Below are 230,686 nucleotides of genomic sequence, written 5' to 3'. Positions count from 1 at the left end.
CCACGGCAATTATCGACAGCAGTGCCACGCTTGGTGCTAATGTGTCTGTTGGTGCCGGGGCAGTGGTTTCCGCCGGCGTTAGAGTGGCCGACAATGTGCAGATAGGGGCAGGTTGCTTTATCGGAGAACAGGCAGAAATTGGCAGCGCCACCAAACTATGGGCTAATGTCACGGTTTATCATCGCGTACGTATTGGTCAGCGCTGTATTGTGCACAGTGGTGCGGTATTGGGAGCTGATGGCTTTGGCTTTGCCAATGAACGTGGCAACTGGTTGAAAATTCCACAAACCGGTACTGTGCGCATCGGCGATGACTGTGAAATAGGTGCTAATACCACCATAGACCGTGGTGCTATTGAAGATACGCAGATTGGAAATAATGTCATTATTGATAACCAGTGCCAGATAGCTCACAACGTGCATATTGGCGATCACACCGCTATGGCGGGTTGTACTGTGGTAGCTGGCAGTACCAAAATTGGCCGCTATTGTATTATAGGTGGTGCCGTGGTGATTAACGGCCACATTGATATTTGTGACGGTGCCCAGATCTCCGGCATGGCCATGGTAATGAAGCCTATTACCGAAAAAGGCGTATACTCATCAGGTATACCGGCGACCAGCAATTTAGAATGGCGCAAGAACACGGCGAAGTTACGCCAGATAGAACAACTGTATCAGCGGGTAAAGCAGCTGGAAAATCAGCTTTCAATGCTAACCAAATCAACTGACGCTGAACACTAGACAGAGGAATAGCCTTGGCTAACCAACTTAACAGCCTGCAAATACAGGAAATTATGGCGTTGCTGCCACACCGTTACCCGTTTCTGCTTATTGACAAAGTACTGGATTACACGCCAGGCGAGAGTCTTACCGCGATAAAAAATGTCACTATTAACGAGCCCATTTTTACCGGCCATTTTCCCGGCATGCCGATTTTCCCTGGCGTGCTAATTTTAGAGGCTTTGGCGCAAGCTACCGGCATTTTGGGTTTCAAAACGGTGACAGAACGTTCAGACAATGAGTTATACCTGTTTGCTGCTATTGACGAAGCCCGTTTTAAAAAGCCGGTAGTGCCAGGCGATACCATGGTGCTGGAAGTAAAATTTTTGAAAGAACGCCGCAACATGTGGAAGTTTTACGGCGAAGCGAAAGTAGAAGGCCAGATTGTCTGCTCGGCTGAGCTGATGTGTGCCAGAAGAGAGCTATAACGTGATCCATCCAACAGCGGTAATCGAAGCCGGCGCTAAGCTGGGTAACAATGTGAAAGTCGGGCCATTTTGTTACATTGGCCATAACGTCGTGCTGGGTGATGACTGTGTGCTTGAGTCGCATGTCGCCATTAAAGGCCCAAGCAGCATTGGTAAAGGTAATCATTTTTTTCAGTTTGCCAGCATAGGCGAAGCCTGTCAGGACAAGAAGTATAAAGGTGAGCCTACAGAGCTTATCATTGGTGATTACAACGTGTTCCGTGAAGGCTGTTCAGTGCATCGTGGCACGGTGCAGGATCAGGGTAAAACCATTATTGGCAACCATAACCTGTTTATGAACACCACCCATATTGCTCATGATGTTGTTGTTGGCAACCATACTATCTTTGCCAGCGGTGCTCAGGCAGCCGGCCACGTGCATGTTGGTGACTGGGCCATTTTAGGCGGTATGACCGGCGTGCACCAGTTTGTGCATATCGGCGCGCACAGCTTTTGTGGCGGTGGCTCTATCGTGCTAAAAGATGTACCCCCTTATGTTATGGTGCATGGCGCACCTTGCGTGCCAGCGGGGATCAACAGTGAAGGTTTAAAACGACGCGGTTTCAGCAGCGACGCGCTGTTAGAAATCCGCCGTGCGTATAAAGAAGTGTACCGTAAAGGCCAGACGGTAGCAGAAGCCCTGGCAGTGCTGGAAGAAAAAGCCAGCAGCATGCCTGAGCTTAAACTGTTTACTGACTTTATCGCCAACGCCAGCCGGGGCATAGTGCGCTGATGCTGGCGAAGCAAGCGTTTAAAATAGCCATTATCGCCGGGGAACACTCCGGCGATATTTTAGGTGCTGATCTGATGACGGCGCTTAAAGCCATGCACCCCGATGCCGTATTTTACGGTATTGGCGGCCCACGCATGCAGGCATTAGGGTTTAATGCGCTGTTTGATATGGAAGAGCTGGCCGTAATGGGCATAGTAGAAGTACTGGGCCGTTTGCCACGTTTGCTGAAAGTAAAACGTGAAATTGTGGCGGCACTGTTAGCTGATAAGCCCGATGTGTTTGTCGGTATCGACGCGCCCGATTTTAACCTGCCGGTGGAGCTTGAGCTAAAGCAAGCCGGTATCAAAACCGTGCATTATGTCAGCCCATCGGTCTGGGCGTGGCGGCATAAGCGTATTTTTAAAATTGCCGCAGCCACCAATATGGTGTTGTCGCTGCTGCCGTTTGAAAAAGCCTTTTATGACAAATATCAGGTGCCTTGCACCTTTGTTGGTCATACTATGGCTGATACGATGCCGCTGGATGTCGATAAAGCCGCGGCTAAAGCAGAACTGGGCTTAGACCCGAACCGGCAGGTCGTGGCACTTATGCCCGGCAGCCGCACTAACGAGATTAAGCTGCTCGCCGGCGATTTTTTGCAGGCAGCATTGCTACTGCAACAACAATTTCCTGACTTACAGTTTGTAACCAATATGGTTACGTCGGCGAAAGCGGCGCAATTTAATGCCATTAAGCAGCAAGTGGCGCCCGAGCTCACTATTGCTCAGTTTACCGGCCAGGCGCGGCAGGTGCTGCTGGCGGCAGATGCGACTTTTATCACCTCGGGTACAGCGACATTGGAAGCGATGCTGGCCAAGTGCTTAATGGTAGTGGCCTATCGCGCTAACTGGTTGACGTACCAGATAGGCAAACGGCTGGTAAAGTTGGCGCATTTTAGCTTACCCAATCTGTTAGCCGGCCGGGGCATGGTGCCCGAGCTGCTGCAACATCAAGTTAGCCCCCAGGCGTTAGTTGCAGCGATGTTGCCACTACTTACCGCCAACCGGTCGCAGCTGCTGCTTGAATACCGCGCTATCCATCAACAAATAAAATGTGATGCCAGCGCCAAAGCCGCGCAGGCGATATTGCAGGTAATACAAGATGATGCAGTACCAACGGCCTGATGTCGCGTTGTTATGCGGCGTAGATGAAGTGGGCCGCGGGCCTTTAGTTGGCGCTGTCGTCACGGCGGCGGTGATCCTGAACCCGCAACAGCCGATTGCCGGTTTAACCGATTCAAAAAAACTATCGGAAAAGCGCCGTACGGAGCTGTCTGAGCTGATTAAACAGCAGGCACTGTGCTGGGCGCTGGGGCGCGCCGAGCCGCATGAGATAGACGAATTAAATATTTTGCATGCCACTATGCTGGCGATGCGTCGGGCAGTGGCGGCGCTGTCTATCAGGCCAGAATGGGTACTGGTCGATGGTAATCGTACACCTGATTTCGGTATTCCTGCCAGTGCTGTTGTCAAAGGTGACTTGTTGGTGCCGGAAATTAGCGCAGCCTCTATTTTGGCCAAGGTGGCGCGCGATGAGGAAATGCAGGCATTGCATCTGGCGCATCCGCACTTTGGCTTTGCTGCACACAAGGGTTACCCTACCGCGGCGCATCTGGCGGCGATCCAACAGCATGGGGTACTGCCACAGCACAGGCGCAGCTTTAAGCCGGTGCGACAGGTGCTGGAGCAACAAGGGCTATGAGTAACCCGGCTTTTATTCATCTGCGGGTACACAGCGACTTTTCTATGGTCGATGGTGTGGCCAAGGTCAAACCTATCGTTAAAGCGGCACAAAAGCTGAGCATGCCGGCGTTGGCGCTAACCGATCAGATGAATTTCTGTGGCCTGGTGCGGTTTTACAGTACTGCTCACGATGCCGGTATTAAACCCATTGTCGGTGTCGATTGCTATGTACTGCATCCGCTGTTTGGCAACGAAACCAGCCGTATGCTGTTGCTGGCTGCCGATAACACCGGTTATCAGAATTTAAGTCAGCTGATCTCCAAAGCCTATTTGCGTGGTCATGTCGATGGCAAGCCGCAAATTGACCATGACTGGCTGGCAGACTATGCCGAAGGCGTGATTATCTTATCCGGCGCTAAGGAGGGGGTGCTTGGTAAGGCGCTGCTCAAAGAAAACCAGCAAACTATTCATGAATTATTAGCGTTTTATCAGCAGCATTTTGCCGACCGTTTTTATCTGGAACTGTTGCGCACCGGGCGACCGGATGAAGAGCTGTATATCCAAAAAGCCGTTACGCTGGCAGAGCAGCAGGGTTTGCCACTGGTGGCCACTAACGAAGTGGTATTTTTACAGCCGGAGGATTTTCCGGCACATGAAATTCGCGTTGCCATTCATGATGGCTTTACCCTGGATGACAAACGCCGGCCGAAAAACTATACCGAGCAGCAATACCTGAAGTCTGAGCAGGAAATGCAACAACTGTTTGCCGACTTGCCAGAGGCGCTGGAAAACTCGGTTGAAATTGCTAAACGCTGCAATGTCACCATCCGGCTGGGCGAATATTTCTTGCCCGCTTTTCCTACCGGCGGTATGACAGATGCTGATTTTCTGGTACTGAAATCGCGCGAAGGCCTGGAGCAGCGTCTGGAGCAGCTATTTCCGGATGAAAATATCCGGCGTGAAAAGCGCGCCGAGTACGACGAGCGTTTGCAAATAGAGCTCGACGTTATTAACCAGATGGGCTTTCCCGGTTACTTCCTGGTGGTGATGGAGTTTATTCAGTGGTCCAAAGACAACGATATTCCGGTTGGTCCGGGGCGGGGGTCGGGGGCCGGCTCGCTAGTGGCGTATGCTCTTAAAATCACCGATTTGGATCCACTGGAATTTGACCTGCTGTTCGAACGGTTTTTGAACCCTGAGCGGGTATCAATGCCAGACTTTGACGTCGACTTTTGTATGGACAGACGTGACGAAGTGATCGAACACGTTGCCGATATGTATGGCCGCGAAGCGGTATCGCAAATTATTACCTTTGGTACTATGGCTGCCAAGGCGGTTATCCGAGATGTTGGCCGGGTGCTGGGTCATCCTTATGGTTTTGTTGATCGTATCTCTAAGTTGATCCCTCCCACGCCTGGCATGACACTGGAGCAGGCGTTTAAAGAAGAGCCCCGCCTGCCGGAGCTTTACGCCCAGGATCAGGAAGTTAAAGATCTGATTGATATGGCGCGCCAGCTTGAAGGGGTAACCCGTAACGCCGGTAAGCACGCCGGTGGTGTGGTAATAGCGCCGACTAAAATTACCGATTTCTCGCCGCTGTACTGCGACGATGAAGGCAACAATCCGGTTACGCAGTTTGACAAAAACGATGTTGAATATGCCGGTTTGGTGAAATTTGACTTCTTAGGCTTGCGCACCCTGACCATTTTGCAGTGGGCGGTCAATATGGCCAATACGCGCTTAGCCAAAGAAGGCCGCGAGCCCATCGACATTAATAGCATACCGCTGGTCGATAAAAAGAGCTTCGATTTACTGCAAAAAGCTGATACTACCGCGGTGTTCCAGCTGGAATCACGCGGTATGAAGGATCTGATCCGCCGCCTGCAGCCTGACTGCTTTGAAGATATGATAGCTTTGGTGGCGCTGTTCCGTCCCGGCCCGTTGCAGTCGGGCATGGTAGATAACTTTATCGATCGTAAACGCGGCCGCGAGGCCATTTCTTACCCGGATGCCACCTGGCAGCACGAGTCATTAAAGCCGATTTTAGAGCCGACTTATGGCATTATCCTGTATCAGGAACAGGTAATGCAGATAGCTCAGGTATTGTCGGGCTATTCGCTTGGCGGCGCCGACTTATTGCGCCGTGCTATGGGTAAGAAAAAACCGGAAGAAATGGCCAAGCAGCGCGACACCTTTCAGGAAGGCGCGGCAAAAAACGGCATTGACCCTGAACTGGCCATCAAGATTTTTGACCTTGTAGAAAAATTTGCCGGTTACGGCTTTAATAAATCGCACTCTGCGGCTTATGCGCTGGTATCGTATCAAACGCTGTGGATGAAGGCGCACTATCCGGCCGAATTTATGGCAGCGGTGATGTCGGCTGATATGGACAACACCGATAAAATCGTCACGCTGGTCGATGAATGTGAGCGGATGAAGCTAAAGCTGATCCCTCCGGATGTAAATGCCGGCGTCTATAAGTTTACCGTGAATGAGCACGGTCATATTGTTTATGGTATTGGTGCGATAAAAGGGGTTGGGGAAGGCCCGATTGAAGCGATACTTGAAGCGCGCAATAAGCATGGCAGTTTTAGCGACTTATTTGATTTTTGTGCCAAGGTCGACTTAAAAAAACTGAACCGGCGGGTAATAGAAAAATTAATTTTATCCGGTGCCATGGACCGTTTAGGCCCACACCGGGCAGCGTTGTCGGCCACGCTGGAAGAGGCGATGAAAGCCGCCGAACAACATGCTAAAGCACAAGCCGTTGGACAGGATGACTTGTTTGGTTTGTTAAGCCCTGAGCCAGAGCACGCGGCGGCGGCTTTTAAAACAGTAGAGCCCTGGGCGGATGAAGTCTGGCTGGAAGGTGAGCGCGAAACCTTAGGCCTGTATTTAACCGGTCACCCGATTAACCGTTACCTGGATGAAATTCCGCGTTATGTTAATTGCCGGCTGGTTGAACTGCAGCCAACGCGCAAAGATCAAAGCGTTACCGTTGCCGGGCTAGTGGTGTCGGTGCGGGTGATGATTAACAAAAAAGGCCGGCGCTGGGCCATAGTTACCCTGGATGATAAATCAGCGCGGCTCGATGTGCGGTTTTTTCCGGATCTGCTGGAAAGTTTCGAGCAACAGCTGCAAAAAGACCGTATTCTGGTAATAACGGGACAGGTCAGCTTTGATGATTTTAACGGTGGCCTTACAATGACCGGCCGCGATGTCAGCGAGATCACTGCTGTACGGGAAAAATCTCTGAGATCGTTGAATATCACTGTACAATCGCCGCAAATAGACCACAATTACCTGCAAAGATTGCAGCAGGTGCTGGGCGAATTTAAAGCAGGTACTGTGCCGGTAAAATTGCGCTATCAACGCCAGGAAGGCGAGGTGATGTTACAGCTGGGAACGCAGTGGTGGGTAACACCGGCCGACGCTTTGTTGCACCAGTTAAAGCAATTGGCAACAATAGAACTGGAATTTAATTAATTAGGTAGTGACAGTCGATGATGCTGAATTATTTAGAGTTTGAGCAACCTATTGCTGAACTTGAAGCAAAAATAGACGAATTACGTAACGTCAGCCGTAACGGCGATTACGATTTGGGCCTGGAAGAAGAGATCAACAAACTAAAAGAAAAGAGCCTGGGCCTGACCAAGAAAATTTTCGCTGAGCTGGGAGCCTGGCAGGTAGCCCAACTGGCGCGTCACCCATTGCGCCCTTATACGCTGGATTATATCCAGCATATGTTTACTGATTTTGATGACTTAGCCGGCGATCGTACTTTTGCCAATGATCAGGCTATTGTCGGCGGCACGGCGCGGCTGGGTGAGACAGCGGTAATGGTAATTGGCCATCAGAAAGGCCGAGATACGCGGGAGAAAATTAAACGCAACTTTGGTATGCCGCGCCCGGAAGGTTATCGCAAAGCGCTGCGACTGATGGAAATGGCCGAGCGTTTTAATATGCCTATCGTTACCTTTATTGATACGCCGGGGGCTTATCCTGGCATCGGTGCGGAAGAGCGTGGTCAGTCGGAAGCCATTGCCCGCAATTTGAAAGTGATGGCCGGCCTTAAAGTGCCGGTAATTTGCACCGTGATAGGTGAAGGTGGCTCAGGTGGTGCTTTGGCTATCGGCGTTGGTGATAAAGTCAATATGCTGCAGTACAGCACTTATTCGGTTATTTCGCCCGAAGGCTGCGCGTCTATTTTATGGAAAAGTGCTGAAAAAGCACCTCTGGCCGCTGATGCGATGGGGATCACGGCCGAGCGCATTAAAGAGCTGAAACTGATTGATGAAGTGATCCCAGAACCCTTAGGTGGGGCGCACCGCTCGCATGAGCAGATGGCTAAAACGCTAAAGCAAGCCTTGCTGCGCGATTTAGAAAAACTGCAAAAAATGAGTAGCAAAGAATTATTAGACGTGCGATATAAACGGCTGATGTCTTATGGTTATTGTTAAGCCGTAACCCTTGCTAAAAAGCCAGTGCCTGTGCACTGGCTTTTTCTTTTGTGTTACCCTGTCAAGCCGCGAGCCCTCTGAACTGTATTAACTTATGCCTGAACTAAGCCCACAGTATTTACTGGAAACCCTGGCGCCTGCGCCAGATAGCCAACTGGTGCTGGCGCTCAGTGGCGGCCTTGATTCGATGGTGCTGCTGCAGCTGCTGGCACAAGCGCAAAAGCTACAGCCGTTTCGCCTGCAAGCGGTGTATATTCATCATGGTATTAGCCAGCATGCGGATAGCTGGGGGGCGTTTTGCGCCCACGCTTGCCAGGCACTTGCTGTACCCTTTGAGCAAAAAAAAGTACAGATTGACGGCAGCGATAATCTCGAGCATAAAGCACGCGTAGCGCGTTATCAGGCGCTGGCGCACTTTATTAGCACGGATAAACATATATTGCTCACGGCACACCATGGAGACGACCAGCTGGAAACCTTGTTGCTGGCGCTAAAACGGGGAGCCGGCGCGGCGGGGCTACGCGGTATTGCACAGCGACGGCCTTTTGGCGCAGGCCTCTTGTGCCGGCCTTTACTGGCGTTTAGCCGCAGCGAACTGGCGCAGTATGCCGCAGCGCAGCAACTGCAGTGGGTAGACGACGACAGCAACAGCGATAGCCGCTTTGAGCGCAATTTTATCCGCCAGCAACTGACGCCAGTGCTGACGCAGCGCTGGCCACATTTTAGACAAAGCGCGGCGCGCAGTATGGCGCATCTTGCTGCACTGCAGCAGTTGGCAGATCATTACACCACACAAGCACTTAGCGACTGCCTGAACGGGCAGGGACTGGATCTTAACCGGTTGGCAGCTTATTTACCGGTGCAACAGGATTTGGTGCTGCGCCAGTGGCTGGCCAAGGCGGCGTTGAATCCGCAAACGCAGTGGCTAGAAACGCTTAAACAGCAGGTTATTGCTGCCCGCGAGGATGCTACGCCGGTGTTGGTGCTAGAAGGTTACCAGTTGCGCCGTTTTGCCGGTACCTTATACCTGCTTAAGCCAGAGCATGTTGCGCTGCCGCAGGCTGGCGCCGAGTTTACCGGCAGCGGCAGTTTAACCCTGCCGGCGGCGTGTGGAACTTTGTTATTTAGTGAGACCGAAATGCCTGCCGGGTTGGCGCTGCCAGCGCGGTCCGGTCAACTGGTATTTGGCCGTTTAAGCCTGCGCTTTAAACCGGCCGGTGCGGCTAACAGCAAACCATTAAAGCAGTGGTTTAAATTATGGCAGGTGCCACCCTGGCAGCGCCAGCGTATACCCTTAGTGTTGGTAGCCGGGGAGTTGGTGGCGGTGGCAGGTTATGCCAGCAACACTGCGCCTGAGCAGGCGAAGCTCTGGCTGAGCTGGCAGCGCTAAAAAGCCTTCGCCGCCAGCGCGTACTAATCATTCAGGCGACCCTTACCGTGCTCTTACCGGCATCTTTAGCTGCATAAAGTGCCGTGTCGGCCGCGGCAAATAGCTGCCTGGCGTCCTGCTCTGCGCGCAGCAATGCTAGACCCGCACTGGCGCTGACCTGATGTTGCTGACACAAATAATGCTGGTTAATTGCTTTTACCATACGCCTGGCGACCAATTCAGCACTGTCGGTATCCTGGCCTGACAGGATCACTGCAAATTCATCCCCGCCAAATCGAAACAGGCTGTCGGTAGCGCGCAGGCAATCGCGCAGACAATCGGCAACCGCCAGTAAGATGTCATCACCGGCACTGTGGCCGGATAAATCATTCACTTGCTTGAAGTTATCCAAGTCCAGCAAAATCAGGGCGCAACGCTCGTCGTGGCGTTTGGCCAGCTGTACTGCCTTATTAAAGTTATCGTCAAAAAAACGGCGGTTACCCAGGCCGGTCAGGGTATCTTTTAATGCCATCTGTTGCAGTCGGCTCACTACCAGGGCATTGCGCAGGGCAAATAACCATTCGCTTTCCAGCAACAACAGCTCGCGTTGGATCATTGGTGTAAAAGTATGATCGCTGTGATAAATAAGTTCTGCCAGGCACTGTTGGTTTAACACCAGCACACTACGGTGCTCAAACTGAGCCGGGTGTGAACCACTGGCGGTAAATTCGCCCACGGCGGTTTTTAGTGTTAATGCTGTCAGCGGCAAAACTTTGCCGGCTGCCATCGAAACAATATTCAGCTGTTGCTGGATATCGAGCGTGGTTTGTAACTGACTCACCAGGCTTTGTTCCGGGCATTCTGGCAGCTCAGGCCAATGTTGTACCTTGGTCATAGCCGCATAGCTTGGTGCATTGCTTAGCGCCACTTCATGAACTAATAAGTATTCCATTTTGCCACCTATTGATGCTTTATCTCGATAAAGCAAATAGTAGGCCAAAGTTTTAAGCGCACTGTTTTTATTAGCTTTTTTAAGTTTTGGCGGACATAAAGTCAAGTATTTGGCGACAGCGGCGACTTAAGGCTTAATCATCGGCAAGAAATTGCAATATCGCCGGCATTTGCGCCATCGCATCGTCATAACCCAACTCTATCAGCCGACGGGTATAGCGCTGTTCAAACAGCAAATAACTTGCCAGGCTGGAATCTGAATGCTGCCGGATACCGGTAATACGCAACATAGTGCGTACAGCCAGCGGCAGTGACAAAAAGTGTTCGCTGGCCAAAAGGCCAAAGTTCTGGCTGGGGTTTATCAGTAAACTTTGTATCGGTTTCAGGTCTGTTTTTATGCCGTGCTGTTGCATCGTGCTGATGGTGTTATTGACCCGTTGCATCCGCTCTAAGTCAGAGTTAAGGCTATCGGTAAACACCGTATCCAGTAGATGGCCGGCGATGGTAGCCAAGTCGGGATGATGCAGCATACGCTGGTTAAGTTCATTTTTACGCGGATCGGCCACGCCGATGATCAAAATTTTATCGGCCCCTAAATGAATGGGGGCACTCAGCGGTGCCAGCTGATTAACCGAGCCATCACCAAAGTATTGCTGATGAATACGAACCGACGGGAACACCAGTGGGATAGCGGCGGAGGCCATTAAATGGTGTACACCCAGTAAAGTCCGCTGGCCACAGCGCTTGGCCCGGCGCCATTCCTGTGCTTTGTCTGATTGAAAGAAGCTAATAGAGTCACCGTTGTTATAGCAAGAAGCGGTAACCGACACGCTGGATAAGTAGCCGCCCATAATATTACGGTCAATACGTTGTAAATCCAGCACTTTGCTCAGCATTTGCTTCAAAGGCTTGTTGTCAAACAGGCTGACAGCATGTTTATTGGCATAGTCGGCCTGAAAGGCACTGAACACACCGCGTAATAGCTGGCGAAATACGCGCGGATAGTCTGAATAGTACACCTGGCTGGTATGAAAGTTACGCCAAATCCATTCCAGCTTTTTCACCCCCAGGTGAAAACAGGACGCATAGCAAGCCATAGCGGCGCCGTTAATCGCGCCGGCAGAGGTACCGCTGATAATATGAAATGGCAACTTGCTGGTGCGCGGAAATTGCTGCGCAATGGCTTTGAGTACGCCAACCTGGTAAGCCGCGCGGGCACCGCCTCCGGTTAACAGCAGTGCCGTTTTTTTTGTTGGTTGTAAATCTGGTTCAGACATAACAGAAGTTGAACTTTTTCCAGACAGCAGGCTCATTGCTTAGTATATTGCTGGAAAGATTACAGAATGCAACGCTTAATCACGTTGTTATGGCAGAACAAGGCTGAGGTGGCTATGACAGAGCAAAAAGTAAACAATAATCAACAGCTATATTATGCAGGTATCATCGCTGTGGTAGTAGTGATCTTACTTGCACTGTGGCTGTTGTTCAGTAAAGACAAGGCCCCCGAACCGTTACCTGTGTTAACACCCGAAGTAAATGAACCGGCAGTGCCAGCCCAGGTAGTGCAGCCAGAGCCAGAAACCGTCGAGCCTGAACAACAAGCTGAAACCCCGGCGCCTCGCCCTGAGCCAATGCGTCAGGCTGAACCTGAAGCGCCTTTACCAACGCTGGAGCAGTCTGACGTTGAGGTTAAACAGCGTTTGTTGACACTAAACTGGCGCACTGGCTTAGCCGGGCTTTTTGTGACTGAACAGATGCTGCGCAATTTTGTGGTGCAAACCGATAATATCGCGCAGGGCCAGCAAGCACTGGGCCATCCGCTATTTCAGCCGTTGCAGCAAAGCTTTAGCGAGGCGGACGACGACAAGATGCAGCTTAATGAGCAACATTTTAAGCGCTATGAACCTTATATCCAGTTACTGGAGAGTGTGCCGCCAGAGCAGCTTGTGCCGTTGTTTAACCGTTACGAGCCATTGCTGCAGCAGGCCTACGCCGAGCTGGGTTACCCTGATGAGTTGTATAAAAACAAATTGCTGGCGGCAATAGATATGTTGCTGGCAACCCCCGAGGTGGCGTATCCACTGGCATTGGAGCGTCCAGCGGTGGTATATACCTTTGCTGATCCGGTAATTGAACAATTGCCAGCCGCACAAAAACAAATGATCCGGCTGGGACCGGATAATCAACAGCGGGTAAAGGCCTTATTACGTCAGTACAAACAAGTATTACAACAATAGTTTGCTGCTTGATTGCTCTAAGCAGGCTTGCAACCAGGCCTGCTTTTGCGCATAATGCGCGCCTGCTGAGTATTTAGCAGTGCAATGGTAACCCCATTGGTCCTCTCGCAATACTAGTAAGCGAACCTGGTCAGGTCCGGAAGGAAGCAGCCACAGTTTATGACGTATGTGCCGGGATGTGGCTGGTGGGGTTGCCACCCAAATCCCGCTTTGTTTCGAAGTCTTTCTGCACTATTGCCAGCGCTTTTAATACCATTTCGCTATCCAGCTGATGCTGTTCCAGCAACATTATTAAGTCTACCGCCAGTTGTACATGCTGTGGCGCCTGTGCAAGCGGCGTGGTCAATTGTTACTATCCAGAAACTGCTGCGCCCTGGCAACGGCTTCTTTAACTTTCATCTGCATTTCAAAACGCTCGCTTTGTGGCAGATAAAACGCCATATCGACCTCGTAGCGAATATAGCGTGGTGGTAACAGGTTTAGTGAGATACAACATAAGTCGGCCAGGTATTCAGCGTCTTTATCGCGGTCTAACCCCAGCTCAACTATATGATCCAAAGTCAGTTTTTCATAATAGTTATGGATATCGTCGTCCAGTTTCATATTTACCTCGGCGTGCTATGTCGTCAGCACAAAGCATAATCAGCTTTGTGTGAAAACACCACCGAAAGATTGAGTTAGCAACGGCGGCTGCTACAATGCCGACCTTAGCAGTGGAAAAAGAAGCACGATAATGCAAAAAAATACTACCCCCTGTTACTACGGTGACTACCTGCAGCTGGATAAGATTTTAACGGCACAGGCCCCTGAGAGTGCCAAATATGCCGCTGAGGCGCATGATGAAACCTTGTTTATTATTGTGCATCAGGTGTATGAGTTGTGGTTTAAGCAAATACTGCATGAGTTAAAAGCCGTGATGGCAGTTTTTGCCGGCGACGCGGTGAAAGATGAGCAGCTAACCGGCATAGTACATAAACTGAAGCGGGTGATTAGCATCCAGCAGCTGTTAAATCAGCAGATCGGTGTGATGGAAACCATGACACCACAAGACTTTATGGCATTTCGCGATTATCTGGTGCCCGCATCAGGATTTCAGAGTATTCAGTTTAAAATGCTGGAAATCGGCCTGGGCCTGAAAAGCGATTTTCGCATCGACTTTGATAAAAACTCGTTTTACAGCCGGCTGAATGAACAGGACCGCCTATTCCTGCAACAATTAGAGCACCAACCCAGCTTGTTTGAGCGGGTTGAGAAATGGCTGGAGCGGATGCCGTTTCTTGAGTTGGAAAACTTCAGTTTCTGGCAAATGTATCAGCAGGCCACTGACGCTATGCTGGCGGAAGATAAAAGCACCGTTGAGACGATTGAGCAAATTGCTGAGCATGAACGCGCACTGCAACTGGCCGAAATTGAGCGCACAGCAGAGAAATTTGCCGCCCTGTTGGATAAAGACAAATATCAGCAGTTGCAGCAAAGCGGTGCTTTCCGGCTGAGTCAGCGTGCTATGCTGTCGGCCTTATTTATCAGCCTGTATCAGGAAGAGCCGGTGTTTAACCTGCCGTTCCAGTTGCTAACCTGCTTAACCGAAATTGATGAGCTGTTGACTATCTGGCGCTATAAACATGCGATGATGGTGCAGCGTATGCTGGGCAGCAAAATCGGCACCGGCGGCTCGTCCGGCCATGAGTATTTAAAACGCACGACGGAGAAAAACCGCATTTTTACTGATTTGTTTACTATGGCGACCTTTTTACTGCCGAAACATGACTTACCGGCGTTGCCGCCACAGGTGAAAAAGCGCTTAGGTTTCTATTTTGCTGGCGAACTCTGAGCCATAAAGGTGGAATGCGGCTTTAAATAGCTGCAAATGTAGCTTTACCAGCGCAGCGACGTTGCGCTGGTAACCGCCGCCTATTACCGCAGCAACCGGAATATTACGCTCGGTGCAGCTTTGCAGTACGGTTAAGTCACGTTGATATAAAGCCGGTGTAGAAATATTTAACAACCCCAGTTCATCCTGCTGATGAATATCAACCCCGGCATCATAAATAACCAGATCCGGCTGATGCCAGTTGAGCAAGCTTAGCAGGCTTTGCTCAACCGTGTTTAAGTAGGCTTCATCACTACACTCTTTGGCAACGGCAATATCCCAGTCAGAGTGCTGTTTGCGATAGGGGAAGTTTTTTTCACAGTGCACTGAGCAGGTTATAATACGTGGTTCATCGGCTAGCAGCAGCGCACTGCCGTCGCCCTGATGTACATCTAAATCAACGATTAAAATTTTATCCAACCCTTGTTCAAGCAACAACCTGGCCGCGACGACCAAATCATTAAACAGGCAAAAACCTGAGCCTTCAGCATAAAAAGCATGGTGATAACCACCACTTAAATGCAGCGCTATACCACCGCGACTCAATGCGGCCTGCGCTGTTTGCAGCGTACCGCCGACTGAGCACAGCGAACGCTGATAGAGTTGTGTTGACCAGGGAAAACCGATACGGCGCATGGCTTTGGCCTCTATGCTGCCATCACGCAGACTTTGAATATAAGCCGGGCAATGCACCTGCTCCAGTTGAGCCTCGCTAACCGGTTGCGATACTGCAAAGGCATTTGCGGGGAGGCCTAACGCCAGCAGTTGCTGATACAGCATCTGGTATTTGGCTATCGGGTAGCGGTGCTGAGGTGGCAGTTCCAGCGCACTGTAGCAGGGGTGATACAGCAGGGCAGGCAAAGCATAATCCATTAGTTGCGCTGCTCCAGTTGCTGGATTTGCAATTCAATATCTGACAACGCCTTGCGACAACGGCCTAGCCTGGCATGCAGTGCCAAAGTGCGTTGTATCGCGTCGGCTGAGTTATCCCGGCTGGCCAGCGCTATCATGTCCAGCAAACGGCGTTCAAACTGTTGTACTTCACTTAGCTGCTGATACAGCTGCTGGCTGCTGGCGCTAACATGTTGCACTAAGGCTTTGACTTTCGCTTTACCGGCGGGCTTTTTCCGGGTGTCCACATTACGAAAGGCCCGGGTTAACGCCGCGGTTTGCTCGCTTAAGCGCTGTACCAAACGCTGCTTCGCCGCCAGGCTTAATGAACTGTTCTGTAAATGTGTCAGGTTGCGCTGCGCTTCAGCGACATAATCACTCAGTGCGCTTGAGCGGCAGCTAAATAAGGCACTGTCAAACCAGTTTTGCGGTTTGCCAGTGGCAGGTTGTAAATCGATACTCTCAGCTTGGGCTCTGAGCTGTTGCAGTTGATATTTTAGCGTGCCCAGTAAGTCCATTAGCTGCTCCAGGCTTGCCAGGCTAAGCGCAGGGCGATGGCTATAACGACACAAATAAACACCGGCCGGATAAAGCGGCTGCCAAATTTAATGGCTGAATGTGCGCCCAGCCAGGCGCCCAGCATTAAACATAACCCCATGGCAATACCCAGCGCAAAGTTAACATGCCCCAGCGCAATAAAGGCCACCAACGAAAAACCATTGCTGATAAAGTTCATTGTGCGCGCTACACCGCTGGTCAGAAGTAAATTAATACGGTATAGCGCCATAGTCGACACCATCCAGAAGGCGCCAGCGCCGGGTCCGGCAATGCCATCATAAAAGCCCAGGCTGATACCCTGGATACGCTGCTGCCAAAACAGCTTGCGGTTTTCTGCCGGCAAGTGCAGCGCATTGTCCGGTTGCATCCGGTTAAACAAGGTATAGATGGCGGCCAGTAAAATCAGCAGTGGTAACACTTTCTCCAGCGCTTCTTTACTTAACACATCGACCACTAAGGTGCCCAGTACTGCGCCTATCGCGGTATAGCCTAAGCTGCGGCGCCAATAGATAGGGTTAAACAGCTTTTTACGGTAATACGTCAGCGAGGCGGTAAAAGAGCCAAAGGTAGCTGCCAGTTTATTGGTGCCCAGCACAACATGGGGGGGCAAGCCTGCCGTTAACAGCGCCGGTACTGTTAATAAACCACCACCGCCGGCGACAGCATCAATAAAACCGGCAGTAAAAGCCACCAGACAGAGGATTAGTAATACAGATGGCTCAACAGCCAATTCAGCAAGCACAGCATTTTCCTGTTAGTAGTCAATCTGGCGACGAAAGGGAGGCAGGGCATTTAGCATTGCACTGCCGTAAGTTTTGCTGACCAGGCGCCGGTCCAGAATCACTATTCTACCTTCATCCTGCTCCTGGCGCAGTAGTCTACCACAGGCTTGTACCAGTTTCTTCGCGGTAGCCGGAATCGTCAGCTGGACAAAAGCATTACCGCCTTTTTTACTGATAGCTTCGGCCAGCGCCTCTTCCAGTGGAGAGGTAGGCACAGCAAACGGCAGTTTTGTGATCACCAGGTTTGTCAGCAGCTTACCGGGCAAATCCAGGCCTTCTGAGAAGCTTTGGGTACCAAATAAGATACTGGTGCGGTTGTGCTGGCAATTATCACTGTGTAATTGCAGTAAAGCCTGACGTGATGCTTCACCTTGTACCAATAATGAAAAACCTTTGCTGCGTAGTTGCTCTGCCACCTGCTGCATTTGCCAGTACGACGCAAATAGCACCAGGCTGGCCTGATTATCCGGTAAGTATTGCGGTAATATCGTCGCTAATTCGTCCGTAAAGGCCTTATCGGTAGGCTCAGTTTGCATTTTCGGTAGCAGGATCTGGCCTTTTTCGGCATAGGCAAAGGGCGAGGCGACCTGCAGGGTCTGCACACCGTCAAACTGGCTTAAACCCAGATCATATTTAATGTATTGAAACGAATTAAGCGCTGTCAGCGTGGCTGAGCACAGCACCACGGCAAAGGCATCATTAAACAGCAGTTGTTCTAATTTAGCGCCAACCCCGAGCGGGCAGGCATGGCCAATAACATATTGCCCCGGGTTATGCAGCGCTACCCAACGTGCTTGCTGCACGCTTTTGTCCTGCGGCAGACTGTACAACTGCCACAACGCTTGTTGCTGCTCCAGCTTCTGATACAGGTAACTGAGTTCCTGCAGCAGCGGCATGCTTTGTTTGGGCGGCAGTTTTAAGTCATTACTATGTTCCTGCAGCTGTTGTTGTATTTTCTCCAGCTGGTTTAAGGCTTTTTGACTGGCTTGCGCCAGTTGTTCAGCTTGTTGCTGAATCAGCTTAGGTAGGGCTGCATCGCTAAAACGACATTCGGTTTTATCGCTAAACCAGCGTGGTTTAAACTCTTCAACACAGCGCTCAACCGGCTTAAGCAGGCTATTTAGCTCATTACAACTGTCATCAAAGCGCAGTAGCTCTTTCATTGCGGTGGCAGGCAGTATCGTGATTAATTGTTGTACTGTTTTTGTCGCTTTTTCCAGCCAGGGGCTGTTATCGGTCAGTTGGGCCTGGGCGGCAAAAAACTCCCGGGCGCTGTCCGGCAGATGATGCGCTTCGTCAATAATGTACAGCGTGTCTTGTGGCGCAGGCAGTATGCTGTTACCGCTGGATAAATCGGCCAGCAGCAAAGCATGGTTTACGACAAGCACATCAGCATGCTCTATCTCAGCGCGCGCCAGATGAAACGGACAGTGAGCATGGCGTCGATCTGCTTTAGCGCAGTGTAGCGGATCGGCGACAATGCGCTGCCATAATGTTTCGGTCAGCGGCTGCGCAAGGGTATCTCTGTCTCCCAGCCACTGGCGTTGCTGCCAGTTGTCGAGCAGCTTTTGCCAGTTAAAAGTCGCATCGGCAGCCGTAGCAAACAGTTCAGGATGTTTTTGTTGCTGTCGGACGCGTTCGATGCAGGCATAGCGCTGGCGGCCTTTTACCAGGCTGAATTCAAATAACAGTTTGCTATGTTGCTGGAAAAACGGCAGATCTTTATTAACCAACTGCTCTTGCAGCGCCACCGTAGCTGTTGCAATAACCACCTTTTTTTTCTGTGCCAACGCAAAGGGAATAACGCCCAACATATAAGCCAGTGATTTGCCCGTGCCGGTACCGGCTTCAATTAAGCCGATACGCTCGTGACGGTGATAGCTGCCAGAGACAATTTTGGCAATCTCAGCCACCAACTGGTTTTGGCCAGCGCGCGGCTGATAGTTTGGTAACGAGTCTTTGATGCGGCTGTGTATTGCGCGGATCTGGCTTTTAAGTTGGTCGCTTAGCATTATCGGCATGTGTTTTTATACAGTTGTGTGAGTGTATACAACATGCCAGCAACAGGCAAAAGTTTAAGTGGATTAATTAAAAAGTTTCATTTCCAGTTTAAATAAAGGAATGCATAACAATACGTTTTGTATATAAAAGTGTACGGTTTTGTCGCTTTGCCTCTGCTGTAGATATCGCAAGGCGCAAAGGCAGCTCATTTCTTTATGGATTAACGTGTATTTTCAGCCGATTACCTCTTTCTCACTTCAAAATTGCTGACGCTCGTATGGCAGTGTTTAGCTTCAGTTTGCATTTGAATGATTTTAACAAAAGTTAGCAAATGAATTCTTCATTCGTGTTGACCATAAGGAAACACTGCGCCTATTATCATTAGGTGTTAAAGAGGTTCCTTTCTGTGGTGAAAGGGGTTTTTAGCGCTGCGAGTGGTTGTCCATCTAAAATAGAATCGCTGATGACAGCGATCCAGGGAGATAACATGTATACGAATAATAAAATAGCTAAAGCCGTGCGCTTAGCCATTGCTTTTGGTGCTGCGTCGTCATTAAGCCTGCATTCTGTAAGTGCAAGTGCACAGGAAGAAGCTGCAGCAGAACAGCAAGTAGAAAAAATTCAAATTACTGGTAGCCGGATCAGAAGTGCTAACGCGGTTTCAACCAGCCCGATTGCAACGGTTGGCGAGTTAGAAATCGAACAGCAACAACAACCTGAGATTGAGCGTATTTTCCGTAATATGCCAGCATCATTACCGGGCGATAATGGTAACGTAAACAACGGTACTGGTGGCGCAGCGACGGTAAACTTGCGTGGTTTAGGTTCTAACCGCAACCTGGTATTGATGAACGGCAAACGGATGGTGCCCTACAACACCGCTGGTAGTGTTGATACTTCAACCATTCCTACCGCATTAATCGACCGTATTGATATCGTAACTGGTGGTGCTTCAGCGGTTTATGGTTCAGATGCGATCTCTGGTGCTATTAACGTTATTTTAAAGAAAAACTTTGAAGGCGTTGAGCTGGACATGTCGCACTCTCGCACAGCTGAAGCTGATGCGATGACAAAAAACATGGCTTTAACCTTAGGCGGCAACTTTGATAACGATCGTGGTAACGCTGTAGTGTCGTTTAGCTGGTTAAACCGCGACCCGCTATTGTTAGGTCAGCGTAGCCTGGGTAACTATGGTATTGCTACCGCAAGCGGAGCTAACTATCAGCAATTTTTAGATGGTATAGCACCGATTCCGCCAGCTGATCCACTCTGTGGTGGCAGCACACCTAACGTAGTTGCACCGGGCGGCGGTAGCGGCACAACAATCCCAACCCGTGTTGGTGTTGTTGGTGTACCAGCGGTTGCCGGTCAGTTTCGCGATGATGGTACTTTGGGCATAGGCCCAGCTTGTAGTGCCTTTAACTTTAACCCGTTTAACTACTATCAGACTCCTGCCAAGCGTTACAGTGCCACGGCAATGGCGCACTATGATATTAATGATGAACATTCGGTATATGGTACTTTTAACTTTACCAATACCTCAGTGCGGCAGCAGGTTGCACCTTCAGGTGTGTTCGGTTCTACATTCTGGATACCAATGGCTAACCCGTTTTTATCCACGCAGGCTCGTGATGCTATCTTAACGGGGGCTAACACCAACATTGGCCAGTTAAATGCTCCGGGTTTAGAAACCTGGCGTGATGTTAATGACAATGGTGTGGTAGACAGTGCTGACTCCTTACTAATGAGTGTAAACCGCCGCACACCAGAATTAGGTGCGCGCTCAACGTCATTCAATACTGATCAGTTCCAGATTGTCGCTGGTGTAGAGGGCTTTATTAATGATAGCTGGGCCTATGATGTGTCATTTCAACACGGCGAGACTAACCGGGTAAATACCAATGCCGGTTATACTAACGTAGCGAACATTGCCAACGCGTTAAATGCCGTGTCTGAGACCAGCTGTTTAACCGGTGGCGCAGGTTGTGTACCGTTAAACGTATTCGGTGGCTTTGGCACTATTACCCCGGCAATGGCGGCTTATGCGTCTGCAACCGCGTTCTCTACTACTGAGTACCAGCAGCGTGTGTTCTCAGCCATTATCGATGGCCCCTTTGATGCAGTGGTTTCTCCGTTTGCTGAGTCGTCACTGGCGATGAGCTTTGGTTATGAATACCGTGAAGAACTTGCTAATTTTAACCCTGATGAATGTTTGAAATTAGCGCCAGCCAGCTGTTTAGGTGGTGCAGGCGGTAACTCACTACCGGTTGGCGGTTCTTTTAAAGTCAACGAGCTGTTTGCTGAAGGTAAGTTGCCGTTGCTTGAAAACATGGCAATGGCCGATATTGTTGAGCTGGAGTTTGGTTATCGTCATGCAAACTATGACACTGTTGGCGAAAACGGCAGCTGGAAGTTAGGTGTAGCCTGGCGTCCGGTTGACGAATTGCTGGTACGGGTAATGAAACAAAAAGCGACCCGTGCACCTAACGTTGGTGAGCTGTATGCGCCTCTGACCTCAGGCCTGGATAACGCCGATCAAGACCCCTGTTCAGTCGCTAACGCCGGCAATATTGATGACACTTTGCGTGCCCGTTGTATTGCAACCGGCATGACCGATGCGCAGGTGGGTGCGGTTGATGACATTGTTAGTGGTCAAATTAACGTGTTATCAGGCTCTAACCCTAATGCCTTACCAGATGCTGAAACTGCTGATACTTTAACGGCTGGTTTTGTCTGGACACCTGAATTTGAATCTGTAAAACGTGTGCAGTTCTCTGTCGATTACTATGACATTGATGTTAAAGGTTATATTGGAGAAAACACACCGCAGGAAATTCTGGATGGCTGTTATGTACTGGGTAACGCTGCACAATGTGCTCAGATTAACCGTATCGGTGGTGGTTTAACCATATCGGGCTCTGGCGTACAAGCTTATACCACTAACCTGTCTTACCTGCGTACCAGCGGTTTAGAATTAGCCTTTAACTTTGGCTTTGACCTGGACAGCTACGGCTCACTGGATTTCGGCGGTAATGTTAACCGTTACCTGAAAGTTGAAAGCCTGAGCTCACCGGTATCTGAAGTAATTGACTGTAAAGGTTTCTATGGTACCAATTGCAGCCCGCAGCATGATTTACGCGCAACACAGCGTACTACCTGGAACTATGAAGATTTATCAGTTTCATTGTTGTGGCGCTACTTAGGTTCTATTGAGCGTGAAACGGCGCAACAAGCGGCAACCTTTGAACAATTCCGTGAAATTGGTTCATACAGCTACTTTGACCTGTTCGCTAACTACTATATTACCGATGGTATCAGTGTTAGCTTCGGTGTCGATAACCTGCTGGATAAAAATGCGCCAGTCGTGGGTGGTGAGGCAGCATCAACCGCCTTTAACAGCGGTAATACTTTCCCGGCTTACTACGACATGTTAGGCCGTACTTACAAAGCAAGTGTTAGTCTGAAGTTCTAAGTTAATTAACTACCTGATAAAAGCGGCTGGTAATCCAGCCGCTTTTTTTTATGCTTCAGTTTTAGCTGTCAATTTTAATTCATTTATAAGTTTCCAGAAAAGTTCAGTAAATATATTGACCCGGGCAAAAAATAACGTTTATTATCGAGGCGCGTTAAATCGGAGGATATCCGAGATAAGCGGAGTGCCAGCAGCCATTAATGGTTGGCATCTGTCGATAAATAGAATCACTAGTTAGATAGTGGTCCAGGGAGAAATACATGTATACAAATAATAAAATAAGCAAAGCCGTGCGCTTAGCTATTGCTTTTGGTGCAGCATCAGCAACAGCATTCACTGCTTCAGTTAATGCGGCTGAAGAAGATGCATCAGCCAAGGTTGAACGAATTGAAATTACCGGTTCTCGTATCCGTCAGGCTGATATCGAAGGCGCTAACCCGGTTACCGTCTTTACTCAGGAAGATTTATTAAAAACTGGTATCGTTGACGTTGGTGATTTTATCCAGCGTATGCCAGCGATGTCAGGTTCACCTATTGGTACTACTACTAACAACGGTGGTAGCGGTGCTGTTACTGTTAACTTACGTGGTTTAGGTTCAGCGCGTACTCTGGTTCTGGTTAACGGCCGTCGTACAGTAGATGGTGGTGACTTCCAGACTATTCCTTCTTCAATGATTAAACGCATTGAAATCTTAAAAGACGGTGCTTCAGCAGTATATGGTGCTGACGCTGTTGCCGGTGTTGTTAACGTTATTACCCGTGACGATTTCGAAGGCGTTGAGCTGTCTTATCAAAACAAGCAGCATGCTAATTTCTCAGCGGGTACTGAAGAGAGCTTCAGCATCGTAACCGGTAAGTCGTTTAACTCTGGTAACATTGTATTCGGTGTTGACTACGTTAAACAAGATGAAGTGTATCAGGGCGACGTAAAAGACGTAGCGTTCCTGCAAAACCCTTGGTACATCTTTGATGTTGAAAGCTTTAATGAAAATGGCCTGATCCCTGAAGGTGCAGAAGGTGAAAACGTATTCTCTGCCGGTTCTGGTTCAACCCCTTGTGGTTGGTATTACCTGGCAGGTGGCCGTACAGTAACTCTGGCTCCATGTCAGGATGGCGGCTTCGCAAACTGGGATGGCGCAGGCTATGAACCGACTGAAGATGAGTTCCGTCCTATTGTTAGTGGTGGCCCGGGTAACGACACCTACAACTATGCACCGGTTAACTTTTTACAAACACCGTACGAAAAAATCAACATTTTCGCGCACTCACGTTTTGATATCAACGACTCGCACCGCACCTACGCTGAACTACGTTTAAACCGTCGTAAGTCAGAGCAAGAGTTAGCGGCAGTACCTTACGATACTCAGTTTGACCCAGGTTTTGCTCCGGGTGTTGGTGTATCAGCGGATAACTATTACAACCCGTTTGGTGAAGATGTACTGCGTTCACGTCGCCGCGTACTGGAAGGTTCTCGTACCTTTACCCAGAACGTATTACAGGGCCAGGCAGTACTTGGCTTTGAAGGTGAGCTGACAGATACCTGGACATACGATGCTAACTATAACTACGGTTATACCCAGATCTCATCAGTGGATTACGGTCAGCTGTTTGGTCCTAACTTAAGCAAAGCTATGGGTCCGTCATTTAAAGATGACGCTGGTAACGTAGTGTGCGGTACTCCAGATGCGCCTATCACAGACTGTGTATCGTTAAACGTATTCGGTGGCCCTGGCTCTATTACCCAGGCAATGCTGGACTATGTTGCAGCGCCATTAGTTGACACTACTATCGCACAACTGGACCAGTTCCAGGCCGTTGCTTCAGGTGACATCTTTGAACTGGACGCTGGTATTGTTGGCATGGCGATCGGTGCTGAATACCGCCGTGAAGAGCTGAAAAATGAAGTTGACTCAGGTAAATTCCTGGGCGTAGTTACTGGTAACAAAGGCGCAGGTACCAATGGTTCACTGACTACTCGTTCACTGTTCTCAGAAGTTAACGTACCGCTGTTATCAAACGTACCTGGTGCCCAAATCCTGGAAGCCAAGTTAGGTCTGCGTTACGACGACTTCAGCGCGTTTGACAGCGCAACGACTTATCAGTTCGGTATCCGTTGGCAGCCGATGGATGGTCTGTTAGTACGTGCAACAACTGGTTCAGTATACCGTGCTCCAGCCATCGGTAACCTGTATGCTCCTCCGGGTGATTCTTTCCCACCAGCATCAGATATCTGCCGTGCTAGCAACTGGGGTGAATTAAACGCTGAGCAACAAGGTCGCTGTGTGGCTAATGGTGTGCCAACTGGCGGTGCAAGCTCTGAAGATTCTCAGGTTCGTGCTAAAGTAGGCGGTAACCCGGATCTGCAGCCAGAAGAAGGTGATTCACTGACCATCGGTGCAGTTTGGTCGCCAAGCTTTGTTGACGGTCTGACGCTTACTGTTGACTACTGGGCAATTGAAATTGATGATGTTATCCAGACCGTTGGTGCGGCTAACATTATGTCTGGCTGTGTAATCGGTGGTATTCAGGCACTGTGTGACAATATCGTTCGTGTACCAGATGGTAACATCGACTTTATCAAGCAATTGCCAACTAACCTGACCTCACGTACTGCACGTGGTGTTGATACCGAAATTCGCTATAACATTGATACTGATTTCGGTCAGTTCAAAACCTTCGTTGGTTGGACACACCTGTTAGAGCGTGAAGATACCGAGTTCAGCGGTGTAACGTCTAGCCTGGCAACGGTAGACCTGTTAGGTACGCACAACGCAGACCGCGGCGATACTTATGCTGAAGACAAAGTTAACCTGGCAGTAGATTATTTCTATAACAACCTGTCAGTTAGCTATGCAGTTGAATACATTTCTGGTATTAGTTACGCACCGACTTATTATGAAGGTGAAGTAACTGCTCCATCAGCAACTTACCACGATATTTCAGCAGCCTACGACTTTGATTTTGGTACCCGCGTTAGCGTTGGTGTAACTAACATCTTCGACAAGGCTCCGCCGTATATCGATGCTGGCTTCAACGGCAGCACAGATCCAAGTACTTACCGCATGTTTGGTACTGGCTACTACCTGCGTTTAACTCACAAGTTCTAATTTGTTGAGTGACTAATACAAACCCCGCCTTGAGCGGGGTTTTTTTTATGTTAAAGAAATAAATTGTTACGCATTCTTACAACAATATTTTCTGATTGTTATAAGGTATTAGGCAGTTTAGAAACTGGAGCTGAAAATGAAAAAAGTTATCTCATCGGTAGCAGCTATACTGCTTAGTTATACCGTCACTGCTGCTCCTGCTGAAAAACTGATCCCCGTTGGGGCTTACGGCATTGAGTATGAAAACGCCGTCAGATCAGTACAGCAGGGCGATTACAAAAAAGCATTTCCTGCTTTACTGAAGTATGCCCAGTATGGCGAAAAAATGGCACAGTATTTGGTGGGCACTTTGTTATTGACAGATGAAGTCGGTCAGCGTGATGTTTCTACAGGTTTGGCCTGGCTGCATGTCGCACTGGAGCAGGATACGCCATTGTGGCAACAAAAATATGAGGCTATCCTTGAGCAGGTTCCAGCTGAAGCATTAGCTTCGTTAAAGCCGACTTTTGACGATTATGTACAGAAATATGGTGCTGAGACTCAGGCAATGAGATGTAAATATGAAAGGGCGACTGGTTCTAACCGGCGCCAGCATATTTGCCGAAAAATTGAAGTGGCAGAAGGCAAATATAAAGTAGTAGAGTATTAGTCTGGCTGACGCGGCGATCTGATAGTTGTTGCAGCAGCCCTGAGGTTAAAAAATACTGTACCGCTGAAATGTTAGTATCCGTTGGCCGGTCTTGTACTCTGCAATTAACACAACAGGTGGATTTATGAAAACAGCAAAACATTCAAACGTCGCCATGGCAGTAGGTGCTCTGGTATTGGGTTCACTGGCAACAGTAGCGACGACAGCCAATGCTAACCCTTTTACTGCAGTAGAGCTGGCGTCTGGCTATGAAATGGCGGCCGGTGAAGGTAAATGTGGTGAAGGCAAGTGTGGTGAAGATAAAGCCAAGAAAGCCAAAGACAAGATGAAAGACGGCAAATGCGGTGAAGGTAAGTGCGGCGAAGAGAAGATGAAAGACAAAGCCGTACAAATGAAAGAAAAAGCCAAAGAAGGCAAATGTGGCGAAGGCAAGTGCGGTGAAGGCAAATGCGGTAGCGACATGGCAAAAGAAAAAATGAGCGATAAGGCCAAAGAAGCCAAAAGTAAGATGAAAGAAAAAGCCAAAGAAGGCAAATGCGGCGAAGGCAAGTGCGGTGAAGGTAAATGTGGCGGTAGCATGTAATCGCGCTTATTAGGGCCTGCAACAGCAGGCCTTTTACCTGATGCAGTGAGGTAAATGATGACAGCTGATACCCGAACAGTGACAGGTTCAGGCCTTGGATTACGCCGTGAAATGCTGGACGATATGTTGTTTGCCAAACCTGCCGCCATCGACTTTTTTGAAGTCGCGCCAGAAAACTGGCTACCCTTTGGCGGTAAGCTACAAAAGCAGTTTCGTAGTCTGACAGAGCAATACACCTTTATTTGCCATGGTTTGTCGTTATCGATTGGTAGCCCGGATCCGCTGGATGTTATTTTTGTTCGCCAGATAAAACAGTTTTTACAACAGCACAATATCCCTTTGTACAGTGAGCATTTAAGTTATTGCTCCGGTGGTGGTCATTTGTATGACCTGATGCCCATCCCTTTTACTGAAGAAGCCGTTGCTTACGTTGCTAAGCGTATCCGGCAGGTGCAGGATATTCTCGAACAGCCGTTGGTGCTGGAAAATGTGTCCTATTATGCTGCGCCCGGCCAGCAGATGTCTGAACAGGATTTTACCCTGGCGGTGCTGCAAGAAGCCGATTGCCAGCTGTTGCTGGACGTGAATAATATTTACGTGAACTCGGTAAACCACGGCTATGACGCCGGGGCGTTTTTACGCGCGATGCCATCACAACGTATTGCCTACTATCATATTGCCGGCCATTATAAAGAAGCTGACGATCTGCTGGTGGATACGCACGGTGCGCCAGTTATTAGCCCGGTATGGCAGTTGCTGGCGCAAGCTTATCAGTGGCATGGAGTTAAGCCGACCTTACTCGAACGCGATTTCAATATTCCTGAACTGGCAGTACTAGGCCAGGAGTTAAACCAGATTAAAGCCTTACAAACAGCCGCCAGCGATGCGCTTGCTTTGAGGGCCTGACACCATGGCATTTCAGCAAATACAGCATGCCTTTATTGCCCATATTAAAGATCCTGCCCAGCAACCGATACCGTCAGGCATTGAAGAGCGGCGGATGGCTATTTATCGTGAACTGTTTTTTAATAACGTGCAGGGCTTTGTCAGTTCGGCTTTTCCGGTTTTAAAATCGTTGTACACTGAGGCCGCGTGGCAAAGCGTAATACGGCAGTTTTTTATACAGTATCAATGTAGCAGCCCCTATTTTTTGCATATTGCCGAACACTTTTTGCATTATTTACAACAGGATTATCAATTGCAGCATGATGATCTGCCTTTTATGCTTGAACTGGCGCATTATGAATGGGCAGAGCTGTATCTGGCGACCAAACCATTGGCACACGGCGAAACGCCACTGAATGCTGAGCAGCTGGTTAGTAGCCAGTTGCAATTATCAGAGCTCTGTATGTTGCTGGCCTATCCGTATCAGGTACATCAGATAAGCACTGAGTATCAGCCGCGGCAAAGTGGTGAGGTGCAATGCTATTTACTGTATCGTAATGCTGCTGATGAGGTTAAGTTTGTTTTAATTAACCAACTGACAGCCGCTTTGTTGCAGGTGTTACAGCAGGCTCCCGGCAGCACCTTAACACAGCTGGTGGAACAACTGGCGCCACTGTTGCCGCAGTTCAATGCCAGCCAGCTGTTGCAAGGGGCGCAAGCCGTGTTGCAGGACTTTGCCGCAAAAGGCGTACTGGTGTCTTTTCAAGCAGAGCAAAATTCATTACCATAAGCGCCCTTAAATTCGCTGATGACAAAAGAGTAGTGCAATGGCAGACGAGAAGTTTAAAGAGTCATTTAACCTGTGGCAGTTTTTGGCCCTGGTTGCGGTGTTTGTGTCATTGCTGTGTCTGGCACCGATAGTGCGTTGGTTTCAGATCCTGGCATAATACTCAGACTTATGTGAAGGCCGCCTGCGGGCGGCTTTTTTGTCCCGTATGGGATCTTAACTTTTAAAGGTTTATAACATGGATAAGCAGGCTTTAGCGGCTGAATTAAAGCAGGTTATTAAGACAGTTGTCGATTACCCCAAGCCAGGCATAGTGTTTCGCGACGTGACCAGCCTGATGCAGGATGGCGCCAGTTTTAAAAAAGTCATAGACGCCTTTGGTCATTTTTACGCCGGTAAAGGTATTACCAAAATTGTCGGCACTGAGTCGCGGGGCTTTATCTTTGGTGCGCCACTGGCCTATGCGCTGGGCGTGTCTTTTGTGCCGGTACGCAAACCCGGCAAACTGCCGCGAGAGCGCATTAGCCAAAGCTACCAGCTGGAATACGGTGAAGATGCGTTAGAGCTGCATGCCGATGCGATAGCTGCTGGCGATAAGGTACTGCTGGTAGATGATTTACTGGCCACCGGCGGTACTATCGATGCAACCGCTAAGCTGGTGCGCAAACTCGGTGGTATTGTTGATGATGCTGCCTTTGTTATTGCCTTGCCTGAACTTGGTGGGGTAGCGCGACTGGAGCAGGCGGGGTTAAATATCTTAAGTCTGGTTGAGTATAGCGGCGAATAAGTTTAGTCTGTCAGCCTAATCATAGTAAGACAGCAGCCGTTATGAGTTATCAGGTATTAGCCCGCAAGTGGCGTCCACAGCATTTTGCCCGTTTGGTCGGCCAGGAGCATGTTAAAAATGCGCTGGGCAATGCGCTGAGCAATAACCGGCTGCACCATGCCTATTTATTTACCGGCACCCGTGGTGTCGGTAAAACCACCATAGCGCGTATCTTTGCCAAAAGTCTGAATTGCGAGCAGGGTATTACTGCTACCCCTTGTGGCCAGTGCTCTGCCTGTACCGAGATTGATGCCGGTAACTTTGTCGATTTGCTGGAGATTGATGCGGCGTCGCGCACTAAGGTAGAAGACACCCGCGATTTGCTCGACAACGTGCAGTATGCGCCCAGCCGTGGCCGCTTTAAGGTTTATCTGATCGACGAAGTGCATATGCTGTCAAAACACAGCTTTAATGCCTTGCTGAAAACCCTGGAAGAGCCACCGCCGCACGTCAAATTTTTACTGGCGACGACCGATCCGCAAAAGCTGCCGGTGACAGTGTTATCACGTTGCTTGCAATTTAACTTGCTGGCGCTAAGCCCGCTGCAGATAGAGCAGCATCTGGCGTTTGTATTAGAACAAGAGCAGATCCCGTTTGAAACTGAAGCACTAAAACTGCTGGCGCGTGCTGCCAAAGGCAGTTTGCGCGACTCGCTGAGTTTAACCGATCAGGCTATAGCGCAAAGTAATGCCAATATTACGCTGGAGACCGTGCGCAGCATGTTGGGCTTTTTAGACCAAAGCTGGTCGCAGCAATTGCTGCAGGCGGTGATAGCGCAAGATGCCAGCCAGTTACAAGTTCAGCTGGCGGCGCTGGTGCAACAACAAAGCAATTTTGTACAGGTGCTGGATGATATGTTGTCGTTGTTGCATCTGGCAGCATTAACCCAGTTTAGTCACACTGCGGCAACCTTTGCTACAGAGCAAGGCTATGTCCAGCAGCTGGCAGATAACCTGGCGCCGGCGCAGGTGCAGTTATATTATCAGTTACTGATCAGCGGTAAAAAAGAGCTGGCCTATGCGCCAGACCCGTTAACCGGGCTGGAAATGACGTTGTTGCGGGCTATGGCTTTTGTCCCAGAAGGAAGGCAACAGGCTGGCGCGCCGACGAGCACTAAACCCGCTGCTGCGCTGCTGCCTACGCCGACAGCACCGCAAAAGGCCAAACCGGCAATAGAGCAACCGGAGCAGATTTCTGATGTTGCCGCTGCTACGACGCCACAGGCGGAGCCGGAGCCGCCTGTGCCACCAAAAAATCAGCCACAAGAGCAGCCCAAGGTTGGCCCTGATAGCGCTGTGGGCATCGACCCGGTAACGGCGCGGATTATGGCCCGGCGTGGCGTGCAGGTAACGGCAGCACCTGAGGCAAAAAAGTCTGAGCGCCTAAAGGCGCCTGATACGGTGAAAGCTGCGCAAGCTGAAGTTATGCCCCAGCCTATGCCTCAGCTGCACAGGCCAGAACCGCAGGCATTAGAGCCAGCAGTTAACCAGCTGCAAACTCCAGCCAAGCCGCAAAGTGCTAATCGGCCGCCGGTCGAGCCTGTCGCTGCGCTGGCAAAACCCGAGACGCCAGTTTACCCCGATAGTGTCGCGACGGCGGACAATCCATACAGCAGCGATGACAGCGAGATGCCGCAGTATGATGCTGCAGCGGCTGATGCCTTATGGCAACAGTATCAGCAGGACGTACCAAATGCGGACACTGCAATACCTGCGGTGCTGGATAGTTTTGATGGCAGTATTAATGAGCAGAATTTCTCGGTGCGTTTTGCTGCTCAGGTAGATGCCTGGGCGGCCCGGGTAGAAACCCTGGATACCGGCGGTTTAAGCCGGCTGTTTTTACTGAACGCCGCTATGCAGCTGGACGGCAATCAGCTTAATTTAACCGTGGCGCAAAGCCAGCAGCATCTGGACAGCCCGGCATTTAGGACTAAGTTACAGCAAGTATTAGAGCGCAGTTTTAATCAACCGCTAACTATTACTATTAACTACCAGGCCAGCGTGGAGCAAAGCCCGCTGGCTATCCAACAAAAAATTGTGCAGGAGCGCTATGCTTACGTTAGCCGCTTATTGCAGCAGGATGAAAAAGTACAGCAATTACAACAGTTATTCGACGCCGAACTGTTGCCCGATAGCATTGTCGTTAACTAACAACGACAATGGCTTCAGGCGACATGGCTTGTAATTTGGCGGCGAAGTTATTATCTTGTCGCCGTCAATCAGATTGCGCCGGGCGGCGTTATTTCAACTTATATATACAGCAGGTAACAGCTTATGTTTAAAGGTGGTATGGGCAATATCATGAAGCAGGCGCAAGCCATGCAGGAAAAAATGCAGAAAATGCAGGCCGAAATTGCCTCGATGGAAGTCACCGGTGAAGCCGGTGCCGGTTTAGTGAAAGTGACAATGCTGGGCAATCACAATGTGCGCCGCGTCAGCATTGATGACAGCCTGATGCAGGACGACAAAGACATGCTGGAAGACTTAATTGCCGCGGCCATTAATGACGCTGTGCGACGGGTAGATGAAACCAGCAAAGAGAAAATGGCGGCGGTAACCGGCGGCCTGCAGTTACCTCCTGGTATGAAAATGCCCTTCTGATGAGCAAGCTGACACCGCTGTTACAGCAGTTAATTGATGCACTGCGCATTTTACCCGGTGTTGGGCCTAAATCGGCCCAGCGCATGGCGTTTGCGCTGCTGGAACGTAATCGTGACGGTGGCTTGCAGTTGGGCGCGGCCCTAAATGCTGCGATGAGCAGGGTTGGTCATTGTCAGCAGTGTCGTACCTTTTGTGAGACGGACCTGTGTGCTATTTGTAGCGATCCGGCGCGCGCCCTTGACGGCATTTTGTGCGTAGTAGGCTCAGCCGCAGATCAGCTGGCAATAGAACAAACCGGCCAGTTTAGTGGTCGCTATTTTGTGCTGCAAGGCTATTTATCGCCACTCGATGGTATAGGACCACAGGATCTGGGGTTAGATACCCTGGCCCAGCTGCTAGCCGATGGTAGTATCAATGAGCTTATTCTGGCTACCAACCCCACGGTTGAGGGCGATGCCACGGCATTCTATATTGCTGAGCTGTGTCATAAGTATCAGGTAAAAGTGTCACGTATAGCACAGGGCATACCGGTGGGCGGCGAGCTGGAATTTATTGATGGCACCACCTTGTCACATGCTTTTAGTGGCCGCAAAGCGTTTTAACTGTTATACCCCTGCTTGAAATCCGGTTAATCCTCCCCATATTAGTTGTCATCTAAGGCTGCATAGGCAGCCTGATTTGTAACTATCAACCTTTGATGTGTGAGGATAACCACAATGAGTGATACCACAGCCACTTCCAGCGGCCAGAAGCAAACCCATGGCTTTCAGGCAGAAGTAAAACAGCTGCTGCAGCTGATGATCCATTCACTGTACTCCAATAAAGAAATTTTCCTGCGCGAGCTGGTATCTAACGCCTCTGATGCGGCCGATAAACTGCGTTTTCTGGCGTTATCTGATGGCAGCTTATATGGCGATGATGGCGAGCTGCGGGTACGCATTAGTCTGGATGATAAAGCCCGTACCCTGACCGTTAGCGACAACGGTATCGGTATGACGCAAGATGAAGTGATAAGCCATCTTGGCACCATTGCAAAATCGGGCACCAAAGAATTTTTCTCGCAGCTATCCGGTGATCAAACGAAAGACTCCAAATTAATCGGCCAGTTTGGCGTGGGTTTTTACTCTGCTTTTATTGTCGCCGACAAAGTGACAGTGCGTACCCGTAAAGCCGGCGCTGCTGCCAATGAGGCCATTGAGTGGGAATCGGCGGGTGAGGGCGATTACAGTATTACGCCAATCAGCAAAGACAGCCGTGGTACCGACATTATTCTGCACCTGCGCGAGGGCGAAGATGAGTTTTTAAGCCGTTGGAAAGTAGAAAGTATTGTTACTAAATACTCAGATCACATCAGTATTCCGGTAGAGCTATGGCAGGAAGAGCAAGCTGAGCGTGACGGCGCTGATGGCGAAAAAATCGCTGCAGTGCCGGGTCACTGGCAGGCGGTAAATAAAGCCACTGCGCTGTGGACCCGCGATAAGTCAGACATTACTGATGAAGAATATCAGGAGTTCTATAAGCATATCTCCCACGACTGGAGCGAGCCGCTAAGCTGGAGCCATAACAAGGTTGAAGGCAACAACAACTACACCAGTTTATTGTACGTGCCGAAAAAGGCACCGTTTGACTTATGGAACCGCGATGCGCAGCATGGCCTGAAACTGTATGTTCAGCGCGTATTTATTATGGATGACGCCGAGCAGTTTATGCCCAGTTACCTGCGCTTTATCAAAGGCGTGCTGGACTCAAGCGATTTACCACTAAACGTGTCACGCGAAATTCTGCAAGACACCAAAGTAACCCAGGCACTGCGCAAAGGCTGTAGCAGCCGCGCGCTGAAGATGCTGGAGAAACTGAGTAAAGATGCCGAGCAGTATCAGGCATTCTGGACGGAGTTTGGTCAGGTACTGAAAGAAGGCCCGGCAGAAGATTTCGCCAACAAAGAGCAAATTGCTGGCCTGCTGCGTTTTGCTTCAACCCATAATGACGACAGTACGCAAAATGTGGCGCTGGCCGATTATGTCAGCCGAATGAAAGAAGGGCAGGACGAAATTTATTACATTGTGGCCGACAGCTATGCCGCGGCTAAACACAGCCCGCATTTAGAGGTGCTGCGCAAGAAAGGTCTGGAAGTCTTGTTATTGTCTGACCGCATCGATGAGTGGCTGGTACAGCATTTAACCGAGTTTGACGGTAAAAAGCTGCGCTCTGTCGCCAAAGGCGGCTTGGATCTGTCTAAGCTGGATGACGACGAAACGAAAAAAGCCCAGCAGGAAACCGAGAAAGCCTTTGCTGATGTGATAGCGCGCTTTAAAACTGTGTTAGGTGAGCAGGTAAAAGACGTAAAAGTGAGCCACCGTTTAACTGACAGCCCGGCCTGTGTGGTGACTGATGAGTTTGATATGAGTACACAGATGATCAAACTGATGGAGTCGGTGGGGCAGAAGGTGCCGGATGTGAAGCCGATATTTGAGCTTAACCCTGAACACCAGCTAGTCAAGCGTGTTGCTGACGAGCAGGACGAAGAACGCTTTAAGCAGTGGGCAGAAGTACTGCTGGATCAAGCTTTACTGGCTGAACGTGGTAATTTAAAAGACCCGGCCAGCTTTGTCAGCCGGTTAAACAGTCTGTTGTTGTCACTGGCGAAGTAATACCCTCCCTGCCATTCAGGCCATGGCTGATTAAATGTCTTAAGCCATGGCCTGTTTGCTACAACTTTAGTCGATATCCACGGCTGTTACCGGTTAGAAAAACTGTTGTTTTCTCAAGTTTGGTGCACAAAAACAGCAGCAGGCCCGGCTTTACACAACGGTACGACTAAAGGCCAGTGAAATAGCCGGACCAGTTGGCATAGCCAGACAAATTTCTTGTTTCAGGCAGCACATTATGTAAAGATCCAGCCTTTATTATTAATGGATCAATCCCAAAACATGAGGGTGTTGCTATGCGCATAATTTTGTTGGGTGCCCCGGGTGCCGGTAAAGGAACCCAGGCTCAGTTTCTGATGAGTAAATATGGCATTCCACAAATTTCTACTGGTGACATGCTGCGCGCTGCGATTAAAGCCGGTACCGAGCTTGGCTTAGCAGCAAAGCAGGTAATGGATGCCGGGCAGTTGGTGTCAGACGATATTATTATTGGTCTGGTAAAAGAGCGTATCGCTGAACCTGATTGCGCCAAAGGCTTTTTGCTCGACGGCTTTCCGCGTACTATCCCGCAAGCTGATGCAATGAAAGACAAAGGCATTAGCATTGATCATGTGATTGAATTTGACGTGCCAGACGATGTTATCGTTGAACGTATGGCAGGCCGTCGTGTGCACCCAGCCTCAGGCCGTGTTTACCACATCAGCTACAACCCGCCAAAAGTTGACGGTAAAGATGATGTTAGCGGCGAAGACTTAGTGATCCGGCCAGATGACGTAGAAGAAACCGTGCGTAAACGCCTGGCCATTTATCATGAACAAACCAAGCCACTGGTAGGCTATTACCGAGCCGAGGCCGACGCCGGTCGCACACAGTATCACCATATTGATGGTACTAAGGCAGTAGAGGCCGTTACCAGCGAATTGGTTAAGCTATTAGGCTAATTAAGTGATTAAGAGCAAAAAGCCCTGATTAATCAGGGCTTTTTTGTATCTGATGTTGAGGGTGTCAAGCCACTTTTTCGCTGTTTAACAGCTGAGTTGACGCCGGTGACTGACTATTACCAATACTGATTTTGCGTGGTTTTAACGCTTCTGGCACTTCACGCACCAGCTCAATATGTAACAGGCCATTGGCCATATGAGCGCCGGTTACTTTGATGTAATCAGACAGCTGGAATTTGCGTTCAAAGTTACGCTCGGCAATGCCCTGATGCACAAAGCGGCGGCCTTCATCTTTGCCGGCTTTCTGGCCTTTTACCAACAGCGTATTATGTTCGGTTTCAATGCTCAGTTCCTGCTCGTCAAAGCCGGCTACTGCCATCGTAATGCGGTACTGATCTTCACCGGTTACTTCAATATTATATGGCGGATAAGCCGGCTGCTTTTCGTTGCGGGCTGCGGCATCCATTAAATTCGCCAGATGATCAAAGCCAATAAATGAGCGGTAAAATGGTGTTAAGTCGATATTTGTCATAACCAATTCCTCTTTAGCAAACAGGTGTTGTGTTGCCCTTCATTTGAACGGGCGTTAACGCTGACAGCGCAGCAGCTGTCGTTTTCAGGTGCCGTATCCGGCCACCTACACTGTTTATAAGGTCGGTTAATAAAGTTTCAAGTTGCGGCAGATAAAAATATTCTCTGCCGCGTCGCTCTCAGCCGTTTAGCGCTGCGGCAGTATTTGCTGTAACGCTGTCAGCGCGGCATCGTAGTCAGGTTCTTTGGCCAGCTCATCCACCAGCTGTATGTAAGCCAGAGTGCCACTGCTGTCAATAATCAGCACGGCTCGCGCAAGCAGGCCCATGTCTTTAATTAACAGGCCATAGTTACTGCCAAAATCACGCCATACTGCATCAGACAGCACCGGCATGCTATCAATTTGCTCCTGCTGACAGTACCGCTTCTGGGCGAAGGGTAGGTCGGTACTAATGGTTAATAACACCACATTCTCCGCCAGATTAGCCACTTCGCTGTTAAAGCGCTTGGTTTGTAATGAACAAATGCCAGTATCTATGCTGGGTACCACACTGATCATTACCGTTTTACCGCTGTAGTCTGCCAGGCTAACAGTTTTAAAATTAGCATCGACCACTTTAAAAGTCGGTGCCACTTCACCGGTACTGACTGGTGTGCCCAGCAGAACTATAGGTTGATTGCCTGCTTTGACTTTACTTAAACGCTCTGGCAATATAGCCTGTAAATCGACTGCGAATGCATTCAGACTAAACGCGGCCAGGGCTGCAGTAAGCAGCGAATGACGGCAAAAACGAAAAATGGCTGACATGATACAGCTCCTGTTAAGATAAAATATATTAAAACTAATTAGCTGGAACAGCACATATTTTTAGTAGTTTATGCGCGAACCAATGATTTCAGTCTAGACTGAAATGAAGCCAGTGCTGAGTGAGACGCCGATGACCATAGCGGTACTAATTTGTGATGATTCTAACCTGGCGCGTAAACAGCTAGCCAGGATTCTACCACAGGAGTGGCAGGCCAACCTGTTTTTTGCCGGGCATGGCGCTGAGGCTCTTGATACCCTGCTTAAGCAAGATATTGACTGGCTGTTTTTAGATTTAAATATGCCGGTGATGGATGGCTATCAGGTACTGGCGGAGCTGAAACAACGCCAGTTGCAGCTCAATGTTGTGGTGGTGTCCGGCGATGTACAGCCAGAAGCGATTGAACGGGTAAAAGGCCTGGGCGCGCTCGACTTTATCCGTAAGCCGGTCGATGCAGCCAAACTGCAACAGCTGATGCAGTTACATGCCGTTAATACCAAGGCTGCCATCAGCGTTATGCCAACCAAAGTGCCGGTTGTGTCTGCCGAGCTCAGCGCAGAGATGCGCGATGTGCTGCAGGAACTGACCAATGTCGCTATGGGCCAGGCAGGTGATTTGCTGGCGCGTTTGCTGAACGTATTCGTTAAACTGCCAATTCCAAATGTAAACTTAATTGAAGTCAGTGAGCTACACATGGCGCTGGCGTCAGTAGAACATGAGGCTACCACCTCAGCGGTTTGCCAGGGTTTTATTGGTGGCGGTGTGTCGGGCGAGGCGTTGTTAATCCTGACCGACTCCAGCTTTAAAGATATTGCCCGTTTAATGAATTATCAGGGTGAGCTGACGGTGAAAGTAGAGCTGGAGCTGCTGATGGACATTGCCAATATTCTGATTGGCGCTGTGCTCAAAGGATTGGCTGAGCAAATTGATATGAGTTTCAGTCAGGGCCATCCGGTAGTACTGGGGCAACATGCACCGGTTAGTGAGCTGATTAAAGCCAATGCCAAACGCTGGAAAAAAACACTGGCAATAGAGCTAAGTTACGGCATTGAAAATTACAATATCAGCTGCGATTTACTGTTGTTATTTACCGAAGACAGCCTGAAAACCCTGAACTATAAAGTCGCATTTTTGCTGGAGGGCTGACAATGTCACACGCACAGGTCGAAGTCTCTGAAGTACATTGGCTGATGGATATGTTTCAGACAGTCGATGTCGGCCTGGTGGTATTAAATTGTGATTACCGGATCCAGGTCTGGAATGGGTTTATGGAGAATCACAGTGGCTTAACACCTCGGCAGGTCAGAGATCGCTATTTATTTGATTTGTTCTCTGAAATAGACGAAGACTGGTTAAGGCGAAAATGTGATCCGGTGATACTGCTGAAAAACCGCGCTTTTACTATCTGGGAGCAGCGACCGTATATTTTTAAGTTTCGTAACTACCGGCCTATTACCGGCAGTGCTGAGTACATGTACCAAAACAGCACTATTTTTCCGCTGACGGACACCCGCGGCCAGGTGACACACCTGTGCTTTATTATTTATGACGTCACTGATGTTGCGGTAAGTCGTATTGAACTTGAGTCAATGAATGGCCGGCTGAAACAGCTGACTAAAACCGACTTTCTAACCCAGCTGTTTAACCGTGGGTACTGGGAAGAGAATCTGATACAAGAGTTTAAGCGCTTACAGCGATATCAGCACAAAAGCACTTTGCTGATGTGTGATATTGACCATTTTAAACGTGTTAACGATACCTATGGCCATGCTGCCGGTGATGTGGTGATCCAGGCAATTGCCGATGCCGTGCGGAACAACCTGCGCAGTACCGACATTGCCGGGCGCTATGGCGGCGAGGAGTATGCTGTGCTGTTGGTTGATACCACGCTTCAGCAAGCTACAGTACTGGCCGAGCGGTTACGGCAATCGGTAGAAGCGCTGTGTATTGCCTATAATGGTCAGCAACTTAAAGTCACACTCAGTTTAGGCCTGGCAGAGTATCACACTGAGATGACCGAACACCGGCAATGGATAGAAGCGGCAGACAAAGGCTTGTACCAGTCAAAAGCCAATGGCCGTAATCAGGTTACCTGCTTTTCGCCAGAATAACCCGCTTATAACTCGCCTTGCTCCGGGCAGCTGGCGAGTAATTCTGTACTGCCATCGTCGTTTTGTTGTTCCAGGTATACCGTAAAGCCCCACAGCCGGTGTAAGTGCTTCAGAACCTGCAGTTTAGACTCGGCCAAGGGGATACGGTTTTGCGGAATATAGCGCAGTGTCAGCGAACGATCGCCGTTAAAATCAACGTTGTACACTTGAATATTCGGTTCTATCTGGCTGAGGTTATACTGCTGTGACAACATAGTGCGGATTTTCTGATAGCCTTCGGCATTGTGAATGGCCGCGACCTCCAGGCTGCTGTCCTCATCGTCGTCAATAATGGCAAACAAGTGAAAATCGCGGATCACCTTAGGTGACAGATACTGGCTAATAAAACTCTCATCTTTAAAATTCTGCATAGCAAAGTGCAGTGTCTCCAGCCAGTCGCTGCCGGCCATCTGGCCAAACCACTCTTTATCTTCTGCTGTTGGATGCTCGCAGATGCGGCGGATATCACTAAACATGGCAAAACCCAACGCATAAGGGTTAATGCCAGAATAGTATTTGCTGTTGTATTCAGGCTGCGCGACCACATTAGTATGGCTGTGTAATACCTCCAGCATAAAGCGGTCACTGACCATGCCCTCGTCATACAGGTGCTGTAAAATGGTGTAGTGCCAAAAGGTGGCCCAACCTTCATTCATCACCTGGGTTTGTTTTTGCGGGTAAAAATATTGCGATATTTTACGTACTATGCGCACGATCTCGCGCTGCCAGGGTTTTAGTAGCGGGGCATTTTTTTCAATAAAATACAGAATATTTTCCTGCGGCTCGCTTGGGTAACGAGCGATCTGTTCTTCCGCGCTGACCGCTTTGCTGGGGATGGTACGCCACAAATCATTGACCTGTGATTGCAGATAGTTTTCCCGCTCTTGCTGGCGTCGCTGTTCTTCATCTAACGATATCTTCTGTGGCCTTTTATAGCGGTCTACGCCGTAGTTCATTAACGCATGGCAGGAGTCGAGCATGTCTTCTACTTCGCCGATGCCGTATTTTTCTTCACATTGGCTGATATAGTTTTTCGCAAATACCAGATAATCAATAATAGAACCGGCGTCGGTCCAGGTTTTAAACAAGTAATTGTTTTTAAAAAAAGAGTTATGGCCATAACAGGCATGTGCCATCACCAGCGCCTGCATGGTAATGGTATTTTCTTCCATTAAATAGGCAATACAAGGGTTGGAATTGATCACGATCTCGTAAGCCAGCCCCATATAGCCACGTTTATAGTTTTGCTCGGTTTGAATAAACTTTTTGCCATAGGACCAGTGGTGATAACCCAGCGGCATACCGACACTGGAATAGGCATCCATCATTTGTTCAGCGGTAATGACTTCAATCTGGTTTGGGTAGGTATCCAGCTTGTAATGCGCTGCCACCCGGGCGATTTCCTGGTGGTAGGCATCGAGCAAAGCGAAAGTCCAGTCCGGCCCATCCGGCAAACAGTGGCTCGTTTTCGTTTTTGCTTTGGCCATAAAAAACCTCACTGCAAAGTTGTGAACGCGTCGTCAGGAGTCAGCTCAGGCGGCCTGTTTTTTAAACAGCTCGCGAAATACCGGATAAATATCACTGACATGCTGAATATGTTGTATGGCGAAATTATCAAACACAGGCAGTAATTTTTCGTACTCCTGCCACAGGCTCTGATGGGCTCTGGGCGTAATTTCAATATAGGCATAGTAACGCAGCAGTGGCAGTAGCTTGTTGGCCAACAGTTCTGCACAGGGCGCGCTGTCATCCGTCCAGTTATCGCCATCAGACGCCTGTGCCGCGTAAATATTCCACTGCGCCGGATCGTAGCGCTGTTGCACTATGTCATACATCAGCTTAATGGCGCTGGAAACAATAGTGCCGCCCGTTTCCTGTGAATAGAAAAATTCCTGCTCATCTACCTCTTTGGCCTGGGTATGATGACGGATATACACCACTTCGACATTTTTGTAGCTGCGGCTTAAAAATAAATACAGCAGGATATAAAAGCGCTTGGCCATATCTTTGGTGGCCTGATCCATAGAGCCGGAGACATCCATCAGGCAAAACATCACCGCCTTGCTGGTAGGCTCGGGCCGCTTCTGAAAATTGCGAAAGCGTAAATCAAAGCTATCAATAAAGGGCACAGCTGCAATGCGTTGTTTTAGCTCGGCAATCTCATCCTGCAACTTCAGCAGCTGTTGCTGATCCGGTACCGGCTCATGTTCCAGTGCGGCCAGCTGCTGTTCCAGTTCGCGCAAGCGGGCTTTTTTATCGGCGGTCATCGCCACACGCCTTGCCAGGGAACCGCGTAACGAGCGCACTATATCAATATTGCTTGGCACACCTTCCGAGCGGTAACCGGCGCGAACATTTTTATACTGTACCAGTTTATCCAGCTGGTTTTTGCGCAGGTTTGGCAGTTCCAGATCTTCAAATAATAAATCCAGATACTCATCTTTTGAGATGGAAAACACAAAGTCATCTGTGCCTTCACCGTCATTGCTGGCATCGCCCTGGCCGCTGCCACCGCCAGCACCGCCCTGTGGCCTTTTAATGCGGTCGCCGGGGCTAAACTGATCATTACCCGGGTGCACTATCTGCCGTCGGCCCCCTTTGCCCTGATGAAAAAACGGCTCGGTAATGTCTTTACTGGGAATAGTCACGCTTTCGCCACTGCTGATATCAGTGACGCTACGTTTGCTGATGGCATCGGACACGGCTTTCTTAATTTGTTGCTTGTAACGGCGAATAAAGCGCTGGCGGTTCACCGCGCTTTTATTCTTACCGTTTAATCGTCTGTCGATAAAATGCGCCATACTACCTCCGGCCAGCTAGGGTTACTGCGATTTACGCACACGTAAATACCATTCAGACAGCAACCTGACTTGCTTACGGGTATAGCCTTTTTCCATCATCCGATTTACAAAATCATCGTGTTTTTTCTGATCGTCGGTCGAGGTTTTTGCATTAAACGAAATCACCGGCAGCAACTCCTCGGTACTGGAGAACATCTTTTTCTCAATCACAGTGCGCAGCTTTTCATAGCTGGTCCAGGTCGGGTTTTTGCCATTGTTTTTCGCTTTCGCCCTTAGTACAAAGTTGACGATCTCATTGCGGAAGTCTTTCGGGTTGCTGATGCCGGCGGGCTTTTCTATTTTCTCCAGCTCGGCGTTTAACGCTGACCGGTCAAACAGCTGGCCGGTTTCCGGATCGCGGTATTCCTGATCCTGGATCCAGAAGTCCGCATAAATCACGTAGCGATCAAAAATATTCTGGCCGTATTCAGAGTAGGACTCTAAATAAGCGGTTTGAATTTCTTTACCAATAAACTCAATATATTTCGGGATCAAATAGCCTTTTAAGTGCTCCAGATAACGTTCGGCGACATCGGCAGGGAATTGTTCGCGCTCAATTTGTTGTTCCAGCACGTAAAACAGATGCACCGGATTGGCGGCGACTTCAGTACTGTCAAAGTTAAACACCCGTGATAAAATTTTAAAGGCAAAGCGGGTCGATAGCCCTGTCATGCCCTCATCGACACCGGCATAGTCGCGGTATTCCTGATACGACTTAGCTTTGGGATCGGTATCTTTTAAGCTTTCGCCATCATAAACCCGCATTTTGGAATACAAGCTGGAATTGTCCGGGTTTTTCAGCCGGGATAACACAGCAAACTGGGCCAGTGAAATTAAGGTGCCCGGTGCACAAGGGGCCGAATTCAGTTCACTGTGCTCCAGCAGTTTCTGGTAAATACGCATCTCCTCACTAACACGCAGGCAATAAGGCACTTTTACAATGTATACCCGGTCAAGAAAGGCCTCGTTATTCTTGTTGTTGCGAAAGGTTTGCCATTCAGATTCATTGCTGTGCGCCAGAATAATGCCATCAAAAGGCAGGGCGGCTAAGCCCTCAGTGCCGTTGTAATTGCCTTCTTGTGTCGCGGTTAACAGCGGATGCAGCACCTTAATCGGCGCTTTAAACATCTCAACAAATTCCATTAAACCCTGGTTAGCACGACATAGTGCGCCGGAGTAGCTGTAGGCATCCGGATCGTTCTGGGCAAAATGTTCCAGCTTACGAATGTCGACTTTGCCCACTAACGAGGCGATATCCTGGTTGTTTTCATCACCCGGTTCAGTCTTGGCAATCGCCAGCTGATCCAAAATAGACGGGTATTTTTTCACCACCTTAAACTGGCTGATATCGCCGTTGTACTCGTGCAAACGTTTACTGGCCCAGGGCGACATAATATTGCGCAGGTAACGTTTGGGGATGCCATATTCGTCCTGCAAAATATTGCCGTCTTCGCTGACGTCGAACAGGCACAGCGGATGGTCATATACCGGTGAGCCTTTTAAGTAATAAATCGGAATTTGCTGCATTAAATGCTTCAGTTTCTCTGCCAGTGACGACTTACCGCCGCCGACCGGGCCGAGTAAATACAAGATTTGTTTGCGCTCTTCCAGCCCCTGCGCAGAGTGTTTCAGGTAAGACACTATTTGCTCTATCGCTTCTTCCATGCCGTAAAATTCGGAAAAGGCCGGATAACGGGCGATCACGCGGTTGGAAAACAACCGGCTTAGTTTGGGATCCTGGGCGGTATCAATCAGTTCCGGCTGGCCGATAGCCAACAACAGCCGCTCTGCCGCGCTGGCATAGCAGCTTTTGTCCTGCTTACACAGGGCAAGGAATTCCTGAATGCTATATTCTTCTTCTTTTGCCGCCTCATAACGCGATTTGTAGTGCTCGAAAATACCCATATGCACCTCCAGCTTTTAAACATCGGAAAAGGGTTGCAGCCAAGCTGTTACGTTAAGGTTAGACAGTAAAGCGCATTCGCGCCTGACTAATTGACAGAAAAATCTACAATTTTCTTTAAGCTATACGCAGGATAAGCAAAACGGTTTTGTTGCTGATTAGCGATGAAATGTAAACTAAGGCGGACAAAAAACCCGGCTAAAGCCGGGTTGGTATCTCACTGCAGCGATTAGCCGGCGAAGTTTTTGCTGGCAAATTCCCAGTTCACTAATGCCCAGAAGGCATCGAGGTAAGTTGGGCGGGCATTGCGGTAGTCAATATAGTACGCATGTTCCCACAGATCCACTGTCATCACTGGCGTCAGGCTGGTATCAGTTAACGGCGTGCCGGCATTGCTGGTGTTAACGATGTCCAGGCTGCCATCGGCTTTTTTCACTAACCAGGTCCAGCTTGAACCAAAGTTATTTACTGCCTTGTCATTAAAGGCGGTTTTGAAAGCGGCGAAAGAGCCCCATTTTGCATTGATAGCGTCAGCTAAGGCACCTGTTGGCTCGCCACCACCATTGGGTGATAAGCAGTGCCAGTAGAAGGTATGGTTCCATACCTGGGCGGCGTTATTGAAGATGCCGCCTTCTGAGGTACGTACGATGTCTTCCAGCGATTTACCGGCGAAAGGCGTGCCTTCAATCAGGCCGTTTAACTTAACAACATAGGTGTTGTGGTGCTTACCGTAATGATATTCCAGCGTTTCGGCGGAAATGTGTGGCGCTAACGCGTCTTTTGCATAAGGTAATGCGGGTAATTCAAAGGCCATAGTCGTTCTCCGTTGGCGTTGTTTATGATGTCTGCATGGCGTAGACTACAAAACCTGACTAAAATACTCAAGTTTTACAGTGTTGTTGTTAAGCTGATGCAGTTTAGCTGGTTTTGCTGCTCAGCCTGTTAGTTATCTGGCTCTGAGTTGGGGGCTTTTTTCTCAAATCTCAAGTGCTAGTCGCCACAGAACAGCGTAAAATAGTGGCCAGTATGAACATGCTTATGTCGTGAGGTATTAATGGAAACGTTAGATAAAATTAAACAGCAGATTGCTGAAAACCCGATTTTGTTATTTATGAAAGGGTCGCCAAAGTTCCCCAGCTGTGGCTTTTCAGCGCAGGCATCCCAGGCGCTGATTGCTTGTGGCGAGCAATTTGCTTATGTCGATATTCTGCAAAACCCGGATATTCGTGCCGAGTTACCTAAATACGCTAATTGGCCAACCTTTCCGCAGTTGTGGGTAGAGGGCGAGCTGATTGGGGGGTGTGATATCGTGCTGGAGATGTTTCAGCGTGGCGAGCTTCAGCCGCTGATTAAAGACACAGCGGCAAAGCATAAAACCGACACCACAGCAGAATAACCACTGCTGCCAAACTCCGGGCCGTTGTAACATAGCGGCGCCGGGGTTAGGCTGAAGCGGTTTGTGCCGCTTCGTCTTCAACCGGTTGCGCCAGCGGCCAGCCGCCCAGTTGTTTCCAGCTATTGACGATATAACAAAATAACTCTGCGGTGCGCTCAGTATCGTACAGGGCGCTGTGCGCTTCTTTATTGTCAAAGGCAATACCGGCTGCCTGACAGGCTTTTGCCAGTACTGTTTGCCCCAACGCCAGTGCCGACAAACTGGTGGTATCAAATGAAACAAAAGCATGGAATGGCGAGCGTTTATAATTTAGTCGCTCTACCGCAGCATTAAAAAAGCTCTGATCAAAGGCGGCATTGTGCGCCACGATAACACTACGCTGACAGCCTGCCTCTTTTTGTGCTTTACGCACTGCTTTACAAATTTCGCTGATGGCTTCGCGCTCAGGCACGGCGCCGCGCAACGGGTTAAACGGGTCTATACCGTTAAATGCCAGAGAGCTGGCATCCAGGTTAGCTCCGGCAAAGGGCTCAACATGAAAGTGCAGGGTTTGGGTTGGCACTAAATTGCCTGCCTCGTCCATTCCTAACAAGGTGGCTGCGATTTCCAGCAGAGCATCTGTTTTTGCATTAAAGCCGGCTGTTTCTACGTCGATAACTACGGGGTAGTAGCCGCGAAAACGTTGTGCAAGGAGAGATTTTGCTGCTGTCATAGTGTCGCCATCTGTTAAATGAGTGGCTATTATGCCAAAGAATTGCGCCAGCGTCTTGTTGCGGCACAGTGTTTGCTTAACTTTAATGGTAATAATTGCCAAGAGTATAAACGTGCTGAGAAGGCCTCCAATGCGAATTTTATTAGCTTTTACTGCTGTATGGCTGGCGGCTGTAGCCAATGCCCAACCACAGCTGCGTCAATATTCCGCCACTATTGAGCAATCCAGTTGGCAGCTAAGCAGCAATACGCCGTTAGAATGTCAGCTACAGCACCAGATCCCACAGTTTGGTGCCGCCATTTTCCGCAGTATCGCCAGTAAAGGGCTGAATCTGGATTTTGAATTGCAGTTGCTGCGGCTACCCGATCATTATGCGCTGGCTGAGGTGTTGTCTGTGCCGCCGGCATGGCGCTCAGGCGAGCCGGCCAAAGCCGTGGCCAGTATGCAACTGCTCAAGCAGTTTAATGGTGAATTGCCAAAGAAAACTGCCTGGACCTTATTGACCGAGTTGGAACATGGCTTTAGCCCAACCTTTTATTTCAGCGACTGGTACAGCCCCTATGATAAGGTTGTAGCTGCCATGAATCCGGTGCAGTTTCCAGAGCCTTATCAGCAGTTTACGCAATGCATCTCACGGTTGCTCCCCTACGGCTTTGATGATATTGCTTTTACGGTGCTCAGCTATGAAAGCGGCGGAGACCAGCTGACACGGGAATCGCAGCGGCGCTTAGCGCAAATTGCCGAGTATCTGAAATACGATAAGGATATTGATTACATCGAAATTCAGGGCTATACCGACAGTTATGGCGGGCGCTGGATGAATGAGCAGTTGTCAGTTAAGCGGGCCGAAAAGGTAAAAAACTTTTTTGTTGCCGCCGGTTTAAGTGAAGATAAAGTGCAGGTTGAAGGCTTTGGTGAGCGGCGCCATGTGGCGCCGAATGAACCGGCTTTGCAGCGTAAGCTAAACCGTCGGGTAGTGCTACAGTTAACTAAGCCCTGATGCCGGGCTTAGTTTTGCACCATTATATCAACCTGGCGCCAGTCATTTTGGCTGGAGATCAAAATGCGCACCTGATTATTATTAACGCGAAAATAGAGATGTAACCGGCCGTACAGGGTTTGCTCATTATCAGGCTGGCCCAGCTGGCTAATATAGTAATCACGCAGCGCGGCTTCCGGTTGCTGGCTGAAATAACTCAGCACGGCCGGCATTTTACTGTCTAACCGGGCAAACTCTTTGGCATCATCCGGCAGTGGTACCTGATAAAAATCGTTGGCAAAGCTTAAGCCGCTAACGGTTAAAGCTAAACTAAATAACAGCGCTAAACGCATGATCTTTCCTTAATTTAATCCGTTTTAACGCAGCTACCTTAGCAAATTTTTTTGTTTTTTGCTCACAATTATCACGTTGTCGCCTGGCTGAATTTACGCCAGCCTAAGCGCTAAAGCGTGCGGCAGCAATTTTATCGCAGAGTGTCTGGGCTAAAGGTAGCGGCTCATGCAGTATCTGACAAGCCAGCAGCTCAGCCAGCAAAGGCGACAGCATAATGCCTCTTGCACCTAAGCCGCCAAGCAGATACAACTGTGGCGACCGGGCGGCAGGGCCGGTGACGGGCAAATGATCGGGCAGGGTTGCCCGAAACGCAGCGGCGGCACTGTCAACCTGGCTGTCGGCAAACCAGGCTGGCTGCCCAAGCTGACGGTTGACCAGCTGCAGGTTTTCAGCGTCATCGTCACTGCTGAGCACCGCATTGTGCGCAGTGCGATCAAAGGTGGCTCCTACGCAGTGCAAGCCTTGCCACTGCGGCGTGATATAGCCTTTGTGGCACAACACCGTTTTTAGGGGAGCCATATCAGGGTTCGCAACATGGCTTACCTGACCACGAATTTTATTCAGCGGAAGCGTTGCGGTCGCGCTAAATTCGGCCAGTTTACTGCCGCAGGCTAACAGCAGCACCTCTGTGTTAATGCTACCGCTGGCACTGTGCAGCTGCCAGCCCTGGTTTAATGGCGCTATGGCCGTGATCTGGCAGTTAAGCTGCAGGCTAAAGCCGGGTTGTGTCTGCAGGTATTGCAGGGCCTGGCGGCAAAATTGCTGCGGATTCAGCCAGCCGGCCAACGGAAAATAAATGCCGCTGTGGCGTACTGGCACGCCGGCAATAGCTGATGCGTTATCGGCGTCCACCGCCTGCACCAGTTCTTGCGGCCACAGAGCATGGCTTATCAGTTTTTGCTGGCGCAGCTGCAGTTGTTCCGTGGTGGCCAGATGCAGTAAGCCACACCAGTCCATCGCAAAGCTCAGCCCTTGTTGCTGCCAATACCGGTAAAAGCGCCGGGCGAATAAAAATGCCTGTACATGCAACTGGCTATCGTCTGTCAGGTTGGCATGCAAATTGGGGTAAACCGCGCCCTGACGGTTTTGCGAGGCCTGGCAGGCAACATCCGCATCTTCGCATAACAATTGCACCGCTACGCCACGCTGCGTTAGTGCCAGTGCGCTGCACAGTGATGCAATACCGCCACCGATAATCGTCACCTGACGTACCTTCGGCGTGTCCGCTGTTAGTTCTTTGGCCATCACTGCGGTAAGCATTTCACGCTTGCGGCCAAAGCCTTTTACTTTCTGCACCTGAAAGCCGGCCTGTTGCAGGCCGCGTTTAACCAACCCTGCCGCCGTAAAGGTAGCGACAGTGCAGCCTGCATGGCTAAGCCGGGCCAGGTTGCTAAACAAGCTGTCCTGCCACATGTCCGGGTTTTTACTCGGCGCGAAGCCATCCAGATAAATAGCATCTGCCGCCGCGCTAAGCTGAGGCAGCAGGGCATTAACATCGCCAAACCATAAATCCAGCACGACAGCGCCGTTGTCAAAACTCAGGCGGTGACAGCCCGGCACGCACAGCGGGTAGGCGTCTAACAGCAACTGACACAGTTCGCTTAGCTCGCTGTGCACTGCCAGCGCCCGGCTAAGATCAGCGTGGCTTAACGGGAATTTTTCCACACTGCTAAAGTACAGGCGCTGGCACTTTGCCGCCGGAAAAGCCTGACGGAACTGGCGAAAGCGCAGCCAGGTTAGTAAAAAATTAGCGCCGGTGCCAAAGCCGGTCTCAATAATATGAAAGGCACTGGCGCCATGGTGTTGCCAGCGCTGAGGTAAACCATTTTGCTGTAAAAACACGTAATCAGTTTCGGCCATGCCGCCATCGTTGGAGAAATATACATCATCAAAATCTGATGCGACCGGGGTGCCCTGGTCATTAAAGTGTATTTTGGCGTGCGTAAGCTTGGGCATAGTTAGGGTGGGTCCGGCACTAAATTCGGCTTGTAGTTTACCCCAAGCTACCGCAAAATTGAAAACAGAGTACAAGTGTGCGCTGAAAGCTGACCACTTTGGCAACTAAAGTCCGTACAATAGCGCACAGTATTAGTTTAACCTTGCCGGTAGCTATCCGGCGTTTGGGAGTAAGCATGAAAAGAGCGGTAATCACAGGTATTGGTATTGTATCCAGTATTGGCAATAACAAAAGCGAAGTGCTGGCTTCATTGCAAGCCGGTCGTTCCGGTATCACCCGGTCAGAACAGTTTGCTGAGCTGGGCCTGCGCTCGCAGGTATGGGGCAATATTAAACTGGATCCGTCTGAACTGATTGACCGCAAGGCCATGCGTTTTATGGCTGATGCTGCCGCTTATGCTTATCTGGCAATGCAAGAAGCAATGCAAGACGCCGGCTTTACCGAAGAGCAAATTTCCAGCCCGCGCATTGGCCTGGTCGCTGGCTCCGGTGGTGCTTCGTCCAAAGTGCAGGTAGAAGCCGCCGATATTCTGCGTGAAAAAGGTGTAAAACGGGTCGGCCCTTATGCGGTGCCTAAAACCATGTCCAGCACCTGTTCTGCCTGTCTGGCAACGCCGTTTAAAATTAAGGGTGTAAACTATTCCATCAGCTCGGCCTGTGCCACCAGTGCGCATTGTATTGGCCATGCGGTTGAGCTTATTCAGTTGGGCAAGCAGGATGTCGTATTTGCCGGTGGCGGCGAAGAAGTGCACTGGACGCTGGCAATGGAATTTGATGCGATGGGGGCTTTGTCGACTAAATATAACGATACGCCGGAACTGGCTTCCCGTACTTATGATGCTAACCGTGATGGTTTTGTGATCAGTGGCGGTGGCGGCATGGTGGTGGTCGAAGAGCTGGAACATGCACTGGCCCGTGGCGCTACCATTTATGCTGAAATTGTTGGCTATGGTGCCACCTCAGACGGTTTTGATATGGTAGCGCCAAGCGGTGAAGGTGCCGTGCGTTGTATGCAAATGGCGATGCAAAATGTCAGCGGCGAGGTCGATTACGTTAACACCCATGGCACCAGTACGCCGGTGGGCGATGTCAAAGAACTGGGTGCTATTCAGCAGGTATTCGCCGGTAAAACCCCGGCAATCAGCGCGACTAAAGCCATGACAGGCCATGCGCTGGGCGCAGCGGGTGTACATGAGGCCATTTATTCACTGCTAATGATGCAGCACAGCTTTATAGCGCCATCTATCAATATCGGCGAGCTGGATGAAGCCGCAGCCGGGCTGAATATTGTCACTAAAGCGACGCCAGCAGAACTGAATACGGTGATGTCAAACAGCTTTGGTTTTGGTGGCACGAATGCCACCTTGGTGATGCAAAAGTACCGCGGCTAAGTAACCGCGAAAAAAAACGGGCGCAGATAGCGCCCGTTTTTTTACATCTCGTCGTCGGTTAAATCCCAATCATCAAGCAACTGGCGCAATCGCTTTTGCTCTAGTAGTTCATCTATGCGTCGCCGCGCTTCCAGCTTTTGCTTTGCTTTGCTGTCTTTGGGCGATAAATCTTTGATGATCTCAACCTCGTCTGTTAAGTCATCCAGTTCAAACTCATTGCTTTCTACCTGTGACATAAGCCCACCTCAGATTTTTTTTGCCTATTTACCGAGATTTAGCGGTTTTAAACAGTGAATTATTTTTTCAAACACGATAAAAATTTTTCAAATAAGCGCTTCGGCATCGGTCAGCAGTGGGCGAAACACCTGTTTCCGTGGTGACGTTTGTGTTTTAGTACTTACCATATGCTCAATAAAATCAATTACTTTTTCTTGCAATCGCACGCCGTTTAAGCGGTTTATTCGCGCTATACCACCCGGGCTCATCACGTTAACTTCAATCAGTTTGCCGTTAATCACATCAATGCCGGCAAAAAATAATCCATCGCGGGCAAGCTTAGGGCCAATGTGTGCGCACAAACGTTTTTCCTGCTCAGTCAGTTGATGCTTTATCACAGTGCCACCGGCATGCACGTTAGAGCGCACATCATCAGCTGGCGGAATACGCCGCATAGCGCCAATAGGTTTACCGTTGAGCATTAATATACGAATGTCACCCAGTTCAGCGCCTTCAACATATTGCTGCAAAATAACGTAGTTACCGCGGTCGGCATCGCCAATATAAAAATCCAGCAACGACCGTGCGCTTTGTGCTGCCGACTTTTCTAATACAATCACGCCTTTGCCGCCATAACCATTCAGCGGTTTTAAAATCATTTTATCGCTTGGTGACTCTGCCAGCACCCGCGCCAGATAGTCTTTGTTTTTCGACACATGGGTAACCGGAATAAACTCATTGTCCGGGTCATGCAAGGATGCGGTGTACATTTTGTTGTTGGCAATACGCACGCCGTCTAAGTCATTCATAATAAAGGTATCTTCGCGCACGGAGTCGAGAAAGTTCAGCACTATCGGATCCAGTGGTGGGTTAAGCCGGATAAAAATGGCATCGAAGGCCGCCAGCGGCAGCTTTTGCTGATTAAACTGGGCATGGCGGTAAAAGCTGGCAATATTACTGGAGATTTTCTGCCCTTTAACAAAGACTTTGCAAAACGCCTGGGCTACGCTGTCGCGTACCGTTAAGTTATTGGCATGGGTAATAGCCACACTGTGACCGCGGCTTACAGCTTCGTGGATCATGCGAATAGTGCTGTCGCCGTCTGGCTGTACTTTTTCCCATGGGTACATCAAAAAACAAATGCGCATAACGGTCTCTGTGAACGGGGGCTCTGTTTAGCATACGAGAGCCGCCAAAAAATGGAAGCGGATGATAGCGGATAAGCAAAAAAACACACGTGAAATTTGTATTAAGCATTCTGGCTGCTGCATCCAATCCAGCCACTGTGTCGTAACTGCAAATAAGGGTTAACTTAACAGGGGCGCAAATGGAACAATCACAACAACAATTATTGCAATGGCTGTATGCTACAGCGCAGGGCAATAAACAGGCGTTTGAGCAGTTATACCAGGCGACATCGGGCAAGTTATTCTCTGTCAGCCTGCACTTATTACGCCGCCACGACTGGGCTGAAGATGTGCTGCAGGATGCGTTTGTACGCATTTGGCACAATGCCGCCGATTACCATGCTGAAAAAGGCAGTGTGATGAGCTGGATGATCAGTATTACCCGTTATCGCGCGCTGGATTTATTAAAATCACGTCGGGTTAAAGCCGAGCATCTGGATATCTCAGAGCCTGAACATGATCAAACCAGCAATGAGGTACAGCCGGGGGAGGTGATAGGCTTAGTGCGGGACAAAGTGAAACTGGATGACTGCATGCAAGGTCTTAGCGACGAGCATCGTCAGTCAATTCAACTGGCGTACTTTAACGGACTGAGCCATCAGGAAATTACCGCACATACGGGGTCTGCATTGGGGACGGTGAAAAGCTGGATCCGCCGTGGTTTAACTCAACTGAAAAGGTGCCTTGAAGCATGAAGTATCAGGATCAGGAACTACTCGATGCCCTGGCGGTTGATTTTATTCTCGGTGCAATGAAAGGCGCAGCACGCAAACGCTTTCAGCGCCTGATGATGGCCAGCCCGAACGTGCGCCAGACAGTCTGGCGTTGGGAGCAACATCTAAACCCGCTGGCAGAAGGCTTACCCGCGACAGTGCCGGATAAAGCGGTGTGGCAACGTATTCAGCAGCGTCTGGGCTGGCTTGCACCTACTGCAACACCGGCAACTGCCAACAGCACTAAGTACTGGCTGGCATTGGCCACAGCAGCGTCAATTTTGCTGGCGGTAGTTATGCTGCGGCCGATACTATACACCGCAGCACCGCAGGAGATTGCCGTTATTCAAAGCAGTGATGCCAAAGCCTGGTGGCTGGTAAGTAAGGCGCAAAACCGGTTACACGTTAAGGCGACTGCAACAGTAACCGATGATGCACAGCATGATTATGAGTTGTGGATGCTGCCAGCTAATGGTCAGGCCCCAGTATCACTGGGCTTATTACCGCAGCAGGGCGAACGTCTGCTGGAGTGGCCCACTGCGGCTGATGGCATTGCCATTGCTGCACTGGCGGTGAGCCTTGAGCCGGTAGGCGGCTCACTAACAGGTGCACCGAGTGGCCCGGTATTATTTACCGCTGAAATTGTCACGCTGTAATCAGGTGTACGGCAACAAAAAACCGCTGCGGCGGTTTTTTTTATGTTTTTTTTAAATGTCAGCATCTGGCTGCATCCAATAGTACAAGTCAGTCGTTACTTGGTGGCAACTTAACCTGAAGGACGACAATAATGAAACGTACAACAACTTTTCTGGCAGTTACTGCCGCTTTAAGTCTGATTGGCAGCGCACAGGCATCAAGCCACCGCGAAGCGCCAAATATCACCCGGATGCCGACGCTTGATGCAACCGACTTTTATTTATTTAACAGTTATGAAGCCGGACGGGACGATTACGTTACGCTGATCGCCAATTATATTCCGCTGCAGGATGCCTACGGTGGACCCAATTATTTCGCCATGGATCCACAGGCGGTATACAGCATCCATATCGACAACGATGGTGATGCGATGCCGGACATGAGCTTTAATTTCCGTTTTAGCAACAGTCTGGCTAATGAAGGTGCGGGCGTACAATTACCAATTGGCCCGGACGGCAATCAGAAAATGGTGGCGGTGCCATTGAAAAACGTCGGTGGCATCAGTGCCGAAAGTTCGGCGGCGCTGAATTTTATCGAAAATTACACGCTGGAACTAGACAGTGGTACCAGCAGCACTATGTTGATGCCCTCTGGTGCCAGCAGCTTTACCAAACCCTATGATTATGTAGGCAATAAAACCTTTGGTGATGCGACAGCGTATCAGGCTTATGCGGATCAGTACCTGTACAACGTGGCGCTCCCGGGTTGCGATGCAATGGCACGGGTATTTGTCGGCCAGCGTAAAGATCCCTTTGTGGTAAACCTGGGCGAAACTTTTGATCTGGTGAACTATGTGCCGGTGGAGGGCGATAGCGCACCCGGTGCCGGTGATGGCGGCGGTTTTCCCGGTGGTATTACACAAAGCACTGGCAACGATGATTTGGCTGATAAAAACGTCACTGCATTGGCCATTGAAGTGCCCAAGGCTTGCATTACCGGCAGTGGTAATGGCGTGATTGGTGCCTGGACCACCGCCAGTCTGCCGCAAGCGCGTATTTTAAACCCCAATGCTAATTTTGCCCGGCCTGAGATGAATGGCGGTGCTTTAGTGCAGGTATCGCGGTTAAGTAATCCGCTGGTGAATGAGCTGGTGATTGGCCTGGCCGATAAAGATAAGTTCAACAGCAGTAAACCCGCCGATGACGGCCAGTTCGCCGACTATGTCACGCACCCCAGCTTACCGGCGCTGCTGAATATTCTGTTTAAAGATGCGGTAAATGCCACTTTGGGCACCAGCATTGATGATCTGGCGCCAGCGAATTTTCCGCGTACCGATTTAGTCGCGGCTTTTTTAACCGGGGTGGCCGGTGTTAACCAACTTGCGACAGTAACCCCATCTGAGATGCTGCGGTTAAATACGGCTATTCCTGCAACACCTGCGGCGATGCAGTCGGCTTTTGGTGTGGCAGGCAACGACTTAGCGGGTTTTCCGAATGGCCGCCGTCCTGGCGACGATGTAGTAGATATAGCGTTACGCGTAGTAATGGGGGCACTGTGCCATGACATCCCTGTGGCCGGTGAACAAACGAACTTAGGCTTCTGTGCGCCAGAAGATGCGCCTGTGGGTAATGTACCTTTTACAGACGGCGCCCCTGTTAATGCCAGCATGTTAAACGCCAGCTTTCCGTATTTGCTAACGCCGCTGGCCGGCTCACCCAATTAAGGAGCGTTGAATGAACAAGTTAACCTTAGTACTGGCCGTAATGGCCGCTGCGCTGCTCAGCGCATGCAACGACTCTGATAAGCCGAATGTCGCGCCACAACTGGGTGCTAACAGTTTTGTTACCGAAACGGATGTCGCGGTAATGGATAGGCTGAGCGCCAGTGATAAAAACGGCGACAGCTTGCAGTTCTCGGTTACCGCGCCGCCGCAAAACGGCAGCCTGGCATTGGACTCAGACGGCCGTTTTACCTACACCCCGGCGCCAGAGTTTACCGGCAGCGACAGCTTTATGGTCTCAGTCTCCGACGGTGAGCTCACCGCCAGTGGCCAGGTCAATATTGATGTCGCGGTGGCGGTGGTGTCGTTTTTAACTTACAGCCGTACTGCGTTTAGTCAGGATGAACAAGACACCGCATTACCACTGAATGGCCGTAAGTTCAGCCAGGATGCGATGAGTGAGGCCGACTACGCCGATTTACTCAGCGGTCAGTAATAGCAACCATAGCGGAGCCAGCTTAAGGCTCCGCTTACTTTTTTCAGGTGCCCGATGCGTATATTTATCTATATTGCCGCTGCGCTGTGGTGTTCATTGGCCAGCGCAACCGAATTTAAACCGGACGCCGCACAGCAGCTGACGTTAGCCACGGTGCTGCCTGTCAGCGCTGAAATGCAGCAACTGCAGCAAGCCTTGCAGCAGGCACCGGATGACACTGTTAAACTGCAGCTGGCGCAACGGTATTTACAGGGCGCGCGCCGCCCCGGCTTTGCTGATTGGTTTCATCAGGCAGAGCAGCTGTTAGGCGCTATCAGTGATGACGGCCGTCAACGCCAGCATTATTTACTGCTGCGGGCAGATATGTTGCAACAGCAGCATCAGTTTGTGGCGGCGCTACACACCTTAGATCAGGTACTGCAACGTGAGCCACAGCATATACAGGCCAGTTTAATGGCGGCTCGGGTGCATCTGGCAATGCATCAGCTGGACGCTGCACAGCAGGCTTGTAGCCGTTTGTGGCAGCAGGATTTATTTCTATTTTCGGTCTGCAGTTACGAAGTGGCAGGCCGGCGTGGTGACTGGCAGCAAAGTTATGCAGCACTGACGCAGTTATGGCAGCGCCAACAAGACCTGCCGGTTGAGCTTGACAGCTGGCTGCGTGGCATTCTGGCCGAACAGGCCGAGCAGTTGGGGCTCATGGCCACCGCACAGCAATGGTTAACACCCATATTGGCGCAGGTACCAACCAGTTTATGGCTGAAATGGGCGGATTTAAGCCTGGCGCTGGGGCAAGCCCAGTTAGTGTATCAGCAGATTAGTGCCCTGGAGCACATTCAGGCATTGTCCGATAGCTTGCTACTACGTTTGACACGGGCCGAGCAGCAATTAGCGCTAAGCCCAATGTTCAGTGCAGACTTAACGCAGCGGATGCAGGTAAGGCTGGCTCGTGGCGATACCGACCATGCCGCTGATCTGGTGCATTACTTTTTATATATCAGCCCGGATGCGCAATCTGCCTTGTATTGGGCAGACATTAATTACCAAACGGCGAAAGAGCCGGATGATCAACGCTTATTAGCATTAAGCCGCCAGGCGATAGCACAAGCAGCAGGAGCAGAGTAATGAAGTATGTTTTTCCGCTATTGGCCATTATCTGGATGCTTTGCGCCTCGCCCGTTGTGGCACACAAATTTAGCACGGCCTATATGGACGTAACTAAACAACAGGGGCAACCGGTTCTGCTATGGAAAGTGGCACTGCATGACTTAGCCCAGGCGGGTCTTATTCAGGCAAAAAATAACCATCAGGTGAGCTGGCAGCAGGTGCTGGATAGTGAACCTCAGTTGCAACAATACATCAGTGAGCGCCTGCGCTTTAACAGTGCCGCCGGGGTATGCAGTATGCAAACCGCTGCGGCTGACTGGTTGGTGCAGCGTATGCAACAGGATACGTTTTTGCTGTTGCCGCTGCAGGTGCGCTGTGACAGCAACGAGGGCTGGCAGCTGAGCTACAAGGCACTGTTTGATAGCGAGCATAGCCATAAGTTATTGCTGTCATGGCAGTTGCCGCCGGATAAAGCCAACGCCGTGCTGTCGGCTAAATCGCCGTTTTTTCCCGCAATTATCGCCGATTAAGGACATCTGATGGCTGCTTATCGTTATCTGGCTGTTGCTACAGCCGTTTTATTTAACCCAGTACCAACCTCAGCCGATCCGCTGTCAGCGCATATTCTGGAGCAAATCAGCGTAAAAGGCCGGCAAACCGATTTGCTGGGGCTGGCCAGTTCAGCTTCGGAAGGGTTGATAGGTAATGCTGAAATTGCTGATCGGCCACTGCTGCGCACCGGTGAGGTTCTGGAATTTATTCCCGGTATGGTCGTTACACAGCACAGCGGCAGCGGTAAGGCTAATCAATATTTTTTGCGTGGCTTTAACCTTGACCACGGCACTGACTTTGCCAGCTACGTTGATGGTATGCCGGTCAATATGCGCAGCCACGGCCATGGCCAGGGGTATAGTGATTTAAGTTTTTTAATTCCTGAATTGGTGTCACAAATTGATTATCAAAAAGGTGCCTATCATGCCAACAGCGGCGATTTCTCCGCCGCCGGTGTCGCCCGTTTTGGCATACAAAATCGCACCCGCAACGCGGCAGAACTCACCTTCGGCATGGATAACTACCAACGCTTGCTGTTAAAAGGCAATGTAAAACAGGGTAAGGCTGATGTGCTGCTGGCCGCTGAGCTGCAGCAATACGACGGCCCCTGGAGTGATATTAATGAAGATGTAGATAAACGAAACCTGCTGGCGCGTTACAGCAAGCCAGTTGGCAGCGGCCAGTTTGCGCTGACGTTGATGGCCTATGAAAACAGCTGGAACGCCGCTGATCAGATCCCGCAGCGTGCGGTACAACAGGGGCTGATTGATGCGCTCGGTTCGCTTGACACCAGTGTCGGTGGCCAAAGCAGCCGCAACAGTGTGTCTGCCAGTTGGTACAGTGACGCCTGGCAATGGAACGCCTATGCCATAAAATCAGAACTGGATCTGTGGTCAAACTTTACTTACTTCTTAAACGATCCGATTAACGGTGATCAATTTGAACAAGTCGACGAGCGTTGGATTTATGGTAGTGAGTTTAGCCGGCACTGGCATCAACAATGGGGCGAGTTCGCTGTTGAGCATGTGGTGGGCGTGCAATTACGCTACGACGACATTGGCGAAGTCGGTCTGTTTAACACCCAGCAGCGTCAGCGTTTAAGCACGGTGCGCCAGGATGCGGTACAACAAGGTTCCGCTGCGCTGTTTAGCCAAAGTACCCTGCAACTAAACAGTGACTGGAATGCGCATCTGGGGCTGCGCTATGACTATTTCAGCGTCGATGTTAGCAGTGATTTGGCCGCTAACAGTGGTGAGGCAACCGAGGGTATTACCTCACTAAAAGCCGGCCTGAGTTATCAGTTTGCCGCTAACTGGCAGGCTTATTTCAATGCCGGCCAGGGTTTTCATTCTAATGATGCGCGTGGCGCAACCACACGGATTGATCCGCAAAGCGGTGATAACGTTGCACCGGTTGACCTGTTGGTACGCACAAATGGTGCTGAGCTTGGCTTGAGGTTTTTCGATTACACGGCGTTAAATGTCTCGGCTGCAGTTTGGTACCTGGATATGGACTCTGAATTGTTGTATGTAGGTGATGCCGGCACCAACGAGCCAAGCCGCGCCTCCAGACGCTACGGTCTCGAGGTTGCGGCGTATTATTGGTTAAATAGTAATTGGAGTCTGGATACTGAGCTGGCATTAACCCGCTCACGCTTTAGCCAGCCGTTAGAGGGCGAGGGCAATTACATTGATGGTGCTTTGCCTGCAGTGCTGAGTATGGGGCTGATATACAAAGCTGATAATCCCTGGCAGCTTAGCCTGCGTTTACGCCATTTTGGCAAGCGCACGCTGGATAGCGTTAACCAGCAGCGCTCAGACGCCACCACCACCGTTAACGCCGGTTACCGTTATGACTGGCAGCGCTGGCAGCTGGCGGTAGAATTACTTAATATTTTCGATAGTAATAACAGCGACATCGATTATTTTTATGCGTCGCGCCTGCCGGGCGAACCCGCCGAAGGCATAGCCGATAAGCATTCGCACCCGTTGGAGCCACGCACTGCCAGGTTAAAACTGGCGTATCGGTTTTAACCGTGGTAGCTAGCGTAAAGATCGGCTTAGGCATATGCTACGTATTAGCCTACTGCACCATTTGCAGCCCTACAGGAGAGAATAATGAAAACGTTAATTAATGCAGCGGCACTGGCCGCCGCTATGCTGGCGATGCCAGCGCTGGCAAACCAGTGTGGTGACATTCTTGGCCATTCTATGCAGCAGTTAAATACCCGTGAGAGCGTGGATTTATGCGATAGCTTCAAGGGCAAGACACTGTTGGTGGTGAATACGGCCAGCAAGTGCGGTTTTACCAAGCAGTTTGAGGGGTTAGAAGCGCTGTATCAGCAGTATCAGGATAAAGGCCTGGTGATCCTGGGCTTTCCATCAGACAGCTTTATGCAGGAATATGATGACGCCGAAAAAACGGCGGAAGTATGCTACTTAACCTACGGCGTGAAATTCCCGATGTTTGCCAGTTCTAAAGTGAAAGGTGACGAGGCCAATCCGGTGTTTAAGGCGTTAATTGCCAAAACCGGTGAATCACCCAGCTGGAACTTCAATAAGTATCTGGTGAGCGCCGACGAGCAAACCGTGAAGCATTTTGGCAGCCGTACAGCACCGGATGATAAAGCCTTTATTGCTGAGCTGGAGAAAATGTTAGCGGCCAATGCAGGTGCTATGGCTGAAAGCAAAGCTGGCGAGTAAGGTGTAGGTCAACTGCTTTTGCTGCAACACTCCTTTGGCTTATCACAGCAACTCGACCTCGCTATGGCTCGGTCTCAGACACTCTGTGATAACCAAATTGAGGTTCCAGCCGCAGTTGACGGGTTAGCTGCAACTCAAGTTTGTTGCTATGCCTTTTGGCTCAGTTCAAACGCGGTATCAACAGTGGTCGGTTTTGCCTCAGCTGCGCTGCGGGCTAATACATCACACCGTTCGTTCTCCGGGTGGCCGGCATGGCCTTTCACCCAGTGCCAATTTACCTTGTGGCTTGCCGCTGCTGCATCCAGCCGTTGCCATAAGTCCTGGTTTTTTACCGGCTGCTTCTGGCTGGTTTTCCAGTTATTACGTTTCCAACCGGCCAGCCATTGGGTAATGCCCAGGCGTACATACTGGCTGTCGGTGGTTAGCTCAACATCACAGCTGTCTTTTAAGCTTTCCAGCGCAATAATAGCGGCCAGCAGTTCCATGCGGTTATTGGTTGTCAGTTTATAGCCGCCGCTTAATTCCTTGCGATGCTGTTTATAAATCAGTACAGCACCGTAGCCGCCCGGCCCCGGGTTACCCAGGCAGGAGCCATCGGTATAGATCGCAACAGTTTTGCGCATAAAGCCTTTCCTCAAACCAAAACGGCGTATAATCTAACCCAAATGCTGTAAAAAACGAAACCGCCATGGCTAAAAGACAAATTATTCTCGACACTGAAACCACAGGTATTAACCCCAAAGACGGTCACCGCATCATTGAAATTGGCTGTGTAGAGCTGATTAACCGCCGTTTTACCGGTAATAATTTTCATGTCTATATTAACCCGCAGCGGATTATTGACGCCGAAGCCGTGGCGGTGCACGGTATTACCAACGAACGCTTAAAAGATGAGCCGGTATTTCGGCAGATAGCGAAAAACTTTTATGACTATATTCAGGGCGCTGAGCTGGTCATTCACAACGCGGCGTTCGACGTTGGCTTTATTAACCATGAATTTTCCTTATTGCAACCGCCGCTGCCACCGGTAGAGCAATACTGCACTATCCTTGACACCTTGCTGATGGCGCGGGAAATGCATCCTGGACAGAAGAACAACCTGGATGCGTTGTGCCGGCGTTACGATATCAACAACAGCCACCGTACCTTGCACGGCGCTTTGCTTGATGCTGAGATCCTGGCCGATGTGTATTTATTGATGACCGGTGGTCAGGTCAGTTTAAATCTGGCCAACGAGCAAGACGGCACTGACGGGCAAAGCGGCCCCGTGGCAATACAACGCAGCGGCCGGTTGAAGGTTATACGGGCCAGCGAAGCCGAGCTGGCAGCACATGAGAGCCGGCTGGATCTGGTACAGAAAAAAGGAGGCAGCTGCCTGTGGCGAAACTGAACTGCTTAGTTTTACTGTTTGGCTGGTTATTCAGCATTGCTGTACTGGCGCAACAACAAGCAACAGACAGTGGCCAGCCAGAGGTTGTTGCCGACACAGAGCAAATGCTGGCGCAGCATGGTTTTGCGGTGCTGGATGATTTACCCACCAAAAACCAGATCCCGCTGTTTGAGAACCGTTTTCGTGTTGATGATAAAGTTGAAGAAATCACATTATTACTGTTTCGCCGGCGTGGCTCGGCGTCTGTGGTGCTGGTTAAACCTGATGGCAGTAAAATCTACTTTAATACCGCTGAGGCACAACAGGTGCGTTGGCATGATGCCAGCAGCTATGATCTGATCGAAATTAAAAATCCGATGCCAGGACCCTGGCAGGTAATAGGCCGCTTACTGCCAGAAAGCCGCATTATGCTGCTGACTGAGATTAAATTGCAGGTTGACCCGCTGCCAGCGAACTTGATGGTCGGCGAAACCATTAAAATTAATGCCCGTTTAACCAATGGCGATAAGCCCATTACCGCGAAAGATTTTAGCGAAGTGCTGGCGTTGGAGGTGATCTTTGTTAGCACTAATAATGCCCAGTTTGATAACTTTGGCCGCGGCGTGGTGCAGGTAGCACAATTTCGTGACGATGGTAAAGGTTATGATGAACGTGCCCGTGATGGCGTTTTCACCGGTGAGTTTCAACTGCGTTTTGTCGCGGGTGAATGGACGCCGAAATATGTTGTCAGAACACCGCTGTACACCCGCGAGGTAGAGCAGGCACCCGTTGTGCTGATGCCGGCACCTATTGTGGCTGATATTACCGCATCGCCCGCAGTGGATGACACCCAACCCGAACAACAAGCGCTGCCGCATCAGGTGTTATTTCGGGTGACCGATGACAGTGTCAATGCTGAGACGCTGTTATTACAGGGCCGGATACGTTACCCAGATGGCGAGATAGAAGGTTTTGCGTTAAATGAGCCTGGTAGCACACCCCGCGAGCTGAAATTACATAACCGTGGCCATGGCAGCTATATTTTGGAAGTGTCAGCCTATGGCACTATGCGCGATGGCCGTGAGTTTATGCTGAATTTGCCGGAAGTGAGCTTTGTGGTAAACCGGCCTGTGGTTGAAGCTAAGGTGCTTGAAGAGCTGCCACAACATATCAAAGATCAAATCGCGGCAGAAAACGCCCCGCCAGAGCCCGAGTTTCCGTGGGTTTTGGTTATTCTGGTGAATGTGCTGATTGTCGCCGGGGGCGTGTTAGCTATTTGGATGACGATGACTGACCGTAAACTGGCCGATCTGATGTTCTGGCGTAAAAAAGCGCCAGCACAAACCAAGGCCGCGGCAAGTTCAGCTTCGTCAGCCGGTGCAGACAAAAACGGCAGCAATGCACAAAAAAACAACGATATGGATGACATTCTTGATCTGACCTTACCGGATGATTAAGGATTAGGCAAAAGCGGCAAAAAAGGTGTTGACGGCCTATCGGCTAATCCGTATCATTCCCGCCGCACTGCAGGATACCCAAATGAAATCTTGCAGCGCAATTGGTGCGGAGCGGTAGTTCAGTCGGTTAGAATACCGGCCTGTCACGCCGGGGGTCGCGGGTTCGAGTCCCGTCCGCTCCGCCAATTCAGTAAGTTGCCGTAAGGCAAAAGCCAAAGAGCGCAAGCTCACTCCAGCGCGGAGCGGTAGTTCAGTCGGTTAGAATACCGGCCTGTCACGCCGGGGGTCGCGGGTTCGAGTCCCGTCCGCTCCGCCACTGTATCGAATTAAGCTTCCTGATCCGGAGCGGTAGTTCAGTCGGTTAGAATACCGGCCTGTCACGCCGGGGGTCGCGGGTTCGAGTCCCGTCCGCTCCGCCAATTTTTCGATACACACCGGAGCGGTAGTTCAGTCGGTTAGAATACCGGCCTGTCACGCCGGGGGTCGCGGGTTCGAGTCCCGTCCGCTCCGCCACTTTAAACCAGCTTAATGCTGGTTTTTTGCTTTTAGCCAGCGCTAGTTCAGTCGGTTGCTCTCTGTTACGAGATTAGCCGGCCTGTCACGTCAAAAGCCAGAATGCTCGCGGGTTCGAGTCCTGACAGCGAAGCCACTTTAAACCAGCTTAATGCTGGTTTTTTGCTTTTAGCCGGCGCTAGTTCAGTCGGTTGCTCTCTGTTACGAGCTTAGCCGGCCTGTCACGTCAAAAGCCAGAATGCTCGCGGGTTCGAGTCCTGACAGCGAAGCCACTTTAAACCAGCTTAATGCTGGTTTTTTGCTTTTAGGCGGCGCTAGTTCAGTCGGTTACTCTCTGTTAACGGCTTGGCTGGCTGTTGATGATTGTTATTTAATAAAGTCCGCTTTTTATATTATTTTTGTCTGATTTTTGTAGTCTTCAGCCTGGAAAAACAGGTACATCACTTCTAAAGTTGTAATTCTTGTCAACAAATAGCAATGTAATTTAGATAGTTATTATATTGCCTGCTAACAATAGGTCTGGCCAGGTATGGATACTTTTGAGCTGAGTCAATTGCAGGATGCAATAGTGCATTCTGCAGTTGATGCCATTATTGTCATTGATCAGCAGGGCTTAATTTGCTTTTTTTCGCCCTCGGCAGAGAAGTTGTTTGGTTATACATCGGCTGAATGTATTGGCCAGAATGTGCATATACTGATGCCAGAACCGTTTCACAGTGAACATGACGATTACCTGGCAAATTATATTGATGCTGGTAAAGCGGCAAAGATCATTGGCATTGGTCGCGATGTGCAGGGCAAGCGTAAAGACGGCAGCGTCTTTCCAATGCATTTATCGGTGGGTGAAGCTAAAGCAGGTGCCAGGCGTTATTTTGTCGGCATTTGTCATGACTTAACCGCTTATCAGGCCAGCGTTAAGGCACATCTTAATTTGCGTTCAATGCAGGATGCGCTGCTGGAGGCGGCTGTCGATGGCATTATTTCTATTGATGAATGGGGCATAGTGCAAAGTTTTAACCGCGGGGCAGAGCAGCTGTTTGGTTACCATAAACACGAGGTCATCGGCAACAATGTCAGTATGCTGATGACCTCGGCACATGCTGAAAAGCACGATGGTTACCTGCAAAATTATAAAACCGGCGGCAAAGCACAAATTATTGGTATTGGTCGCGATGTGCAGGCGCAACGCAAAGACGGCTCGGTATTTCCTATGCACCTGTCAGTAGGGGAATCCCGCACTGAACAGGGGCGGCTGTTTGTTGGTGTTTGTCATGACTTATCTGAATTTAAGGCGGTATTGCAGCGGCTTATCTCGGCAGAGCAACGCTATCGCGATATCGTGCAAAACCAGAAAGAATTTATCTGCCGTTTAAGTAGAAATTCGAGGCTTACCTTCGTTAATAACGCTTTTTGCCGCCAGCTAAACCAGCAGTTGTTTCAAATGCTCGGTATTTCAATTTTCGAGTTTATCCATGCTGACGAGCGGCATAATGTCGAAACGTTGCTGGAACAACTCAGACTAGCCGAAAAGTCTGCCACGGTTTCATTATCGGTAAGAATGCTTGGGCCAAACAATAATGTGCACTGGGTCGATTGGACCTTTAGTAATCTGGCCGGCAGCGCTGAGTCGGCGGATGAAATTCAGGGCGTTGGCATCGATATCACCGAGCAGGTTAAAGCGAAAAATCATGCTAAATTCCTGACTAATTTTGATACGTTAACCGGTTTGCTAAACCGTGAGGGGTTGGCAGAACAGTTTAACCGTCGGCAAGATCCACTTCAGGCGTACGCCATCTTGTTTATTGATTGCCATCGGTTTCGGCTGATCAACGAGAAGTATGGTCACGAGTTTGGTGATCTTATGCTGATAGAGGCTGCTCACAGGTTGCAAAGTGTGTTGCCTGAAGGGGCGCTGGCCTGCAGGCCGGGCGCAGATGATTATATTGTATTGCTGCCAGTGACTGAACGTAATGGTTTGCTGCCTTTTGTGCACTATTTAATTGAAAAATGTACCGAGCCATACTGGCTGGCAAATGAAAAAATCTCACCGTCAGTATGTATCGGTGTCAGTATTTATCCGGATGATGCCACAGAGCTACACGTGCTGGTGCGCCAGGCCGAGGCGGCAATGTTTGAAGCCAAACAGCAGCGGCTGTTATTACGGCTGTATCATGAAGATATTCATAATGCCCTGACCAGACAACTAGAAATAGAACAGGGGCTACGCCGTGCCCTGGAGCAAGACTTGCTGAACCTGGTATTGCAGCCGAAATATCATTTACAAACGCAGCGATTGATTGGCTACGAGGCCCTGCTGCGTTGGCATGATGCTGAGCTTGGTACGGTCGCGCCGGATGTGTTTGTGGCTATTGCCGAAACCGTGAATCTTGGTAAGCAGCTGGACTGCTGGGTGTTGAAAAATGTGCTGCGACAAATCCGGTTATGGCAGCTGGCAGGGTTGCAGCCATTACCTGTAGCGGTAAATATCACTGCTAAGCATTTTTCCGATCCAACGTTATACGAATATATTGCAAGCAAACTCAGCTTATTGGAATTATCCCCAGCATGCCTGCAACTGGAGATCACCGAAGGCGTGGCGATGGAACACTCTCCTACCATTCAGGAGAACCTCAACGCGTTTCGAAGCGCCGGTATTAAAATTGCGATCGATGACTTTGGTACCGGCTATTCGTCATTATCCTATCTGACTGCGTTGCCAATTGACTATATCAAGATTGATCGGGTCTTTGTGCAGGAACTGGATAAAGGTAATAATCTGAGTTTGGTCAAAGCGATGCTGGCGATGGCGCGGGCTATAGGTGTTGCGGTTATTGCAGAAGGTATTGAAACGGCAGAGCAGCAAACTCAGCTCGCACAGTTAGGCTGTGAATTTGGCCAGGGTTATTTTTACGCGAAACCCGCCAGCTTATCCGATATTGAACAACGGTTACGCCAGGCCATGACCTAACGGGAAAAATAACTTAACTGCTCATCCAGGGCGTGCTGAGTAAGCATTTTATCGATATAAGCTTTATGCACCGACTGCTCTGACACCACATAAAACGCATCTATATGCTCTAATACCTGGCACTGATAGTGTTTTTCAAACGGCAGGTTATGTTGTTGCAGGTAATAATTAAACGGCGCTTCGTACGTCAGTAAAGCGCTGCTGCGGCCTTTAATAAACATTTCAACAGCGCTGATGCTGTCCGGTAAATCAATAAAGTTGTAGCCTTTATCCGTCAGCACCTGACGCTGACCATGGTAATCGAAACCGCGTATTGCCGCTATGGTGGGGTGTTTTTCCCGCGCCACCGCCGCGCCATGAGTTAACAGTACCAGCGATAATTGTACATAAGGTGGGGCGATAAAGCTGACATTGTCCGGTAGTGCTTGGGTGTGTTTGATATTGATGGTCAGGTCGACCTCGCCGCTTTGCAGCATTTTATACAAACGGGCTGGGGTGGCACAGACAGTGGTCAGCTTAATCGTGTCCGTTTGCAGTAAGCTGCGGGTGAGCGCAACAGCATCACCACCGCAGTTTTCGTGATCAGTCATAACAAAATATGGCGGAAAATTATGTACGCCCAAGCGTATTTCTGCCGCAGCGCTGGCGTTTGCGCTAACGAGTAGCATAAAACAGAGTAAAATTCGCATGGCTTGCCTTCAGTCGCGTTACTTGCTCATACTAACGTAACGCAGCGACTGAGCAAGTGGCACCGATGTAATTTTCACTGGTCGGAGTTTAGCGAGGCGCTGCAGGTAGTGTGATATTAACATCAAGGCCATGCTGAGCATTGGCAGTAAAGCTGATGCTGCCATGATGCAGCTCCACGATATGTTTCACAATAGATAAGCCCAGGCCAGCGCCATCAGTATTCTGGTGCTGCTGATGCCGGTAAAAACGATCGCCCAAACGGTTTACCTCGGTATCAACCATACCGCTATTGCTTATGCAGATACGGGTACTGTGCTTATCGCAAGTTGTGGTCACGCTGACAATACCATCTTGCGGGGAATACTTGGCGGCGTTATCCAGCACATTTCTAAATACACTTTGTAGCAGTGTACTGTCGCCAAACAGTTGGCAGTTATCGCTCAGGTTAAGTTGCCACTGCACTTTATCCAGTAGTTTTAACGGCAGCTGCGATAAACTCTGATGCAGCAATGGCGTAAGCAGCTCGCTGCTGCAGTTAATCTGTTGCAAATGGTCAAGTTTGGCAATAGCCAGCAGCTGATCAACCAGATGCGACATGCGCTTGCTGCCTTGGGTTATCGCATCAGTGGCCTCGTCAATGTCGGCTTGATCGGTAGCTGTACTCAGGTTTTGTGCATGCAATTGCAAAATGCTTAGCGGGGTGCGCAGCTCATGCGAGGCATCGGCGACAAAGCGCTTTTCCTGCTGTAAATAGCTGCGGATGCGCTGTAATAAGGTATTGATGGCACTTTGCACCGGTTGCAGCTCTGCGGGCAACTGCAGCCGTATTTCGTGCAGTTGTTCCGGTGTTTTATCTGCTACCTGTTGCTGTAACAAATTCAGCGGCCGCAATACCAGCTTAATCACCAGATAAATCAGCAGGCTAAGTGGCAGCATCATAAACAGTATCGGCCTTACCTGCGCCTGGGCAATATGGGCGCCCAGCTCTTCGCGGATATCCTCGCGCTGGGCGGTAAAAATCCACAAATCGTGCTCAGGCACATAATAACTAAAGGTCACCCACAGGGTACCGTGCTCGGTAATTTCGTGGTAACCGCTCTGGCGCTTTGCTGTCGGAAATTGCAGCGCATTTTCCGACAGCATAATCAGTCGGTCACCTTGTTGGGCCTGAAAGGCTATTTTGCCTTCGTATTTATGGCCATCCAGCAGCCGCTCCTGTTGCGCGCTGAGTGATTCGCCCATATCCGTAATATGCGGCACAGCGACCACAACCGGTTGGTCTTTCGCCCCACGCGGCTCGCCACTGCTTAGCAGCAGGCTAATTAATTTGGCACTGCGTGCCAGCTCGGCATCATAGATTTCGTCCAGCTCGTGCAGCGCATCATGATAAGCAATATAGGCATTCAGGCTTAGGGTACCTAACATCAGCAGATTAATGCCCAGCAGCAGGTAAAACTTAATACTGTTAATGCGCATGTTGGCTGACCAACATATAACCGACACCGCGTACGGTTTTTATCACCTCGGGGCTGAGTTTTTTGCGTAAATTATGAATATGCACCTCTATGGCATTGCTTTCGGTATCGCCATCCCAGCCATAGCTCAGCTCTTCTAACTGCTGGCGCGATAAAATGCGGTCGGGCTTTAACATAAACTCTTTAAGCAGCATAAATTCGCGCCGGGTTAAGCTAACATCCTGCTGCTGAAACCGGCACTGATGATTGTGCAAATTCAGGCTGATGCCGGCCAGCTGCAGGCTGTCATCACGCCGCTGTTGCTGGCGCCGGCTTAGCACGCGAATACGGGCTTCCAGTTCCAGTACATCTATCGGTTTTACCAGATAATCATCGGCGCCGCTGTTCAATGCAGTGAGTTTGGTGTCTAACTGGCTTTGTGCGGTTAACACCAAAATGGGCATGCTAACACCGCTTTGGCGCAATTGCCGGATCAGATCCAGCGCAAAGCCATCCGGCAGGCCTAAATCCAGGATCATCAGTTCAAAGCTACTCGCTTGTGCTGCCATCAAGGCTTGCTTGCCGGTCGTGCAGTGCTCGGGTTGATAGCCCATATGTTTTAGCCGGGTAATCATGCCTTTGGCCAGTAACTCATCATCTTCTACCAGTAAAATCCGCATTATCTTGCTCTTATGTTAGCGAGTACGACAACCTGTTGTTAAATTCAGCTCAGGTCTTAGTGTTGTTGTTTTTACCGCAAATAGCGATAGCATAGTAGTAAAAACATTGTCGTGTCTGTGGCCTGCTATTCAACTTGCCAATAGTGTTCCTGCTTAGCTTTTGCTCGGGTTGGCAGCGGTCGCGAAGATAGCGGCAAAGCATAATTTAGCGCAGCACAAACAAATAAACAGTGTTGTTAAGTCATGAGACATAAAGTGGGCGCCACGCAATTGCTGGGTAAAGCCGAGCATAGCGCCGCCAATAAGACCGGCAGCCAGGCCTGCATAGCGGTAGTGTGGCCGGCAGTGACGAAAAAAATAATACAGTGCAACCCAGGCATAACCTACGCTGGCGTGGCCGGCCGGAAAGCACTGGCTATAAGGTAAATAAGATGGACGGGGTTGTAATATATGAATATAAGGCTCATTACCGCCAAACATCGCCAGGCTCCAGGGGCAGGCAATATTGGTGATGGCTTTAAGATAGGCAACCAGAGCAAAAGAGCATAGCAGCGACAGAGTTAATGCCAGATATGCTTTAGCCAATGTAGGTTTTGTTTTATCCAGCCAGTTGTAATACACAGCGGTTACAACTGTAGCCAGTGCCAGCAGGTAGTTCAGTTTGCGCGCGCCACGGTGCAAAACGTCTTCCGTTAACCAGTAATCTCTAAGCGCCCATTGTTGGCCTTCCAGCGCATACAATTTAGCGGCCAACCAGATATCACCACCGCCGATATCGAATAACAGCAAAAGCAACAGATAAGCTATGAGCAATAAAACAAAGCTTTTACTGCACAGAAACTGGCGTATCAACATAGGTAATGACTGGCAGGCTGCACAACAGGTTCTGGCTTAGCAATATTCGAACGCTGCGTTTTTGTTATTGTCTGTGCAAACTGCCAGCCATGTTGCGGCGTTATCCCAAGCATCTCTGCTACTCCACTCTGTGAGTTATCCACAAAGCTTAATGCTGCCAGCTTAAGTGTTGCTTAAGCTTGTCTTCATAGCATGCAGCAAAAGTGTAGTGGAAGATGTTGTATGCGAGCTATAACAAAAGTTAGCGCAGTAGTGGGCCCTTACTTGCAGTATCTGGTGATGTTGCTAGTGATGTTGCTGCTGTCCGCCAGCCGGTTAGGGCTATTTATCTGGCAGTTCGACCGGGTAAGCGCCGCTGGCGACCTGGCCACGATGCTGCTGCAAGGGGTCAGAGCTGACCTGATATTTGCCGGCTTATGGTTAATCATCCCTTTGCTGTTGGCACCGCTACTTGCGCTGAAGCGCAGTTTTACACTGTGGCGCCGTTTTAGCCATGTTTGGGTGCTGCTAGGGTTGTGCCTGGTTATTTTTATCGAAGTGTCGACACCGCAGTTTATTTTGCAATACGACATAAGACCAAACCGCTTGTATGTCGAGTATCTGAAATACCCCAAAGAGGTGTTTAGCACCTTATGGCAAGGCTACCGTGCTATGCTGCTAAGCAGCGTGCTGTTAACAGTGGCGCTGTTATGGAGCTTACATAAGTTGCTGAATATGGTTAGCGCTGCCACACAACCTTACTCAGCAAAAACCTTGTGGTTAAGCTGGCCGCTGGTTGTGCTGCTGGTATTTGCAGCTGTGCGCTCTACCACTGATCATCGCCCGGCTAATCCGGCTTTTTTTGCCATTACCAATGATGCCTTAGTGAACTCGTTGATTATCAGCTCACCCTACTCAGTATTTTATGCGCTGTATAATATGAAGCACGAAGCGCGTTCCGGCGAGATTTACGGCAAGCTGCCGGATGAGGATATGCTTAAGCTAGCGTTAGACTGGCCTTGGTTAAAACACCTTAGGTTTAATGATGCCAACTTACCTACCTTGCATTACCACCAGGCCAACATTGTGCGCGACAAACCGCTTAACCTGGTGATTATTTTGCAGGAAAGCCTGGGGGCCACCTTTGTTGAATCATTAGGTGGTGTGCCGGTAACGCCAGAGCTGGAAAAACTAAAACACCATGGCTGGTGGTTTGAGCAAATGTATGCCACTGGCACCCGTTCGGTGCGCGGCATTGAAGCTGTGGTGTCTGGTTTTATGCCTACGCCGGCGCAAAGTACGGTGAAATTGAGTTTATCACAGCAGAACTTTTACACGCTTGGCACAACCTTAGGCCAGCAGGGCTACAACACCAGTTTTATTTATGGCGGTGAGGCGCACTTTGACAATATGCGCAGTTTTTTTACCGGTAATGGTATCGAGCAGATCATCGATTTAGCACAAATACAAAATCCGGCTTTTGTTGGCAGCTGGGGGGCCAGTGATGAAGACGTGTTTAACGCCACCGCAAGCCATCTGGCGCAGTTGCACCAGCAACAAAAACCGTTCTTTAGTTTAGTTTTTACCTCGTCTAATCATACGCCGTTCGAGTTTCCCGATGGCCGCATCAGTTTGTTTGAGCAGCCCAAGGCAACGATGAATAATGCGGTTAAATATGCCGATTTTGCGCTGGGGCAGTTTATGGCCCATGCCAGACAGCAGCCGTATTGGCAGAATACGCTGTTTGTCATCGTCGCCGATCACGACAACAGAGTGTATGGCAATAATCTGGTGCCTGTTGAGAAGTTTCATATTCCGGCACTGATCCTGGGCGCTGATATTACGCCGAAGCGCATTAAGCCTGTTGCCAGCCAGATTGACTTAGCGCCTACGCTGTTATCGTTAATGGGTATCAATGCCAACATACCCCTGATAGGTCGTGATTTCAGCCGCGATGATAGCAGCCCGGGGCGGGCACTGATGCAGTTTGATCAGTATTTTGCCCTGATGCAGCAGCAACAGGTCACTATTTTGCGGCCTGGGCAGAGCGCAGTCGCCGGATATTACCATCCTGAACAAAAGCAATTGCAGCTTGCTTTGCATGCACCTGATAGCCAGCAGGTGCAACGGGCCTTGGCGCAGGTATTGTTGCCATCTTATCTGTACCGTCAGCAGAAATATCACGCCAAGCACTAAGCGCAGCCGCACTTAAGGTTTGCTTAAGTATTGCCCGTTAGCCTGAGCTGAATGTAAGTGGAGGTGCTATGCGGTATCGGTTAATAACAGCAGTGCTGGCAGTATGGGGGCTAAGTGGCGCTGCCGGCGCGATTGAACTTAGTGAACTTGACGGGAGTCCGGTCAGTAGTATGCAGCAGCTGAAAGGTAAAGTGCTGCTGGTCGATTTCTGGGCTTCCTGGTGTACGCCCTGCCGTAAATCCTTTCCCTGGTTAAATGCTATGCAGCAACGCCATGGCGGCGATGGCTTGCTGGTACTGGCGGTAAATGAAGACAGTGAGCGTAACGACGCGACGCAGTTTTTACAGCAAGTACCGGCGGAGTTTGCCGTGCTGTACGACAAGGCGGGTGCGCTGGCGCAGCAATATCAGCTGATGGGTATGCCCAGCAGTTTTCTGATCGATAGAAAAGGCCAAATTCGTTATCGCCATATTGGTTTTAAACAAGCCGATATCGCTGGTTATGAAACACAGATCCGCCAGTTGTTGGCAGAGGAGTAAGTACAATGAAAGGCACTAAGATAATCAGCGGCATTACTGCCATTGCACTGCTTGGCGCATTAAGCGGCTGCAGCAGCCTGGGCGTGAAGCCCTGGGAGCGCGATATCCTGGCTAAAGACGAAATGGCGCTGAACAGTGCGCCGCTGGATAACCGGCTGGACGATCATATTTATTTTAGTAAAGAAGGCAGCAGTGGCGGCCGTAGTTTTGCCGGCGGAGGTTGCGGATGCAATTAAAACAACTGGCAAACATTAGTGCCGCGCTGGCAGCGGCCAGCTGTGCGGTGTTGGGGCAGCAAGCACAAGCCGGCACCTTACTGGACGACTGGCAGTTTAACAGTGCTATTTTGCTGTACAACGAAACAGACCGCGTTAGCGCTGGCGAAGGCGTTTTTACTGCCCGCGGCGATTTTGGTGATGATAAATACCTTAACCTGGGGTTAGTCGTCGATGCGCTAACCGGTGCCTCGGCGACCGGTGCTGTAGCGCAGCCTTACGTACAGAGTTTCACCCGGCCATCGGGGCGCGGTAGTTATGATGTGGCGCCCGGTGATACACCGCTGGATGATACCTTTCACGACACCCGGGTGCAGCTGGATGCCAGCTGGGAGCAACCGCTGGCGCCAAACTGGCGTGTTAGCGGTGGCGGCCATGTATCGAAAGAATACGATTATTTGTCGCTGGGGCTAAACGGTTCGCTGGCACGTGATTTTAACCAGAAAAACACCACAGTTTCACTGGGCCTGGCATTTAGCCATGATACGATTTCACCGGAAGGCGGCATTGCCAGCGCTTTTGCACCTATGTTGCTGCGCAGCGATTTTGCCGACGATGCAAGCTACCAGGCCGCCTTTGCCGCTACACGTGACAGAGCTGATGACACTAAAGACACCTTAGATTTGCTGCTTGGCCTGACACAGGTGATAAACCGTGACTGGTTAATGCAATTTAATTACTCGCTCAGTGTGGCGGATGGCTATATGACAGATCCGTTTAAGCTGGTCAGTGTGGTGAACAGCAACGGCGAAGTGCAGCAAAATCTGTATGAAAGCCGGCCGGATAAACGCACCAAGCACAGCTTATACTGGCAGAACAAGTTGCATTTAAGCGGGACTTTCCTCGATGCGTCTTATCGCTATATGTGGGATGACTGGGAGCTAAATTCGCATACTGCTGATGTGAAATGGCGTTTGCCGCTGGGCGAGCGCTGGTATGTTGAACCGCAGCTGCGTTACTACCAGCAAAGTGCAGCCGAGTTTTATCTGCCTTTTATCCTGCAAACTGAACCGCTGCCGCAATTTGCTAGCGCCGATTACCGTATTGGTAAAATGACGGCCTACACTTTGGGCGCCAAGTTTGGTACCAGGCTGGCGGCAGGTAATGAGTTGTCATTCCGTATTGCACTGTATCAGCAAAAACCAGAAAACGATGGCGTAGCAGCGCCGGGCATACTGGCCGATATGCAGCTGTATGAAAAAGTCACTGCGGTGATGGCGCAGGTCAGTTATTCTTTCTGAAACACATTCAGAGGAACACTGATGAGCGCTATCAGCCTGCAGCGGGGTAGCAACTGTGTGGTTGGCCAGTTTCGAGCTATGGCCAGTCCGTGCGAGATCTTGCTGGAACAGCAGGACCAGGCCCTGTGCAGCAAACTGACACAGCTTGCCGCACAGGAGGCGCAGCGGATAGAGCAAAAATACAGCCGTTATCGCAGCGACAGTGTGTTAAGCCAGCTTAATTGTCATACCGGCCAATGGCAGCACCTTGATCCTGAAACGGCAGCTCTGCTGCAGTTTGCCAACACCTGCTATATCCTTAGCGCTGGTTTGTTTGATATCAGCAGCGGCATTTTACGTCGTGCCTGGCAGTTTGACGGTTCAGACAATATTGCCAGTCAGCAGCAACTGGATGCTTTGCTGCCCTTTATTGGCTGGCATAGGGTCAGGCTTGATGCCAACCAGCTGTTTTTACCCGCGGGCATGGAGCTGGATTTAGGCGGTATTGCCAAAGAGTATGCGGTGGATAAGGTGCTACAGCTACTTAGCAGTCAGTTTGCGCCCGATGCTGCGCCCAGTATAGTGGTGAACTTTGGCGGCGATATGGCGTGCAACCGGCCGCGCGCTGATGGTAGCTTATGGCGTATTGGTATTGAACACCCAAGTCTGGCCGATCAGGCGATAACTGCCGTTGGCTTAAGCCAGGGCGCGCTGGCCACCAGTGGCGACAGCCGGCGCTTTTTACTGAAAGACGGCATACGTTACAGCCATATTTTAAACCCGAAAACCGGCTGGCCAGTCAGTAAGGCGCCGCGTTCGGTTACCGTAGCCGCCCCCAATTGTTTGCTGGCTGGCTTGCTGGCTACCACGGCCTTATTGCAGGGCGAGGACGCTGAGGCATTTTTACAGGCACAGCAACTGCAATACTGGTTAGTGGATTAGGCCCGCTTTTTTAGCAACAGGGCAATATCATCACTGCTGTTTGGCACGGCACTATCCGGCTGCACCTTACGCGGCCGCAGTTTTTCGCCCAGTACCAGCATGCAGGGGGTTAAAAACAGTGTCAGTACCGTGGCGAAGGTTAAACCACCGGCAATGGCACTGGACAGCTGAGTCCACCACTGGGTGGACGGCGCACCAAAGCCCAGGCTGGGCTGAAGTAAATTAACGTTCACCGCCAGTACCATCGGCATCAGGCCCAGCACAGTGGTAACCGAGGTTAGCAGCACCGGGCGCAGGCGCAGGCAACCGGTTTCCAGCGCCGCATCCAGCGCCCTCAGGCCACTGTCACGTAGCTGATTGTAAGTGTCGATAAGGACAATGTTGTTATTCACTACAATACCGGCCAGGCCAATTATGCCCATGCCGACCATAACGATGCCAAAGCTCTGGCCATTGACCAGCAGGCCCAGTAATACCCCGGCGGTAGAGAAGATAATCGCCGACAAAATTAACAGGCTTTGGTACCAGCTGTTAAATTGCACCAGCAAAATCATCAGCATTAAAAAGATTGCCGTGGCAAAGGCCCCAAGTAAAAACGTCATCGCTTCTTGCTGATCGGCGCTTTCACCGGCCGTTTTTACCAGCACCGTATCCGGCAACTTAATATCGCTGCCAAGCAGTGCCTGTAAGCGCTCGCTAACCTGAAATCCCTCGGCTAAATCGGTTTTTATTGTTACGGCTCTGTTTCCATCAATCCGCTTGACCACACTGGTTTTTGCTGCTGGCACCAGTTTGATAAAGTTACTTAGCGGCACCTGACCACGGGCGGTTTGAATGGTTAACCGGCCCAGTTGATCCAACGAGCGCCAGTTTTGTGGAAAGCGTACCCGGATATCCACTTCATCACTGGCGTATTCCGGGCGGAACTTTGCCAGCAGTAAACCATTACTGATCATCTGTACCGCATTGCCCACGGTTAGCACATCGGCACCAAAGCGGGCGGCGGCTGCGCGGTCTACTTCAATGCGCCATTCAATGCCGGGCAGGCTGCGGTCATCCTCAATGTCGATAAAGCCACCCAATTCGCGCATTTTAGCAATGATCTGTGTTACAGCCTGTTCGGTATCTGCCGATTGCATACTGCTGATTTGTAATTCAATCGGTTTACCGGCGGCCGGCCCCTCCTGCTGTTGGCGAAACTCCAGAATAATGCCGGGAATATCGGCGGTAAGCGCACGCATATCATCTAAAATGGCCGCGGCGCGGCGTCTGTCATGCCAGTCGATAAACTGAAACTGCAAGGTGCCGACCACATCGGGCGCCAGTTCGCCGCCAGCGCTTGCCATAGAGCGGGCGTACAGCGCTTTTACCTCAGACAAGCCAAGCAGGCGCTGTTCGACCTGTTGCAGTAGCGCATCTTTTTCATAAATCGACATATCGCCGCGTGCCCGTACCCAAACCTGGGCCGATTCCGGCTCGACCGACGGAAAAAACTCCAGGCCATGGTTGTATTTGCCGTAGGCGACAAAGATCAGCGCCATAGCGCCGAGCATGCCGGCGAACGTCAGGCCGGGGCGGTGCAGCAAACGTTGCAGCAGATGACGATACGCCTTGCCGGCAGCGCTTTGCTGCACTTCATGCACCGGCGGTCGGGCTTTGGATAAGCCGCCCATTACCGGCAGGAAAATCAGCGCCATAAACAGCGAGGCGATTAAACATAAAATCACCGTGGCGGGCAGGTACTTCATAAACTGGCCGACCACACCGGGCCATACCAATAGCGGCATAAATACCACCACAGTGGTGGCGGTAGAGGCAATAATAGGCCAGGCCATACGGCCGGCCGCATTGGCCCAGGCTTGTTTCGGCACCTGGCCCTCAGCCAGGTTGCGGTCAGCCAGTTCACTAACCACTATAGCGCCATCAACCAGCATGCCGGCCACCAGAATAAGTGCAAATAACACGATTATATTCATCGTGTAGCCCAGCGCGGCAATCATTAAAATACCGGCAAAAAAAGCGCCGGGTATGGTAATGCCTACCAGCAAGGCGGAGCGCACGCCCATGGTGGCGACAATCAGAATAAGCACCAGCACCACAGCGGTTAACACGTTGTTCAGTAAGTCTGACAGCATGTTTTTCACTTCTTTGGACTGATCCATAATGTAGTTAATTTGCATGCCATCCGGAAACTGGCTGCTGGCTTTGTCGATCAGTGCCTTAGTTTGCTCAATGGTGGAGATAATGTTAGCACCGGCGCGTTTTTTTACTTCCAGCACCACAGCCGGCTGGCCGTTAATACGGGCAAAACCCAGTGGGTCTTTAAAGCTGCGGCTGATGGTGGCCACATCACCAAAGGTAATCACCGTATCGCCATCGGCTTTAATCGGCATCGACAGCACATCGTTTAGATCTTCAATTACGCCCGGCACTTTCATCGCCATCCGGCCGGCGCCGGTGTCTAAACTACCGGCGGCCACCAGCCGGTTGTTGTTGGATACCAGGCTAAACAGCTGCTGATAATCCAGGCCATAGCCTTCCAGCACTTGCGGGTCGACCACGATTTCCAGCAAGTCTTCGCGGTCACCGCCAATGTCGACTTCCAGCACCTCGGGAATGGCTTCAATGTTTTCCTGCAGCTGGCGCGCTATAAACACTAACTGGTTTTCCGATACCGGGCCGGATAAACCGACGGACAACACCGGAAACAAGCCGACGTTAATTTCGTTTACCGTTGGTTCATCGGCTTCGCTTGGCAGCTTGGAGCGGGCGGCATCTACTTTTACCCGCACATCAGCCAGCGCTTTGTCAGCATCAAAACCAGCGTCAAATTCCAGCATCACCGAGGCATGGCCCTCGCTGGCGGTCGAGGTCATTTTTTTAATGCCCTCCAGTGAGCGCAGTTCATGCTCCATTGGCCTTACTAACAAACGCTCGCCGTCTTCCGGGCTGATACCATCGAGTGACATTGACACATACATCATCGGAATGGCGACATCAGGGTTGGCTTCTTTCGGGATCGACTGATAGGCGCTGATACCGGCGATAAATAAAAACAGTAGCAGCATCATGCTGGCGCGGCTGCGCGCAATAGCCGCCTGAATTAGCTGGTTCATGTGTTATCTCCGCCCTGACGCACTGTGTCGCCGCTGCTAACAAAGCCTGCGCCCTGAGTAATAATGCGCGCCCGCTGTGGCAGGCCGCTAACCCAGGCGCCGTTATTATCGGCAGTTAAAATAGTCACCGGATAAAACTGCACCTGCTGGCGGTCATCGACTACGGCAATATTCAGCTGGCCGCTGTTATCCAGGCTAAGCAGTGCCGGTGATACCTGATGCGCCTGCACGCTATCCAGCAGTATTTCCACTGTGGCACTGGCGCCGGCAATGCGCCACAGCTGCGGGTTGGCTACCGTCACTTCAATATAAAAGCTGCGGGTGGCATTATCGGCGGCATAGCTGATAAAACTCAGCTTGCCTTGCAGTTCACGGCCATCCAGCAGGCGAATATTGGCTTGTTGGCCGGTTTGCAGCGCACTAATATGCTGCTGCGGAATTTGTGCTGTTACTTTAAGTTGGTCTATTTGTACCAGTTGCAGCAGTGCAGTGCCGCTTTGTACTACATCGCCCACTTCAATGTGGCGGCGGTCTACCATAGCGTTAAACGGCGCTTCGGGGCGGGTCTGGCTAAGCGCCAGGCTGGCGGTTTGCCATTCGGCTTCGGCTTTGGCCAGTTCACTTTGTAAGCGGGTAAGCTCGGTGGCCGATAAAAACTGCGACTTGCCAAGTGCACGGGCGCTGTCCAGTTCACTTTTACGCAGCGTCAAATTGGCTTTGGCCTGTGCCAGCATAGCGCTGCGGCCTTCATCTGAGATCTGCAATAACTGCTCGCCCTGCTGCACGCTATCACCTTGCTGCTTGAACAAGGCCTCGATGCGCCCGGCCTGCTGCGATTTAATGCTAACGCTACGCCACGGCAACACTTGTCCCTGGGCTATCTGAGTTGCCTGATACGGCTGCGCCTCAGACCAGCGGGTTTCTACCTGTGGCAGCTGCTTTTCCGGTAGCTGTTGTGCTGCCGGCGCGCCTTGCTGTGCGCTGAAATTGTCGCCGCTTAACAGCCATAGCACTAAGGCGACACCAAGAATAACGGCCAGAATTACAGGAGAGCGGGGCAGTGTTTTAAGCATAAAGCATCCTTGACGGCAAAGAGGTTAAGGGCAGTTTGGCCACGGTGGTAAAATATACCTACAGGCATGAATGTCAGCAAGCAGCTAACTGTAAGCAAATATGGCGTACTAATTAATACAGAACGTATCACCGGATAAGAATCGGATTGCCCTAAGCTAACCGTTGAAGCCCTGGACGGGCTGAGACGAGCCCCCAGGGATGGGTTTACGGCGTGTTGGCGTGGGCAATCCGATTCGCCAAGGTTGCACAGTATTTCTTTTAACTGCGGGCAAAACGGCCTAATTGCTGCTGGGTACGGGCGGTGCCGCTAAGCAGATCTTTGGCCGCCTGATCTATCGACGCCATCTGGCTGTAAGCATCGCTGGTAACCTGTTCAATCGCACTTAAATGCTGATGGGTTTGCTGATAGCGCTGCTCCAGTTGTAGCACGGTCTGGTTAATACTCTGGATGCCTGCTTTGGCTTGCTGCAGCTCTTGCTGCAACTGGCTGAACTCGTCACTGGTATCGGCAATTTGTTGCTGAGCCTGCTGCGCCTGCTGGTTCAGGCTTTGTGATTCATTGCGGGTTTCGCCGACCAGCTGCTCCATCTCATTTAAAAAACCGGAAATTTGTTTGGTAGCGTCATTAACCTTAGCCGCCAGGGTGCGCACTTCATCGGCCACGACAGCAAAGCCACGGCCGGCATCACCGGCGCGGGCCGCTTCAATCGCCGCGTTCAGTGCCAGCAGGTTCGTTTGATCAGAAAAGGTCTCTACCATCACCAGAATTTGCCGCACGTTTTCTGAGTTTTTATGCAGGCCGTTGATCGTGGCTGCAAAGCTGTCCAACAGCTTAACAATACCGGATAACTGGCCGCTTAACTGTTGCATCTGGCCGCTGGCGACTTTGGCTTTATCTACCGCTACGCCAGATACCTGATTCACCTCATCGCCATGTTGCACGATATCGGCCAGGTTTTGCAGTACCTGATCGCTTTCGCGGCGGATCTCGCCACTGCGCTGTTCAGTGTCTTGCAAATGGCTGCGGGTACTTTTAACGGCAGAGGAGACCTGCTCATTTACCTGATGGGTTTCGCGGGCTTGCTGGTGAATGTCGCCCAGCAATACGCCAAGCTGGCTGACAAACTGGTTGTATTCTTCTGACAGAGTACGAAATTCGTCATAGGTAAACGCCGGTAAGCGGTGGTTTAAATCGGTGCCTTTGCGGTTGGTGTCGTGCAAGGCCGACACCAGCGCTTTTACCGGCCGCACGATTAAATAGTGCATATAGCCAATGGTAAAGATAAAGGCGGTGAGACCTAACACCAGCAAAGCCCACCACTGCGTATCTGCGCCACCTTCCGGGTAAGCCAGATACAGCGCCAGCAAAAAGAAAATAGCTAAAAAGCCAATGTTGCCAATAATTTTACGGCTTAAGGTGCCAAAAAAGCTACGTTCTATAAACAGGTAAAGGGAAGTGAAACCATTCATAAGGTCGCAAGTCCTGCCAGGCTAAACTAAGGTAAAATCAGCATAACATAGCCTTTGGCAGGCTGCGACCCACAAGCGTTATAACAGCTTGATCTGAAACAAGACCAACTTAGATTGGTAATTTGCGGCTGATAAACCAGCCTGCAATCATTGCCACAATAAATACCAGGGTGGCCAGGCTGCCGCTGCTTAGCGCGGCTAATGCCGGGCCCGGGCAATAACCAACCAGGCCCCAGCCGGCACCAAAAATAGCCGAACCGAGCAACAAAGGTTTATCCAGCTCTTTTTTTGTCGGTAAATGAAAGTGCTCGGCAAAAAATGGCTTGTCTTTAGCGGCAACTAACCAGTAACCGCTGGCGTACACGGCCAACGCGCCGACCATTACCAGCACCAGGCTTGGGTCCCACTGGCTGTTTAACGTAAGAAAGCCCAGCACTTTGGCCGGATCAATCATCTGAGAATAGGCAATACCGGCTGACATTAGCAGGCCGGCAACGAAAGCGATAACGATAGGCATGGCTAGTATCCCCTTAAGTGATCAGTGCAGCAGGGTGGCAACCAGCATGCCACTGAGCATAAATATAATGGTTGCCGTGATAGAGCGGCCGGATAAGCGGCTAATACCGCAGATGCCGTGGCCCGACGTACAACCACTACCCCAGCCGGTGCCAACCCCAACCAGTAGCCCACCAACGATAAGCTGCCAGTTTAATACCGGTGTGCTGTAGCTAAAATCGCTTAGCAGCATACCTACCAGCACAGGGCCCAGCACAATACCGGCGACAAAGGCCAAGCGCCAGCTACGGCCGTCATTTGAAAACAGGGCTGAGCTGGCAATGCCTGAAATACCGGCGATCCTACCAGAGAAGATAAACAACATCAGTGCACCAAGGCCAACAAGGCCGCCACCCATTAATGCTTCTACCGGGGTAAAGTTTTCCACTTGTATCTCCTGTTATTGTTTAACGGCAAAACCGGCATCCAGCCAAGCCTGCATACCACCGGCTACTGAATATACCTGGCTAAAACCCATTCGTTGCAATGACTCAGTGGCCAACGCCGAACGGGCACCAGAGCGACAAATTAAATACAACGGTTTCTGTGCCAGTTGTGCCAGTGCCATCTCGGGCTCACAGCCGTTGGCAGCCACCACCGGGTGGTTATGAATATTCATCTCCAGCACGCCGCGTGGATAGTTGACCGCGCCAACAATATGATGCTGAGCAAATTCAGCCGGCTCGCGTACATCGATCAGCACCGTTTCGGCATCGGCGCTCAGTGCGTTATGCAAATCATTAATGCTTACTTCTTTGATCGCCGCTTTGGCTTCTGCAATAAGCTGTTGTGAGGTTTTCATATAAGACTCCTGTTAACTTACATTAAAGGACGGATTGATAAATAACCACTGCAGCCATTAGCACCAGGAAGATAGCAAAGGCGCGCTGCAACTGCTGTTTTGGCAAACGTTTGCCGACGGCACCACCAACATAGCTGCCGGCAATACCTGCCACTATCATTAAGCCAATAGTGCCCCAGTCAAATACCACCCCTTGGGCCGCCATAACCCAGTAATACTTGGCAAAACCCACGAAAGATTTCATGGCAATAATCACTAAGCTGGTGGCAACCCCCACCGGCATGCTCAGGCCACCGAGCAATACCAGCGCCGGTACAATTAAAAAGCCACCACCGACACCGACAAAACCGGTAACCACACCGACGATTAAGCCATCAATGATAATTTTAACCGGTTTAAAGGCTTTGCCATTACCCAGCTCACCCACCTTGCTGTGCCACATCATTACTGCAGCCACCAGCATTAACAATGAGAACACCAGCAGCTGCCAACGGGCATCCACTAGCGTACCCAGCCAGGCACCGCCATAGGTACCTAACATACCCGGGATACCAAACCACAACACGTGGCGCCAGCTGATTAAGCGCTGTAAGCCATTGCGCACCGAGCCAAATAAACTGATACCGGCTACAATTAGCAGCGACGACGCAATAGCCAACTGTGCCGGCATATGCAGCAAGTACAGCAGCACAGGTACAGTAAGGATAGACCCGCCGGAGCCGAATAACCCCAAGCTTAACCCTATTACGATGGCACCGAGTAAGGCTAACATAATGACTTTACCTTATATAACGTAATGGAATATGCTTATAACAATAATTGCATTCTAGAGTGATTTTGGCTAAGCTGCAATCAAAATTTAGCAAATACTAATTTAATGGGGGTTTATGGCCATGGCTAACGTGCATATCGAAATGTTTTTTGACAAGGACAGCGCCACTTTCAGTTATGTCGTGTCTGACAATAACACTGGTGCTGCTGCCATTATTGACCCGGTGTTGAACTACGATGCCGCAGCCGGCACGGTCAGTACAGAAGATGCCGACAAGATACTGGCGTATCTGGCTGCCAATAACCTTAAGCCAGTCTGGATCCTGGAAACGCATGCTCATGCTGATCATCTGTCAGCGGCGCATTACCTGCACAATAAAACGGCAGCACCAGTGGCGATAGGCGAGGGGATTAAAAAGGTACAGCAAACCTTTAAGCTGGTATTTAATATTGGCGATGACGAATTACTGGCAAAAGGCGACTACTTCGACAAGCTATTTGCCGACAATGAAACCTTTACCATTGGCACTGTGCAAGCGCAGGTACTTAACACCCCTGGCCATACTAATGACAGCGTCAGCTACCTGATTGACGGCAACTTGTTTGTTGGCGATTCTTTGTTTATGCCAGACTCCGGCACCGCCCGCTGTGATTTCCCCGGTGGCGATGCCCATATCCTGTTTCGTTCAATCCAGCGCATTTATCAGCTGCCGGATGATACGAACATTTTTATGTGCCACGACTACCAGCCCGGTGGCCGCGAGCTGAAATACCAAACCAGCGTACTGGAGCAAAAAACACAGAATATTCATGTTAAAGCCGACACGCCAGAGCAGGAGTTTGTGCAAAAGCGCGAGGCGCGTGATAAAACGCTGGCGGTGCCGCGGCTGATTTACCCGTCGGTACAGGTGAATATTCGCGCCGGTCAGCTACCCAAAGCAGAGCAAAATGGCGTTAGCTATATCAAGATCCCGTTAAAACAGCAGGGATAAAAAAAGGCCGGTCAGGGGTTGGGGCGCTGACCGGCCGAATACAACAAGAGGTACTAAGCAATTTCGATGTTAAAGCAGCAGAGCCCGGTCGACTTTGATATAACGCAATTTTACGCCGCTTAGCCCACTGTTGTCAGAAACAAAATGTAAGCTTTTATATCGGCTTTAACACTTTAGCGTGTTTCCTGCCTGGGTCGTTCAGCCGTAAGCTGGTAAACTGTCGCCAGATGTGTAGCTTTGGAGACGGCAGTGCGTTACCAGTGGATTTTATTCGATGCCGACGAAACCTTATTTCATTTCGATGCTTTTGCCGGCTTACAGTTAATGTTCTCCCGCCATGATTACCCGTTTGACAGCACTGAGTACGATTACTATCAGTCTATTAACCTGCCGCTGTGGCAGCAGTATCAGCAGGGCGAAATCAGCGCCAAACAGTTGCAGGTAAACCGTTTTACGCCCTGGGCGGCCAAACTGAATACCAGTGCAGCGGCGCTGAACAGTGCCTTTATGCAGGCCATGGCGGATATCTGCACCCCATTGCCGGGCGCCACTGAGCTGATCACGGCGTTAAAAGGCCGGGTTAAGCTGGGCATTATTACCAATGGTTTTACTGAACTGCAGCAAATTCGCTTAGAGCGCACTGGCTTTGCTGAGGTATTTTCACCGCTGGTGATTTCCGAACAAGTCGGCGTAGCCAAACCGCATATTGATATTTTTAATCATGCCTTTGCGCTGATGGGCAACCCGCCGAAGCAAGATATTTTAATGGTGGGTGATAACCCGCATGCCGATGTGCAGGGTGGCATTAACGCCGGCATCGATACCTGCTGGCTAAATCGTCACGGTGCCGCGCGGCCAGAAGGCATCACACCACATAAAGAGGTGAACGCTTTAGCGCAGTTGCAGCAGTGGTTACTTAGTGCAGAGTGTTAGTTAAGCGCTGGTAAAGCCGGGCAATTTTCGCTATAACCAGCGTTAGTTTTTTATTGCAAGGCCGCGCAGATGACAGAGCAGCATGTTCCCCTGACCGATTTTATTGAATACCCGCCCGAGCAAATGCTGGCGCGGGCCAAACAGCATCTGGCCGAGATCCGCCGGCGTCATTCAATTCGCAAGTTCGCTGACCGCCCGGTTGAGCGAGAGGTCATTGAGCAATGCATACTGGCGGCAGGTTCAGCGCCAAGCGGCGCCAATCATCAACCCTGGCACTTTGTGGCCATTCAAAGCCCGCAGGTTAAGCAGCAAATCCGCCGCGAAGCCGAAGCGCTGGAGCAAGGTTTTTACGCCGGCCGCGCCGGCGAAGAGTGGCTGGATGCGCTAAAACCTTTGGGCACCAATGCCAACAAGGCTTACCTGGAAACCGCCCCCTGGCTGATAGCCGTATTTAGTAAGAAGCGCGGCGGCATCGACGAGCAGGACGATAAAACCAACTACTACGTGCACGAATCCGTCGGCCTGGCCACCGGTTTTTTGCTGCAGGCCCTGCACCATGCCGGCCTGGGTACCTTAACCCACACACCAAAACCAATGAGCTTTTTAAGCAAAATTTGCGGCCGCGACAATGACAACGAGCGCCCCTTTATGCTAATTGTCACCGGCTACCCGGCCGAAGACGCTACAGTGCCGGAGCATGCGCTGAAAAAGAAAAGCCTTGCGCAAATTTGCAGCTTTTTGTAACGCGGCTTTGCTATAGAGATTTAGAATTTGGAGGTGAGATAATCAGCCTGTGAAAACGCTGTTGGTATACACCGGCTTAACGTTGCTGAGTTTTGCTGCATGCTTGTTTATTTTTAATTATTCCTTTAACCAACAGGCAACACCGTTTTTAGTGGAAGAGCAGCGGGTTGAAAGCGGCCTATTGATGTTACAGACCACATTGCCTGCCTATCTGGTGTGGTCAGTGATAATGAGCTTAGTGTTCTATTGGATTGCAAGGAAGCTAAAGAGCAATCGTTAACAAGTGATAAGTTTCTAAAACCAAAAGCCCGCTTTCGCGGGTTTTTCTTTTCTGGTTTGTTGGTTCTGCTTGATACGATAACCAGGCAACTCCGCAGTTTCTCTGGCGTTGCACGATTTTGCGGTCAAAAGTGCTGTTAACACTGCATATAAGCCGGTTGCCGGTTTTATTTACATGCTATAGATTAGGTACTAAACGCGAGGGGGGCAGAAATATAATGCACACTCGTTTTTCCAGGCAGCGAAAATAGAAGTTGAAGATTTATAGTTATTTTCTAATGAATTATCAATTCATGTTTCCTCTATCGGAATTGAGAAAACGAGCATGCGCAAGAACAAAATGTTAGGCACTTTAAATATGCTAACCATATGAAAACGTTAGTAATACTCATATTTTTGGCTGGTTTTTCGTTGGAAGTCTTTGGATATGAGAGCGAGCGTGTTGTTCTAGAAGTCCCGGTTGTAAAACAGGGAAAGCAGCTGTGTGGGCCTGCGACACTTCAAATGATTTTTCAGTATTGGGGAGAAAGTGACTATGACCAATACGATATAGCGAAATCGATGTTAAACCAGTTTTCAGGTTCGCAACGTTACATAAAATCAGGAATATTGCGCGGCACTCCAATTGATTGGTCAAAATACCCTGGAACCGGAACAATTAATATGCGTGAATTTTTAAAAAGGTTCGGTCGAGTTAAAAATGTAATGCTAGAAAATGAACCGGCTTCGCCTAGTGAGCCTGAACGCCTATTTAATAAAGTAAGAGAAAGCGTGTACAACGGAGCGCCAGTGATAGTTCATCAGTATTGGTCAGGCGTGGGGTCTAATGGACATTACAGAATAGTTACAGGCTATGATGACAAAAAACGGATTATCTATCTTAATGATGCACATGGTGGTGTTCGAGTGACACAAACATATGATGAGTTCATGATGAAATGGAATTTTAATCAACGTTGGCTTCACTACAACGCAATTTTCTTTGAGCCAACAAGTACTCCGTTGAACGCGACATTGTAATTGCCTAACAATTTGCTGTACTCGGACCTAACTACGCGCCGCAAACTTTACCACAAGCTTGCTCTGCTCCGCCGGGCCGGTAAGCAAAGCGTTAGAACTCATGAAACGTAGGTGCTGTCGTGTCACTGACGTATAGATGGCGAATGTTTGTCGCCAATATTTCCGACATTTTGTTAGAGAATAGGTTCTTCATTTAACCGAAGGAATCAGTTGTTAATGAAAATTAATGCAGCATTAGTTCTCGAAATACGGTTGCGTCGAGCTTGGACTCAAGAGCAGCTTTCTCAATTCTCCGGGCTGAGCCACAGGACAATTCAGAGAGTCGAAAAAGAAGCAACAGGGTCGCTCGAAACAAAAAAGGCGCTTGCTGCAACATTCGAAATTGATATTACTGACCTTGATTACGAGGAAGTACCTGTTATGAAAAAATATGAATATAAAACGGTAGAAGTACCCTTTAAGATGAGCCTTTTTAAGTCTGGTACGCCTGACATCCAGAATTTATTAAATGCTGAAGGCGATTCAGGCTGGAGATTGAAGGAGATCGTGTTACCGGCTACGGGGTTCGGCGAGTCTATCTCCATGGTAGTTATTCTAGAACGAGAAAGAATCGAATGAGTTCTAACACCTATGAGCCTTTTCGGAGTCAATAGGTAATACCGCTCTTCTGGCCGCGTCGTATATGCTGGCAAACCGCTGACAAACCCGTTCTCGTGAACTAAAGCGCCTGCTCACAAATTCGTGCACAGGCGCGGGATGTTTGCCTTGAACCATTCGTACTAACAGGATTTATAATGACTGGACCTGCAAAAAATGGAGTTTTAGTTTACTCCAATAATATTAATAACTTAGCTAAATTTTATACTGCGCTTTTTTCGATGCAGATCACACGCGAAACACCAGAGCTGGTAAGCCTGGTTAAAGACGGCTTTAATATCATTATTCATACGCCGCCAATTGCACTGCCACAAGCGGACTTCAATACCGTTAAATTGTTTATGACCGTGGATAACCTTGAAGCGGCAAAATTAAAGGCGCAAGAGTTAGGGGGCCAGGCTTTTGCAGGCGAGTGGTCTAATCCATTATTCAGGGTATGCAACATAGCTGACTCAGACGGCAACCCAATTCAACTGCGTGAGTTTACGCGATAAACAAGATGGCGCTATTAAAAAGCCCGCTTGTGCGGGCTTGGTTTTTTTATTGTTGCCAGGTTACCAGCCGCACTGCAGCCCTTTATTTTGCTCATCTAAATAAGCTTGCAGCGGGGCGAAGTAATCCAGAATCGCGGTAGCGTCCATCTCTGGTTTGCCGGTGACTACCTCAAGCGCTTGTTGCCAGGGCTGGCTTGAGCCCATCTCCAGCATCTGGTTTAGTTTGCTGCCGGCGTCTTTGCTGTTGTATATCGAGCAGCGGTGCACCGCACCTTCGTTACCGGCGATATCACACAGTGCCTTGTGGAACTGGAACTGCAGGATATGCGCTAAGAAATAGCGGGTGTAGGGCACATTGCCCGGCACATGGTACTTGGCACCCGGGTCAAAATCAGCTTCTGAGCGGGCTATTGGCGCGGCGACGCCCTGGTATTTCTCACGCAGCTGCCACCAGGCGTCGTTGTATTGCGCTGGCGTGATCTGGCCGTTAAATACCTGCCAGCGCCACTGGTCGACTAACAAACCAAAAGGTACAAAGGCAATTTTGTCCATCGCCATTTTTAACAGCAGGCCGATGTCTTTGCTTTCATCCGGCACCTTATCCAACAAACCAATTTGCTGTAAATAATCGGGTGTTACCGACAACGCTATGGTATCGCCAATGGCTTCGTGGAAGCCGTCATTCGCGCTTTCCTGGAAGTACACCGGTTGATCTTTATAAGCGCGCTGGTAGAAGTTATGCCCCAGCTCATGGTGAATAACCGAAAACTCTTCGCCGGTGCGCTGAATACACATTTTAATGCGTAAGTCGTCTTTGGCGTCTAAGTCCCAGGCCGAGGCATGGCATTCTACGTCGCGATCACGTGGTTTGGTAAACAGTGAACGCTGATAAAAAGTGTCTGGCAACGGCGCAAAACCTAACGAGGTAAAGAAGCCTTCGGCGCCTTTGACCATTTTTATTTCGTCATAGTTATGTTTGGCCAGAAGCTCAGTGACGTCATAACCCGGATCGGCATCTTCAGGGGCGACCAGATCGTAAATATTGCCCCAGCTTTGTGCCCACATATTGCCCAACAGATGCGCCGGGATCGGTTTATCCAGCGCCACTTTATCGGCGCCGTAGTGCGCAGATAACTTGCTGCGCACATGGCAATGCAAAGACTCATACAGCGGTTTTACCTGGCCCCAGACGCGGTCAAGCTCTTTAGCAAAATCATCAGCCGGCATATCGTACTTAGAGCGCCACATAGCACCGGTGTCGGCATAACCAAGCTCTTTGGCACCTTCATTGGTCAGCTCTATCAAACGGCTGTACAGTGGCCGCATCGGTTTGCTGATTTCGCGCCAGCCCTGCCACATCTCCAGTTGTTCGTCATAATCGCGGCTGCTGGCCATAATGGCTGACATTTCACCGAGCGATAAACAGCTGCCATCGGCTTTGCAATATTTACCTTTGCCATACATGCCGCCCAGTTCTGCGACAATTTTTGCCATTTCGGCGGTTTTCGCTGCATCCTGTGGTGCCGGTAAGGTCAGCGCCAGTTTGAGTTTGTCCAGCTTGCGCCTGCTGTCGGCTGATAAGGCTACCTGGTCAAATTTTGCCGCAGCACTGGCCAGATTGACCATTTCTACGGTGAGTTTTTCGTTAACATCGGCCGCTAACGAGGCGGTATCTTCGGTAATAAAGTTGGCATAAATCCATTCGGCGCGGTTGGACTCTTTATACAGCTGTACCAGCTTAGTCTCGGTTTCTGCTAAAAACGCCAGCGCATCAGCTTCAGTTAAGGCGCGCTGCTCCGCTTTGCTGGCCGTGGTGGCTTGCTGCTTTTCGCCACAGCCGGCCAGTAACAGCGCTGACCCCACTAAGGCGGCTGTCAGCGAAAGTTTAAAAGGTGTCATCGTGATCCCCTGTTATATGTTGTTATTGTAATAAGCGTTGCCAGTATAGTAAGTCTGTCGCGGGCAAGCCAGAAAGGCGGGCTTTAGTGCTGCTGTTTTTGCTGCAGCTGCCACATACGGGCATATTCGCCAGCGGCCGCTAACAGCTGCTGATGACTACCTTGCTCAGCTAACTGGCCGTTTTTCAGCACCATAATAGTGTCAGCATCGGTAATGGTTGATAAGCGGTGGGCAATGACCACACTGGTATGGTTGCGCGCGACGTCGCGCATGGCCTGCAAAATAGCTTGTTCTGAAGCCGAGTCCAGCGCTGAGGTCGCTTCATCAAACACTAAAATGGGTGAGCCTTTTAAAATCGCGCGGGCGATAGCAATACGCTGCTTTTCACCGCCGGAGACTTTTAAGCCACGTTCACCGACCACCGTAGCATCACCCTTGGGTAAGCTGGCAATAAAGCCCGCTAAATGCGCCAGCTTAATGGCCTGATCAATCTCGGCCTCGCTGGAATCGGGGCGGCCATAGCGGATATTGTCGCGGATGCTGCTGTTAAACAGCACGGTATCCTGCGGCACTATCGCAATAGCGCGGCGCAGGCTGTCCAGCGTTAGCGTGCTGATATCCTGACCATCAATACAGATCCGGCCGCCGGTTAGCGGGTAAAAACGGTACAGTAAGCGGGCGATAGTGCTTTTACCGGCGCCGCTGGCACCAACGATGGCGATCTTACTGCCCGCAGCCACATCAAAGCTCAGTTGCTGCAAAATGGGCCGTGGCGGCTGATAGCTAAAATCCACCTGGTCAAAGCGGATAGCGCCAGCGCTTAGCACTAAAGGCTTTGCATCCGGGGCATCGACAATTTGCGGCTGACGCTTAAGTAAGCCAAGCATATTTTCCAGATCGGTTAGTGCCCGGCGAATTTCGCGGTAGACAAAGCCTAAAAAATTCAGCGGTAAAAACAGCTGGATCATATAGGCATTTACCATCACCAGATCGCCCAGTGTCAGCTTTTGCTGTACCACTTCATCGGCTGCCAGCCACATTAGTGCGGTGATCGCAGCAGCAATAATTAGCGCCTGGCCCGAGTTCAGCGCCAACAGACTTAAGCGGTTTTTTAACCGCGCCGTTTCCCATTTGGCCAAAAAGCTGTCGTAGGTTTGCGCTTCATACTGCTCGTTATTAAAGTATTTAACCGTTTCATAGTTCAGCAGGCTGTCGATGGCGCGGCTGTTGGTGGTGTTGTCGGCCTGGTTGGCTTCGCGGGTATATTTATTACGCCACTCGGTAATCACTACGGTAAAAAAGATATAGATGCCAACGGCGACTACCGTTACCAGTGAATACAGCGGCGAGAACAGGGTGGCAAAAATCACGGCGACAGCCAGAATTTCAAACAGCGTCGGCGCGATATTAAACATTAAAAAGCGCATCAGAAAGCTTAAGCCATTGGTGCCGCGCTCGATATCGCGGCTGATGCCGCCGGTTTGCCGGTCCAGATGAAACGCCAGTTCCAAACTGTGCAGATGCTGAAATACCCTAAGCCCGAGTTTACGCATGGCATGTTCAGTTACGCGGCCAAACAGCGCATCACGTACCTCACCGAAAAACACCCCGGCAAAGCGCAGGCCGCCATACAACAGCAACAAGGCGACGGGCAATGCTAACAGCGGCTGCTGGCCGGTATCGAGCGCGTCGACAATGTATTTTAACGCCACCGGCATCAGTAATACCGCCGCTTTTGCGGCGATCAGCGCCAGCAAGGCCAGCAGTACCCGGTATTTAAACTGCCATAAATACGGCCATAACATGGCCAGCGTTTGCGTTAAATTGGTGGCTTCCGCGCGCTTAGTGGGTTCGGGCTGTTTGGCTGCAGAGCGCATACCGCGCATGGTTAATCCTTGCTACTGCTTCAGGCATAGGTGCAAAGGTAAGCGGTATCCACAGCAACCTGCAACTGAAATTTGCTGTTGGCCGGCACTTCAAACTGCTGGCCGCGGCTATAGGTTTGCCAGCCGTTGGCGCAGGGCAGCAACACCGTTAAGGCACCGCTTATTACTGTCATCACTTCGTGCTGGCTGGTGCCAAATTCGTATTCACCCGGTGCCATGACACCGACAGTGGCTGGCAGCTGCTCGCCGTTAAACGCGATAGAGGCGACTTTGCCATCAAAATACTGATTTACCTTAAACATATTTGAATTCCTGTTGCTGTCATCAACAGACAGTAAACCTGATCTGACTAAGGTTGCATAGGGCTTTTTTACTGTTTAGCCATCTTTATGGCTTATCCGCTGACGAGATAAGCACTATGTAAATAAAATTGACGTTACCATGTTAAAAAATAACCTTGGGTATCCGCTTTTGCTTAATGAAATAGACATAAAAGCGTCTTATAGTGGGGTGTTCTATAACAACAACCAAGGAACACTAATGAAACTCAGGACACTATCAGCAACTATTGCCATGTTACTGGCACCGGCAGTTACTGCCGAAGTATTTATTTCTGAATATGTTGAGGGCTCTGGCAATAATAAAGCGCTGGAGTTGTATAACCCGGGCGCTGACGCCATTTCGCTTAGCGATTATGCGGTTAAAGTGTATTTTAACGGCAGCAATAGCGCCGGCACCACAATTAACCTGCAAGGCACAATACAACCTGGCAGCACCTTTGTTTATGCTTCCAGCAGTGCCGTTGCCGACTTAGTGGCGTTGGCCGACCAAACATCCAGCCAGAGTTTATGGAACGGTGACGATGCCATTACGCTGGAAAAAAATGGTGTGGTGGTTGACTCTATTGGTCAGCTTGGCGTTGACCCGGGCTCGGCCTGGGGCAGTGGCAGCATTACCACGGCAAACGACACCTTACGCCGCGCTGCGGTAAGTTATGATACTGATCCGGGCGATAGCTTTGCCCCTGCCGAACAATGGCTGGGGTTTGCGCAAGATGACTTTAGCGATATTGGCTTGTTTAATGGCGAAGGTGGTGGCCCGGTTGATCCGGACCCAGAGCCGGATCCTGATCCGGTATTAGCCTGTGGTGAGCCAGCCACAGCGATCTCAGCCATTCAGGGGCCTGGTGCCAGCAGTCCGCTGTTAGGGCAACAAGTGCAGGTAGAGGCCGTTGTTACCCAGGCTCTGCCAGGACTACGTGGTTATAATATTCAGGCTGTCGGCGCCGAGCAGGATAACGATCCAGCCAGCTCTGAGGGCGTCTTTGTTTATGTAAATAGCACAGATTTGGCCGTATCTGCCGGCCAGCGCATACGCTTGCTGGGCACGGTAGCAGAGTTTAATGGCCATACCCAACTGAGTAATATCAGCGCCAGCCTGGATTGCGGTACCAGCGCTTTACCTGAGCCACAAACGGTTAGTTTACCGGTGAGCAGCCTGGCACAGTGGGAAGCGCTGGAAGGTATGCTGGTGCGCTTTGACCAGACGCTAACGGTAAATGATACCTTTACGCTGGGCCGTTTTGGTGAGCTGACCCTTGCCAATGGCCGGCGCTACACGCCAACCCAGGTGGTGAGCCCTGGGCCTGATGCCATAGCGCTGGCGGCACAGCATGAACTGAACAAAATTGTGCTGGATGACGCCAGCACGGTACAAAACCCGGCAACAGTACCTTACCCGGTCGGCGGCTTGTCTGCTGCCAATACCGTGCGTAGCGGCGATACGGTGATGAACCTGACCGGTACTGTGCATTATGGCTTTAATCAGTACCGCATTATGCCAACCCAACTGCCTGATTTTATTCAGTCTAACCCGCGCACCGCTGCGCCGGAACTGGCGGCTGACGGCAATGTTAAAATCGCCAGCTTTAACGTGCTGAACTATTTCAACGGTGATGGCCTGGGGGGCGGTTTCCCCACCTCACGCGGTGCGGATAACAGTGCTGAGTTTGAGCGGCAGCGCGCGAAAATTCTCGCCGCCATGGTCGCGCTGGATGCCAGCGTGATTGGCCTGATGGAAATTGAAAACGACGGTTACGCCGATACGTCGGCGATAGCCGATTTGGTCAATGGCCTAAGAGCCGCATCGGGTAATGCCAGCTGGCAGTATGTCAGTGCCGCAGGCCCGGTAGGCAGTGACGAAATTGCGGTGGGATTAATATACCGCGGCGATTGGGTGACGCCAGCTGGCGCATTACAAGTGCTGGATTCCAGCAATTCAGCTGTCGATGAGCAAGGCGTAGCCTTATTTGATGATAGCCGTAACCGGCCGATGCTGGCGCAGCGTTTTAAGCTGTTGGATAACGATGCTGAATTTGCGGTGATGGTAAACCATTTAAAATCTAAGGGCTCTGGTTGTGGCGCCGATGACAGTGATACCGGTGATGGCCAGGGTAACTGTAATATCAGCCGTACCCGCGCCGCCCAGGCCATCGCTGTTTTTGCCCAGGCGCAGTTTGCTGATGTACCGGCGCTGGTGATTGGTGATTTAAATGCCTATGCCAAAGAAGATCCCATAACCACGCTGTCACAGCAGGGCTATATCAATGTGTTTGAAGCACTGGGTAAGGTGCCAGGCCATGGCTATGTGTTCTCTGGCTTGTCGGGCTCGCTGGATCATGCACTGTTAAATGATATGGCGCTGCAGCATCTGGCTGATGCGGCGAAATGGAACATCAATGCCGACGAGCCAATAGCGCTGGATTACAACCTGGAATTTAAAACACCGCAACAACAGCTGGATTACTATGCTGCAGATGCGTATCGCTCATCAGATCATGATCCGGTGATCGTAGCGCTGGACTTGCCAGCAGCCATACCGCCACTGGATGTTACGCTACAGTTGTTGCGTACTGTGCGCTCGCGCTCAGGACAAAGCCTGGTGCAGCTGCGCTTTAGTGGTCATGCCAACGGTTTAACCTTGTATCGCGATAATGTGGCGGTCAGAGACTTAAACCCCTCAGGCCGGGTGAATGATAGCTTCCGTTCAGACGCTGCTGCGGTAACCTATCAGATTTGTCAGCACAGCACGGGCAGCTGTTCAGCAGAGTTAGTGGTAAGCTTTAACTAAGGCAGCTTAGCACCAATAAAAACGCCGGCTCAGATGCCGGCGTTTTTTATCAATAAAGTGCTGTTAGGCGGCTTTCACTTTCTTGTCTGTGGCAACTGCGCCAGGCCCTTGTTGGGTCAGGCTTTTGTCTGCTGCCAGATATTCAGGCGCAAAGTCATCGACATTGATGGCAAACAGACGACCTTTTTCTGCCACCCGTAACTGCTGCGCTTCGGCCTCCGTCAACACTTTAAGCTCTAAACCAAGGGTTGCAACTTCATCCAGACGATAGAATGGCAGGCGTTTACCGGCCGCATGGGCCACTTTATCAAACAGTGGCTCGGCGCTCAGGATATCTGCTAACGCCTGCTCCATTAAGCCTAGCTGGTTTAATGGCTCGTTTTTCAGATACAGGTGATGGCCCAAACGTGAGCGCGCGTCTCCCGGCGTTTGCATAATGCGGGCAACTTTGTGCTCAACCACGTCAGATGCTTTGCGCAGTGTACGACCCCACGGGAACACCACACGTTTTAATACAGCACCCACCACGCGGTTCGGGAAGTTGTCAAACAGCTCATCCAGCGCCAGCTGCGCCTTGGCCAGGTTATCTTCACAACACCATTGCACCAGCGCTAAATCGTCAGCTTTACGGCCTTCGTCGTTATAGCGCTTTAATACCGCAGACGTCAGGTACAACATACTTAAAATATCACCCAGACGGGCTGAGATGCGCTCACGGCGTTTTAAATCACCGCCCAGCGTGCCCATCGCCACATCTGACATCAGCGCTAAGGCTGCACTGAAGCGGTTCATTTGTTTGTAGTACTTCGCAGTGGCATCGCTATAAGGGGCACTGCTAAACACACCACCGGTTAACGATAACCAGAAGGTACGGAAGAAGTTACTGATAGCAAAGCCGATATGACCAAACAGGGCTTTATCAAAGGCGGTAACGGCTGCGCCCTGATCGTCAAGTTGCGCCGCTTGTAACTCTGCCAATACATAAGGATGGCAGCGGATAGCGCCCTGACCGTAAATAATCATGTTACGGGTTAAAATATTGGCACCTTCTACGGTAATAGCCACCGGCGCGCCCTGATAACCACGGGCCAGATAGTTATTCGGCCCCATACAAATACCTTTACCACCGTGTACGTCCATCGCATCGATAATGGCCTGACGCATGCGTTCGGTCATATGGTATTTAGTAATGGCTGAAATCACCGATGGCTTTTCGCCCAGGTCAATTGAACCGACTGACATCGTCGTGGAGGCATCGGCCATATAGGCATAGCCACCAATGCGCGCCATCGCTTCTTCGACGCCTTCCATTTTACCAATGGGCAGTTTGAACTGACGGCGGATGCGGGCATAGGCACCGGTCGCCATCGCCACGGCTTTAATACCGCCGGTACTGTTAGATGGCAGGGTAATGGCCCGGCCTACTGATAAACACTCAACCAGCATGCGCCAGCCCTGGCCGGCCATTTTGGCGCCACCGATAATATAATCCAACGGCACGAAGATGTTTTCACCCTGGGTTGGGCCGTTTTGAAATGGTACGTTAAGCGGGAAGTGGCGACGGCCAATTTTCACGCCTGGCGTACTGACCGGAATAAGGGCACAGGTAATACCCAGCTCTTCTTTATCGCCCAGCAGTTTTTCCGGATCGTACAGTTTAAAGGCTAAGCCCAGGACAGTGGCAATAGGCGCCAGCGTAATATAGCGCTTGTTCCAGGTCAGGCGCATACCAATGACTTCTTTGCCTTCCCATTCGCCTTTGCAAATGATACCAGTATCCGGAATAGCGCCAGCGTCAGAACCGGCCTCTGGGCTGGTCAGGGCAAAGCAGGGCACTTCCAGGCCCTTGGCCAGACGGGGTAAATAATGTCGTTTTTGCTCGTCAGTACCATAGTGCTGCAATAACTCGCCCGGGCCTAATGAATTAGGCACACCAACGATGCTGGATAACACCATGCTTTTGCTGGTTAATTTTTGCAGTACGCAAGACTGGGCATAAGCGGAGAATTCCAGACCACCAAATTCTTTTTTGATGATCATGGCGAAGAAGCCTTTGTCTTTCAGGTACTGATACACTTCTGGTGATAAATCGGCGCGCTCGTGGGTGGTGTGCCAGTCGTCGACCATCGCAAGGAGCTCTTCTACCGGGCCATCTAAAAACGCCTGTTCTTCTGCGCTTAGGCGTGGTACCGGAAAATTATGCATTTTATGCCAATCCGGGTTACCGCGGAATAAGTCTGCTTCCCACCAGGTGGTACCGGCGTCAATCGCTTCTTTTTCCGTGCTGGACATTTCCGGCATGATTTTACGGTACACTTTCAACAGCGGCTTGGTCAGATACTGCTGGCGTACTGTTGCAATATTCAGTGGCAACGCCACCACTAAAAAGATCAGCCAGCTTAAGCTGCCGACCAGATCCAAAGTGCTGCCAACCGCCAGTATAGCGGCAATGGCGGCTGTAAACATTGTCAGGCTGGCACGGTTATACGCTAGCACACCAATGGCAGCTATCAGCACTGCCCATAGAATTAACATTTCCATCTTTTGCTCCTGATAAGAGGTCTGACCACTATTTTGAGCTAGAGTAGAACGCTTTAACTAAAGTTGCAAGCCTTTGCGTGTTATGTTGGCAAAGGCTATTGTCAACTTAAGTTGCAACTCTTAGGCTTATACGCTTAAGCATAGCTTGCCGGTTTAGTTTCGCCCGTTGTAGTGGCGTAGTATTAAGGTTTTTTATGTGTGAATTGCTTGGCATGTCAGCCAATGTTCCGACAGATATTTGTTTTAGCTTCAAAGGCCTGAAAGAGCGGGGTGGCCGCACCGGGCCGCACAAAGATGGTTGGGGCGTGGCGTTTTATGAAAACAAAGGGGTGTGTACTTTTAAAGATGCACTGCCAAGCTATCAGTCTGAAATTGCCCGTCTGGTATCGGATTACCCGATAAAAAGCTGTGCCGTTATTGCCCACGTGCGTCAGGCGAACCGTGGCAGAGTCGCGTTGGAAAACACCCATCCGTTTAGCCGCGAACTCTGGGGGCGGTACTGGACTTATGCGCACAATGGCCAGTTAAGTGGCTACCGCGAACTGCCGGTGCAGCGCTTTACACCGGTGGGTACCACCGATAGCGAAAGGGCGTTTTGTTATCTGCTCAGTGAACTGGATAAACGCTATCCGGATAAGGCGCCAAGCCGTAAAGCGGCTTTTAAGTTTATTCAGCGTAAATGTGGCGAGCTGCAAAAGTTGGGGGTATTTAATATGTTGCTGACCGATGGTGAGTACTTATTAACCTATTGCACCACTAAGCTGCATTGGATCACCCGCCGCGCGCCCTTTGGCGTAGCACGGTTGTCAGATGTTGACGTAGATATTGATTTTACAACCGAAACCACACCAAAGGATGTGGTTACCATTATTGCAACCGAGCCTCTGACCAACAATGAGCAGTGGCATAAAATGCAGCCGGGTGAAAGCCAGTTATTCCGTTTCGGTGAGCCACTCTAGCTTGTGCAGCTGCACATCAAACTGTTCGACATTATCTTCGCCACGCCACAGTCGTACCAGCATATAACCCAGCTCAGGTGCCAGCCAGGCATAGATCTGTTTGTCGCTGTTTTGTTCGATACGGGCAATACGCAGGGTATTAACATTGCCATAAGGCAGCGGCAGCATTTCTTCGGCTACCACTTTGTAATGGTATAACTTACTGTTGCCGTTACGGTTTAATACGTTGTAATGGAACTCAGTCTTGCCGGCTTGTAAATCCAGTGCCAGTTGCAGCTGATAGCTGATTTGATCCTGCCAGTCATCCTGCCAGTTTACCGCCTTGGGTTGGCGTTTTTTACCTTCACTCAGCACTTTAGCCGCAGGATCGAGGTTTAGCTCATAGTAGCGATTTGGCCCGGTACCCGAGCGCCGCATAATGTATCGCAGCGGCTGAATGCGGCCGTCAGTCAGGATAAAGTCAGAGGTTTCTTCACGTTTATCGGAGAAAATCATCCAGCTGATATCACTGCTATAGCCCAGCTGATAGCCTTGATCAGTACTTATTAAATAGCGTTTGGCCGTGCCGTGCTGTTTACCGGCGCGATATACTGCATACTCAGCATTGAAGTTGCTAAGTGGCATGGTGTCAGCAGACAGAGCCTGGCTTAGCAGGCTGGTTACTACAACAACAGGCGCCCATAAGCGCCAGTTAATCTTCTTCATCATTGGCATAACCGTTGGCAGCTAATACATTGCCGTCCAACCATGCCTGATCTCTATGCTGTTGTAAACGGTTTTGACAAAACCAGCGTACCACTAAAGGATAAATGCGGTGTTCCTGTTCGTGTACGCGCTCTGCCAGGCTTTGCGCGTCGTCTTCTGCGAACACCGGCACCTTTGCCTGTAAAATGACCGGCCCGCCATCAAGCTGCTCAGTAACAAAATGCACACTGCAGCCATGCTCGCTGTCAGCGGCATCTATGGCCCGCTGATGTGTATCCAGGCCTTGATATTTGGGCAGTAACGACGGGTGAATATTCAACAGCCGGCCATGGTAATGTTGCACAAAGGCCGGCGTTAAAATGCGCATAAAACCGGCCAGCACCACCAAATCCGGACGGTGCTGGTCAATGGCATCTATCAGGGCGGCATCATACTTTTCGCGGCTGTTATAGCTTTTGTGACTAAGTAGCTGGGTGCTGATACCGGCTTCGTTGGCCCGTACCAAGCCATAAGCGTCAGCTTTATTAGCAATGACGGCGCTGATTTTACCTGGGATAAAACCGCTGCTGCAGGCATCAATAATAGCCTGCAGGTTAGAGCCGCTGCCGGAGATCAGTACTACTATTGATTTCATCGCCAGCCTTATTCGTTAATAACAACCAACTCTTCGCCGGCAGTGGCTGCGTGTATTTCACCCAGATGCCAGGCTGTTTCGCCAGCAGCTTTGATGAAACTCAGGGCGTTCTGCAATTGTGCTTTAGGGACAACCACGATCATGCCAACGCCACAGTTAAAGGTACGGTACATCTCATGACGGCTGATATTGCCCTGCTGCTGTAACCAGTTAAAGATGACCGGCCATTGCCAGCTGTTACCGTCGATAACCGCCTTGGTGTTTTCCGGCAGTACACGCGGGATATTTTCCCAGAAACCGCCACCGGTAATGTGGCAAAGCGCGTGCACCGGGGTATGTTTGAATAAATTCAGTAAGTTCTTTACGTAAATCCGGGTAGGCTCTAACAGGTGATCTGCAATAGATTTGCCATCCAGCATAGTGTCAGGGCTTTGGCCGCTAACTTCCAATACTTTGCGGATTAATGAAAAGCCATTCGAATGCGGGCCGGAGGAGGCCAGAGCAATCAGCTGGTCGCCGGGTTGTACTTTACTGCCATCAATAATATCGGCTTTTTCAACCACACCAACACAAAAACCGGCGATGTCGTAGTCTTCACCATGGTACATGCCTGGCATTTCAGCGGTTTCGCCGCCTACCAGCGCACAACCTGACTGATAACAGCCTTCAGCAATACCGTTTACTACGGCAGAAGCGGTATCAACATCCAGCTTGCCGGTGGCGTAATAGTCCAGGAAGAACAGCGGCTCAGCGCCTTGTACCACTAAATCGTTAACGCACATTGCGACAAGGTCGATACCCACGCCATCATGACGTTTTAAATCCATTGCCAGGCGTAACTTGGTACCCACACCGTCGGTACCCGATACCAGTACCGGCTCTTTGTAACCGGCCGGGATTTGGCACAAAGCGCCAAAACCACCTAAACCGCCCATCACCTCCGGGCGCCGCGTGCGTTTAACGGCGCCTTTAATACGTTCTACCAACGCATTACCTGCGTCAATATCTACTCCGGCGTCTTTGTAGCTTAATGATGTTTTCTGCTCGCTCACGGCTATCCTCGAATGGCTGAAAGTGGAAAGGCTTAAAAGTGGCGGCATTTTACCTGCTTAACGCCGCCGACAAAAGCCTTACTGCATAGCATTTGCCATGGCTTGCTTGACATAGTTTTTCAAGCTGACACTGTTGTCTTGCATGATCTTATGGTAACAGACTGATGCAAAAGGAAATTCTTTATCATGGTATTGCACATAAATAAAAGGCGCCTTGCTGTCAGCCTGATTTTGTTGCCACTGGCCACCTAAACTGGCAATAAAGACTTCGCCAATGTAGGCCCCCAGCATGTTGCAAAGCGTAAACAGCATTTCTGCTGAATGTTGCTGCTCCAGTTCACGTTGGTGTAATTCGGCCAAAATAGTGTCGACCAGTGCCAGACTTTGCTGGCTGTTATCTAAGGTTATCTGATGTTCTTCTGCGGCGTACTGACGCGCATCTTGCGCGGCTGCCTGCATAAGTTCGCTGAGTTGTTGTGATTGCATAAGTGCCTCAGGTTTTATTGTGAACGGCCAGTAAAAGCTGCCGCAGTTGTTTGCTGCCTGGCCCCAGGGTTTCTTCTTGTGGTGCAATAAGCGAAATGCTGGCCAGCCGCTCGCTACTGTTATTCACTTTCAGTTGCACCAGGCTGCCGCGGCTTATCGCATCGGCTGCCATAAAGTCCGGCAGCCAGCAGAACCCCAGGCCCAATTGCATAATGTCTATCGCTTCGTCAAAGTTATTAACCGTCCAGCGCTGCTCTGCCCTTAACCAACCGGCGTTTTCCTGCGGTTTTTGTGCCGTGTCACGAATAACTAACTGCAAATGCTGACTCAGTTCGTTCTGGTCCAGCACGCTGATGGCTGCCAGCGGGTTATCCTTGCCGGTAACAGGAATAAAGCGGGTAGTGTAGAGCGGTTCGCCCAGATAACCTTTGGGCACAACAGCTGAGGCGGCAATAACCAGGTCAGCGCGTTTTTGCTGAATAATTTCCGCGGTACCGGTAATAACACTGTCAATCAGTTGAATGCGACTGCCGCGGCTAAGCGGATAAAACGCGGCCAGCGCCTGATTTAAATAGCGCCTGGGGTACGCCAGCTCTACCGCGATACGTATTTCCGGCTCCCAGCCCTGGTTAATATTAGACGCCAGCAGTTCTAAATCTTCGACCTGCTGTGTTAGCAGGCGTGAGCGGCGCAGCATTACTTCGCCCGCTTCCGTCAGGTAGGCTTTGCGGCCGCGCACTTCCAGTAATTCAACGCCAAGTTGGGTTTGCAGCTTTGCTACTGCATGGTTTAACGACGATTGGCTTTTGCTGAGCACCTCAGCCGCCTGCGCATAACCGCCGGCATCGACCACAGCCTGCAGAATGCGCCATTGCTCTAAGGTTGAACGGGGACGGTAAGGCATTAGCGCGTTATCACTCCGCTGATCTAGTTAGTGGCAATAATCACAGCGCGCAGTGGCGCCGGGTAGCCTTCAATGGTTTTACTATGATCAGTTGCATCGAGAAAATCAATTAAACTTTCATTGTCCATCCAATCGGTCTTGCGTTGCTCGTCCAGGCTGGTTTGGTTTAAATCGGCCAAACGTACATTATTAAACCCTAGGCGCGAAAGCCAGTGCGTTAACGCGGCCACACTGGGAATAAACCAGACATTACGCATTTTGGCGTAGCGCTCACCGGGCACCAGTACTGTGTTTTCATCGCCTGCTACCACCAGGGTTTCCAGTATCAGCTCGCCACCTGGGCGTAGCTGGTTTTTCAGTTGCTGTAAAAAGTCCAGCGGCGAGCGGCGGTGGTACAATACGCCCATCGAAAATACCGTATCAAACTGTTTTAGCGCTGGCATCTCATCAATGCCAATGGGGATAAGGTTAACCGCCGGATCCGGGTTAAAGTGCTTAATCGCCTGAAACTGGGCATAAAACAGCTGTGATGGGTCGATACCGACAACAAATTCAGCGCCTTCACCGCGCATACGCCACAAATGGTAGCCACTGCCACAGCCGACATCTAACACGGTGCGGTTTTGCAATGGCGCTATATGTGGCAACACCCTGTGCCATTTAAAGTCAGAGCGCCATTCGGTATCAATGTGGATACCGTGCAGATTAAATGGGCCTTTACGCCAGGGTTTTAAGTGCTGCAGCAAATGACGGATCTGCTGTGCCTGGCCGGGGCTGATGTCTTCGGCGCTGCCAAACTGTACCGCGCTTTTCAGCTCAATACTGCCAGCTGTGGTGGTTGGCAGATTGGTGATGACTTTTTGCCACTGCTTAAAATCGCCATGTAGCGCATCTTGGCTCCAGGCAGCCAGCTGCGCGGGCAAGGTCTCAAGCCAGCGGTGCAGTTTATTACTGGCTAGTTGGGCATAAAAGGGCGTGAAATCGAGCATAGCGAACCTTATTTTATTGCAACCATAGAGCAGAAATTAAAACACTGAAACCATAACGTCTGGCTGTTAAAGCCAGCGTCGGTTAAACGCTGTTGGTGTTCGGCCAGCGTATCGGGTTTCATCACATTTTCCAGCGCACTGCGTTTTTGGCTGATCTCCAGCTCGCTGTAGCCATTGGCGCGTTTAAAGTCGTGGTGCAGCTCAATCAAGAGATCATTGGCTGTGCTGTCATGGCTGATAAATTTTTCTGACAAAATCAGGATGCCACCGGGTTTCAGGCCGTGATAAATGCGTTTTATCAGGGCTTGGCGGTCGGTTTTGGGTAAAAATTGCAGCGTAAAATTAATCACGACCACGGCGGCATTCTCAATGGTTTGCTGGCGAATATCGGCCAGCTGCACCTGCACCGGAACCTCAGAGCGAAAGGCCTGCAAATGCCGCTCGCAGCGCTCTGCCATGGCGCTGCTGTTATCAACAGCGATGATCTGGCAGTTCGCTGCGCTGATATTGCGGCGCATCGCCAGTGTAGCAGCACCTAAAGAGCAGCCTAAGTCATAGTAATGGCTGTCGGCCTGCTGAAAGCGGCTGGTGAGTTTACCTATGGTCTGAATAATGGTCTGGTAACCAGGTACGGAGCGCTGGATCATATCGGGAAACACTTCGGCGACCTGATCGTCAAAGCGGAAATCCTGGATCTGCGCCAGCGGCTCGGCGAAAATTTGATCTTTTTGCATGTTAGCTGTGAGTACGGGGAAAATTGCTGTTAGTTTACCGTAAAAGCAGCGAACACTACAGCAGACTGTACTGCTGCTCACCGGGCCAGGGCGCCAGACAAGAGTGGGGATAGCCTAAATCGGCGGCAAACTGGCGGCATAATTGCGGTGCCAGGGTGTTGTCCGGCGTATGAAAAAAACAAAACGGGCTTTTACCGGCATCCAGCCATTGCTGCACTTTGTTAAGCCACGGCTGATAAAATTGCCGGTTTAAACGCATATCATCGCTGCCGATAAAACGCAGCATCGGCGTTTGGCTAAAGCTGATGGCATGCACTGGCAGGCGGGGCTTTTTGGCCTGCGCTTCAGTCAGCGCCTGGCTGGTTGCCGGCACAGCGAACAGAGCCCGGCTGTCAATCACTACCCGTTCAGCCTGATATTGCTGCAGCATCTTGTGCAGAGTAATTTCATGTTGTGCTTTGTCAAAAAACGCCGGGTGCCTGACTTCCAGTACACAGCGGTAGTGCTGGCTAATTTGCTGCACCCTATTACTGATCTGGCTTAATTTTTCCGGGCCAGCCTGGGCCGGTAGTTGCAAATGCACCAGAGCCAGCTTTTGGCCCAGCACCGCCATTTGGCCGAGCCATTGCTGCAGTTGTTGCTCCGTATCTTCCTGGCCATGATGGCTGATGCGCTGCGGCACTTTAAGTACAAACCGATACTCTGCTGGTGTTTCATCGCGCCAGCGTTGCAGTGTATCCGGCGTGGGATCGGCATAAAAGCTGCTGTTGCCCTCGGCACTGTTAAAATACTGCGCATAGTGGCGCAGATAATCTGAGGTCTTAACATCTTTAGCGTAGAGGGCGCTTTTCCACCGGGAATTGGCCCACACCGGGCAACCAAGATATAACATCGCTAGCTTGACCTTATTTAAGTGGCAGCGTAAAACTAAGGCACTGCAGCAAAAAAGAATAACATAATGATTATCAGATTTTTAATCTGTCTGCTGTTGACAGGTTTTTGGTCCACGCCGCTTTTTGCGACAGCGCAGTTGCAAGCGGAAGCAACGTTGCCCGAGCCGCTACGTATTGCCATCAGCAATGACAGTTTTCCCTATATGTTTGCTGACGATGCCGGTCAGCCTGCCGGCTTAGTGGTGGATTATTGGCAGCAGCTTGCCGCAGTGCAGGGAATATCTGTGGAGTTTGTTATGGTTGACTGGCCAGAAACCTTGCGCCTGTTGCAAGATGGGGCGGTGCACTTGCATGGTGGTATTGCCCGCACCGCAGAGCGCGCGCAACAGTATCAGCTGGGAAACACCGGCATTGACATTCACAGCAATGTTTTTCTGCACCGCGATTTGCCTGAAGTGAGCAAACTGGCGGCGTTAAAACCTTACGCTATCGGTGTTATCGAACAATCCAGTCATATTAATACATTAAACCAATTATTACCCGGCGCTATCTTAAAAACCTACCCAAATGTCAGCGCCATGTATGATGCGGCGCTGGCGGGTGAAATAAAGGTGATGACAGGCTTAGATCGCTTGCCGCCGCGTTACGCAAAGTATCAGCAACTGGCCGCGCAATTTCCGCTGTACCGTAAAGTACCGCTGCGCAACATAGCGTTAAGCTATGCTCTGAACAAGAATGATCCCTTAGATGCGGTGTTAGCGCAGGCAAGTGCCGCTATTACAGCGTCATTTCTCGACCAGCTCGAGCGGCGTTGGTTGGGCGTTGTGGCATCTGAAGATACCTTGTTGCTTGGGGTGCCTATTGATAACCAACCCTACATGCATGTTTCTTTACAAGGTGAAGCCCAGGGGCTGTTTGTTGACCTGTGGCGGCATTGGTCAGAGCTTACCGGTGTCAAAATTGCTTTTGTACCAGACAGTTCATTAAATAACCTGCAACAGCTGGCCAAAGGCCGTATTGATGCACTGGTTGCGTTTCCCGGTAACAACAATTTGCCGCAGGGTGTAGCGCCGGCATATCAGTTATATGCATTTGAATCACAATTTTACCATTTAGCGAAACCAGCAGCGCAGCCGCTGCAAGCCGACAGCGAAGTGAAAGTGGGATTATTTGAAAATGCGCCCTACCTGGATGAGCTTAAGCAGCGCTATCCGTTAGTGCAATGGGTTCGTTATGCGGCGTTATCAGAGATGGTCTCAGCGGTAATGTCTGGTGAATTGGCTGGCTTTTACGGGGCCTCGGCGATAGTGCCGCTGCGTTTACAGCAAATGAATTTGCAGGATCTGCTAACCGCGCAAACCGACAGCCGGATAGTGTCGCCATTGTACAGCCTTACCCGGGCAGACCGCCCACAGCTGGCAGAGCAAATTAAGCAGGGGTTTGCCAGCATGTCACTCGATACGCTAATACAGATCGAGAATAAATGGATTAGCGCTGCCAGCCAGCGCTATTTCCCGCAATTTTTGCAACAAACACCGCTAACGGCACAAGAGCGGCAGTGGTTAGAGCGCACGCCGTCGGTTAAGGTTGGTATGCTGGCCAACTGGCCACCGATGGAGTTTGTGGATGACGAAGGCAAGCCGTCGGGTGTGACAGTTGACATGTTTGATATTCTCAGTGAACGCATGCAAATGCAGTTTGAGATTGTCAGCTTTACCGAGTTTGACACTATGCTGGCAGCGCTGAAACAAAAAGAAATTGATTTGATTGCCAATATCTCAGATCGGCCGGAGCGGCATGAATATGCCCGGTTTACCGATGAGTTCTGGTCAACACAGTGGGCCGTGATCAGTGCCAGTGACAGCAGCAATATTATTAGTACCAGCCAGCTGAGTGAGCAACGCGTAGCAATATATAAAGACTATCAGCTGGCGCAACATCTGAACGAAGTATTTCCGGCAGTCAAAATAGTGCCGGTGACGGATTTACGCCAGGGGCTGGAATTACTGCAGCAAAAGCAAGTCGATTATGTGCTGGACTCGGTAGAGGCGGCCAGTGAAATGCTACGCCAGGCTGGTTATCTGTATTTGCGGGTGCAAATTCTGGATGATCTGCCGTCTTATCCGTCACTGATTGCCGTGCGCGATGACTATGCCCCCTTGGTGGTGATGTTAAACAAAGGGCTGCGTAGTATTGGTAAAGAAGAGCGGCAGCAGCTGTATAAAAAGTGGTTTAGCTTTCAGATCACTCAGGGCATTAACAAAGCGCAGTTGCGCAGGCTAATGTGGCAGGTTGGGGGCGTAGCAGCGGTATTATTAGTGTTCGTGGTGTTTTGGAACTTTTCCTTGCGCCGCGAAGTGTCACTGCGGCGCAACGCTGAGCAAAAAATGCGCTTTATGGCCACCCATGATGATTTAACCCGGCTGCCAAATCGTAGCCTGGTAAAAGAGCGCATTGAACAGGCGTTACTGCAACATGCGCGGCATAATGAAATTTTAGCGTTATTGTTTATTGATCTGGACGGTTTTAAAGAGGTCAATGACAGCCACGGCCATGATGTTGGCGATGAATTACTGCTTAAACTGGCGGGCATACTGCAGCACAGTGTACGCAAAAGTGACACTGTAGCCCGTTTTGGCGGTGATGAGTTTGTTATTTTACTGACCGGGCTGTTAAGCCGTGATGATGCGGCCATTGTCGCTGAGAAAATTCTGCATCAGCTGGCGCAACCGGTCAGTTTGTCGGTGGGTAATGTGCAGGTAGGTGCCAGTATTGGTATCGCGGTTTATCCGGATGACGGTACCGACAGTGCTAAACTGCTGAAAGTTGCCGACAGCCTGATGTATCGCATTAAGCAGCAGGGTAAGAATCAGTACTGCTTTTCCAAGGCGGTGTTTTCGTAAGCGGGCAGTGACATTAAGCGTCAATTCTATATAATTAGCCGTCATTTTAGTACCGCTGATTAGCAAGGTAGAAGGAAGGTTTAATGCGTAGCCATTATTGTGGTTTATTAACCGCACAACATGTTGGGCAACAGGTATCTTTATGCGGCTGGGTTAACCGTCGCCGCGATCTGGGTGGATTAATATTTTTAGACCTGCGCGACCGTGAAGGGTTGGTGCAGGTGGTATGCGACCCGGATTTAAAAGACCTGTTTGATATTGCCTACACGCTGCGCAATGAATTCTGCATTCAAATAAAAGGCCAGGTAAGAGCGCGGCCAGACTCGCAAGTTAATAAAGATATGGCCACCGGCGAAGTCGAGGTATATGCCGCTGAACTGGTTATTTTAAATAAAGCTGCCCCCCTGCCGCTGGATTCAAACCAGAACAACAGTGAAGAGCAGCGCCTGAAATACCGCTATCTGGACCTGCGCCGGCCAATGATGACCGAACGGCTGAAGTTTCGCGCTAAAGTCACCAGTTTTGTGCGTAACTTTATGGACAGCCACGGCTTTATGGACGTGGAAACACCGATCCTGACCAAAGCCACACCGGAAGGCGCGCGCGACTACTTAGTGCCCAGCCGTACACACAAAGGCCAGTTCTTTGCACTGCCGCAATCACCGCAGCTGTTTAAACAGCTGCTGATGATGTCGGGTTTAGACCGCTACTACCAAATTGTTAAATGCTTCCGCGATGAAGATTTACGCGCCGACCGCCAGCCGGAATTTACCCAAATTGATATCGAAACCTCCTTTATGACTGCTGAGCAGGTGATAGAGGTGACCGAAACCATGGTGCAGCAGATGTTTAACCAGCTGCTGGGCGTCGACTTAGGCCAGTTCCCGCGTATGCCATACAGTGAAGCAATGCGGTTGTATGGCTCTGACAAACCTGACTTACGTAACCCGATGCAGTTTGTCGATGTGGCTGACTTATTAAAAGACGTCGAATTTAAAGTGTTCTCCGGCCCGGCCAATGATGCCAAAGGCCGCGTCGTCGCGCTGAAAGTGCCGGGCGCCGCCGAGAAAGTCTCGCGTAAAGATATCGACAATTACACCAGCTTTGTTGGCATCTATGGCGCCAAAGGCCTGGCCTGGATGAAAGTTAACGAGGTGGCAGCAGGCGCTGAGGGCGTACAATCGCCGGTAGCGAAGTTTTTAACGCCAGAGATTATCGCTGCTATTATCAGCCGTACTGACGCGCAAAACGGCGACCTGATTTTCTTTGGTGCCGACAGTTACAAAGTGGTGTGCGAGGCGATGGGCGCGCTGCGCTTAAAGCTGGGTGAAGACTTAGCCATTACCCAGCCAGGCTGGAAACCGCTGTGGGTAGTGGACTTCCCGATGTTTGAAGAAAACGACGATGGCAGCTTCTCTGCCGTGCATCATCCGTTTACCTCACCTTTAGATACGGCGGCATTCTTAAATACACCAAATGAGCAGTTACAGCTGGGTAATTTACTGTCTAATGCTTACGATATGGTGTTAAATGGCACTGAATTAGGGGGTGGCTCGGTACGTATTCACACTGCCGATGTGCAGGCAAAGGTGTTTACCTTACTGGGCATTAGCGATGAAGAAGCCGCGGAGAAATTTGGTTTCTTATTAGAAGCATTAAAGTATGGCGCACCGCCACACGCCGGTTTAGCCTTTGGTTTGGATCGTTTAGTGATGCTGATGACAGGCGCGACCTCTATCCGTGATGTGATGGCGTTTCCAAAAACCGCCACCGCGGCTTGCCCGTTAACGGACGCGCCAGGTGCGGCGAACCCGGCACAATTGACCGAGCTGGGGATTAGTGTGGTAACTAAAGCACAATAACGCCCGTTAACTGTTTTACCTGCAATACCGTGGCAGCCCGTTGGCTGCCACAACTAAGGAGTAACTGATGGCCGGCCATAGTAAATGGGCGAACATGAAGCATCGCAAAGCCCGCCAGGATGCGAAAAAAAATAAAATCTTTACCAAAATCATTCGCGAGCTCACCGTCGCTGCCCGCTTAAACCCAGACATCACTGCCAACCCACGCTTACGGCTGGCGGTAGACAAAGCCCTGTCGGAAAACATGACCCGCGATACCATAGACAGAGCCATTAAGCGTGGTGCCGGCGCCAGTGAAGGTGAAAACTACGAAGAGCTGGTGTATGAAGGTTATGGCCCTAATGGCGTTGCTGTCATCGTGGAAACCATGACCGACAACCATAAACGCACGGTGGCGGATGTGCGACATGCGTTTAGCAAAGCCGGTGGCAGCCTGGGCACCAGTGGCTCGGTTGCTTATTTATTTCAGCGCCGTGGCGTGCTGATTTTTGCTCCGGGCCAGGATGAAGATGCGCTGATGGAAGCGGCGCTGGACGCCGGTGCCGAAGACATTGTCAGCCATGATGATGGCAGCTTTGAAGTGCTGACATCAGCTGAGGCATTTAATGATGTAAAAGATGCACTGCTCGCTGCAGGTTTTACCCCGGATAACAGCGAAGTCACGCTGATCCCGTCCACCCGGGCAGAGGTAGATGCTGAGCACGTTGCCGCCTTTTTTAAAATGCTCGACCAACTGGAAGACTCAGACGATGTACAAAACGTCTACCACAATGCCGACATCAGTGATGAACTGATGGCCGAGTACGCCTAAGCGTGAATATTATTCTGGGTATCGATCCGGGCAGCCGGTTAACCGGCTACGGTGTCGTGCGCCAAAGCGGCATGAAGTTCGACTATGTCGCCAGCGGCTGTATCCGGTTAAACACCAGTGATTTGCTGGCTGAGCGCTTGCTGGACATCTTTAACGGTGTCAGTGAAATTATCCGCCAGACCCGGCCAACGATCTTTGCCATTGAGCAGGTGTTTATGGCGCGCAATGCCGATTCCGCCTTAAAGCTGGGCCAGGCGCGTGGCGCAGCTATTGTCGCCGCCAAACATGCCGGGCTGGAGGTATTTGAATATTCCGCCCGTCAGGTAAAGCAGGCGGTGGTCGGTACCGGTGCGGCCGACAAAGCGCAGGTGCAGCATATGGTGCGTAGCTTATTAAAGCTGCCGGCTAACCCACAAGCCGATGCCGCCGACGCGCTTGCAGTCGCCTTGTGTCATGGGCATACTCAGCAAAGTTTAGTCAGCCTGGCCGGGCAAGCCCACAAAACGGTGCGCGGCCGCTTACGCTAAGCCTGATTTTTCGCCTACTAATAAGCAGACATTATGATCGGACGTTTACGCGGTATCTTGCTGGAAAAGCAGGCTCCGGATTTATTAATTGAAGTTGCCGGCGTTGGCTATGAAGTACAACTGCCACTGACCAGCTTTTATCAGCTGCCGGCGCCGGGCGCTGAAGCGGTTATTTATACGCATTTTGTTGTGCGTGAAGATGCCCAGTTGCTGTACGGTTTTGTCAACCAAACCGAGCGTGCGCTGTTTCGCCAGTTAATTAAAGCAAACGGCGTTGGCCCTAAGCTGGCGCTCACCATTTTGTCAGGCATGACAGCGCAGCAGTTTGTCCGTTGTGTACAGCTGGACGATGTCAGCAGCCTGATCAAACTGCCGGGGGTGGGTAAAAAAACGGCTGAACGCTTAGTGGTAGAAATGCGTGATCGGTTAAAAGACTGGGGCATAGCACCCAATACGCCCCTAAGCGATGCCCTGCAGTTACAGGATGACGAGGCCGTGTTTAGCTTGCCACAAAGTGCCGAACAGGATGCTGTCAGCGCGCTGCTATCACTCGGCTACAGCCAGCTGCAAGCCGATAAAGCCGTCAGGGCAGTAAAGCAACCCGATATGAGTAGCGAACAGCTGATTAAAGCCGCGCTCAGGAGCATGATGTAAACCATGATAGAAGCGGACCGTTTAATTCAAACCACTGCCACACGCGAAGATGAAGTGATCGACCGTGCTATCCGGCCAAAAAGCCTGGCCGATTACACCGGACAACAGCACGTTTGCCAGCAAATGGCCATTTTTATCGAAGCGGCCCGTGGCCGGGGCGATCCGCTGGACCATCTGCTGATCTTCGGCCCGCCGGGGTTGGGTAAAACCACGCTGGCGATGATTGTGGCTAATGAGATGGGCGTCAATATTAAAACCACCTCGGGGCCGGTGCTGGAAAAAGCCGGCGACTTAGCGGCGCTGCTAACCAACCTTGAACCCAATGATGTGCTGTTTATTGATGAAATTCATCGGCTAAGCCCGGTAGTTGAAGAGATTTTGTATCCGGCGATGGAAGATTATCAGCTGGACATTATGATAGGCGAGGGCCCGGCGGCGCGCTCTATTAAGCTGGATTTACCACCGTTTACCCTGGTGGGCGCCACCACGCGTGCTGGTGCCTTAACCTCGCCACTGCGTGATCGCTTTGGCATAGTGCAGCGGCTGGAATTTTATAAAGTGACAGAGCTGACCCAAATTATTCTGCGCTCGGCGCACTTTCTGAACTTAGTGCTCGATGAAGCCGGTGCCGCCGAAATTGCCCGGCGCTCGCGTGGTACGCCGCGTATAGCCAACCGGCTGCTGCGCCGGGTGCGCGATTATGCGCAGGTTAAACATAATGGCGAGGTTACGCCTCAGGTCGCGGCTGCGGCGCTGCAAATGGTGGATGTCGACGCAGAAGGCTTTGATTATATGGACAGAAAGCTAATTTTGGCCATTATTGAAAAGTTTAGCGGTGGGCCGGTCGGGCTGGATAATCTTGCCGCCGCTATTGGCGAAGAAAAAGACACTATAGAAGATGTGATAGAGCCGTTTTTAATACAACAGGGTTTTATCCAGCGCACGCCACGTGGCCGTATCGCCTCGCCACGCGCTTACACGCACTTTGGCTTTGACATACCCAACTCAGACTAAGCTAAATAAAAGTATCCACTAACTGGACGGTGCTGCAGCCAGGCGACAAATGAGCGACCTGGTACGCCAGCCCGGCCCCATCAGCATAGTTTCCTATGTGATTCGGAGGCGCGAATGCAGGTAACAACGCAGCAGGTTAAAATGGAACGGGTATGAAAAAAAAAAGCCCGCTCAAGAGAGCGGGCAATGCAACAAGTTGAAGGAGTGCTTCAAAAAAATCCAGGGAACATGTTGAAACAGCAACAAAACTTGGTCAAAACACAAATCTCGTTACCAAGTGATCCTTACTAAGATAAGGCAGAAAACTGCGGTATCTTTGCGCTAGCTCAGAACACCTGCGTATGATAGATATTTGGAGCAATTACTTCAAACGAGAAAAACTGCAGCGCAAGCATTAAAAAAACTAATGTTAGGTTGTGGCGAGATCGGTTAAACGATAAGCAGTTTTTCTGCAGCTTGCTGCTACAGACACTTGTTCATCTAAGGTTAATATAAAATCCGCATGATAGCCGCATTACTTTTTGTCACAAACCCCGGCTGTTGAGCGGTCGCTGAAAAGTGGTAACTTATCGCAGGAAGTGGCGAAATGCTTGAACTAATTGCGGAAATAATGTTCAACCAAAGCAAATAAAAAATGCAAGTAGCAAATGAAGAAAAATATAGTTGTGTTTAGCTTGCAACGACGATTGAGTTACTACTCAGCCTTACATATCATATGCAGCAATTAAAGCGATCAGCCATGTCAGACACTGTCTTTACATTCCCTGTGCGTGTGTACTACGAAGATACCGACGCCGGAGGAATAGTTTATTATGCCAATTATTTGAAATTTTTTGAGCGAGCGCGCACCGAGTGGTTGCGCGCCCTGGGTATTGAGCAGGATTTATTATTGTCAAAAAATGTCGCCTTTGTTGTTACTCAGGTTTTAATGGATAACAAAAAACCGGCTAAATTTAATGAATTATTGACGGTTTCCAGTCAAATCAGTACCTTAAAACAAGCTAGCATAGTTTTTATACAAAAAATTCATAATGTTGCCGGCGAGCTGCTATGTTCGGCACAAATTAAAGTAGCCTGTATTGCATTACAGGAAATGAAGGCCAGGGCCATTCCGGCCGAAGTTGCAGAGGTATTATCAGGTGGCAGGTGAGATTTCTATTTTAGGGTTGTTAATTGAAGCCAGTTTTGTTGTGCAGCTGGTGATGCTGATTTTACTGGCGATGTCGGTCATGTCCTGGACCATGATCTTCCGCCGGCGCAAAGCACTGAGTGCCGCTGTGGTTGATGCAAAGAAGTTTGAAGATAAATTCTGGTCCGGTGTGGATTTAGCCAAACTGTACAATGAAGTCAGTGCCCGCGCCGCTAACAGTGGGTTAGAGGCGTTGTTTAAAGCCGGTTTTAAAGAGTTTGCCCGTTTACATAAAACCAATAGCCGCCAACCGGCCGCGGTGATGGAAGGCACACAGCGTGCCATGCGGGTAGGGTTGTCACGCGAGGTAGAACGGTTAGAGATGCACCTGCCCTTTCTGGCAACTGTGGGCTCGATCAGCCCTTACATCGGCTTATTTGGCACCGTTTGGGGCATTATGAACTCGTTTATCGCGCTGGGTGCGGTAGAGCAGGCCACGCTGGCTATGGTGGCGCCGGGTATTGCAGAAGCGCTTATTGCTACCGCCATCGGCTTATTTGCCGCTATCCCGGCGGTAATTGCCTACAACAAATTTTCGCATCAGGTAGAAATGCTGGAAAGTAGCTACGCGAACTTTGTCGAAGAGTTTGCCAACATCCTGCACCGTCAGGCGGTATCAAACACCGGAGAAGCTGGCTGATGTATGTAAGAAAAAAACGTCGGTTAAAGGCTGAAATTAATGTGGTGCCCTACATCGATGTTATGCTGGTACTGCTGGTGATTTTTATGGTCACCACGCCCCTGATTACGCAAGGCGTAAAAGTGGAGCTGCCTAAATCGGCGGCAGAGCCGATTAAGCAGATGCAGGACGGTAAAACACCTTTAGTGGCGACGGTCGATCAGGACGGCTTGTACTACTTTGAAAAAGATGGCAAGCAGCAGGGCCCCTTTACGGCCGCAGAACTGACGGTAGAAGTGGCCAGCTGGCTGACAATAGAGCCGGGTACTCAGGTGATTGTCAAAGGCGATCGTAAAGTAAGCTACGATGCGGTGATCCGGTTAATAAATGTATTAAAAGCTGCCGGTGCACCTGCTGTGGGGTTAATGACCGATAACGTGGACGCGAACTGAGATGGCGATGCAGATAGAGCCGGCACTGGCAAAATCGCTCGGTTTGCATCTGGCTATCGTGGTGCTGCTGGTGTTTAGTGCAGATTTTTCCCATAAGCCTGAAATGCTGTCGGTTAGCCTGGAAACAGAAGGTCAGGCACCGGTTGAAGCCGTGGCGATTGATCAGCAGCAGCTTAATGCCCGGGTCGAGCAAATACAAAAAGAGCGTGATGCCGCCAAGGCGGCGGAAGAAAAACGTATTCGTGAGTTAGAGCGCCGGGCGCAGCAAGCCGAGAAAAACCGCGCCAATGAAGAAGCGCGGTTAAAACGGGTTGCCGAGGAAAAACGCAAAGCCGATGCCGAAGCCGCTAAAGCTAAGGCCGCCGCGGCTGACGCGAAAAAGCGCCAACAGCAGGAAGCGGCCAAGGCAAAAGCAGCGGAACAACAGCGCATAGCGAAAGAGCAAGAGCGGCAAAAAGCAGAAGAAGCGGCCAAAGCGGCCGAGCAAAAACGAATTGCTGAACAGCAGGCGGCTGAAAAAGCGGCCGCTGAACGGGCGCGTCAGGCAGAAGAAGCCCGGCAAAAAGCAGAGCAGGAGCGCGCCATGCAGGAGCAGCTGGCAAAAGAAGCGCAGGCCCGTGCTGCAGCGCGGGCCAGACAAGCGGCGACTGAAGTGCAGCGATACACCGCGCTGATCCGCGATGCGATACAGCGTAACTTGCTGGTTGATGAAGGTATGCGCGGTAAATCGTGCCGGATCAATATACGCCTGGCCAGCAATGGTTTTGTCACCAAAGTAGGTGTTTTAAGTGGTGATAAAGCGGTGTGTGATGCCACAGTCAGGGCCGTGAATCGGGCCGGAACCTTGCCGGTGTCGGCAGATCCGGATGTATATAACCAGTTAAAAGACATTAACTTAACGGTGAGCCCAGAACTTTAATTATGCTTAAATTTATTCGCAACACGGTATTGTTTATCACCCTGGCGCTAAGTAGTCAGGCGAAAGCGTCACTGGAAATCGTCATTACCGAAGGTATTGATTCAGCGCGGCCGGTAGCCATTTTACCTTTTACCTTTAAAGGCGCTACCTTACCCAGCCAGCGGCTGGATGAAGTGATTGCTGCCGATTTGATGCGTAGCGGCAAGTTCAGCCCTTTGGCCAGTATTAAAATGCCGCAACGGCCGCAGTCGGCTGCACAAATTGATTATGCAGCCTGGGCCCGTGAAGGTGTCGAGGCCATTGTGATAGGCCAAATTACCGAAGTGGGCATTGACCGCTACACCGTCAGTTTTGAGCTGATCGATGTGCTAAAAGGCAGTAACAGTGCTGATCGGCAGTCGTTGAATGCCGGTCGCTTAACGGCCAGCACGGCGCATATCCTTGATAGCCGTGAAACCACCATTAACGGCGGCCAGTTTCGCCAGTACGGTCACCGTATCAGCGATATCGTGTATGAAAAATTGACCGGTGAGCGTGGTGCCTTTTTAACTAAAATTGCCTACGTGCTGGTAAACCGGCAGGCTGAATTTCCTTATCAGCTGGTGGTAGCGGATTACGACGGTTACAACGAACAGATTTTACTGCGTTCTAAAGAGCCGTTGATGTCACCAAGCTGGTCACCCGATGGCACTAAGCTGGCGTATGTGACGTTTGAAAAACGTCAGTCACAAATTTATGTGCAGGATATTTACACCGGCCGGCGCACTATGCTTAGCAGTACGCCGGGTATTAACGGTGCCCCGGCCTGGTCACCGGACGGCAGAAAACTGGCAATGGTGCTGTCTAAAGATGGCAACACAGAAATTTATACCATGGACGTGGCCACTAAGGCGTTAAGCCGTATCACTAATCATCGCGCGATTGACACCGAGCCATCCTGGTCGCCGGATGGCAAAGAGCTGTTGTTTAGCTCTGAACGCGGTGGCAATCCGCAACTTTATAGCGTAAATTTGTTAACGGGTCAGACCCGCCGTTTAACCTTTGAAGGTGAAATGAATTTGGCCGGTTCCTACACGCCGGATGGTAACTCGGTGGTGATGGTAAACCGCACCCGGGGTCAGTACCACATTGCAAAAATGGATCGCCAGACCCGGTTTTTGCAGGTACTGACGAAAACGAACCTGGACGAGTCACCCAGCGTGGCACCGAACGGGTCTATGATTATTTACAGCACCTTGCATGGTTCAGCACAGGTGTTAGCACTGGTTTCTATGGATGGTCGTTTTAAAGCACGGCTGCCGGCGGTAGAAGGACAGGTAAAATCGCCAGCCTGGTCGCCTTTTTTATAAAAAAAGTTAGTTATTACATTTAAATACTAAGGACAACATCATGAAATTAAATAAAGTGTTAAAAGGTTTATTGGTTGCTTTACCCGTGCTGACGCTGGCTGCTTGTAGCTCTACTTCTTCTACTGATCAGTCTGATGCTGACACCTCTGGTGTAAGCCAGCAGCAACAACAGGAAACTGTGCAGGTAGAAACGGTTGAGCCAGTAGTAAGCCCGGCTGAACAAATGCGCCAGAAGCTGGATGCACTGCGTCAGGAAAACACCATCTATTTTGATTTTGACAAAGCCACGGTACGCCCGGAATTTGTTGAAACGTTGCAGGCCCACGGTGCTTTCTTAAGCGCTAACCCTTCAGTACGCGTGACTATCGAAGGCCATTCAGATGAGCGTGGCACGCCAGAATATAACATCGCCCTGGGCGAGCGTCGTGCTATGGCAGTGGTACAGTATTTACAAAACCTGGGCGTTTCTGCCGGCCAAATCTCTACCGTAAGTTACGGTGAAGAGAAGCCGGTTGATATGTCACGCACTGAAGCAGGCTTTGCTAAAAACCGTCGTGCAGTGTTAGTCTATTAATCCAGACTAATTACCTATATTGATGCGAATGAACGTTAAATACACTTTGTTATCCGCAATAGCACTGGCACACACCAGTGTTATTGCTAACCCTGCACCTGTTACCGACATTACCCTTAACCGGGGGGCTGTCAGTACCGGCCAGGTTCAGCCAGCAGGCTCGCTGGAGCAGCGTCTTGCGACACTGGAACGCATAGTTGAAGCCCGCTCTGAAGCGCAGCTGAGAATGACCACCCAGTTGCAGCAATTGCTGGATGAAGTTAGCGAGTTGCGCGGTGTAACAGAAACTCATTCGTACCAGTTAGAGGAAATTCTGCAGCGCCAGCGTGATTTGTACCAGGAGATTGACCGGCGGGTCAGCGCTATTCAGGCACCAACGGCTGCAGGCAGTGCTGCAGTGCAGCCTGTTGATACTGTGGCGGCAACATCGACATACTCCAGCGATATGTCTGAGAATGACGCCTACGACAAAGCCGTCAATATGGTGCTGAAAGACCGGCGTTATGATGCCGCAATTCCCGAGTTTGAGAATTTTATTCGCAGTTACCCAAACTCAGGGTATACACCCAATGCACATTATTGGTTGGGGCAGTTATTATTTAATAATAATGAACTGGCCAAAGCCAAAACGCATTTTGAGCGGGTAGTGAATAACTTTCCTCAATCAAATAAAGTTGCCGATGCCTTGCTAAAACTAGGCCAGGTAGCCGAGCGCGAGAACAACAAAGACTCGGCATTGCGTTATTATCGTCAGGTAGTGCAGCAACACGGTACCGCCACTTCTGCCAAATTGGCGCAAGACAGAATCAATGCATTGAAATAATCTAACCCGGCTTTTGCCGGGTTTTTTATTGTTGTTGTCAGCACTAACGCTGGCATTTTGAGCAATCAGACCCTAACAAAGACGTTTTTAACACTTTTTGGTTGCACAAAAGCCGTAAATCAGTAAGATATGCGTCCGCAGTGGGGGTCATTAGCTCAGCTGGTAGAGCAGCGGACTTTTAATCCGTTGGTCGATGGTTCGAATCCATCATGACCCACCAAAGCGCACAAACTAAAGTTATCGAAGTGGGTCATTAGCTCAGCTGGTAGAGCAGCGGACTTTTAATCCGTTGGTCGATGGTTCGAATCCATCATGACCCACCACTTCGACGCCACCTGTTTGGGTCATTAGCTCAGCTGGTAGAGCAGCGGACTTTTAATCCGTTGGTCGATGGTTCGAATCCATCATGACCCACCACTATTTCTTCGTTTTTCCTGCATGGGTCATTAGCTCAGCTGGTAGAGCAGCGGACTTTTAATCCGTTGGTCGATGGTTCGAATCCATCATGACCCACCATGCAACCACACTGTATTTTCTTAGCGTGCAGCGCTATAATAGCCGCCCTTTACAGTCGGCGGGTAAGCCCTATGGAACAGACGTTGTATTTCACAGAGCAAGACTTTGCTTTTCCGAAAAAGCCGGTACCACTGAGTAGCGCAGATAAAGCTGCCTATAAAGACCGTATCAAAGCGTTATTACAGCAAAAAGACGCTGTGCTGGTTGCGCATTATTATACCGATCCGGAAATTCAGGCGCTGGCAGAAGAAACCGGCGGCTGTGTGTCTGACTCGCTGGAAATGGCACGCTTTGGTAATGAGCATCCGGCAAAAACCTTAATAGTTGCCGGCGTTAAGTTTATGGGCGAAACGGCGAAAATACTGACGCCAAATAAAACTGTGCTGATGCCAACCCTGGACGCCACCTGTTCACTGGATTTAGGCTGCCCGGCCGAGCCATTCTCCGCCTTTTGTGACGCGCACCCTGACCGTGTCGTGGTGGTATATGCCAATACCTCAGCAGCGGTAAAAGCCCGTGCCGACTGGGTGGTAACCTCGTCTATTGCACTGGACGTAGTAGATTACCTGGACAGCCAGGGCAAAAAAATTCTCTGGGGCCCGGATAAACACCTGGGCGCTTATGTACAAAAGCAAACCGGCGCCGACATGCTGCTATGGAACGCCGCCTGTATCGTGCACGATGAATTTAAAGCCAAGGCCCTGGTAGAGCTGAAAAAACAACATCCGGACGCTGCTGTACTGGTACATCCGGAGTCGCCCGACAGCGTGGTGCAGTTAGCCGATGCGGTAGGCTCAACCAGCCAGCTGATTAAAGCCAGCCAAACGCTGCCTAACGACACCTTTATTGTCGCAACCGATAAAGGCATCTTTTATAAGATGCAGCAGCAGATGCCGGATAAGGTATTTATCGAAGCTCCAACCGGCGGTAACGGCGCAACGTGCCGCAGCTGCGCTCATTGCCCCTGGATGGCAATGAACGGCTTAAAAGCGATTGAGGCGGCGCTGACAGACACCAGTGGCCATGAGATCTTCGTTGATGCCGCGCTGCGCGAAAAAGCCTTGCTGCCACTTAACCGCATGCTTAACTTTGCCAAAGAGCAAAGAATGCAGGTAAAAGGCAACGCCTGAGCACTGCTGTTGCCTAAATGCTTAAAAATCAGCCATAAGCAGGCATCAGAGAGAGATAACAGTTGCAGCGGGGTAGGAATTTCCCTAGTATAGCCGCGCTTGCAACGCAAGTTCCGGAGAGATGGCTGAGTGGCTGAAGGCGCACGCCTGGAAAGTGTGTTTAGGTTAACCCCTAACGAGGGTTCGAATCCCTCTCTCTCCGCCAGATTAAAAAAAAAAACCCGAGCCAAAAGCTCGGGGTTTTTGTTTTAATGCTGTAGCCGCGCAGGTAGTTTGAGAATTTGCGCAGGGTAGTTTGAGAATATAGACCGGTGGTAAATCGCAGGGTAGTTTGAGAATTTGCAGAGCAGGGTTACCTGCTCTTTGCGTTTAAGGCGGTTGTGTATTGTGTGGCAGGGGCTGTGGAGTAGTGCAGGGCAACGTGGGCAGCTGCATCGAGTAATAAGTGAATACCATCCATATGATCTGTTCCGGTTTCATCCTGCCGGTATAGCAGCTCTTGTGCTGATGATAGCAGTGATTTTGCCTGTGCCTGCTCACACGCCGGCATAGCATCGATCATGTCCTGTATCACTATTAATCTGTTATATGCGGTGTTCACTCCGCCTACAAACCGGAAGAAATTAAATCCGTTTAATAGGCTTTTAAACACCTTTCTTATGTTTGTTTGCATCTTTAGCCCACTTTCCAAACCCACCGGCAAAAACAACACCGCCAGCATTAAGCAGTTATTGATATTGCTCTGAGCAGAGTACCAATACCACAGCCACCATCTATCCTGAATCCAGACAATATTAGGTGCCCCAAAGTCGTTTAACCCCATAATGTTCTGGTCAATGTGCATCAGTGCGTTGCCCATAATGTCTACAGCAAGCAACGCAAAAACTGCCCAGGTAACCCAATATAAACGCATCTGGGTGACCACTTTGAAAACCAGCATCACCAGCATGATTAACATGCAGGCCATACTCCACAACACATACTGAAAGGTAACATGCTGCCTGAATGTTTTACCGTCAAACAGCAGCGCTGTAGCAATATGGTTAAGCGCGTATACAGCGGCTAAAACACCCGCCAACCAGATAATTGGTTTTAAGTCTCTGCGCCTGGCTATGTTATAAAACATCGCCAGGGCAAATGATACGATCCAAATTGTATCCAGCAAAAATGCTGTAATATTATCCATCAAACTACCCAGCAGTTTTCTTTACTTCTTCAGTGCCACCACCTGAACCACCGGTACCACCTGAACCTGGCCCCATGGGCTGAACAACATCGCCACCACCAATCCAGCACGAAAACTGCGCTACTGGGTCTGTCAGTGCCTCACATGTCTCGTTTGCCACAGCCAAACCAGGGCAAAATAATGATGCGATAACTATTGATGTTGTGATTGTTCTTTTGAACATTTTGCTACTCCATTTATTGAGGTTATTAATTATCAGAAATCCGCTCGCTAAACTATCTGAGGATAACGATTTTTGTATGATGAAAATTTGATATCTAATGATTCCGTACAATATTTGCGCATTGCGGCCATTGTTTTATCATATTTCAATCTCCGTGTAGGGCAAATCCGCTGCTTGCCCGATGATGCGGCCGCCCTCTATATATGCCTTGCTGTTAACCGCTACATCTTGCCCCAATACGGTGATGTAAGCGCCGCCCATTAACTGCACTGTACTGGTGCCGTCTAAGTTGTGGTTGGTTACTGTGGCCACGGTGCGGGGCTGGGTTTGCGTTAGTGTTCGCAGGCGGCGGTAGCTGTTACTCATAGCTGCGTAATGCTCCTACATTTTGGCGTACTGTCAGCTGGCCGTTTTGGCTGCGCTGGGCTGATATGGCAATGCTGTCGACCAGCGCTTTGTAGGTTTCTGTTTGCCATGTAACACCTAATATTTGCCCTGGTAAGCAAGGTGGTAGTAAGTCCATTATTGGCATTGTAAGTGAGATCACATCTTTGTTGCCGCTGCCAGCTAGCTCTGCAGTGCCTCGTTGGCGAGCTGCAATAACGTCTGTTATCAGCGCGTCGACGATATCCGGTGCCACTTTATCGCCTGCTGTGCCTGTGCGACGCACACCGCCGAAAACGCCTTGTTGCTCGCCGCGAACGAATATTTTGTTGTATAGCGGGCTAATTGATGGCTCGGAGTTATAGGACAGGATCACATCGTCATGCACTGCAACAGCCGGTGTTGCTCCTGCCATGGCCCAAGGCGTTACCGGCCATAGTGGACGGATACGCAGGGTTTTAGTTGCGCCATCGGGGTAAATCATAGCGCCAATTGCCTGCGCTATTTGTGCAATGGCCTCTACGCGGCTTTTGTTTACATACGAAAATGCACCGGCGGGCACATTAAATTGTGTGGGGCCGTAATCCAGTGTCCAGCCGGTGCCTGTCAGCTCGTCCGATACCAACGCGGCAATACCTTTTGCGATGGCGTTACTGTAAGAACGTGGCGCGTCATGCGGGCTGGCCAGCTCCGCAATGCTGCTGCGCCCTGCAACTGTCCATACATTACTGCCAAAAGATGCGGCTAAAGATGCGCGTTCTGCTAAACCGTAGAACTCGTAGCCATTAATAACCAGCTTAAACTCCTGCGGGCCACCGGCGAACAGCAGATCCTTATCGCCTTTACTGCCGCACACAAGGCTGATGGTTGCGCCCCACTGGCTGCGGCTTATGCTCCAGTTGGCGCTGATGATGTTTATCTCTTGGTTGTCGCTTACGCGGTAGCAGCGTAACTGTGGCTGCATAATGTAGCTCCTGCGCCGGGGCGGCGTTATCGGTGTTGTTATGTCTATGGTTGGCAGCTCTGGCAGTGGCGGTATTAACCCGCCGCCTATGTCCAGTACACACACTACGGGGTTGTGCTCGTTGCTAAAGCGCAGTGTTAATACGCCGCTGGTTGGTGCGCCGACTGTGTGAAACCGCAGAGTGAGCACGCCGCTTGTTGGCCGTGCGTCCTGGCTGCAAATATAGCTTGGTGGCCTTGGGCCCCATCGCAGTTTTGTGGCCTGTGCTATATCGCTGCCGTGGTTATAAAACAGCTGGGTAAAATGCTCGGCAATATCTGTGTGCTGCCAGCGCTGGGCTGTTAGCAACTGCTGTAATTTAACTGCTGGCAGCCATACTGTTTGCAGCTGGCGGCTAACTACTGGCCAGCGCGCCCATTTGGTTTGCGTTGCTGCATATACCTGCTGATAGCCGCCCCAGTTAATCTGGGTTTGCTTTTCCACTACCGGCCAGTTGCTTGTCCAGGTTGTGCCGGTTTGCTGCGTTACCAAAGGCGCTGTTGTCCATATCGAGTAAACCACTTTTATGGTTATCGGGTCAGACGACCAGCGCACGCGTATTGCATTAGTAATATCGCCACTGGCCCAGTTGGTTTTAAGCTGCCGGCTTAAATGGCCAGCGCGCACGCTGTAACGGCTGCTTACGGCCATTATGATATTTGGCTCTTGTATCGGTAGCGGCGGTGGCGGTTCGTCACCCTCATAACGCAGGGTGATTGGACTGACAACACCGGGGCCGGTACGGGTAAACCGCAGCTGAATAGCTGTCATGGGTTTAGTTGCACCGTTCTGGCGTCAACCAGCGATGCCTGTATTTTGTCATTGCCGTTTACGTAGTAGCTTGGGCTGCCGGCATCGTCCAGTATCAATGCCATTAGGTTGTTTTCGATTGTATAGCTAAGCGGCAACCGTATTTTTGCGTTACCCACTGCAGGCGGCACGCCGTGCCACAGCACTGTTAAATTAATGCGATCCATTACAACGTAGCGCTCAGCAGCAGGGTCGATATCTAGCTCAATTAGGCCGCAGTTAATTGGTGTCGTGAACGGCGGTTCATAGCGCAGCAAAAGGGTCATGCCAGATCTCCAGATTAATTGCAGCGTTTATCGGGCCGCCATTAGGGTTTCTGAGCGGTAAATAATTTTGCGCGTCAATCTCGACAACACTGGGCCAAGCCAGATCTCTGTAACCGATATATGTTAGATTAAACAAACCGGGTAATATTCCTCTATATACCGGTGACACCTGACTCCTAGGTAGTATTACACCAAACCTATCCGATACGTTAGTTGTAGCCTGATCGCGACTTGTAGCTTTAATATGTACAGGTATCAACCCTTGCGGGAAAGGTGGCGCAGCATTAAAAACGGTATTGGTTGTTACACTGCTGTTGTTCGTAAAACTACAAAGCGAATACTGAATGAACGATTCAAAACCGTCGGCATCATAAAGTTTCAAGCAGGCCGAATTACTATATTGGGCGGAGACACACAACCAGTCTAGCGTTTCCAAATAGCCGGCAAATGATGTGTCGGTTTGCGCTGGGGCGGCTAAAGTGATAAATCGGGATACATCACTCGGAATTGTCGAATAGTAATCGCCGACAAAAATGCAAGAATTAGGGAATGATGTACTTCCGGCGTGAACGGACACATTGCGACCCATGATAAAATAAAAAGCGGTGTTAGTACCTATCAGCAACCATTTATCCGTTTTGTTATTACCACTACCGGCTGTGGCGCGCAAAGCCTGCGTATAACCTTGACGGAACAGTGTATTAATATCTGTCATGCTGGCTGCATGGGTAATGCGCATCAGCGCGTTATTATTGTCGCTACCATCATTACTAAAAAATTTGGCATAACCGCCGCTACCGCCATCCGCTACAGAGTTGCGAAACGCTGCCGCCTGATTTACAGCATCGTAAAAAGGTCGAGTCCAGCCCAGCGGAGTTTTGTCACCGTACCCGTCTACCAGGCACTTAGTTAATATGTCTATAATTTCACTGGGCTTGCCGTTGGGTAGCTGCGGCGCGCCTGCATCATCCCAACGATATACTGTTACTGCCTGTGCCATTTAAAACTCCTATTTACTGGGCGTTGCCACGGAAGTGCAAGCGGATTGAATCTTGATCTATAGCGCTATGGCCAGCTGATACTGAGCGCAGTAGCACTGCTGGTTTTGATGCTGCGACGGTGTTAAAACGCAGCACGTTGCCCGGCAACCAGCTGCCGCCCCAGCCTGCTGAGCGGATAACGAAATACGGCTGGCCAGTGGCCGGGTTTATTGGCGCAAAATCATTTAACGTATCGCCGGTACCTACCTGGCCAACTAACTGGCCGACACAGCGGAATGCTGTGTCACTGGTAAAAATGATGGCCCAGCGCTCGTTAATCGCATCGGCGTTAATTAGCTCAATGGGGTAATTAATACTGTTGTAGTTGGCTGTGGCCGGGTCGCCCTGAATAGTGTCCTGCCATGTGGTATTCCATGTTACCTGGTCAAACAGGTTTGTAACCCGCGCTTGTAAATCGCCCAGCTGATAAACGCTGCTAACAATACTGCCAGCAGGGAAGCTGCCTTGTAGTGGCGCGGTAATTTTTAAGGTATTGTCGGTAACTCCGGTTACAAGCGCCAGTTCACTGAGGGTATCAACCAGTTCAAACGGTGCTGTAAACGCGCTGGCGTCGACTATGGTTACCTCGCCGGTGGCTTTGTCGTACTCAAAATAGCTGTTTAACGGGTGCCATAAACTGGAGCCCGTGCTGTCGACAATATCTATAAAGCTGTTTGGCCGGCGGGCAATGGTTTGGGCTGCAGTTAAGCTGGCGAACTGCTGATACTCATTGTTGGCAACGCACACAACACCGAATGGCCGGAAAATATTCACTTTGCCGCCGTTAGGCAACCGTAACTGGTTAATGCCGTAAAGTGACTGCGGCGGCACTAGCTGCACCACTTCGTTTATGGCATAGCGCAAGGTGCTTAGTTTTACCGCCTGAGTAAAGCTAAGGTTTACCACGCTGCCATTTATGGTACCGCTGACGCCGGTACCGGTAATGTCTCCGTTGGCATCACCACTGGCAGAAACTAGCCCGCCTGCAGTTAGCTCTGCTGCCATATAAAACGTGGCTGGTAGCGTTTCATCAAATGGTATGGCGAACTGGGCAGCCGTTGCCGCCTCGCCAGAGGCTGAATCTGATAAAAGCACGGCATTGTATTGTAGGTTGTCAAAGCCGTTGTACATCGTTGCAGTGCCATCTACTGGGTTAACCACGGCGACCTGCAAAGTCATGTTTTGGTTTTCAGTGTTAATCCACACTAACAATCGGGTGTAATCATTATCATCAACGCGCACGCTAAATGTTTTACCGTCTGATATGCGCTGCACTGAACCCTGTATGGTTTGTAACAGAAGACTGAAACCGGCTGGCAATGGCCCTGCATTGTTGTAGCTGCTGTACTTATCGCTGCTGTAGTAGCTGACGATTACATCTGTGCCCGCATCGGGCATATTGGGTAGCACAAAACTCAGAGAGTTATTTACCAGGTCTTCGGGCCGCTTGCTGATTTTACGCAGCCTGCCTTGGTAAAGGTAACTAATGTTAAAGTAGTTGACCACTGATACAAGCTGCGCGTGGTCGCTGATTGCTACGGTGTAAGACACCCCCACCGCAGGAATGGCTATCTCTTTGGCTGTTAAACCTAACTCTTGCAAAAACGGGGCGTTATTAGCCCGCTCGACGGCCTCGGTAATGTTTGGGGTAACCCGGCCACTGGTGCGCGCTACATTTAACGTGGTACCGGCGCTGTTGGCAGTTAACTGGGTTACGCCGTGGTACATCACGCCAGCGCCCGCTGTAGTATCGCGCAGCACGGTGCATCGTGATTGGGTGTTTACCAGACGGCCGCGCCCTGGGGCCGGGTGCGGTAGCGGGGGTTCAAAGCGGACAAAATCCGGCTCTATGGCTGTTACTTTAATAAAGTGGGTAAAGCGCGGCCAGGCAGCGTCTTCCAGGCCGGTGTACTCCACACTAATTACATAAATACCGCCCAAGCGCAAAGTAACGGTTGGCTGCTCGCCGCTAAAGGCTGCAGCCTGGGTTAAATCGAGCGCAGCTATTTGATCTTGCCCGGCTACCATTTCACTCAGGCCAGTGCGCAGTGCAAGGCTGGGCACCAAGCTGCTTTCAATGGCCTCAATGATATCAGCGCGGGTGCTGCCGTCGTTTACTGCTGCGGCCTCGATGATCATCACGTCGACAAGCGGATCTAATGGCGGCTCGTTAATCAGGATATGGCCGTCTTGCAATAGGGCCGTGTCTGCAGTGCTGACAGCAGGGTAAATTTTGGCAATGTCTACGGCGGATTGCGCATGGTCGATATCACTGATATTGCCAAACACTTCGTTCAACTGGCCGTTTTGCACTTCGTTGCTGGTGCGCTGGCCGCCGGCGTCGGCCTGCTGTGTCATGCGCTCGGATTTAAAAATTTTCAGGTCTGTGCGTAGCATTTAAACTGCCTTTTAAACGGTGATAAAACGTAAGGTAACGGCCATTAACAGGCTGTCATTGTCCGGGTCTACTTCGTCCAGTAGCGGTGTGGCAGTTACCGGCGCGTTGCTGTAATCCCACATCACGGTAAAGCTGCGTCCATCGCCCAGGGTGATATCAAAGCTGCCGGGTGTTGCTTCGCTATGCGCAAGTAACTGGTTTACCTCGGCGCGGGTTAGCATGTCGTCCTGCAACACTATTGGCCGGCCCGCCTGCTTTTGCGCTACTTCAACTAACAGCGCACCGCTGCCGGCATACTGGGTATTGGCTACCCGGCTGCTGTAGCTGTATTCGTTTATCCAGGGCATATCCGGCACGGTGATGGTGTCGATAATCATATTGATGTACTCGCTGCGCGTTCAATTTCGGCCAGCAGGCTGGCGGCATCTGTTCTGGCCATGCTTGCGTTAAAGCTGCGACCAGGTAACACCAGCTCCAGGCGCACGGTGTTGCTGCCACTTGTAACACTTGTGCCGGTTGTAGCTGGCTGGGTAGTCTGGATTGGCTGGCGTGTTTGCTGCCTTGGTGTTGGTGCATTGGTAACGGGGTCGTTGTTGCTCACCGGCTGCCGAGTGGCTTGCTCTTCTTTAAGCTGGGCCTGCTTAATGGCGTAGATTTCTTTGGCCAGTGCAAGCGACTGGCGGGCTGCGTTTACCGCTTCCTTATCACCAGCGGTTTGTGCTTCCTTTAGCTTGCTGTTCAGCTCGGCCAGCTGGGCGTCGTAGTTGCGTTTTTCAATAGCAGCCTGGTTATCCTGTAACCGGTCTAACTCGTCTTGTAAGCTGCGGAACGTACCCTGTAAACCGTCACGTAGTGACATAATGCGGCGCTCGGCATCGCTAATGGCGTTACGTAACGGGGCCAGTTCGCTTTCGCCCAGTTCACGAAATTGCAATTTCATGGCCTGAGAAATACGCGCAACATCGCGTAGTGATACTGAGCTGCTGTTTAGCTGCTCTGTGTATTTGCGGATCAGCATAGTTTCAGTGATGATTTGCCGTTCACGGGTGAAGGCGGCATTACTGGCCCTGGCTAAGTCCGTCCACCAGATATTGGTTACCCGGTTATTTTGAGCAATAAAGCCGTTTAACTCTTTAACGCGGGCTGATAGCTCGTTTGTTGATTTGTCGGTTAAATTGAACTCTGTGCTCAGGGCCTGCTGGGCCTGTGCAAGCAGACTAATGTACTGCACTGCCTTACCGGTCGTACCCGATAACCCCTCAAGTATGCTTTGCTGTTCAGCCAGGCTTTTATTGCTAAAGTCAGTCTGCTGCTGCAACTCCTGCTCGCCATCTTTTAAGCCGGCCAGCATGGGTTTGATGATATTCAACACTTGCACATAACGGTCTTTCTGGCGCAAATACTCAGCAGCTGAAATGCCATTAGTGCGGTAAAGCTCGTCCAGCTGTTCCATTTGCCGGGTGTACTCTTCGTACTTTTGCTGCAGCTGGGCGAAGGTAGCTAACTCCAGCTGTTTAACCTCATTTAGGGCGGTGGTATGTGCTGTTAGTTTTGTCTCAGCTTTTGCTAATGCCTCGGCTGCGGCCTGCTTTTCTTCGCTGCTGGCGGTCGAGCTGTCCAGTACGTCTTTATATTCCTGTATCGACTGCTGTGTTTTGCTAAGGTCGTTACGCATGTTGCCGTAAGCGTCGGCCTGCAACTTGGTTACATCTGCCGCTTTAGCTTTTTGGCCGGTTAGCTTGTCCAGCTCGGTTTTAAGACCAAGGGCGGCAGCTTGCTCGGCAACATAATTAGGTACACTTTCACCAGAGGCAGCAGCAGCTTTAGCAGCAGCTTCGGCGTATTTTAAGAATGCAGCGCGTTGTTGCTCGATGGGCTCATTGCCGGCAGCAATAGTTTCGTAGGCAATACGGGATTGTTCTGCGCTATCTTGCAGGCTTTTAGTGGATACAATACCAAGGGTTTTGTAGGCTTCTTCAAGTTCAGATATTTTGCCGGTGTTGCTTTCCAGCTGGTAGCCGTGCCCTATCAAGGCTTCGGTTTTCTGCTTAACCGCATTTGTGGCCAGCTGGTAAGCCTGTGCCTCGGCGTTATATGACAAGATGCCATCGTCAACAGCTTGCAGTACTTCCTTGCGGGTTTGGTAGTTGGTACCCAGCGCGATATTTATGCGCTCAATCTCAGCTGTCCACCGCGCTTCCTGGTCGGCCAGCCCGTCTTTACTAACTTTTAGTTCATCAACTGCATCTTTGTAATCCCACAGCGCTTTGGCCAGGCTGCCAATCTGAAACACGCCATAGGCAACACCAGCAAATATTCCACCTTTTGCCAGCAGGCCGCCAAGGCCGGTTAGGCTTTTAACCCAGTTGCCGGTAGCCGTAATGCCACCACGAATTTTGCCGGTAAGGTCAGCAATGCTCAGGGCGTTGCTGGCATTGGCTGCGTCTACGGTTTTTTGTATACCCACCAGCGACAGCAAAGCTACGCCGGCTTTACGTGAGCCATCAATCAGATTAAGAAAAAAGCTGCCAACCTTAAGTGTCGCCCAGGCTGCTGCAACAACACCGATAACCTCTTTAAAGTCATACAGGGTTTTGGCGGTGGTTTTAATGCCCTCACCAATAGACACAATGGTGTCGCTGATGTCTTTGGCCCACTGCTGCAACGTGCCGTCAGCGGCCATCTGCTCAAAGTTGCGGTTTAGATCTTCTAACTGGCCTTTTAGCCAATCCATAGAGCCAGACGTGGCGATCAGATTATAAAACTGTGCCAGGTTATCTTTGGCATTTGAGATAAGGCCAGATAGCAGTGACATGTTGGCCGCTGCTGCGCCCTGTGCGCCACTGCCCATTTCGTCAATCAGCTGCTTTATTACGTCGCGGCCTATTTTGCCCTGCTCAGACATCTTTTGCAGTTCGGCAGTGTTTTTGCCGGTAACTTTAGCCAGCAGATCCCATACTGGTACGCCACGTTCTACCAGCTGCAGGATTTCCTCTCCCTGCAATTTCTGCTTTGCCCAGGCTTGGCCAAGGGCCAATGAAATGCCCTCGACTTCCTGAAAGCCACCGCCTAACTTAAATGCCTGGTCGGTAATGGCCTGTAAGGTGCCATCCATCGGATCAATGCCAAACGCCTTTAAGCGCACAAAAGCTTTGCTAACTTCTTCCAGCTGTAAAGGGGTGTCCTTGGCGAACTCCTTTACCCAGGCTGTGGCCTGTTGGCCGCCCTCCAGGCTGCCCATTAGCGCGTTAAACTGCACGCCTAACTTTTCAAACTGGCTGCCTGTGTTGAAGATGCTTTTAATGGTCGTTACAAGCTGGTTTAAGCCAAGATAAGTACCGGCCAGTGCCACCAGCCGGCCCGTTACACTGGCAACGCCAGCACCAAAAGCACCCTGCCGGCCATTAGCGGCCAAATACTCTTTACCTAGCTTTTGTGCTTCGGCTGCGGTTTTCTTTAAATCTGTTTGCAGGCGCTTTTTCTCGGCACCCAGTTGGCGGGTGTCGATACCGGTTTCTTTTAACTCAGCCTGCAGGCGGTTTTGGTTACTAGCCGTAGCGTCCAGCTCTTTGCGCATTTCGCTTAGCTGTTGTTCGGCCTTATCAACATTTTTGGCAAGCTCAACAAAGGGTTTGCCTGTGTCGTTAGTTTCCTTTTTAAGTGCCTCTAACTTAGAGGCAACCGCAGCGGTGGCAATTTCCTGTGCTGCAAACTCACGTTTTGTTGCCTGTAATTCCTGAATCAGCTTTTGCTGGTTGCTCAGTTTGTCCAGCGAACTGGCAAGTTCATCAGCCTTGGGGTCAGCCTCAGCAGCGCCTTTACCTACATCTCGCACGGCGTCAGCCATCCGCGCCAGGTCTTTATCACCTGTTACGGTTGCGGCTATTTTTAGTGCTAGTTCGAGGTTTTTGCTCATGCTGGTAACGGCTCCGGGGCTTGGAAAAAGTGAGGCCGGGCAGCCTCACTTGTTTGGTCACGCTTTACTTACAGTTCGTGGTATTCAAACGGGGCGTCTTTACCGTCCAGCAGCTTAATTTTGCCGGCCAGTGTGGTGCTAACAAACTCAGACGCCATAAAGTCGACGGCGTTAGTTGGCGCCAGTGACGCTTCCGGGATATCGAGCTTGGCATTTTTGCCTGTTGCCAGGTTCTTCATATCGCCCAGGATGCGGGCACGAATTTGCGGGCGCAGACCGCCTTTAACTGAAATGCCGCTGATGGCGTTGTACTGGTAGGTTAAGGTAATAGCGCCGCCAGCTTCCATCGCGCCGCCTTTTTTGGCGCGCACTAAACCAGCTGCGTAGTTAATTTCTAAATCTACGGCTACATCAAGCGGGCCAGCTGGCGACACAATGGCACCGGTAATGCCTATTTCAGCCAGGTTGCTATGGGCCAGTTTTGCCCAGCGCCCGTTCGCTGGCAGGGTTACAGCTTCATCGGGCGCGGTACCGCTGCCCTGGTTAATTTCGGCTGTGTCACCTAATAACGCCATGGCTAACAGTTCAGCTGGTTGGTCGTCAAATGCAATAGTGACTTCGGTAGGTTGTGCCGTTTTAACTACGTCCAGCGCCTGGCCATAGCTGGCTTTTTTACGGCTGGTACGCACGGCTTCATTGCTGGGCGTGTTGATAGCTAATTGAGTGACGTTGATCGGCCCGATTAAACCCGTGCTTTCACCGGTGTCGGTTAAACGATCAATAAAGATGTTGCCTGATAACATTAAACCGCTCATGGGCGATCTCCTTTTTATTTAACTCGGAATTTGACTTCAAAAGCCAAGGGGTAATAACCAAAGCCGCCTTTTAACAACGGCCTGGCGGTTGCGTTAACCCGGTTTAACGGGCCTATACCTTGCACGTAACTGCTGTTTTGCACGGCGCGTAAGGTACGCGCCAGTAACTGGCCAGCTTCCTTGCTGCTGTCGCGGCTTAGCCTTACGGCCAGCACGACCATCCATGTTTGCGTTACGTGGGTTAGGCTGCCGGCAGCGACGCTTTCCGGTACCTTGTCGCCCAGGTAAATGACATGGGCACAAGGGGTAACCTGGGTTTTGTCGGTCACCTCGGCCATGTCGGCACTGCAGTACACCTTTTTTAAACCGGTCACACTGGCCAGCACGTTGTCCAGGTGCTGCTCTGTTGCCAGGTAGTCTTCTGCTATATCCAGCATTAAATAAACCCTTTGCTGTTTTTGCGGTTAAACACCTGGCCGTCAGCCTGGATCATGGCAATGGTTTCGCTGGGTTCGGTTGGGTTGCCTTGCGACAGCCCCAAGCTCAAGTCGCCTTTGCCGACTTTCACCAGGTAGCTGATCACACTGTCGTAACGCTTTTGCACTGTTTCCGGTGTACGGTCACCACTCATCAGGTAGCGGGCGATGTCGCAGCAGTGGCGCACTAACACGTCCGGTACCAGGCTAAGGGGCAGCTCGTAACGCCCGCCGATATAACCGTTTATTTCAGCGGTGGCGTCGGCAATGGCCTGCTCGATAACCGGCTGGTTTATCTCGCCGTCGGCTGCGCCCTCACGCCAGCTCAGCAAGATCATGTCCTGCTGGCCGTAGCGGCTTATCATGTCGGCAACAGTGCAGTAAGGCATTACTGGGCGCCTTGCTGTTGGTTAGCGTTTTGTTTTGCAGCAAACGCCTGCCAGGCTTCGTCACGCTCTGGCGCTTTTACCGGGCGGCCCAGCAAACGGCTTAAGGCATCCAGTTGCGGCACACCACCAGCGGTAAAGTGGTCTTTGTTGCTGGGGTCTAACCAGGTAAATGCCTGTTCCAGCGTTTCAGCTGCCGGCGCGTGGTCTTCACCTTTTTTCGCCTGGCCTTTTTCATCCGCTTTACCTGCTGCTGCAGCTGCCAGCAGTCGGGTGTCAACTGTTTCAGGCAGATCGGCTTCGTCGATTTCACGCACAGACAGGCGCTTCTCTGCATGGATGGCGTCAAGCTGCTGTTTAGTGAAATGGTCTTGCGGGAAAGCGGTACCCTCAGTGGTAAAGGCGGTACCGGCCCGGCGAAACGTGCCGGCCAGAGCCGCCACCGCATAGATAACTAATACTTTTGACATGGGGTTCTCCAGCTCGCCCTGGCTAACAGCTCCAGAGCGGCAATGTTGGGGTTAAGTCGGCTTACAGGAAGTCAGCTACAAGCACGTCGAACTTATTGCGCAGCTCGTTGCTCACTGTGGTACCGCTGCCGTCGTCAATGTGCTCGCGTTCTTTTAGTTGCAGTGCCAGCTGCTCCATGTTTGATGGCACAACTAACAGCAACTTGCCTTTGCCCAGTCCCAGTGGCCTGCCACCGTCAGCCTTAAAGCTTTTCATCAGGCTGATGGCATCCCATACCGTTTGGTAACCCAGCGTTTTCTTAACGCCTACCGCCATTTGCCAGAAGCCATAACCCACGTTGCAGCGCATGTCTGTGCCGTAACGGAACTGGTTACTCATAAACACGGCTTCATCGTCCGGGTTATCCATCACATTGAACTGGGCCTTGCGGCGCTCCTGGAAGATGATCGGCTTTAATGAGCGGCTGACATCAAGCAAAAACCAAGGCTCGCCAACATAGGCACCATCAATGATCACGTTGGACACTGAGGTATCAGCACCGCTGCCATCAACGTTGGCATTTACCGGGTGATCGGTATCGAAGAAGTTCTGGCCGTCATAACACAGGGTAGTAAAACCGGCCTTTAACAAGGGGAACGCCAGCTCGTCCGGGAATACCGCAGCGGCATAGCCCATTTCGTCCATCATGGGCGCGTATACACTAACGTTGTCGTCTTCAATGTCGTCACGTAGTACCGCTACCGTGCTTTCAAAGGTTTTGTTGGTCACGGCGTAAGCATGTTCTTTCATTGAATTAAGAACACGATCACCAATCCATTCCCGAAACTTAGGGAACTGACCCAGCCAGCCATAGGTGTTGCTCTTAGACGAGCTTTGCACCACAGTGGCAATAGCGGTCAGCTGCGGCTGGGCGCGGGCGACACCTTCCTGGAACTTTTTGCTGAACGATACCCGCAGGGCGTTTAGCGTTGCGCTGTTTACAATGGCCATTAGCGTTTAACTCCTAAGTCTTTCGCCATGTCTTCGTAGCTGATACCTAGCTGGTCGGCGATGTTTTTCTGGTCGGCAGTTAAGGCTGCCACGGTGGTGTTGTCGGCGTCTTCGGGGGCCTTTCCTTTTGTCTGTTTCCCCGTTAACGCGGCAACTACCGGGCGCGCATCTACTGCTGCTTTAAGTGCGGCCAGGCTTTGCTTGCCTAAGCTTTTCAGGTAGTCCATTTCGGCAGGAATAATCAGCTTACCTTCGGCCTGGGCCTGCTCAATTACCTGGTCAACTGTCAACACATCGTGATTGGCTTTTAATGCCGCCAGCTCAACATGCAGTGCCTGGTAGGTAGCAGCCGGCACAAACTTGGTTAAGTCGATGTTGCCGGTATCGGCTTTAAGGCTGGCGATTTCAGCAGTTAAGGCCGCGACTTTATCCTTGCCGTCGTCCATCGCTTTTAACGCCGCTATGGCATCGTTAATGTTCTGCTCAGTGGGTTCGGCACCGTCTGCAATGACAATACCCAGCCGACTAAGCAGCTGTTTAAGCAGCTCATTCATGGCTTTCTCTCTTGGGTTGGGGTTGGTGGAGTTGTTACCAGGGGCGGCAAACTGCGCGGCTAAACTTGCCAGCGCTTGCATGCCGTCCAGGCCGGGATAATTGGTTAGCGCCGCCATTCGGATTTCCAATGGCTCGCCGGTGGTTTTGTCGTAAGGAAATACCGCAGACAAGTAGCGGTACTCGCGGTTAATAATGCGTTGTTTAGCGTCGGCTACCCAGGACGGTTTAACGAATAACCCTTTGCCTGGGCGGTACTGCATTTCTTTAAACCAGCCAGCTGCCGGGGCAGGCTTGCCGTTTTCAGCAGCTTTTAGGGTTTGGTGCTCGTAATCAATGGGCCGTTCATTGGCGCGCAGCTGCACCTGGCTGATTAAACGCTCGGCTATTTCTGCGTTCATTTTCCACTTGCCACCAGGTACATCATGCGGACGGCCATCAATGCTGCTGAACTCGCCATCTGGCAGCAACTGCACCCAGTCGTCCGTGTTGTTGATCTGCTCGCTTAATACGGCAATGCCCAAAGCCTGGTTGGCCTGAGCTATGGCAGTAAGTACAGCAAGTGAGGTGGTGGAAGTTTTAAACATGTCAGCCCAGGTAAGTAATTAGCCTGGGCTGATTGTGGGGGATTAGGTTAGGGGTTGTAGATTAAAGCGTTTTGCTAACTTTCAGGCTTCACAAAATGAGAGGCTAGCGCTTGCTGGTATTGCAATCCGGCCTCTTCTTTTTGCAGGTGATAGTCGATGTCATCTTTGAAGCTGTCTTTTTCTAAGTTTCTGTATAAAGCTTCCAAGCTAAAACAAAACATTTTTAGATAATAAGCATCTAAAATAGCCCTGGATTCCAAAGTCATTGATTGTGTGTAGCTTCTAAACCTTTCTGAAATAATATTAATTTCACGAACATAGTTATAAAAATGCCTAATATTTTGCCGCTTTATTTCTGGGTAGTGAATATGCACTATTTTAAAAAACTCCGAGTAAATTGGCGTTTCTAGTGGCGGAACATACAGCAGCGATGGCTTTTGGCTTTTAATGGTTTCATCTAAGGCATTCGAAGCCGCATCGCTAAATACCTTGACCATAGTAATGAGGTCAGCCATTTCCGTATTTAGTGAGTCTATTTGATGATTTAGAGTTTGAGATGATTTTCTCTTCTCGCTAGTTGTTGTTAAGAAAGAGCCAAACCAAGACACGAACAAAGTAAAAGTAGCTGATGCGGCTGCAACAACAAGATCTCTAATTTCAAATTCCATACGAGACTTTCCATTTAATTGAGCCCATTTAAATCAATCCAAAAACGTTTAATGGGCCTTGGTGCGAATACTGGTAGCTTAAAAGCCTATTAAACGCCTTACAAGCGATTTGAGCGCGTTTTAGCGATTTGGCAGACCCTGACTAAAATGGTCGTACAAAATATCCATAATCGCCACTTCGTCATTCCAGGGGCCGGTGGTAAGGCCCAGCCATTCGCGGGCTACTATGCCATCGTCTTCACGGCCAAACTGATGGGTTGCCGCGTATTCCATATTAGAGCCAACCAGCAGCTGATCGTCATTAACATCGTAAAGGATGGTATCAACCAGCGTACTGCTTTGGCGCAGAATGCGGGTATCGCCGTTCTTGCGCCGTGTCGTCTCCGGTGCCAGCGGATCCCACAGCGAGCCGTCTGGCGCAACTTCCAACTGAAAGCGATCCTGTGTCGCCTCTACCAGGTATTCGCCTATCTGCGACAGCGCCGGTTTAAGGTTCCGCCCTTGCTGCACCAACTGGGTAATAACATCGGCGATGGCGTTTGCACCGCCGGCGTCAATACTGATATTGCTTCCTGCCATTACAGCAAGCCCTCGTCGTACGCCTGGCGTAATACCTCTTCACTGGCGGCAGCATAGATACCTTCAAATAGTTCAGCGATATAATCCTGCTCTTGGCCGCTGGCCTCGTTATTCAGTTTGTCCAGCTGGCGGATAGTATCCAGTGTTATTTCACCGGCAAGTAACGACTGGGCTTTTTGAAGTAACATCATCGGGTTTTACTCCTGGCCTTAGTGGCCTTGTCTATTTGCTGTTCCAGATAGCTATAAAGCTCAGGCTGCCATTGCTTTAGGGCGTCTGGTGCCAGCATCCAGGCTGTGAATGCCTCGGCAAAGCTTTCGTACTTGTTGGTCGCGGCGTAGTAAGTTACCCAGCTGGCATTAGCGGGATAGTCTGGTGCGCCTGCATAGTAATGTACCTGATGGCCAAGCTCATGCAGCCAGGTAGAAATTAATCTAGCACTTTCGCCAAGCCTTTTCTCTACCAGTTCGCTAACTGTCCAGTGCCGTTTAAACTGTTTGTCGGTTGTTCCAAAGATATGCGGCCCTTTGTTTTCTGCTGCATCTTTAACTACCTCACTGGCCACTTGCTGAACCTTGGCCATGTCGACGGTACTTAGCTTATCGTTGGCTTTGGCTTTAACCACAATATGCTCCCAACTCATGGCGGTAAAGCCGCCAACGCGGGCAGGGGAGCGGCTGGTGAATTTCAACTGTGCATAGTATTCGTCGACGCCAAGGTATTCAGCAATCGGCTTAGCCAGCGCAGCAGACTTTTTACCACGGCTCATTTCGGTTTGTTTAACCACTATGGTTTTGGTGGCTTTGGCCTGCATAAAGCCGTTTAGCGCGTCCAGCTGTGGCGCTTCAAGCTTGGTTAAAAGCGCATCTATACCGTCTGCCGTAACGCCCTTAACCGTGCTAAATGCGCTGGGTACGATACGCCCTGGCAGGCGCTCTGCCAGTTTAGGTTTGGCGGCTACCTGGGCTTTTACCCGCTCAACCGGCGAGCTGGTACCCGGTGCATAGTCAAAGCCCGGATCAATACCTACTGGCACCTGCTGCAATTCCCCGGTTTTCTTGTCTATCCAGTCGCGGTATTTAATTTCTGGCTCAGCGCTTACGGTTAAGCCTTTACGCTTAACACTGGCGGCAGTTTCACCAAATACTTTGCACTTACAGCCCCAGCCATTTTGCGGGAACCACACTTGCCAGAACGGGCTGCTTTTGGGCAGTACCAGGCCGTCATGCTTTAAGTGGTCTAGCCGTGGGTAAAGGCTGTCGCCATGCTTGTAGCGCCAAAACTCAAACTGTTGCAGCTGCTGGTGCCGGCCAGCATTGTATGCCTGGCGCATGTTGGTGCCGTAAATCACATTCGCACGCCAGGCAGCATCGCCTGTGTGCTCCCAGCCATAGCGTTTTACTATGTTTTTAAACTCACTTTTAAACCAGGTTAAGCTTTTGCCATTGGCTATGGCTGCATCCACAGCAGCGCGCATATCTGCCAGTAAATCTGTTTTCAGTGCACCGGCGACGGTGAAGGCGACATCATTCTGCTGGCGCCAAATGTCTGTCCAGCGCTCGCTGGGCAGGTTTATCTTTTTGCGAAAGTACGCGATAGCCGCATCAAACGGCAAAGAACCATACTCAGCAGTTGCCATTAGTCGCCTTGCTCCACGTCAAAGCGGCCAGCCAGTTCGGCGGCGGCAAAGGCTTGCTGCATAACGGCGGCTAGTTCGGTTTCGTCCAGGGTGCCTTCCAGTGTTAGCAGATCGTCCAGCAGCTCTTCCAGGCTGCTGGCGTTGTCTACCATGTCCTGAATGGGTTTTAGCAGTTTATCCACTGCCGGCTTGGCCTTGCTTTGCAGCTGTTTGAGCAGCTTGTCTGCGGTGTCTGGCTGTTCTTGTGTTACCGCTTTTAGTGCAGCAAAGCCGGTAAGCTGTGCCGGTGGCTGTGGGGCGTTTTCCAGTATTTGCAGTACAGGCTCACCCTCTTTGGGCTGGGGGATCTTGGTTTTTTCATGCAGCCAACTGGTACCAATTTTCATACCCATACCGACAAAGGCCCGCAGCGGGTAAGCCAGATCGCGCAGGTCTTCCGGCTCGGTGGTATCAAACACCAGGCGAGGCTTGCGCTTAACGTCTCCGGTATAGCTTTTGCCGTTAAGCAGGTACATTGGCAGGATAAGATCACGGTTTAAAGTGCCGGCTAACTGGCGTAAGTCGTGGTCGCGTATTTCCTGGCGTATGCCATCATGCACGTTACCCAGTGCCTGGCTGCCACTGTTGCCCACTTCAGCGCTCAGCGTTTGGCCTAAGATAACCTTGCTTTGAATGCGCTCGCACCAGGCAATCATGGTCATAAACGGCTCGCCACCACCTTTGGCCGCTTCGTGAAAGTCCAACTCCATGCCCTTTGGCATAATACCGGCACCGTTATGGCCAACACTGAGCACGGCATTCATCAGGCTGTTTTTCTCTGGATCTGTCGCGCCGCTTGGGTACTTGCCCACGCGGATAGGTATGCCGTAAATTTCCAGAAACTCGGCCAGATCCCGTACGGAGTAGTTCTTAAAAATAAACGGCCAGGCTAATTGCCGCACCAGGCCCATACGGGCGACATAGCCCGACTTAGCCGGGTGGCGGTGTTGCAACCAGTTAAGCGGGCGCAGCTCTTCGCCCAGGGCACCGTCGCGCAATAGCAGTTTGTTCTGGTCGTGTTGATCCAGCGTAAACCAGGACGCTGGCCTATGCTCAAACCCTATAGGTACCTGAAAACCACCGTGGCGCTGCCACTCAAATTCAATATTGCTAAAGCCTTTATGCACGCCATCAGCCAGGCTAAAGATCACGTCTTCCCAGTCTTCAATATCGCGCAGCATATCGGTAATGTTTGCCGCGTCGGCTTTCTCAGCGGCGCTGGCGTTGCGTGGTGGCTCAATGCTGTAAGGCACTGTGCTCATGGCCATTTTGCGCTTAAATAACTCGGCGGCGATATGGCCGTCTTTTTCTTCAATGTCTTCGGCTAGCCAGCACTGGTGCAGCAGGTTGCCTTGCTCTGCCTCGCGCAGGATATTAGCCAGCTTTGCCGGGGTTAAGCCACTGCTGGGGTGGTCGGCAAATTCGCGCCGCAGCTGTGCTGCGTAGGCGTTTTCGTCTTTGGTTTGTTTGGTGCTTAGCTGCTTTTCGCGGATACGAAAGCGAACGCCATTTTGCTCGTAGATCATCAGAAACAGCCTCTGTCAAAGGTGGGGTTGTCGTTGTCCTGGTAGCGTTCGTCGAACTGGCTAACCGGGATAACAGGGGTAAAGGCAATTTCGCTGCCGTCCATCCAGCTGGCGCGTATTGCCATTGCCAGTGCTACGGCAAAGTCGCCGTGGCGCTGCTGGCCATCGCTACCTTTGCCGCTGCCTTTCTCAATTTGCGGTATGCCGTTGCGGATCTGGATTTTGGTTAAGTCGTCCAGAATGTCCATGTGCCGGGGTATTTCTATGTTGCCATCGTCAAACTCGGCCTTTAGCTTAGGCATCCATTCGCGGTACCAGGCAGCGCTAAGCATCACGGTATCGACCATCTGGCTGCCGTAACGCAGCTGCGCAGCCTCGGCCAGGTAACCACCGTTACCCGTGGCATCAAAGGCAGCAGCAGTAAACCGTGGCAGACCAGACAGCAGGTAAAACAATATTTGTCGCTGGGCGTCATAGGTGGCATTTACCAGCTCCAGCACAAAGGGTGTGCGTTTGCTCAGGTCGGGCTTAATTTCCAGCGGCACAAACACCGACAAGTCGCCTTTGCGGGCAAAGTCTTCGCCAAATACATGGCGGTGCTGTGGGTTTAAGCTGTTTAAAAGCGGTTTTAAAACGTCGTTACACCATTCTTCAACCTGGCGTTTGCGGGCATATTCTGGCAGTAATTCAAAATCTTTCGGGCTGGTGTAGCGCACAACCGGGATGCTTTTATCGGCAACCATGGCGCGCTCTATCAGCACGCGCTTTAAGTAAACACCGCTGCCAGCCTTGGGCACACAGAAGTATTCCTCCAGTGCGTCTTCTTCGGTGGCGGTGTCTTTAAGCAGACCGTTTTTCCACTCGTCTTCGGCTTGCTGGCTCCAGTCCTTTTTACGGATTTGACAAATGCGCTGGTACAAGCCTTCGCGGCAGGCATCGTCCAGCGTTATGGTGTGTACGCTGTAGCGTTTTTTGCCGGCGCGGCTGTCCTGGATAAGCTGGTTAAACAGGTTATCTATGCCGTTGTGGGTACTGATTAAACGTACTTTACTGCCCCACATGGTAAGTGCCAGGGCGGCCTTTAATACCTCAGCCAGGCGCTCATGGAATGCCGCTTCGTCTATGGTTACGTTACCCTGCATACCGCGCAGGTTAGCCGGGTTAGAGCTTAATGCCTGAATTTTAAAGCCGCTGGCAAAGTGAATAACAAAGGTCAGGATCTCTTTGCCGTCTTTGCCGTCGTCGACAAAGATTTCTTCCTGAATTTCTGAGCCGGCTTTGTTAAATACCCGCGCCCACATTGCCGCAGCTTCGATAAACTCGCGGGCCATTTCCTTGTTGCTGCCAACGTAGAAGTGGTTACAGCCGCCATTGTCACGGCGCAAGCTGGCACACAAAACCGCGTCGGCAGCTTCTGCCCAGGTTAAGCCGGTACGGCGTGACTTTTCGGCAATTTTTAGCGGGCTGTCATCTGCTACCCAACGCTTTTGGTAGCCCAGCAGCACCTCTGCGGGGTTAAACTGGGCCACCTGAGATACATAGGCATCAACGTTATGGCCAACAGCCTGGGCGATAGCGGTTTGGTTCATCAGGCAATACCCAGTATTTCGCGTTTTAATGCGGCTACGCCCTCAGCGGTAAGCCCTTGCTGGCTGGCCACTTTCTCGGCAGCTTCTGCGGCTTCGGCAGCAAACAGCTGGCGGATCTCTTTTTCCCGCTTATGGCTGTGCATGGCGGCGGCTTCCAGGCGCTGGGCGGCAAGCATGGCGTCTTTAATCATGCCTATGTCCATTTCCTCACTGCTGCTCTGGCTCATCATGGCTTTAAACAGCTGAGTGCGGCCTATCTCTAAAATCATCCGGCTTACGTCACCGGTTGGCTTGTCGCCCAGCTGCGCTACCAGGGCGTTAGACACCTCGCGCAGTTCGCGCAGGTCTTTGCCGATGGTTTCCATTTGGGTGCTGTAACGGTTAAGGCCAGAGCGGCTGATTTTAAGCTGCTCTTTTTCATCGGGCGGCAGCTGGCTTTGCTCTATCAGGTCGTTGATATAGTCGAGCACTTCTTGCTGGGTTAAGCGGCCATCGCGCAGTTTGGCGTCCAGCTCGCGCCGGATCTCTTCGGGTAGCAGGTCTATTTTACTGCGGCGGCCACGGGTAATTTTGTCATTCATGGCGGGCCTCAGTTGGTGGGTGAAGGGCGTTTAATACCTGGTACGCGGGCGCGGCCTGTGGCAACGTCTAAACCGCGGCTGGTAAGGTGTGCCAGCTGAATGTTACCAACGCTTGAAAGCGTAATTAGCCCTTGCTCAACCAGCCAAGCCAGCTGAGTGCGCAGGCCGTCGCGGGTAATGTCTAACCCCATTGCGTTAATGCCGTCGTGCAATATGGATTCGTTAAGGTCGTAGCCGGAATCCTCTGACAGCAGCCGCAAGATCACCAGGCGTTGGTGTTCTCTCATCAGTTCAGCGAGCATGGTTTCCCCTTAGTTCATTCTCGATCAGTAAATCCAATTTGTTTTCGATGGCTTTCATGCGCCCGGCTGAGCTGTCCAGCTTTGATGCCAAGCCGCTTAATTCTTTTCCCATCTGGTGTAGCTCTTCTTTGGTAGGTAGGTACTCCAGGCGAACCTGCAGCTTTTCCTGTTCGGCTTCACTTTTTTTCAAACGTGCTTCGAGCTCGGCTATGGCCTGTTTGTTTTCACGCGGGGCGCGGCTTATCCATACCCAAAAGCCAAGACCAATAGTTACCAGCCACTGCAGCACGTCAAACCAAAACTTAAGCTCGGCATAGTTCCAGCTATCCATACAGTTGCTTCTCCCGTTGTTCAGCTATGGTTTGGCAATCGGTGCAACGCATGGCGTAAGGCACCATAACCAGGCGTTGTGTGGCTATTTGCTCTGCGCAGTCGCAGCAGTAACGCGGTTCGCCGCTGTTAACTTCTACTGCTTTAGGTCGATTAAGCGCGGCTTTAAGCGCCTGATCGCGTTGGCGCTGCTCTAACTCGGCAGCTCTGTCTAATAGGTCTGGCATGTACTACTTCCGTTTAATAATTGCGGATAACGCCCCGGCGGTTTTGTCGCCGGACGATTTGGAATAGGGTGCAAAACCGTCGATGGTGCGCAGGCCCATATAGGTTAGTGCCGGGGTAAAAAGCCATAACAGCACATCAAAGCTGGCACCGTCGCCGGTACCGGCGGCGGCAAGCGCCTCAAAGCCGAAGGCATAGAAAATGCTGGCGTACATTGAAAGCCTGGCCAGCAATGGCCTGGTTTGGCGAATGTATTGATCCTGGGCGTTATCGCCGTTTTGAATAGTGGCCTGCGTAGCCTGATGGCGCTTTGTGGCTTCTTGCTCCAGCGTGGCCCGCATGCTTAGCAGCTCGTCTAACTCAGCTGGGTTTAAGTGCTTAAGGTGTTGCTCCAGCGCGGATTGCTGTGCCTCCGGGTTAACGTAATTATTGCCCACCACTGTTACCACATCGGCTGCCAGCTCAGCCACTTTGCTTTTGCCCAGCTTGGCACCGATAAATTTAATGGCCTCTGGCCCCAGGCTGAGTAACGCGCTGGCAAGTAGCGATAAGCTCATGTGTTGATCCTTAGTAAGTCGCGCAGGCGCTTGTTGTCGCGCAGTGCCTGGCCAATGTTGGGTGGTGGGTTAATGGCGCGCTGAATATCAACAGCGCTTACGCTGTTCCAGCCTTCAATAAAGCGGTGTTGCATGGTGGCGTCATGGCTATGCAGTGGCGGCGGGCTGCATTGGGTACCGGCTTTGTCGGCCAGTACCTCGGCTTCTAGCCGTCGCTGTTTGCCCTGGTTAAATGACCAATCCCAGTTGCGGCCCATTAGGAGGCCCCCGCGCCGGCGTAACCAATTTGCCAGCAGGCATTGGTAAGGTCGCGCAGACGATTAAACCAGCCTTCAATAAACACGGCTTGCCCAGGATGCTTAGCCTGAATGCGCGCATACAGCCTGGCGCGGCGCAAAACATAACGGGCAATAAGCCACTCGGTATCGGCCTGTCTGGCGGCAATAAGGGTTTTAGGGCCGATAACGCCGTCGGTGGTAAGGCTGAGTATTTCCTGTAGTAACTTGGCTGCGGTGGCGGGGCCATGCTGCACGGCGGCATCAAAGACGGCCAGCGTAACGCCGGTTGGCAGTTCGTGGCAGCGCGTGGTGCGCCAGTAATCGCGGTGATACAAAAAAGCAGCGCGCTGCTCAGTAAGGTTAAGAATATCTTCACGCGGGTAAGCCCTCTTCGATATACCGAAATTGGTTTCACCGCCTGGATCATCGACGTGGCAAACGTAGCCGCCTTCCTTTGCCAGGACAAAGGCAACAGCATGCTGAAAATCTATGGTGTAGGTGTTAAGTGCGGGTGTTTGCATGGACGCGATACAGACAGCTAAGGTGTGCTGTCAGTATCGCGTGGGGTTTGGGCTGGGCTGGATTAAAGCGTTTTGCTAAATACTAACCTTGCCAATGTTTAACTAAAAATGCCCTAAATACTGGAGATACAAAAGACAGAGCCAAACATATCCAGCCTACCACATGTAAATTATGAAGAGGGTCTCTTGGAAATGCACTTATTAAACCACCTCCAACTCCTGCAAGAATTGCCGTAAAAAAATAGCTTACTTTTATTTCTATGTTGTCACGTCTGACGGAGTCAAGCTCTCTAACTGCATTGTCTTTTTCGACTACTATTGCGTTTAGGGCTGTGTTCAATCTATTTATTTCAGTAGACTGAAACGTACTTCTCTCAACTTCTTGCTGCAATCGGAATGCTACTTGTTGCGCAGGCTTGAGCTCTGCAAAGTATTTGTTCTGTTCATAGAAAGATAACTCATCTCTACTTTCCTCACTTGGGACAGAAGATGGCGTTTCACCGATAACGTTAGCAGGGATCTGGTTCAATGTTCCGCTCCCCGCTTTTTGTATTTTTCAGTGAAGCAACTAGCAATTAATTCATTTGGAATTTCAACATGATACGGAATGCCACTGGGATACTTTTGTTTAATCAAATACCAAGGTTCATCCAAATTATGAGTCATATTTGACAGTTGAACTGCATTATATCGCCCGTAAAGAGTAATAATCTGATCCAATATGTTGTGAGCTTGGGTGTCTTCATTAGGGACTGTTGGCTCATCGTTAACAACTTTATTGTCTACAAATTTCAGAACTTGGCCTTTAGAGGTAATTGGGGCATTCCCAAACTGTCTAAAGGCAGCGTAAACATCATACACAACAGGACCAAACTCCCACGCTTGAATTTTATCCTCAACTAAAGGATTGCGGTAAAACGTCAGATACCAAGCGTGAGCGTAGTAAACTAATTTTTGCACCTTCATTGGGGATACATCTTCGATCCCTGCTTGCTTGGCTTTTTCTATTAGAGAGTTGGCAACAGCGATACCGCTATAAGGAGCCGTCATAATTCCCTCACACAATAACATTAATGGGAACCAAGGGCTTTCTTTCCCTTGGTTCCCAGCTTAGCGTGTATCAGTTACTTCTTCTTTGAGTCATCCTTCAACTCAATTCTGAAAGCCTTTTTACCAAACTGGCGAGCATATATTCTCTTTCCATTTTTGGTTATATATGGGCGATAAATAACGTTAACACTATCACTATTTGCACGCATGAACGTACCCTCTTCAAAGTCTGCCTTTGACAATTTGGAGAGAGTAGCTATAATCTGAATCCGCCAAGATATAGATTGTAAGCTACTCCTCCAAATATGCACGGAGGCAGGTACCGTACATCTCTAACGGGAGTTTGAATTCAATTCATTCTCCCGTTTTTAATTTTGTGAATCTTCATTTGAGCAGCTTGTAAACTAACTCCGAAGAGAATTGATACTTCGTACGGGTCAGAGTCTTCGTTTACATACCTAGAGTCAATAAGAAACTCACTCGCAAAAACATCGGCTTGCCATTCTGAATCTTCGTAAACTTTGTGCTGAGGAGCTTGGCCTCTGGCATAAGCTGCAGGAGTTTGGTTGCTGTGCAGAAAAAAGTGTCCTAATTCGTGCGCCATTGTAAACCTGCAGTGTCCATCCCCATCACAAGCTTTGTCGTAGATTGAACGCTTAACTCTTATCATATTTTCGCTTGGTATTGTCTCTGCTTCGATATCACCAAGGACTGCATCCTCTACGACTTCAAACTCAAATAGTCCGAAGCTCTGAAGAATCTCATAAAGTGCAACAATATTAATTCTGCATTTTGTAAGGCCAAACTTATCTCTGATATTCCTAGCTATCGCCTCAATATCAGCCTTTTTTCTGGGTGAAACTTTATGGCCAAGCTTTCTGTTCAAATTTTAGCCCTCAAGCAATTGTTTTAATTTTGCTTGCTGCTCTTCAGTTAATTCTCGGTATCGCCTAGCGAACGCTACTACAAGCTCTTTCTCAGTATCACTACTATCCTTGAGATCGAGTTTTACTGTTGGCTGTGATTCTGATGCTAACTGTGACAGCTCTAATGTTTCTTTATTGTCTAACTTAAAATAGTCGGCTACTTTATCCACAAATCCTTTTGAAATACTTTTTTTACCTAGCTCTAAAGCTGATATGTAAGACGAGCTAACTTTTAAAGCATCCGCTAGGTCTTTTAAGATCACACCGTGATCAATTCTAAGTTTTCTAATGTAACGACCAAATGGTGTTGCTTTCATAATCCCCTCCCGGGAGCATTTGCCCCAAATTCATACTAGTTCGTATAGGTTACTTTGTAAACCTTTTTTTGGTTCATTTTTAAACTTTTTATGGTTTTTCATTTTTGGTCGTTTTTGTAGAAGCTGTTGAAAGTTGATTTGATAAGAAATTAAAACAAGTTGAACTGGCGGCGGGCGCGCTCGGCCAGTGTTTGTTCTTTGATGATAGCGTAAATTTGCACGTCGGTTAGCCGGTGCTCGGCACGTAGCTTTTCGATTGACGCGCCCCGGTTATGGGCGTTGTAAATGGCTATATTGCGCAGCATGGTTTTCAGTTTATCGTTGCGCGGTATGTAGGTTTGAATGCCGCCCAGGTAATTGGCCAGCTCTACCACCAGGCGCTGCGCATGGTGTTCGGGGTTCTTCACCACGCTTTTTAACTCAGCCTCAAACAGTGCCACCAGGCTTTGCAGCATGGCGGGTAAGCGATTAAACACGTCTGCCCTTAGCTCTGGCGGCAGGCTGTCTATATCGGTTAATAGCTGCTGCAGGTCTTCGCTATCAGCAAAGGCGTCTAATTGCTGTTCACTCATTTGGTACCTCAATTACTCTGCCGCCTAGTTGGCGCATGCGCTCTTCAAACAGGCGGCGGTCTTCGTCGGGGTTGGTTTGGCTTTGCGCTTTGTATTCAATAGTGCTGCCGACTGGTGTTTCGGCGGCTATTTGGCCTAAACGGGCAGTAAGCACTTTGCGCAGGTAGTTATGGTTTGTTAGCTGTTTGCCGGTGCCGTTAATGCGGCTTTGCTGCAGGCTGGCCACGGTTTGCTCCAGCGCTTCGGCCAGGGCGTTTAAATTGGTGGTTAACGCCAGTGTTTCCTGCACCAGCGTTAACGCTTTGGTGTTGCTCAGGTCTTGTTTAGTAGGCCGAAACAACGCCAGGTAAGCCACCATATTGCCACCCAGTTTGTAGTTCATGCGGGCGAACTGGCCCAGCAACTGGCGGCCAGCTTCGTCGGCCACCAGTTGATCCAGATGCAGGTTGCTATGGCAAACAGGGCAACGGCCTAACTTCATTTGCCGGTACCTCTAATCTCTCTTATCTGAATTTCAAGAGGCTTAAAAAGCTGGCATAACATCGCTGCAGCATCATCAATACTGGTAAAAACAAAAGCTTCGTCTAAATCTTCAGTCCAGTATTTGGCTTTGTCTTTGCCTAAATCACTTTCAAAATACAAAGTGATATCAACGGTTTTCTGTGTCCCGTCCTCATTCCAGATATAACGATCGTTCTCATCGAAAACAGACTTTTTATCTTGGGTGACTAATACAAAAAGCCCCTTAATTGGATTGTCTCTAAGTTCGTATTTACTCATAGCATGGCCCCATTAATGCGTTCCCAGCGTTTCAGCAACTGGTTGTAGCTGTCCTTTGGTTCCGGCTGATAGCCGCGCTTTTTAAGGTCTTCAAACAAACAGCGGCGGGCCCAGCGTTTAAGGCTGTTAAGCGTTTTGGCTGCGTCTTCATGGCGCAGCCATTGCACTTCCGCAATGCCTGCACCGCCGTTGGCCTCAGCCGTCATGCGCTGCACCCAGCTGTTAAGCGCGGTTTCGCTGCCGTCGTTGATAAAACCAGCGCGGTGCATAAAAATCCACAGCGCACGAATTGCGCTGCGTTCGTCCTTCGGGCCATCGGCTGTGCTGGGGCTTAAACGGCCTTTACCGGCTTTTTTAACCGGTTTAAAACCAAGCTGTTTAAACGCTTCCAGCACAGCTTCCAGTTGTGGAATTGTCATATCAGCGCTGCTGGTTTTGCCGTTACCGTAGTGGGCCAAGTTAGCGCGGTAGCTTTCTTCATCCATGCCCAATTGAGTGCGGGCGATGTGGATTTTGGTTACCAGCTGCCGGCGCGGGTTGTATTGGGTTTGTGTCATTGTTTCCTCGGCTGCTCATCAGTACCCAGCAACCACGCTGGGCAGACGCCCCAAACTGCTGGGCGTTTCGCTATGGGTTTAAAGCGTCTTTAAGTTGCTGCGATGGTTTAAACACCGGTTTGACGCAGGCCGGCTGGTGCGTTGGCTGACCACTTACCGGATGCTTGCCAGTGCGCGCTGCTGCCTGACGGGCGCAGAACGTGCCGAAGCCCTGTATAGCCACGTTGTTATTAGCCTGTAGCTGCAAGGCGATAATGCTCAGCAGGCTGTTTACGGCGCGTTCTGCGCCGGCTTTTGTTAAACCAGCTTCTATAGCCAGCTGCTGGATCAGTTGTGATTTGTTCATCGGTTAGTCCTCGTCAATGGTGTGGTTTGGGTGCTGGGTAACAACGAGCTGCACCTGAGTGCGTGGCCGTTCTGTGGTAAAGGTGCCCAGCCAGGTTGGCAGGTGGTTATCTTCGCCTGTGTCCAGGTAGTGCAACGACGAGCGCACCAGGTTGGCGAATGTGGGCGATTCTCGGCAGATTTGCATAAGCAGGTCGTTCTCGTATTCATCATCTACCAGCGGTACTTCGCGCCAGTGGTCGTATACCTTTTCGGCCTGTATCTCGCCGGCCACCCATTGCTGTAAAACATCCTTATCTTGCTGGTTCAGTTCCATCTGCTTTTCCTCTACTGTGCAGGGCTTCTGGCCACCCAGTACCCACAGCAGGGCGTCTACAACGCCTTGCTCATAGGTTTTGGTTGGCTGGTTGGTGCCGTACTTTTCTTCCAGGCTGGTAGCAACCGCGATTTCAACGCGGATTTGATCAGCTGTTGGCATAGCGATGGCGATACTCATAACGACACCGCCGCTAAATCCAGGGGGATTTGCTGATACTGGTCGGTATCGCCAATGCGTTTATACACGCGCACATAGGCTTTACTGCCCACTACCTGGATGGCTTCGCCGATGGCGGTCATGGCTTTTAACCAGCGGGCGTCGGTGATGTCTAACCGCCGCAGGCCCAGTACGCGGGTGGTGCTGATATTGCCTTGTTTGTCGGCATCGAAAGCGCCGTTAACGATGGCTTTAAGCTCGGAGCTGGCGTTGGTTGTCCAGTCTTTTAAGCACTCGTCAATTAAGGCTTTGGCAGCCTGCAGGCGCTCGTCAAAGCTGATGGTTTCGTTAATGGCACGTACTATCTTGTACTGGCCATCAAAGCTATACAGCGTAACGTTGCCTTTTTTGCCGCCGATATTGGCGTCGTACTGCTCGGCCGATAGCTGCACAAAGGCGGCTATATCGGCAAAAGCAGTTTGTTTAAACGCTGCCAGCTGGGCGCTAAGGGCTTCTGATTTAGCAACCAGTTCTTTCACCAGGGAGTCACGCGCCTGGTCGACGGGCTTTACCTTATCTACCGGAATTAATGAGCCTTTGGCGTCTTTCCAGTAACCGGCTGGGATATTGTTTTGTGGATTCATGGTGGTTTCCTTAATTTGCCTGATGCCAGTGAACAAGGCACTCGCCAACACGGGCGGAGTAGCCGAAGTAACGCTGGCCGTTTTTGGATTGAATAAGCTGTACTGCGGTGCGCTGCAGCAGTGGGCAGGCAACGTCGATAGTGATAACCGGGCGTTTTTTCGCATGGTGTACGTCAACTACCTTGCAACCTTGCTGTGCCAGCCATTGGCGGGCACGCTCTACCTGAAAACTGATAAGTTCGCTCATGGTTTATTCGCCTTGTTTAATGGGCAGGTTTTGCAGGCCTTCCACAGCTTTACTCGCTGTGGGTTCGTAGCGGCAAAAGGTTTGCTTTGCTCGGTGGCGCAGCGCTGCACGGTGATGCTGCCAAGCACAGGGCACAGCACTTTGTCGCTGCTGTATGCCTCGGTAACTTTGCTGGCAATGTTGTCCAGGTTGCCAGGGTACTTTTCGTTTAATACCTGGCTTAGCGTGGTTTTGCTTATGCCCAGCTCCGCTTCAACTTTGCGACGTCCCAGCTCTTCACATTTCTTTTTCAGCAGTTCAAGCCATTGCATGGTTCAGATCCTTCTGTGGTTTTGCGGTGCGCTTGGCTGGCATTGGCACCAATTGCTTAAGGTTTTGGTCGTACAACCCTGCTGGGCGGATAACCGGATATTTGTGGCCGGTGTTTTTAAGTAAGCGGTACCGGACTGCAAAGCCTTTGCGCTGCGCCATGCTGGCTTTGCGGCGCTGTGGCCTTGTGATAAACACGTATTCGTAGCGCACAAGGTCGCTTAAAAAGCGCTCAACGCTGGCCCTGCTGCACTCGGCATTGGCCTGCAAATCAGCCACGGTGAAGTCGGTTAAAAAACGCATGGCTTGCCACAGCTTTTGCCGGATGCTTTTAGGGCGTTCTGCCGTTTGGTTTTTACCTGGCAAATGTGGTGCTGCATCTTTTACCGCCTGATACACCACGGGCTTAACGCCCGTGCTGATTGTTGTAATTGCTTTTAAATCCTGCAGATGGGCTATTACCATCTGCGCTGACTTCAAACTCACATCCATGTGCTCAGCCAGTTCGGCGCTGCCGAAATCTGGCTGTTGTTTTATCCACTCCCAGGCGCGCTGGCTGAGTGTCTTATTTTTCATTGCGCACGGTTCCGCTATTAGTTCACGCTTGGGAAAAATGGCTGGTTGCCCCACTGGCTGGCGTTAATGCTTTCCAGGCCGTTTGTGCGGGCAAAGGCTTCTATGGTGTTAAGGCCTGTATGAATTCGGCGGAAGTTGCCCTTAGATTCCTGCAGTAACTCAGCAAGCAGGTCGGTAGCAATTTTGGTGTCGGTGACCAACTCATTGGCCATGGTGGTAATGTCGTCCATGTCCGCCGGCTGAAACTCAATATGTTGCGAAATGCGGCTGTACAGCTGCTCTAAACGCTTTACCTTTTTAGGCAGTTGGTTGTAGCCGATAAGGATGATTGGCAAGTTAGCCATGTCGTAGATATCGCGGATGGTTTCCAGCACGTCATGGTTGTCTGCGATATAGTCGCACTCGTCGATAAACAGTGGCTTACCGGTATAAGCTAACTCATGCACGATAAACTTAAGCATGTCAGCCTTGCGCTGGCGTTGCTCAAGCCCAAGTTCTTGCGCCAAACGCTCAAGAAAAGTACCGAGGGTGTCTGACTTTAAGCAGCGCACCAGGATGCCATCCGCTTGTGTAAACAGGTAGCCGCCGGCTGTAGATTTACCCAAGCCCGCCAGACCAGTAAACATACCAATGCAGGGGGTCTGGTTTAAAGATGCTTCATGCAGATGCTGGTAGGCATCGAAGGCGGCTAATACGTTTTTGGTTTTTGCTACTGCAATTTTCACTGGTTTATCTCCGTGTTATTTATGGGCTTTTTTGCTTGCTAAAATTTCGTCGAGGAAGCGCACTGCAGCCTTGTTGCGGCTGCGGTAGGCGTGTAGCCAGGCTTTCTCCACGGGTGGTAATTCGGTGTTTATGCTGAGTTCTGTTAAGTAGCGTGCTTTGTGAGAATCGCTGGTAAATACCGGCGCGTTGTCTTTACGCTCTAGCGCTTCCAACTCCTGGCGGCGTTGTTCAAAGACGCTGAGTTGTTGATCTGAATAGCCAGTTGTTGGCGTTTTACTGGCTTCAATGGCGGCTTGCGCGGCTTGTGTCAGGTTGGTTGATACCTGCTCGCTGCGTTTGGGCATGGCTGCCAGGTTGCCGTTTTGCTCGGTTTTAGCGTTTAAAATGCGTTGGGCGATGTCGCCTACCTGATGCTGTTTAATGGCCTTTTTAAACTCGGCGCGGCGCTCGCGCTGCTGTTGGCGCTGTATAGCCCGCGCTTTTAGCGCTATGTCTTGTAACTCAAGGCCGTTGCCGGCTATTTCGGGGTTAACCGCTTCACAGATAAAGTGATGTTTTAACGCGTGGAATACGTAAATTTTGCCAATGTCTTTCGGGTTCCAGCGGCAGTAAACACGCTCGCCAATGTATGCGCCCAACTCGGCATGCACATAACTGCCACCCTCAACGCTTATACCGTCAGACTTGGTAACTGTGCGATAGCCTTTATTGCCTGGTACCGGCGCTAACAAGATGTCCAGTACGTGTTCGTCGTCCAGCCGTTTAATTTGCTGTTGGTGGCTAACAAACTGCTCAAACGGGCTGCAACCCAGTTTGCTGTGTTTGGCGTGGTGGTAGTGGTCGTTTACCCACTGGTTAATAAAGGCTTCAAACTGCTCGGCAGTGAGATCCACATTCAGGGCAATTTTGTCTTCGCCTTTTTTGCGGCGCTCTAACAGCCTTTGTTCAAAGGTTAAACGGGCATTAATCTTTTGCCTGTCGGCTACGTTGTGGCCGATATAGCCCTGGCATAACTCAGCGATGCCATGCGAAAAGGTTCGGAAAAAACGCTCTATAAATGGTTTTTCCCAGCCCGAATAAGGGTTGGTAATATCGTGCTCAATGCCCAGGGCATCCCATACGCTAATGATATGGGCACTGGTGTAGTCTGAGCCATTATCTGTGCGGGCTACTTCGGGCAAGCCCCAATCCAGAATGGTTTCGCGGATCAGCAGGGCGATGGCTGCAGCGTTTGAAGTAGGGCGCAGGATGCACTTAACGCGGCGGGTAAAGACGTCAATAACACCAACTATGCTGTAGCGGCCATCTTTAAGCATTACGTCAGCAGGCGTGCTGTCGAACTCCCACAACTGATTGATGCGTGACACCGCAAAGGCTTTGTTACCGAAGGCCACCATGCGTTTGTTCTGCCAGCCGCTTGGGTCTTTCAGCGACATAAACAGTTCCTGGTTTTCTTCTTTCCAGCGCTTTAGCCAGACGCGACAGGTTGCTGCAGCTGGTATGGTGTAATCGCCGCTGAACTCTGTTTGCAAAGCTTCGTGTAATGCCTCGCCTTTGATATGCGGGTATTCGTGCAGCATGGCTAAACAAAAGTTTTTGATTTCCGGCGTGGAATCTATAAGGCCGTTGCCTTTGTTTTTACCGTAGTTGCCGGCCAGGGCAGACAAGCCGTTCTTTTCGTAGTCGGCTTCCCAGCGGGTTAATGTGCTGAATCCAATAGAGGGCTTTATTAGATACACTTGCTCTGGTACCGGCGTTAAACCGTTGTTGTACTGCTCGCAGAACAAACGCCACGCTTTAACTTTGGTAAGGCCGGTGTCGGTTTGGAATTTACGAGCTGCATTAAGGATGGCAAAAGCGGCCTCTGCACGCTCCTTTGCTGCACCCGTTAGGCCGGCAACACTTTTAAGCGCTGCTTGTTTGCGTTCCTGGTTTACCGCTTTGGTAAGTTGATCACGGTTGATAATGTTTGCTGCGATCGCTTTAGCTTTTACCTCTACTGGTAAAGTGTCAGCTGGTAGCGTTGTTGGCTTAGCTATCAGTGCGATACGCACATCTTCGGGTAAGCCGGCAAGTGGATAGTGTGGTATCTGACCACCGCGACCTGAGCGCAGCTCATTTGGCCATTGCTCTTTATTGGCACGGATGCGGATGGTTCTGTCAGCGACACCCAGGGCCGCTGCAATTTGTTTTGCAGTAAACGCCTGTGTCATTTTTTGCCGCCTGAGTATTCTATTGCTATATCAATAGGATGTTTTTTTGTTATGCTTCTCTTGCCTTTACGACGCGAGCTTTTGCCTTCGCTGTTGTATCGTGATGGCCAGATAGCCTGAGGATCAACACCAATAGCTGCCGCAATGATGCGCTCAGCATTGGGGTAGGGACGCTGTAAAGCTTGACCCAGAGTGTTAGCAGATAAGTCGTTTTCTTCGGATAATTGCCGAAGCGATTTACCGGTTTTAACTTTTAGCTCTGCGATAATGTTTGCATTGTGCCAGTCCGTATCGGCCATTTTTTTGTCCTTTAAAATGTCGTCATGCATACATTTTAAAGACATAAAAATGTCTTTAGCAAGTGTAATGAGACACTAAAATGTCTTGTTTGGGTTAGGTTATTGATATCAAAAGACATTTAAATGTCTTATTTGGGTGTTCACATGGATGCAAACCAGTTTGGCGATTTCATTATGCAAATAAGAGATAAGGTTTTATCTCGTCCTGCTATGGCTGAAAAATATATCTGGCATGTGAATACGATTAAGGCTTATGAAAAAGACGGCCGCTTGCCTGATATTGATTACCTCGCGGCACTCTCGGTTGAAACTGGCCATTGTTTTGCTGACCTGGTGAATAAGCGTTTAATGGCTGGTAAGTTGGCGAATGTCGCGGAAGAGCAGCATTTATTAGTGAGTGATACTCGGGCCGACTATAAGGTAACTAAGAGGTCATCCACGTTAGCCATCCCGGTTTATGGTTCAAATACCAAACTGCATTTAGACAACAAACTGATACCCAACGGCGTTGAGCACAGCGCATTGACGGTGTTTGATGCTAATCAGCAGGGAGAGCTTAATTCTCAGGTATTTATTTTCAACACAGCTGATAAAACCATTTTTGATGGCCAGCTATATATAGTCGATATTGGTAATGGTGCTGTAGTAAAGCAAGTGCAGAGTGGCCTGGGCGGTGCGATTATACTTTCTAGTGATAAGTCAGGTATTGCTCCGCTCACCGTTCCCAGGGAACAAGTCGACCACATTACTGTTTTGGGTAGGGTGGTTTGCGCGATCAACTACTTTTAGTTCGCACCATACTAAAGGCATTCCACCGAATAGAGGGATAGTTACAGTTTTGGTTAGCATTGAGTAATAGCCTAGGGCCACAGCAGCACTACCATAATAAGTCACATCTAAATAACCATCCGTTTGGCTCAAGCCGTAAACACTATTCACCTTAACCTTTTTTACTCCGGCAAGGGTTGACCATACCAGCGATTCTGATCCCTGTACAAAGCCACCAAACTTCGCATAGTGCTGCTCGTTATTCTTCCTGGCTATTGGTACCTTCTCGGTAAGCTTTTCGCTAATAAGCCTGGTGCCGTAGCCATGCCTGATTAAAAGTGTTGGCATACTAACCACTGATTTAATATACAGTGATTAATTGTAGAAAGTCGGATCTCAACCTGCAAGAACATGATCCGACTTTCGCAAAGCCGAATTTCAACTAGAAATGCCGCTAAGGCTTATTGCTATTGGTTTAGCGCGAAGTCGGATCACGCGAGCTGAAAGCCGGATCGGTGATCCGACTTTCACTGTCGAAGTCGGATCAGCTTTAAACAATTTCTGGTTAATTATTACTATGGCTGGTATGGCTGCGAACCGCGTTTAAACAGGCTTTGAAGAGATTTTAACTGCACCTGGATAAGTTGTTTGCTAGTTTCTCAGAGTGACATTGGCATGCAGGAAAATTTGCTGATGTTTCTCAGACTACCCAAATTTTATAAGTTTGCGGCTTTTTTGCTGGAACCCTTATCTTTATTGGCTTTCCCAGTTATTCCCGCCAAATTTTGGTTATTCCCGGTTTCTCACTCTATTAGATCACTTACAAATGCGGCAGAGATCGAGGACTTGATGAGAACCCTTCGGTTCGACAAATTCGCCGGGAGTGAATTTGGACGCACTTTAGTGCGGCCCTTAGGGCCAGCGGCATGGATGGTGCTGGCAATCCCTCGGTGCAGCCAAAAGCTCGGGGTTTTTGTTTTAACGCGGCAGAGACCGAGACTTGATGTAGCCGCGCGGGTAGTTTGAGAACAAGGCAGCGCTTAGTTGCCTTCTTGTTTGCATAATGCTTTCTGCTAGCGTTGTGGTGGCAATGCAAGGTGCAGCAGCGTATGGCAATAAGTTTATCCCTTCCGGGTAGTAGTCACCGTTTTCGAACCGTGATTAATTGCACCTGCCTTAATTAAAAACATGTGCGACTTAAATTGTCGCGTAGCGCTGTATTCTGAACTTTTAAGTTCAGGAGGTGCTATGGCAACCGGAAAAATTGTAATACTGGGTATTGGTGGGCGTGGTTGCGCCGCGCTACAGCGTTTGGCTATGGCAACGTTACCCGATACTGTTACAACCATAGTTGTAAGCGCTGATAAAAGAGCATTAAGTAGCACTGCTGCGGATTGCAGTATTTTACTGGGCGAATCGCAAACTGGCGGTCGCAGCACGGGCGGTAATGCAACGTTGGCTACTCAGGCGGTTCAGCAGATAGCAGACTTGTTGCGCCAGGCGTTTGCCGGTGCTGATGCAGTATTTATGGTTACAGGCCTTGGTGGTGGCACAGGCAGTGGTGCTGCTACTGCTATAGCGGCTTTACTGGCAGAGCTTCGGATCCCCTGCCTGGTGTTTGCCACGTTACCTTTTGATTTTGAAGGAAAGCGCAAAGCATTATTGGCCGAAAACAGTATTAAACTTTTTCAGCAGCATGGTTGTGCGGTGGTGTTGCTGCCAAATGACCAATTACAGCAAGCGCTTGGTGCAAAAGCCCGCTTGGAAGATGCGCTGGATGAGAGCAACCGCCTGTTGTTGCAACTGCTACTAAGCTTGTGCCGCATGCTTGCTGATAGCGGGCTCATCAACATGGATTTTAACGACTTTGTCAGTGTGATTTCCCAGCCTGGAATTGCTGTGGTTGGCTGCGCAGCCGCGCAAAAAGGTGATGATTTACCTATGCTGCTACAACAGCAATTACAGAATCCGTTGTTGCAGAGTAAGGGAGTTGAGTCGGCCAGTTCTGTATTAGTGCATCTTACTGCAGGGCCAGATTTTTCTCTGGAGCAGTTTGAAGCGACGGGCTTGCATTTGGCTCAGGCGTTACCAAAGGCGTCGCTGATCCTTCAAGGGTTGTCGATAAAGCCAGATTATGCTGACGAGTTGGAGCTACTGCTGTTAGTTTGTGGCATAGTTGTCGATTGAGTTAACTCACTGTTTTGTATATAAACGACCTAATGCCCTAATCATAGGAATTGGTATGTCAGCATCTCCCAGCCAGAACACCATCGCCCGGCAGTGGCAACTGTTAAAGCTTATTCCGACACGAGCACCGGGGCTGGAAGCCAGACTGTTAACACAGCAGCTGCAGGATGCCGGTTTTAGTGTATCCAAACGCACGGTAGAGCGTGACCTGCAGGAGCTTTCATTGCTGTTCGCGTTGGAATGTAACGAAAAAAGCAAGCCTTATGGCTGGTACTGGATGCGGGATGCCAGCTTGGATATTCCTGGTATCACTTTGGCTGAAGCGCTGAGTCTGACATTGGTCGAGTCTCAACTTCGTCAGTTATTGCCTGCGCCTCTTATCGGAAGTTTGCAAGCCCGCTTTAATCTGGCTAAAAGTAAACTGAAAGCATTGGATTCGATGAATGCCGGTGCGCGCTGGCCTGATAAGGTGGCGTCTGTCTCAGCCGGTATGCAATTGTTACCGCCGAAAATTGACGCCGAATTGCTACAAAAAGTACAGCAAGCCCTATTGGAAGATAAACAGCTGGACGTCAGCTATCATGCTTTGCACCAGAGCGCAGTAAAACAATATCGGTTAAACCCGCTTGGACTAATCCAGCGTGGCCAGATAAGTTACCTGATAGCCTCTGCTGAGCCCTATAGTGACCCGCTACGATTTGCCATTCATCGTTTTCAGAAAGTAGAAATAACCGAATCCGCTGCAGTGATACCTGCTGAGTTTAACCTGCAGCACTATCTGGCCAACGGCGCGATGGAGTTTAGTGAAGGTGAAACCATAAAGCTGGAGTTTATCGCCAAACCGGTGTTAGCCAACCTGCTGTTGGAAACGCCATTATCGGCTGATATGCACTGCAACAAACTCGAAAATGGTGATTACCATATCACCGCATCAGTGCATAAAGGCTGGCAGCTTAATTTATGGCTTATGTCGCAAAGCAGCTATTTAACTGTGTTGGCACCGCAGGACATGCGGGAAAGTATTAAGCAACAGTTGGCAGAGGCGTTGGCTAAATACTAATAAAAGCCAGGCAGCATCAGTTGGTCGGCGTTTTTATGGAGAATAAAAACTGATGAAGGAATTTAGCTTAAGCACCCTAGTCAATGCAGAATATAATCAGAGTGCAATCGGGATAGCTTTGAAGTTTATTGCTGATCAAGATGCAACTTTCATGACCATTGATAGTTACTTTGGTAACGGTGATGGCATGACGCATTTAATGATGGGTTTGGCAGAGGAACTTCATCGTACCGGTGTGAAGGTTGTCAGCTACAGTGCCGAGCGTTTGCTCAGAGGCGCTACAGCAGATGCGAGCCTATTGAGTCGACTGACTGACTGTGATTACCTGCTACTTGATGACCTAAATTTCTTATTTGATAAGACCACTGCAGTAAGCGCAGCCATTTTCGATATGCTGGCCACCAGGAATGTTACAGGCAAGAAAACAATCTGCACGGTAGCTATAGCTGTTAAAGACATCGACAGCGAAATACCCCAACCGTATCTCGACTTATTGTATTCAGCGACGGTATGTCGTCTGGGCATTCCATCATTGGCAGATAAATGTAAAGTAGCTATGGCAAAAATTGACGAGCTGGGTATTCCTTTCGATGCGAGCCTTAATGAAATCATTGAACAGGCAGGAAATATCAGAGAGTTAGAGGGTAAGCTAACCCGATACGCTGCGTTACAAAACATCCAAAAGAATGCTTTTTTTGAACAGGTGCTCTAGTCATGGCAATTGTATTTAATCAACCTCAAACAATTTCGCAGTTGCTGAAGCAAAAACTTGCGATTCCTAAATACCAACGCGCATACAAATGGCAACCAAAGCACGTTCACCAACTAGTTGATGACATATTTGCCCATCGCACAAAGCCCTGTTATCGGCTTGGGACAGTGGTACTGCATCGAGATAAAGATGATGTGATAAACGATGTACTCAATATCGTTGATGGCCAACAGCGCCTTTTAACCTTAACGCTGCTTTGTGCCATTTTGGACAGATCAGAGAAAACTATTTCCTCCACGCTCCTTGAGCACGAGTTTGAATCTTCGGTCAGTATTGAGAATCTCAAAAGTAATGCCCAGATTATCTCTGAAAGGTTAGGGGGCCTGTCTGGAACTGAAAAACAGGAACTCTTGAATTTCGTTCTTAATAAATGTGAACTGATTCAAGTCACATTGGATGATTTAAGTGAAGCATTCCAGTTCTTTGATTCACAAAATGCTCGTGGTAAGGCACTTGCTCCACATGATCTGCTAAAGGCTTACCACCTGCGTGAAATGATGGACTCTACCAAGGAAACTGAGCGGCTATATCACGTAAGCTTGTGGGAACAAGGCATAAATCCTGACGATGCTGACTCAGCAAATTTACACACCATCATGGGCGAGTTCTTGTTCCGTATGCGCCGCTGGGTTGATGGTGACTATGGCATCCAGTTTAGTCGTCATAACATTGATGTATTCAAAGGCATTAATCTAGATAGCACTCAGTACGCATATGCGGATGCAATGCTTGCCCTTGATTATGCAGTAGAAAGCTTTAATGCAGATCCTGCTCGTAAATGGGATAAGCAAGCTAAGAGCTATCCATTCCAGGTGAATCAAGTGATGATCAATGGCAAACGCTTTTTTGAGTACATTCAGTACTATATGGCAATTCATTATAGGTTGTTTGCCGGTGAAAAGGCGCTTCTTAAGTCATTTCTAGATCAGCATACTCACTACCCTGGTTGTTTTCGTAAAGGGGATCTTTACGTTAAAAACCTATTTCTATGTTCGATCATGTACTACTTCGACAAGTTTGGTGATGTGGAACTAGAAAAAGCAGCACAGATTTGTTACCGCTGGAGTTACTCTCTTCGTCTTGAGTTACAACGTATCGGCATGGAGTCGGTAGACAATCGCGCCAAAGATCGTAGTGGCTTGATTAGAGCCATCAGCAAAGCCATTCACCCCCAACAAGTGTTGAATTATCAACCACCTTATATCGAAGAGCCCAAGTTCAAAAATGCTAGGGACGTGCAGGCATCTATTAACGCAATGACATTGGGAAGTGCAAATTGAGTAAACATAATCAAGTAGAGCAGTTATCAGTACGTGCGCTTTTCAATAGCAACACCCGATACGTTGTTCCCATATATCAGCGTAACTATGCCTGGGGAGCACCAGAGATTGAGCAGCTTATTCAAGATATTAGTGACGCTGCAGGGCTTATTACTCAATTAGATGAAACCACTACCGCCAAACAAGCAAAGTACTATCTGGGTAGCCTCGTTGTTTACAAGCGTACAAATCTTGCGCAGCAAACGAGCGTTGTTTACGAAACCATTGATGGACAGCAAAGACATACTACGCTGTCTATCTTATTGGCGTATCTAAAACATCGTAAAGTACTGGGTGAGGACAAATTACAGGAGTTAGATCTTAACCTGACCTTTGATAGTCGCCCTAAATCATCCCGAGCGCTAGATGATATCTATAAAGGTATCTCTAATGGAGAATCTGAAGAGCCGACCATCCAAGCGGCCTTCAACATTATTCAGCGTTACTTCAAAATCAAAGGCCTAGATGCAGAGGCTAAAACTACCCAGTTTTTCGAGTATCTGTTAGAAAGCGTCACCATACTAAGAGTCGCTGTTCCACCACAAACCGATCTCAATCACTACTTCGAGATCATGAATAACCGTGGTGAGCAGTTAGAGAAGCATGAAGTATTGAAAGCTAAGTTCATGGCTACACTCGCGAATGATGAGGAAAGAAACTGCTTTTCTGCAATCTGGGATGCTTGCTCAAATATGAAGCGTTATACCCAGATGAGCTTTCAATCCGATCTGCGTAGAGAAGTATTCGGTGATGATTGGCAAGTGATTCCGTCAAATTTTGACGCTGTTCTAGAAAAGCATACGAGCAAGGTACTAAAGCAAGATGCAATGACGCTGCGTGAAATCATCGACAACAAAGCATTTAGCTCAACCAGTGATGATGAAGAGCGAGAGAAAGAAGAGCGCTTTGGCACCGTTATAGACTTCTCTAACTTTTTACTTCATGTTTTAAAGCTGATGAAACCAGAACAGAGTGTCTCGTTAGATGATAAGAGATTGATTGATGCATTTATTTCTAAAGACTATGGCTTGAAGGTCGAAGCTAAAGACTTTGTTTATGAACTGCTTAAGTACCGGATGCTATTTGACAGCTACATAATTAAGCCTGACCAACACGATGAAAAGCGTAAATGGAGTTTGGTAAGGCTTGACGCCAATAAAAACACTACAAGTCTAAGCCCTGCGTATCCAAACGTCTTTAGTAACGAGCTGAACGAAAAGATTCGCATGATTTTGGCTATGTTCCATGTATCGAATCCTGCCTTAGTATATAAGCGTTGGCTCAATGATGCTCTAAGTATCTTGAATAGGAATACAACACCTGAAAAAAACTTAGTTATTGATGGTCAGGTATATTTAACTGAGCTTGAAAGCTTAAGTGAACGTTATTTTAACGAAATCACAAATGGTGAGAATTTAGCGTTTAGCGAAGAGAATTCCGGAGTATTGCATCAAGGAACTGGAGTGCAGAATTTTATTTTCAACCGATTGGACTATCTAATTTGGCGTAAGCTTTCGGCTGGTGAGTCAGTAGATGGTATGAGAAGTGAAGACCTTGGGAAGCATTTTTCTGAGTTCCAATTCTCTTTCAGAACCTCTGTTGAACATTACTTTCCACAAACGGATCCATCTGGTGCGAGCAAAATGAAGGATGTTGATCGCTTTGGAAACCTATGCCTAATTTCGCCAAGTAGTAACTCACGGCTTAGCAATTACTATCCATCAGGCAAGAAGACATTCTATCAAGATAACAATCGTGCCGAGAGTTTAAAGCAAGCGATTATGATGAGTTATGAATATTGGGGGCCTGAACCTGAGGGAGAAGGTCATAAAAATATCGTGAAACATGAAGCTGAAATGATAAAGATTTTGCTTAATCAATAGTGTCGATCCAGAGGGTAAAAGTGTTTGCTAATAAACAGTCACTATTTGCAATAATTTTGTGCGACACAATGTGACGCATGAAAGTTTTATAATGTTGGTTTGCAGTGATAGGAGTCTGTTAATGCATTACCAACTTGCGATATTACAACTAAGTGGCTTTAACCCGACAGGCGCTAAATGGTCGCAGCAAGATGCAATTGGCTACGTAGCTGATGGTGTTGCACCAACGTTGTTGCAGCAAAATGAGGTGGTCAATGTGCTGGATCTGCCATCGCCAGATGTGTTGCTGCTTGCCGCTGATGGCGTGTCTGCCAGCCCCTCTGCTGCGGCAGCAAGCTATACCGTTGTTAAGTATTTACTGAGTCACTGGCCGGGCACTGGCTTTTCCAGCAGACAGATTCGGCTGGCGCAGCAATATCTGGCCGATATGCTTGGCCAAAAAAGAAAGAGTTTTGGCGCGGCGACTACCATAGCGGCACTGCAGCTAAACGCTGAGCGCTTTATGACAATTAACGCCGGTGATAGCCGAATCTGGCGCTTGCGTAATGGGCAATTACAGCAATTAAGCGAGGATCATGACTGGCAAAACGATAGCGCTGAGCTTAGGCAACAAACTGGCCTGGCGCAGTGTTATCGGGCGCTTACCAGTTATCTGGCGGCTGATAGCGAAGCGGCTGATTTTACCGTGTCAGTAACTGATGGCGAGTTGCAAGTGGGTGATCAATTTGTATTAACCACAGATGGGGTGCATGACCTGGTTACACCAGAGGAGTTAGCTGAGATGTTCGCTATAGCTGATAGCGCTAACGCCTTGCTGCACCTGCAAAGCCTGCTGTTGCAGCGGGGCGCAACGGACAATGCCAGCTTGTTGTGGCTGCGGCCAATCGCTCTGGGCAAAAGTGCGCAAGGTAACCATTAATGTGTGGTTATTGTATTGAAGCGAATTTTGTCATTGGCAGGATGTGGCAGAGCGGTGTACTCACAGCCGAGGTATCTGGTGAAGAAGCCGATTGGATATTACTGCAAATGCTGTTGGAAGTAGCAGAACTCCACAGCTTAAAGCCATGTTGGCGTGAGAAGGCAGAAACGCTATGCCCTGAATTGTTGCAGCTGCGCCATCAAGAGGCGAAGCCCTGTGCTTCAACACTGGCGGACATTATTGCCGACAGTTATGCCGCAGCCAGCTATTTTAGCGAGGCGGATAAAACTGCCGCAGAGCTGGACATAGATACTCATCATAAACTGCAAGATGGCTTTTATAGTAATTTCAACCGCTTTTGGCTGGCGTTGCATGAACTAATGAAGCAACAACCTGAGCATAAAGTACTGGTAGATATCGCTGTATCTGTGCCTGCATTTGTGCCTGGCTTGCCTGGATACGAGCTGGCATTACAACGCAAGTTGTTGCGCCATTGTGTGAGTTACTACGGCATTGAATTTGTTGCGGCTTATCTGCAGCAGCTGCGACCGGAGCTGATAGTATATCTGGCTGATCGTGTGCTGTATCAGGCGGACGATTTACGCTATTTACTAAAGCTGATGCCGCACTGGCAAGGGAATGAGGTGCTGGCCAGCAAGCAGGATGTTATCGACCATTTGAGCGACAAACTGGCCACGATCGGTTAGCCTGGCCGCAGCTTACTGCAGGCCAATGTACAACAGCTGCCTATCAAGGTCGGTTGTTACTTCAAACCAGGCTCCGTGTTGGTTGAATTTATCTTTATAGTAAAAATCGATTAACTCGGCCGACCAAAAATACAGAGATAGCAACTGCATCGTATGGTCAAAATCTGCCAGCGAAATGCGGTAATGATCATTCCAGGCTTGTCTGCTGCTAAATCGGCCGAGGTAGCCTCTAACCTGATGTCGCAGCGCCTGATTTAAGGCGTCAATTTGCCGGATAACCTGCGCCGCGCGGCCAAGTATGGCATCAAGCTGGTCGCTGCTGTCAACGGTTAGAGACATATCAATCTGCTGCCCAAGTGCTACAACATTACCATTGTACCTATGGTACTCAGGTTCATACTCCAGCACTCCAAGCAGTGGGTGAAAAATGCGTTGCGGTAGCAAATAATGTAGCTCGCCAAGTTGTGGGTGCTCAATCACGCCGGGCAGGGGCAAGTTGCCGTTGTCTGTCTCAGGCTGCATTGGCGATATCAGTAGGTCGGCGATGTTTTTATCTAGTGGTGAAGAGGTGGGAGGCGCGTCTTTCATCCTGGTTCCTTGCGTTTGCAATTTACCTGATAAAAGTAACAGTATGCTGCGTCAGATTATGACGCAGTAAAGCAGTTTGGTAATACTGTAATTACAAGACCTGCCAATAACCGCCTTTGCGCGGGCCGATAAATTTCAGCTTGCCCTCGCGCTGCAGTTTGACGGCAGCGCGCTCTTATAGATGGTTATCCGTAGTGTGCGGCTCTGTGACAATTCGGACATAAGGCTATTGCATTTGCAACTGTGTCATCACCACCGTCCGCTAAAGGTGTCCGGTGATGAACCTCCAAATAAGGGCTTCCATCAGACTTACGATTAAATGGGGCTAAATTCAAACAATTCTCACAGCAACCATTTGCTCTGTAAAGAACTTCAGCAACAACGTCAGGGTTCCTGTCGTAAACAACAATAGAAACCGTTCTCTTGTTTGGAGTTGCAGCAGCTGCGTTTAAACGCTTTTGTCGCTCTTCGGAGGATACACCAGAAGATTTAATAATTTCTTCTCTGAATATTTTCTCATGATTTTCATAGGATATTTCAAACGGGGAAGCTCTATATTCATCCCCATCTATTACCAAGTATCTTTTCTCGATATAAGGTTCGAACCCATCGGCAACTGTGTTGCCTAGACTATCTTTCTTGGTCTTAGTTCTGAAAATAAGAAGTTCATAGCCTTGATATCTAATTTTATCTATATGCTTAAGTGAATGAGCATAACTTTTGGAAGACCATTTAGGGCTAAGAATTAAATCACGATCTTTGTTATTCGAATTTAAACTAAAGAGAACTTGCTTAGTTTGATCGTTGCAATACGAGTACTTTCCCTGCGTAGAGCCTAATGTAAGTCCCAAAACTCTGTTGACAAAACTAGTCCTGGATTCCATTTTCATTGTTTGACCCTCTAATATTTTGTTAGCTTCATTGCCGGTGGTATCTCTATCAGATGCCATACAAACAAATCGAATTTTTAGAAAAAACCAAATTGCATCAAAAAATTATCTTATGAGTTTGGAAATAGCAAGTACCGATATCAGATAAAACCATGATTTCATTTTAATTGCTATTGCTCAAATCCAAACCCAAACTCCACTGCCAAGATCAGCCTGGTTAGTGCATCGATGCAATCTTTGCGGGTCATAAAATAGTCTAAACCGACAAATTCGTCCTCCAGCTTAATTTGCAACTCGGTGATCTCGGCTGGAGTCAGTTGGCAGCGGGCAGCCAGGTAAAGAATATGCTGTAGCTCTAATCGATGCAGGTGCTGCCAAAGCCAGTTTTTACCATAGTACTTAACACAGTGATATTGCAGTAAACGCCTGAGTGTTAACTCTGAACCCCGCATCAGGGTAAAACTGACGTGATAGTTCAGTGCGATTTGGGCTAGCTTAGGGTGTTCAGGTTCTAATGTTTGTATCAGCAGCACAGCCAGTAACACATGATGAAAGCGCTGATAGAGCAGTTCTGCTAGTTCGAGGTTATATTGATGTTCCGCCTGCTTCTGTTGCTCACTCTTGGGGGTATCGTCTTCGTTTTCGTCATCAAGATGTAATCCGGGATAAACGGTGTCGGCGGCCCAGTTTAGTGCCTGATCCAGCTGCTGGATAAACTCTGCAGGAAATGCCGTGTTATCGGTATAGGGTAAATGTCCGTGTTGGAAAATATGACTTAATGCGTTATCAAGCCAAAGCCAGGGGCTGGATGTATTGTCTTTGTTTTTCTCAGTGTTAAGCTGATCCAGCATCGCTTGAATAAGATAATTCTTTACATGCTCAGTGCCACCTAATGACGGCTCACATGCCAGCCTGATTAACACCAGCTTTGCATCTAAGGGGTGTCCTTGCTGGTGCAGTGTATACAGTTGGTGCACATCAGCACTTTCGAGGCTGTAACTTTCGTTGAAATACCAATCTTTCTCTTCGACAGGCTCCAGGCGTCCGTTTTGCCATAAATATCTTACAGAGTTAAGTTCAGTACAGTAACCGCACATAAAGCATTCCAATGGGTTTGGGCTAGATATTGCCAGCATAATTATCGTGTGCGACACAATAGGTCGCATGCAGCGTTATGCTTTGCCTTATTATCTAAAGTGGGGCAAAAAATTATGCAGTGGTTAACGCTTAATGCGGGTGGAATAATTTGCACCGAAGCAATGCTAGAGCATGAGCGGTTTTTACTGACACCGGATATCAGCGGCAATAGTTGGATTTTGTACAGCGAAGCAAAATATCTGCTGCTAGAGCAGAGATTACTGCAACATATGGCAAAACAGCCTGATGTTGATCGCAACGACAGGTTGTCGAGGATATTACTTGGTAATGCAATAGAACTGATGCGAGACGGAAACTTATTACCTTTTGATAAGGCTGTAAGAAACCTGTTGGGTAATAAACCGATCCGGTTATCTGCGGACTAACAACAGACAATCCAGTGTGAAATGCCAGTAAAGGCAATAGAAGTAAGCCTCTCCATAGATTTACCCTGAATCCTGAAGTAGAGCTTATCTCGACAGAAAATTAATACCCGAAAAGGTGATGCCTTAACGCATTACTGGCACTGCTGCAACCAAATCCATTGCTCTGCGGCTATACCTAACTGGGCGGCAAACGCCACATAGTCATCACATATTGCTTTGGACGGCGTTTTACTGCGTGCCAGTAGCCAGGCGTAGTCGGTTGACGGCCCAAGCACCAGTGCCACCGTATAGTCGTCGGTTAATTTAGCAATATTGTAGCCACCATAAAACGGGCCGAAAAATGACACTTTCAGTGCGCCGCTGTTGCTGTCGTCAACAAAATAGGCCTTACCTTCGGCCTGTTGCCAAGCGTTATCCTCGCTATTATAACCGCGGTTAATCACCCTTACGCCGCCATCGTCGCGCATACTGTAGTTAGCGGTTACTTCGGTCAGGCCGCGTTCAAAACGGTGATCGAGCCTGGCAATTTCATACCACTGCCCTAAATAGCGGTTTAATTCAAATGGGGTTACCGGCGTAACGCCCTGTGGGGTGCCGGTGCAGCCTGTGAGCACGGCTGCCAGGATGCAGATAAAAAAATACTTCATTGCATATTTACTCCAGTTTGGTCAGTACCAGTACGCAGCACGGAAACATTTGTATCAGTAAGGCAAATAAAATCAGTCAGGTTATAGCACCAACGGTTATTGTGGCTGCGCACCGTAGTTTGAGTATAAGGGTTTAGCGCAAAATCACTCTGTTGCAGCTGAGCTTGTGTTTTTACATCGTGCAGTAGCAAGGGCTGTAATAAATACAGGCTAAGGTCTAACTGGCTGCGATCTATCAGTTGACGGTCTGGCACGGCAGAGAGGATATCTACCAGTATGGCACCGTAAAAGTTGCGATAACTTTGCTTTAGCCTGGTTGTTAAGGTTGCGGGCTGATAGTCGGTTGTATCCAGCTGTTGTTGGCGGGCACTGGCATAGTGATACCACTGTGTTTTACTGCTTATCTGCTGTAATTGTGCAATCTGACTGTGCTGGTACAGCTGGTTTAATGTCAGATTAGGTTTGTACAACAAGCGGTACATTAAATGGGGAACTGAGTTTTCAAGCTGTTGCAGATCAGCAATTTGTGCCAGCTGCCAACTGACGAATAGCTCATGTTGGACTGTGCTGACCAGTGTCAGCTCGTCAATACTAAGTGGCGCCAGACTGCTGGCCAGTAAAGTTAGCCTGGCGTTGCTACTGGCTCTGAGTGCTATCGCCAGCGGCAGATATAAGTCATTAAACTGCACCATAATAGCAGACGTTGTTAGCGAGCTGGCAGGGAGCGATAGAAAGCGTCGTTGTTGCTGTATCCACTGTGCTAATTTGGCTTCGGCGCTGGTGAAATCCTGCTGCAGAATAAGATGATATAAATACAAGGCATAAAGCTGCTGTAGCGGCAGCACATCAAGCCAGTTAACCTGCATGACGTGCTCATTAACCGGTGAAATTTCATCAAGCTGTTGTAACGCCTCGTATTGCTTTAGCAAGGGCGCAAAGCCTGCCAGAAAGTGTTGCAGCTGCTGCGGTTGGCCGGCCAGTGTCTGCTGGCATGTATCAGTTGCTAACTCGCAGAAAAACGGATGCTGGTATAGCTCATTAAGGCCACTTAGTTGCGGCAGCTTCAGCCTGTCAAAATTGTCTGCTGCCGGTTGTTGCTCAAGGTACTGTTGTAATACCTGGTCCGGCTGCGGCTGCTGCACAGACAGCGCCATAACGCCAATGTAATAGTTGTCTGGCGTTGGCTCGTCAATTGTCTGCTGTACAAGCACTGCGGCCTCTGGCTGTAACTCGTCATCAAGCAATAAATGGTATGCCAGAGGTAGCCAAATCAGTAGCACTATCAGTAATAAGTAGCGTGCTTTCATGCGTTCTTTGCCGTTAAATAGCGGCTAGTGTATGGCGAGTTTGTCTATCAGGCAATTAGCAATTATTTAACAGCCAGGCTGGTAGCAGCCTGGCTAAATCAAACCGATAGCTTTTTACAGCGGTGTTACTCGTCGTCCTCCACCATGGTCATCAGCGAGGTATTACCGCCTGATGCGGTGGTATCTATACTGATGGTTTTCTCGGTCACCAGGCGTTTAATCAGCGTATCGTAATACTCGGCGCTGATCACCGGCAGGATAGCGCCATCGCGCTGTGCCAATTGCTGGCTGAAATAACCCAGCCGTGACGAGCGCGCCGCCACTACTGCACCGGCCAGATGCGGGTGGGCCAAAATAGCTTGCAGCTGATCCGGTTTGGCTACCTGAAATACGCCGGCGGCCACGCCGGTGGCAATAAACTTGTCTTTAAACGCCATGGCCTCTTCATAGAACAACTCTGACGCTACGGTAATAACGGTGTTACCGGCCGCCAGTGCGGTGATAATGGATATGGCCCAGAAGTTAAACGAGGTGCTTTTATCGGCATAGCACACCACGCAGCCACGCGGCTCAATATGCAACGTATTCGACTCACCGGTCGGGCCGGGCAGGGTAGTGCACTTGCGCATATATTTTTCCAGTCGGTTTAGCTGAGCGCGGGCGTCGGCCAGCGTCAGTGCTAAATCGTCGGCCAGCTCGTCAATAATATCGACCGTGGCAATTTTTGCCAGCAATTGCCGTACGGCCGATACCCGGTCATTCAGCGGCGTAGCGCGCCAGATTTTTTCATCCCTAAGCGAGTTAGCCATCAGCTGCTCTACCTGGGCATCCGCATCAGGGTTATGGTGCAGGCTCAGCTGATCCGGGCTTAAATTGGTCATTTGCACATTGTCCGGCGAGGCTTTCTCTTTTACCAGCCGCAGTAAGTAATTCGGCCCGCCGGCTTTAGGCCCGGTGCCGGATAAGCCGCGGCCGCCAAATGGCTGGGCACCGACAATGGCACCTATCATATTGCGATTTATATACACATTACCGGCGCGCGACATTTTTGCCAGGTAATTGCAGCGGTCTTCAATGCGCGAATGTATACCCATGGTCAGGCCGTAACCGGTCGCATTGATCTGGTCGATAACCTGATCCAGCTCGCTGGCTTTATAGCGGATAATATGCACGCAAGGGCCAAACACTTCGCGTTTTAACAGCGATAAATCACTGATTTCGTACAAGCGCGGGGCAAAGAAATAGGCGCCGTTTTCGGCGTTATCCGGAATATCGCACTGGTAATGCAAGGTGGCTTTATCTTTTAGATAGTCCACATGCTGTTGCAGGTTTTTCAGTGCTTTATCATCTATTACCGGGCCAATATCGGTGCTAAGCCAGGCCGGGTCGCCCACATGCAGCTCTTTAAGTGCGCCCTTTAGCATATCGATAATGCCATCGGCGACATCCTGCTGAATAAACAACACCCGAAGCGCCGAACAGCGCTGGCCGGCACTTTGAAAGCCTGAGCTTATCACATCGTCTACCACTTGCTCCGGCAGGGCAGTGGAGTCGACTATCATGCAGTTTTGGCCGCCGGTTTCGGCAATCAGCGGTACCTGAATATCGTTACGTTGTGCCAGGGTGCGCGAAATAAGGCTGCCGGTTTCGGTGGAGCCGGTAAACATCACTGCCTGAATGCGGCTGTCCGGCACTATGGTTTTACCCACGTCGCTACCGCGGGCAATTACGGCTTGCACCACATGCTCGGGTAAGCCGACTGCCTGCATCAGCTCAATGGCGCGCAGCGCAATCAGGCTGGTTTGCTCGGCCGGTTTGGCAATAACGGTATTACCGGTGACGATGGCCGCTGCCACCTGGCCTAAAAATATTGCCAGCGGGAAATTCCACGGGCTGATGCACAAAATAACGCCGCGCGGTTCAAAGCGCTCATCTTTGGCCAGCTCTTCAGCTCTGGCGGCATAATAACGGCAAAAATCGACCGCTTCGCGTACTTCATCAATGCCATCTTGTGCGACTTTGCCGGCTTCTTTAATACAAATGGCGACTAACTCATCATGGTGACGCTCGATAATATCGCCGATACGGCGCAGTAAGTTGGCGCGCTCGGTTACCGGTACTTGCGACCAGCTGGCAAAGGCGTTATCGGCATTTTCCAGCAGTTGCTGCATCTGCTCGCTGTTGTGCAGCCGCACATGGCCGATGATCTCGGTATGATTGGCCGGGTTTTTAACCGCGATGGCGCCCTCCGGGATCTGGTCTGGCTGCAGCAAATGGCTGCTAAACCAGTTATCCAGGTTGGCTTTAAAGGCGGTCAGGCTGTCAACATCGGTTAAATCCAGGCCTTTGGAATTGGCCCGCTCGCTGCCGTATAAATCGACAGGCAGTTTTATTTGCGTGTTGTATTTATTGCGCAGGCTTTGCAGGGTTTCTACCGGGTCGGGCAATAAGGCTTCAACCGGCTGGCTGGTATCGACAATGGCATTAACAAAAGACGAGTTAGCGCCGTTTTCCAGCAAGCGCCTAACTAAATAGGCCAGCAGGTTTTCATGCTCGCCAACCGGGGCATAAACGCGGCACTGAATTTTCTCGCTGCTGACAATCTGGTCGAATAACGACTCGCCCATGCCGTGTAAGCGCTGAAACTCAAAGCCGCTGTTATTGCCTTTGGCCACTTCTAAAATAGTGGCGGCGGTGTAGGCATTGTGGGTGGCAAACTGCGGGTACAGTACATCGCGCGCCTCTAAAAGCTTAATAGCGCAGGCTTTGTACGATACGTCAGTCGAGGCCTTACGGGTAAACACCGGGTAGTGATCGAGGCCTTTTTGCTGGGTAGTTTTAATTTCAGTATCCCAATAGGCACCTTTTACCAGCCGCACCATCAGTTTGCGGTTTACTTTGCGGGCGAGTTCGGTCAGCCACTCAATAACGAAGATAGCGCGCTTTTGATAGGCCTGTACCGCCAGGCCAAAGCCGGCCCAATCACCGAGCTCGTCGTCGGATAAAATCGCTTCGATAATATCCAGTGAAATATCTAAGCGGTCGGCTTCTTCGGCATCGACGGTAAAGCCGATATCGTAACTTTTCGCCACCAGCACCAGCGCTTTTAGTTTTGGCAGCAGCTCGCTCATCACCCGCTCGCGGTGGCTAAATTCATAGCGCGGATGAATAGCCGATAACTTAACTGAAATGCCGGGGCTTTTTATCGGCCCCTTGCCGTTAGCGGCTTTACCAATGGCATGAATAGCGGTTAAGTAGCTTTGGTAGTAACGCTCGGCATCGGCCATAGTGCGGGCACCTTCGCCCAGCATATCGTAAGAGTAGACATAGCCTTTTTTCTCGGTATCAAAGGCACGCTCTATCGCATCGTCAATGTTGGTGCCCATAACAAACTGTTTGCCCATAATTTTCATGGCAAAGTTAACCGATTTGCGGATCACCGGCTCGCCTAAACGGCCCAGGGTTTTCTTCAGAATGCCAAACTGTTGTGCCTTGGTTTTATCGTTATAGTTCACCATTTTACCGGTAACCAACAAGCCCCAGGACGAGGCATTAACAAACAGCGAGTCGCTGCTGCCCAGATGCGAGCTCCAGTCACCTTTGGCTAACTTGTCGCGAATAAGCGCTTCCTGGGTGCTTTTATCCGGCACGCGAAGCAAAGCTTCGGCCAGGCACATCAGCACCACGCCTTCTTCACTGGATAACGAAAACTCATTTAACAGGGCATCAATACCCCCCTGGCCATCCTGATCTTTACGAATGGTATGCACAATTTGCCGCGCCCGCTCCCAGGCACGGCTGCGCGCTTTAACGCCCACTTCAGCCAGTGGCAGTAAGTGGTCAATAGCGGCATTTTCGTCGATACGGTAGTAGTGACGGATCTTTTGTCTGAGCGGACAGCGGGTGGTTAAATCAGCATCAAATAACATAATTCAGCCTATAACAGAGGCGCTGTGTTTTAATAACCTAAGCGCCGGGTTAGCAATAATCTTCACTTCGCATACTAAAGAAAACTGCACAAAATAGGCTGGTTTATTTTGCAGGCAAAACCCTAGTTTAAATGGCTTATTTTGATTTTTTTAGCATAAAATTCTGCTTTTGATATTAAGCTGCAGTTTCAATTACTGGTTTTACCACTTGTTGCCGAATTTTTTTGTAATTAACCCTTCGGCTGCAGTACCAGAGTATCTTGCGCTGCTGCATAAAAAGCGTATATCAGCTATTGCTGTACGGTAACGGCCTGCAGCAAAGCGATAATCTCGCGGTTACTGTTTAGCTTAGCTAAATCAAGCAGGTAGCTTTTTTCTAACGGTTGCATGCTATGGTTGGCAAGCAGTTGCTTTACCAATGCCACTTCATTGTTGGCGATAGCCGTTTTCAGCGCTTCATAGTGCATAAAACTGCGGGATGCTTGCTTAGTTTGCTCAGATGTCATGCGTTGCCTCCATAGGGTTTATCAGTGCCACAAATTGCCAATCGTTGTCGATATTGGCGCTCTTGTTCGTGCCGTTAAGCACTCCTGATACCGTATTGGCAGCAAAAGCTGTTCCAAACCGGCAACAGCGCGCCGGCAGGGCCGCTTAACCTCTTTAACTTTAGTGTTACTGTGTAAGGTGTACACAGTAGGGTGTAAAAGTGTAAAAATTGCCACAGTTGAAATAGTCGCCAGCAACATGCAGAGTTACTGGCAAACAACAGACAGAGCGTCTGAAACGACGTACGCAACCGGAGGGGCTTTTGGCCACTAAGCTGTATTTACTACCGGGCACAATGTGCAACGAAAATCAGCACTTCGGGGGCAGGCCATATGCTGCCACTGGAAAAGCCGCGCGAGTTAGCGGCATACCTGAATGATTGGGCGCTGTTGTAAAAACGACACCAAGCATGGTGTGCCCGGGCTGATTAACCGGCATTGGCCAAACAACCAGAAATCTGTAGCCTAGGCCCTTTGGTCAATAGGATAAACCGGCGATAGCCACTAGTGTTGTCACTGACATTTGTCAAACAGCACGAGGTATAACAACATGGCTACCCGCGTATATGATTTACCCACCAGGATTTTGCACTGGCTTTTTGCCGGCAGTTTTATTACCGCTTTTACCATTGCCAACACAGTTGATGATGATGCTGTGGCATTTTCATTTCATATGCTTGCAGGTTTAATGCTGTGTTTTAGCGTGTTGCTGCGCTTGCTTTGGGGCATAATTGGCTCTAAACATGCCCGCTTTAGCGACTTTTCATTGCAACCTGCTGCGCTTAAAGTCTATTTAAGCGGTGTGTTTTCGGCACAATCAAGGCTTTGGCATGGCCACAACCCGGCGTCAAGCTGGGCAGCTGTAACGATGTTTATTCTGGCAATAGGCCTTGGCCTGACCGGCTATTTGATGGTTAGCGCAGGTCGCGATAGTGTAAAAGATCTGCATGAGCTGTTTGCCAATGCGTTTATTATCGTGGTGCTGCTGCACCTGGCTGGCATAGTGCTGCATCAGTTAAAACATAAAGACGGATTAGGCAAAAGTATGATAACAGGTGAAAAGCCGCTGCCTGAGGCAACGGCACCGGTTAAAGTGCATAAGCTGGCCGGCATTAGTGTACTTGTCTTAACGCTTGGTTTTGCGTCTTACCTGCTAACGAATTTTGACAGCCAAAGCCGCACCTTAAACTTGTTTGGCAGCGCGTTGCATTTGGCCGAAGCTGATGAGCACAAAGGAAGCCAACATGATGACGATTAACGATAGTTTATTCAGGGCTACCCCCGACACTAAGGGAAACTGATGCAACGTAAAGAACGCCTGGTACTACTTATTACTCTTACGCTGATCAGTGTAGTGATTTTACTGGATCTGGTAACGGACTTTAGGGAGGGGGTGTTGCTGTGGCACACCGCAGTTGAAGCGGTAGCGGGTTTGGCTGCGCTGGGCGGCATTTTTTATCTGCTGCGCGATAGCTTTAAACTGAAAAAAGCATTGAAAAGCGAGCGTCGGCTCTCCGCCAAGTTACAGCAAGAGGCCGAATTATGGCGCGAGCAGTCAAGGGCGTATTTAAAGGGCTTGTCGGGTATGATCGACTCTCAGCTAAGTGTCTGGCAACTGACGCCAGCTGAGCGGGAAGTGGCTTTTCTACTGCTTAAAGGAATGAGTTTAAAAGAGATTGCTTACATTCGTGGCACCACAGAAAAAACCGCCAAGGTGCACTCTACGGCGGTTTATGCCAAAGCCGGGCTTAGTAACCGTGCCGAGTTAGCGGCGTTTTTCTTAGAAGACTTACTGCCACCACCGAATGATGTTGCTCTGTAGAAACCCCAATTGTGTCTTATCCTGAGGCCGTCTCTTTATTGTTGTGCAGCTGAACATACTTATTAACCCATGGCGAATTTAAACTAATGTCTGTACACGCACTTTTTGTTAACTACTGCTACTTTTAAACCAGGATTGCTAAGTACTTCTGCTCGGTAAGTTCCTATACGATTTCCACCGGTATTTTCAGCCATGATAATACGGCTGACGTTTTGCGTAGTCGGATGCAAGGCCTGTACGCTGGCAACCCCTGTTATACCGGGGTTGCTGAGTAAAAGACGTATAAATTAACAGGATGTGTGATGAAACTACTTAATGTGTTGCAGCAGTTTAAAATGACAAATGTACTGATCAGCATAGTGACGATTCTGGTGCTACTTATTACAGGCGTGCTGGCCTATTCATCGCTTAATGCTCTGCAAAAGATGTCTAAAACCGCAGAGTTACGTGAACTTGGCCAATTGTATAACGCAGTATTGTCAGAAATTGCTTCAGAAGGGCGTTTGGCTACTGCGTTATCAGAGAGTTTTGCTAAGTCCCCGATGATACAGGCCCGTTTTGCTGAGCAAGACCGGGCCGGTTTGCAAGAGCTGTCCTTGCCATTTTTTAACAGTGCTAAACAAAGCTTTGGTGTAAAGCAAGGCCAGTTTCATCTCCCTCCGGCAACCTCATTTTTGCGGCTCAATGACACATCAAAATATGGTGATGATTTAAGTGGTTTCAGGCAAACCGTACTGGATGTAAATAATAATAAAAACTACGTTTCAGGCATTGAGAAAGGTGTGTCAGGCTTTGCTATTCGTGGTTTAGCGCCTATCGCTTTTGAAGGGCGACATCTTGGTAGCATTGAATTTGGCATGTCGCTGGATGAAGCATTTTTAAACATCATAAAAGACAAATACGGTATCGATGTCACCGTGCATGCGTACGATGGCAATAGTTTTAAATTATTGGCTACCACTAATTCAGCCCTTGCTGTGTTAGATAGCGCCCAGTTGAGACAGGCTCTTAGCGAAACCGTGACTACTGTTACCCAATCGAAGGGCGATAATTTTGCCCTCTACGCCGGAAAGCTCACCGACTACAACAATAGCACTATCGGTGTGATTGAACTGGCGATGGATCGCTCAGCTTATGTGCAAAGCATTAGTGCAACGAAAACCTTTATTTCTGCTATCGGCCTGGTGTTAGTGTTAGCCGGCATTGGCCTGGCCTTTGTATTGGCGAAGCTTATTACTACGCCGCTATGCAGCGCTGTGCATGCAATGCGTGAGATTGCTCAGGGCGATGGTGATTTAACGCAGCGCCTGACAGTAGAGGGCAATAACGAATTTACCCAGTTGGCACTGGCATTTAATGAGTTTGCCGAAAAAGTACGACAGTCGATTAGTCAGGTGAGGGATTCAAGCACAGAACTTAGCCATGCCACTAAAGATGTAACGGCAATGATGAATACCATTACCGAACATACCGCTAAGCAGCGCGATGAAATTACGTCCGTTGCAACGGCTATAACCGAGATGACTACCACTATTCACGATGTGTCGAAAAACAGTAACAGCGCAGCCCGCGCAGCAGACAAAGTAGAGGCTGAAGCGACCGAGAGCAAAAAGTTACTGACAAATACCACCACTGCCATTGAGCAACTTGATGTTTCTATCATTCAGGCCAGCGAGGTGATCTCAAAAGTTAATGATGAAAGCGGCAACATCGGTAAAGTTATCGATGTGATAAAAAGTATTGCAGAGCAAACCAATTTACTGGCATTGAATGCGGCAATTGAAGCGGCGCGGGCAGGTGATCAGGGGCGTGGCTTCGCCGTGGTTGCCGATGAGGTACGAACCCTGGCTAGCCGCACTCAAGCCTCTACAGAAGAAATTAACGCTATGATTGCCAGCCTGCAAAAGCGCGTCAGCGAAGCGGTTAGCATCGTCAGCGACAGCCGTGAGAAAGCCAAACTGGGTGTTGATTTAACCCGCACCACCTCCGCCTCTATCGATTCGGTAAAAACCTCTGCCAGTGAAATAAAGGATATGAATTATCAGATTGCCACCGCGGTGGAAGAGCAGTCTTATGTCTCAGAAGAGATAAATAAAAATACCACCACGGTTGATGAGTTAGCGACATCATCGATGGAAAACGTGTCCGGCGCCATGCAGGCAACGCAGACCGTACATAAGATGACGACCCGCTTAGACAGTATTGTTGGCCGGTTTAAAATTTAGCGTGTTATCGTTAAGGGCTGTGTGCAGAGCGAACGCAATCTGAAGTTTGCTTTGCATTAATAGGTGGGCAGTAAAGCGCTTAGGTATAAACTGCACTAAGCGCCTTTACTTATCGCAAAGCTTAAAGCTGGTTTACATTCACGACTATACGGCCACGCACCTGACCATCGAGTAAGCGCTGTGCGGTGTCACACACCTGCGCTAAGCCTATCTCATTGGCCACGTTGTCCAGTGTGCTGCTATCTAACACTTCAGCTAATTTGTCCCAGGCTTCTATGCGATCGTTAAGCGGGCGCATTACGCTGTCGATACCGGCTAAGGTTACACCGCGCAGAATAAAAGGCGCGACAGTGCCAGGTAAGTCCATACCCTGGGCCAGGCCACAGGCTGCCACCACACCGCCGTATTTAGTGCTGGCACAGGCATTCACCAAAGTATGGCTGCCGACAGAGTCGACCACGCCCGCCCAGCGCTCTTTCGCCAGCGGCTTGCCGGGTTCAGACAGTGTATGCCGGTCAATAATATCGCTGGCGCCAAGTGCCTTTAAATAGTCTGCTTCGTCAACCCGGCCAGTGGCAGCAACAACGGTATAGCCCAGCTTAGATAGTATCGCGATAGCAAAGCTACCCACACCGCCATTGGCGCCTGTCACTAAAATTTCGCCTGAGTCTGGCACTACACCATGCTTTTGCAGCGCCATCACACATAGCATAGCGGTGTAGCCTGCGGTGCCAATTGCCATCGCTTGTTTAGCCGATAACCCCTTGGGCAGTGCTATTAGCCAGTCGCTATTCAGCTGGGCTTTTTGCGCCAGACCGCCGCAGTGCGCTTCGCCGACACCAAAGCCGTTAAGCAGCACTTCGTCACCAGGCTTAAATTTGCCTGAAGCGCAGCTGATTACCGTGCCGGCTAAATCAATACCCGGGATCATAGGAAATTTGCGCACTACCGGTGCTTTACCGCTAATGGCCAGCGCATCTTTATAATTCAGGGTGCTGTAAGCCACACTGACCAGTGTGTCGCCGTCCATCAGTACTGCATCGTCTAAATCCCGCACTGTGGCGCGATAACCTTGCTCGTCTTTTTCAATTAATAACCCTTTGAACATATCGCCTCCTAAATAGACCAATTGTCTATTGATGTATAAAAAACTACCTGACTAAGCCCTGCATAAACTGCTCGGCATAGCGCTCTAACGGCTGCGTGCTTTGCTCCAGCCGTGACCGGCTTACGGCGCCCTCCCAGCCAATCCAGAAAAACTCCGCTAAAGCATCGCAATCGGCAGTTGACGACAACTGGCCTGCCAGTTGCGCTTCACGCAGGCAGCTGGCAATACGCTGCTGCCAGCTGTGAAAAATGGCTATCAGCAGCGGGCGAAAACTTTCGGGTAATAGATCCACTTCCTGGCCTAAGTTGCCTACCAGACAACCGCGTTTAAACTGATGCCGGGCAATGCCGTGCCTGGCATCGTCGATAAAATTACGCATCCGTTGTAGCGGGGGAACGCTGCTATCCAGCAAGCAGCTATCAAGCTTGCTGGCAAAGTAGTTGGCGTAGCTATCAAGCACGGCATGGCCAAAGGCTTCTTTACTGTTAAAGTAAAAATAGAATGAGCCTTTAGGTACACCGGCTTTTTTCAGCATCTTATCTAAGCCCGAGGCGGTAAAACCGATTTCGGTTAGATGCTCAAGCCCGCTTCTAATCAGCTCGGCGCGGATATCCCGCTGTTGTGCAGCTGATTTCGGCGGTCTGCCTCTGTGAGGTGTGGGGTTTAATGTCGTCATGGCAATAATAATAGACCGGTCGTCTATAAAAGCGAATTAGACAAAGGTCGAGGCTGTTTTAGGGGGTATATACAAAGCGGGGTGTCTGGGCCCGCGTGTATTTTCGCAACCAACAGCTGACATTTGTCAGCCGGCTTTGATGACAACAAGGGCTGCCTTTGTTGCCGCCGTTAATACACAATAGGCATTAGGTTAAATTAATCAGGCGAAGGTTTATGTTTTCGACATTATCCAATACACCCAGAGCATTAAAATTAAGCAAACTCAAAACGATTTCGCTGTTGCTACTTACCGTGTTGCTGCTATGCAGCCAGCTGCCGCAGTTAATTACCTGGTTTGTGCCCCTGTCCAACCAGGGCAAGGTGCAAAGCCAATTGTATCTACCGGCAACGGCAAGTGCCGACAACCCCGCGCCGCTGCTGGTGTTTTTCGGTGGCTCAGAAGGTGGCATGAGCATGACCAGTGCGCGCAGTGCGCCAGAGCGGCAAGCCTATCTGGATGCGGGTTTTGCACTATTGGTCGTCGGTTATTTTGGCCTGCCGGGTATTCCAGCCGGTTTGGATCGGATAGAGCTTGGCGGGGTGCTTGACGCTATTGAATATACCCGCAGCAATCCTGCCATCGCCGCAGAGAGACTGTCAGTGCTGGGCGTATCAAAAGGGGCGGAGTTAGCCTTATTGCTGGCCAGTCGTTCAGCGCAAATCAGCACTGTAATTGCAGTGGTCGGCAGTGACGTGGTGTTTGCCAGCCCACAGTGGTATAGCACCAGTTCGTCCTGGAGCTGGCAGGGCCAACCCATTGCTTTTGTGCCTTTTAGCTTGCGCTCAACACTGCCGTTGCTGCAAGGCAATATTCGCCGGAGCTATGAAATTGCCATGCAAAATCAGCAGGCTTATCAGCAAGCGCTGATCCCGGTGCAGCAGATGCAGGCCGACGTGCTACTTATCTCAGGCACAGCGGATGAGCTGTGGCCATCCAGTGAAATGTCCGACAGGATTATTCAGCGGCTGCAGCAACATCACTATCCGTATCGATATCAGCATTTAAAAATAGCCGGTGGCGGCCACGGCGGGCTCGCCCGGCAATATCAAAGCGAAATTGTAGCGTTTTTGCTAACATCGCAGCGGTAATTAAAATTTGCAGGGCTAAAGCCAAGGCCCGGTCTGTTAGTTGGGCTTTATGGCGGTATTCATTTTAAGGAGGATAAGTGACAACACGGCTGCTAGTGCTAAGCGATATTTTTGGTTTATGTGCCGGCCTTGAGCGTCTGCTGGCCGATTTAAGTCAAGCCGATACGGTTATTGATGTTATCGACCCTTATCAGACGATACGCCAGCAGTTTGTCGATGAAGCTCAGGCCTATGCGGCTTTTACTGCACAGTGCGGCCATGAAGGCTATGCCGCAATCGCCGCGCAGGCGCTGCAAAGCTGTGTGCAGCCGTTTGACCTGGCCATCGGTTTTAGCGCCGGCGCTACGGCGCTATGGCGCGCACTGGCAACATCTAATAGCGCAGCGGTAAAACAAGCCGTGCTGTTTTACCCGGGCCAAATACATCAGCATCTGGCGTTAACACCAGCTGTGCCGGTGCAGGTTATTTTTGGCCACAGCGAGCCACATTTTGCCGTAGCGGAGATCTGCACTCAGCTACAACAAAAGCCGGGCGTAAGTGCTGTGAGTACAGGCTACGCGCACGGTTTTATCAATCCGGCATCAAAGGCGTTTAATAAACAAGGGTATCAGCAGTATCTAAGGTTTATAGTGCGGGTGCTATCCGGCGAAATTGCCACTGCGCCAACTAAACGCCGGGGCAGGCAGACAGTGAAAGAAGTAGACAGAACTCTGCTTGCCTATATTAAAAAACCGACAACAGAAGCAGGTTATATTGACCTGATAACAACTTCCAAAAATGGCCTGTCTTATATTTATCAAGGCGAGCACTGGGCGCGGCAAGCTCCCATTTTTGGTATGGGCAAGTGTCGTAATAGCAAAGGTGAAGAAATAGAAATATCACCGTTGAGCCGGCATTACTCTGTTAAGGATCAGGATGTTTTGCTGGTCACCGATGCAGCGAAACCGCGCTATCAGCTATGGTTGATGAAAAAACTAAAGCAGAGTCGGCAGGCGTCAAGAAGTGATGAGAGCGAATAACAGCCACTCGTTATTAGTTTAATAAGCCAAGCCCTTTTTGCGCAAATCCTGGCCTCGTGGGCACGCATTAGCCTTGTTTGCTATGCTCTTTATAGGCGTAGCATCAGAACAAGCAGGGTTAGCTAAGCGTTTTCAGGCGAATCAGTGTGCATTATCTGTATTGTTATAGGCAATTTCTTAAACCTGAAAAGATAAATTTATGAATACTCACGCTGATAACATGCAAGAAAATAAAAGCCGATCGGTTGCGAATGGCATTGCTCAAATACAAAGCGCTGGCGAGTCTAGTTTCCAGTTTGTCGATAATCGACCTGACGCTATTGCACAACGGAAGCTGCAAGAGTTGGCTAATAATAGGCCTCAGGCAAAACAGGTTGCCCAATTACAAGCTTCCATCCTCCAGCGTGTAGTTGGTCAGAAACCAGGCGAATACTTTTGTCCTAACCTTGCCTGGGCTAAGTGGTTTGCCGCAATGACCCCCGAAGAACTTTCGGTTGAACTTGATAAGCTTGGCTTGAATCTCGATTCAACAGCGGTTGCAAGAATGAATGAAGTGCTCATTCGTAATAAATTACAACCATTAACAGATGCTCTACCTGAGCAAGAAGTGGAACAAGGTCTCAACATAGGAGTTAAAAAAGAAACCAAAGCAAAAGAACAACAGGAAGCGGAGCAAGATGGTTCAAGCCAAAAGTTAGCGAGTGGCAAAGGCGCAGAAGTTAGCGGTAAAGTTGCAGAAATTTCTGATGAACCAGCTATAAAACTGATAAAGCGAAAAAAGCCAGAGAAACTAAAAATAACCGCTGGTGATAAGAAAAAATTGGTACTTGAGGTCCTTAATGAATTTGGTGAAGTTATCGCCTCAATAATTGCTAATGAAGGAAATACAAAAGCAATTACTGCCAAACTAATTGGAAAGAAAACGTCCGTTAAAAATAGCTACCCTATTACGGCAAAGGAATTACACCCTGAGTTTAAAAATAGTTTTACTGCGTTTTGTAAGCTAGTCGATGCCGAATCGCACCTGGAGCAATTGAAACAAGCAGGAAATCTGAAAGCTAACCTTCCATCACAAAAGGAGCTTTATGACCATCTATTTAAAGCGATGCAAGCAGCAAAGGGCAAAGGCCATGCAAGTGTTAAGATGGCAAAGATTCCACTTATCACTGCTATAAAATATTCTGCTTATGGAAAAGAGCATATGGTTACCCATCTCTATACACAGCCCGGTAACGAGACAGAAATACGCTGTTACTTGGGTACTGATAACGGACCATTTCAACGCATCCACACTTCTCTGACAGTAAAGCCAAACGAAACGTCTACGGCGCATACTATGGTTCAAACTGGGCCAGAACTCGGGATCCCTCCGTTTGCTGCAACCACTGGTGAAAGAGTTGGGTTTGATTCTAAAGAAACTGAGAAAGGTATGGGCTTTGAGCATCGACTTTTAACAGAAAGGTCCAAAATGCAATGCACGGTAAAAGGTTACATTGAAGGGAAAACACTGGAGGAAATAGGAGTTGATAATGCTAAGGTCGCCAAGGATATGGCGGTATCATTCAATCAAACGCTTGATCAAGTCAGTAAAGATATTTCTAATGGAGATCTTGATAAGAGAGGCGTTACTTGGCTCTCGTCATTTAATCCGATTGATGAAGCCAAGTAACCAGGGGCTTCGACAAGGGGCATTGTTGATCTTGTTATAGGGGCTTTTATAACGGAAGGGTGTTGGGGGCAAACATCAAACCTACTCGGTAACTTTATTTGATGCCGAAAACACCAGTCAATAGCACCGATAGCAAATGCTCACAACGGGCATCACCAGCGCCGCCAGGCCTCTGGTGCGACCCGCAATAAGTTAGCTTTTTCGTGCGTTGTCGCATCTTTTCTCAGGGCGGCGCCGTAGCCAGCCAGGCGGCAATTTGGCTGGCGGGTAGGTCACTATTGTGGTTGCCGCTGTAGCTTTGCAATGTAGCAACGCCAGGCGTAAAGGCCTGATACAGCGCCTCGCTGTGAGCCCGGCCGATAATTTCATCCTGCTCTGCCAGCAACACCAGCGTGCGGCTGCTAATGGCCGGCGCATAGGCGACAGAGTTATAGGTATCCTTTAGCAACCATTTAACCGGAAAGAATGGAAACTGCCGCTGGGCCAGTGCGCTCAGGCTATCAAACGGCGTTATCAGCAGCAGTTGCGCGACCTTCCGCTGCGCCGCCAGCTGCACGGCAACTCCAGAGCCCAGGCTTCGGCCAATTACCGTAATGTCACTATGTTTGCTCTGTAACAGGTCATACAGGGTGAGCGCATCGGCAACCAATGCCTGCTCAGACGGGCTGCCAGAGCTACCGCCATAACCACGATAATGCATTACATAAACCGCATGGTCGGCAAAGGCGGCAGCAAATTCCGGTAAAGCGATACTGACATCCTCAGCATTGCCGCCAAAATACAGCAGCGCCAGGCTAGTGTCGCGCGGCTGTTGGCTAACCAGCACAGTGGCACCGGCTTGTTGCAACATCAGCGGCTCAGTTGGCGGCAACTGCGCCGGCACGGGGAAATAAATTAACTGCCGCTGTAGCAAATACAGCAATAGGCACAGCAGGCAATAACCCGCCAGTGCATAGCCTGCAACAGTAAGCGGCATACGCATGGTTTATCCGGTAGCAGGTGAAAGGGTGTAAAGCAGCTTAGCGGATAGCGGGGTTAAAGCAAACGGCATTGTTTAAGGTCAAAGGTTAGATCTCTGGCAATGCGGCTGGCATCAACGCTTTTCAACAGTTGGCTCAAGGGCTAAGCTGTATAGACATAAGGTTAGCCGTGCAGTTTCAACGCGCGGTTCAACGTTAAGGTAATAGATGAAATGACAAACAATACGGAATTGCTAAGCAGTGAAAACCTGCGTGAGATGGGCCTGATTGGCCCGCCAAAAGCCGCCGGCGCACATTTTAAACGCTATCTGCAGCGTAAAAACCTGACAGCAGCCGATGCAGCCCGTGATCTGAATGTGGCCAAATCTACCATTACCCGTTTTATCAACGGCGAAAGTGAGTTAAGCATTGATCTGGCAACCAAGATAAAGCGGGTTTATAACGCGCCGGTAGAGGTGTTTTTTAAAATTGACGCCCAGTACAAAGCCTATGTTGTGGCGCAGAATATTGCCAAATCAGTGGCGTAAGCTGCTGTAGTCAAACGATATGGGCAGAGGTGTAGGTTATGGCTATTAAAACCACGCGTTGGGATTGCTCAGAGCATTTAAAAACTGATGAAGATATTCAGCTATATCTTGAAGCTTGCATTGAAGAAGCGGGCGATGATCCGGCGTTTATCGTGCATGCATTAGGGGTTATTGCCAAAGCGAAAAATATGAGTCAACTGGCGCGCGATACCGGCATCAGCCGCGAAGGTTTATATAAAGCCTTTTCCCCCGACGGCAACCCAACTTTTGCTGCCGTCGCCAAGGTTGCCAAAGCGCTGGGGTTGCAGATTACTGTGCAAACGGCTAATGCCACCCAGCCTGGTTAGCTCTGCCTTAGCTGACTACTATCAATATCAGCATTTAATCAGCAGTTCGTTGGTTTTCTCCGGCGCCAAAATGGCAGGATGGCTATTGCTATTGCTGTTTGTGATAAACCACTGCCAATCTATTCAGCGGCTTAGCCGATTTAAATACTTGACGGCGTTTAGGTTTAAGGTAAAAGTGGTACAAGTTTTGGGGCTTATCTGACAAGAAAAAGTTCAAGATTGCAAAAGGCAAGACCTGACCCTGAGGTATGCGCTCAATAAAAGGATGAAATTATGCAACGCTACATAAGGCGCGTTCGAATTGAAGGAATGTTTGGGAACGAGGCTGAGATGGTGGTTGATTTTAACCCCCATGACAATTGTATATATGGAGTAAATGGCTCAGGTAAAACGGTTTTAATAAACCTGATTGTTGCGGCATTACAAGTCGACATTAGTGTTTTGCTATCTTTGCCATTTAAAAGCTTGAAAGTTATCACTGCTCCGATAGGTGGTCGTAAAGAAATCAGTTTTATAAATTTAGTTAGAGATGGCGAGACGATAACGTACTTATTTAGTGAAAAGCTGCAAGTGAAAAGTGACTCGGAAAGCAGGCTTGGTCTTTCTAGTGCACTGTTAAATGTTATTGAAAAAGACAAACCTTATAAATTCTCTGTTAGACATACTCGTGATGAATCATGGGCAAGAACAATGTCTTTACGCCTTGCAATAAAAAAAGTGGTATCACTTACTTACGTACCACTTTTGAGAATACATGATTTAAACGGCAGAAGTGATGAAGTGCTAATATATGAGTTGCGTAGGCAACGAATGTCTGAGAAAGAAATTAGCGAGTTACTCGACCCTAATATGCGAGTACTTAAAAAATTACAGCAAGAGTTTTCAGAGAGATACACGGCAGCGCAGTCTCAAATAGCGGCAGAGTTAGAATCGTTAAAATCAACAATTTTTGAAAAATTATTATTTCAAAATAATTCAAGCAAAGATGATGCAGTTAGCTATGTTCAAAAAATTCTGGAAACTAGAGATACAGATACAGGTCAGGATGCTGAAAACGTAATAAAGCATATTAAAGACCTAAATCTTAACGTTTCTGAACAGATGGTAAGGGAACATTTTCAAATCTGGGCAAGAGCAAAAGAGAATTTACTTTCAAGTCATGATGCATGGCAGCTTGCTCAGAATAAAAAGGGTTCAAAAAAAAGTTTTGCTGAATCTGAGTATAAAGCCTACAGCCAATCGTATTTTAATCTAGTAGCCTCAGTTAGGCAGTTTAGGAAGTTTGAAGAAGTCATACAGTTAATAAATGATATGCAAAATAAAAAATCTCTACTTCTATCTAAGTTCTATAGGTTCAAATCTGAAATAAACGAGTTTTTGTCACATGGCAAGTCAATATCATTTAATGAGGCTGGGCTTTTCAAAGTTGATAAGGATGGAGTGGAGTTAGATCTTCAAAACCTTTCTTCCGGAGAGAAACACTTACTTGTAATTTTAGGTCGAGTTTGTCTTTCATCTTTTGTTGGAAGCACAGTTTTTATTGCGGATGAGCCTGAATTATCTCTTCATTTGGAATGGCAGCGCGAAATCCTTCCAGCGATCTCAAGGTTATCACCTGATACTCAGGTGATTGTAGCTACACATTCACCAGCTATTATTTCAGGTAAAGCAAGAAAAATAAACTTAAGGACATGCTACAAGAATGGATGAGTTGCCAACTTACAATGCTAGAGAAAATTTAGATCGAGTATTAATGGATGAAAATTCAAAATACCTAATTGTGGAAGGTCCTTTTGATTTATCAGTTTATTCGATTTTGGTTGAAATAATATGTAGAAAACACTCGTTAAATAATGAACGTTTGGTAGTTTTTGGAGGCGGTAAATGTAATATATTGAAATTTCTGGAGGGAAACTCTATTCAAAACTCAACTGTTATTTTAGATATGGATTTCGATGATCCAGATCGCATTTACCCTTATCCATTTGTTTACTTGCTTCGTAAGTACTCTATTGAAAACTATGCTATTAATGTGCAAGTTATTTCTAGGCTTTTGTCTGTATTGTTGAACGTGACCCCTCAGGATGTAAGGCGACATTTTACAATCACGGAGTTAATTCAACATCTCAACGAAGAGCTTAGCGGGATTATTCCTATTCTTTACTACTATCAGTGTATATTTAACGGAAACAAAGAAAGATGGGCTTCAGCATTTCTGAATCGACCTAATGGAGATTGGCGAGTTTGCCGCCAACAATTAGAACGATTTAAGAATAGCATTTTAACGGATATGCATGTTAGTGAAGAGCAATGTATAGAAGCATATCGAGCGGTTTTCAATGAAGAGCATTGCGTTTCGATCTCGTTTCCTGGGAAGGTGCTTTTGGAGTCGCTTCATCGCTACTTGAAAGAAAAGTGTAATGCTCGTAAAGTCGATTCGTACTCTACCATCAACAGTAAAAGGACTTTATTTAATAGTATTGTCAGTGATTTGGGGGAGTGCGAAGAGTTGGAGAACATATTGTTGACGGCGGTTGCATAGTGAGTGCAGGGGCAGGTCTTGCTTTTTGACCATCTTTGTTGCGGGTAAAATAAATGGCCATTGTTCAGGTCGTCTATCGTCGCAATAAGAACCTTAATTTTCATCGGAATTTATTAAACTTTGGGGTCAGGTCTTAAACTTTGGGGTCAGGTCTTGCCTTTAACTTCGGGGTCAGGTCTTGCCTTTTGACTGACAACTAAGCGCTAGGATTCCAGGTTTTTAGCTGTCCTTGCGGGCTTAGCCCGCATATCCAACACTCGCCACACTACAACTTCACCTGGCTTTGGCATTTTGTAATAAATCGCATAAGGAAAACGATGTGCCAGCATGCGGTAATAACCAAAAACCTGCTGGTGAATACCGGCGTAAATAACTAAAGAATCAATATCACTAAAGATGGAGTCTAGGAAGTAGTCACCAAGATACTCTCCTTACTGTTGATAGAACAAACGGCCATTTTCCAGATCGTTTATTGCAGCAGTGAGAACCTTAATTTTCATCGGAATTTATTACGTAAACTCTGCTTCGCTAGCTCCCAGTCATGCGTGACTTCTTCACCTTCTCTAACCGCATTTTCAGTTTGCTGTAAAGCTTGTTGATGCCAGGCAGGCGAGGCTAGGTGATCGGCACCTTCAGCAGTGAGCTCTTGCCACAAGGTTTCCATCACCTGCAGTTTTTCGGCGGTGGAAAGCTGTTTGATTTGTTCTGTGGTAATCATAAAACTGGCCGTATTAAATAACCTGACTGGAGCATAGCAACAGCGGTTGGATAACTCAAACCAACTGCTTAGTCGCCACCAATACGGCATTATTATCTGTATAAACAAACTGGCCGGGGATAACATCTACCCCGGCGAAAATCAGTAGGCCCAGTGGTAATTAATCTTTGTGTAGCTGCCTCAGTTTAAAATATTCGATTATTGCGTGCGCGATAGCGGTGAACAATATTATCGTTTGTAGAATAAGCTCATACATATTAAAACTCCTGCTGTCGTATGAGAACGCCAAATGCGGCACTCTCTTCTATAGTGCGTGTTAATTATTTTTTGACCCATAAATTCGGGAATAACATGGACAGCAAGCTGCTTACACAGCATTTAATTGAACTGGAACAGCTACTGGTTCAGCCCGCTACTCGTTTGTCTGCCGAATTACTAAACCTTTATCTCGCTGACGATTTCAATGAAATCGCCGCAACCGGCCGCTGTTTTGGTAAAGCGGATGTGCTTGAGCGCCTGCCAACGGAAACGCCACCTGTGATTACCCAGCAAGATTTTACCTGCCGGGTTTTGGCCGATGGCCTGGCGCAGCTGACGTACCGTGCCACGATACAGCGCGTCGAAGATGATAGCCCCAGCTACTCAGTGCGCAGTTCACTCTATCGCTTTGACGGTGAACACTGGCAGATGATTTTTCACCAGGGCACCGCTTGTAATCCATTTTAACCGCAGGAAATACCGCCCTATGCGCGATGCTCTAAGACAAAAAATTATTGCCGTTTGTGACAAAAAAATCCTCGCCAAAGGCGAGAGCGTCGGCGTGTCGTTTTACGCTTTTTTCGCCAATAAAAACAACGACCCGGCGCTGTTAATGGAAGCGGCAACCTGGTGGATCCAAACCCACCGGCTGGACCATTTTGAAAAAGCGCTGAAGATAAAGCAGCTGGTTCAAGCCGGATTGTGATAGTGCTTTTTTGTTTTGCGGTAGCAGTTGCACTCCGGTTTGGTTGTTTTGGCTAGCCGGGAAACAACGCTGCGCAATTGGTAATGGCTTAAAGCCCAGTGCGCAGCTTCAGCTAAACCGCTGCTTACAGTTAGATACATATTATATCTTTACGTAAAGATAAGTCAGTTGCTATAGTGCCGCCAATGCTTAATAAAAAGGAGAGCGGCTATGGCGCGTGTATTTGCTGCAGTAATATCTATCTGCATGTTGTTGGTTTTAGGTGCTGCTACCGCGACGGCTGAACAAAGCCCGCAGCAGGCGGCCACAACCGCTAAGCTGGCTAAGGTGGCGCAGGCGTATGCCGATGTGTATGGCTTTTCCGGCACGGTAAAGGTAGTCAAGCACGGGCAGGAGGTGTTGCTGGCCAGTTATGGTTTGGCGAACCGCGAGTTTAATGTTGCTAATAGTGCTGATGTGCGGTTTTCCATTAACTCGATGTCGAAAACCTTTACTGCTGCGGCGCTGCTGCAGCTGGTAGAGCAGGGTAAGCTAAAACTGCACACGCCTGTGAAGGCGTATATTCCCGAGCTAACTGCCGAGTGGGCTAACAAAGTCACCTTGCATCATTTGCTGACGCACAGCAGCGGCTTGCCGCGTGAGTCGGGCATTCAGCCACATCAAAATTTAACCCTTAGCCAGCAGATCACGCAGTTGGTGAATGATCAAACACTGCTGTTTGAACCGGGTAGCCGTTATGAGTATTCCAACATTGGCATTATGTTACTTGGCCGGGTGATAGAGACCGCATCTAAGCAGGATTTTGCCAGCTACATTACCGAGCATATTATCAAGCCGCTTAAGCTGAGTGATACCGGTGTATATCTGGCGGAAAAGGTAGTTGAGCGCCAGGCGACACCCTATCGTATTTCGCCAGAGGGTGTTGCAACTGCACCGCGGTCAAAGCATTTGGGCGTAAACCCCGGTGGCGGCATGTATTCTACCGTTAATGACCTATATCAATTTGTGCTGGCGCTGGAGCAGCACAAGTTGCTGGCGGCAGAAACCAGCCGGCAAATGTTTCAGTCACAGCTGACCTCGGCTGATGGCGACGGCCACGGCTATGGCTGGACGCTAAAACCGTTCGGTGACCGTGTGCTGTATTTTGCAGCAGGCAGTGGCTTTGGCACCAAAAGCGTTATGCTGCGCTCGGCATCGCAAGATGACTTTATCGCTATTACCGCAAACTGGGGCAATACACCGGTTTTACAACTGATGGCAGGGCTGTTTTTTGTGCTAAACGACATGGATTACAGCTTGCCGGATAAGCGTAGCTTAGCCTCTGTGTCGCAGTTTGGCTCCCGTTTAGGTCGCTACAGTTTTGTTGCAGAAGAGGTGCAAAAACATTTGATGATGCAGTCCAACATTGTCACCTTGCAGGCGATAGACGGCAAAGTATTTATGAATGACGAGCTAATGGCGGTGGGGCCGGATAACACGCTAAAGCTTACTTATACCGATGAAGTGAGTATTAGTTTTGCCGGTAATAACATGATTATTACTATTAACGGCAACACCCTGCGCGGTCAGAAGCTGCCGTAATTTACGTAAGTTACGTGCGGCTTATGCGGTTGAATAAGCGTTTTGGAGAGGTGTAGATGAATAAACTGAATCAGGTACCGGCACTGTTGCAGCGGGCGGCTACGCAGTGGAAAGCAATTCACCCAAAGCTGCCGGTGGAGGATGCTGCGCTTGTTGGCTTGCTGATTGGCGTCGGCGCTAATGCCGATACGCTGGGCGTTCAGCAACTCAAACCGTTTGGGTTGTGCCAGACCGAGCATGATGTGTTGGCCTGTGCCCGGCGTCAGGGCGCGCCGTATCAGGTAACGCCGGCACTGCTGTTAGAAGAGGTGCGTATTACCTCTGGCGCGTTAACCACCTGCCTTAACCGGTTAATTGAAAAATCACTTATTAGCCGTGTGCCCAGCCAGACCGATTTGCGTTCTAAGCCGGTGCAGCTGACAGAGCAGGGAGTAGCGCTGATAGACCAGTTAACCAAGGCACGTTTTGTGCTGGCCGCTCAAGTACTGCAGGGCTTTTCCAGCGAGGAGAAAGCGCAGTTAAAAAGCTTACTGGCTAAAGTGCAGCAGGGTTTAAACCTGGACAGCGCTGCAGCTACAGCAATGGCTTAGTCGCAACCAGCACGCCATTATTATCGGCGTAAACAAACTGGCCGGGGATAAAATCGACCCCGGCAAAAGTGACCGTGACGTTGATATCGCCTAAATCGCGCTTGTCGGTTTTCATCGGGTGAATACCCAGCGCCTGCAGTAGGCGCTGGCTTTATTCCGGCAGATTTTCGACTGCGCTTGGTTGGTTGAAATCGGTAACCGTTGTAAGCACTTTGCCGTCTTTAATCTTAAGTAACATTGGTAAATTGCGCACATTAAACTGGCGAAACAGTACGCCATATTCGTCAATACTTACCGGCAGGTTAAGCTGATACTTCTCTTTAAACTCGGCTACTGCTTTATCGTCGGTCCATAAGTGATTAACAATAACCTTAAGCGGCGGCCCGGGTAGTTTTGTGGACAGCTGGTTTAAACCTTTTTGTGCATCGCTGCATGCTTTAGACATTTCAGGGCGCGAGTCGGCCAGATACCAGTCGCACCAGGTTGCAGTAAAAAACAGCGAGTGTTCGCCGGTTAAATACGGCTGTAGCAGTTGCTGCTGCGCCGCTGCGGTTATCGCGCTGGTGTTAGCGGCAGGTAGTTGCTGGCCTTTTGCTAAACGCTGTAAAAAGCCATCTAACACCGCATCCGATTCATGGCTTTTATACACCTGGTCACCGTTAGTATTTATCAAAACCGAGTAGGGCGTGCCTACTAAGCCCAGTGCTACAGCAAGCTTACCTTCAACATCCAGCCATACCGGCATACTTAGCTGAAAGCGAGAAATCACCGCTGCGATTTCCTCACTTTTTTCATTAATATCAATGTTTACCGCTACAAAGTTCACCTTGTCGCCATACTGCTGATATAGCGCCTGAAAGTGCGGCATTTGTTCCATGCAAGGCTGACACCAACTGGCCCACATTTTTACATACAGCGGTTTACCGGCATCCAGCTTTGCCAGTGAGACAGGGGTTAACGCCGGGAAGCTGTTTAAGTTAATCTGCTGATAACTTGTGTTGCTATTTGCTGCGACGCTGGTTGGCAGTAGTGTTAGCAGCAGAGGGCATGCCAGTAGCAGAGTAAAGTATAAGTTGCGCATTAGAGGCTCTCCTGAAATGGGTTAAGAAGAGCATAGCGGCTTAACGCTGGGCCGTATTGTAAATTTGCGACAACTTACGCGCTAAAGTACTTACATTACAGCAACGCCTTAGTCGCCACCAGCACGCCGTTGTTATCGGCATAGACAAACTGGCCGGGGATAAAATCTACCCCGGCAAACGTAACCGCGACATTGATATCGCCTAAATCACGTTTGTCGGTTTTCATTGGGTGAATACCCAGCGCCTGCACGCCAAGCGGCGTTTGGCGTATTTCGTCGATATCACGAATACAGCCGTTGATAATTATCCCTTCCCAGCCGTTTTTCGCCGCTTGTTCGGCCAGCATATCGCCCAAAAGTGCATGGCGTTTCGAGCCGCCGCCGTCTACCACTAACACTTTGCCTAGGCCCGATGTGGCTACCAGCTGTTTTACTTTGGAGTTATCTTCAAAGCATTTCACCGTAACAATTTGCCCGCCAAAGGCGGTTTTGCCACCGTAGTTGGTGAAAATCGGTTCAGTTACGCGAATATAAGCTGCATGGGCGTCGCATAAATCGGGTAGGGTGAATGGCGGCACTGTTCGACTCCTTTTTGTTCGTGGAGCGGATGGTTTGGGTTTTAGGCTCGAACCGGTTTGCCCACGTTCCGAACCTACAACCGGAAACGATAAAGCGAGATTAGGCTTACCCTAAGCTGACCGTTGAAGCCCCGGACGGGCTGAGACGAGCCCCCAGGGATGGGTTTACGGCGTGTCGGCGTGGGTAAGCCGGTTCGAGTATTTAGCCTCAACAGGCAGTTCAATCTCGCTTACATAGTTATCAGCTGCGGATGGCAACAGCCGGTTCGGGCATTTCGCTTAAACCGGCAGTTTAATCTCGCTACTTATACTTCCAAGCTTATACTTCTAAGTAATCCAGTATGCCTTCGGCAGCCTTACGGCCTTGCGCGATAGCGGTGACTACCAGGTCTGAGCCTAATACCATATCGCCACCGGCAAAGATCTTCTGCTGGTTGGTTTGCATGGCATAGGTGCTCTTCTCGCTGGCAACAACCCGGCCCTTGCTATCGAGCTCTACACCCATATCGACTAACCACTGTGGTGGGCTGGGCTGAAAACCAAAGGCAATCACCACAGCATCGGCGGGCAGTACCTGCTCAGAGCCCGGCACTGGCTCGGGGCTTCTGCGGCCTTTGGCATCGGGGGCACCCATTTGGGTGGTGACTACCTTAACGCCAATCACTTTACCGTCGCTATTAACCTCGATCCCCAGTGGCTGTAAGTTAAACAAAAACTCGACGCCTTCTTCGCGCGCGTTTTGCACTTCCTTACGTGAGCCTGGCATATTGGCTTCGTCGCGCCGGTAAGCACAGCTAACCTTAGTGGCGCCCTGGCGGATAGAGGTGCGTACGCAGTCCATCGCCGTGTCGCCACCGCCTAATACCACGACGGTTTTATCTTTTAAGCTAACGAACGGATGCTCAGTCTGCCAGCCCATCAGGTTATTGATATTACCAATTAAGAACGGCAGTGCTTCGTATACGCCCGGCGCATCTTCATTGGCTAAGCCGCCTTTCATCGGCGTGTAAGTACCCAGCGCTAAAAACACGGCGTCGTACTCGTTTAGTAAGCTATCAAAGCTGACATCAACGCCAACGTTAGTGTTTAAGCGAAACTCGATGCCCATTTCGCTAAAGATTTGCCGGCGCAGTTTAAGTACGTCTTTCTCCAGCTTAAACGGCGGAATACCAAAGGTGAGCAGGCCACCGATTTCCGGATAGCGGTCGAACACCACTGGCGTAACACCGTTACGCACCAATACATCGGCACAGGCTAACCCTGCCGGGCCAGCACCGATTACCGCGACGCGGCGCTCGGTTTTTACTACCGCAGATAAATCCGGCCGCCAGCCCATTTCAAAGGCTTTGTCGGTAATGTACTTTTCAATACTGCCAATAGTTACCGCGCCAAAACCTTCGTTTAGCGTACAGGCGCCTTCGCATAAGCGGTCCTGCGGGCAGACCCGGCCGCACACTTCAGGCAGGCTATTGGTTTTGTGCGACAGCTCAGCCGCTTCAATGATCTTGCCTTCGTTAGCCAGCTTCAACCACTGTGGAATATAGTTGTGCACCGGGCACTTCCACTCGCAGTAAGGGTTGCCGCAATCCAGGCAGCGATCGGCCTGACCTTCCACCTGGGTGTGGGTCATTGGCTGGTAAATCTCCACAAACTCGATAGTACGTTCGTGATGTGAGCGTTTTGGCGGATCAATCCGTTTTACGTCGATAAACTGGTATACATTCTGTGCCATAACGCCTCCCTACATCGCCTGAACCCGCAGCTCGGCTGACGAGCGTGCGCGGTGTCCCAGCAAGGTGTTTACATCGCTGGTTTTTGGTTTTACCAGCTTGAATTTACTTAAATAATTGCCAAAGTCGTTTAAGATCCTCTGTGCTTTTTCGCTGCCGGTTTCCTCAACGTGCTGGTGCAATAAGCTACGCAGGTGCTCCTGTAGTATCGGCGTGCTGACATCCAGTGCCTCGACCAGCTCAGGGTTTAACCTAAGCGCTAAATCGTCCTGCTCATCTAACAGGTAAGCGAAGCCTCCGGTCATACCGGCACCAAAGTTAACCCCGGTGCAGCCCAGTACCACGACCACACCGCCAGTCATATATTCACAGCAGTTATCGCCGGTGCCTTCAACTACCGCTAATGCGCCGGAGTTACGTACGGCAAAGCGCTCGCCGACCTGGCCGGCAGCATACAACCGGCCACCGGTGGCGCCGTATAAGCAAGTATTACCGGCAATGGTAAAGCCGTTTTTGGCGAAGGCGGCGCCCTTGGCCGGGTAAATCGCCAGCATACCGCCGGTCATGCCTTTACCGACGTAGTCGTTGGCATCGCCCTGCAGCGACATATGCAGGCCACCGGCGTTCCATACGCCAAAGCTCTGGCCTGCGGTGCCGTTAAAGCGAATGCGGATCGGATCGGTTGCCATGCCCTGATTACCATGCTGACGGGCAATAAAGCCCGACAGCGCAGCACCGACCGAGCGGTCAGTATTGCGAATACTAAAGCTTAGCTGGCCACCGGTTTTGTTAAGTACCATCTGCTCGCAGCGCCCTAACAATTGCTGGTTTAATGCACCTTCATCAAAAGGTTTATTGTTTTGCACGCAGTACAAGGCTTTGTCTGATTGCACGCCGCTGGCTTGCAGAATAGGCGTTAAATCCAGCCGTGCCTGCTTTTGCGTTTCGCTGTCTTTAACGCTTAATAAATCAGTGCGGCCGATAAGCTGCGTTAGCTCGGTTACGCCAAGCTGCGCCATTAACTCGCGCACTTCAAAGGCTAAGAACTTAAAGTAGTTCATCACCATCTCTGGCAGGCCGTTAAAGTGGTCACGGCGCAGCGTTGCATCTTGTGTTGCCACACCAGTAGCGCAGTTATTTAAATGGCAAATACGCAGGAACTTACAGCCCAGCGCTACCATAGGGCCGGTACCAAAGCCGAAGCTTTCGGCGCCTAAAATCGCGGCTTTAATCACATCGAGGCCGGTTTTTAAGCCGCCATCAACTTGCAAGCGCACGCGATCGCGCAGGCCGTTTTCAACTAAGGCTTGATGCACTTCAGCTAAACCAAGCTCCCACGGGCTACCTGCGTACTTCACTGAAGTTAACGGGCTGGCGCCGGTACCACCGTCATAACCGGACACGGTAATTAAATCGGCATAGGCTTTCGCCACACCGGTAGCGATAGTGCCGATGCCGGGCTCGGATACCAGTTTTACTGAAATCAACGCCTGCGGGTTAACCTGTTTTAAATCGAAGATCAGCTGGGCTAAATCTTCAATCGAGTAAATATCATGGTGCGGCGGCGGTGATATCAGCGTTACACCCGGCACTGAATAGCGCAGACGGGCAATTTCGGCGGTCACTTTTTCACCCGGCAGCTGACCACCTTCACCCGGCTTAGCGCCTTGCGCCACTTTAATCTGAATAACTTCAGCGTTGACCAGATAATGCGGCGTTACGCCAAAGCGGCCTGATGCCACCTGCTTAATTTTGGAGTTTTTCTCGGTGCCAAAGCGGCGCGGATCTTCACCACCTTCACCCGAGTTAGAGCGCCCGCCTAAACGGTTCATCGCAATGGCCAGCGCTTCATGCGCTTCCGGGCTTAAAGCGCCGATAGACATAGCGGCACTGTCAAAACGCGGATACAGCTTATCTTCGGTTTCTACCTGCTCCAGCGGCACGGCAGCGGCGTCGTTCAATTTAAACAGGTCGCGCAGATGGGCCACCGGGCGCTGGTTTACAATACGGCTGTACTGCTGGTAATCCTCGTATTTACCTGAGCGCACCGCTTTTTGCAGCGTTTGTACTACATCCGGGTTGTAGGCATGGTATTCACCATCGTGCACGTACTTTAACAAACCACCGTGGTTTAGCGGCTTGCGTTTAAGCCAGGCGACATTGGCAAGTAATTGGATATCCTGCTGGAAATCTTCAAAACCGGCACCACCCAGGCGCGAGGGGATATCAGTGAAGCATTGCTGCATCACCGCTTTATCAATACCGACGGCTTCAAACAGGTTAGAGCAGCGATAGCTGGCCACGGTTGAAATGCCCATTTTCGACATGATCTTGTACAGGCCTTTATTAATGCCTTTACGATAGTTCAGTACTGCCTGGCGCGCGGTTAAGTTAATCACGCCTTTTTCTACCAGCTGCTCGACCGTTTCATAGGCTAAAAACGGGTAGATACCGGTAGCACCCAGGCCAATTAATACGGCGAAATGGTGCGGGTCGCGCGCGGTGGCCGTTTCGACAATAATGTTGGAGTCGCAGCGTAGCTGAGCATTAACCAGCGCATGTTGCACCGCACCTACTGCCATCGCTGCAGGTATTGGCAGTTTGCCTTGCTCGATGCGCCGGTCAGTTAACATTACCAGCACCACATTGTTATCACGCACCGCTGTGATGACGTCCTGACACAGCTGGGTTACTGCTTGCTCCAAATTAAGTGCAGTCGGGTCAAAATTCAGCGAGAAGATCTGGTGCTTGTAATACTTTTCATCCGCCTGCTTTAACTGCTTTAAGTCGGAGTACATCATCACCGGCGATTCAAACTGAATACGCCGTGCGTAACCGGCAGTTTCTTTAAACACGTTATGCTCGCGGCCAATACTGGTGGCCAGTGACATCACGTGCGCTTCGCGCAGCGGATCTATTGGCGGGTTTGTCACCTGGGCAAATTGCTGGCGGAAGTAATCGTACAGGGTGCGTGGCTTGCGCGACAGTACCGCCATTGGCGTGTCATCACCCATAGAGCCAACCGCTTCCTGACCATCTTTGGCCAGCACTGTCATCACCTGATCGATTTCTTCATAGCTGTAGTTAAACAGCTTATGCAGTACCAGCATATCATCGTCAGAGAATACGCGTTTACCGATAAGGTCGGTTTCGTATTGCTCGTAGGGGACCAGCCGCTGCACGTTGGCGTTTAACCAGTCACGGTAAGTGTGGCGCGCCATTAAATCAGCATCAATTTCATCCGAGCGCCAGATTTTGCCAGTGGTAGTATCTACCGCCAGCATTTCACCCGGGCCAACGCGGCCTTTTTCCACGACTTCATCCGGTGTGTAATCCCAAATGCCGACCTCTGAAGCCAGTGTAATTAACTTGTCGCGGGTAATCACAAAGCGCGCTGGGCGCAAACCGTTACGGTCTAAATTACAGGCCACATGCTGACCGTTGGTCATCACGATACCGGCCGGGCCGTCCCATGGCTCCATATGCATGGAGTTAAACTCATAGAAGGCTTTTAAGTTGTCGTCCATCACCCGGTTGCCCTGCCAGGCTGGCGGTACCAGCAAGCGCATGGCGCGGAATAAATCCATACCACCGGCTAATAGCAATTCGAGCATATTATCCAGTGAGCTGGAGTCTGAGCCGCTTTGGCTGACAAAAGGCGCAGCGTCCTGCAGATCACTTAACAGCGGCGAGGAAAACTTATACTGGCGGGCCCGGGCCCATTGGCGGTTACCGGTAATGGTATTAATTTCACCGTTATGGGCTAAAAAGCGAAACGGCTGCGCCAGCTGCCAACGCGGCATAGTATTGGTAGAAAAGCGCTGGTGGAACACGCAAATGGCGGTTTCCATGCGGATATCGGCCAAATCCAGATAATAGCGCGGCAGATCGGCCGGCATCATCAGGCCTTTAAATACGGTGACCAGCGATGAGAAGCTGGGAATATAGAAGTCGCTATCGTCGCTAAGCTGTTTTTCAATACGGCGGCGCACCATATACAGGCGACGCTCTAAGTCATGATCGCCCCAGCCGTGTGGTGCATTTACAATAACCTGCTCAATTTGCGGCATAGAGCTAAGCGCCAATGGGCCAAGCACGCTGCTGTCGACCGGCACAGTGCGCCAGGCCACCAATGTCAGGGTTTCGCGACCAATTTCCTGGGCGATAATTTTTTTTGCCAGCGCCGCTTTTACCGGATCCTGACTTAGGAAAATCATGCCGACGCCGTATTTTTTCGCTAAGTTCCAGCCGTTTTCTTCGGCGATAGCGCGGAAAAAACTGTCCGGTTTTTGCATTAACAAACCACAACCATCACCGGTTTTACCGTCGGCAGAAATACCGCCGCGGTGCTGCATACGGTCAAGGCCGTTAATGGCAGTTCTGACGATCCGGTGGCTGGCTGCACCTTCCAGATGTGCGATCAGACCGAAGCCACAGTTTTCTCTTGCCTGACTGTGCTGGTACAACGCCATGACTAACCTCCACACTTGTCCTGATATTTAAATAAATATTTACTATTTATGAATTATTATTCTTATTAATGGTTTTTGCTGCTGCTGAAAGAAAATAACGGTTACTCTTTCAGAGGTCAATGCGTTGTAGAGTATTTACTCTTGAAATGTTTAGCCATCTAAACGTTCAAGAGCGTACAGGTATACCGCGCTTTGCCGAAAAAAGCAAGCTGACTTTGTGCTGTAAAGCCGGTGATATAACGCAGAAAGCGCAGTTTTGAAATTGAAAATTAATTACATGAATTGGCGGTATTTTTAGCAATGATAGCAGTTGGCACAATAAAAAAAGCTGCCATAGCAGCTTTTTTATCAAGGTTGTTATGGCGAAAGGCGCCATATTTATGCGAATTGTTGCTATTTGCTGTTAGCGCTCAAAAGTACCTTTTACCAGTGCTTTGCTCTGTTGCACCAGCAGCTTGCCTTTGGCTATCACCGTATCGACGGCTAAGTCGTCGCGGCGTAGCAATACCAGATCGGCATCAAGGTTTTGCCCTAGGCGGCCTTTTTGCTTTAAACCCAGTATGGCGGCCGGCGCGGCAGTAATACTGCAAATGGCATCGGATAACGCCACCTTGTGCGTTAATACCGCGTCACGGGCGCTTTGATACAAGCTTTGCACGCTACCTACCTGCAAGCCTAACAACTCGCCGTCATCATTATAAATGGGCAGGCTGGCGTTACCGTCTGAGCTAAGTGTCAGCTGCATTGGCGTAATGCCAAAGGCCAGTGCTTCGGCCAGCGCCGCGGCGGCGGCGACTTCGCCGTGTTTTAAATCAAACTCGGTGGTGCTGGTGGTAAAGTCAATTACGCCGCCTTTAGTGGCAAATTCAAGAGCTGCTTCAAACACGCGGCGGTTGCGGTTCATATGGGTAGGGTAGAACTGTTTTAACTTCAGCTCTGTGCCTGCTACCGCCTGATACAGCGGCTGTAAAATGCGCTCGCCGGCGCCCATATGCACACTGACCACGCCACTTTTGCCGGCTAAAATACCGCCAACCCGCGCCGCGGCCGCCACTTTGCGGATTTCGTCTGTGGTGGGCTGTGATGAGCGGTGATCGCTGATGGCGATTTCGCCGACACCGATAAACTTATCGATCAGGATTAAGTCATCGGTGATATTGCCGGTCAGGGTACGGCAGGGAATTTCATAAGAGCCGGTATGGCAATAAGTGCTGATGCCTTCGCTTTCCAGCGCATGGGCTTTGGCCAACAGGTTGGTTAAGGTGCGGGTGGTGGCATCAGTACCCAAAACGCCAATAGCCGTAGTGACGCCGCCTAAAGTGGCATCGGTTAATTGCATTTCCGGCGTGCGGGTGGCAAAACCGCCTTCACCGCCACCGCCGATAAAATGCACCAGCGAATCGACAAAGCCCGGCGTAAGGTAATAGCCGCTGCCGTCTATTACCGTTACCGGTAAATTGCTGCTGGCCAGATTAAAATCATCACCCATGGCGGCAATAGTGTTGCCGGCCAGTACTACGTCTTTTTTACCGATGGGCATTGGCGTTAGCACCTCGGCATTTTTTATAAGTATGATATTGTTCAAAATAATAACCTTAAACAGCCCTGAAGCTGTTATTGATAAGCTGTGGCAACGGCAATAAACATAAAGGCGCTGGCCAGCAGGAACAGCCAGAGTTGTAGTTTCCAGACAAAACGGAACCACACTGTCCAGTCAACCCTTACCACACCCAGGCAACCGATTAACGCCGCAGAAGTGGGGATAATACAGTTGGTCAGGCCATCGCCAAGCTGAAAAGCTAATACCGCAATCTGGCGTGAAAGTCCGACTAAATCGGCCAGTGGCGCAATGAGTGGCATAGTCAGCGCCGCCTGGCCGGAGCCGGAGGCAACAAAGAAGTTAATTACTGACTGAATAATCAGCATTAACCAGGCAGATAAATACGCTGGCAAATCGCCAAGTAGCTGGCCGCTGTAATACAGCAGGGTATTGAGCACTGACGGCGAGTCAGCCTCATCGCCACCGAGCAACAGCACTATGCCTTTGGCCAAACCAACAATCAGCGCTGCTGGCAGCAGTTCGGCTGCACCGTGTTTAAAGCCATCAGCGGCTTCATTCATCGTTAAACGTTTGCCCAGCACGGCGATAACGGCGATAACCACGCCAATGGTAAAAAACTGACTGGCAATTTCGGGTATATAGTATTCGCGCGTGGTGACACCCCAGATTATCCACACCAGGCCGGCAAAAAACGCCAGCAGGATCACCGAGTCCAGCCGGCTATAGCTGTTTTTGGCATCGGCGCTTTGTTGTGCTCTTAGCTTTTGATCAGTAGCATAACTGAGTGACAGCTCTGGTTTAGCTTTTACTTTAGCGGCGTAGCGCAGGGTAAAGATCATGCCAAACAGCGTAAACACGGCCCACATAACAATACGCAGATCTTTGCCTGACATCAGCGGTATTTCGGCAATGCCCTGGGCAATAGCCACATTAAACGGGTTCATCCAGGAGGTGGCAAAACCAATTTGGGTTGCGACATAAGTTACCAGCACAGTAGTAATGGCATCGTAGCCCAGTGCCAGCATCAGCGGCAGCAGCACGATACAAAAGGCAATAGCCTCTTCGCCCATACCAAACACAGCGCCGCCTAACGAGAACAGGCCAAACATCAGCGGAATAAACAAAAACTCCATCCGTTTGGTTTTGTCTATTAAGGCCAGAATGCCGTTGTGAATAGCACCGGTTTTCATAATGATGCCAAAGGCACCGCCGGTGAGCAGAATAAAGGCCACCACACCAACGGCAGAGCCCCATTTATCGCCTGACACCAGGCCTTCAAAGGCATAGTTAAAAAAGCCAATACCGCCGCCTTCAGCAAACAGCGGTACACCCTGTTGGCTATCGGCGGCGAAGCTAAAGCTGTCGGGGTCTATTTTGCCCTTTAGTTTGGCAGCGCCTTCAGCCACTGGCGCCGGCTCCAGCAACGTAAAAGCGCCGGCAGGTACCAGATGCGATGCGACTGCTGCCAATATCATCACGAAAAACAGGATGACAAAGGCGTCAGGCATCGATACCGGTTTAGTTGTTACGGCAGACATAAAATGATCCTGAAAATGGTAATAGACTGGGGGAGTATAAACACTCCCCCTGTTTGATGTTAGAAGCGGTAGGTCGCCAGTAAGCGATAGTTACGGCCTAAGACATCGTGGTTGATAAAGTCGACATCTTTATAACGGCCATAAATAAATGGCGGGTCACGGTCGAACACATTATCAATATTCAGGCTTAGCGTCAGGTTGTCGCTGACATCATAGCCAAGGTTGGCATTCACCTTGGTCCAGGATGGTACGCGCCGGTCGGAGTCGATACCTTGCTCTGCTAATAAATCAATATCGGCCGGTTCCAGCAGGGCAATTTCGTCCTGATAGTCGCTGGTGTAGTTAATGCTGACACCGCCAAACCAGTTATCGCCACTGATGCGCAGTTTGATACCGGCCAGCAGTTTAGGATAGCGGAAGCTGCCGGCCAGCTGCTCGGTACCGGAAAACGCGGTACGATCGCGGGTAAAGCTCATCAGTTTAGTCACATCAGCACTTAAGCGGATAGTCGCCCAATCGGCTTCAAAACGCTGGCTGTAAGTAAAATCGATGCCCTTGGTTTGCTGATTGCCGGTATTTTCCAACAGCAATATATGATCGCGGAACAGGGGCAGGCTGGTGGCGCGGGTATCAATGTCCTGCCAGTCGGCCAGTACCTGGTTTAGGTCATTGTCAAAGCCTGATACTAAGCCCAGCTCATCACACAGCTCAGGGTCAAAAGCGATACCAATCTGGTCTGCCGGTACCAGACCGCAAAAACGCAGGCTTGGCTCGGTTAAAGTGCGTACCAGCATAGACTCTAAATCGGTGCCGATAATTTTCTTATGATCAAACTGCCAGTAGTCGGCGGTAAAGGTAATGTCCTGATTAGGGCTGTAGGCAAAACCGGCACTTACCGACTCGGCTTCTTCGGCTTTAAGATTCGGGTTACCGAATTCCAGCGTGTTTGGCGTGATTTCACCACCAACTTCACCGCCACAGAACAGTTCAGCAAATTCGGGTAAGCAGCGCGCCGTGGTGCTGGTGGTGCGCAGTTCAACACCGGCCTGAGTTAAAGAAGGCGCGCGGAACGACGTCGCCCAGGATGAACGCAGCACCAGGCTGTCAGTTGGCCGCCAGGTCAAACCGACTTTCGGGTTTACGCTGCTGCCAAAGTCGTCATAGTGGTCATAGCGGGCAGCCAGTTGCAAATCGACGCTATCGGCCAGTGGTACAAAGAGTTCGGCAAAGGCCGCCCATTGTTTGCGCTCGGCACTGGATTTACTGGAACCAAAGCCTATCACATCCACCAGATAGTCACGGTCAAAGCGCGACTGGGCAATTAAGTCCGGATTATCGCTGAGTTTTTCCTGGCGGTACTCGACACCAAAAGCCGAGGCCACCATGCCAGCTGGCATCTCCCATAATTCGCCGTTAAAGCGCAAATCAGCGCTTAACACTTCAGATTTGCCTTTGCGGCTAGGGTTTTCTGAGATGATGTTAAGCACTTCATCATTGCCGGTCTGACCGCCAAAGGGGTTAAACCATAAGCCGCCGTCTTCCGGGGCGCAGTTGGTGCTGCCATCAGCACATAACTCGCCAAATAAGGCGGCATTAAATTTATAGCGGTTATAAATACCGGCTAAGGCTTGCTGATCTGACTCACTGCGCGAATACATCAGTGCGCCTTCCCATTCAAAATTACCGACTTCGCCTTGCAGGGCAGTGACGAAACGCAGTGCTGTGGTTTCGTTTTCAATTTGCCGTGGCGCTAAAAAGCGGCCGCGCAGTTCTACCACATCGACATCGTTGCCATTGGGGCTGCTTTCAAAACCGGGATAAATTAGCGATACCAGCTCGTCGTTATCCTGAATAAAGGGGTTATCAAAAGCAGCAAAGATCCAGCTGCTCTGATCCTGCAAATTGGTAAAATTCGCTGGCGTACTTTGCGCAGTTGATTTAGTGCGGCTGATAAAGAACTCATTTGACCAGCGCAGGTTGTTAAGCTCGGTATTAAACATAAAGCCGCCAGAGGCTGATTCCAGCGCCGGGCGAATGAGCATGTCTTTATTTGGGTTATAACCACAGGCTTTATCGCCAAATACCGGATCGGTTACCACGATAAGTTCGCTCGGGCAGGCCGGATCAGGGAAACCAACGTATTCATCGCTGACCGGATCAAGAAAGTCTGAGGTGGTGTAACGCACACTGGCAAACTGGCCGCGGGTAGATAATGACCAGGTTTCGTCGGTCAGTTCGCGGTCGCTGTAGGCGAAATCTTTGCGGTCAAAGTAGTCGGCAAAAACAGTCAGGTTGCTGTTTGCAAAACTTTTACCCCAAATCAGGTTGATGCCGGCTTTGCCTTCGTCAGAACTGGCTGTCGAGTTGCCATAGCTTACGTCCAGCTCGGCGCCATCAAAATCTTTTTTCAGCACATAGTTAATCACGCCAGCGACCGCATCGGCACCATAAATGGCCGAAGCGCCGGTGGCGAGAATTTCTACCCGCTCAATGGCCGATACCGGTATCGAGTTAATATCAACGAAGTTTTCCGTGCCGGCAGCAAAAGAGCTGGCAGCGACGCGGCGGCCGTTGATCAGTGTTAGCGTAGATGAGGGGCCTAAACCACGCAGCGAAGCCGCTGCCTGACCAGCCGGCGTGTCATTGGATGCGGTGCCGCTTTCAGAGGTAGAAAAGGTGCCAGAGCCGCCACGTAACTGGCCGACATCTTTTAGTAAATCATAAACGGTGCTGGCGCCGGAGTTTTTAATATCATCGGCTGAAATAATCACCAGGGGTTGGGTGCCTTCAAGGTCAACACCTTTAATGCGCGAGCCGGTGATTTCGATTTTTTCAATCTTTTGCTCTTCTTTGGCCACTTCTTCGGCGGCAAAAACCCATGGCGTAGCGAAAAAGCCGCCGGCAATAGCCAGCGCTAATGGAGATAACTTGTGCATAAAAATACCTGTCTTAATATAGCCGCCGCCGCGGTATGGTCCGCTGGGCTGTGCTTATCATTATTAATTTGAGTTTATAAAGCTGCAGGAGCAAACGCCTGCCAGGCACGGTTTAATGCCTGACATTTGTCTACTCGTTAAACCACTCTGACAGGTAGTAAGACGAGTAATGATATGAACTTAGCGCAAAGGCTTTTTTCAGCATATCGTTACCGGAAAATGAACATTAAATGAATTAAACAACGCTATTAGAATTACTGCTAATTGGCAAAGAAGTCAATACAGGATAATCTATGCCGGTAAATTTTTATTCCCGCTATCTGTAGTACCGGTAGCGAATGACATCTGCGCCTAAGATAAGAAAGAGAATAATGAGATCACTCAGCTTATACATATCCGCTGCCTTACTTGCCTGTTCAGCATCTGCCGCCAACAGCACAAGTGAGAGAAACCTGCCTGACTACTCTATGGTATTGATAGGGGGCGGTTTGCATACCTGTACCTCTGCCAGTGTGCGTTATTGCACTGATGCAAACACCTTTACAGCGGCTGCGAAGTCGGCGGATCAATTCAGCTTATCTGCAGAGCACCTTAGCAATATTGCCGATAAAGCCTTTTGGGGTGAAGAGCGGATCATTGAACAACAGCAGACACTGGCGCTGCTGGAGTTTATTCGCAGCCGGGTAGCGGATGAGCTGATTTCTGAGCGCGAATTATTGCGTTTGTGGCGCTCGTCTGAGATTGAAGTTGACGGTATCTGGGTGTCGGGGCGGATTAATTACGCCGATTTGACCGATCGCGAGCGCAATTTTGTGCTGGATCAGTTACAAGTGATGGCAGTACAAGCCGATAGTAAAAAGCGTAGCAATGCCGCACGGCAAAAAGAATTTGCTAACCTGGCGCAAACCAGTGATGGTTTTACCGTTGAAATTATCCACAAAATTGTTGAGCTGGCGCAGCAGGTGAGTGGTCCGCAGCGTAAGCCGCGTTTGCTGCTGGTAACGGCGTCGGGCCGTGATCCTTTTGCCGCGGTAGACATGTACAGTAATTTATTCGAAGAGGCCGGTGCAGACGTCAGTTGGTTACCACTGAATGCAGCCTATCAGGCGGCGCAGCAAAATACGGTGAATAACAAGGCGTCTTGTGAGCAGTTACCACAGTATCTAGCGGCCTATCACGGCACTTACCAGCGCCAGCGTGTGTATCCGGATTTAATGCAGCAACTTGAGCGTTTTTGTCAGCAGGGTTCAGCTGCTGCAGTAGAACAAATCCGCCGTGCTGACGCTATTTTTATCAATGGTGGCGACCAGAGCCTGACATTACAGGCGTTTCGGCACGAAGATGGCTCGGCGACTGCCGAGCTGAAGCAAATTGAGTCGATGCTGGGCGCAGGTCAGATTATTGTTGCCGGTACCAGTGCCGGCACGGCGGTGATGTCGGGTGGCAGTTATCAGGGGCGTAAAGTGCCAATGATCAGCAACGGCGATAGCTTCAGCGCCATGCAATTTGGCGCCTTTGATTTACCGGCACCACAAAGTGGTTGTGATAAAGATCAGAGCTGCAGCAACGGCCTGGCGGAAAATCATCTGACCTTCAACCGTAATGGCGGCCTGGCATTGTTTCCCTGGGGCGTACTGGATACGCATTTCTCTGAGCGCGGCCGTCAGGCGCGTTTAATCCGCTTACAACATGATACCCAAACCCGTTTTGGCTTTGGTATTGATGAAAATACTGCACTGCTGGTTGGTTTTGAACAGGGCGAAAATGCACCTGAAGTAAAAATGGCGGTACTGGGAGAGGCCGGAGTTTATATTGCTGATATGCAACAGGCGCAAAGCAGTGGTGAGGGCAGCGCCAGCCGGATTGAAAAAGTCAGTACGCACTATCTGACCCGCGATGATAGGCTGGAAATTAAAGACGGTATACTGCGCACGCGGTTCGCCGACTGGAAGTTTGCCGCAAATAATAACTCGTCGCCATTGCTAAGTTCCGGTGAGATATTTGAGCGTGATAATTACCGTCAGCTGGCGCTGTTATTATGTCTGACACAAAGCCGCCAGGCCGATGGTAAAGCGGTACGGGTGGGCCAGGGCCACTTGCTGAGTTTGTACAAAGATATGTCATCTCATACGCGACAAGGGCTGTATCGTCAGCCAGGCAAAGAAGTGCAATATTGCTCGTATCGCAACATCATGCTGGATATTACCCCGGCTAATTGACAGTTTTCTGCGAGGTATTAACCTGATGCAAGGACCGGTTCATCCCCAGGTTAAAGCCTTCGCCAGTTGGCTGCGAAAATGGGGGAAGCTGAAGCTGGCGTTGGTTTGCCAGCTCTTGCTGTTGCTATTTGCCGTTGCGGCCACGGTGATTTTCAATACAGTGGTCAGTAATCAAGTCAACTTGCCGCAGGTATTGGCGGCCAGCGGTATCACGCTGTTACTGGGCCCGTTTTTTATTGCTTTTTTGTTTTATCTGGTACTGCACCTGGATGCAGCCCTGTCTTATCTGGAAGATTCAGCACATCAGGAGCGCTTATTAAATGAAGGCATGCAGGACAATATTCGTCAGCTGAACTTTGAGATTGAAGAGCGGAAAAAGGCGTTTCAGGCCAAACGCCGTGCTATTGACGAGCTGCGCAAAGAAATTGCTGAACGTAAAAAAGCCCAGATTGAGCTGGAAGAGCAAAGCTTGCTGATCCGCTCTATCGTGGATAGCTCACCCGATCTCTTTTATTACCGCGACGAAACGGGTCGTTTTGCCAGCTGCAATAAGATGTTTGAAGCCATTATGGGCAAACCGGCCAGCGAGCTGATTGGCCGCTATCCGGCGGATATCTACACCGACGACAGTGCCCAGGCGGCAATCCTGACTGAACACGAGCTGCATATGCAACCCTCTGAGCTGACGCTGGATGTGGAGTTTGTTAAAGAAGACGGTCAGCTGCTGTGGTTTGAAATGCGCAAAGTGCCATTCTATGACCGGCACGGCCGCTACATAGGTTTGCTGGGCTTTGGCCGTGATATTACCTCGCGTAAGCTGGCTGAGCAGGCACTGGAGAAGGCCTATCTGGATAAAGGCAAATTTATTGCCACTTTAAGCCACGAGCTCAGGACGCCGCTAAACGGTATTGTCGGTTTAAGCCGGCGTTTATTGGAGAGCAAGCTGAGCAAGCAGCAGCATGGCTGGGCTAATACCATCTTTAGCAGTGCTGAAACCCTGGGTAATATTTTTAACGATATTATCGATTTAGATAAAATCGACCGCCAGGATCTGGATATTGTCTATCAAAGCGTATCACTGCGGCAGTTTATTAATGATATCGCTAATTTTGCCGAGCTGTTGTGCCAGCAAAAGGGCTTGCGGTTTCAGCTTAATGGCCCGAATAAAGTGGATTACTACTTGCGGCTGGATCCGACCCGGTTACGCCAGGTGTTATGGAACCTGTTGAATAATGCTGTCAAGTTCACTGCCTCCGGTACCGTAACCTTAAGTTGGAACTTAAATGACGAGTGCAACCAGCTGGACTTTATTGTCGAAGATACCGGTATAGGCATTGCGGAGCAGGAGCAAGAACGGATCTTCGATATGTACTACAAGTCGAACGATGGCCGTCGTTTAAGTATTATCGGCTCCGGTATAGGGTTATCGGTTTCCCGCGCCTTGGTTGAGGCAATGCAGGGGCGTATCAGCGTCAGCAGTGTTATCGGCAAGGGCAGCCGTTTTGCAGTGGTGTTACCAACCGATATTGCGCAGCAAGAGCAACAGGCGGCCATTAGTTGCCCTGAGCTTACGGTTTTATTAATTGAAGATGTGCCGTTAAATGCTGAAATTGCCACCGGATTGCTGGAGCAGCGTGGCCACAGCGTAATACTGGCCGAAACCGGTGAAGACGCTATTGCCTTGCTGGAGACGGAAGACGATATCGATCTGGTGCTGCTGGATATGCAGCTGCCGGATATGAGTGGCGAGCAAATAGCGCATTATATCAGGCAGGAAGCGCATTTAGCGACGCTGCCAATAGTGGTATTAAGCGCTAATGTGCGCAAAGCGGAACAGCAGCTTGCGGGCGTACAAGTTGATGGTGCCCTGGCAAAACCGATTAATACCACCAAGCTTGATCAGATGCTAGCCAGGCTGTTCTCGCCCAGCGCAGTTAAAGCGCAGCACCAACCAAGGGCTGACAGCGATGATGAGCAGCAGTTGCTGGATTTTGCTACGCTGAATGACTACATTCAATCGTTGGGTAAAGATGCGATGAAACGCAGTGTGCAGTTGTTTGCTCAGCTACTACCGGGCTATATGAACCGTTTAATGGAAACCGCAGTACAGCGCCAGCAGAAAGACTTTCAGGAAGCTGCGCACAAACTGAAAGGTGCCGCGGCATCAGTTGGCTTACTCTGGGTGCAGCAACAAGCTAAGCGTTTTGAACAGGAGCCGTTAAGCTGGCAGGGATTGGAGCGGCAGTTGGTCGACTTTCACTTAAAAACAGAGCAGCACCTGGCTGCTCTGTCTGAGTTTATTGAACAGGCGTAAGCGGTTATTTTTCCAGCTTACCGACGAAGCGGTAACCTTCACCGTGGATGGTGCTGATTAACTCAGGGCTGTCGATATCTGATTCAAAGTGTTTACGAATGCGGCGAATAGTAACGTCTACAGTGCGGTCATTCGGGCGCAGATCACGGCCTGTCATATGACGGATCAGCTGTTCACGGGTAAAGATTTTGCCCGGTGTGTCCAGCATTAAACGTAAAGCGCGGTATTCGCCTTTCGGTAAACGGCGGGCGACACCTTTAGGTGACGTCAGATTACGGCTGTTTTCATCCAGGGTCCAGCCGTTAAACTTAACCACACTCTTATGCTCTTCTACAACTGGCTGCGCCACAGTACGGTTTAGCAGGTTGCGGGCACGGATAGTCAGTTCACGCGGGTTAAATGGCTTAGTAAGATAATCGTCAGCGCCAATTTCCAGGCCGAGGATACGGTCAACTTCGCTGTCGCGGCCGGTTAAAAAGATTAAACCAATATTTTCTTTCTGGCGTAACTCCCTCGCCAGGATCAGGCCGTTTTTGCCCGGCAGATTAATATCCATGACAACCAGGCTTACTTTATTTTCTGTAAGCTTCTGATTCATTTCCTCGCCATTTACAGCTTCGATCACGTCATAACCCTCACCCTGGAACAGATTGACCAGGTTTAAGCGGGTAACTTCTTCGTCTTCAACGATAAGAATCACAGGTGTTTGCATTGGAGTTAAACCTTATGTGAATTTTGTTAAATTTATAAGTTTTTTACGTTTTATAGATGACGTGCATTTGTCAAATAATAGGCAATTATAACCATCTGTCCAATTGTTAACAAGTTTTTTGTTAACAATTAGCTTTATCTAATGTTCTGGGCGGCTAATTAATGCACGGCGTTTTTTCAAGGTTATGATTTAATTGGCTTTGTTGCTGATAACAATAACAGGGAAGTCAATTTGAATGCGAATGCCTTGCCCCAAAGTGCTATCCAGACAAATCTTACCATTAAGCGCCTGGGTAACTAAGTTATACACCAGATGCAAGCCAAGGCCGCTGCCACCCTCACCGCGTTTTGTGGTAACAAAGGGGTCGAAGATGCGCTTTTTAATCGATTCAGGCACGCCAGCACCATTATCGGTATAAACCAGCTGGCAGTTATTATTTGCTACCTGAACATTGATCTGAATTTCGCCTTGTTCAACATGCTCAAAGGCATGGATCAGGCTGTTCATTATCAGGTTTATCAGAATTTGGTTTATCGGGCCGGGCTTGCTGTCCAACTCCAGCTCAGGCGGGCAGTTGACAATAATCTGATGCTGAGTCTTTTTCAGGTTTGGCCGCAGCGATAACAAGACTTCGTTGATAAGCTGCAGCATATTAAACTGACGTCGGTTTTCGTTAGACTGATCTACCGCTACCCGTTTAAAGCTGGAGATAAGGCTGGCGGCGCGCTCCATATTGCGATAAATAATACCCAGATTTTCTTTGCTCTCAGATAGAAATCTGGCCAGTTGGGATGAGGTCAGTTTTTTTTCATCAAAGGCTTTTTGAATATCGGCCAGTTTATCCTGCAGTAAAGTAGACGCCGTGACACCCAGGCCAATAGGCGTGTTGACTTCGTGGGCTACGCCGGCAACCATCTGGCCGAGGCTGGCCATTTTTTCGGTCTCTACAATCTGATTCTGATACTGATGCAAGGTTGCCAGCGTATTAAGCAGTTCCTGATTTGACGTTTTCAGCGCATCAGTGCGTTGTTCTATTTTTTGCTCCAGGCTGAGGGTTAACTGACGGTTTTCCTGTTCGGCTTGCTGCAGCTTACTGATTTGTTGCTCTATGCGGTCCAACATAGTGTTAAATGCCCGGCTTAGCATGTTGTACTCTTTAATCGGTGCTATCGGCGCCCGTACCTGATAGTTTTTCTCTTTCGACACCTTTTGTACCACGCTAAGCAGCGTTTCTATTGGGGTGGTAAAACGTTGCTGCAGGCGGGTGCTGATAAAAAAAGCACTGCCAAGTGCGATTAAGGCAATCAGAATATCCAGCAGAATGCGGGTTTGAATATAGGCGCTGAGCTCTTCCTGACTGGCACGCACATAGACATAACCCAACACCTTGTCATCGTTGATAATCGCTTTACTTAGTTCGATATAATTATTGCTGATATAAGGTGTTAAAAACTGCTGTACGCGGTCAAACTGCACCGGAAATGGCCCTATGCCGTCGCGGTTGTAGCTGGCAAAAAAGCTAAGCTGTTCACTATCAGGCTGTTTTTTATAAATATGGATATTGTGCAGCATATTCACGGCTTTAAAAGAATTAAGCCGGTTGTCTTCAATGTCAGCGTCATCAAGTAAGATGCTGCTTTTGGCGTTAAAGGCAATAATGCTGACATAGCCCTCCAGCTGTGCTACCAGCTTTTTGTGCTGCAACTTTACGTCCTGAGTAGCCGACACCACCATCGCCAGGCACAAGGTCAAACTGCAGATCAGCATAATCACCCAGATTAATGCACTTTTAATAGAGGTGGTTTTATCTATGGCAATCATTCAGTTATCTCTGGTGCGTCGACTGTCCGGTTAGCGGACTCTACCTGCATTGATGTTATGCACATTAACTGAAATTAGCAAACCGGGCTGGCAAATTTAGCCAGGCAGTTTATAGTTGAAGCACTTGTTGCTTTGGGTTTGGCTTATGAACCTGTGGGAAAGTTATAAAACGAGTATTTTCCTTTGTCATCAGGCGTTAAATTGTGATGTCGATTTTGCCATTATCAGTGCGCAAAACCCCGCTGGTCAAACTGAACACCCATACCTTAATTCACGTCGTGACAACGAATTGCAAGCTTGTCTGAACCGGCAACGCTTGCCTTATCGCTCAGTAATTGGCAGCGCACCGGATTTGAGCTTTCAGGAAAAAAGCTGGATAGTACTGTGCGACAAAAGCCAGGCGATTCAGCTGGCGTTACAATTTGAGCAAAATGCCATTTATTGGGTAGAGCAGGGCGAGCTGTTTTTAGTGCCGGTGTTGTTGTCACAGCAAGAGGAGAAGCTGGGCCGCTTTACTGAACGCATGGTGCTGCTAAACGATTAACGCCGCACGTTTACTGCTTACGGTTTAACATATCCAGTATGCTTTGCAGTTTTTCACCATGCTGAGCTTCTAACTGCCGCTTGGCCATATTTTGCTGAATACGCGCTGTTTCAGTAGCAGGCGCTTGCAGCAGTGGGGCAAAGTCAGTAACGCAGATACAAACAACCGCAGCGGCAGTCATACCGGGAAGCTGGGCTGCCCGATATAACAAATGTGGGCAGGCCTGTTGCCGTTTAGCATCCTGGATGCAGCCAGAACTGTCTGTTGCTTTCGCCGGGAATAACCCTAGCAGTAGTAGCAAAACAGCCAGTCTGGGCATAGTGTGTCCTTTTTTTGTTAGTGTGCGCGATAGACGACAAAGCCATTCGCTTTGGCAACCACTTCAACCTGTTTAAATGCCTGTTGCAATAATTCCAGATAGGCCAGATGACTATTCGCGACTATGGTCAGGCTGCCATGCTTAGCCAGGCGCTGTGCGCTTTGACGAATAAAACTCTCTACAATACTGTAGTCGGTTTTAATACCGGTGTGAAATGGTGGGTTACTAACAATACAATCAAATAGCTTAGGGGTGTCAGGCAAACCATCGGCAGCGATTACCCTACCAGACAAGCCATTGGCGGCTAGAGTCAGTTCAGTTGCTTTAACCGCTAACTGGCTGATATCGGAACTAAACAGCTCAATTGCCGGATGTTTGCGTTTTAACATGGCGCCAACCACACCACAGCCACAGGCAAAATCCAGCACGGTGCCGTGACTGACCTGTGGCAGGTTATCTAATAGTAACGCCGTACCAGTATCTAATTTGCCGTGGTTAAACACGCCTGGCAGTGAGTGTAAAATCAGCGATTCACCGGCTGTACTGATGGTAAAGCTGCTGGCACTGATGTCAGCTAATTGACTGAAATCGCCAAACAGGGAAAACCATAAACAATGCTTGGCATTATCCAGCTTGTTGGCACTGAGGCCCAGTTTGCCGGCATGACTGCTAAGGCTTTTAATACCGCCTTTATTGTCGCCGCAAACAAATAGCTGGGTTTGCTGGCCAATGGCTGTTTTTATTTGTGCCAGGGTAAAGCCGAGCTGCTCTTTGCTTTTCGGGTAAAACAGCACTACGGTATCAAAAGTGTCGGTGAAATTGGGGCTGACATCGGTGTACAGTTTAACGTTGCTATGCTGCCAGTTTGTGGCTACTGCGGTATCAGTGCTGTAGCAGCTAAGCTCAAGCTGCGGTGCCTGATGGATCAATTCCTGCGCCAGGCTATCTGCCGCCGGCTCGACCAACAGTACTTTGCCGCTGAGATCTTCGATGTTGCGTAAAACCAGTTGACTGGTGCTGGCTAGCATTTAGCTTTCCTTTTTAAACATCAGGTCCCAAACACCGTGCCCCAGGCGCTGGCCACGTTGTTCAAACTTAGTCAGTGGCCTATGTTCTGGGCGTTCAACATAGCTATTGTCGGCAGACAAGTTACTAAAGCCCTCAGAGGCACGCATGACTTCCAGCATATGCTCGGCGTAGTTTTCCCAGTCTGTCGCCATATGAAACACGCCGCCCGGCTTAAGTTTACGACGCAGCAGTTGCACGAACTCAGGCTGCACTATGCGGCGTTTGTGGTGACGCTTTTTATGCCAGGGATCAGGAAAAAACAGCTGCACAGTATCCAGGCTATTATCGCCAATCATATGCTCCAGCACTTCTACCGCGTCATGTTCAAATACTTTTAGGTTGTTCACCTGCTGCGCTACAGCCTCTGACAAACAAGCCCCTACACCGGGGCGATGCACTTCGATACCGATAAAGTCTTGCTCAGGTGCGGCTTTAGCCATTTGCACCAGCGACTTACCCATACCAAATCCAATTTCCAGCACTCTTGGCTTGTCACGACCAAACAGTTGCGGTAAATCAAGCAACTTTGGTTGGTAATCTACGCCATAGTCGGTCCAGTAATTATCTAAAGCGTGTTGCTGGCCTTTGGTTAAACGGCCTTCACGCAGCACAAAGGAGCGGATCCTGCGCATATAGGTTGGGCTTTCTGCTGTGTCATCGTGTTGTTGTGCGCTGACGTCTGTCATTTGTTGCTCCGCGTAATCGTTAACGGCGCGTATTATCCTTGTATTGCGGCTTTAGCTCAACCGCGATTATGGTTGGCAAGGCCCGGCGCGCTGCTTATACTGCGCGCAGTTGTTTAGCCAGAGGCCGTTATGTTGTCGCATCAGGATGCAGTTTGGTTTTCAAATCAGTTGGTTAGCTGGTATCAGTTGCATGGTCGTAAAACGTTGCCGTGGCAGATTAATAAAAGCCCTTACACGACCTGGCTTAGTGAAGTGATGCTACAGCAAACCCAGGTTGCGACTGTTATTCCGTATTTTCAGCGTTTTGTGCAGCACTTTCCTGACGTTAAAACGCTGGCTCAAGCGCCACTGGATCAGGTGCTGCATTTATGGACCGGTCTGGGTTATTACGCCAGAGCACGCAATTTGCATAAAGCGGCGCAAACCATAGTTGCTGAGCACGGTGGCGAGTTTCCGACCGAATTTGCTCAGGTACTGGCGCTGCCCGGCATTGGCCGCTCGACTGCCGGCGCGGTGTTGTCGCTGGCACTGGGGCAGCATCATCCGATTTTAGACGGTAACTGCAAAAGAGTACTGGCGCGCTTTGCTGCTATAGCTGGCTGGCCGGGAGAAAAAGCAGTAGAGCAACAGCTGTGGCAGTTAGCTGAGCAAGTGACGCCGCAAGCTACAGTTGCGGAATTTAACCAGGCGATGATGGATCTGGGCGCTAGCCTGTGCAGTCGAAGTAAGCCAGATTGTGCAGCTTGTCCGTTAAAACTAAAGTGCAAAGCCGCGCTGCGTGGTGAGCAGGCGCTGTTTCCCGGGAAAAAGCAAAAAAAGCAACTACCGGAAAAACACAGTTTTTGGTTACTGCTGCAGCATGAAAATAACCTGTTGCTCTCACAGCGTCCTGCCACTGGTTTATGGGGGGGGTTATTTGGTTTTCTCGAATTTAGCAGTGAAGAAGAGCGCACCGGCTATCTGGCACTGCATGCATTGGCTGTTGACTCGGTGCAAGAACTGGCTGCATTTCGTCATACTTTTAGCCACTTTCATTTATGGATTATGCCACTGCAGGTCAAGCTTAAGCAGTGTCCTTCTGTTGTGCAGGAGCAATCAGAGGCAACTTGGTTTACAATGGACAAGATTCCACAGGTTGGTTTGTCAGCACCGGCAAAGCAGCTGTTTCAGCAATTAGTGCAATGCGCTTCAAGCCCAAAGGAGCAGTAAAGATGAGTCGTACCGTTTTTTGTCAGTATCTGAATAAAGAGGCGCCAGGTTTGGATTTTCAACTTTATCCGGGCGAGTTAGGCAAAAAGATTTTCAACTCAATTAGCAAAGAAGCCTTTGCTCTGTGGCAAGCTAAACAGATTATGCTGATTAATGAGAAGAAGCTAAATATGATGAATCCTGAACACAGAAAGCTATTAGAAGAGCAGATGGAAGCCTTCTTGTTTAAGGGAGAAGATGTTGAAATCGAAGGATATAAGCCGGTAGAGAAGTAACTGCGGTGTAAAGGCTGCTGGCTAAGTGTCAGCAGCGGCGCTATAATTCGCATTAGATATTTTAATCACTAGCTTGCTGAGCTAAGAGAGTTTATGGCGCGTCGCTTACCTCCGTTAAATGCGTTAAAAGCCTTTGAAACTGCTGCCCGCCATTTAAGCTTTACTAAAGCTGCAGAAGAAATGTATGTCACTCAGGCAGCTATCAGCCATCAGATTAAGGCGCTGGAAGATCATCTTGGCCTTAAGCTCTTTATGCGCAAAAACCGCTCTTTGCTGCTAACCGAAGAGGGGCAAAGCTACTTTCTTGATATTAAAGAAATTTTTTTGCAATTGCATGAGTCAACCGAAAAGCTGCTGGCGCGTGGCGCTAAAGGTTCGTTAACGGTAAGCCTGCAGCCTAGCTTCGCCATTCAGTGGCTGGTGCCGCGCCTTAATCAATTTAGCGAGCAACACCCGGACATTGATGTGCGTATTAAAGCGGTAGATCTGGATGAAGGCTCGTTAACTGATGATGTGGACGTGGCCATTTATTATGGCCGTGGCACCTGGCGTAATCTGCATGCTGATAAACTGCATACGGAGTATTTATTGCCGGTGTGCTCGCCGCTGCTGTTAAACAGCAGTAAACCGCTGCTGGAGCCTACCGATCTGCAATTTCATAATCTGTTGCATGACGGCTCGCGCCGGGCCTGGAAGGCCTGGTTTACGACCCAGGGCTTTAAGCACTTTAATGTCAATCAGGGGCCGATATTCAGCCACTCATCGATGGTGCTGCAGGCGGCTATTCATGGTCAGGGCGTGGCATTGGCGCACAACGTACTGGCGCGGCCGGATATTAACTCTGGCCGCTTAATAGTGCCGTTTAACCACGTACTGATTTCTAAAGATGCCTATTATCTGGTATGCCGCGAGAGCCAAACTGAACTGGGTAAAATTACAGCCTTTCGCCAGTGGATGACACAAATGGTTGAGGCAGAACAAGCGGCGTTTGCTGAACAGCAGTTTACTAACGCGGTGGCGCTTGACTGACGTAATTATTGCTAAAGCCACTGAGCCTAAAGCCCGGTTATTGCTGGCACATGGTGCCGGCGCTGCAGCCAACAGTGATTTTATGCAGCAGCTGGCGCTTGAGCTGGCCGCTTTGCACATTGAAGTATGGCGCTTTAACTTTGCGTATATGCAGCGCTTTCTTGACAGCGGTAAACGCAGCTTACCGGATAAAATGCCTGTATTGTTGCAGCAGTTCAGCCAGCAGATAGAAAATTGTCCGGCGGATTTGCCGCTGTTTATTGGTGGCAAGTCAATGGGTGCCAGGGTTGCCAGTCTGCTAAGTACAAACAGCAGGGTCAACGCCATTTTTGCTTTTGGTTATCCGTTTCATGCGCCGAAAAAGCTCAGCTGGCGCACAGAGCACTTCAGCGCTCTTGGCTGTCCGCTGTTTGTTGCGCAGGGCGAGCGTGATGCGTTTGGTAATGCCGCTGAGCTGGCAGATAAAAGCTGGCCACGGGTAGTATTGCACTGGCTGTCAGACGGTGACCATGATTTTAAACCTCGGGTAAAAACCGGCTTAACACAGCAGCAGCTTATTGCGCAGGCGGCACAGTCTTGTAGCAGGAAAATTGATGAAATACTTTTGGCAACTCAGTAACAGCGCAGCGGCCATATATGGTGCTGCAGTGGTTGGGCTAAGTGCAATACTGATGCATTTATGGCAGGGCAGTTTGAGTGCGGAAGCGATAGCGAGGCTGCTTAGTGCATTGGCAATGCTGGCGTTTCACACTGTGGCACTGTTGATGTTAGGACAAACGCAAAGTGCAGCTAAACTGACAAAGCTGGTGGCACTGCTGTGGCATCTGGGGCTCTGGTGTTTCGTCTGGACTATACTGGCCGGGGTGTTTGCCCTGCCGTTTTATTATTCACAGCTGGCGCCAATAGGTGGCCAGTTATTTATTGCTGCCTGGCTATTGCTCGCAATAACTGCCTGGCGGCGGAGTTAACATGAAACAACTATTACTGTATTGCCGCGCCGGTTTTGAAAAAGAATGCGCGGCAGAAATTCAGCATAAAGCTGGCCTGCATAATGTGGCGGGTTATTGCAAATTGACCAACGACAGCGCCTACGTAATTTTTGAAGCCTATGATGCTGACAGTCTGGCACAATTTTACCGCGACTATCCGTTTGAACAGTTTATCTTTATCCGCCAATGGAGTTTGCTGTTAGCGCCTTTGCTAACGCTGCCACCGGCCGACCGCATTGCACCTGTTATAGAAGCGGTACTCAGTGCTGAGCTAGCTGGCTGCGGTGAGTTAAGGGTTGAGTACCCGGAAACGAATGACGGCAAAACCCTATCAACACTGGCGCGCAAGCTCACAGTGCCGCTGCGTCAGGCACTGCGCCAGGCCGGGGTGTTAACCCTGAAAGAGCAAAAAAGAGCGCCGGTACTGCATTTATTTATGCTAAGTGGCCAGCAAGGCTATGTTGGTCTGTCGTATCCGGAAAATAACAGCCCGCTGGAGAACGGCATTATGCGGCTGAAGTTTCCGAACGAAGCGCCCAGTCGCAGTACGCTAAAACTTGAAGAGGCCTTTATTCAGTTTATTCCGAAACAGGAATGGGACAAACGGCTGGCCGGCGGCATGAATGCCGTTGATCTTGGTGCCTGCCCGGGAGGCTGGACCTATCAGCTGGTAAAGCGCAGTATGATGGTTACGGCGATAGATAACGGCCCAATGGCCGAATCTTTAATGCAAACCGGTCAGGTGCGCCACTTAATGGTGGATGGTTTTAAGTTTGAACCACAAAAGAAAAATAACCATTGGTTAGTGTGCGACATGATTGAGCAACCGCAGCGGGTAGCCGATCGCATTGCCGACTGGCTGATTAACGGCTGGTGTCAGGAAACGATTTTTAACCTGAAACTGCCAATGAAAAAACGCTATGAAACAGTGACTGACATTTTGCAGCAGTTTCAGCAGCGTTTGACCGATGCGGGTATTAAATTCCGGCTGCAGGTGAAGCACTTATACCATGATAGAGAAGAGGTAACGGTGCATGTGCAAAATCTGGTGCAGCGTTTTTAGCGCGGCAGCACACTGACACAGCGCTGATTTAATCAGCGCTTAACTCAAGTTTTACCCATACCAGGCGGTGATCTGAGCTGGCGCCGCGCGAACCGACTAACGGATATAACGGGCTGGTTTTTTCCGGCCATAACACGCCACTGTCGGTGATGGTAAAGCCGGCTTTTGACGGCAGCACATAGTCCGCGCGCATGCGCCAGGCGGCGGTATGAAAAGCGCCATGCTTGTTGTCCGGACTGTGTTCAGCCCCGCCCTGGCTTAGGGGTGGTGTACTGTTGTTAATCGCCGGGTGGTTGTACAGCGCGCTGATGCCACTATTGATAGCATCGCCTTCGCCTTCCGCTGAAGCATTTAAATCACCTAACAGTACAAAACGGCTTGGCTGCGCTAAACCGCCTTTATTGCCACTATCATCGTAGATATAGCCTGCTTTTTCCGGTGTTAAATAATCGACCCAAAAACGAAGTTCGTCATGGTTGCGAATACCGTTGCGGTTCTCCGGGCCGTCAAATACCGGCGGTGTAGGGTGACTGGCCAGAACATGCACGGTTTGGCCATTAATGTTAAGAGGGATATCCCAATGGCTTTTTGACGACAGCGGAAATTTCGCCCAGGCCTCTGGGCTGTACCAAGGGCTGCCATCAGCCTTTTTTGTTGGCATAAAGCCGGGCATATCCCGCCATTTAAACTGCTGGAAAGTGCGCGCTTTGGCGCTATCTATCGGATACTTTGACAACAACACCATGCCGTATTGGCCAGGGTAAAAACCAAAGGCCCAGGCATCAGCTCCAACATCAGTGGCGTTACCGTCGTTATCCAAGTCATAGCCGCTGGGTTGGCCGGTATTAACGGTACCGTAGTAAAAATAAGGGTAGTCAATGGGTTCTGCAGCACCCTGAGCTTTGTTCAGATAGTTGCGGATAAAGGCTTTAATACCGCGTTCCGGGTCGGCGATATAGTCAAACTCATTTAATAACAGCACATCGGGTCGCACCAGCTGGATAATATGGGCAATGTTGCTAATTTGCGGCTGCTCGCCAGTTTTAAGTAACTCTGCCAGCACAGTGCCATCGCCGGCTTCACCGGCAGGGAGGTAATTCTGTGCTTCCATGCTGACATTAAAGGTCGCAAAGGTGATTTGTGTGGTGCTCATGGCTGAACAAGCTCCAAGGCAGAGTGTCGCGCTTAAGCATAGCGCAAGGGTCATTTTAGTCATCGGTAATTAAGGCAGGTTAACATGGGTTGCTAGCATAAAGCGGTTAACCGACAAAAACCAGTAAATGAATGAAATCGCAGAAGATGTCGTTTTTTAGTCAATTTTAAGTCACATAGTGCGCAACTCAGACCAGCTATGTTACACTTATGTGGCAGTCGCCTAAGACAATAAGAGGAACAAAAAGTTCCCGCTAATCGGATCGGCGTAAAAAAAATGTAATATGAGTTAGTTACCATTATCTCCCAAATTGAACACAGCATATGTATTCAAATGGATTTTGATAAATACCTACAACTACCAGGTGAAAAACGATATGAAAATTAAAAATATAGCTCTTGCGGTAACGCTCGCCTTAGGTGTAAGCAATATCGCTCTGGCACAGGAAACCTCATCAGCTATCCGCGGTGTTGTTACAACTGAGGCTGGCACCACAGTAGCTAATGCTACTGTAACGCTTACCGATAAACGCAGCGGTACTACCCGTACATTAACAACCAATGATACCGGTACTTTCTCTGCCCGTGGTTTGCAAGTAGGCGGGCCATACCTGTTGGTTGTAAAAGGTGCTGACGGCCTGACAGAGACAATCGACAATGTGTTTTTAACCCTGGGTGACACTCAGAGTATTAATGTTACTATTCAACAGCCTGATGTTGAAAGAATAGCGGTAACAGGAACTGCGATTAGCAATTCAAACTACGGCGGTACCGGTCCTGCAGCTAACTTTAACCTGGAAGACTTACGCAATACACCAGCAATAAACCGTGATTTACGCGATGTTGTGCGTGTTGACCCGCGAATTTATATCAACGAAACAAACGCTGGTGACATCCAGTGTGCTGGTGCAAACCCTAGGTTTAATAGCCTGACAGTTGATGGTGTGCGTACAAATGATAACTTTGGTTTAAACTCAAGTGGTTACCCGACAGAGCGTATGCCTTTCTCCTACGATGCTATTGAGCAGGTAGCGGTTGAATTGGCACCATTCGACGTTAAGTATGGTGGTTTTACGGCTTGTAATATTAATGCGGTAACTAAATCAGGCGGTAACGAGTTTAGCGGTAGCGTATTTTTTGACTACACCAATGACTCATTACAAGGCGACAAGCTGGAAGGCGATAAAATTAATGTAGGCGCATTTAATGAACGTCGCTATGGTTTTAATGGCGGTGGTGCCATCGTTAGTGACAAACTGTTCTGGTTTGCTGCTTATGAAAAGTTAGAAGGCGCTGAGACATTTGACCGTGGCCCTGAAGGCTCTAACGCTGCACGTGAAGTATCTGGTATTACCCAGGCTCAGGTAGATGAAATTGCCCGTATCGCCCGTGATGTTTATGGTTTCGAGCCTGGTGGCTTCCCTGCCAGTATTCCGGTAGAAGATGAAAAAATCTTATTAAAATTAGACTGGTTCATCAATGATGACCACCGTGCTGCTTTCACTTATAACTACAATGATGGTTTCTCGATTGCCGAGTCTGATGGCGATGACGATGAGCTGGAGTTTTCTGGTCACTTCTATGAGCGCGGTGCAGAGTTTAACTCTTATGTTGCCAACGTGTTTTCTAATTGGACGGATAATTTTTCAACAGAAGTGCGTGTTGGATACTCAGAATTAGACGCTCGTGTAAGTCCACTAGGCGGTACTGAGGTTGGTGAAATTCAACTGCGCGTTGGCCCAACAGTTTACCTGGGCGCTGATGATTCACGTCACTCAAACAAGTTAACTTACGAGACGACATTCTTTAAATTGGCTGGTAACTATCTGTATGGCGACCACTCAATCAGCTTTGGTGTTGAGCGTGAGCAGTACGACGTATTTAACCTGTTTATTCAGGAAACTGAAGGTGAGTACGTATTTAACTCTATAGAAGATTTTGCCGCTGGTATTCCATCGTCAGCCATCTATGAAAACGCTGCCGGAACGAATAACCCAATTGATGGCGCCGGACAGTTTAAATATGCGGTGAATACGGCTTATGTTCAGGATGAGTTTTATATCGTTGATCATGACGTAACGCTGACTTATGGCTTACGTTATGATTGGTACACAACCAGTGACTCGCCACGTGTTAACCAGAGCTTTACTGACACCTACGGCTTTGCAAATGACGCTACTCTGGACGGTGAAGGCCTGCTGCAACCGCGCTTAGGTATTAACTGGATGGCCAGCCCTGAACTTGAGGTGCGTGGTGGTATCGGCTTGTATTCAGGTGGTAACCCTAATGTCTGGTTGTCTAATAACTATTCCAACAACGGTATTTCGCTGTATCAGGCCTCTACCCCTGAAGATTTCTTCAGTGCTGATAACACTTTGTTTGATATTCCTCACACAGGTGCAGGCAACCCGCTGATTGACATTCCTCAGCAATTATTTGATGAAGTCTCAGAAGCTGCAGGCCGGGGGCCGGTAAATGCGTTAGATCCTAACTTTAAGTTACCAAAAGAGTGGAAGTATGCGTTAGGTGCAACTTACACCTTCGACAGTGGCTACGTGGTGATGGCAGACTTGCTTTACACCAAAAAAGAAGATGCGGCTATTGTATCTGATTTACGTCGCTCTGAAGCGGGTGGGTTCGGTGCCATTGGCGTATTACCTGACGGTCGTCCGCTGTACCCGTCAATTCCTCGTAGCGTTCCTGAAGCGTTTTTACTGACCAATGTAAATGGTGATTCAGGCGCTAACTTATCTGCATCTATCTCGGTCAGTAAGTCTTATGATTTCGGCCTGGATATTACAGCAGCTTACGCTTACACCGACTCTGAAGACGTCAACCCGATGACCAGTTCAGTGGCGTATTCAAACTATGGCAACCTGGCAACCGCTGACTTTGAGAATCCGGGAATTGCAAAATCAAACTATGAAATTCCACATCGTTTCACTTTACGTGCAACCTATAAAATGGAATTGCTGGATGGTTATGATACGACGTTCAGCTTGTTTGGTTCTGCTAATGAAGGTCGCCCGTACAGCTTCACGATGAACGGCAATGGCGATATCTTCACTGGTCGGCAGTTGCTTTATGTACCAACCGGTGTAGACGATCCTAACTTCGTCGCTGGCAGTGTAACAGACCGTGATACTGGTGTTGTTACCCCATTTGATACTGACGGTTTCTTTGCTTTTATACAGCGTGAAGGTCTGAGCAAGTATGCAGGTGGTTATGCGCCGCGTAACGAGTTCAACAGCGATTGGTGGGTAAAAGTGGATTTCCGCTTCGAACAAGAGTTGCCGGGATTTGCTGAAGGCCATCGTTCAAGTGTGTTCTTTGTTATTGATAACTTAACCAACCTTATCAATGATGATTGGGGCGTACTGTATGAGACTAGCTTCCCACGTGCAGTGAATGTAGCTGATTTCAGTGCAACAGCTGACAACAAATATCAGTTTAATCGTTTCAATGCTGGTCGTGTTGACCCGGTGCAAGGCCGCTCAGGTGAGCCATCACTTTGGAGCATGCGTTTAGGCTTTGAATACAAGTTCTAATCACATTCTGCATTAAAGAATCAAATGCCCGCAATTTGCGGGCATTTTTTTATTTCTTAATAAGGTGTTTTTAGCGATAATTACCGGCTTATTTTTACCAAAGTGAATAAATCTGTGGGAAAAAATACCATTATTGCGATTGCCGGGGCGTCGGCGTCAGGTAAAAGCCTATTTGCGTCAACGGTATATCAGGAACTGGTAGCCGAGTTGGGTGGTGAGCGAATCGCTATATTGTCGGAAGACGCTTACTATCGCGACCAGAGCCATTTGTCGTTTGAGCAGCGTACGCTGACCAATTATGACCATCCGGCGGCCTTTGAGCACGAGCTACTGGCAGCGCATTTGCGTTCTTTGCGAAGCGGCAAAGCTATACAGATGCCGCAGTATAGCTACAAAACGCATACCCGCACTGAAGAAACCATTACCGTGCAGCCGGCCAAAGTGATTTTGGTTGAAGGTATATTACTGCTAACTGACGAGCAATTACGCGCGCAGTTTGATATCAGCGTATTTATGGATACGCCATTGGATGTGTGTTTATTACGGCGGATTAAGCGCGATTTAGAAGAGCGTGGCCGCAGTTTAAGTTCGGTAACCGAGCAATACGAAACCTCAGTACGGCCAGCGTTTTTTGAGTTTATCGCCCCTTCCAAACAATATGCTGATCTGGTGGTTACCCGTGGTGGTAAAAACCAGATTGCCATTGACATAATAAAAGCAAAAATCCGCCAGTTACTGGCAGAATAATAACAATCAGGGAATTAACTATGATGGGATTAGTGGGCATTGTCGCCCTGTTACTGGTGGCCTATGTTGCATCAGCCAACCGCAGCCGCATTAATTGGCGCACCGTAGGCGGTGCTTTTGCTATTCAGCTGGCGATTGGTGCCTTTGTACTCTATGTGCCCTTTGGCCAGGATGTGCTGTACAGCATTTCAACTTTCGTTGCTGATATTATCAGTTACGCCACCTCGGGTATCGAGTTTTTGTTTGGTGATATTGGCCGCAAATCACAGGGCTTTATTTTTGCCATCCACGTGTTGACGATCATCATTTTCTTCTCGTCATTAATTGCCGTGCTGTACCACATAGGCGTGATGACCTGGATTATCCGCATTATCGGCGGCGGCTTGCAAAAGCTGCTGGGCACCAGCCGGCCGGAGTCTATGTCGGCGGCGGCAAATATCTTTGTTGGCCAAACTGAAGCACCGTTAATAGTACGGCCTTTTATCCCTACAATGACCCGCTCGGAGCTGTTTGCCGTTATGGTTGGCGGCCTGGCCTCTGTTGCCGGCTCAGTGTTGGCAGGCTATGCCGGTTTAGGCATTGAGCTTAAGTATTTGATAGCGGCCAGCTTTATGGCGGCGCCGGGTGGATTTTTAATGGCAAAGTTAATTTTGCCGGAAACAGAACAGCCAAAGAATGAGTTAAACGAGATCAAGGCCGATACCCAGCATACTAACCTAATAGATGCCGCTGCCGCCGGTGCTTCCAGCGGTATGCAGCTGGCGTTAAATGTAGGTGCTATGCTGTTAGCCTTTGTTGGTTTAATTGCGCTGGTAAATGGTGCTATCGGTGGTATCGCCGGTTGGTTTGGTGTTGAAGGCTTAACACTACAGGTGATTTTTGGTTATGTGTTCCAGCCACTGGCGTTTATTTTGGGCGTGTCCTGGGATGAAGCGCGGCTGGCGGGTAGTTTTATTGGCCAGAAACTGGTGATTAATGAATTTGTCGCATACCTCGACTTTGTGCAGGTGAAGGAGCAGTTAAGTGCCCATACTCAGGTAATCGTTACTATTGCCTTGTGTGGTTTTGCTAACTTCTCGTCAATTGCCATTTTATTAGGTGGCTTGGGCGGTATGGCACCAAGTCGCCGCGCTGATATTGCAGAGCTGGGCTTAAAAGCGCTGCTCGCTGCAACTTTGGCGAACTTGATGAGCGCTGCAATAGCAGGGTTCTTCTTTTCCTTAGGCTAAAAACAGGTCTTTTATATGACACAGCAAGTTCCAACGTTAGATATAAGACGGTTTGCCACCGACAAAGATAACTTTGTTGCCGAAATTGGCAAGGCCTACACTGAGTTTGGATTCTGCGGCATTAGTGGCCATGGTATTTCTGACACAGTGGTAGAGAATACATATAAAGCAATCAAACAGTTTTTTGCTTTACCCAATGACGTTAAAGCGAAATACCATATGCCTGGTCAGGGCGGTGCGCGCGGCTATACCGGCTTTGGTGTGGAGAAAGCAAAAGACTCTAATCATCCGGATTTAAAAGAATTCTGGCACGTTGGTCGTGAACTGGATGGCCCGGCGCCGCATCCATGTTTATATCCTAACGTTTGGCCTACAGAGGTAGAGGGCTTTAAACAAGCAACTTACGCTTTGTATACAGAACTTGAAAAGCTGGGTAATACAGTACTGGAAGCGCTGGCGCTATTTTTGGGGCAGGAGCAAAATTACTTTGCCGACAAAGTAAATTACGGTAACTCTATTTTGCGGCCAATTCACTATCCGCCGATTAAAGACACCAGTACGCAGTCAATCCGTGCCGGCCAGCATGAAGATATTAACCTTATCACTTTGTTGGTTGGCTCTAACGAGGCAGGTCTTGAAATCCTGCGTCGTGACGGTAGCTGGTTGCCGGTAACCACTATCGAAGGCACTATTGTGGTTAACATCGGCGACATGCTGCAGCGCCTGACAAACCATGTGTTACCTTCAACCACGCATCGAGTGGTGAACCCTGCAGGTGCGGCAGCAGGTGAGCCGCGTTACTCGATTCCATTCTTTATGCATCCGAACCCGGATTATGTGATAAAGACGCTGGAAACGTGTATCAGTGCTGACAGACCTAACCGTTACCCAGAGCCAATTAATTCGAACGACTACTTAATGCAGCGTTTAGAAGAGATTGGACTACTGAAAAAGGCGAAATACTAAGCATCTTGCTTAGTATTTGCCCGAACGATACAAAACGGATGAAAATGTGCAGTTTGCTAGTTGACTGCTTTTATAAAGTCGCTATACTGCACGCCATGTTAAGCGCTGAGCGCAAAACATAACGCAGATGTGGTGGAATTGGTAGACACGCAAGCTTCAGGTGTTTGTGCCCACAAGGCGTGAGAGTTCGAGTCTCTCCATCTGCACCAAATTAACCGGCTATCGCCGGTTTTTTTGTGCCTGCAATCCTTGCAGGCATCCCTTCGGGACCAGCCGATTGCGGTCCACATAACGGCAGGATAGCCGTTTTGCACAGCTCTGCTGCCGAAGGCGAGCATTAGGGATGATGCGAGTGAAAAATGTTCCGGACATTTTTGTGCCCCCCAGACTTAACGTTTTAGTTCGATACGACGGATAAAGTCTTCTACCAGCATGTCATAAAGTTTATTGCCAAGATATAAATCCTCTACACCGTCGTCAATATTCGGATTGTCGTTCACTTCTATCACGTAAACTTTATCTCCATCCTGTTTTATATCGACGCCGTATAAACTGTCACCGATAGGGGCGCAGGCGCGGATGGCAGCATCCAGTACATGCGCCGGCACTTCAGTAATAGCGCAGGTGCTAAAACCACCGCTTTCGGTTTTGGCTTTGCCATGTTTATAAATTTGCCAGTGATTGCGTGCCATAAAATACTTACAGGCAAAAATGGCCATACCGTTTAGTACACCGATACGCCAATCATATTCAGTAAAGGTATAACGCTGTGCCAGGATAATTGCGCTTTGCTCAAACAGCGCACTCAGTTGTGAGCGCAGCTCGGTCAGGGTTTTCACTTTCACTACGCCGCGGGAAAAGCTGCCATCCGGAATTTTCAGTACCAGTGGTAAGCCGAGCGTATCGGCAGCGCGCTCCAGGTTATCTTCATCCTGTTTAAATAACATAATGCCGTCCGGCATAGGTACTTTGTGCTGCTCAAACAAAGTTTGCAGATACACTTTATTACCACAGCGCAGTATAGAGTTGGGGTCGTCTATTACTGCAAGCCCCTCGCGTTCAGCTTTTAATGCCATATGAAAAGTATGATGATTGACGCCGGTTGTTTCACGAATAAATAAACCATCAAATTCTGCCAGTCGGTGAATGTCTTTGGCACCTATTTGCTCGGTATCCATAGCCGCTCTTTTCGCTGCTTTACTAAACAACTCCAGTGATTTGGGGGTGCAGGGCGGGAACTTCTCTTTTGGATCAACTAACACCGCTAGGTCATACTTGTATTTTCGGTTGGTCGGCTCTAGCCGCCAGATCTTGTGGCTGTAGCGTTCTAATGTATTGCCAAACAAGCCTTGCTCTTGCTCATTTAGTTTGTGCACGCTACCAATTTTTAATGTCTTTACCTGCCAGCTGGTTTTCTTTTGCAGCTCCACGCGCAATATGGGCACCGTAAAGGCTTCAAACAGGTAGCCGGCGACTTTTCTCAGCGCCTTATGTTCGGTTTCACCAAAGTAAATATTGAAAATAAGTTGGCTGCCCGTTTCATCAGCTAAAGCTTTGTTTAACTGCGTCAGAATGGTGCCCGGAATTTCTTCGGCAATATCTGCTATTTCGTGACGATTAAATTTGTTAAATGCCCGTACCGAAGGCACTACATGATGTCCCCGTGCTTCTGCCAACAATGAGCAGTAGTAGCCGCTACCGAGGTATTGAGCCTGGCGGCATAGATTAATTATCCGGGTGCGCTGCTTGTTTTTCGCCGACCATTTCAAATAGGCCGGTAACGTCATTACGCCATCATACTGATGAAAAGGCGCCCAATCCTGGGCTTTGTCGACTACGATAATAAGCTTGGCCATGGCCACTCCTGACGTTTTACCAAAGCATGTCGTGCTGAGACAAAAATTAACAGCGAATAAATCTGCACCACAACAGTTAAATTTCTTGTTGGCTTTTCATTTGTTTAGCTGTTGTTATCCTAAACTTAGTTAAAAATCAGCCAAAGGCAATAATGAGTGCAGCTATGACGTTAACCACAGCTCAGGCTACGTTATCTATTAGAAATGCTAACCTGTCTGATGCGGCTAGCTTATTGGCGCTAGAGCATAAGTGTTTTACGGCTGACCGTATCAGCCTGCGCAGCTTTAAACGTTTTATTGCAGAAAAACGCAGCGACTTGCTATTGGTTGAGCGTGCGGGGCAGGTGATAGGGTACTTTCTGCTGATATACCGCAGAGGCACCAGCCTGGCTAGGTTGTATTCTCTGGCGGTAGACCCAACCTGTCGAAAGCAGGGCATAGCAGAGTTGCTTATGCAACATGCCGAAAAAGCGGCGGCGGCACGCAACTGTGTGCTACTAAGGCTGGAAGTAAGGTATGACAATGCTGCTGCTATCCGTTTATATCAGAAACTGAGTTACCACGAATTTGCCGTTAAGCATGATTTTTACGAAGATCACTCAGATGCTATCTGTATGCAAAAACAGATTATCCAGTTTGACAATGCGTCGGTAAATCGTCAGGTACCTTATATAGCACAAACCACACCTTTTACCTGCGGTCCTGCCTGCCTGCTGATGGCGTTTAATTACTTTCAACCAGGCAAGTTTGACCCTGTTGCGCTAGAGATTGATATCTGGCGCGAGGCTACTACCATTTTTATGACGTCAGGTCATGGCGGCTGTGGCCCAAGGGGCTTAGCGCTGGCGGCATATAACAGAGGGTTTGATGTTGAGATTTACTTAAATAAAGAGGGGCCGCTTTTTACTGATACAGTGCGCAGTGAAGTTAAAAAAGCCATACTGCAGCGGGTGCATGCTTCATATCGGCAAAAAGTTGAGCAAAGTGGCATAGTGCTGCATCGTGCAGAGCTTGGTATCCGTAAAATAAAACAGCTACTGCAGAATGGCGCTTTGCTGTTGGTGCTTATCAGTACCTGGCAGTTTGATAAAAGCAAAGCGCCGCATTGGGTGGTTGTCTGCGCGATAGACGAGCATTTTGTCTATATTAATGATCCGGACACGGAAGACATTCCCTGGTTATCTGCAGCAGAGCGGCAATATATTCCGGTTGAGCATTCGGTATTTCTTAAGGCCTTCAGTTATGGCAAAAGCCGTCTTAAAGCTGCGGTAGTTATCAAAAGCGGTAAAAATTGATGCTTTTTGTCTGCTTTCAAGGCGTTTTGTGCAATTAATCAGCGAACGATCTAAAAGTGGCAGATTTTCTCAAATAACCGCTTGCGCCTGTTTTAAAACACCCTATAATGCGCGCCATGCCACGGGGCGCTGCACTTAGCAGGCTTCGGGTGAGATAAGACGGTTCGCAAAGATCTTTTAAAAAGACGCTTGACAGGCTCTCTTAAATCACTAAAATGGCGCCCTCGCTTCACGGTGGTAACTAACGCGGTGAAACGAGATAAAAAGTCTGGTGTGACGATGTGTTTTAAAAAAGAAATATCGTCACGCTTGACTTAAAATCTGGGAAGTGTAACATACGCCTCCCGCTTCTAAGCGAAGCACGCTCTTTAACAATTCGCAATCAATCATCTGTGTGGGCACTTATGATGGATTTCACAAAATGAAATTTATCAGTGAAGTGACTACATAGAAATATGTTTTAAGTCAGTAAGCTGAGCTTGCCGAAAGGCAGCAAACACTTTTAATTGAAGAGTTTGATCATGGCTCAGATTGAACGCTGGCGGCAGGCCTAACACATGCAAGTCGAGC

The 230,686-nt window shown here is 49.7% G+C and carries 215 protein-coding genes, 10 tRNA genes, 1 rRNA gene, 2 other RNA genes and 1 pseudogene (1 of these 229 cut by a window edge); 114 read left to right on the top strand and 115 right to left on the bottom strand.

Features of this window, described 5'->3' with window-relative positions; translation table 11 throughout:
* The 8 genes from lpxD to tilS form a co-directional block, all read left to right on the top strand.
* Positions 1-743 carry the 3' portion of a UDP-3-O-(3-hydroxymyristoyl)glucosamine N-acyltransferase gene (gene lpxD / locus EYB30_RS10215; protein ID WP_166838816.1) on the top strand. Its footprint begins 310 nt before the window's first position, so only the last 743 of its 1,053 coding nucleotides appear in the window; its start codon lies beyond the left edge, outside the window; it ends in the stop codon at positions 741-743.
* A 14-nt stretch (positions 744-757) separates the two neighbouring features.
* A complete protein-coding gene (gene fabZ, locus EYB30_RS10210; protein ID WP_166838815.1) occupies positions 758-1,210 on the top strand; it encodes a 3-hydroxyacyl-ACP dehydratase FabZ in 453 nt (150 codons plus the stop codon).
* Positions 1,191-1,982 carry an acyl-ACP--UDP-N-acetylglucosamine O-acyltransferase gene (gene lpxA, locus EYB30_RS10205; RefSeq protein ID WP_206674616.1) on the top strand — a complete coding sequence of 264 codons (792 nt, stop codon included), beginning with the start codon at positions 1,191-1,193 and terminating at the stop codon, positions 1,980-1,982. The genes fabZ and lpxA overlap by 20 nt, the downstream gene beginning before the upstream one ends.
* Positions 1,982-3,145, top strand: a complete 1,164-nt coding sequence (gene lpxB / locus EYB30_RS10200) for a lipid-A-disaccharide synthase (RefSeq protein WP_166838814.1) — start codon at positions 1,982-1,984, stop codon at positions 3,143-3,145. The genes lpxA and lpxB overlap by 1 nt, the downstream gene beginning before the upstream one ends.
* Positions 3,123-3,722, top strand: a complete 600-nt coding sequence (gene rnhB / locus EYB30_RS10195) for a ribonuclease HII (protein ID WP_166838813.1) — start codon at positions 3,123-3,125, stop codon at positions 3,720-3,722. The genes lpxB and rnhB overlap by 23 nt, the downstream gene beginning before the upstream one ends.
* Entirely contained in the window at positions 3,719-7,189 is a 3,471-nt protein-coding gene (dnaE, locus tag EYB30_RS10190) for a DNA polymerase III subunit alpha (protein ID WP_166838812.1), read from the top strand. Before rnhB ends, dnaE begins: the two co-directional genes overlap by 4 nt.
* A 17-nt stretch (positions 7,190-7,206) precedes the next feature.
* Positions 7,207-8,163, top strand: a complete 957-nt coding sequence (gene accA, locus EYB30_RS10185) for an acetyl-CoA carboxylase carboxyl transferase subunit alpha (protein WP_166838811.1) — start codon at positions 7,207-7,209, stop codon at positions 8,161-8,163.
* 94 nt (positions 8,164-8,257) lie between these two features.
* Entirely contained in the window at positions 8,258-9,553 is a 1,296-nt protein-coding gene (tilS, locus tag EYB30_RS10180; RefSeq protein ID WP_166838810.1) for a tRNA lysidine(34) synthetase TilS, read from the top strand.
* 31 nt (positions 9,554-9,584) lie between these two features.
* Here tilS and EYB30_RS10175 read toward each other — a convergent pair whose 3' ends face one another.
* Both EYB30_RS10175 and EYB30_RS10170 read right to left on the bottom strand, forming a co-directional pair.
* Positions 9,585-10,484, bottom strand: a complete 900-nt coding sequence (locus tag EYB30_RS10175) for a GGDEF domain-containing protein (RefSeq protein ID WP_166838809.1) — start codon at positions 10,482-10,484, stop codon at positions 9,585-9,587.
* Between the two features lie 133 nt (positions 10,485-10,617).
* On the bottom strand, positions 10,618-11,760 hold the full coding sequence (locus EYB30_RS10170; RefSeq protein ID WP_166838808.1) for a patatin-like phospholipase family protein: 1,143 nt from the start codon (positions 11,758-11,760) through the stop codon (positions 10,618-10,620).
* Between the two features lie 66 nt (positions 11,761-11,826).
* Here EYB30_RS10170 and EYB30_RS10165 point away from each other — a divergent pair, with 66 nt between their 5' ends.
* Positions 11,827-12,720, top strand: coding sequence for a DUF3014 domain-containing protein (locus EYB30_RS10165; RefSeq protein ID WP_206674614.1), 894 nt, complete (start codon positions 11,827-11,829; stop codon positions 12,718-12,720).
* Between the two features lie 94 nt (positions 12,721-12,814).
* Positions 12,815-12,911, top strand: an RNA gene (gene ffs, locus EYB30_RS10160) — signal recognition particle sRNA small type.
* A gap of 29 nt (positions 12,912-12,940) precedes the next feature.
* On the opposite strand, the pseudogene EYB30_RS10155 reads toward ffs, so the two are convergent.
* Together EYB30_RS10155 and EYB30_RS10150 are read right to left on the bottom strand one after the other, a co-directional pair.
* Positions 12,941-13,066: pseudogene (locus EYB30_RS10155) on the bottom strand (DUF2496 domain-containing protein); the annotation flags it as partial.
* Positions 13,063-13,323: a late competence development ComFB family protein gene (locus EYB30_RS10150; protein ID WP_166838807.1), complete on the bottom strand. Its 261-nt coding sequence runs from the start codon at positions 13,321-13,323 to the stop codon at positions 13,063-13,065. The gene EYB30_RS10150 and the pseudogene EYB30_RS10155, both read right to left, overlap by 4 nt.
* A 130-nt stretch (positions 13,324-13,453) precedes the next feature.
* Here EYB30_RS10150 and EYB30_RS10145 point away from each other — a divergent pair, with 130 nt between their 5' ends.
* A complete protein-coding gene (locus tag EYB30_RS10145; RefSeq protein WP_166838806.1) occupies positions 13,454-14,551 on the top strand; it encodes a tryptophan 2,3-dioxygenase family protein in 1,098 nt (365 codons plus the stop codon).
* On the opposite strand, the gene EYB30_RS10140 is transcribed toward EYB30_RS10145, so the two are convergent.
* From EYB30_RS10140 to dinG, 4 genes are read right to left on the bottom strand one after another with little or no spacing between them, the layout of a single operon-like run.
* The gene (locus tag EYB30_RS10140) at positions 14,522-15,463 is read right to left on the bottom strand and encodes a histone deacetylase family protein (protein WP_166838805.1); all 942 of its coding nucleotides are present in this window, start codon (positions 15,461-15,463) and stop codon (positions 14,522-14,524) included. The genes EYB30_RS10145 and EYB30_RS10140 overlap by 30 nt on opposite strands.
* Entirely contained in the window at positions 15,463-15,999 is a 537-nt protein-coding gene (gene priC / locus EYB30_RS10135) for a primosomal replication protein PriC (protein ID WP_166838804.1), read from the bottom strand. The genes EYB30_RS10140 and priC overlap by 1 nt, the downstream gene beginning before the upstream one ends.
* Positions 15,999-16,781 carry a sulfite exporter TauE/SafE family protein gene (locus EYB30_RS10130; RefSeq protein ID WP_166838803.1) on the bottom strand — a complete coding sequence of 261 codons (783 nt, stop codon included), beginning with the start codon at positions 16,779-16,781 and terminating at the stop codon, positions 15,999-16,001. The genes priC and EYB30_RS10130 overlap by 1 nt, the downstream gene beginning before the upstream one ends.
* A 12-nt stretch (positions 16,782-16,793) precedes the next feature.
* The gene (gene dinG / locus EYB30_RS10125; RefSeq protein WP_241698008.1) at positions 16,794-18,842 is read right to left on the bottom strand and encodes an ATP-dependent DNA helicase DinG; all 2,049 of its coding nucleotides are present in this window, start codon (positions 18,840-18,842) and stop codon (positions 16,794-16,796) included.
* Positions 18,843-19,309: 467 nt separating this feature from the next.
* On the opposite strand from dinG, the gene EYB30_RS10120 reads away from it, so the two are divergent.
* The 12 genes from EYB30_RS10120 to adk all read left to right on the top strand — a co-directional run bounded on the left by EYB30_RS10120 (position 19,310) and on the right by adk (position 35,320).
* Entirely contained in the window at positions 19,310-22,294 is a 2,985-nt protein-coding gene (locus EYB30_RS10120) for a TonB-dependent receptor domain-containing protein (protein WP_166838802.1), read from the top strand.
* A gap of 260 nt (positions 22,295-22,554) precedes the next feature.
* Entirely contained in the window at positions 22,555-25,401 is a 2,847-nt protein-coding gene (locus EYB30_RS10115) for a TonB-dependent receptor domain-containing protein (RefSeq protein ID WP_166838801.1), read from the top strand.
* A 136-nt stretch (positions 25,402-25,537) separates the two neighbouring features.
* Entirely contained in the window at positions 25,538-26,050 is a 513-nt protein-coding gene (locus EYB30_RS10110; RefSeq protein WP_166838800.1) for a hypothetical protein, read from the top strand.
* 124 nt (positions 26,051-26,174) lie between these two features.
* The gene (locus EYB30_RS10105; RefSeq protein WP_166838799.1) at positions 26,175-26,633 is read left to right on the top strand and encodes an HvfA family oxazolone/thioamide-modified RiPP metallophore; all 459 of its coding nucleotides are present in this window, start codon (positions 26,175-26,177) and stop codon (positions 26,631-26,633) included.
* Between the two features lie 57 nt (positions 26,634-26,690).
* Entirely contained in the window at positions 26,691-27,539 is an 849-nt protein-coding gene (locus EYB30_RS10100; protein WP_410200342.1) for an HvfB family MNIO-type RiPP peptide maturase, read from the top strand.
* 4 nt (positions 27,540-27,543) lie between these two features.
* The gene (locus EYB30_RS10095; protein ID WP_166838797.1) at positions 27,544-28,308 is read left to right on the top strand and encodes an HvfC family RiPP maturation protein; all 765 of its coding nucleotides are present in this window, start codon (positions 27,544-27,546) and stop codon (positions 28,306-28,308) included.
* A 235-nt stretch (positions 28,309-28,543) separates the two neighbouring features.
* On the top strand, positions 28,544-29,092 hold the full coding sequence (gene apt / locus EYB30_RS10090; protein ID WP_166838796.1) for an adenine phosphoribosyltransferase: 549 nt from the start codon (positions 28,544-28,546) through the stop codon (positions 29,090-29,092).
* A gap of 41 nt (positions 29,093-29,133) precedes the next feature.
* Positions 29,134-31,281 (top strand): DNA polymerase III subunit gamma/tau, encoded by a 2,148-nt coding sequence (gene dnaX / locus EYB30_RS10085; RefSeq protein WP_166838795.1) that lies wholly within the window; start codon positions 29,134-29,136, stop codon positions 31,279-31,281.
* A gap of 123 nt (positions 31,282-31,404) precedes the next feature.
* Positions 31,405-31,731 (top strand): YbaB/EbfC family nucleoid-associated protein, encoded by a 327-nt coding sequence (locus EYB30_RS10080; protein ID WP_166838794.1) that lies wholly within the window; start codon positions 31,405-31,407, stop codon positions 31,729-31,731.
* Positions 31,731-32,333, top strand: a complete 603-nt coding sequence (gene recR, locus EYB30_RS10075) for a recombination mediator RecR (RefSeq protein WP_166838793.1) — start codon at positions 31,731-31,733, stop codon at positions 32,331-32,333. The genes EYB30_RS10080 and recR overlap by 1 nt, the downstream gene beginning before the upstream one ends.
* 114 nt (positions 32,334-32,447) lie before the next feature.
* Positions 32,448-34,382, top strand: coding sequence for a molecular chaperone HtpG (gene htpG, locus EYB30_RS10070; RefSeq protein ID WP_166838792.1), 1,935 nt, complete (start codon positions 32,448-32,450; stop codon positions 34,380-34,382).
* A gap of 293 nt (positions 34,383-34,675) precedes the next feature.
* Entirely contained in the window at positions 34,676-35,320 is a 645-nt protein-coding gene (gene adk, locus EYB30_RS10065) for an adenylate kinase (RefSeq protein ID WP_166838791.1), read from the top strand.
* A 64-nt stretch (positions 35,321-35,384) separates the two neighbouring features.
* Here the strand turns inward: adk and EYB30_RS10060 are convergent, their stop codons facing one another.
* The gene (locus EYB30_RS10060) at positions 35,385-35,852 is read right to left on the bottom strand and encodes an Hsp20 family protein (RefSeq protein ID WP_166838790.1); all 468 of its coding nucleotides are present in this window, start codon (positions 35,850-35,852) and stop codon (positions 35,385-35,387) included.
* 186 nt (positions 35,853-36,038) lie between these two features.
* Positions 36,039-36,659: a thiol peroxidase gene (tpx, locus tag EYB30_RS10055; protein ID WP_166838789.1), complete on the bottom strand. Its 621-nt coding sequence runs from the start codon at positions 36,657-36,659 to the stop codon at positions 36,039-36,041.
* 130 nt (positions 36,660-36,789) lie between these two features.
* Here tpx and EYB30_RS10050 point away from each other — a divergent pair, with 130 nt between their 5' ends.
* Both EYB30_RS10050 and EYB30_RS10045 read left to right on the top strand, forming a co-directional pair.
* The gene (locus EYB30_RS10050) at positions 36,790-37,803 is read left to right on the top strand and encodes a response regulator (protein ID WP_166839328.1); all 1,014 of its coding nucleotides are present in this window, start codon (positions 36,790-36,792) and stop codon (positions 37,801-37,803) included.
* 2 nt (positions 37,804-37,805) lie between these two features.
* On the top strand, positions 37,806-38,768 hold the full coding sequence (locus EYB30_RS10045) for a sensor domain-containing diguanylate cyclase (protein ID WP_166838788.1): 963 nt from the start codon (positions 37,806-37,808) through the stop codon (positions 38,766-38,768).
* A gap of 5 nt (positions 38,769-38,773) precedes the next feature.
* Here EYB30_RS10045 and EYB30_RS10040 read toward each other — a convergent pair whose 3' ends face one another.
* From EYB30_RS10040 to sodB, 4 genes are all read right to left on the bottom strand, one after another.
* Positions 38,774-40,294: a SpoVR family protein gene (locus tag EYB30_RS10040; RefSeq protein ID WP_166838787.1), complete on the bottom strand. Its 1,521-nt coding sequence runs from the start codon at positions 40,292-40,294 to the stop codon at positions 38,774-38,776.
* 45 nt (positions 40,295-40,339) lie between these two features.
* Positions 40,340-41,608, bottom strand: a complete 1,269-nt coding sequence (locus tag EYB30_RS10035; protein ID WP_166838786.1) for a YeaH/YhbH family protein — start codon at positions 41,606-41,608, stop codon at positions 40,340-40,342.
* Between the two features lie 21 nt (positions 41,609-41,629).
* The gene (locus tag EYB30_RS10030) at positions 41,630-43,552 is read right to left on the bottom strand and encodes a PrkA family serine protein kinase (RefSeq protein WP_166838785.1); all 1,923 of its coding nucleotides are present in this window, start codon (positions 43,550-43,552) and stop codon (positions 41,630-41,632) included.
* Between the two features lie 227 nt (positions 43,553-43,779).
* Positions 43,780-44,364 carry a superoxide dismutase [Fe] gene (sodB, locus tag EYB30_RS10025; RefSeq protein WP_166838784.1) on the bottom strand — a complete coding sequence of 195 codons (585 nt, stop codon included), beginning with the start codon at positions 44,362-44,364 and terminating at the stop codon, positions 43,780-43,782.
* A 240-nt stretch (positions 44,365-44,604) separates the two neighbouring features.
* On the opposite strand from sodB, the gene EYB30_RS10020 reads away from it, so the two are divergent.
* On the top strand, positions 44,605-44,946 hold the full coding sequence (locus tag EYB30_RS10020; RefSeq protein ID WP_166838783.1) for a Grx4 family monothiol glutaredoxin: 342 nt from the start codon (positions 44,605-44,607) through the stop codon (positions 44,944-44,946).
* Between the two features lie 46 nt (positions 44,947-44,992).
* Here the strand turns inward: EYB30_RS10020 and rnt are convergent, their stop codons facing one another.
* The gene (rnt, locus tag EYB30_RS10015; RefSeq protein ID WP_166838782.1) at positions 44,993-45,658 is read right to left on the bottom strand and encodes a ribonuclease T; all 666 of its coding nucleotides are present in this window, start codon (positions 45,656-45,658) and stop codon (positions 44,993-44,995) included.
* A gap of 130 nt (positions 45,659-45,788) precedes the next feature.
* Here rnt and EYB30_RS10010 point away from each other — a divergent pair, with 130 nt between their 5' ends.
* Complete coding sequence (locus EYB30_RS10010) at positions 45,789-46,658, top strand: flagellar protein MotY (protein WP_166838781.1); 870 nt, start codon at positions 45,789-45,791, stop codon at positions 46,656-46,658.
* A gap of 8 nt (positions 46,659-46,666) precedes the next feature.
* On the opposite strand, the gene EYB30_RS10005 is transcribed toward EYB30_RS10010, so the two are convergent.
* Both EYB30_RS10005 and mnmC read right to left on the bottom strand, forming a co-directional pair.
* Entirely contained in the window at positions 46,667-46,990 is a 324-nt protein-coding gene (locus tag EYB30_RS10005; protein ID WP_166838780.1) for a hypothetical protein, read from the bottom strand.
* A 103-nt stretch (positions 46,991-47,093) separates the two neighbouring features.
* Entirely contained in the window at positions 47,094-48,947 is a 1,854-nt protein-coding gene (gene mnmC / locus EYB30_RS10000; RefSeq protein ID WP_166838779.1) for a bifunctional tRNA (5-methylaminomethyl-2-thiouridine)(34)-methyltransferase MnmC2/FAD-dependent 5-carboxymethylaminomethyl-2-thiouridine(34) oxidoreductase MnmC1, read from the bottom strand.
* Positions 48,948-49,123: 176 nt separating this feature from the next.
* On the opposite strand from mnmC, the gene fabB reads away from it, so the two are divergent.
* Positions 49,124-50,338 (top strand): beta-ketoacyl-ACP synthase I, encoded by a 1,215-nt coding sequence (gene fabB, locus EYB30_RS09995; protein ID WP_166838778.1) that lies wholly within the window; start codon positions 49,124-49,126, stop codon positions 50,336-50,338.
* Positions 50,339-50,379: 41 nt separating this feature from the next.
* Here fabB and EYB30_RS09990 read toward each other — a convergent pair whose 3' ends face one another.
* Positions 50,380-50,574, bottom strand: a complete 195-nt coding sequence (locus EYB30_RS09990; protein WP_166838777.1) for a PA3496 family putative envelope integrity protein — start codon at positions 50,572-50,574, stop codon at positions 50,380-50,382.
* An 87-nt stretch (positions 50,575-50,661) separates the two neighbouring features.
* Positions 50,662-51,702 carry a glutathione synthetase gene (locus tag EYB30_RS09985; RefSeq protein WP_166838776.1) on the bottom strand — a complete coding sequence of 347 codons (1,041 nt, stop codon included), beginning with the start codon at positions 51,700-51,702 and terminating at the stop codon, positions 50,662-50,664.
* A 179-nt stretch (positions 51,703-51,881) separates the two neighbouring features.
* Here EYB30_RS09985 and EYB30_RS09980 point away from each other — a divergent pair, with 179 nt between their 5' ends.
* The 8 genes from EYB30_RS09980 (at position 51,882) to EYB30_RS09945 (ending at position 59,667) form a co-directional block, all read left to right on the top strand.
* Positions 51,882-52,436 carry an RNA polymerase sigma factor gene (locus tag EYB30_RS09980; RefSeq protein ID WP_166838775.1) on the top strand — a complete coding sequence of 185 codons (555 nt, stop codon included), beginning with the start codon at positions 51,882-51,884 and terminating at the stop codon, positions 52,434-52,436.
* Entirely contained in the window at positions 52,433-53,110 is a 678-nt protein-coding gene (locus EYB30_RS09975; protein ID WP_166838774.1) for an anti-sigma factor, read from the top strand. The genes EYB30_RS09980 and EYB30_RS09975 overlap by 4 nt, the downstream gene beginning before the upstream one ends.
* Before the next feature lie 131 nt (positions 53,111-53,241).
* Positions 53,242-54,813: a DUF4331 domain-containing protein gene (locus EYB30_RS09970; protein ID WP_166838773.1), complete on the top strand. Its 1,572-nt coding sequence runs from the start codon at positions 53,242-53,244 to the stop codon at positions 54,811-54,813.
* A 10-nt stretch (positions 54,814-54,823) separates the two neighbouring features.
* Positions 54,824-55,306 (top strand): Ig-like domain-containing protein, encoded by a 483-nt coding sequence (locus tag EYB30_RS09965; RefSeq protein WP_166838772.1) that lies wholly within the window; start codon positions 54,824-54,826, stop codon positions 55,304-55,306.
* A gap of 54 nt (positions 55,307-55,360) precedes the next feature.
* Complete coding sequence (locus tag EYB30_RS09960) at positions 55,361-56,431, top strand: tetratricopeptide repeat protein (RefSeq protein WP_166838771.1); 1,071 nt, start codon at positions 55,361-55,363, stop codon at positions 56,429-56,431.
* Complete coding sequence (locus EYB30_RS09955) at positions 56,431-56,943, top strand: hypothetical protein (protein WP_166838770.1); 513 nt, start codon at positions 56,431-56,433, stop codon at positions 56,941-56,943. Before EYB30_RS09960 ends, EYB30_RS09955 begins: the two co-directional genes overlap by 1 nt.
* Positions 56,944-56,952: 9 nt before the next feature.
* The gene (locus tag EYB30_RS09950) at positions 56,953-58,998 is read left to right on the top strand and encodes a TonB-dependent receptor (RefSeq protein WP_166838769.1); all 2,046 of its coding nucleotides are present in this window, start codon (positions 56,953-56,955) and stop codon (positions 58,996-58,998) included.
* 84 nt (positions 58,999-59,082) lie between these two features.
* Positions 59,083-59,667: a glutathione peroxidase gene (locus EYB30_RS09945; RefSeq protein WP_166838768.1), complete on the top strand. Its 585-nt coding sequence runs from the start codon at positions 59,083-59,085 to the stop codon at positions 59,665-59,667.
* A 146-nt stretch (positions 59,668-59,813) separates the two neighbouring features.
* Here the strand turns inward: EYB30_RS09945 and rnhA are convergent, their stop codons facing one another.
* On the bottom strand, positions 59,814-60,290 hold the full coding sequence (gene rnhA / locus EYB30_RS09940; protein ID WP_166838767.1) for a ribonuclease HI: 477 nt from the start codon (positions 60,288-60,290) through the stop codon (positions 59,814-59,816).
* Positions 60,291-60,355: 65 nt separating this feature from the next.
* Here rnhA and dnaQ point away from each other — a divergent pair, with 65 nt between their 5' ends.
* From dnaQ to EYB30_RS09905, 7 genes are all read left to right on the top strand, one after another.
* Positions 60,356-61,057, top strand: a complete 702-nt coding sequence (gene dnaQ, locus EYB30_RS09935) for a DNA polymerase III subunit epsilon (RefSeq protein WP_166838766.1) — start codon at positions 60,356-60,358, stop codon at positions 61,055-61,057.
* On the top strand, positions 61,045-62,493 hold the full coding sequence (locus EYB30_RS09930) for a TIGR03503 family protein (protein WP_166838765.1): 1,449 nt from the start codon (positions 61,045-61,047) through the stop codon (positions 62,491-62,493). Before dnaQ ends, EYB30_RS09930 begins: the two co-directional genes overlap by 13 nt.
* A gap of 108 nt (positions 62,494-62,601) precedes the next feature.
* Positions 62,602-62,678, top strand: a tRNA-Asp gene (locus EYB30_RS09925).
* Positions 62,679-62,732: 54 nt separating this feature from the next.
* Positions 62,733-62,809: transfer RNA gene (locus tag EYB30_RS09920), tRNA-Asp, on the top strand.
* Positions 62,810-62,835: 26 nt separating this feature from the next.
* Positions 62,836-62,912: transfer RNA gene (locus EYB30_RS09915), tRNA-Asp, on the top strand.
* A 17-nt stretch (positions 62,913-62,929) separates the two neighbouring features.
* Positions 62,930-63,006 (top strand) — tRNA-Asp (locus tag EYB30_RS09910).
* 529 nt (positions 63,007-63,535) lie between these two features.
* Positions 63,536-65,974 carry a sensor domain-containing protein gene (locus EYB30_RS09905; protein ID WP_166838764.1) on the top strand — a complete coding sequence of 813 codons (2,439 nt, stop codon included), beginning with the start codon at positions 63,536-63,538 and terminating at the stop codon, positions 65,972-65,974.
* Here EYB30_RS09905 and EYB30_RS09900 read toward each other — a convergent pair.
* The 4 genes from EYB30_RS09900 to EYB30_RS09885 all read right to left on the bottom strand — a co-directional run bounded on the left by EYB30_RS09900 (position 65,971) and on the right by EYB30_RS09885 (position 69,653).
* On the bottom strand, positions 65,971-66,564 hold the full coding sequence (locus tag EYB30_RS09900) for a transporter substrate-binding domain-containing protein (RefSeq protein WP_241698006.1): 594 nt from the start codon (positions 66,562-66,564) through the stop codon (positions 65,971-65,973). The two genes, EYB30_RS09905 and EYB30_RS09900, sit on opposite strands and share 4 nt — an antisense overlap.
* Positions 66,565-66,751: 187 nt before the next feature.
* Positions 66,752-68,140 carry a sensor histidine kinase gene (locus tag EYB30_RS09895; RefSeq protein WP_166838762.1) on the bottom strand — a complete coding sequence of 463 codons (1,389 nt, stop codon included), beginning with the start codon at positions 68,138-68,140 and terminating at the stop codon, positions 66,752-66,754.
* Positions 68,130-68,798: a response regulator gene (locus tag EYB30_RS09890; RefSeq protein WP_166838761.1), complete on the bottom strand. Its 669-nt coding sequence runs from the start codon at positions 68,796-68,798 to the stop codon at positions 68,130-68,132. Before EYB30_RS09890 ends, EYB30_RS09895 begins: the two co-directional genes overlap by 11 nt.
* 153 nt (positions 68,799-68,951) lie before the next feature.
* The gene (locus EYB30_RS09885; protein WP_206674613.1) at positions 68,952-69,653 is read right to left on the bottom strand and encodes a phosphatase PAP2 family protein; all 702 of its coding nucleotides are present in this window, start codon (positions 69,651-69,653) and stop codon (positions 68,952-68,954) included.
* Positions 69,654-69,875: 222 nt separating this feature from the next.
* Between EYB30_RS09885 and EYB30_RS09880 the strand changes: the two genes are divergently transcribed.
* The 5 genes from EYB30_RS09880 to EYB30_RS09860 all read left to right on the top strand — a co-directional run bounded on the left by EYB30_RS09880 (position 69,876) and on the right by EYB30_RS09860 (position 74,804).
* Complete coding sequence (locus tag EYB30_RS09880; protein ID WP_166838759.1) at positions 69,876-71,828, top strand: LTA synthase family protein; 1,953 nt, start codon at positions 69,876-69,878, stop codon at positions 71,826-71,828.
* A gap of 68 nt (positions 71,829-71,896) precedes the next feature.
* Positions 71,897-72,367, top strand: coding sequence for a TlpA disulfide reductase family protein (locus EYB30_RS09875; RefSeq protein ID WP_166838758.1), 471 nt, complete (start codon positions 71,897-71,899; stop codon positions 72,365-72,367).
* A 5-nt stretch (positions 72,368-72,372) separates the two neighbouring features.
* Complete coding sequence (locus tag EYB30_RS09870; protein WP_166838757.1) at positions 72,373-72,603, top strand: DUF4266 domain-containing protein; 231 nt, start codon at positions 72,373-72,375, stop codon at positions 72,601-72,603.
* Positions 72,594-73,883, top strand: a complete 1,290-nt coding sequence (locus EYB30_RS09865) for a DUF3570 domain-containing protein (RefSeq protein WP_166838756.1) — start codon at positions 72,594-72,596, stop codon at positions 73,881-73,883. Before EYB30_RS09870 ends, EYB30_RS09865 begins: the two co-directional genes overlap by 10 nt.
* A 21-nt stretch (positions 73,884-73,904) precedes the next feature.
* Positions 73,905-74,804 carry an FAD:protein FMN transferase gene (locus tag EYB30_RS09860; protein WP_174978743.1) on the top strand — a complete coding sequence of 300 codons (900 nt, stop codon included), beginning with the start codon at positions 73,905-73,907 and terminating at the stop codon, positions 74,802-74,804.
* On the opposite strand, the gene EYB30_RS09855 is transcribed toward EYB30_RS09860, so the two are convergent.
* The 7 genes from EYB30_RS09855 to EYB30_RS09825 form a co-directional block, all read right to left on the bottom strand.
* Positions 74,801-77,920, bottom strand: coding sequence for an efflux RND transporter permease subunit (locus EYB30_RS09855; RefSeq protein ID WP_166838755.1), 3,120 nt, complete (start codon positions 77,918-77,920; stop codon positions 74,801-74,803). The two genes, EYB30_RS09860 and EYB30_RS09855, sit on opposite strands and share 4 nt — an antisense overlap.
* Positions 77,917-78,993 (bottom strand): efflux RND transporter periplasmic adaptor subunit, encoded by a 1,077-nt coding sequence (locus EYB30_RS09850; protein ID WP_166838754.1) that lies wholly within the window; start codon positions 78,991-78,993, stop codon positions 77,917-77,919. The genes EYB30_RS09855 and EYB30_RS09850 overlap by 4 nt, the downstream gene beginning before the upstream one ends.
* Positions 78,994-79,252: 259 nt before the next feature.
* Complete coding sequence (locus tag EYB30_RS09845) at positions 79,253-80,464, bottom strand: methyl-accepting chemotaxis protein (RefSeq protein WP_166838753.1); 1,212 nt, start codon at positions 80,462-80,464, stop codon at positions 79,253-79,255.
* Positions 80,465-80,573: 109 nt separating this feature from the next.
* Positions 80,574-80,981 (bottom strand): DUF6691 family protein, encoded by a 408-nt coding sequence (locus EYB30_RS09840; RefSeq protein ID WP_166838752.1) that lies wholly within the window; start codon positions 80,979-80,981, stop codon positions 80,574-80,576.
* A gap of 21 nt (positions 80,982-81,002) precedes the next feature.
* Positions 81,003-81,407, bottom strand: coding sequence for a YeeE/YedE family protein (locus tag EYB30_RS09835; RefSeq protein WP_166838751.1), 405 nt, complete (start codon positions 81,405-81,407; stop codon positions 81,003-81,005).
* A 12-nt stretch (positions 81,408-81,419) separates the two neighbouring features.
* The gene (locus EYB30_RS09830) at positions 81,420-81,821 is read right to left on the bottom strand and encodes a rhodanese-like domain-containing protein (RefSeq protein ID WP_166838750.1); all 402 of its coding nucleotides are present in this window, start codon (positions 81,819-81,821) and stop codon (positions 81,420-81,422) included.
* Positions 81,822-81,843: 22 nt separating this feature from the next.
* Positions 81,844-82,593, bottom strand: a complete 750-nt coding sequence (locus EYB30_RS09825; RefSeq protein ID WP_166838749.1) for a sulfite exporter TauE/SafE family protein — start codon at positions 82,591-82,593, stop codon at positions 81,844-81,846.
* 115 nt (positions 82,594-82,708) lie between these two features.
* Between EYB30_RS09825 and EYB30_RS09820 the strand changes: the two genes are divergently transcribed.
* The 6 genes from EYB30_RS09820 to EYB30_RS09795 all read left to right on the top strand — a co-directional run bounded on the left by EYB30_RS09820 (position 82,709) and on the right by EYB30_RS09795 (position 87,711).
* The gene (locus EYB30_RS09820; protein WP_166838748.1) at positions 82,709-83,584 is read left to right on the top strand and encodes an MBL fold metallo-hydrolase; all 876 of its coding nucleotides are present in this window, start codon (positions 82,709-82,711) and stop codon (positions 83,582-83,584) included.
* A gap of 249 nt (positions 83,585-83,833) precedes the next feature.
* Positions 83,834-84,517 (top strand): pyrimidine 5'-nucleotidase, encoded by a 684-nt coding sequence (yjjG, locus tag EYB30_RS09815; RefSeq protein ID WP_166838747.1) that lies wholly within the window; start codon positions 83,834-83,836, stop codon positions 84,515-84,517.
* A gap of 69 nt (positions 84,518-84,586) precedes the next feature.
* The gene (locus EYB30_RS09810) at positions 84,587-85,261 is read left to right on the top strand and encodes a nitroreductase family protein (RefSeq protein ID WP_166838746.1); all 675 of its coding nucleotides are present in this window, start codon (positions 84,587-84,589) and stop codon (positions 85,259-85,261) included.
* A gap of 648 nt (positions 85,262-85,909) precedes the next feature.
* Entirely contained in the window at positions 85,910-86,560 is a 651-nt protein-coding gene (locus EYB30_RS09805) for a C39 family peptidase (protein WP_166838745.1), read from the top strand.
* Positions 86,561-86,776: 216 nt separating this feature from the next.
* Complete coding sequence (locus tag EYB30_RS09800; RefSeq protein ID WP_166838744.1) at positions 86,777-87,178, top strand: DUF4177 domain-containing protein; 402 nt, start codon at positions 86,777-86,779, stop codon at positions 87,176-87,178.
* Positions 87,179-87,354: 176 nt separating this feature from the next.
* The gene (locus EYB30_RS09795; protein ID WP_166838743.1) at positions 87,355-87,711 is read left to right on the top strand and encodes a VOC family protein; all 357 of its coding nucleotides are present in this window, start codon (positions 87,355-87,357) and stop codon (positions 87,709-87,711) included.
* Between the two features lie 60 nt (positions 87,712-87,771).
* Here EYB30_RS09795 and EYB30_RS09790 read toward each other — a convergent pair whose 3' ends face one another.
* The 3 genes from EYB30_RS09790 to ppnP form a co-directional block, all read right to left on the bottom strand.
* Positions 87,772-89,610, bottom strand: coding sequence for a M2 family metallopeptidase (locus EYB30_RS09790; RefSeq protein ID WP_166838742.1), 1,839 nt, complete (start codon positions 89,608-89,610; stop codon positions 87,772-87,774).
* Positions 89,611-89,693: 83 nt separating this feature from the next.
* On the bottom strand, positions 89,694-91,496 hold the full coding sequence (locus EYB30_RS09785; RefSeq protein ID WP_166838741.1) for an ABCB family ABC transporter ATP-binding protein/permease: 1,803 nt from the start codon (positions 91,494-91,496) through the stop codon (positions 89,694-89,696).
* Between the two features lie 20 nt (positions 91,497-91,516).
* Positions 91,517-91,798, bottom strand: a complete 282-nt coding sequence (gene ppnP / locus EYB30_RS09780; RefSeq protein ID WP_166838740.1) for a pyrimidine/purine nucleoside phosphorylase — start codon at positions 91,796-91,798, stop codon at positions 91,517-91,519.
* A gap of 238 nt (positions 91,799-92,036) precedes the next feature.
* On the opposite strand from ppnP, the gene EYB30_RS09775 reads away from it, so the two are divergent.
* Positions 92,037-94,625: an ExeM/NucH family extracellular endonuclease gene (locus EYB30_RS09775; RefSeq protein WP_166838739.1), complete on the top strand. Its 2,589-nt coding sequence runs from the start codon at positions 92,037-92,039 to the stop codon at positions 94,623-94,625.
* 63 nt (positions 94,626-94,688) lie between these two features.
* Here EYB30_RS09775 and fadE read toward each other — a convergent pair whose 3' ends face one another.
* Positions 94,689-97,166 (bottom strand): acyl-CoA dehydrogenase FadE, encoded by a 2,478-nt coding sequence (fadE, locus tag EYB30_RS09770; RefSeq protein ID WP_166838738.1) that lies wholly within the window; start codon positions 97,164-97,166, stop codon positions 94,689-94,691.
* A gap of 194 nt (positions 97,167-97,360) precedes the next feature.
* Here fadE and EYB30_RS09765 point away from each other — a divergent pair, with 194 nt between their 5' ends.
* Entirely contained in the window at positions 97,361-98,125 is a 765-nt protein-coding gene (locus EYB30_RS09765; RefSeq protein WP_166838737.1) for a class II glutamine amidotransferase, read from the top strand.
* On the opposite strand, the gene EYB30_RS09760 is transcribed toward EYB30_RS09765, so the two are convergent.
* The 8 genes from EYB30_RS09760 to EYB30_RS09725 all read right to left on the bottom strand — a co-directional run bounded on the left by EYB30_RS09760 (position 98,099) and on the right by EYB30_RS09725 (position 104,521).
* On the bottom strand, positions 98,099-98,833 hold the full coding sequence (locus tag EYB30_RS09760; protein WP_241698005.1) for a DUF3108 domain-containing protein: 735 nt from the start codon (positions 98,831-98,833) through the stop codon (positions 98,099-98,101). The two genes, EYB30_RS09765 and EYB30_RS09760, sit on opposite strands and share 27 nt — an antisense overlap.
* On the bottom strand, positions 98,817-99,464 hold the full coding sequence (gene purN / locus EYB30_RS09755) for a phosphoribosylglycinamide formyltransferase (RefSeq protein ID WP_166838736.1): 648 nt from the start codon (positions 99,462-99,464) through the stop codon (positions 98,817-98,819). Before purN ends, EYB30_RS09760 begins: the two co-directional genes overlap by 17 nt.
* A gap of 8 nt (positions 99,465-99,472) precedes the next feature.
* Positions 99,473-100,516: a phosphoribosylformylglycinamidine cyclo-ligase gene (gene purM / locus EYB30_RS09750; protein ID WP_166838735.1), complete on the bottom strand. Its 1,044-nt coding sequence runs from the start codon at positions 100,514-100,516 to the stop codon at positions 99,473-99,475.
* Between the two features lie 78 nt (positions 100,517-100,594).
* Positions 100,595-101,002 carry a hypothetical protein gene (locus tag EYB30_RS09745; protein WP_166838734.1) on the bottom strand — a complete coding sequence of 136 codons (408 nt, stop codon included), beginning with the start codon at positions 101,000-101,002 and terminating at the stop codon, positions 100,595-100,597.
* 7 nt (positions 101,003-101,009) lie between these two features.
* Positions 101,010-101,906, bottom strand: a complete 897-nt coding sequence (locus tag EYB30_RS09740) for a LysR family transcriptional regulator (protein WP_166838733.1) — start codon at positions 101,904-101,906, stop codon at positions 101,010-101,012.
* Between the two features lie 23 nt (positions 101,907-101,929).
* Positions 101,930-102,895 (bottom strand): tRNA 5-methoxyuridine(34)/uridine 5-oxyacetic acid(34) synthase CmoB, encoded by a 966-nt coding sequence (gene cmoB, locus EYB30_RS09735; RefSeq protein WP_166838732.1) that lies wholly within the window; start codon positions 102,893-102,895, stop codon positions 101,930-101,932.
* Positions 102,896-102,903: 8 nt separating this feature from the next.
* On the bottom strand, positions 102,904-103,629 hold the full coding sequence (gene cmoA / locus EYB30_RS09730; protein WP_166838731.1) for a carboxy-S-adenosyl-L-methionine synthase CmoA: 726 nt from the start codon (positions 103,627-103,629) through the stop codon (positions 102,904-102,906).
* 55 nt (positions 103,630-103,684) lie between these two features.
* Positions 103,685-104,521 (bottom strand): DUF72 domain-containing protein, encoded by an 837-nt coding sequence (locus tag EYB30_RS09725; protein ID WP_166838730.1) that lies wholly within the window; start codon positions 104,519-104,521, stop codon positions 103,685-103,687.
* A gap of 66 nt (positions 104,522-104,587) precedes the next feature.
* Between EYB30_RS09725 and EYB30_RS09720 the strand changes: the two genes are divergently transcribed.
* The 19 genes from EYB30_RS09720 to EYB30_RS09630 all read left to right on the top strand — a co-directional run bounded on the left by EYB30_RS09720 (position 104,588) and on the right by EYB30_RS09630 (position 120,069).
* The gene (locus tag EYB30_RS09720; RefSeq protein ID WP_166838729.1) at positions 104,588-107,425 is read left to right on the top strand and encodes a transporter substrate-binding domain-containing protein; all 2,838 of its coding nucleotides are present in this window, start codon (positions 104,588-104,590) and stop codon (positions 107,423-107,425) included.
* An 83-nt stretch (positions 107,426-107,508) separates the two neighbouring features.
* On the top strand, positions 107,509-109,287 hold the full coding sequence (gene aspS / locus EYB30_RS09715) for an aspartate--tRNA ligase (protein WP_166838728.1): 1,779 nt from the start codon (positions 107,509-107,511) through the stop codon (positions 109,285-109,287).
* A 67-nt stretch (positions 109,288-109,354) separates the two neighbouring features.
* Positions 109,355-110,098 carry a YebC/PmpR family DNA-binding transcriptional regulator gene (locus EYB30_RS09710; RefSeq protein ID WP_166838727.1) on the top strand — a complete coding sequence of 248 codons (744 nt, stop codon included), beginning with the start codon at positions 109,355-109,357 and terminating at the stop codon, positions 110,096-110,098.
* Positions 110,099-110,100: 2 nt separating this feature from the next.
* Positions 110,101-110,625: a crossover junction endodeoxyribonuclease RuvC gene (gene ruvC / locus EYB30_RS09705; RefSeq protein ID WP_166838726.1), complete on the top strand. Its 525-nt coding sequence runs from the start codon at positions 110,101-110,103 to the stop codon at positions 110,623-110,625.
* A gap of 33 nt (positions 110,626-110,658) precedes the next feature.
* Positions 110,659-111,279: a Holliday junction branch migration protein RuvA gene (gene ruvA, locus EYB30_RS09700; RefSeq protein ID WP_166838725.1), complete on the top strand. Its 621-nt coding sequence runs from the start codon at positions 110,659-110,661 to the stop codon at positions 111,277-111,279.
* Positions 111,280-111,282: 3 nt separating this feature from the next.
* A complete protein-coding gene (gene ruvB, locus EYB30_RS09695; protein WP_166838724.1) occupies positions 111,283-112,293 on the top strand; it encodes a Holliday junction branch migration DNA helicase RuvB in 1,011 nt (336 codons plus the stop codon).
* Positions 112,294-113,032: 739 nt separating this feature from the next.
* Complete coding sequence (gene ybgC, locus EYB30_RS09690) at positions 113,033-113,443, top strand: tol-pal system-associated acyl-CoA thioesterase (protein WP_166838723.1); 411 nt, start codon at positions 113,033-113,035, stop codon at positions 113,441-113,443.
* Entirely contained in the window at positions 113,433-114,122 is a 690-nt protein-coding gene (tolQ, locus tag EYB30_RS09685; protein ID WP_166838722.1) for a protein TolQ, read from the top strand. The genes ybgC and tolQ overlap by 11 nt, the downstream gene beginning before the upstream one ends.
* On the top strand, positions 114,122-114,553 hold the full coding sequence (gene tolR, locus EYB30_RS09680; RefSeq protein WP_166838721.1) for a protein TolR: 432 nt from the start codon (positions 114,122-114,124) through the stop codon (positions 114,551-114,553). Before tolQ ends, tolR begins: the two co-directional genes overlap by 1 nt.
* 7 nt (positions 114,554-114,560) lie before the next feature.
* The gene (tolA, locus tag EYB30_RS09675; RefSeq protein ID WP_241698004.1) at positions 114,561-115,472 is read left to right on the top strand and encodes a cell envelope integrity protein TolA; all 912 of its coding nucleotides are present in this window, start codon (positions 114,561-114,563) and stop codon (positions 115,470-115,472) included.
* Between the two features lie 2 nt (positions 115,473-115,474).
* Positions 115,475-116,821, top strand: a complete 1,347-nt coding sequence (gene tolB / locus EYB30_RS09670; RefSeq protein ID WP_166838719.1) for a Tol-Pal system beta propeller repeat protein TolB — start codon at positions 115,475-115,477, stop codon at positions 116,819-116,821.
* Between the two features lie 40 nt (positions 116,822-116,861).
* Entirely contained in the window at positions 116,862-117,395 is a 534-nt protein-coding gene (pal, locus tag EYB30_RS09665; protein WP_166838718.1) for a peptidoglycan-associated lipoprotein Pal, read from the top strand.
* A gap of 28 nt (positions 117,396-117,423) precedes the next feature.
* Positions 117,424-118,218 (top strand): tol-pal system protein YbgF, encoded by a 795-nt coding sequence (ybgF, locus tag EYB30_RS09660; protein ID WP_166838717.1) that lies wholly within the window; start codon positions 117,424-117,426, stop codon positions 118,216-118,218.
* Positions 118,219-118,362: 144 nt separating this feature from the next.
* Positions 118,363-118,438 (top strand) — tRNA-Lys (locus EYB30_RS09655).
* Between the two features lie 27 nt (positions 118,439-118,465).
* A tRNA-Lys gene (locus EYB30_RS09650) sits at positions 118,466-118,541 on the top strand.
* Positions 118,542-118,559: 18 nt separating this feature from the next.
* Positions 118,560-118,635: transfer RNA gene (locus tag EYB30_RS09645), tRNA-Lys, on the top strand.
* 23 nt (positions 118,636-118,658) lie between these two features.
* A tRNA-Lys gene (locus tag EYB30_RS09640) sits at positions 118,659-118,734 on the top strand.
* A 71-nt stretch (positions 118,735-118,805) separates the two neighbouring features.
* Positions 118,806-119,864 carry a quinolinate synthase NadA gene (gene nadA / locus EYB30_RS09635; RefSeq protein WP_166838716.1) on the top strand — a complete coding sequence of 353 codons (1,059 nt, stop codon included), beginning with the start codon at positions 118,806-118,808 and terminating at the stop codon, positions 119,862-119,864.
* A gap of 115 nt (positions 119,865-119,979) precedes the next feature.
* Positions 119,980-120,069 (top strand) — tRNA-Ser (locus tag EYB30_RS09630).
* Between the two features lie 147 nt (positions 120,070-120,216).
* Here EYB30_RS09630 and EYB30_RS09625 read toward each other — a convergent pair.
* The 46 genes from EYB30_RS09625 to EYB30_RS09400 all read right to left on the bottom strand — a co-directional run bounded on the left by EYB30_RS09625 (position 120,217) and on the right by EYB30_RS09400 (position 154,237).
* The gene (locus EYB30_RS09625; RefSeq protein ID WP_166838715.1) at positions 120,217-121,050 is read right to left on the bottom strand and encodes a hypothetical protein; all 834 of its coding nucleotides are present in this window, start codon (positions 121,048-121,050) and stop codon (positions 120,217-120,219) included.
* A gap of 4 nt (positions 121,051-121,054) precedes the next feature.
* Positions 121,055-121,384: a hypothetical protein gene (locus EYB30_RS09620; RefSeq protein WP_166838714.1), complete on the bottom strand. Its 330-nt coding sequence runs from the start codon at positions 121,382-121,384 to the stop codon at positions 121,055-121,057.
* Positions 121,385-121,411: 27 nt separating this feature from the next.
* Entirely contained in the window at positions 121,412-121,639 is a 228-nt protein-coding gene (locus tag EYB30_RS09615) for a hypothetical protein (RefSeq protein WP_166838713.1), read from the bottom strand.
* Positions 121,632-123,431: a hypothetical protein gene (locus EYB30_RS09610; RefSeq protein WP_166838712.1), complete on the bottom strand. Its 1,800-nt coding sequence runs from the start codon at positions 123,429-123,431 to the stop codon at positions 121,632-121,634. Before EYB30_RS09610 ends, EYB30_RS09615 begins: the two co-directional genes overlap by 8 nt.
* The gene (locus EYB30_RS09605) at positions 123,428-123,736 is read right to left on the bottom strand and encodes a hypothetical protein (protein ID WP_166838711.1); all 309 of its coding nucleotides are present in this window, start codon (positions 123,734-123,736) and stop codon (positions 123,428-123,430) included. The genes EYB30_RS09610 and EYB30_RS09605 overlap by 4 nt, the downstream gene beginning before the upstream one ends.
* A complete protein-coding gene (locus tag EYB30_RS09600) occupies positions 123,714-124,736 on the bottom strand; it encodes a hypothetical protein (RefSeq protein ID WP_166838710.1) in 1,023 nt (340 codons plus the stop codon). Before EYB30_RS09600 ends, EYB30_RS09605 begins: the two co-directional genes overlap by 23 nt.
* Before the next feature lie 13 nt (positions 124,737-124,749).
* Positions 124,750-127,173, bottom strand: coding sequence for a hypothetical protein (locus EYB30_RS09595; RefSeq protein WP_166838709.1), 2,424 nt, complete (start codon positions 127,171-127,173; stop codon positions 124,750-124,752).
* Between the two features lie 12 nt (positions 127,174-127,185).
* Positions 127,186-127,551, bottom strand: coding sequence for a hypothetical protein (locus EYB30_RS09590; protein WP_166838708.1), 366 nt, complete (start codon positions 127,549-127,551; stop codon positions 127,186-127,188).
* On the bottom strand, positions 127,548-131,090 hold the full coding sequence (locus EYB30_RS09585) for a tape measure protein (RefSeq protein ID WP_166838707.1): 3,543 nt from the start codon (positions 131,088-131,090) through the stop codon (positions 127,548-127,550). The genes EYB30_RS09590 and EYB30_RS09585 overlap by 4 nt, the downstream gene beginning before the upstream one ends.
* Positions 131,091-131,158: 68 nt before the next feature.
* Positions 131,159-131,905: a phage tail tube protein gene (locus EYB30_RS09580; RefSeq protein ID WP_166838706.1), complete on the bottom strand. Its 747-nt coding sequence runs from the start codon at positions 131,903-131,905 to the stop codon at positions 131,159-131,161.
* Between the two features lie 14 nt (positions 131,906-131,919).
* The gene (locus EYB30_RS09575; protein ID WP_166838705.1) at positions 131,920-132,342 is read right to left on the bottom strand and encodes a phage tail terminator protein; all 423 of its coding nucleotides are present in this window, start codon (positions 132,340-132,342) and stop codon (positions 131,920-131,922) included.
* Positions 132,342-132,770 (bottom strand): gp436 family protein, encoded by a 429-nt coding sequence (locus EYB30_RS09570; RefSeq protein ID WP_166838704.1) that lies wholly within the window; start codon positions 132,768-132,770, stop codon positions 132,342-132,344. The genes EYB30_RS09575 and EYB30_RS09570 overlap by 1 nt, the downstream gene beginning before the upstream one ends.
* Positions 132,770-133,237 (bottom strand): HI1506-related protein, encoded by a 468-nt coding sequence (locus EYB30_RS09565; protein WP_166838703.1) that lies wholly within the window; start codon positions 133,235-133,237, stop codon positions 132,770-132,772. Before EYB30_RS09565 ends, EYB30_RS09570 begins: the two co-directional genes overlap by 1 nt.
* A gap of 61 nt (positions 133,238-133,298) precedes the next feature.
* On the bottom strand, positions 133,299-134,228 hold the full coding sequence (locus tag EYB30_RS09560) for a Mu-like prophage major head subunit gpT family protein (RefSeq protein WP_166838702.1): 930 nt from the start codon (positions 134,226-134,228) through the stop codon (positions 133,299-133,301).
* Positions 134,228-135,367, bottom strand: coding sequence for a phage protease (locus EYB30_RS09555; protein WP_166838701.1), 1,140 nt, complete (start codon positions 135,365-135,367; stop codon positions 134,228-134,230). Before EYB30_RS09555 ends, EYB30_RS09560 begins: the two co-directional genes overlap by 1 nt.
* Positions 135,368-135,441: 74 nt before the next feature.
* The gene (locus tag EYB30_RS09550; protein WP_166838700.1) at positions 135,442-136,035 is read right to left on the bottom strand and encodes a hypothetical protein; all 594 of its coding nucleotides are present in this window, start codon (positions 136,033-136,035) and stop codon (positions 135,442-135,444) included.
* A gap of 120 nt (positions 136,036-136,155) precedes the next feature.
* Positions 136,156-136,614 (bottom strand): phage virion morphogenesis protein, encoded by a 459-nt coding sequence (locus tag EYB30_RS09545; RefSeq protein ID WP_166838699.1) that lies wholly within the window; start codon positions 136,612-136,614, stop codon positions 136,156-136,158.
* Positions 136,614-136,805, bottom strand: coding sequence for a hypothetical protein (locus EYB30_RS09540; RefSeq protein ID WP_166838698.1), 192 nt, complete (start codon positions 136,803-136,805; stop codon positions 136,614-136,616). Before EYB30_RS09540 ends, EYB30_RS09545 begins: the two co-directional genes overlap by 1 nt.
* A complete protein-coding gene (locus EYB30_RS09535; RefSeq protein WP_166838697.1) occupies positions 136,802-138,253 on the bottom strand; it encodes a phage minor head protein in 1,452 nt (483 codons plus the stop codon). The genes EYB30_RS09540 and EYB30_RS09535 overlap by 4 nt, the downstream gene beginning before the upstream one ends.
* On the bottom strand, positions 138,253-139,818 hold the full coding sequence (locus tag EYB30_RS09530) for a DUF935 domain-containing protein (protein ID WP_166838696.1): 1,566 nt from the start codon (positions 139,816-139,818) through the stop codon (positions 138,253-138,255). Before EYB30_RS09530 ends, EYB30_RS09535 begins: the two co-directional genes overlap by 1 nt.
* On the bottom strand, positions 139,818-141,407 hold the full coding sequence (locus EYB30_RS09525) for a terminase family protein (RefSeq protein ID WP_166838695.1): 1,590 nt from the start codon (positions 141,405-141,407) through the stop codon (positions 139,818-139,820). Before EYB30_RS09525 ends, EYB30_RS09530 begins: the two co-directional genes overlap by 1 nt.
* A complete protein-coding gene (locus tag EYB30_RS09520; RefSeq protein WP_166838694.1) occupies positions 141,407-141,988 on the bottom strand; it encodes a DUF3486 family protein in 582 nt (193 codons plus the stop codon). The genes EYB30_RS09525 and EYB30_RS09520 overlap by 1 nt, the downstream gene beginning before the upstream one ends.
* A gap of 8 nt (positions 141,989-141,996) precedes the next feature.
* Positions 141,997-142,290: a VpaChn25_0724 family phage protein gene (locus EYB30_RS09515; RefSeq protein WP_166838693.1), complete on the bottom strand. Its 294-nt coding sequence runs from the start codon at positions 142,288-142,290 to the stop codon at positions 141,997-141,999.
* Entirely contained in the window at positions 142,280-142,621 is a 342-nt protein-coding gene (locus tag EYB30_RS09510; protein WP_166838692.1) for a DUF2730 family protein, read from the bottom strand. The genes EYB30_RS09515 and EYB30_RS09510 overlap by 11 nt, the downstream gene beginning before the upstream one ends.
* Positions 142,614-142,847, bottom strand: a complete 234-nt coding sequence (locus tag EYB30_RS09505; RefSeq protein WP_166838691.1) for a TraR/DksA C4-type zinc finger protein — start codon at positions 142,845-142,847, stop codon at positions 142,614-142,616. Before EYB30_RS09505 ends, EYB30_RS09510 begins: the two co-directional genes overlap by 8 nt.
* A 3-nt stretch (positions 142,848-142,850) precedes the next feature.
* Positions 142,851-143,402: a hypothetical protein gene (locus EYB30_RS09500; RefSeq protein ID WP_166838690.1), complete on the bottom strand. Its 552-nt coding sequence runs from the start codon at positions 143,400-143,402 to the stop codon at positions 142,851-142,853.
* Complete coding sequence (locus EYB30_RS09495; RefSeq protein ID WP_166838689.1) at positions 143,399-143,659, bottom strand: hypothetical protein; 261 nt, start codon at positions 143,657-143,659, stop codon at positions 143,399-143,401. The genes EYB30_RS09500 and EYB30_RS09495 overlap by 4 nt, the downstream gene beginning before the upstream one ends.
* On the bottom strand, positions 143,659-144,201 hold the full coding sequence (locus EYB30_RS09490; protein ID WP_166838688.1) for a glycoside hydrolase family 108 protein: 543 nt from the start codon (positions 144,199-144,201) through the stop codon (positions 143,659-143,661). Before EYB30_RS09490 ends, EYB30_RS09495 begins: the two co-directional genes overlap by 1 nt.
* Before the next feature lie 82 nt (positions 144,202-144,283).
* Positions 144,284-144,730: a hypothetical protein gene (locus tag EYB30_RS09485; RefSeq protein WP_166838687.1), complete on the bottom strand. Its 447-nt coding sequence runs from the start codon at positions 144,728-144,730 to the stop codon at positions 144,284-144,286.
* Positions 144,727-145,251 carry a Panacea domain-containing protein gene (locus EYB30_RS09480; protein ID WP_166838686.1) on the bottom strand — a complete coding sequence of 175 codons (525 nt, stop codon included), beginning with the start codon at positions 145,249-145,251 and terminating at the stop codon, positions 144,727-144,729. The genes EYB30_RS09485 and EYB30_RS09480 overlap by 4 nt, the downstream gene beginning before the upstream one ends.
* 349 nt (positions 145,252-145,600) lie before the next feature.
* Positions 145,601-146,137 (bottom strand): ImmA/IrrE family metallo-endopeptidase, encoded by a 537-nt coding sequence (locus EYB30_RS09475; protein ID WP_166838685.1) that lies wholly within the window; start codon positions 146,135-146,137, stop codon positions 145,601-145,603.
* A gap of 3 nt (positions 146,138-146,140) precedes the next feature.
* Positions 146,141-146,494, bottom strand: a complete 354-nt coding sequence (locus EYB30_RS09470; protein WP_166838684.1) for a helix-turn-helix domain-containing protein — start codon at positions 146,492-146,494, stop codon at positions 146,141-146,143.
* A gap of 149 nt (positions 146,495-146,643) precedes the next feature.
* The gene (locus EYB30_RS09465) at positions 146,644-147,066 is read right to left on the bottom strand and encodes a Mor transcription activator family protein (protein ID WP_166838683.1); all 423 of its coding nucleotides are present in this window, start codon (positions 147,064-147,066) and stop codon (positions 146,644-146,646) included.
* The gene (locus EYB30_RS09460; RefSeq protein WP_166838682.1) at positions 147,059-147,547 is read right to left on the bottom strand and encodes a hypothetical protein; all 489 of its coding nucleotides are present in this window, start codon (positions 147,545-147,547) and stop codon (positions 147,059-147,061) included. Before EYB30_RS09460 ends, EYB30_RS09465 begins: the two co-directional genes overlap by 8 nt.
* Entirely contained in the window at positions 147,544-147,846 is a 303-nt protein-coding gene (locus EYB30_RS09455) for a hypothetical protein (RefSeq protein ID WP_166838681.1), read from the bottom strand. Before EYB30_RS09455 ends, EYB30_RS09460 begins: the two co-directional genes overlap by 4 nt.
* A complete protein-coding gene (locus tag EYB30_RS09450) occupies positions 147,843-148,403 on the bottom strand; it encodes a gp16 family protein (protein ID WP_166838680.1) in 561 nt (186 codons plus the stop codon). The genes EYB30_RS09455 and EYB30_RS09450 overlap by 4 nt, the downstream gene beginning before the upstream one ends.
* 5 nt (positions 148,404-148,408) lie before the next feature.
* An RNA gene (locus tag EYB30_RS09445) (hammerhead ribozyme type II) lies at positions 148,409-148,476 on the bottom strand.
* Complete coding sequence (locus EYB30_RS09440; RefSeq protein WP_166838679.1) at positions 148,474-148,749, bottom strand: HU family DNA-binding protein; 276 nt, start codon at positions 148,747-148,749, stop codon at positions 148,474-148,476. The genes EYB30_RS09445 and EYB30_RS09440 overlap by 3 nt, the downstream gene beginning before the upstream one ends.
* 3 nt (positions 148,750-148,752) lie before the next feature.
* Positions 148,753-149,244: a hypothetical protein gene (locus EYB30_RS09435; RefSeq protein ID WP_166838678.1), complete on the bottom strand. Its 492-nt coding sequence runs from the start codon at positions 149,242-149,244 to the stop codon at positions 148,753-148,755.
* A complete protein-coding gene (locus EYB30_RS09430; RefSeq protein WP_166838677.1) occupies positions 149,241-149,867 on the bottom strand; it encodes a DUF3164 family protein in 627 nt (208 codons plus the stop codon). The genes EYB30_RS09435 and EYB30_RS09430 overlap by 4 nt, the downstream gene beginning before the upstream one ends.
* 10 nt (positions 149,868-149,877) lie before the next feature.
* Complete coding sequence (locus tag EYB30_RS09425; RefSeq protein ID WP_166838676.1) at positions 149,878-150,114, bottom strand: hypothetical protein; 237 nt, start codon at positions 150,112-150,114, stop codon at positions 149,878-149,880.
* The gene (locus EYB30_RS09420) at positions 150,111-150,425 is read right to left on the bottom strand and encodes a helix-turn-helix domain-containing protein (RefSeq protein ID WP_166838675.1); all 315 of its coding nucleotides are present in this window, start codon (positions 150,423-150,425) and stop codon (positions 150,111-150,113) included. The genes EYB30_RS09425 and EYB30_RS09420 overlap by 4 nt, the downstream gene beginning before the upstream one ends.
* Positions 150,412-150,999, bottom strand: a complete 588-nt coding sequence (locus EYB30_RS09415; RefSeq protein WP_166838674.1) for a hypothetical protein — start codon at positions 150,997-150,999, stop codon at positions 150,412-150,414. Before EYB30_RS09415 ends, EYB30_RS09420 begins: the two co-directional genes overlap by 14 nt.
* Positions 151,000-151,016: 17 nt before the next feature.
* On the bottom strand, positions 151,017-151,724 hold the full coding sequence (locus EYB30_RS09410) for an AAA family ATPase (RefSeq protein ID WP_166838673.1): 708 nt from the start codon (positions 151,722-151,724) through the stop codon (positions 151,017-151,019).
* A 15-nt stretch (positions 151,725-151,739) separates the two neighbouring features.
* Positions 151,740-153,938, bottom strand: coding sequence for a Mu transposase C-terminal domain-containing protein (locus EYB30_RS09405; protein WP_166838672.1), 2,199 nt, complete (start codon positions 153,936-153,938; stop codon positions 151,740-151,742).
* A complete protein-coding gene (locus EYB30_RS09400) occupies positions 153,935-154,237 on the bottom strand; it encodes a helix-turn-helix domain-containing protein (protein ID WP_241698003.1) in 303 nt (100 codons plus the stop codon). The genes EYB30_RS09405 and EYB30_RS09400 overlap by 4 nt, the downstream gene beginning before the upstream one ends.
* A 123-nt stretch (positions 154,238-154,360) precedes the next feature.
* Between EYB30_RS09400 and EYB30_RS09395 the strand changes: the two genes are divergently transcribed.
* The 8 genes from EYB30_RS09395 to EYB30_RS09360 all read left to right on the top strand — a co-directional run bounded on the left by EYB30_RS09395 (position 154,361) and on the right by EYB30_RS09360 (position 163,852).
* Positions 154,361-155,026 carry a S24 family peptidase gene (locus EYB30_RS09395; RefSeq protein ID WP_166838671.1) on the top strand — a complete coding sequence of 222 codons (666 nt, stop codon included), beginning with the start codon at positions 154,361-154,363 and terminating at the stop codon, positions 155,024-155,026.
* Positions 155,027-156,253: 1,227 nt separating this feature from the next.
* On the top strand, positions 156,254-157,192 hold the full coding sequence (locus EYB30_RS09390) for an FtsZ/tubulin family protein (protein WP_166838670.1): 939 nt from the start codon (positions 156,254-156,256) through the stop codon (positions 157,190-157,192).
* A 55-nt stretch (positions 157,193-157,247) separates the two neighbouring features.
* The gene (locus EYB30_RS09385) at positions 157,248-158,252 is read left to right on the top strand and encodes a helix-turn-helix transcriptional regulator (protein WP_206674611.1); all 1,005 of its coding nucleotides are present in this window, start codon (positions 157,248-157,250) and stop codon (positions 158,250-158,252) included.
* A 52-nt stretch (positions 158,253-158,304) separates the two neighbouring features.
* On the top strand, positions 158,305-158,964 hold the full coding sequence (locus tag EYB30_RS09380; RefSeq protein ID WP_166838669.1) for a DnaA ATPase domain-containing protein: 660 nt from the start codon (positions 158,305-158,307) through the stop codon (positions 158,962-158,964).
* Positions 158,965-158,966: 2 nt separating this feature from the next.
* Positions 158,967-160,304, top strand: coding sequence for a DUF262 domain-containing protein (locus EYB30_RS09375; RefSeq protein ID WP_166838668.1), 1,338 nt, complete (start codon positions 158,967-158,969; stop codon positions 160,302-160,304).
* A complete protein-coding gene (locus EYB30_RS09370) occupies positions 160,301-162,226 on the top strand; it encodes a GmrSD restriction endonuclease domain-containing protein (RefSeq protein WP_166838667.1) in 1,926 nt (641 codons plus the stop codon). The genes EYB30_RS09375 and EYB30_RS09370 overlap by 4 nt, the downstream gene beginning before the upstream one ends.
* A 121-nt stretch (positions 162,227-162,347) precedes the next feature.
* Entirely contained in the window at positions 162,348-163,145 is a 798-nt protein-coding gene (locus EYB30_RS09365; protein WP_166838666.1) for a PP2C family protein-serine/threonine phosphatase, read from the top strand.
* On the top strand, positions 163,145-163,852 hold the full coding sequence (locus EYB30_RS09360; RefSeq protein ID WP_166838665.1) for a hypothetical protein: 708 nt from the start codon (positions 163,145-163,147) through the stop codon (positions 163,850-163,852). The genes EYB30_RS09365 and EYB30_RS09360 overlap by 1 nt, the downstream gene beginning before the upstream one ends.
* Before the next feature lie 12 nt (positions 163,853-163,864).
* Here EYB30_RS09360 and EYB30_RS09355 read toward each other — a convergent pair whose 3' ends face one another.
* The 3 genes from EYB30_RS09355 to EYB30_RS09345 form a co-directional block, all read right to left on the bottom strand.
* The gene (locus EYB30_RS09355) at positions 163,865-164,440 is read right to left on the bottom strand and encodes a hypothetical protein (RefSeq protein ID WP_166838664.1); all 576 of its coding nucleotides are present in this window, start codon (positions 164,438-164,440) and stop codon (positions 163,865-163,867) included.
* A gap of 185 nt (positions 164,441-164,625) precedes the next feature.
* Positions 164,626-165,330: an HNH endonuclease gene (locus EYB30_RS09350; RefSeq protein WP_206674610.1), complete on the bottom strand. Its 705-nt coding sequence runs from the start codon at positions 165,328-165,330 to the stop codon at positions 164,626-164,628.
* 170 nt (positions 165,331-165,500) lie between these two features.
* A complete protein-coding gene (locus EYB30_RS09345; protein WP_166838663.1) occupies positions 165,501-166,307 on the bottom strand; it encodes a hypothetical protein in 807 nt (268 codons plus the stop codon).
* A gap of 234 nt (positions 166,308-166,541) precedes the next feature.
* On the opposite strand from EYB30_RS09345, the gene EYB30_RS09340 reads away from it, so the two are divergent.
* The gene (locus tag EYB30_RS09340) at positions 166,542-166,853 is read left to right on the top strand and encodes a hypothetical protein (RefSeq protein ID WP_166838662.1); all 312 of its coding nucleotides are present in this window, start codon (positions 166,542-166,544) and stop codon (positions 166,851-166,853) included.
* 131 nt (positions 166,854-166,984) lie between these two features.
* Here the strand turns inward: EYB30_RS09340 and EYB30_RS09335 are convergent, their stop codons facing one another.
* From EYB30_RS09335 to EYB30_RS09320, 4 genes are all read right to left on the bottom strand, one after another.
* Entirely contained in the window at positions 166,985-167,500 is a 516-nt protein-coding gene (locus EYB30_RS09335; protein WP_166838661.1) for a lipocalin family protein, read from the bottom strand.
* Positions 167,497-168,807 carry a hypothetical protein gene (locus EYB30_RS09330; protein ID WP_166838660.1) on the bottom strand — a complete coding sequence of 437 codons (1,311 nt, stop codon included), beginning with the start codon at positions 168,805-168,807 and terminating at the stop codon, positions 167,497-167,499. The genes EYB30_RS09335 and EYB30_RS09330 overlap by 4 nt, the downstream gene beginning before the upstream one ends.
* A gap of 125 nt (positions 168,808-168,932) precedes the next feature.
* A complete protein-coding gene (putA, locus tag EYB30_RS09325; protein WP_166838659.1) occupies positions 168,933-172,736 on the bottom strand; it encodes a bifunctional proline dehydrogenase/L-glutamate gamma-semialdehyde dehydrogenase PutA in 3,804 nt (1,267 codons plus the stop codon).
* A 290-nt stretch (positions 172,737-173,026) separates the two neighbouring features.
* Entirely contained in the window at positions 173,027-173,242 is a 216-nt protein-coding gene (locus tag EYB30_RS09320) for a hypothetical protein (RefSeq protein ID WP_166838658.1), read from the bottom strand.
* 589 nt (positions 173,243-173,831) lie between these two features.
* Between EYB30_RS09320 and EYB30_RS09315 the strand changes: the two genes are divergently transcribed.
* From EYB30_RS09315 to EYB30_RS09305, 3 genes are all read left to right on the top strand, one after another.
* Positions 173,832-174,539, top strand: a complete 708-nt coding sequence (locus tag EYB30_RS09315; protein WP_166838657.1) for a cytochrome b/b6 domain-containing protein — start codon at positions 173,832-173,834, stop codon at positions 174,537-174,539.
* Between the two features lie 42 nt (positions 174,540-174,581).
* A complete protein-coding gene (locus tag EYB30_RS09310) occupies positions 174,582-175,103 on the top strand; it encodes a helix-turn-helix transcriptional regulator (protein ID WP_166838656.1) in 522 nt (173 codons plus the stop codon).
* 302 nt (positions 175,104-175,405) lie between these two features.
* A complete protein-coding gene (locus tag EYB30_RS09305; RefSeq protein ID WP_166838655.1) occupies positions 175,406-177,328 on the top strand; it encodes a methyl-accepting chemotaxis protein in 1,923 nt (640 codons plus the stop codon).
* 121 nt (positions 177,329-177,449) lie between these two features.
* Here the strand turns inward: EYB30_RS09305 and acuI are convergent, their stop codons facing one another.
* Both acuI and acuR read right to left on the bottom strand, forming a co-directional pair.
* Positions 177,450-178,436, bottom strand: coding sequence for an acrylyl-CoA reductase (NADPH) (acuI, locus tag EYB30_RS09300; RefSeq protein WP_166838654.1), 987 nt, complete (start codon positions 178,434-178,436; stop codon positions 177,450-177,452).
* Between the two features lie 43 nt (positions 178,437-178,479).
* Complete coding sequence (gene acuR, locus EYB30_RS09295; protein WP_166838653.1) at positions 178,480-179,112, bottom strand: acrylate utilization transcriptional regulator AcuR; 633 nt, start codon at positions 179,110-179,112, stop codon at positions 178,480-178,482.
* Between the two features lie 215 nt (positions 179,113-179,327).
* On the opposite strand from acuR, the gene EYB30_RS09290 reads away from it, so the two are divergent.
* The 3 genes from EYB30_RS09290 (at position 179,328) to EYB30_RS09280 (ending at position 182,930) form a co-directional block, all read left to right on the top strand.
* Positions 179,328-180,242, top strand: a complete 915-nt coding sequence (locus EYB30_RS09290) for an alpha/beta hydrolase (protein ID WP_166838652.1) — start codon at positions 179,328-179,330, stop codon at positions 180,240-180,242.
* Between the two features lie 77 nt (positions 180,243-180,319).
* Complete coding sequence (locus EYB30_RS09285) at positions 180,320-181,261, top strand: dienelactone hydrolase family protein (RefSeq protein ID WP_166838651.1); 942 nt, start codon at positions 180,320-180,322, stop codon at positions 181,259-181,261.
* Positions 181,262-181,460: 199 nt separating this feature from the next.
* On the top strand, positions 181,461-182,930 hold the full coding sequence (locus tag EYB30_RS09280; protein WP_166838650.1) for a hypothetical protein: 1,470 nt from the start codon (positions 181,461-181,463) through the stop codon (positions 182,928-182,930).
* Positions 182,931-183,153: 223 nt separating this feature from the next.
* Here the strand turns inward: EYB30_RS09280 and EYB30_RS09275 are convergent, their stop codons facing one another.
* Entirely contained in the window at positions 183,154-183,912 is a 759-nt protein-coding gene (locus EYB30_RS09275) for an alpha/beta hydrolase (protein ID WP_166838649.1), read from the bottom strand.
* Between the two features lie 210 nt (positions 183,913-184,122).
* On the opposite strand from EYB30_RS09275, the gene EYB30_RS09270 reads away from it, so the two are divergent.
* The 4 genes from EYB30_RS09270 (at position 184,123) to EYB30_RS09255 (ending at position 187,326) form a co-directional block, all read left to right on the top strand.
* Positions 184,123-184,437 (top strand): helix-turn-helix transcriptional regulator, encoded by a 315-nt coding sequence (locus EYB30_RS09270; RefSeq protein ID WP_008222020.1) that lies wholly within the window; start codon positions 184,123-184,125, stop codon positions 184,435-184,437.
* A gap of 38 nt (positions 184,438-184,475) precedes the next feature.
* Positions 184,476-184,784 carry an addiction module antidote protein gene (locus EYB30_RS09265; RefSeq protein WP_166838648.1) on the top strand — a complete coding sequence of 103 codons (309 nt, stop codon included), beginning with the start codon at positions 184,476-184,478 and terminating at the stop codon, positions 184,782-184,784.
* Positions 184,785-185,057: 273 nt separating this feature from the next.
* On the top strand, positions 185,058-186,494 hold the full coding sequence (locus EYB30_RS09260) for an AAA family ATPase (RefSeq protein WP_166838647.1): 1,437 nt from the start codon (positions 185,058-185,060) through the stop codon (positions 186,492-186,494).
* Positions 186,487-187,326: a DUF4435 domain-containing protein gene (locus EYB30_RS09255; RefSeq protein ID WP_166838646.1), complete on the top strand. Its 840-nt coding sequence runs from the start codon at positions 186,487-186,489 to the stop codon at positions 187,324-187,326. Before EYB30_RS09260 ends, EYB30_RS09255 begins: the two co-directional genes overlap by 8 nt.
* Before the next feature lie 496 nt (positions 187,327-187,822).
* On the opposite strand, the gene EYB30_RS09245 is transcribed toward EYB30_RS09255, so the two are convergent.
* Positions 187,823-188,044: an addiction module protein gene (locus tag EYB30_RS09245; protein ID WP_166838645.1), complete on the bottom strand. Its 222-nt coding sequence runs from the start codon at positions 188,042-188,044 to the stop codon at positions 187,823-187,825.
* 351 nt (positions 188,045-188,395) lie between these two features.
* On the opposite strand from EYB30_RS09245, the gene EYB30_RS09240 reads away from it, so the two are divergent.
* From EYB30_RS09240 to EYB30_RS09225, 4 genes are all read left to right on the top strand, one after another.
* Complete coding sequence (locus EYB30_RS09240; RefSeq protein ID WP_166838644.1) at positions 188,396-188,770, top strand: nuclear transport factor 2 family protein; 375 nt, start codon at positions 188,396-188,398, stop codon at positions 188,768-188,770.
* A gap of 19 nt (positions 188,771-188,789) precedes the next feature.
* Complete coding sequence (locus EYB30_RS09235; RefSeq protein ID WP_166838643.1) at positions 188,790-189,008, top strand: DUF6500 family protein; 219 nt, start codon at positions 188,790-188,792, stop codon at positions 189,006-189,008.
* Between the two features lie 210 nt (positions 189,009-189,218).
* Positions 189,219-190,589, top strand: coding sequence for a serine hydrolase domain-containing protein (locus tag EYB30_RS09230; protein ID WP_166838642.1), 1,371 nt, complete (start codon positions 189,219-189,221; stop codon positions 190,587-190,589).
* A gap of 56 nt (positions 190,590-190,645) precedes the next feature.
* Entirely contained in the window at positions 190,646-191,179 is a 534-nt protein-coding gene (locus EYB30_RS09225; RefSeq protein ID WP_166838641.1) for a MarR family transcriptional regulator, read from the top strand.
* Here EYB30_RS09225 and EYB30_RS09220 read toward each other — a convergent pair.
* From EYB30_RS09220 to EYB30_RS09185, 8 genes are all read right to left on the bottom strand, one after another.
* Positions 191,163-191,303 carry an RraA family protein gene (locus EYB30_RS09220; RefSeq protein WP_277816733.1) on the bottom strand — a complete coding sequence of 47 codons (141 nt, stop codon included), beginning with the start codon at positions 191,301-191,303 and terminating at the stop codon, positions 191,163-191,165. The genes EYB30_RS09225 and EYB30_RS09220 overlap by 17 nt on opposite strands.
* Positions 191,304-191,330: 27 nt before the next feature.
* Positions 191,331-192,260, bottom strand: a complete 930-nt coding sequence (locus EYB30_RS09215) for a TlpA family protein disulfide reductase (RefSeq protein ID WP_166838640.1) — start codon at positions 192,258-192,260, stop codon at positions 191,331-191,333.
* A 95-nt stretch (positions 192,261-192,355) separates the two neighbouring features.
* Complete coding sequence (rraA, locus tag EYB30_RS09210; RefSeq protein ID WP_166838639.1) at positions 192,356-192,838, bottom strand: ribonuclease E activity regulator RraA; 483 nt, start codon at positions 192,836-192,838, stop codon at positions 192,356-192,358.
* Positions 192,839-193,157: 319 nt separating this feature from the next.
* Positions 193,158-194,570, bottom strand: coding sequence for an FAD-dependent oxidoreductase (locus tag EYB30_RS09205; RefSeq protein WP_166838638.1), 1,413 nt, complete (start codon positions 194,568-194,570; stop codon positions 193,158-193,160).
* Positions 194,571-194,579: 9 nt separating this feature from the next.
* On the bottom strand, positions 194,580-199,040 hold the full coding sequence (gene gltB, locus EYB30_RS09200) for a glutamate synthase large subunit (RefSeq protein ID WP_166838637.1): 4,461 nt from the start codon (positions 199,038-199,040) through the stop codon (positions 194,580-194,582).
* Positions 199,041-199,443: 403 nt separating this feature from the next.
* On the bottom strand, positions 199,444-200,625 hold the full coding sequence (iadA, locus tag EYB30_RS09195; protein WP_166838636.1) for a beta-aspartyl-peptidase: 1,182 nt from the start codon (positions 200,623-200,625) through the stop codon (positions 199,444-199,446).
* Between the two features lie 29 nt (positions 200,626-200,654).
* Positions 200,655-202,139 (bottom strand): putative basic amino acid antiporter YfcC, encoded by a 1,485-nt coding sequence (gene yfcC / locus EYB30_RS09190; RefSeq protein ID WP_166838635.1) that lies wholly within the window; start codon positions 202,137-202,139, stop codon positions 200,655-200,657.
* A gap of 59 nt (positions 202,140-202,198) precedes the next feature.
* On the bottom strand, positions 202,199-205,075 hold the full coding sequence (locus tag EYB30_RS09185; RefSeq protein WP_166838634.1) for a TonB-dependent receptor domain-containing protein: 2,877 nt from the start codon (positions 205,073-205,075) through the stop codon (positions 202,199-202,201).
* A 467-nt stretch (positions 205,076-205,542) separates the two neighbouring features.
* Here EYB30_RS09185 and EYB30_RS09180 point away from each other — a divergent pair, with 467 nt between their 5' ends.
* On the top strand, positions 205,543-207,294 hold the full coding sequence (locus EYB30_RS09180) for a cyanophycinase (protein ID WP_166838633.1): 1,752 nt from the start codon (positions 205,543-205,545) through the stop codon (positions 207,292-207,294).
* A 25-nt stretch (positions 207,295-207,319) separates the two neighbouring features.
* The gene (locus tag EYB30_RS09175) at positions 207,320-209,608 is read left to right on the top strand and encodes an ATP-binding protein (protein ID WP_166838632.1); all 2,289 of its coding nucleotides are present in this window, start codon (positions 207,320-207,322) and stop codon (positions 209,606-209,608) included.
* Positions 209,609-209,612: 4 nt separating this feature from the next.
* Here EYB30_RS09175 and arcA read toward each other — a convergent pair whose 3' ends face one another.
* Complete coding sequence (arcA, locus tag EYB30_RS09170) at positions 209,613-210,320, bottom strand: two-component system response regulator ArcA (protein ID WP_166838631.1); 708 nt, start codon at positions 210,318-210,320, stop codon at positions 209,613-209,615.
* Positions 210,321-210,509: 189 nt separating this feature from the next.
* Positions 210,510-212,141: a sensor histidine kinase gene (locus EYB30_RS09165; RefSeq protein ID WP_166838630.1), complete on the bottom strand. Its 1,632-nt coding sequence runs from the start codon at positions 212,139-212,141 to the stop codon at positions 210,510-210,512.
* Between the two features lie 145 nt (positions 212,142-212,286).
* On the opposite strand from EYB30_RS09165, the gene EYB30_RS09160 reads away from it, so the two are divergent.
* Positions 212,287-212,685, top strand: coding sequence for a DUF3293 domain-containing protein (locus EYB30_RS09160; protein ID WP_166838629.1), 399 nt, complete (start codon positions 212,287-212,289; stop codon positions 212,683-212,685).
* Between the two features lie 10 nt (positions 212,686-212,695).
* On the opposite strand, the gene EYB30_RS09155 is transcribed toward EYB30_RS09160, so the two are convergent.
* From EYB30_RS09155 to trmB, 3 genes are read right to left on the bottom strand one after another with little or no spacing between them, the layout of a single operon-like run.
* The gene (locus EYB30_RS09155) at positions 212,696-213,004 is read right to left on the bottom strand and encodes a hypothetical protein (RefSeq protein ID WP_166838628.1); all 309 of its coding nucleotides are present in this window, start codon (positions 213,002-213,004) and stop codon (positions 212,696-212,698) included.
* A gap of 17 nt (positions 213,005-213,021) precedes the next feature.
* Positions 213,022-214,032 carry a class I SAM-dependent methyltransferase gene (locus tag EYB30_RS09150; protein WP_166838627.1) on the bottom strand — a complete coding sequence of 337 codons (1,011 nt, stop codon included), beginning with the start codon at positions 214,030-214,032 and terminating at the stop codon, positions 213,022-213,024.
* Positions 214,033-214,758: a tRNA (guanosine(46)-N7)-methyltransferase TrmB gene (gene trmB / locus EYB30_RS09145; protein ID WP_166838626.1), complete on the bottom strand. Its 726-nt coding sequence runs from the start codon at positions 214,756-214,758 to the stop codon at positions 214,033-214,035.
* Between the two features lie 129 nt (positions 214,759-214,887).
* Here trmB and mutY point away from each other — a divergent pair, with 129 nt between their 5' ends.
* The 6 genes from mutY to rlmM all read left to right on the top strand — a co-directional run bounded on the left by mutY (position 214,888) and on the right by rlmM (position 219,323).
* Positions 214,888-215,967: an A/G-specific adenine glycosylase gene (mutY, locus tag EYB30_RS09140; RefSeq protein WP_166838625.1), complete on the top strand. Its 1,080-nt coding sequence runs from the start codon at positions 214,888-214,890 to the stop codon at positions 215,965-215,967.
* 2 nt (positions 215,968-215,969) lie between these two features.
* The gene (locus EYB30_RS09135) at positions 215,970-216,242 is read left to right on the top strand and encodes an oxidative damage protection protein (protein ID WP_166838624.1); all 273 of its coding nucleotides are present in this window, start codon (positions 215,970-215,972) and stop codon (positions 216,240-216,242) included.
* A gap of 93 nt (positions 216,243-216,335) precedes the next feature.
* On the top strand, positions 216,336-217,271 hold the full coding sequence (locus EYB30_RS09130) for a transcriptional regulator GcvA (RefSeq protein WP_166838623.1): 936 nt from the start codon (positions 216,336-216,338) through the stop codon (positions 217,269-217,271).
* Entirely contained in the window at positions 217,264-217,890 is a 627-nt protein-coding gene (locus tag EYB30_RS09125) for an alpha/beta family hydrolase (RefSeq protein ID WP_166838622.1), read from the top strand. The genes EYB30_RS09130 and EYB30_RS09125 overlap by 8 nt, the downstream gene beginning before the upstream one ends.
* Positions 217,865-218,239, top strand: coding sequence for a DUF423 domain-containing protein (locus EYB30_RS09120; protein ID WP_166838621.1), 375 nt, complete (start codon positions 217,865-217,867; stop codon positions 218,237-218,239). The genes EYB30_RS09125 and EYB30_RS09120 overlap by 26 nt, the downstream gene beginning before the upstream one ends.
* 1 nt (position 218,240) lies before the next feature.
* On the top strand, positions 218,241-219,323 hold the full coding sequence (gene rlmM / locus EYB30_RS09115) for a 23S rRNA (cytidine(2498)-2'-O)-methyltransferase RlmM (protein ID WP_166838620.1): 1,083 nt from the start codon (positions 218,241-218,243) through the stop codon (positions 219,321-219,323).
* 28 nt (positions 219,324-219,351) lie between these two features.
* Here the strand turns inward: rlmM and EYB30_RS09110 are convergent, their stop codons facing one another.
* Positions 219,352-220,476, bottom strand: coding sequence for an endonuclease/exonuclease/phosphatase family protein (locus tag EYB30_RS09110; protein WP_166838619.1), 1,125 nt, complete (start codon positions 220,474-220,476; stop codon positions 219,352-219,354).
* 310 nt (positions 220,477-220,786) lie between these two features.
* On the opposite strand from EYB30_RS09110, the gene EYB30_RS09105 reads away from it, so the two are divergent.
* From EYB30_RS09105 to EYB30_RS09085, 5 genes are all read left to right on the top strand, one after another.
* Positions 220,787-224,023: a TonB-dependent receptor gene (locus EYB30_RS09105; protein WP_241698001.1), complete on the top strand. Its 3,237-nt coding sequence runs from the start codon at positions 220,787-220,789 to the stop codon at positions 224,021-224,023.
* A 114-nt stretch (positions 224,024-224,137) separates the two neighbouring features.
* On the top strand, positions 224,138-224,770 hold the full coding sequence (gene udk / locus EYB30_RS09100) for a uridine kinase (protein WP_166838617.1): 633 nt from the start codon (positions 224,138-224,140) through the stop codon (positions 224,768-224,770).
* A 20-nt stretch (positions 224,771-224,790) separates the two neighbouring features.
* Positions 224,791-225,999, top strand: coding sequence for a NupC/NupG family nucleoside CNT transporter (locus tag EYB30_RS09095; RefSeq protein WP_166838616.1), 1,209 nt, complete (start codon positions 224,791-224,793; stop codon positions 225,997-225,999).
* A gap of 15 nt (positions 226,000-226,014) precedes the next feature.
* Positions 226,015-226,965, top strand: coding sequence for an isopenicillin N synthase family dioxygenase (locus EYB30_RS09090; RefSeq protein ID WP_166838615.1), 951 nt, complete (start codon positions 226,015-226,017; stop codon positions 226,963-226,965).
* Between the two features lie 123 nt (positions 226,966-227,088).
* A tRNA-Leu gene (locus tag EYB30_RS09085) sits at positions 227,089-227,174 on the top strand.
* Positions 227,175-227,354: 180 nt separating this feature from the next.
* Here the strand turns inward: EYB30_RS09085 and EYB30_RS09080 are convergent.
* A complete protein-coding gene (locus EYB30_RS09080) occupies positions 227,355-228,821 on the bottom strand; it encodes a RimK family protein (RefSeq protein ID WP_166838614.1) in 1,467 nt (488 codons plus the stop codon).
* A 164-nt stretch (positions 228,822-228,985) separates the two neighbouring features.
* Between EYB30_RS09080 and EYB30_RS09075 the strand changes: the two genes are divergently transcribed.
* Positions 228,986-230,116 (top strand): peptidase C39 family protein, encoded by a 1,131-nt coding sequence (locus EYB30_RS09075; RefSeq protein ID WP_166838613.1) that lies wholly within the window; start codon positions 228,986-228,988, stop codon positions 230,114-230,116.
* A 503-nt stretch (positions 230,117-230,619) separates the two neighbouring features.
* Positions 230,620-230,686 (top strand): 16S ribosomal RNA (locus tag EYB30_RS09070); the annotation flags it as partial.

Origin of the sequence: Rheinheimera pleomorphica (assembly GCF_011634895.1) — a bacterium.
GTDB classification, from domain to species: domain Bacteria; phylum Pseudomonadota; class Gammaproteobacteria; order Enterobacterales; family Alteromonadaceae; genus Alishewanella; species Alishewanella pleomorphica.
This window is presented reverse-complemented; position numbering and strand designations above follow the sequence as displayed.

Bases quoted from the DNA above. Each gene is read 5' to 3' on its own strand.
- EYB30_RS09880 (WP_166838759.1), top strand. From the start codon at position 69,876: ATGCGAGCTATAACAAAAGTTAGCGCAGTAGTGGGCCCTTACTTGCAG.
- EYB30_RS09575 (WP_166838705.1), bottom strand. From the start codon at position 132,342: ATGCTGGATATAGCAGAAGACTACCTGGCAACAGAGCAGCACCTGGAC.
- EYB30_RS10035 (WP_166838786.1), bottom strand. From the start codon at position 41,608: ATGGCGCATTTTATCGACAGACGATTAAACGGTAAGAATAAAAGCGCG.
- EYB30_RS09800 (WP_166838744.1), top strand. From the start codon at position 86,777: ATGAAAATTAATGCAGCATTAGTTCTCGAAATACGGTTGCGTCGAGCT.
- EYB30_RS09400 (WP_241698003.1), bottom strand. From the start codon at position 154,237: ATGGCCGATACGGACTGGCACAATGCAAACATTATCGCAGAGCTAAAA.
- EYB30_RS09790 (WP_166838742.1), bottom strand. From the start codon at position 89,610: ATGACACCTTTTAAACTTTCGCTGACAGCCGCCTTAGTGGGGTCAGCG.
- EYB30_RS09110 (WP_166838619.1), bottom strand. From the start codon at position 220,476: ATGAGCACCACACAAATCACCTTTGCGACCTTTAATGTCAGCATGGAA.
- EYB30_RS09745 (WP_166838734.1), bottom strand. From the start codon at position 101,002: ATGCAATCACAACAACTCAGCGAACTTATGCAGGCAGCCGCGCAAGAT.
- EYB30_RS09460 (WP_166838682.1), bottom strand. From the start codon at position 147,547: ATGAAGTTAGGCCGTTGCCCTGTTTGCCATAGCAACCTGCATCTGGAT.
- tpx (WP_166838789.1), bottom strand. From the start codon at position 36,659: ATGTCAGCCATTTTTCGTTTTTGCCGTCATTCGCTGCTTACTGCAGCC.
- ruvA (WP_166838725.1), top strand. From the start codon at position 110,659: ATGATCGGACGTTTACGCGGTATCTTGCTGGAAAAGCAGGCTCCGGAT.
- EYB30_RS09785 (WP_166838741.1), bottom strand. From the start codon at position 91,496: ATGCGCGGTATGCGCTCTGCAGCCAAACAGCCCGAACCCACTAAGCGC.
- EYB30_RS09360 (WP_166838665.1), top strand. From the start codon at position 163,145: ATGTGTGGTTATTGTATTGAAGCGAATTTTGTCATTGGCAGGATGTGG.
- EYB30_RS09865 (WP_166838756.1), top strand. From the start codon at position 72,594: ATGCAATTAAAACAACTGGCAAACATTAGTGCCGCGCTGGCAGCGGCC.
- EYB30_RS09245 (WP_166838645.1), bottom strand. From the start codon at position 188,044: ATGATTACCACAGAACAAATCAAACAGCTTTCCACCGCCGAAAAACTG.
- EYB30_RS09385 (WP_206674611.1), top strand. From the start codon at position 157,248: ATGTCAGCATCTCCCAGCCAGAACACCATCGCCCGGCAGTGGCAACTG.
- ybgC (WP_166838723.1), top strand. From the start codon at position 113,033: ATGTCAGACACTGTCTTTACATTCCCTGTGCGTGTGTACTACGAAGAT.
- cmoA (WP_166838731.1), bottom strand. From the start codon at position 103,629: ATGCAAAAAGATCAAATTTTCGCCGAGCCGCTGGCGCAGATCCAGGAT.
- EYB30_RS09615 (WP_166838713.1), bottom strand. From the start codon at position 121,639: ATGAGTAACAGCTACCGCCGCCTGCGAACACTAACGCAAACCCAGCCC.
- EYB30_RS09710 (WP_166838727.1), top strand. From the start codon at position 109,355: ATGGCCGGCCATAGTAAATGGGCGAACATGAAGCATCGCAAAGCCCGC.
- EYB30_RS09985 (WP_166838776.1), bottom strand. From the start codon at position 51,702: ATGCGCATTTGTTTTTTGATGTACCCATGGGAAAAAGTACAGCCAGAC.
- EYB30_RS09885 (WP_206674613.1), bottom strand. From the start codon at position 69,653: ATGTTGATACGCCAGTTTCTGTGCAGTAAAAGCTTTGTTTTATTGCTC.
- EYB30_RS09725 (WP_166838730.1), bottom strand. From the start codon at position 104,521: ATGTTATATCTTGGTTGCCCGGTGTGGGCCAATTCCCGGTGGAAAAGC.
- EYB30_RS09175 (WP_166838632.1), top strand. From the start codon at position 207,320: ATGCAAGGACCGGTTCATCCCCAGGTTAAAGCCTTCGCCAGTTGGCTG.
- EYB30_RS09775 (WP_166838739.1), top strand. From the start codon at position 92,037: ATGAAACTCAGGACACTATCAGCAACTATTGCCATGTTACTGGCACCG.
- EYB30_RS09515 (WP_166838693.1), bottom strand. From the start codon at position 142,290: ATGCTCGCTGAACTGATGAGAGAACACCAACGCCTGGTGATCTTGCGG.
- dnaQ (WP_166838766.1), top strand. From the start codon at position 60,356: ATGGCTAAAAGACAAATTATTCTCGACACTGAAACCACAGGTATTAAC.
- EYB30_RS09160 (WP_166838629.1), top strand. From the start codon at position 212,287: ATGAACCTGTGGGAAAGTTATAAAACGAGTATTTTCCTTTGTCATCAG.
- dnaE (WP_166838812.1), top strand. From the start codon at position 3,719: ATGAGTAACCCGGCTTTTATTCATCTGCGGGTACACAGCGACTTTTCT.
- dinG (WP_241698008.1), bottom strand. From the start codon at position 18,842: ATGCCGATAATGCTAAGCGACCAACTTAAAAGCCAGATCCGCGCAATA.
- EYB30_RS10145 (WP_166838806.1), top strand. From the start codon at position 13,454: ATGCAAAAAAATACTACCCCCTGTTACTACGGTGACTACCTGCAGCTG.
- EYB30_RS10150 (WP_166838807.1), bottom strand. From the start codon at position 13,323: ATGAAACTGGACGACGATATCCATAACTATTATGAAAAACTGACTTTG.
- EYB30_RS09335 (WP_166838661.1), bottom strand. From the start codon at position 167,500: ATGAAGTATTTTTTTATCTGCATCCTGGCAGCCGTGCTCACAGGCTGC.
- EYB30_RS09150 (WP_166838627.1), bottom strand. From the start codon at position 214,032: ATGCTAGCCAGCACCAGTCAACTGGTTTTACGCAACATCGAAGATCTC.
- EYB30_RS09855 (WP_166838755.1), bottom strand. From the start codon at position 77,920: ATGAACCAGCTAATTCAGGCGGCTATTGCGCGCAGCCGCGCCAGCATG.
- sodB (WP_166838784.1), bottom strand. From the start codon at position 44,364: ATGGCCTTTGAATTACCCGCATTACCTTATGCAAAAGACGCGTTAGCG.
- EYB30_RS09375 (WP_166838668.1), top strand. From the start codon at position 158,967: ATGGCAATTGTATTTAATCAACCTCAAACAATTTCGCAGTTGCTGAAG.
- EYB30_RS09860 (WP_174978743.1), top strand. From the start codon at position 73,905: ATGAGCGCTATCAGCCTGCAGCGGGGTAGCAACTGTGTGGTTGGCCAG.
- EYB30_RS09440 (WP_166838679.1), bottom strand. From the start codon at position 148,749: ATGAACAAATCACAACTGATCCAGCAGCTGGCTATAGAAGCTGGTTTA.
- EYB30_RS09290 (WP_166838652.1), top strand. From the start codon at position 179,328: ATGTTTTCGACATTATCCAATACACCCAGAGCATTAAAATTAAGCAAA.
- EYB30_RS09875 (WP_166838758.1), top strand. From the start codon at position 71,897: ATGCGGTATCGGTTAATAACAGCAGTGCTGGCAGTATGGGGGCTAAGT.
- EYB30_RS09795 (WP_166838743.1), top strand. From the start codon at position 87,355: ATGACTGGACCTGCAAAAAATGGAGTTTTAGTTTACTCCAATAATATT.
- EYB30_RS09090 (WP_166838615.1), top strand. From the start codon at position 226,015: ATGACACAGCAAGTTCCAACGTTAGATATAAGACGGTTTGCCACCGAC.
- EYB30_RS09520 (WP_166838694.1), bottom strand. From the start codon at position 141,988: ATGAATGACAAAATTACCCGTGGCCGCCGCAGTAAAATAGACCTGCTA.
- EYB30_RS09970 (WP_166838773.1), top strand. From the start codon at position 53,242: ATGAAACGTACAACAACTTTTCTGGCAGTTACTGCCGCTTTAAGTCTG.
- cmoB (WP_166838732.1), bottom strand. From the start codon at position 102,895: ATGCTCGATTTCACGCCCTTTTATGCCCAACTAGCCAGTAATAAACTG.
- ybgF (WP_166838717.1), top strand. From the start codon at position 117,424: ATGAACGTTAAATACACTTTGTTATCCGCAATAGCACTGGCACACACC.
- EYB30_RS09495 (WP_166838689.1), bottom strand. From the start codon at position 143,659: ATGGGCCGCAACTGGGATTGGTCATTTAACCAGGGCAAACAGCGACGG.
- EYB30_RS10050 (WP_166839328.1), top strand. From the start codon at position 36,790: ATGACCATAGCGGTACTAATTTGTGATGATTCTAACCTGGCGCGTAAA.
- EYB30_RS09945 (WP_166838768.1), top strand. From the start codon at position 59,083: ATGAAAACGTTAATTAATGCAGCGGCACTGGCCGCCGCTATGCTGGCG.
- EYB30_RS09965 (WP_166838772.1), top strand. From the start codon at position 54,824: ATGAACAAGTTAACCTTAGTACTGGCCGTAATGGCCGCTGCGCTGCTC.
- EYB30_RS09455 (WP_166838681.1), bottom strand. From the start codon at position 147,846: ATGAGTAAATACGAACTTAGAGACAATCCAATTAAGGGGCTTTTTGTA.
- EYB30_RS09425 (WP_166838676.1), bottom strand. From the start codon at position 150,114: ATGAGCGAACTTATCAGTTTTCAGGTAGAGCGTGCCCGCCAATGGCTG.
- EYB30_RS10040 (WP_166838787.1), bottom strand. From the start codon at position 40,294: ATGGCCAAAGCAAAAACGAAAACGAGCCACTGTTTGCCGGATGGGCCG.
- EYB30_RS10140 (WP_166838805.1), bottom strand. From the start codon at position 15,463: ATGGATTATGCTTTGCCTGCCCTGCTGTATCACCCCTGCTACAGTGCG.
- tilS (WP_166838810.1), top strand. From the start codon at position 8,258: ATGCCTGAACTAAGCCCACAGTATTTACTGGAAACCCTGGCGCCTGCG.
- EYB30_RS09760 (WP_241698005.1), bottom strand. From the start codon at position 98,833: ATGATGAAGAAGATTAACTGGCGCTTATGGGCGCCTGTTGTTGTAGTA.
- dnaX (WP_166838795.1), top strand. From the start codon at position 29,134: ATGAGTTATCAGGTATTAGCCCGCAAGTGGCGTCCACAGCATTTTGCC.
- EYB30_RS09765 (WP_166838737.1), top strand. From the start codon at position 97,361: ATGTGTGAATTGCTTGGCATGTCAGCCAATGTTCCGACAGATATTTGT.
- EYB30_RS09500 (WP_166838690.1), bottom strand. From the start codon at position 143,402: ATGAGCTTATCGCTACTTGCCAGCGCGTTACTCAGCCTGGGGCCAGAG.
- EYB30_RS09265 (WP_166838648.1), top strand. From the start codon at position 184,476: ATGGCTATTAAAACCACGCGTTGGGATTGCTCAGAGCATTTAAAAACT.
- EYB30_RS10005 (WP_166838780.1), bottom strand. From the start codon at position 46,990: ATGCGTTTAGCGCTGTTATTTAGTTTAGCTTTAACCGTTAGCGGCTTA.
- EYB30_RS09605 (WP_166838711.1), bottom strand. From the start codon at position 123,736: ATGACCCTTTTGCTGCGCTATGAACCGCCGTTCACGACACCAATTAAC.
- EYB30_RS09415 (WP_166838674.1), bottom strand. From the start codon at position 150,999: ATGAAAAATAAGACACTCAGCCAGCGCGCCTGGGAGTGGATAAAACAA.
- EYB30_RS09540 (WP_166838698.1), bottom strand. From the start codon at position 136,805: ATGATGTTACTTCAAAAAGCCCAGTCGTTACTTGCCGGTGAAATAACA.
- EYB30_RS09340 (WP_166838662.1), top strand. From the start codon at position 166,542: ATGCAGTGGTTAACGCTTAATGCGGGTGGAATAATTTGCACCGAAGCA.
- acuI (WP_166838654.1), bottom strand. From the start codon at position 178,436: ATGTTCAAAGGGTTATTAATTGAAAAAGACGAGCAAGGTTATCGCGCC.
- tolA (WP_241698004.1), top strand. From the start codon at position 114,561: ATGCAGATAGAGCCGGCACTGGCAAAATCGCTCGGTTTGCATCTGGCT.
- EYB30_RS09810 (WP_166838746.1), top strand. From the start codon at position 84,587: ATGACAGAGCAGCATGTTCCCCTGACCGATTTTATTGAATACCCGCCC.
- EYB30_RS09315 (WP_166838657.1), top strand. From the start codon at position 173,832: ATGGCTACCCGCGTATATGATTTACCCACCAGGATTTTGCACTGGCTT.
- EYB30_RS09230 (WP_166838642.1), top strand. From the start codon at position 189,219: ATGGCGCGTGTATTTGCTGCAGTAATATCTATCTGCATGTTGTTGGTT.
- rnt (WP_166838782.1), bottom strand. From the start codon at position 45,658: ATGACAGCAGCAAAATCTCTCCTTGCACAACGTTTTCGCGGCTACTAC.
- EYB30_RS09405 (WP_166838672.1), bottom strand. From the start codon at position 153,938: ATGACACAGGCGTTTACTGCAAAACAAATTGCAGCGGCCCTGGGTGTC.
- EYB30_RS09165 (WP_166838630.1), bottom strand. From the start codon at position 212,141: ATGATTGCCATAGATAAAACCACCTCTATTAAAAGTGCATTAATCTGG.
- EYB30_RS09505 (WP_166838691.1), bottom strand. From the start codon at position 142,847: ATGCCAGACCTATTAGACAGAGCTGCCGAGTTAGAGCAGCGCCAACGC.
- EYB30_RS09530 (WP_166838696.1), bottom strand. From the start codon at position 139,818: ATGATCTACGAGCAAAATGGCGTTCGCTTTCGTATCCGCGAAAAGCAG.
- EYB30_RS09990 (WP_166838777.1), bottom strand. From the start codon at position 50,574: ATGTCACAGGTAGAAAGCAATGAGTTTGAACTGGATGACTTAACAGAC.
- EYB30_RS10165 (WP_206674614.1), top strand. From the start codon at position 11,827: ATGCAACGCTTAATCACGTTGTTATGGCAGAACAAGGCTGAGGTGGCT.
- EYB30_RS09365 (WP_166838666.1), top strand. From the start codon at position 162,348: ATGCATTACCAACTTGCGATATTACAACTAAGTGGCTTTAACCCGACA.
- EYB30_RS09870 (WP_166838757.1), top strand. From the start codon at position 72,373: ATGAAAGGCACTAAGATAATCAGCGGCATTACTGCCATTGCACTGCTT.
- EYB30_RS10110 (WP_166838800.1), top strand. From the start codon at position 25,538: ATGAAAAAAGTTATCTCATCGGTAGCAGCTATACTGCTTAGTTATACC.
- pal (WP_166838718.1), top strand. From the start codon at position 116,862: ATGAAATTAAATAAAGTGTTAAAAGGTTTATTGGTTGCTTTACCCGTG.
- EYB30_RS09270 (WP_008222020.1), top strand. From the start codon at position 184,123: ATGACAAACAATACGGAATTGCTAAGCAGTGAAAACCTGCGTGAGATG.
- EYB30_RS09590 (WP_166838708.1), bottom strand. From the start codon at position 127,551: ATGATTATCGACACCATCACCGTGCCGGATATGCCCTGGATAAACGAA.
- EYB30_RS09450 (WP_166838680.1), bottom strand. From the start codon at position 148,403: ATGACACAAACCCAATACAACCCGCGCCGGCAGCTGGTAACCAAAATC.
- EYB30_RS09905 (WP_166838764.1), top strand. From the start codon at position 63,536: ATGGATACTTTTGAGCTGAGTCAATTGCAGGATGCAATAGTGCATTCT.
- EYB30_RS09550 (WP_166838700.1), bottom strand. From the start codon at position 136,035: ATGGAATTTGAAATTAGAGATCTTGTTGTTGCAGCCGCATCAGCTACT.
- acuR (WP_166838653.1), bottom strand. From the start codon at position 179,112: ATGACGACATTAAACCCCACACCTCACAGAGGCAGACCGCCGAAATCA.
- EYB30_RS09890 (WP_166838761.1), bottom strand. From the start codon at position 68,798: ATGCGGATTTTACTGGTAGAAGATGATGAGTTACTGGCCAAAGGCATG.
- recR (WP_166838793.1), top strand. From the start codon at position 31,731: ATGAGCAAGCTGACACCGCTGTTACAGCAGTTAATTGATGCACTGCGC.
- fadE (WP_166838738.1), bottom strand. From the start codon at position 97,166: ATGGAAATGTTAATTCTATGGGCAGTGCTGATAGCTGCCATTGGTGTG.
- putA (WP_166838659.1), bottom strand. From the start codon at position 172,736: ATGTTATTTGATGCTGATTTAACCACCCGCTGTCCGCTCAGACAAAAG.
- EYB30_RS09840 (WP_166838752.1), bottom strand. From the start codon at position 80,981: ATGCCTATCGTTATCGCTTTCGTTGCCGGCCTGCTAATGTCAGCCGGT.
- EYB30_RS09330 (WP_166838660.1), bottom strand. From the start codon at position 168,807: ATGAAAGCACGCTACTTATTACTGATAGTGCTACTGATTTGGCTACCT.
- EYB30_RS09580 (WP_166838706.1), bottom strand. From the start codon at position 131,905: ATGAGCGGTTTAATGTTATCAGGCAACATCTTTATTGATCGTTTAACC.
- EYB30_RS09435 (WP_166838678.1), bottom strand. From the start codon at position 149,244: ATGAGTATCGCCATCGCTATGCCAACAGCTGATCAAATCCGCGTTGAA.
- EYB30_RS09180 (WP_166838633.1), top strand. From the start codon at position 205,543: ATGGTATTGATAGGGGGCGGTTTGCATACCTGTACCTCTGCCAGTGTG.
- EYB30_RS10060 (WP_166838790.1), bottom strand. From the start codon at position 35,852: ATGACAAATATCGACTTAACACCATTTTACCGCTCATTTATTGGCTTT.
- EYB30_RS09275 (WP_166838649.1), bottom strand. From the start codon at position 183,912: ATGCGTATGCCGCTTACTGTTGCAGGCTATGCACTGGCGGGTTATTGC.
- ruvB (WP_166838724.1), top strand. From the start codon at position 111,283: ATGATAGAAGCGGACCGTTTAATTCAAACCACTGCCACACGCGAAGAT.
- lpxB (WP_166838814.1), top strand. From the start codon at position 1,982: ATGCTGGCGAAGCAAGCGTTTAAAATAGCCATTATCGCCGGGGAACAC.
- EYB30_RS09120 (WP_166838621.1), top strand. From the start codon at position 217,865: ATGAAATACTTTTGGCAACTCAGTAACAGCGCAGCGGCCATATATGGT.
- mnmC (WP_166838779.1), bottom strand. From the start codon at position 48,947: ATGCCCAAGCTTACGCACGCCAAAATACACTTTAATGACCAGGGCACC.
- trmB (WP_166838626.1), bottom strand. From the start codon at position 214,758: ATGACAGACGTCAGCGCACAACAACACGATGACACAGCAGAAAGCCCA.
- EYB30_RS10105 (WP_166838799.1), top strand. From the start codon at position 26,175: ATGAAAACAGCAAAACATTCAAACGTCGCCATGGCAGTAGGTGCTCTG.
- EYB30_RS10175 (WP_166838809.1), bottom strand. From the start codon at position 10,484: ATGGAATACTTATTAGTTCATGAAGTGGCGCTAAGCAATGCACCAAGC.
- EYB30_RS09390 (WP_166838670.1), top strand. From the start codon at position 156,254: ATGGCAACCGGAAAAATTGTAATACTGGGTATTGGTGGGCGTGGTTGC.
- rnhB (WP_166838813.1), top strand. From the start codon at position 3,123: ATGATGCAGTACCAACGGCCTGATGTCGCGTTGTTATGCGGCGTAGAT.
- EYB30_RS09720 (WP_166838729.1), top strand. From the start codon at position 104,588: ATGATTATCAGATTTTTAATCTGTCTGCTGTTGACAGGTTTTTGGTCC.
- aspS (WP_166838728.1), top strand. From the start codon at position 107,509: ATGCGTAGCCATTATTGTGGTTTATTAACCGCACAACATGTTGGGCAA.
- EYB30_RS09095 (WP_166838616.1), top strand. From the start codon at position 224,791: ATGATGGGATTAGTGGGCATTGTCGCCCTGTTACTGGTGGCCTATGTT.
- EYB30_RS09510 (WP_166838692.1), bottom strand. From the start codon at position 142,621: ATGGATAGCTGGAACTATGCCGAGCTTAAGTTTTGGTTTGACGTGCTG.
- EYB30_RS10115 (WP_166838801.1), top strand. From the start codon at position 22,555: ATGTATACAAATAATAAAATAAGCAAAGCCGTGCGCTTAGCTATTGCT.
- EYB30_RS10080 (WP_166838794.1), top strand. From the start codon at position 31,405: ATGTTTAAAGGTGGTATGGGCAATATCATGAAGCAGGCGCAAGCCATG.
- adk (WP_166838791.1), top strand. From the start codon at position 34,676: ATGCGCATAATTTTGTTGGGTGCCCCGGGTGCCGGTAAAGGAACCCAG.
- EYB30_RS09820 (WP_166838748.1), top strand. From the start codon at position 82,709: ATGGCCATGGCTAACGTGCATATCGAAATGTTTTTTGACAAGGACAGC.
- arcA (WP_166838631.1), bottom strand. From the start codon at position 210,320: ATGCAAACACCTGTGATTCTTATCGTTGAAGACGAAGAAGTTACCCGC.
- EYB30_RS09980 (WP_166838775.1), top strand. From the start codon at position 51,882: ATGGAACAATCACAACAACAATTATTGCAATGGCTGTATGCTACAGCG.
- rlmM (WP_166838620.1), top strand. From the start codon at position 218,241: ATGAAACAACTATTACTGTATTGCCGCGCCGGTTTTGAAAAAGAATGC.
- EYB30_RS09280 (WP_166838650.1), top strand. From the start codon at position 181,461: ATGAATACTCACGCTGATAACATGCAAGAAAATAAAAGCCGATCGGTT.
- EYB30_RS09585 (WP_166838707.1), bottom strand. From the start codon at position 131,090: ATGAGCAAAAACCTCGAACTAGCACTAAAAATAGCCGCAACCGTAACA.
- EYB30_RS09130 (WP_166838623.1), top strand. From the start codon at position 216,336: ATGGCGCGTCGCTTACCTCCGTTAAATGCGTTAAAAGCCTTTGAAACT.
- EYB30_RS09465 (WP_166838683.1), bottom strand. From the start codon at position 147,066: ATGAGTGAACAGCAATTAGACGCCTTTGCTGATAGCGAAGACCTGCAG.
- EYB30_RS09960 (WP_166838771.1), top strand. From the start codon at position 55,361: ATGCGTATATTTATCTATATTGCCGCTGCGCTGTGGTGTTCATTGGCC.
- EYB30_RS09310 (WP_166838656.1), top strand. From the start codon at position 174,582: ATGCAACGTAAAGAACGCCTGGTACTACTTATTACTCTTACGCTGATC.
- gltB (WP_166838637.1), bottom strand. From the start codon at position 199,040: ATGGCGTTGTACCAGCACAGTCAGGCAAGAGAAAACTGTGGCTTCGGT.
- EYB30_RS09155 (WP_166838628.1), bottom strand. From the start codon at position 213,004: ATGCCCAGACTGGCTGTTTTGCTACTACTGCTAGGGTTATTCCCGGCG.
- htpG (WP_166838792.1), top strand. From the start codon at position 32,448: ATGAGTGATACCACAGCCACTTCCAGCGGCCAGAAGCAAACCCATGGC.
- EYB30_RS09830 (WP_166838750.1), bottom strand. From the start codon at position 81,821: ATGAAAACCTCACAACAGCTTATTGCAGAAGCCAAAGCGGCGATCAAA.
- EYB30_RS09805 (WP_166838745.1), top strand. From the start codon at position 85,910: ATGAAAACGTTAGTAATACTCATATTTTTGGCTGGTTTTTCGTTGGAA.
- EYB30_RS09080 (WP_166838614.1), bottom strand. From the start codon at position 228,821: ATGGCCAAGCTTATTATCGTAGTCGACAAAGCCCAGGATTGGGCGCCT.
- fabB (WP_166838778.1), top strand. From the start codon at position 49,124: ATGAAAAGAGCGGTAATCACAGGTATTGGTATTGTATCCAGTATTGGC.
- EYB30_RS10100 (WP_410200342.1), top strand. From the start codon at position 26,691: ATGACAGCTGATACCCGAACAGTGACAGGTTCAGGCCTTGGATTACGC.
- EYB30_RS09355 (WP_166838664.1), bottom strand. From the start codon at position 164,440: ATGAAAGACGCGCCTCCCACCTCTTCACCACTAGATAAAAACATCGCC.
- EYB30_RS09565 (WP_166838703.1), bottom strand. From the start codon at position 133,237: ATGTCAAAAGTATTAGTTATCTATGCGGTGGCGGCTCTGGCCGGCACG.
- EYB30_RS09490 (WP_166838688.1), bottom strand. From the start codon at position 144,201: ATGCAAACACCCGCACTTAACACCTACACCATAGATTTTCAGCATGCT.
- EYB30_RS10170 (WP_166838808.1), bottom strand. From the start codon at position 11,760: ATGTCTGAACCAGATTTACAACCAACAAAAAAAACGGCACTGCTGTTA.
- EYB30_RS09850 (WP_166838754.1), bottom strand. From the start codon at position 78,993: ATGCTTAAAACACTGCCCCGCTCTCCTGTAATTCTGGCCGTTATTCTT.
- tolR (WP_166838721.1), top strand. From the start codon at position 114,122: ATGTATGTAAGAAAAAAACGTCGGTTAAAGGCTGAAATTAATGTGGTG.
- EYB30_RS09610 (WP_166838712.1), bottom strand. From the start codon at position 123,431: ATGACAGCTATTCAGCTGCGGTTTACCCGTACCGGCCCCGGTGTTGTC.
- EYB30_RS09225 (WP_166838641.1), top strand. From the start codon at position 190,646: ATGAATAAACTGAATCAGGTACCGGCACTGTTGCAGCGGGCGGCTACG.
- yfcC (WP_166838635.1), bottom strand. From the start codon at position 202,139: ATGTCTGCCGTAACAACTAAACCGGTATCGATGCCTGACGCCTTTGTC.
- EYB30_RS10045 (WP_166838788.1), top strand. From the start codon at position 37,806: ATGTCACACGCACAGGTCGAAGTCTCTGAAGTACATTGGCTGATGGAT.
- EYB30_RS09555 (WP_166838701.1), bottom strand. From the start codon at position 135,367: ATGTTTAAAACTTCCACCACCTCACTTGCTGTACTTACTGCCATAGCT.
- EYB30_RS09135 (WP_166838624.1), top strand. From the start codon at position 215,970: ATGAGTCGTACCGTTTTTTGTCAGTATCTGAATAAAGAGGCGCCAGGT.
- EYB30_RS10120 (WP_166838802.1), top strand. From the start codon at position 19,310: ATGTATACGAATAATAAAATAGCTAAAGCCGTGCGCTTAGCCATTGCT.
- EYB30_RS09900 (WP_241698006.1), bottom strand. From the start codon at position 66,564: ATGACTGATCACGAAAACTGCGGTGGTGATGCTGTTGCGCTCACCCGC.
- EYB30_RS09625 (WP_166838715.1), bottom strand. From the start codon at position 121,050: ATGGATAATATTACAGCATTTTTGCTGGATACAATTTGGATCGTATCA.
- mutY (WP_166838625.1), top strand. From the start codon at position 214,888: ATGTTGTCGCATCAGGATGCAGTTTGGTTTTCAAATCAGTTGGTTAGC.
- EYB30_RS10095 (WP_166838797.1), top strand. From the start codon at position 27,544: ATGGCATTTCAGCAAATACAGCATGCCTTTATTGCCCATATTAAAGAT.
- EYB30_RS10030 (WP_166838785.1), bottom strand. From the start codon at position 43,552: ATGGGTATTTTCGAGCACTACAAATCGCGTTATGAGGCGGCAAAAGAA.
- EYB30_RS09525 (WP_166838695.1), bottom strand. From the start codon at position 141,407: ATGAACCAAACCGCTATCGCCCAGGCTGTTGGCCATAACGTTGATGCC.
- EYB30_RS09955 (WP_166838770.1), top strand. From the start codon at position 56,431: ATGAAGTATGTTTTTCCGCTATTGGCCATTATCTGGATGCTTTGCGCC.
- EYB30_RS09255 (WP_166838646.1), top strand. From the start codon at position 186,487: ATGGATGAGTTGCCAACTTACAATGCTAGAGAAAATTTAGATCGAGTA.
- EYB30_RS09975 (WP_166838774.1), top strand. From the start codon at position 52,433: ATGAAGTATCAGGATCAGGAACTACTCGATGCCCTGGCGGTTGATTTT.
- ppnP (WP_166838740.1), bottom strand. From the start codon at position 91,798: ATGTTTAAGGTAAATCAGTATTTTGATGGCAAAGTCGCCTCTATCGCG.
- EYB30_RS09740 (WP_166838733.1), bottom strand. From the start codon at position 101,906: ATGCCTTACCGTCCCCGTTCAACCTTAGAGCAATGGCGCATTCTGCAG.
- priC (WP_166838804.1), bottom strand. From the start codon at position 15,999: ATGGACTTACTGGGCACGCTAAAATATCAACTGCAACAGCTCAGAGCC.
- EYB30_RS09470 (WP_166838684.1), bottom strand. From the start codon at position 146,494: ATGAAAGCAACACCATTTGGTCGTTACATTAGAAAACTTAGAATTGAT.
- EYB30_RS09570 (WP_166838704.1), bottom strand. From the start codon at position 132,770: ATGCCTTACTGCACTGTTGCCGACATGATAAGCCGCTACGGCCAGCAG.
- EYB30_RS09235 (WP_166838643.1), top strand. From the start codon at position 188,790: ATGCGCGATGCTCTAAGACAAAAAATTATTGCCGTTTGTGACAAAAAA.
- EYB30_RS09305 (WP_166838655.1), top strand. From the start codon at position 175,406: ATGAAACTACTTAATGTGTTGCAGCAGTTTAAAATGACAAATGTACTG.
- accA (WP_166838811.1), top strand. From the start codon at position 7,207: ATGATGCTGAATTATTTAGAGTTTGAGCAACCTATTGCTGAACTTGAA.
- EYB30_RS09205 (WP_166838638.1), bottom strand. From the start codon at position 194,570: ATGGCACAGAATGTATACCAGTTTATCGACGTAAAACGGATTGATCCG.
- tolB (WP_166838719.1), top strand. From the start codon at position 115,475: ATGCTTAAATTTATTCGCAACACGGTATTGTTTATCACCCTGGCGCTA.
- apt (WP_166838796.1), top strand. From the start codon at position 28,544: ATGGATAAGCAGGCTTTAGCGGCTGAATTAAAGCAGGTTATTAAGACA.
- EYB30_RS09845 (WP_166838753.1), bottom strand. From the start codon at position 80,464: ATGAATGGTTTCACTTCCCTTTACCTGTTTATAGAACGTAGCTTTTTT.
- EYB30_RS10010 (WP_166838781.1), top strand. From the start codon at position 45,789: ATGCGAATTTTATTAGCTTTTACTGCTGTATGGCTGGCGGCTGTAGCC.
- EYB30_RS10020 (WP_166838783.1), top strand. From the start codon at position 44,605: ATGGAAACGTTAGATAAAATTAAACAGCAGATTGCTGAAAACCCGATT.
- EYB30_RS09895 (WP_166838762.1), bottom strand. From the start codon at position 68,140: ATGCGCATTAACAGTATTAAGTTTTACCTGCTGCTGGGCATTAATCTG.
- EYB30_RS09825 (WP_166838749.1), bottom strand. From the start codon at position 82,593: ATGTTAGCCTTACTCGGTGCCATCGTAATAGGGTTAAGCTTGGGGTTA.
- EYB30_RS09560 (WP_166838702.1), bottom strand. From the start codon at position 134,228: ATGGCCATTGTAAACAGCGCAACGCTAAACGCCCTGCGGGTATCGTTC.
- nadA (WP_166838716.1), top strand. From the start codon at position 118,806: ATGGAACAGACGTTGTATTTCACAGAGCAAGACTTTGCTTTTCCGAAA.
- EYB30_RS09185 (WP_166838634.1), bottom strand. From the start codon at position 205,075: ATGCACAAGTTATCTCCATTAGCGCTGGCTATTGCCGGCGGCTTTTTC.
- EYB30_RS09395 (WP_166838671.1), top strand. From the start codon at position 154,361: ATGTCTTATTTGGGTGTTCACATGGATGCAAACCAGTTTGGCGATTTC.
- EYB30_RS09430 (WP_166838677.1), bottom strand. From the start codon at position 149,867: ATGAATCCACAAAACAATATCCCAGCCGGTTACTGGAAAGACGCCAAA.
- EYB30_RS09240 (WP_166838644.1), top strand. From the start codon at position 188,396: ATGGACAGCAAGCTGCTTACACAGCATTTAATTGAACTGGAACAGCTA.
- purN (WP_166838736.1), bottom strand. From the start codon at position 99,464: ATGAAATCAATAGTAGTACTGATCTCCGGCAGCGGCTCTAACCTGCAG.
- EYB30_RS09350 (WP_206674610.1), bottom strand. From the start codon at position 165,330: ATGAAAATGGAATCCAGGACTAGTTTTGTCAACAGAGTTTTGGGACTT.
- EYB30_RS09950 (WP_166838769.1), top strand. From the start codon at position 56,953: ATGGCTGCTTATCGTTATCTGGCTGTTGCTACAGCCGTTTTATTTAAC.
- EYB30_RS09075 (WP_166838613.1), top strand. From the start codon at position 228,986: ATGACGTTAACCACAGCTCAGGCTACGTTATCTATTAGAAATGCTAAC.
- EYB30_RS09320 (WP_166838658.1), bottom strand. From the start codon at position 173,242: ATGACATCTGAGCAAACTAAGCAAGCATCCCGCAGTTTTATGCACTAT.
- EYB30_RS09545 (WP_166838699.1), bottom strand. From the start codon at position 136,614: ATGGCAGGAAGCAATATCAGTATTGACGCCGGCGGTGCAAACGCCATC.
- EYB30_RS09535 (WP_166838697.1), bottom strand. From the start codon at position 138,253: ATGGCAACTGCTGAGTATGGTTCTTTGCCGTTTGATGCGGCTATCGCG.
- EYB30_RS09420 (WP_166838675.1), bottom strand. From the start codon at position 150,425: ATGCAATGGCTTGAACTGCTGAAAAAGAAATGTGAAGAGCTGGGACGT.
- rnhA (WP_166838767.1), bottom strand. From the start codon at position 60,290: ATGCGCAAAACTGTTGCGATCTATACCGATGGCTCCTGCCTGGGTAAC.
- EYB30_RS09480 (WP_166838686.1), bottom strand. From the start codon at position 145,251: ATGACGGCTCCTTATAGCGGTATCGCTGTTGCCAACTCTCTAATAGAA.
- EYB30_RS09215 (WP_166838640.1), bottom strand. From the start codon at position 192,260: ATGCGCAACTTATACTTTACTCTGCTACTGGCATGCCCTCTGCTGCTA.
- EYB30_RS09600 (WP_166838710.1), bottom strand. From the start codon at position 124,736: ATGGCACAGGCAGTAACAGTATATCGTTGGGATGATGCAGGCGCGCCG.
- EYB30_RS09260 (WP_166838647.1), top strand. From the start codon at position 185,058: ATGCAACGCTACATAAGGCGCGTTCGAATTGAAGGAATGTTTGGGAAC.
- EYB30_RS09595 (WP_166838709.1), bottom strand. From the start codon at position 127,173: ATGCTACGCACAGACCTGAAAATTTTTAAATCCGAGCGCATGACACAG.
- EYB30_RS09380 (WP_166838669.1), top strand. From the start codon at position 158,305: ATGAAGGAATTTAGCTTAAGCACCCTAGTCAATGCAGAATATAATCAG.